210 protein-coding genes, 10 tRNA genes and 1 pseudogene (2 of these 221 only partly in view) are annotated in these 227,015 nt (G+C 64.9%); 145 read left to right on the top strand and 76 right to left on the bottom strand.

Annotated features, from left to right (window positions below):
* From gltX to FFS49_RS05150, 9 genes are all read left to right on the top strand, one after another.
* Window positions 1-363, top strand: partial view of a glutamate--tRNA ligase gene (gltX, locus tag FFS49_RS05190; protein ID WP_071334694.1) — the end only. It extends 1,047 nt beyond the left edge of the window; only the last 363 of its 1,410 coding nucleotides appear in the window; its start codon lies beyond the left edge, outside the window; its stop codon occupies window positions 361-363.
* A gap of 128 nt (window positions 364-491) precedes the next feature.
* Window positions 492-567: transfer RNA gene (locus FFS49_RS05185), tRNA-Ala, on the top strand.
* A 138-nt stretch (window positions 568-705) separates the two neighbouring features.
* A tRNA-Glu gene (locus FFS49_RS05180) sits at window positions 706-781 on the top strand.
* A gap of 79 nt (window positions 782-860) precedes the next feature.
* A tRNA-Asp gene (locus tag FFS49_RS05175) sits at window positions 861-937 on the top strand.
* A 63-nt stretch (window positions 938-1,000) separates the two neighbouring features.
* Window positions 1,001-1,076 (top strand) — tRNA-Glu (locus FFS49_RS05170).
* Between the two features lie 78 nt (window positions 1,077-1,154).
* Window positions 1,155-1,231: transfer RNA gene (locus FFS49_RS05165), tRNA-Asp, on the top strand.
* A 66-nt stretch (window positions 1,232-1,297) separates the two neighbouring features.
* Window positions 1,298-1,373, top strand: a tRNA-Glu gene (locus tag FFS49_RS05160).
* A gap of 73 nt (window positions 1,374-1,446) precedes the next feature.
* Window positions 1,447-1,523, top strand: a tRNA-Asp gene (locus FFS49_RS05155).
* Between the two features lie 351 nt (window positions 1,524-1,874).
* Window positions 1,875-2,339, top strand: coding sequence for a GNAT family N-acetyltransferase (locus tag FFS49_RS05150; RefSeq protein WP_021159069.1), 465 nt, complete (start codon window positions 1,875-1,877; stop codon window positions 2,337-2,339).
* A gap of 26 nt (window positions 2,340-2,365) precedes the next feature.
* Here the strand turns inward: FFS49_RS05150 and FFS49_RS05145 are convergent, their stop codons facing one another.
* The gene (locus FFS49_RS05145; RefSeq protein ID WP_105818689.1) at window positions 2,366-3,244 is read right to left on the bottom strand and encodes a helix-turn-helix transcriptional regulator; all 879 of its coding nucleotides are present in this window, start codon (window positions 3,242-3,244) and stop codon (window positions 2,366-2,368) included.
* A 257-nt stretch (window positions 3,245-3,501) separates the two neighbouring features.
* Between FFS49_RS05145 and FFS49_RS05140 the strand changes: the two genes are divergently transcribed.
* Window positions 3,502-3,915: a gamma-glutamylcyclotransferase family protein gene (locus FFS49_RS05140; RefSeq protein ID WP_105818676.1), complete on the top strand. Its 414-nt coding sequence runs from the start codon at window positions 3,502-3,504 to the stop codon at window positions 3,913-3,915.
* 135 nt (window positions 3,916-4,050) lie between these two features.
* Here the strand turns inward: FFS49_RS05140 and aceB are convergent, their stop codons facing one another.
* Window positions 4,051-5,643: a malate synthase A gene (aceB, locus tag FFS49_RS05135; RefSeq protein WP_039342626.1), complete on the bottom strand. Its 1,593-nt coding sequence runs from the start codon at window positions 5,641-5,643 to the stop codon at window positions 4,051-4,053.
* A gap of 67 nt (window positions 5,644-5,710) precedes the next feature.
* The gene (locus tag FFS49_RS05130; RefSeq protein WP_039342629.1) at window positions 5,711-6,472 is read right to left on the bottom strand and encodes a haloacid dehalogenase type II; all 762 of its coding nucleotides are present in this window, start codon (window positions 6,470-6,472) and stop codon (window positions 5,711-5,713) included.
* A 154-nt stretch (window positions 6,473-6,626) separates the two neighbouring features.
* On the opposite strand from FFS49_RS05130, the gene FFS49_RS05125 reads away from it, so the two are divergent.
* Both FFS49_RS05125 and FFS49_RS05120 read left to right on the top strand, forming a co-directional pair.
* Complete coding sequence (locus tag FFS49_RS05125; protein WP_105818675.1) at window positions 6,627-7,532, top strand: LysR family transcriptional regulator; 906 nt, start codon at window positions 6,627-6,629, stop codon at window positions 7,530-7,532.
* Window positions 7,533-7,691: 159 nt separating this feature from the next.
* A complete protein-coding gene (locus FFS49_RS05120; RefSeq protein ID WP_031399397.1) occupies window positions 7,692-8,126 on the top strand; it encodes a universal stress protein in 435 nt (144 codons plus the stop codon).
* Window positions 8,127-8,324: 198 nt separating this feature from the next.
* On the opposite strand, the gene aceA is transcribed toward FFS49_RS05120, so the two are convergent.
* The 3 genes from aceA to FFS49_RS05105 all read right to left on the bottom strand — a co-directional run bounded on the left by aceA (window position 8,325) and on the right by FFS49_RS05105 (window position 12,220).
* Window positions 8,325-9,632: an isocitrate lyase gene (gene aceA, locus FFS49_RS05115; RefSeq protein WP_105818674.1), complete on the bottom strand. Its 1,308-nt coding sequence runs from the start codon at window positions 9,630-9,632 to the stop codon at window positions 8,325-8,327.
* 409 nt (window positions 9,633-10,041) lie between these two features.
* Complete coding sequence (locus FFS49_RS05110) at window positions 10,042-11,592, bottom strand: DEAD/DEAH box helicase (RefSeq protein WP_071334690.1); 1,551 nt, start codon at window positions 11,590-11,592, stop codon at window positions 10,042-10,044.
* A gap of 358 nt (window positions 11,593-11,950) precedes the next feature.
* The gene (locus FFS49_RS05105; RefSeq protein ID WP_011352486.1) at window positions 11,951-12,220 is read right to left on the bottom strand and encodes an acyl-CoA-binding protein; all 270 of its coding nucleotides are present in this window, start codon (window positions 12,218-12,220) and stop codon (window positions 11,951-11,953) included.
* Window positions 12,221-12,368: 148 nt separating this feature from the next.
* Between FFS49_RS05105 and tsaB the strand changes: the two genes are divergently transcribed.
* The 4 genes from tsaB to FFS49_RS05085 are packed head-to-tail and all read left to right on the top strand — an operon-like array spanning window position 12,369 to window position 15,610.
* Window positions 12,369-13,136, top strand: coding sequence for a tRNA (adenosine(37)-N6)-threonylcarbamoyltransferase complex dimerization subunit type 1 TsaB (tsaB, locus tag FFS49_RS05100; RefSeq protein WP_071334689.1), 768 nt, complete (start codon window positions 12,369-12,371; stop codon window positions 13,134-13,136).
* Window positions 13,133-13,633, top strand: coding sequence for a ribosomal protein S18-alanine N-acetyltransferase (gene rimI, locus FFS49_RS05095; protein ID WP_039342644.1), 501 nt, complete (start codon window positions 13,133-13,135; stop codon window positions 13,631-13,633). The genes tsaB and rimI overlap by 4 nt, the downstream gene beginning before the upstream one ends.
* Window positions 13,620-14,648 carry a uracil-DNA glycosylase gene (locus FFS49_RS05090; protein WP_105818673.1) on the top strand — a complete coding sequence of 343 codons (1,029 nt, stop codon included), beginning with the start codon at window positions 13,620-13,622 and terminating at the stop codon, window positions 14,646-14,648. Before rimI ends, FFS49_RS05090 begins: the two co-directional genes overlap by 14 nt.
* Window positions 14,645-15,610: a DUF1853 family protein gene (locus tag FFS49_RS05085; protein ID WP_105818672.1), complete on the top strand. Its 966-nt coding sequence runs from the start codon at window positions 14,645-14,647 to the stop codon at window positions 15,608-15,610. Before FFS49_RS05090 ends, FFS49_RS05085 begins: the two co-directional genes overlap by 4 nt.
* An 18-nt stretch (window positions 15,611-15,628) precedes the next feature.
* On the opposite strand, the gene thiD is transcribed toward FFS49_RS05085, so the two are convergent.
* Window positions 15,629-16,438: a bifunctional hydroxymethylpyrimidine kinase/phosphomethylpyrimidine kinase gene (gene thiD / locus FFS49_RS05080; RefSeq protein ID WP_105818671.1), complete on the bottom strand. Its 810-nt coding sequence runs from the start codon at window positions 16,436-16,438 to the stop codon at window positions 15,629-15,631.
* A gap of 58 nt (window positions 16,439-16,496) precedes the next feature.
* Entirely contained in the window at window positions 16,497-17,804 is a 1,308-nt protein-coding gene (gene lplT / locus FFS49_RS05075) for a lysophospholipid transporter LplT (protein ID WP_039342658.1), read from the bottom strand.
* Window positions 17,805-18,022: 218 nt separating this feature from the next.
* Between lplT and alr the strand changes: the two genes are divergently transcribed.
* The 3 genes from alr to FFS49_RS05060 all read left to right on the top strand — a co-directional run bounded on the left by alr (window position 18,023) and on the right by FFS49_RS05060 (window position 20,894).
* Window positions 18,023-19,093 (top strand): alanine racemase, encoded by a 1,071-nt coding sequence (gene alr / locus FFS49_RS05070; protein ID WP_039342660.1) that lies wholly within the window; start codon window positions 18,023-18,025, stop codon window positions 19,091-19,093.
* An 11-nt stretch (window positions 19,094-19,104) separates the two neighbouring features.
* Window positions 19,105-20,481: a DNA repair protein RadA gene (radA, locus tag FFS49_RS05065; RefSeq protein WP_039342661.1), complete on the top strand. Its 1,377-nt coding sequence runs from the start codon at window positions 19,105-19,107 to the stop codon at window positions 20,479-20,481.
* A gap of 146 nt (window positions 20,482-20,627) precedes the next feature.
* The gene (locus FFS49_RS05060) at window positions 20,628-20,894 is read left to right on the top strand and encodes a DUF2866 domain-containing protein (RefSeq protein ID WP_039342663.1); all 267 of its coding nucleotides are present in this window, start codon (window positions 20,628-20,630) and stop codon (window positions 20,892-20,894) included.
* Window positions 20,895-21,089: 195 nt separating this feature from the next.
* On the opposite strand, the gene FFS49_RS05055 is transcribed toward FFS49_RS05060, so the two are convergent.
* Entirely contained in the window at window positions 21,090-23,021 is a 1,932-nt protein-coding gene (locus FFS49_RS05055) for an ATP-binding cassette domain-containing protein (protein WP_071334685.1), read from the bottom strand.
* A 136-nt stretch (window positions 23,022-23,157) separates the two neighbouring features.
* Here FFS49_RS05055 and FFS49_RS05050 point away from each other — a divergent pair, with 136 nt between their 5' ends.
* Window positions 23,158-23,637, top strand: a complete 480-nt coding sequence (locus tag FFS49_RS05050; RefSeq protein WP_047850708.1) for a glutathione peroxidase — start codon at window positions 23,158-23,160, stop codon at window positions 23,635-23,637.
* Between the two features lie 60 nt (window positions 23,638-23,697).
* Here the strand turns inward: FFS49_RS05050 and cls are convergent, their stop codons facing one another.
* The 6 genes from cls to dapC all read right to left on the bottom strand — a co-directional run bounded on the left by cls (window position 23,698) and on the right by dapC (window position 29,867).
* On the bottom strand, window positions 23,698-25,137 hold the full coding sequence (gene cls, locus FFS49_RS05045; protein WP_105818670.1) for a cardiolipin synthase: 1,440 nt from the start codon (window positions 25,135-25,137) through the stop codon (window positions 23,698-23,700).
* A 108-nt stretch (window positions 25,138-25,245) separates the two neighbouring features.
* On the bottom strand, window positions 25,246-26,154 hold the full coding sequence (gene prmB / locus FFS49_RS05040) for a 50S ribosomal protein L3 N(5)-glutamine methyltransferase (RefSeq protein WP_039342673.1): 909 nt from the start codon (window positions 26,152-26,154) through the stop codon (window positions 25,246-25,248).
* Between the two features lie 11 nt (window positions 26,155-26,165).
* Complete coding sequence (gene dapE, locus FFS49_RS05035; protein ID WP_105818669.1) at window positions 26,166-27,305, bottom strand: succinyl-diaminopimelate desuccinylase; 1,140 nt, start codon at window positions 27,303-27,305, stop codon at window positions 26,166-26,168.
* A 90-nt stretch (window positions 27,306-27,395) separates the two neighbouring features.
* Window positions 27,396-27,764, bottom strand: coding sequence for an ArsC family reductase (locus FFS49_RS05030; protein ID WP_039342680.1), 369 nt, complete (start codon window positions 27,762-27,764; stop codon window positions 27,396-27,398).
* Window positions 27,764-28,591, bottom strand: coding sequence for a 2,3,4,5-tetrahydropyridine-2,6-dicarboxylate N-succinyltransferase (gene dapD / locus FFS49_RS05025; protein WP_006478479.1), 828 nt, complete (start codon window positions 28,589-28,591; stop codon window positions 27,764-27,766). The genes FFS49_RS05030 and dapD overlap by 1 nt, the downstream gene beginning before the upstream one ends.
* 43 nt (window positions 28,592-28,634) lie before the next feature.
* The gene (dapC, locus tag FFS49_RS05020; RefSeq protein WP_105818668.1) at window positions 28,635-29,867 is read right to left on the bottom strand and encodes a succinyldiaminopimelate transaminase; all 1,233 of its coding nucleotides are present in this window, start codon (window positions 29,865-29,867) and stop codon (window positions 28,635-28,637) included.
* 159 nt (window positions 29,868-30,026) lie between these two features.
* Between dapC and FFS49_RS05015 the strand changes: the two genes are divergently transcribed.
* From FFS49_RS05015 to def, 5 genes are all read left to right on the top strand, one after another.
* Window positions 30,027-30,968 carry a DMT family transporter gene (locus tag FFS49_RS05015; RefSeq protein WP_039342693.1) on the top strand — a complete coding sequence of 314 codons (942 nt, stop codon included), beginning with the start codon at window positions 30,027-30,029 and terminating at the stop codon, window positions 30,966-30,968.
* A 139-nt stretch (window positions 30,969-31,107) separates the two neighbouring features.
* Entirely contained in the window at window positions 31,108-34,620 is a 3,513-nt protein-coding gene (smc, locus tag FFS49_RS05010; RefSeq protein ID WP_071334952.1) for a chromosome segregation protein SMC, read from the top strand.
* 85 nt (window positions 34,621-34,705) lie between these two features.
* The gene (locus FFS49_RS05005) at window positions 34,706-35,989 is read left to right on the top strand and encodes a cell division protein ZipA C-terminal FtsZ-binding domain-containing protein (protein WP_105818667.1); all 1,284 of its coding nucleotides are present in this window, start codon (window positions 34,706-34,708) and stop codon (window positions 35,987-35,989) included.
* A 169-nt stretch (window positions 35,990-36,158) separates the two neighbouring features.
* On the top strand, window positions 36,159-38,234 hold the full coding sequence (gene ligA / locus FFS49_RS05000; protein ID WP_105818666.1) for an NAD-dependent DNA ligase LigA: 2,076 nt from the start codon (window positions 36,159-36,161) through the stop codon (window positions 38,232-38,234).
* Window positions 38,231-38,764, top strand: coding sequence for a peptide deformylase (gene def, locus FFS49_RS04995; RefSeq protein ID WP_046545987.1), 534 nt, complete (start codon window positions 38,231-38,233; stop codon window positions 38,762-38,764). The genes ligA and def overlap by 4 nt, the downstream gene beginning before the upstream one ends.
* Window positions 38,765-38,845: 81 nt before the next feature.
* On the opposite strand, the gene FFS49_RS04990 is transcribed toward def, so the two are convergent.
* Genes FFS49_RS04990 through map form a run of 3 tightly spaced genes read right to left on the bottom strand, consistent with a single transcriptional unit; the run spans window position 38,846 to window position 44,310 of the window.
* The gene (locus FFS49_RS04990) at window positions 38,846-40,855 is read right to left on the bottom strand and encodes a pseudouridine synthase (protein ID WP_105818665.1); all 2,010 of its coding nucleotides are present in this window, start codon (window positions 40,853-40,855) and stop codon (window positions 38,846-38,848) included.
* Window positions 40,856-40,871: 16 nt separating this feature from the next.
* Window positions 40,872-43,448, bottom strand: coding sequence for a [protein-PII] uridylyltransferase (locus FFS49_RS04985; protein WP_105818664.1), 2,577 nt, complete (start codon window positions 43,446-43,448; stop codon window positions 40,872-40,874).
* Between the two features lie 46 nt (window positions 43,449-43,494).
* Complete coding sequence (map, locus tag FFS49_RS04980; protein WP_012328760.1) at window positions 43,495-44,310, bottom strand: type I methionyl aminopeptidase; 816 nt, start codon at window positions 44,308-44,310, stop codon at window positions 43,495-43,497.
* A 378-nt stretch (window positions 44,311-44,688) separates the two neighbouring features.
* On the opposite strand from map, the gene rpsB reads away from it, so the two are divergent.
* From rpsB to FFS49_RS04895, 16 genes are all read left to right on the top strand, one after another.
* Complete coding sequence (gene rpsB / locus FFS49_RS04970) at window positions 44,689-45,429, top strand: 30S ribosomal protein S2 (RefSeq protein ID WP_006752149.1); 741 nt, start codon at window positions 44,689-44,691, stop codon at window positions 45,427-45,429.
* A 162-nt stretch (window positions 45,430-45,591) separates the two neighbouring features.
* Window positions 45,592-46,473, top strand: coding sequence for a translation elongation factor Ts (tsf, locus tag FFS49_RS04965; protein ID WP_039342713.1), 882 nt, complete (start codon window positions 45,592-45,594; stop codon window positions 46,471-46,473).
* A 163-nt stretch (window positions 46,474-46,636) separates the two neighbouring features.
* Window positions 46,637-47,350 (top strand): UMP kinase, encoded by a 714-nt coding sequence (gene pyrH, locus FFS49_RS04960; protein WP_011352459.1) that lies wholly within the window; start codon window positions 46,637-46,639, stop codon window positions 47,348-47,350.
* 91 nt (window positions 47,351-47,441) lie between these two features.
* Window positions 47,442-48,002 (top strand): ribosome recycling factor, encoded by a 561-nt coding sequence (gene frr, locus FFS49_RS04955; protein WP_039342717.1) that lies wholly within the window; start codon window positions 47,442-47,444, stop codon window positions 48,000-48,002.
* Window positions 48,003-48,051: 49 nt separating this feature from the next.
* A complete protein-coding gene (gene uppS / locus FFS49_RS04950; protein WP_006478494.1) occupies window positions 48,052-48,834 on the top strand; it encodes a polyprenyl diphosphate synthase in 783 nt (260 codons plus the stop codon).
* Window positions 48,828-49,649: a phosphatidate cytidylyltransferase gene (locus FFS49_RS04945; RefSeq protein ID WP_105818663.1), complete on the top strand. Its 822-nt coding sequence runs from the start codon at window positions 48,828-48,830 to the stop codon at window positions 49,647-49,649. Before uppS ends, FFS49_RS04945 begins: the two co-directional genes overlap by 7 nt.
* Window positions 49,650-49,664: 15 nt before the next feature.
* Entirely contained in the window at window positions 49,665-50,861 is a 1,197-nt protein-coding gene (locus FFS49_RS04940; protein WP_071334675.1) for a 1-deoxy-D-xylulose-5-phosphate reductoisomerase, read from the top strand.
* Window positions 50,862-50,872: 11 nt separating this feature from the next.
* Window positions 50,873-52,243 (top strand): RIP metalloprotease RseP, encoded by a 1,371-nt coding sequence (gene rseP, locus FFS49_RS04935; protein ID WP_105818662.1) that lies wholly within the window; start codon window positions 50,873-50,875, stop codon window positions 52,241-52,243.
* A 61-nt stretch (window positions 52,244-52,304) separates the two neighbouring features.
* Window positions 52,305-54,614 carry an outer membrane protein assembly factor BamA gene (gene bamA / locus FFS49_RS04930; protein WP_039342727.1) on the top strand — a complete coding sequence of 770 codons (2,310 nt, stop codon included), beginning with the start codon at window positions 52,305-52,307 and terminating at the stop codon, window positions 54,612-54,614.
* A 64-nt stretch (window positions 54,615-54,678) separates the two neighbouring features.
* Complete coding sequence (locus FFS49_RS04925) at window positions 54,679-55,176, top strand: OmpH family outer membrane protein (RefSeq protein ID WP_039342730.1); 498 nt, start codon at window positions 54,679-54,681, stop codon at window positions 55,174-55,176.
* Between the two features lie 16 nt (window positions 55,177-55,192).
* Window positions 55,193-56,272 carry a UDP-3-O-(3-hydroxymyristoyl)glucosamine N-acyltransferase gene (gene lpxD / locus FFS49_RS04920; protein ID WP_071334674.1) on the top strand — a complete coding sequence of 360 codons (1,080 nt, stop codon included), beginning with the start codon at window positions 55,193-55,195 and terminating at the stop codon, window positions 56,270-56,272.
* Window positions 56,273-56,401: 129 nt separating this feature from the next.
* The gene (gene fabZ / locus FFS49_RS04915) at window positions 56,402-56,869 is read left to right on the top strand and encodes a 3-hydroxyacyl-ACP dehydratase FabZ (protein WP_011352450.1); all 468 of its coding nucleotides are present in this window, start codon (window positions 56,402-56,404) and stop codon (window positions 56,867-56,869) included.
* Window positions 56,870-56,927: 58 nt separating this feature from the next.
* On the top strand, window positions 56,928-57,716 hold the full coding sequence (lpxA, locus tag FFS49_RS04910) for an acyl-ACP--UDP-N-acetylglucosamine O-acyltransferase (RefSeq protein WP_039342737.1): 789 nt from the start codon (window positions 56,928-56,930) through the stop codon (window positions 57,714-57,716).
* Between the two features lie 3 nt (window positions 57,717-57,719).
* Window positions 57,720-58,889: a lipid-A-disaccharide synthase gene (lpxB, locus tag FFS49_RS04905; RefSeq protein WP_039342739.1), complete on the top strand. Its 1,170-nt coding sequence runs from the start codon at window positions 57,720-57,722 to the stop codon at window positions 58,887-58,889.
* Entirely contained in the window at window positions 58,886-59,530 is a 645-nt protein-coding gene (gene rnhB / locus FFS49_RS04900; protein WP_105818661.1) for a ribonuclease HII, read from the top strand. The genes lpxB and rnhB overlap by 4 nt, the downstream gene beginning before the upstream one ends.
* The gene (locus tag FFS49_RS04895) at window positions 59,527-60,309 is read left to right on the top strand and encodes an RNA methyltransferase (protein ID WP_105818660.1); all 783 of its coding nucleotides are present in this window, start codon (window positions 59,527-59,529) and stop codon (window positions 60,307-60,309) included. The genes rnhB and FFS49_RS04895 overlap by 4 nt, the downstream gene beginning before the upstream one ends.
* A 113-nt stretch (window positions 60,310-60,422) precedes the next feature.
* Here the strand turns inward: FFS49_RS04895 and FFS49_RS04890 are convergent, their stop codons facing one another.
* Window positions 60,423-61,238, bottom strand: coding sequence for a pyruvate, water dikinase regulatory protein (locus FFS49_RS04890; protein WP_006483812.1), 816 nt, complete (start codon window positions 61,236-61,238; stop codon window positions 60,423-60,425).
* Between the two features lie 376 nt (window positions 61,239-61,614).
* Here FFS49_RS04890 and ppsA point away from each other — a divergent pair, with 376 nt between their 5' ends.
* The 3 genes from ppsA to FFS49_RS04865 all read left to right on the top strand — a co-directional run bounded on the left by ppsA (window position 61,615) and on the right by FFS49_RS04865 (window position 65,671).
* A complete protein-coding gene (gene ppsA / locus FFS49_RS04880) occupies window positions 61,615-64,014 on the top strand; it encodes a phosphoenolpyruvate synthase (RefSeq protein ID WP_039342751.1) in 2,400 nt (799 codons plus the stop codon).
* 253 nt (window positions 64,015-64,267) lie between these two features.
* The gene (locus tag FFS49_RS04870; RefSeq protein ID WP_039342754.1) at window positions 64,268-64,702 is read left to right on the top strand and encodes an NfeD family protein; all 435 of its coding nucleotides are present in this window, start codon (window positions 64,268-64,270) and stop codon (window positions 64,700-64,702) included.
* 33 nt (window positions 64,703-64,735) lie between these two features.
* Window positions 64,736-65,671, top strand: a complete 936-nt coding sequence (locus tag FFS49_RS04865; protein WP_105818659.1) for an SPFH domain-containing protein — start codon at window positions 64,736-64,738, stop codon at window positions 65,669-65,671.
* A gap of 240 nt (window positions 65,672-65,911) precedes the next feature.
* On the opposite strand, the gene smpB is transcribed toward FFS49_RS04865, so the two are convergent.
* On the bottom strand, window positions 65,912-66,358 hold the full coding sequence (smpB, locus tag FFS49_RS04860) for an SsrA-binding protein SmpB (protein WP_039342760.1): 447 nt from the start codon (window positions 66,356-66,358) through the stop codon (window positions 65,912-65,914).
* A gap of 98 nt (window positions 66,359-66,456) precedes the next feature.
* On the opposite strand from smpB, the gene FFS49_RS04855 reads away from it, so the two are divergent.
* Together FFS49_RS04855 and FFS49_RS04850 are read left to right on the top strand one after the other, a co-directional pair.
* A complete protein-coding gene (locus FFS49_RS04855) occupies window positions 66,457-66,894 on the top strand; it encodes a type II toxin-antitoxin system RatA family toxin (RefSeq protein ID WP_039342762.1) in 438 nt (145 codons plus the stop codon).
* A gap of 4 nt (window positions 66,895-66,898) precedes the next feature.
* The gene (locus tag FFS49_RS04850; RefSeq protein ID WP_039342764.1) at window positions 66,899-67,222 is read left to right on the top strand and encodes an RnfH family protein; all 324 of its coding nucleotides are present in this window, start codon (window positions 66,899-66,901) and stop codon (window positions 67,220-67,222) included.
* A 52-nt stretch (window positions 67,223-67,274) separates the two neighbouring features.
* Here the strand turns inward: FFS49_RS04850 and FFS49_RS04845 are convergent, their stop codons facing one another.
* From FFS49_RS04845 to FFS49_RS04835, 3 genes are all read right to left on the bottom strand, one after another.
* A complete protein-coding gene (locus FFS49_RS04845; RefSeq protein WP_137909801.1) occupies window positions 67,275-68,258 on the bottom strand; it encodes a DMT family transporter in 984 nt (327 codons plus the stop codon).
* A 136-nt stretch (window positions 68,259-68,394) separates the two neighbouring features.
* Window positions 68,395-69,081 carry a glutamine cyclotransferase gene (locus FFS49_RS04840; protein WP_039342892.1) on the bottom strand — a complete coding sequence of 229 codons (687 nt, stop codon included), beginning with the start codon at window positions 69,079-69,081 and terminating at the stop codon, window positions 68,395-68,397.
* Window positions 69,082-69,112: 31 nt separating this feature from the next.
* Window positions 69,113-70,333 carry a helix-turn-helix domain-containing protein gene (locus FFS49_RS04835; RefSeq protein ID WP_105818657.1) on the bottom strand — a complete coding sequence of 407 codons (1,221 nt, stop codon included), beginning with the start codon at window positions 70,331-70,333 and terminating at the stop codon, window positions 69,113-69,115.
* A gap of 114 nt (window positions 70,334-70,447) precedes the next feature.
* On the opposite strand from FFS49_RS04835, the gene FFS49_RS04830 reads away from it, so the two are divergent.
* The 9 genes and pseudogenes from FFS49_RS04830 (at window position 70,448) to FFS49_RS04790 (ending at window position 84,995) form a co-directional block, all read left to right on the top strand.
* Window positions 70,448-71,212, top strand: coding sequence for a DUF899 domain-containing protein (locus FFS49_RS04830; protein WP_105818656.1), 765 nt, complete (start codon window positions 70,448-70,450; stop codon window positions 71,210-71,212).
* A gap of 28 nt (window positions 71,213-71,240) precedes the next feature.
* Window positions 71,241-72,047: a DUF2182 domain-containing protein gene (locus FFS49_RS04825; RefSeq protein ID WP_105818688.1), complete on the top strand. Its 807-nt coding sequence runs from the start codon at window positions 71,241-71,243 to the stop codon at window positions 72,045-72,047.
* Window positions 72,048-72,324: 277 nt separating this feature from the next.
* Window positions 72,325-73,785, top strand: coding sequence for an IMP dehydrogenase (guaB, locus tag FFS49_RS04820; protein ID WP_011352433.1), 1,461 nt, complete (start codon window positions 72,325-72,327; stop codon window positions 73,783-73,785).
* Window positions 73,786-73,791: 6 nt separating this feature from the next.
* Complete coding sequence (locus FFS49_RS04815) at window positions 73,792-74,418, top strand: hypothetical protein (RefSeq protein WP_137909800.1); 627 nt, start codon at window positions 73,792-73,794, stop codon at window positions 74,416-74,418.
* 116 nt (window positions 74,419-74,534) lie between these two features.
* On the top strand, window positions 74,535-76,154 hold the full coding sequence (guaA, locus tag FFS49_RS04810) for a glutamine-hydrolyzing GMP synthase (RefSeq protein ID WP_039342775.1): 1,620 nt from the start codon (window positions 74,535-74,537) through the stop codon (window positions 76,152-76,154).
* Window positions 76,155-76,377: 223 nt separating this feature from the next.
* Window positions 76,378-76,455 (top strand): annotated as a pseudogene (locus tag FFS49_RS42495) (DUF4102 domain-containing protein); the annotation flags it as partial.
* 801 nt (window positions 76,456-77,256) lie between these two features.
* A complete protein-coding gene (locus FFS49_RS04800; protein ID WP_137909799.1) occupies window positions 77,257-79,044 on the top strand; it encodes a hypothetical protein in 1,788 nt (595 codons plus the stop codon).
* A gap of 181 nt (window positions 79,045-79,225) precedes the next feature.
* Window positions 79,226-80,476: a hypothetical protein gene (locus tag FFS49_RS04795; protein ID WP_137909798.1), complete on the top strand. Its 1,251-nt coding sequence runs from the start codon at window positions 79,226-79,228 to the stop codon at window positions 80,474-80,476.
* A gap of 127 nt (window positions 80,477-80,603) precedes the next feature.
* On the top strand, window positions 80,604-84,995 hold the full coding sequence (locus tag FFS49_RS04790; protein ID WP_105818652.1) for a molybdopterin cofactor-binding domain-containing protein: 4,392 nt from the start codon (window positions 80,604-80,606) through the stop codon (window positions 84,993-84,995).
* 98 nt (window positions 84,996-85,093) lie between these two features.
* Here the strand turns inward: FFS49_RS04790 and FFS49_RS04785 are convergent, their stop codons facing one another.
* Window positions 85,094-85,363, bottom strand: coding sequence for a hypothetical protein (locus FFS49_RS04785; RefSeq protein ID WP_137909797.1), 270 nt, complete (start codon window positions 85,361-85,363; stop codon window positions 85,094-85,096).
* Window positions 85,364-85,908: 545 nt separating this feature from the next.
* Window positions 85,909-86,394 carry a hypothetical protein gene (locus FFS49_RS42490; protein WP_224756095.1) on the bottom strand — a complete coding sequence of 162 codons (486 nt, stop codon included), beginning with the start codon at window positions 86,392-86,394 and terminating at the stop codon, window positions 85,909-85,911.
* A gap of 774 nt (window positions 86,395-87,168) precedes the next feature.
* Here FFS49_RS42490 and FFS49_RS04775 point away from each other — a divergent pair.
* From FFS49_RS04775 to FFS49_RS04740, 9 genes are all read left to right on the top strand, one after another.
* Entirely contained in the window at window positions 87,169-95,523 is an 8,355-nt protein-coding gene (locus tag FFS49_RS04775; RefSeq protein ID WP_349291122.1) for a filamentous hemagglutinin N-terminal domain-containing protein, read from the top strand.
* 9 nt (window positions 95,524-95,532) lie between these two features.
* Window positions 95,533-96,351, top strand: a complete 819-nt coding sequence (locus FFS49_RS04770; protein ID WP_226285430.1) for a hypothetical protein — start codon at window positions 95,533-95,535, stop codon at window positions 96,349-96,351.
* Window positions 96,352-96,356: 5 nt separating this feature from the next.
* The gene (locus FFS49_RS04765; protein WP_105818649.1) at window positions 96,357-98,384 is read left to right on the top strand and encodes a filamentous hemagglutinin N-terminal domain-containing protein; all 2,028 of its coding nucleotides are present in this window, start codon (window positions 96,357-96,359) and stop codon (window positions 98,382-98,384) included.
* Between the two features lie 3 nt (window positions 98,385-98,387).
* Window positions 98,388-98,528 carry a hypothetical protein gene (locus tag FFS49_RS42355; protein ID WP_171030064.1) on the top strand — a complete coding sequence of 47 codons (141 nt, stop codon included), beginning with the start codon at window positions 98,388-98,390 and terminating at the stop codon, window positions 98,526-98,528.
* Window positions 98,525-100,324 carry a ShlB/FhaC/HecB family hemolysin secretion/activation protein gene (locus FFS49_RS04760; protein WP_224755696.1) on the top strand — a complete coding sequence of 600 codons (1,800 nt, stop codon included), beginning with the start codon at window positions 98,525-98,527 and terminating at the stop codon, window positions 100,322-100,324. The genes FFS49_RS42355 and FFS49_RS04760 overlap by 4 nt, the downstream gene beginning before the upstream one ends.
* A 76-nt stretch (window positions 100,325-100,400) precedes the next feature.
* A complete protein-coding gene (locus FFS49_RS04755) occupies window positions 100,401-101,246 on the top strand; it encodes a peptidyl-prolyl cis-trans isomerase (protein WP_105818648.1) in 846 nt (281 codons plus the stop codon).
* A gap of 281 nt (window positions 101,247-101,527) precedes the next feature.
* The gene (locus tag FFS49_RS04750) at window positions 101,528-101,833 is read left to right on the top strand and encodes a hypothetical protein (protein WP_226285429.1); all 306 of its coding nucleotides are present in this window, start codon (window positions 101,528-101,530) and stop codon (window positions 101,831-101,833) included.
* A 32-nt stretch (window positions 101,834-101,865) separates the two neighbouring features.
* Window positions 101,866-102,126: a transposase gene (locus FFS49_RS04745; protein WP_105818646.1), complete on the top strand. Its 261-nt coding sequence runs from the start codon at window positions 101,866-101,868 to the stop codon at window positions 102,124-102,126.
* Window positions 102,127-102,164: 38 nt separating this feature from the next.
* Window positions 102,165-102,860 (top strand): DDE-type integrase/transposase/recombinase, encoded by a 696-nt coding sequence (locus FFS49_RS04740; RefSeq protein WP_105818645.1) that lies wholly within the window; start codon window positions 102,165-102,167, stop codon window positions 102,858-102,860.
* Between the two features lie 133 nt (window positions 102,861-102,993).
* Here FFS49_RS04740 and FFS49_RS04735 read toward each other — a convergent pair whose 3' ends face one another.
* From FFS49_RS04735 to FFS49_RS04720, 4 genes are all read right to left on the bottom strand, one after another.
* A complete protein-coding gene (locus FFS49_RS04735) occupies window positions 102,994-103,626 on the bottom strand; it encodes a glutathione S-transferase (protein WP_105818644.1) in 633 nt (210 codons plus the stop codon).
* A 34-nt stretch (window positions 103,627-103,660) separates the two neighbouring features.
* Window positions 103,661-104,407, bottom strand: coding sequence for a glucose 1-dehydrogenase (locus FFS49_RS04730; RefSeq protein WP_105818685.1), 747 nt, complete (start codon window positions 104,405-104,407; stop codon window positions 103,661-103,663).
* Between the two features lie 32 nt (window positions 104,408-104,439).
* A complete protein-coding gene (locus tag FFS49_RS04725; protein WP_105818643.1) occupies window positions 104,440-105,300 on the bottom strand; it encodes an alpha/beta hydrolase in 861 nt (286 codons plus the stop codon).
* Between the two features lie 120 nt (window positions 105,301-105,420).
* Complete coding sequence (locus FFS49_RS04720) at window positions 105,421-106,170, bottom strand: glucose 1-dehydrogenase (protein WP_089440342.1); 750 nt, start codon at window positions 106,168-106,170, stop codon at window positions 105,421-105,423.
* 161 nt (window positions 106,171-106,331) lie between these two features.
* On the opposite strand from FFS49_RS04720, the gene FFS49_RS04715 reads away from it, so the two are divergent.
* The gene (locus tag FFS49_RS04715) at window positions 106,332-107,261 is read left to right on the top strand and encodes a LysR family transcriptional regulator (RefSeq protein WP_105818684.1); all 930 of its coding nucleotides are present in this window, start codon (window positions 106,332-106,334) and stop codon (window positions 107,259-107,261) included.
* Window positions 107,262-107,614: 353 nt separating this feature from the next.
* On the opposite strand, the gene FFS49_RS04710 is transcribed toward FFS49_RS04715, so the two are convergent.
* The 9 genes from FFS49_RS04710 to FFS49_RS04670 form a co-directional block, all read right to left on the bottom strand.
* Window positions 107,615-108,232: a 3'-5' exonuclease gene (locus tag FFS49_RS04710; protein WP_039342785.1), complete on the bottom strand. Its 618-nt coding sequence runs from the start codon at window positions 108,230-108,232 to the stop codon at window positions 107,615-107,617.
* Window positions 108,233-108,418: 186 nt separating this feature from the next.
* Window positions 108,419-108,883, bottom strand: a complete 465-nt coding sequence (locus tag FFS49_RS04705) for an acetyltransferase (protein ID WP_105818642.1) — start codon at window positions 108,881-108,883, stop codon at window positions 108,419-108,421.
* 116 nt (window positions 108,884-108,999) lie between these two features.
* On the bottom strand, window positions 109,000-109,491 hold the full coding sequence (locus FFS49_RS04700) for an NUDIX hydrolase (protein ID WP_105818641.1): 492 nt from the start codon (window positions 109,489-109,491) through the stop codon (window positions 109,000-109,002).
* A gap of 50 nt (window positions 109,492-109,541) precedes the next feature.
* Window positions 109,542-110,456, bottom strand: a complete 915-nt coding sequence (locus tag FFS49_RS04695) for an NAD(P)-dependent oxidoreductase (protein ID WP_226285432.1) — start codon at window positions 110,454-110,456, stop codon at window positions 109,542-109,544.
* A 67-nt stretch (window positions 110,457-110,523) separates the two neighbouring features.
* Window positions 110,524-110,811, bottom strand: a complete 288-nt coding sequence (locus tag FFS49_RS04690; RefSeq protein WP_046545961.1) for a DUF971 domain-containing protein — start codon at window positions 110,809-110,811, stop codon at window positions 110,524-110,526.
* A complete protein-coding gene (locus tag FFS49_RS04685) occupies window positions 110,808-111,803 on the bottom strand; it encodes a HEAT repeat domain-containing protein (RefSeq protein WP_105818639.1) in 996 nt (331 codons plus the stop codon). The genes FFS49_RS04690 and FFS49_RS04685 overlap by 4 nt, the downstream gene beginning before the upstream one ends.
* 31 nt (window positions 111,804-111,834) lie before the next feature.
* Window positions 111,835-112,080 (bottom strand): ferredoxin family protein, encoded by a 246-nt coding sequence (locus FFS49_RS04680; protein ID WP_039342800.1) that lies wholly within the window; start codon window positions 112,078-112,080, stop codon window positions 111,835-111,837.
* Window positions 112,081-112,090: 10 nt separating this feature from the next.
* The gene (locus tag FFS49_RS04675) at window positions 112,091-113,830 is read right to left on the bottom strand and encodes a fumarate reductase/succinate dehydrogenase flavoprotein subunit (RefSeq protein ID WP_137909796.1); all 1,740 of its coding nucleotides are present in this window, start codon (window positions 113,828-113,830) and stop codon (window positions 112,091-112,093) included.
* Complete coding sequence (locus FFS49_RS04670; protein WP_039342803.1) at window positions 113,827-114,597, bottom strand: GntR family transcriptional regulator; 771 nt, start codon at window positions 114,595-114,597, stop codon at window positions 113,827-113,829. The genes FFS49_RS04675 and FFS49_RS04670 overlap by 4 nt, the downstream gene beginning before the upstream one ends.
* A 322-nt stretch (window positions 114,598-114,919) precedes the next feature.
* Here FFS49_RS04670 and FFS49_RS04665 point away from each other — a divergent pair, with 322 nt between their 5' ends.
* From FFS49_RS04665 to FFS49_RS04615, 11 genes are all read left to right on the top strand, one after another.
* A complete protein-coding gene (locus FFS49_RS04665) occupies window positions 114,920-116,140 on the top strand; it encodes an MFS transporter (protein WP_105818637.1) in 1,221 nt (406 codons plus the stop codon).
* A gap of 282 nt (window positions 116,141-116,422) precedes the next feature.
* Complete coding sequence (locus tag FFS49_RS04660) at window positions 116,423-116,824, top strand: DnaJ family domain-containing protein (RefSeq protein ID WP_006478536.1); 402 nt, start codon at window positions 116,423-116,425, stop codon at window positions 116,822-116,824.
* Window positions 116,821-117,417, top strand: a complete 597-nt coding sequence (gene tadA / locus FFS49_RS04655) for a tRNA adenosine(34) deaminase TadA (protein ID WP_039342806.1) — start codon at window positions 116,821-116,823, stop codon at window positions 117,415-117,417. Before FFS49_RS04660 ends, tadA begins: the two co-directional genes overlap by 4 nt.
* A 111-nt stretch (window positions 117,418-117,528) precedes the next feature.
* A complete protein-coding gene (gene ldcA / locus FFS49_RS04650; RefSeq protein ID WP_039342808.1) occupies window positions 117,529-118,467 on the top strand; it encodes a muramoyltetrapeptide carboxypeptidase in 939 nt (312 codons plus the stop codon).
* A gap of 306 nt (window positions 118,468-118,773) precedes the next feature.
* Window positions 118,774-119,478, top strand: a complete 705-nt coding sequence (locus tag FFS49_RS04645) for a GntR family transcriptional regulator (RefSeq protein WP_105818636.1) — start codon at window positions 118,774-118,776, stop codon at window positions 119,476-119,478.
* A gap of 150 nt (window positions 119,479-119,628) precedes the next feature.
* Complete coding sequence (locus tag FFS49_RS04640) at window positions 119,629-121,122, top strand: NCS1 family nucleobase:cation symporter-1 (protein WP_105818635.1); 1,494 nt, start codon at window positions 119,629-119,631, stop codon at window positions 121,120-121,122.
* Between the two features lie 10 nt (window positions 121,123-121,132).
* The gene (locus FFS49_RS04635) at window positions 121,133-121,924 is read left to right on the top strand and encodes an aspartate/glutamate racemase family protein (protein WP_105818634.1); all 792 of its coding nucleotides are present in this window, start codon (window positions 121,133-121,135) and stop codon (window positions 121,922-121,924) included.
* 148 nt (window positions 121,925-122,072) lie between these two features.
* Entirely contained in the window at window positions 122,073-123,026 is a 954-nt protein-coding gene (gene puuE / locus FFS49_RS04630) for an allantoinase PuuE (protein WP_027784723.1), read from the top strand.
* Window positions 123,023-123,544, top strand: a complete 522-nt coding sequence (uraD, locus tag FFS49_RS04625; protein ID WP_039342817.1) for a 2-oxo-4-hydroxy-4-carboxy-5-ureidoimidazoline decarboxylase — start codon at window positions 123,023-123,025, stop codon at window positions 123,542-123,544. The genes puuE and uraD overlap by 4 nt, the downstream gene beginning before the upstream one ends.
* 62 nt (window positions 123,545-123,606) lie before the next feature.
* Window positions 123,607-124,620 carry an allantoicase gene (gene alc, locus FFS49_RS04620; RefSeq protein ID WP_011352409.1) on the top strand — a complete coding sequence of 338 codons (1,014 nt, stop codon included), beginning with the start codon at window positions 123,607-123,609 and terminating at the stop codon, window positions 124,618-124,620.
* The gene (locus FFS49_RS04615) at window positions 124,617-125,129 is read left to right on the top strand and encodes an ureidoglycolate lyase (RefSeq protein WP_043187989.1); all 513 of its coding nucleotides are present in this window, start codon (window positions 124,617-124,619) and stop codon (window positions 125,127-125,129) included. Before alc ends, FFS49_RS04615 begins: the two co-directional genes overlap by 4 nt.
* Window positions 125,130-125,210: 81 nt before the next feature.
* On the opposite strand, the gene FFS49_RS04610 is transcribed toward FFS49_RS04615, so the two are convergent.
* Entirely contained in the window at window positions 125,211-126,176 is a 966-nt protein-coding gene (locus FFS49_RS04610) for a LysR family transcriptional regulator (RefSeq protein WP_105818633.1), read from the bottom strand.
* 151 nt (window positions 126,177-126,327) lie between these two features.
* Between FFS49_RS04610 and FFS49_RS04605 the strand changes: the two genes are divergently transcribed.
* Window positions 126,328-126,732 carry a RidA family protein gene (locus tag FFS49_RS04605; RefSeq protein ID WP_039342823.1) on the top strand — a complete coding sequence of 135 codons (405 nt, stop codon included), beginning with the start codon at window positions 126,328-126,330 and terminating at the stop codon, window positions 126,730-126,732.
* Between the two features lie 27 nt (window positions 126,733-126,759).
* Here FFS49_RS04605 and FFS49_RS04600 read toward each other — a convergent pair whose 3' ends face one another.
* The gene (locus tag FFS49_RS04600) at window positions 126,760-127,575 is read right to left on the bottom strand and encodes an aminotransferase class IV family protein (protein ID WP_105818632.1); all 816 of its coding nucleotides are present in this window, start codon (window positions 127,573-127,575) and stop codon (window positions 126,760-126,762) included.
* A 132-nt stretch (window positions 127,576-127,707) separates the two neighbouring features.
* Between FFS49_RS04600 and FFS49_RS04595 the strand changes: the two genes are divergently transcribed.
* Complete coding sequence (locus tag FFS49_RS04595) at window positions 127,708-128,628, top strand: LysR substrate-binding domain-containing protein (RefSeq protein WP_105818631.1); 921 nt, start codon at window positions 127,708-127,710, stop codon at window positions 128,626-128,628.
* Between the two features lie 72 nt (window positions 128,629-128,700).
* The gene (locus FFS49_RS04590; protein ID WP_105818630.1) at window positions 128,701-129,111 is read left to right on the top strand and encodes an ACT domain-containing protein; all 411 of its coding nucleotides are present in this window, start codon (window positions 128,701-128,703) and stop codon (window positions 129,109-129,111) included.
* Window positions 129,112-129,207: 96 nt separating this feature from the next.
* On the opposite strand, the gene FFS49_RS04585 is transcribed toward FFS49_RS04590, so the two are convergent.
* The gene (locus FFS49_RS04585; protein ID WP_105818629.1) at window positions 129,208-130,401 is read right to left on the bottom strand and encodes a urate hydroxylase PuuD; all 1,194 of its coding nucleotides are present in this window, start codon (window positions 130,399-130,401) and stop codon (window positions 129,208-129,210) included.
* A gap of 52 nt (window positions 130,402-130,453) precedes the next feature.
* Window positions 130,454-130,807, bottom strand: coding sequence for a hydroxyisourate hydrolase (gene uraH / locus FFS49_RS04580; protein WP_011352401.1), 354 nt, complete (start codon window positions 130,805-130,807; stop codon window positions 130,454-130,456).
* A 509-nt stretch (window positions 130,808-131,316) separates the two neighbouring features.
* Between uraH and FFS49_RS04570 the strand changes: the two genes are divergently transcribed.
* Window positions 131,317-132,729 carry an 8-oxoguanine deaminase gene (locus FFS49_RS04570; RefSeq protein WP_039342831.1) on the top strand — a complete coding sequence of 471 codons (1,413 nt, stop codon included), beginning with the start codon at window positions 131,317-131,319 and terminating at the stop codon, window positions 132,727-132,729.
* Window positions 132,730-132,840: 111 nt separating this feature from the next.
* Here FFS49_RS04570 and FFS49_RS04565 read toward each other — a convergent pair whose 3' ends face one another.
* Together FFS49_RS04565 and FFS49_RS04560 are read right to left on the bottom strand one after the other, a co-directional pair.
* A complete protein-coding gene (locus FFS49_RS04565) occupies window positions 132,841-133,770 on the bottom strand; it encodes a LysR substrate-binding domain-containing protein (protein ID WP_006762467.1) in 930 nt (309 codons plus the stop codon).
* 221 nt (window positions 133,771-133,991) lie between these two features.
* Window positions 133,992-134,201 carry a dodecin gene (locus tag FFS49_RS04560; protein ID WP_071334647.1) on the bottom strand — a complete coding sequence of 70 codons (210 nt, stop codon included), beginning with the start codon at window positions 134,199-134,201 and terminating at the stop codon, window positions 133,992-133,994.
* Between the two features lie 135 nt (window positions 134,202-134,336).
* Between FFS49_RS04560 and FFS49_RS04555 the strand changes: the two genes are divergently transcribed.
* On the top strand, window positions 134,337-135,230 hold the full coding sequence (locus tag FFS49_RS04555) for an NAD(P)-dependent oxidoreductase (protein WP_105818628.1): 894 nt from the start codon (window positions 134,337-134,339) through the stop codon (window positions 135,228-135,230).
* A 66-nt stretch (window positions 135,231-135,296) separates the two neighbouring features.
* Here FFS49_RS04555 and FFS49_RS04550 read toward each other — a convergent pair whose 3' ends face one another.
* The 4 genes from FFS49_RS04550 to FFS49_RS04535 all read right to left on the bottom strand — a co-directional run bounded on the left by FFS49_RS04550 (window position 135,297) and on the right by FFS49_RS04535 (window position 138,673).
* Window positions 135,297-135,743: a hypothetical protein gene (locus tag FFS49_RS04550; protein WP_027784713.1), complete on the bottom strand. Its 447-nt coding sequence runs from the start codon at window positions 135,741-135,743 to the stop codon at window positions 135,297-135,299.
* Between the two features lie 333 nt (window positions 135,744-136,076).
* On the bottom strand, window positions 136,077-136,508 hold the full coding sequence (mscL, locus tag FFS49_RS04545) for a large conductance mechanosensitive channel protein MscL (protein ID WP_006487991.1): 432 nt from the start codon (window positions 136,506-136,508) through the stop codon (window positions 136,077-136,079).
* Window positions 136,509-136,740: 232 nt separating this feature from the next.
* On the bottom strand, window positions 136,741-137,904 hold the full coding sequence (locus FFS49_RS04540; protein ID WP_105818627.1) for a tetratricopeptide repeat protein: 1,164 nt from the start codon (window positions 137,902-137,904) through the stop codon (window positions 136,741-136,743).
* A gap of 88 nt (window positions 137,905-137,992) precedes the next feature.
* A complete protein-coding gene (locus tag FFS49_RS04535; RefSeq protein WP_039342846.1) occupies window positions 137,993-138,673 on the bottom strand; it encodes a PspA/IM30 family protein in 681 nt (226 codons plus the stop codon).
* Between the two features lie 443 nt (window positions 138,674-139,116).
* Between FFS49_RS04535 and FFS49_RS04530 the strand changes: the two genes are divergently transcribed.
* Complete coding sequence (locus FFS49_RS04530; RefSeq protein WP_137950996.1) at window positions 139,117-141,633, top strand: penicillin-binding protein 1A; 2,517 nt, start codon at window positions 139,117-139,119, stop codon at window positions 141,631-141,633.
* Between the two features lie 88 nt (window positions 141,634-141,721).
* Here the strand turns inward: FFS49_RS04530 and FFS49_RS04525 are convergent, their stop codons facing one another.
* From FFS49_RS04525 to mfd, 4 genes are all read right to left on the bottom strand, one after another.
* Window positions 141,722-142,153 (bottom strand): DUF3574 domain-containing protein, encoded by a 432-nt coding sequence (locus FFS49_RS04525; protein WP_105818625.1) that lies wholly within the window; start codon window positions 142,151-142,153, stop codon window positions 141,722-141,724.
* A gap of 145 nt (window positions 142,154-142,298) precedes the next feature.
* Window positions 142,299-143,318: a threonine/serine dehydratase gene (locus FFS49_RS04520; protein ID WP_046545939.1), complete on the bottom strand. Its 1,020-nt coding sequence runs from the start codon at window positions 143,316-143,318 to the stop codon at window positions 142,299-142,301.
* A 60-nt stretch (window positions 143,319-143,378) separates the two neighbouring features.
* Window positions 143,379-144,599, bottom strand: coding sequence for an acetylornithine deacetylase (argE, locus tag FFS49_RS04515; protein ID WP_071334641.1), 1,221 nt, complete (start codon window positions 144,597-144,599; stop codon window positions 143,379-143,381).
* A gap of 105 nt (window positions 144,600-144,704) precedes the next feature.
* Window positions 144,705-148,175, bottom strand: coding sequence for a transcription-repair coupling factor (gene mfd / locus FFS49_RS04510; RefSeq protein WP_105818624.1), 3,471 nt, complete (start codon window positions 148,173-148,175; stop codon window positions 144,705-144,707).
* 107 nt (window positions 148,176-148,282) lie between these two features.
* On the opposite strand from mfd, the gene ispD reads away from it, so the two are divergent.
* Complete coding sequence (gene ispD, locus FFS49_RS04505; protein WP_011352390.1) at window positions 148,283-148,993, top strand: 2-C-methyl-D-erythritol 4-phosphate cytidylyltransferase; 711 nt, start codon at window positions 148,283-148,285, stop codon at window positions 148,991-148,993.
* A gap of 28 nt (window positions 148,994-149,021) precedes the next feature.
* On the top strand, window positions 149,022-149,507 hold the full coding sequence (gene ispF / locus FFS49_RS04500; protein WP_039342858.1) for a 2-C-methyl-D-erythritol 2,4-cyclodiphosphate synthase: 486 nt from the start codon (window positions 149,022-149,024) through the stop codon (window positions 149,505-149,507).
* 139 nt (window positions 149,508-149,646) lie between these two features.
* On the opposite strand, the gene FFS49_RS04495 is transcribed toward ispF, so the two are convergent.
* The 4 genes from FFS49_RS04495 to ompR all read right to left on the bottom strand — a co-directional run bounded on the left by FFS49_RS04495 (window position 149,647) and on the right by ompR (window position 153,116).
* Window positions 149,647-150,174 (bottom strand): carboxymuconolactone decarboxylase family protein, encoded by a 528-nt coding sequence (locus FFS49_RS04495; protein ID WP_011352388.1) that lies wholly within the window; start codon window positions 150,172-150,174, stop codon window positions 149,647-149,649.
* Window positions 150,175-150,250: 76 nt separating this feature from the next.
* Window positions 150,251-150,799: a peroxiredoxin gene (locus FFS49_RS04490; RefSeq protein ID WP_034181176.1), complete on the bottom strand. Its 549-nt coding sequence runs from the start codon at window positions 150,797-150,799 to the stop codon at window positions 150,251-150,253.
* 189 nt (window positions 150,800-150,988) lie between these two features.
* Window positions 150,989-152,350, bottom strand: coding sequence for an ATP-binding protein (locus FFS49_RS04485; protein WP_039342861.1), 1,362 nt, complete (start codon window positions 152,348-152,350; stop codon window positions 150,989-150,991).
* 40 nt (window positions 152,351-152,390) lie between these two features.
* Window positions 152,391-153,116: a two-component system response regulator OmpR gene (ompR, locus tag FFS49_RS04480; protein ID WP_004199523.1), complete on the bottom strand. Its 726-nt coding sequence runs from the start codon at window positions 153,114-153,116 to the stop codon at window positions 152,391-152,393.
* A gap of 267 nt (window positions 153,117-153,383) precedes the next feature.
* On the opposite strand from ompR, the gene FFS49_RS04470 reads away from it, so the two are divergent.
* The 3 genes from FFS49_RS04470 to FFS49_RS04460 all read left to right on the top strand — a co-directional run bounded on the left by FFS49_RS04470 (window position 153,384) and on the right by FFS49_RS04460 (window position 156,594).
* Complete coding sequence (locus tag FFS49_RS04470; RefSeq protein WP_039342863.1) at window positions 153,384-153,662, top strand: hypothetical protein; 279 nt, start codon at window positions 153,384-153,386, stop codon at window positions 153,660-153,662.
* A gap of 132 nt (window positions 153,663-153,794) precedes the next feature.
* Window positions 153,795-155,306 (top strand): DUF1800 domain-containing protein, encoded by a 1,512-nt coding sequence (locus tag FFS49_RS04465; RefSeq protein ID WP_105818683.1) that lies wholly within the window; start codon window positions 153,795-153,797, stop codon window positions 155,304-155,306.
* A gap of 67 nt (window positions 155,307-155,373) precedes the next feature.
* The gene (locus FFS49_RS04460) at window positions 155,374-156,594 is read left to right on the top strand and encodes a DUF1501 domain-containing protein (protein ID WP_105818623.1); all 1,221 of its coding nucleotides are present in this window, start codon (window positions 155,374-155,376) and stop codon (window positions 156,592-156,594) included.
* A 10-nt stretch (window positions 156,595-156,604) separates the two neighbouring features.
* Here the strand turns inward: FFS49_RS04460 and hpnD are convergent, their stop codons facing one another.
* Window positions 156,605-157,438, bottom strand: coding sequence for a presqualene diphosphate synthase HpnD (gene hpnD / locus FFS49_RS04455; RefSeq protein ID WP_105818622.1), 834 nt, complete (start codon window positions 157,436-157,438; stop codon window positions 156,605-156,607).
* Window positions 157,439-157,673: 235 nt separating this feature from the next.
* Between hpnD and FFS49_RS04450 the strand changes: the two genes are divergently transcribed.
* The 3 genes from FFS49_RS04450 (at window position 157,674) to FFS49_RS04440 (ending at window position 159,604) form a co-directional block, all read left to right on the top strand.
* Window positions 157,674-157,760 (top strand) — tRNA-Leu (locus tag FFS49_RS04450).
* Window positions 157,761-157,932: 172 nt separating this feature from the next.
* Complete coding sequence (locus tag FFS49_RS04445; protein WP_105818621.1) at window positions 157,933-159,114, top strand: integrase arm-type DNA-binding domain-containing protein; 1,182 nt, start codon at window positions 157,933-157,935, stop codon at window positions 159,112-159,114.
* 274 nt (window positions 159,115-159,388) lie between these two features.
* The gene (locus tag FFS49_RS04440) at window positions 159,389-159,604 is read left to right on the top strand and encodes a hypothetical protein (RefSeq protein ID WP_060081894.1); all 216 of its coding nucleotides are present in this window, start codon (window positions 159,389-159,391) and stop codon (window positions 159,602-159,604) included.
* A gap of 460 nt (window positions 159,605-160,064) precedes the next feature.
* On the opposite strand, the gene FFS49_RS04430 is transcribed toward FFS49_RS04440, so the two are convergent.
* The gene (locus tag FFS49_RS04430) at window positions 160,065-160,556 is read right to left on the bottom strand and encodes a hypothetical protein (protein ID WP_105818619.1); all 492 of its coding nucleotides are present in this window, start codon (window positions 160,554-160,556) and stop codon (window positions 160,065-160,067) included.
* A gap of 54 nt (window positions 160,557-160,610) precedes the next feature.
* Here FFS49_RS04430 and FFS49_RS04425 point away from each other — a divergent pair, with 54 nt between their 5' ends.
* A complete protein-coding gene (locus tag FFS49_RS04425) occupies window positions 160,611-161,285 on the top strand; it encodes an SOS response-associated peptidase family protein (RefSeq protein ID WP_105818618.1) in 675 nt (224 codons plus the stop codon).
* Window positions 161,286-161,340: 55 nt separating this feature from the next.
* The gene (locus tag FFS49_RS04420) at window positions 161,341-162,051 is read left to right on the top strand and encodes a DUF4145 domain-containing protein (protein WP_105818617.1); all 711 of its coding nucleotides are present in this window, start codon (window positions 161,341-161,343) and stop codon (window positions 162,049-162,051) included.
* A gap of 68 nt (window positions 162,052-162,119) precedes the next feature.
* On the opposite strand, the gene FFS49_RS04415 is transcribed toward FFS49_RS04420, so the two are convergent.
* Window positions 162,120-162,344: a hypothetical protein gene (locus tag FFS49_RS04415; protein ID WP_081075333.1), complete on the bottom strand. Its 225-nt coding sequence runs from the start codon at window positions 162,342-162,344 to the stop codon at window positions 162,120-162,122.
* A complete protein-coding gene (locus FFS49_RS04410) occupies window positions 162,331-163,257 on the bottom strand; it encodes an HNH endonuclease signature motif containing protein (protein ID WP_105818616.1) in 927 nt (308 codons plus the stop codon). Before FFS49_RS04410 ends, FFS49_RS04415 begins: the two co-directional genes overlap by 14 nt.
* 382 nt (window positions 163,258-163,639) lie before the next feature.
* Between FFS49_RS04410 and FFS49_RS04405 the strand changes: the two genes are divergently transcribed.
* The 6 genes from FFS49_RS04405 to FFS49_RS42485 all read left to right on the top strand — a co-directional run bounded on the left by FFS49_RS04405 (window position 163,640) and on the right by FFS49_RS42485 (window position 166,576).
* Window positions 163,640-164,011: a hypothetical protein gene (locus tag FFS49_RS04405; protein ID WP_105818615.1), complete on the top strand. Its 372-nt coding sequence runs from the start codon at window positions 163,640-163,642 to the stop codon at window positions 164,009-164,011.
* The gene (locus FFS49_RS04400; RefSeq protein ID WP_105818614.1) at window positions 164,004-164,291 is read left to right on the top strand and encodes a hypothetical protein; all 288 of its coding nucleotides are present in this window, start codon (window positions 164,004-164,006) and stop codon (window positions 164,289-164,291) included. The genes FFS49_RS04405 and FFS49_RS04400 overlap by 8 nt, the downstream gene beginning before the upstream one ends.
* Window positions 164,284-164,799, top strand: coding sequence for a hypothetical protein (locus FFS49_RS04395; RefSeq protein ID WP_105818613.1), 516 nt, complete (start codon window positions 164,284-164,286; stop codon window positions 164,797-164,799). The genes FFS49_RS04400 and FFS49_RS04395 overlap by 8 nt, the downstream gene beginning before the upstream one ends.
* The gene (locus FFS49_RS04390) at window positions 164,792-165,070 is read left to right on the top strand and encodes a hypothetical protein (protein WP_137909795.1); all 279 of its coding nucleotides are present in this window, start codon (window positions 164,792-164,794) and stop codon (window positions 165,068-165,070) included. Before FFS49_RS04395 ends, FFS49_RS04390 begins: the two co-directional genes overlap by 8 nt.
* Before the next feature lie 133 nt (window positions 165,071-165,203).
* Window positions 165,204-166,175, top strand: coding sequence for a hypothetical protein (locus FFS49_RS04385; RefSeq protein WP_105818612.1), 972 nt, complete (start codon window positions 165,204-165,206; stop codon window positions 166,173-166,175).
* 134 nt (window positions 166,176-166,309) lie between these two features.
* Window positions 166,310-166,576 carry a transcriptional regulator gene (locus FFS49_RS42485; protein WP_224755684.1) on the top strand — a complete coding sequence of 89 codons (267 nt, stop codon included), beginning with the start codon at window positions 166,310-166,312 and terminating at the stop codon, window positions 166,574-166,576.
* 12 nt (window positions 166,577-166,588) lie between these two features.
* Here the strand turns inward: FFS49_RS42485 and FFS49_RS04375 are convergent, their stop codons facing one another.
* The gene (locus FFS49_RS04375; RefSeq protein ID WP_171026720.1) at window positions 166,589-167,086 is read right to left on the bottom strand and encodes a DUF4145 domain-containing protein; all 498 of its coding nucleotides are present in this window, start codon (window positions 167,084-167,086) and stop codon (window positions 166,589-166,591) included.
* 623 nt (window positions 167,087-167,709) lie between these two features.
* Between FFS49_RS04375 and FFS49_RS04370 the strand changes: the two genes are divergently transcribed.
* From FFS49_RS04370 to FFS49_RS04340, 7 genes are all read left to right on the top strand, one after another.
* Window positions 167,710-168,039 (top strand): hypothetical protein, encoded by a 330-nt coding sequence (locus FFS49_RS04370; protein ID WP_105818610.1) that lies wholly within the window; start codon window positions 167,710-167,712, stop codon window positions 168,037-168,039.
* Complete coding sequence (locus tag FFS49_RS04365) at window positions 168,036-168,887, top strand: helix-turn-helix domain-containing protein (RefSeq protein WP_105818609.1); 852 nt, start codon at window positions 168,036-168,038, stop codon at window positions 168,885-168,887. The genes FFS49_RS04370 and FFS49_RS04365 overlap by 4 nt, the downstream gene beginning before the upstream one ends.
* Entirely contained in the window at window positions 168,884-170,671 is a 1,788-nt protein-coding gene (locus FFS49_RS04360; RefSeq protein WP_105818608.1) for a toprim domain-containing protein, read from the top strand. The genes FFS49_RS04365 and FFS49_RS04360 overlap by 4 nt, the downstream gene beginning before the upstream one ends.
* A gap of 24 nt (window positions 170,672-170,695) precedes the next feature.
* On the top strand, window positions 170,696-171,019 hold the full coding sequence (locus tag FFS49_RS04355) for a hypothetical protein (RefSeq protein WP_060010967.1): 324 nt from the start codon (window positions 170,696-170,698) through the stop codon (window positions 171,017-171,019).
* 5 nt (window positions 171,020-171,024) lie between these two features.
* Window positions 171,025-171,378: a MarR family transcriptional regulator gene (locus FFS49_RS04350; protein WP_105818607.1), complete on the top strand. Its 354-nt coding sequence runs from the start codon at window positions 171,025-171,027 to the stop codon at window positions 171,376-171,378.
* Window positions 171,375-171,728 carry a hypothetical protein gene (locus FFS49_RS04345; protein WP_105818606.1) on the top strand — a complete coding sequence of 118 codons (354 nt, stop codon included), beginning with the start codon at window positions 171,375-171,377 and terminating at the stop codon, window positions 171,726-171,728. Before FFS49_RS04350 ends, FFS49_RS04345 begins: the two co-directional genes overlap by 4 nt.
* Window positions 171,729-172,252: 524 nt before the next feature.
* On the top strand, window positions 172,253-172,480 hold the full coding sequence (locus FFS49_RS04340) for a hypothetical protein (RefSeq protein WP_105818605.1): 228 nt from the start codon (window positions 172,253-172,255) through the stop codon (window positions 172,478-172,480).
* Between the two features lie 7 nt (window positions 172,481-172,487).
* Here the strand turns inward: FFS49_RS04340 and FFS49_RS04335 are convergent, their stop codons facing one another.
* Entirely contained in the window at window positions 172,488-172,667 is a 180-nt protein-coding gene (locus FFS49_RS04335; protein WP_105818604.1) for a beta-lactoglobulin I, read from the bottom strand.
* 67 nt (window positions 172,668-172,734) lie between these two features.
* A complete protein-coding gene (locus FFS49_RS04330) occupies window positions 172,735-173,007 on the bottom strand; it encodes a hypothetical protein (protein ID WP_105818603.1) in 273 nt (90 codons plus the stop codon).
* A gap of 553 nt (window positions 173,008-173,560) precedes the next feature.
* On the opposite strand from FFS49_RS04330, the gene FFS49_RS04325 reads away from it, so the two are divergent.
* From FFS49_RS04325 to FFS49_RS04200, 27 genes are all read left to right on the top strand, one after another.
* Complete coding sequence (locus tag FFS49_RS04325) at window positions 173,561-175,564, top strand: hypothetical protein (RefSeq protein ID WP_105818602.1); 2,004 nt, start codon at window positions 173,561-173,563, stop codon at window positions 175,562-175,564.
* 2 nt (window positions 175,565-175,566) lie between these two features.
* A complete protein-coding gene (locus tag FFS49_RS41880; RefSeq protein WP_171026719.1) occupies window positions 175,567-175,728 on the top strand; it encodes a hypothetical protein in 162 nt (53 codons plus the stop codon).
* Between the two features lie 183 nt (window positions 175,729-175,911).
* Window positions 175,912-178,101 (top strand): hypothetical protein, encoded by a 2,190-nt coding sequence (locus FFS49_RS04320; protein ID WP_105818601.1) that lies wholly within the window; start codon window positions 175,912-175,914, stop codon window positions 178,099-178,101.
* Window positions 178,098-178,442 carry a M48 family metalloprotease gene (locus FFS49_RS04315; protein WP_105818600.1) on the top strand — a complete coding sequence of 115 codons (345 nt, stop codon included), beginning with the start codon at window positions 178,098-178,100 and terminating at the stop codon, window positions 178,440-178,442. Before FFS49_RS04320 ends, FFS49_RS04315 begins: the two co-directional genes overlap by 4 nt.
* Window positions 178,435-178,683 carry a hypothetical protein gene (locus tag FFS49_RS04310; protein WP_105818599.1) on the top strand — a complete coding sequence of 83 codons (249 nt, stop codon included), beginning with the start codon at window positions 178,435-178,437 and terminating at the stop codon, window positions 178,681-178,683. The genes FFS49_RS04315 and FFS49_RS04310 overlap by 8 nt, the downstream gene beginning before the upstream one ends.
* A gap of 8 nt (window positions 178,684-178,691) precedes the next feature.
* Window positions 178,692-179,801 (top strand): hypothetical protein, encoded by a 1,110-nt coding sequence (locus FFS49_RS04305; protein WP_137909794.1) that lies wholly within the window; start codon window positions 178,692-178,694, stop codon window positions 179,799-179,801.
* Window positions 179,802-179,832: 31 nt separating this feature from the next.
* Window positions 179,833-180,378 carry a hypothetical protein gene (locus FFS49_RS04300; protein WP_105818597.1) on the top strand — a complete coding sequence of 182 codons (546 nt, stop codon included), beginning with the start codon at window positions 179,833-179,835 and terminating at the stop codon, window positions 180,376-180,378.
* Between the two features lie 8 nt (window positions 180,379-180,386).
* The gene (locus FFS49_RS04295; RefSeq protein ID WP_137909793.1) at window positions 180,387-181,151 is read left to right on the top strand and encodes a hypothetical protein; all 765 of its coding nucleotides are present in this window, start codon (window positions 180,387-180,389) and stop codon (window positions 181,149-181,151) included.
* Between the two features lie 16 nt (window positions 181,152-181,167).
* Window positions 181,168-182,583, top strand: a complete 1,416-nt coding sequence (locus tag FFS49_RS04290; protein ID WP_105818595.1) for a N4-gp56 family major capsid protein — start codon at window positions 181,168-181,170, stop codon at window positions 182,581-182,583.
* An 11-nt stretch (window positions 182,584-182,594) separates the two neighbouring features.
* Window positions 182,595-182,897 (top strand): hypothetical protein, encoded by a 303-nt coding sequence (locus FFS49_RS04285; protein ID WP_105818594.1) that lies wholly within the window; start codon window positions 182,595-182,597, stop codon window positions 182,895-182,897.
* Between the two features lie 17 nt (window positions 182,898-182,914).
* On the top strand, window positions 182,915-183,430 hold the full coding sequence (locus tag FFS49_RS04280) for a hypothetical protein (protein ID WP_105818593.1): 516 nt from the start codon (window positions 182,915-182,917) through the stop codon (window positions 183,428-183,430).
* A gap of 24 nt (window positions 183,431-183,454) precedes the next feature.
* A complete protein-coding gene (locus tag FFS49_RS04275) occupies window positions 183,455-183,880 on the top strand; it encodes a hypothetical protein (protein ID WP_137909792.1) in 426 nt (141 codons plus the stop codon).
* 1 nt (window position 183,881) lies between these two features.
* Window positions 183,882-184,586: a hypothetical protein gene (locus FFS49_RS04270; RefSeq protein ID WP_105818591.1), complete on the top strand. Its 705-nt coding sequence runs from the start codon at window positions 183,882-183,884 to the stop codon at window positions 184,584-184,586.
* Between the two features lie 4 nt (window positions 184,587-184,590).
* Window positions 184,591-186,210 carry a hypothetical protein gene (locus FFS49_RS04265; protein WP_105818590.1) on the top strand — a complete coding sequence of 540 codons (1,620 nt, stop codon included), beginning with the start codon at window positions 184,591-184,593 and terminating at the stop codon, window positions 186,208-186,210.
* A 3-nt stretch (window positions 186,211-186,213) separates the two neighbouring features.
* Window positions 186,214-186,897 carry a tail fiber domain-containing protein gene (locus FFS49_RS04260; RefSeq protein ID WP_137909791.1) on the top strand — a complete coding sequence of 228 codons (684 nt, stop codon included), beginning with the start codon at window positions 186,214-186,216 and terminating at the stop codon, window positions 186,895-186,897.
* A complete protein-coding gene (locus FFS49_RS04255; protein ID WP_137909790.1) occupies window positions 186,894-187,358 on the top strand; it encodes a hypothetical protein in 465 nt (154 codons plus the stop codon). Before FFS49_RS04260 ends, FFS49_RS04255 begins: the two co-directional genes overlap by 4 nt.
* A 48-nt stretch (window positions 187,359-187,406) precedes the next feature.
* Window positions 187,407-187,595: a hypothetical protein gene (locus FFS49_RS04250; RefSeq protein WP_105818588.1), complete on the top strand. Its 189-nt coding sequence runs from the start codon at window positions 187,407-187,409 to the stop codon at window positions 187,593-187,595.
* Between the two features lie 9 nt (window positions 187,596-187,604).
* Complete coding sequence (locus FFS49_RS04245) at window positions 187,605-187,823, top strand: hypothetical protein (protein WP_105818587.1); 219 nt, start codon at window positions 187,605-187,607, stop codon at window positions 187,821-187,823.
* Window positions 187,820-188,302, top strand: a complete 483-nt coding sequence (locus FFS49_RS04240) for a glycosyl hydrolase 108 family protein (RefSeq protein WP_105818586.1) — start codon at window positions 187,820-187,822, stop codon at window positions 188,300-188,302. The genes FFS49_RS04245 and FFS49_RS04240 overlap by 4 nt, the downstream gene beginning before the upstream one ends.
* Window positions 188,302-188,700, top strand: coding sequence for a 3TM-type holin (locus FFS49_RS04235; RefSeq protein WP_105818585.1), 399 nt, complete (start codon window positions 188,302-188,304; stop codon window positions 188,698-188,700). Before FFS49_RS04240 ends, FFS49_RS04235 begins: the two co-directional genes overlap by 1 nt.
* Entirely contained in the window at window positions 188,697-189,260 is a 564-nt protein-coding gene (locus FFS49_RS04230) for an aspartyl/asparaginyl beta-hydroxylase domain-containing protein (RefSeq protein WP_105818584.1), read from the top strand. Before FFS49_RS04235 ends, FFS49_RS04230 begins: the two co-directional genes overlap by 4 nt.
* Window positions 189,257-189,544, top strand: a complete 288-nt coding sequence (locus tag FFS49_RS04225) for a cupin domain-containing protein (RefSeq protein WP_105818583.1) — start codon at window positions 189,257-189,259, stop codon at window positions 189,542-189,544. The genes FFS49_RS04230 and FFS49_RS04225 overlap by 4 nt, the downstream gene beginning before the upstream one ends.
* A gap of 3 nt (window positions 189,545-189,547) precedes the next feature.
* Complete coding sequence (locus tag FFS49_RS04220; RefSeq protein ID WP_137909789.1) at window positions 189,548-190,591, top strand: hypothetical protein; 1,044 nt, start codon at window positions 189,548-189,550, stop codon at window positions 190,589-190,591.
* A 3-nt stretch (window positions 190,592-190,594) separates the two neighbouring features.
* A complete protein-coding gene (locus tag FFS49_RS04215; RefSeq protein WP_137909788.1) occupies window positions 190,595-192,064 on the top strand; it encodes a hypothetical protein in 1,470 nt (489 codons plus the stop codon).
* Window positions 192,064-193,674, top strand: coding sequence for a hypothetical protein (locus FFS49_RS04210; protein ID WP_105818580.1), 1,611 nt, complete (start codon window positions 192,064-192,066; stop codon window positions 193,672-193,674). The genes FFS49_RS04215 and FFS49_RS04210 overlap by 1 nt, the downstream gene beginning before the upstream one ends.
* Window positions 193,671-195,014, top strand: a complete 1,344-nt coding sequence (locus tag FFS49_RS04205; RefSeq protein WP_105818579.1) for a hypothetical protein — start codon at window positions 193,671-193,673, stop codon at window positions 195,012-195,014. The genes FFS49_RS04210 and FFS49_RS04205 overlap by 4 nt, the downstream gene beginning before the upstream one ends.
* 1 nt (window position 195,015) lies before the next feature.
* Window positions 195,016-195,549 carry a hypothetical protein gene (locus tag FFS49_RS04200; protein WP_171026718.1) on the top strand — a complete coding sequence of 178 codons (534 nt, stop codon included), beginning with the start codon at window positions 195,016-195,018 and terminating at the stop codon, window positions 195,547-195,549.
* Here the strand turns inward: FFS49_RS04200 and FFS49_RS04195 are convergent.
* On the bottom strand, window positions 195,485-196,297 hold the full coding sequence (locus FFS49_RS04195) for a hypothetical protein (protein ID WP_105818577.1): 813 nt from the start codon (window positions 196,295-196,297) through the stop codon (window positions 195,485-195,487). The two genes, FFS49_RS04200 and FFS49_RS04195, sit on opposite strands and share 65 nt — an antisense overlap.
* A gap of 584 nt (window positions 196,298-196,881) precedes the next feature.
* On the opposite strand from FFS49_RS04195, the gene FFS49_RS04190 reads away from it, so the two are divergent.
* Window positions 196,882-197,178, top strand: a complete 297-nt coding sequence (locus FFS49_RS04190) for a hypothetical protein (RefSeq protein WP_105818576.1) — start codon at window positions 196,882-196,884, stop codon at window positions 197,176-197,178.
* Between the two features lie 118 nt (window positions 197,179-197,296).
* Here FFS49_RS04190 and FFS49_RS04185 read toward each other — a convergent pair whose 3' ends face one another.
* From FFS49_RS04185 to FFS49_RS04170, 4 genes are all read right to left on the bottom strand, one after another.
* Window positions 197,297-197,527: a hypothetical protein gene (locus FFS49_RS04185; protein WP_039367191.1), complete on the bottom strand. Its 231-nt coding sequence runs from the start codon at window positions 197,525-197,527 to the stop codon at window positions 197,297-197,299.
* A gap of 114 nt (window positions 197,528-197,641) precedes the next feature.
* Window positions 197,642-198,751, bottom strand: a complete 1,110-nt coding sequence (locus FFS49_RS04180) for a class II histone deacetylase (RefSeq protein ID WP_105818575.1) — start codon at window positions 198,749-198,751, stop codon at window positions 197,642-197,644.
* 16 nt (window positions 198,752-198,767) lie between these two features.
* Window positions 198,768-199,967 carry an MFS transporter gene (locus tag FFS49_RS04175; RefSeq protein ID WP_105818574.1) on the bottom strand — a complete coding sequence of 400 codons (1,200 nt, stop codon included), beginning with the start codon at window positions 199,965-199,967 and terminating at the stop codon, window positions 198,768-198,770.
* A 21-nt stretch (window positions 199,968-199,988) separates the two neighbouring features.
* The gene (locus FFS49_RS04170; RefSeq protein WP_105818573.1) at window positions 199,989-201,035 is read right to left on the bottom strand and encodes a porin; all 1,047 of its coding nucleotides are present in this window, start codon (window positions 201,033-201,035) and stop codon (window positions 199,989-199,991) included.
* 302 nt (window positions 201,036-201,337) lie between these two features.
* Between FFS49_RS04170 and FFS49_RS04160 the strand changes: the two genes are divergently transcribed.
* Window positions 201,338-202,483 carry a helix-turn-helix transcriptional regulator gene (locus FFS49_RS04160; RefSeq protein WP_071334634.1) on the top strand — a complete coding sequence of 382 codons (1,146 nt, stop codon included), beginning with the start codon at window positions 201,338-201,340 and terminating at the stop codon, window positions 202,481-202,483.
* Between the two features lie 97 nt (window positions 202,484-202,580).
* Window positions 202,581-203,579 carry a 2-dehydropantoate 2-reductase gene (locus FFS49_RS04155; protein WP_039367179.1) on the top strand — a complete coding sequence of 333 codons (999 nt, stop codon included), beginning with the start codon at window positions 202,581-202,583 and terminating at the stop codon, window positions 203,577-203,579.
* Between the two features lie 171 nt (window positions 203,580-203,750).
* Here FFS49_RS04155 and FFS49_RS04150 read toward each other — a convergent pair whose 3' ends face one another.
* A complete protein-coding gene (locus FFS49_RS04150) occupies window positions 203,751-204,200 on the bottom strand; it encodes a MarR family transcriptional regulator (protein WP_039367176.1) in 450 nt (149 codons plus the stop codon).
* 62 nt (window positions 204,201-204,262) lie between these two features.
* Window positions 204,263-205,408 (bottom strand): glycerate kinase, encoded by a 1,146-nt coding sequence (locus tag FFS49_RS04145; protein ID WP_039367173.1) that lies wholly within the window; start codon window positions 205,406-205,408, stop codon window positions 204,263-204,265.
* 388 nt (window positions 205,409-205,796) lie between these two features.
* Between FFS49_RS04145 and tig the strand changes: the two genes are divergently transcribed.
* The 7 genes from tig (at window position 205,797) to FFS49_RS04105 (ending at window position 214,820) form a co-directional block, all read left to right on the top strand.
* On the top strand, window positions 205,797-207,143 hold the full coding sequence (gene tig, locus FFS49_RS04140) for a trigger factor (RefSeq protein WP_039367170.1): 1,347 nt from the start codon (window positions 205,797-205,799) through the stop codon (window positions 207,141-207,143).
* Window positions 207,144-207,283: 140 nt separating this feature from the next.
* Window positions 207,284-207,937 carry an ATP-dependent Clp endopeptidase proteolytic subunit ClpP gene (gene clpP / locus FFS49_RS04135; RefSeq protein WP_010092137.1) on the top strand — a complete coding sequence of 218 codons (654 nt, stop codon included), beginning with the start codon at window positions 207,284-207,286 and terminating at the stop codon, window positions 207,935-207,937.
* A 164-nt stretch (window positions 207,938-208,101) separates the two neighbouring features.
* Window positions 208,102-209,373, top strand: a complete 1,272-nt coding sequence (gene clpX, locus FFS49_RS04130) for an ATP-dependent Clp protease ATP-binding subunit ClpX (RefSeq protein WP_006489345.1) — start codon at window positions 208,102-208,104, stop codon at window positions 209,371-209,373.
* Window positions 209,374-209,570: 197 nt separating this feature from the next.
* Window positions 209,571-211,994: an endopeptidase La gene (gene lon / locus FFS49_RS04125; RefSeq protein ID WP_039367161.1), complete on the top strand. Its 2,424-nt coding sequence runs from the start codon at window positions 209,571-209,573 to the stop codon at window positions 211,992-211,994.
* A gap of 204 nt (window positions 211,995-212,198) precedes the next feature.
* Window positions 212,199-212,274: transfer RNA gene (locus FFS49_RS04120), tRNA-Val, on the top strand.
* A gap of 23 nt (window positions 212,275-212,297) precedes the next feature.
* Window positions 212,298-212,374, top strand: a tRNA-Asp gene (locus FFS49_RS04115).
* Window positions 212,375-212,885: 511 nt separating this feature from the next.
* Window positions 212,886-214,820: a SurA N-terminal domain-containing protein gene (locus FFS49_RS04105; RefSeq protein WP_105818571.1), complete on the top strand. Its 1,935-nt coding sequence runs from the start codon at window positions 212,886-212,888 to the stop codon at window positions 214,818-214,820.
* A 70-nt stretch (window positions 214,821-214,890) separates the two neighbouring features.
* On the opposite strand, the gene FFS49_RS04100 is transcribed toward FFS49_RS04105, so the two are convergent.
* Window positions 214,891-215,565 carry an arylesterase gene (locus tag FFS49_RS04100; protein WP_039367155.1) on the bottom strand — a complete coding sequence of 225 codons (675 nt, stop codon included), beginning with the start codon at window positions 215,563-215,565 and terminating at the stop codon, window positions 214,891-214,893.
* Between FFS49_RS04100 and FFS49_RS04095 the strand changes: the two genes are divergently transcribed.
* Complete coding sequence (locus tag FFS49_RS04095; protein WP_039367152.1) at window positions 215,564-216,277, top strand: ABC transporter ATP-binding protein; 714 nt, start codon at window positions 215,564-215,566, stop codon at window positions 216,275-216,277. The two genes, FFS49_RS04100 and FFS49_RS04095, sit on opposite strands and share 2 nt — an antisense overlap.
* A gap of 68 nt (window positions 216,278-216,345) precedes the next feature.
* Here FFS49_RS04095 and pgi read toward each other — a convergent pair whose 3' ends face one another.
* The 3 genes from pgi to FFS49_RS04080 all read right to left on the bottom strand — a co-directional run bounded on the left by pgi (window position 216,346) and on the right by FFS49_RS04080 (window position 220,981).
* Window positions 216,346-217,968 carry a glucose-6-phosphate isomerase gene (gene pgi / locus FFS49_RS04090; RefSeq protein ID WP_105818570.1) on the bottom strand — a complete coding sequence of 541 codons (1,623 nt, stop codon included), beginning with the start codon at window positions 217,966-217,968 and terminating at the stop codon, window positions 216,346-216,348.
* 111 nt (window positions 217,969-218,079) lie between these two features.
* The gene (locus FFS49_RS04085; protein WP_105818569.1) at window positions 218,080-219,627 is read right to left on the bottom strand and encodes an NAD(P)H-hydrate dehydratase; all 1,548 of its coding nucleotides are present in this window, start codon (window positions 219,625-219,627) and stop codon (window positions 218,080-218,082) included.
* 52 nt (window positions 219,628-219,679) lie between these two features.
* Entirely contained in the window at window positions 219,680-220,981 is a 1,302-nt protein-coding gene (locus tag FFS49_RS04080; protein ID WP_071334627.1) for an FAD-dependent oxidoreductase, read from the bottom strand.
* A 331-nt stretch (window positions 220,982-221,312) separates the two neighbouring features.
* On the opposite strand from FFS49_RS04080, the gene purL reads away from it, so the two are divergent.
* Window positions 221,313-225,377 carry a phosphoribosylformylglycinamidine synthase gene (purL, locus tag FFS49_RS04075; RefSeq protein ID WP_105818568.1) on the top strand — a complete coding sequence of 1,355 codons (4,065 nt, stop codon included), beginning with the start codon at window positions 221,313-221,315 and terminating at the stop codon, window positions 225,375-225,377.
* 5 nt (window positions 225,378-225,382) lie between these two features.
* Window positions 225,383-225,928, top strand: coding sequence for an N-acetyltransferase (locus FFS49_RS04070; RefSeq protein WP_105818681.1), 546 nt, complete (start codon window positions 225,383-225,385; stop codon window positions 225,926-225,928).
* 175 nt (window positions 225,929-226,103) lie between these two features.
* Here the strand turns inward: FFS49_RS04070 and FFS49_RS04065 are convergent, their stop codons facing one another.
* Both FFS49_RS04065 and FFS49_RS04060 read right to left on the bottom strand, forming a co-directional pair.
* Entirely contained in the window at window positions 226,104-226,886 is a 783-nt protein-coding gene (locus FFS49_RS04065) for a peptidylprolyl isomerase (protein ID WP_039367137.1), read from the bottom strand.
* A gap of 18 nt (window positions 226,887-226,904) precedes the next feature.
* Window positions 226,905-227,015 carry the final stretch of a BolA family protein gene (locus FFS49_RS04060; RefSeq protein WP_071334625.1) on the bottom strand. 198 nt of this gene lie beyond the right edge of the window, so only the last 111 of its 309 coding nucleotides appear in the window; the start codon falls outside the window, past its right edge; the stop codon is at window positions 226,905-226,907.

Below are 227,015 nucleotides of genomic sequence, written 5' to 3'. Positions count from 1 at the left end.
GAAGCGGTGGTCGGGCTGATGAAGGATCGCGCGACGACGGTCAAGGAGATCGCGGAAGGCGCCGCGATGTTCTACCGTGTGCCGGCACCGGAAGCCGATGCGCTCGCGCAGCACGTGACCGATGCGGTGCGTCCGGCGCTGGCCGATCTCGTCGCCGCGCTGAAGGCGGCCGACTGGACGAAGGAGGCCGTGTCCGCCGCGCTGAAGTCGACGCTCGGCGCGCACAAGCTGAAGATGCCGCAACTGGCGATGCCGGTGCGTCTGCTGGTGGCGGGTACGACGCATACGCCGTCGATCGATGCGGTGCTCGTGCTGTTCGGCCGCGATGTCGTGGTGTCGCGCATCGAGGCGGCGCTGGCCTGAGGTTCGAGGGCGAGCGAAGCGGCCCGTGCGTGACATCGCGGCAGCTTCGCAAAAAATTTCGCTCGAATCGCAAAAAGGGTATTTACAAGTTCAAAGTAGGTCCATATAATCTCATTTCTGTTCTGCAAGGGGGTATAGCTCAGCTGGGAGAGCGCTTGCATGGCATGCAAGAGGTCAGCGGTTCGATCCCGCTTACCTCCACCATCAGAACAAGCTGAGTTGATTTGCGAAGCGCTGGTAGTAATAAATGCTTCACAAAATGATTCAAAGCAGTTAGAATTTCGGCCTTCGCTGTTGATTGAAAAGTGAATAGCGAGAGTCAGACATATCTGAAAAGATTTTGTCCCCTTCGTCTAGAGGCCTAGGACATCACCCTTTCACGGTGAGTACAGGGGTTCGAATCCCCTAGGGGACGCCAGATTCAGCGGCGTTTCGTAGAAATGTCGCAACGCTTGCAGGAACGTAACCGACGTCCTGCAGGTGAGGGTAAGAAAGCTGGAGCGGTAGTTCAGTCGGTTAGAATACCGGCCTGTCACGCCGGGGGTCGCGGGTTCGAGTCCCGTCCGCTCCGCCAGAACGAAGCCCGTTCAAGACGTTTTTGAGCGGGCTTTTGTATTAAGGATGTAAGCAGTACGTTGTCCCCTTCGTCTAGAGGCCTAGGACATCACCCTTTCACGGTGAGTACAGGGGTTCGAATCCCCTAGGGGACGCCAGATTCAGCGGCGTTTCGTAGAAGTGTCGCAACACATGCAGGCGCGTGACGGTGTCCTGCAGGTGTGAGCAAGAAAGCTGGAGCGGTAGTTCAGTTGGTTAGAATACCGGCCTGTCACGCCGGGGGTCGCGGGTTCGAGCCCCGTCCGCTCCGCCAGAACGAAGCCCGTTCAAAGAACGTTTTTTGAACGGGCTTTTGCATTAAGGATGTAAGCAGTACGTTGTCCCCTTCGTCTAGAGGCCTAGGACATCACCCTTTCACGGTGAGTACAGGGGTTCGAATCCCCTAGGGGACGCCAGATTTCGGCGTCGTTCGAACAAACGATGCGCCGGCAGGAAGCAACCGACGCCTGCCAGGCAAGTAGCAAGACTGGAGCGGTAGTTCAGTCGGTTAGAATACCGGCCTGTCACGCCGGGGGTCGCGGGTTCGAGTCCCGTCCGCTCCGCCAAAAAATGAAGAAGCCCGCCTTGTGCGGGCTTTTTCATTTGCGTTTCAGGTTGCGCCCGCTGGCGGGCGCGTGACTGCGGAGTGGAGGAAGCTGCCTGCGCAGCTTCCGGCGGGACTCGAAGGGATGCGCGTGCACGCGCATCCGCGGCCTGCGGGATGTAGGCGAGTCCCGTCCGCTCCGCCAGAAAATGAAGAAGCCCGCCTCGTGCGGGCTTTTTCATTTGCGTTTCCGGTTGCGCCCGCTGGCCGCATAACCCCCGGTCACCCGGCGTCGAGCCGCTACGAGAAATCCGCGATTGCATCCGCACGCGACTGCGCTATCGTTGCGGGATGCGTTCTTGACCCCTGCGCGATGCTCGATCCGACCGACCTGCGACTCCTGTATCAGCTCCGGCCCGCGGAGGCTGGCGATTTTCCGTTCGCCGAAGCGCTGACGCACGGCAACATGGGCGGCTACTACAAGCGCCATGGGCTCGTGTGGCGCAGCGACCTGTTCTACGCGAGCTGGCGCGAATCCGAGAACTTCATCCTCGAGGCCGACGGCGAGCGCATCGGCGTGCTGCGCGTGACCGAGGAGGGCGACTCGCTGCACATCCGCGACGTGCAGATCGCGGCCGGCCATCGCGGGCAGGGCGCCGGCACCTACATGCTCGACATGTCGCACCGCTGGGCGCGTGCGCGCGGGCTGCACGAACTCCAGTTGCGCGTGTTCGTCGACAATCCAGCCGCGCGTCTCTACCTGCGCATGGGCTATCGGGTTGCCGGGTCGCGGCTCGCGCAACTCGGCTCGATCCGCCACATGGTGCGGCCGGTCTGAAGTCCTGACGCGCTGAAGCGACGCGTTCAGCGGGCAGCAATGTCGATCGCGTCGTCGTCCGGGGTTTCGTCGTCCGCGTGGCTGCCTTCCGGGCCGCGGTGCTCGTAGCCGCGCAGCATGAATGCGCGCGGGCTTTCGCCGAAGGCACGCCGGAACATCGCCGAAAACGCGCTCTGGCTCTGGTAGCCGAGTTCGCGCGCGATATGGGACAGCGGACGCCCCTGGTTCAGCAGCGGGATGGCCCGCGCGAGCAGCGCCTGCTGGCGCCACTGCGAAAAGCTCACCCCCAGTTCCTGCTTGAAGAGCCGCGAAATCGTGCGCGTGCTCGCGCCGACCTCGCTGGCCCAATGCTCGAGCGACTCCGCATGGGCCGGGTGCGCGAGGACCGATTCGCACAGCATGCGCAGCCTTTTTTCGTCGGGCATCGGCACCGCGAGCGGCAGCGGCTCGGCATGACTCAACTCGTCGAGCACGAGCCCGCACAGCAGGCGCTCGCGCGTGGCGCTCAGGTCGCGCGCGTCGAGTGCGACGATCAGTTCGCGCAGGAGCCCCGTCACTTCGACGACGCGGCACGCGTCGAGCCCGTCCGGCACGATCGACTCGTCGATATACAGCGTGCGCAGATACGCCTCTTCGACGATCACGACCTCATGCGTCACGCGCGGCGGCACCCAGATCGCGCGGGATGGCGGCACCATCCAGGTCGTGCCGGTCGTCGCGACGCGCAGCACGCCGCGCGAGGCGTACGCGAGCTGCGCCCACGCGTGCGTATGCAGCGGGATGCGGTGCCCGGTATCGACCTGCCGTGCGCGCACGCGCATCGGATGGACGGCGGTCGGCGCGAATTCGGGCGGAATGTCGATGACGTACGGGTTCGGTACGTCGGCTTGGAACGGCGGGTTCATGGACGATTCGGGCAGCGCGGCGGCGATGCCGTTATTGTAGAAGGCGCCGTGAAAGTGCATGCGGCGGTTTGTCGGGCGATCATGCCGCGTTCAAATGAACTTTGTGTGGGGCCTGTCGATTTCCGGACTGCCCCGTGGCCGGGTGCGCTTGCGGGTTCGAACCATCCGGCCGGTATCGCGGTCTATCGATGCGCGGGCGGTTTCGCCACGACTCGCCTGCGAACACGGCAACATACGAATCAAAGAGGAGAACCACGATGCGCTACGTATTCGTCTACGGCACCTTGAGAAACGGGGAGGCCAACGACATCGGCCACGCGGCCGCCAGGCACGGGATTGCCGCGCCGACGCTGCTCGGCGCCGTCGCGCTGCCGGGCGAACTGTACGATTTCGGTACGTATCCGGGAATGATTGCCGGGTCGGCCGGCAAGTCGCTGGTCTGGGGCGACGTCTACGAGGTCGACGACCAGCTCGTTCCCGTGCTCGACGAGATCGAGCGCGTGTATCCGGGCGTCGACTCGCTGTTCAAGCCGGAAGACGTGACCGTCGAGCTCGGTGGCCGGCAGTACGCCTGCCTTTACTATCCGGTCGCCGCGCACGCGGTTGCCGGGCGTCCGCGCATTGCGTCGGGCGACTGGGTTCAGCACCGGCGCGAGCGGGAAGCGGTGTGACCGGTCGTGCGGCAGCCGCGGTAGCGGATCCTGTCGCAAAAGAAGAAGCGCCCCTCGGGGCGCTTTTTTTGATGCCGTCACCGCACGCGACCGGCGCCGACGCAGGGCCGGCCCCGGTCGACGCGGGCAGCTACGTCAGATTTCCTCGTACAGCGGCAGCGTCAGGAATTCGGTGAAGCCTTCCGACGTCGACATCTGCTCGAAGATCGCCGCGGCGCGCTCGTACGGCTGCGTGTTGCCGCCGACCGAGCGCTTCACGTTGTCGAGTTCGGCCTTGGCGAATTCACGCACGAGTTCGGCGGTGACCTTACGGCCGTCGTCGAGCACGCCCTTCGGCGAGCGGATCCATTGCCACACCTGCGAACGGGAGATTTCGGCCGTGGCCGCGTCTTCCATCAGGTTGTGGATCGGCACGCAGCCGTTGCCGTCGAGCCATGCGCCGAGGTAGTGGATGCCGACGTTGATGTTGTTGCGCAGGCCGGCTTCGGTGATCGGCGCTTCCGGCTGGAAGTCGAGCAGGTTCTTGCCTTCGACCTGCACGTCGTCGCGCTGCTTCGCGATCTGGTTCGGCTTGTCGCCGAGCACCTTCACGAACTCTTCCATCGCGATCGGCACGAGGCCCGGGTGGGCCACCCAGCCGCCGTCGTAGCCGTCGGTCGCGTCGCGCTGCTTGTCCGAGCGCACGCCGCCCATGGCCTTGTCGTTCGCTTCCGGATCGTTCTTGATCGGGATCAGCGCGCTCATCCCACCGATCGCCGGCGCGTTGCGCTTGTGGCAGGTCTTCAGCAGCAGCAGCGCGTACGCGCGCATGAACGGCACCGTCATCGTGATCTTCGAGCGCTCGGCGAGGCAGAAGTCGCGGTCGTTCTTGAACTTCTTGATGGCCGAGAAGATGTAGTCCCAGCGGCCGGCGTTCAGGCCCGAGCTGTGTTCGCGCAGTTCGTACAGGATTTCGTCCATCTCGAATGCGGCGAGGATCGTCTCGATCAGCACCGTCGCGCGGATCGTGCCGCGCGGCACGCCGACGCCTTCCTGCGCGGCGACGAAGATGTCGTTCCACAGGCGCGCCTCGAGATGGCTTTCCATCTTCGGCAGGTAGAAGTACGGGCCCGAGCCGCGCGCGAGCAGTTCCTTCGCGTTGTGGAACAGGAACAGCGCGAAATCGAAGATGCCGCCGGACACGCGCTGGCCGTCGACCGTCACGTGCTTCTCGTCGAGGTGCCAGCCGCGCGGACGCACGATCAGTGTCGCGACCTTGTCGTTCAGCCGGTACGACTTGCCGTTCTGCTCGAGCGAGATCGTGCGGCGCACCGCGTCCTTCAGGTTGATCTGGCCGTCGATCTGGTTCGTCCAGCTCGGCGCGTTCGAATCCTCGAAGTCCGTCATGTACGAATCGGCGCCCGAGTTCAGCGCGTTGATGATCATCTTGCGCTCGACGGGGCCCGTGATCTCGACGCGGCGGCATTGCAGGTCGGCCGGCAGCGGCGCGACCTTCCAGTCGCCTTCGCGGATCGCCTTCGTCTCGGCCAGGAAGTCGGGGCGCTCGCCCGCGTCGAGGCGTTTCGTGCGCTCGACGCGCGCCTGCAGCAGCGCCTGGCGGCGCGGCTCGAACGTGCGGTGCAGCGCTGCGACGAGTGCGAGTGCTTCAGGCGTCAGGATTGCTTCGTAACCCGGCTTGATTTCGCCGGTGATCGCCATGCCTTGCGGCAGCGTGATCGGGGTGCTCATGAGTCTCATCTCCTTGGTCGGTCAGTTGCGGTTTCGGTGAAGGGGGAAGGCGGCAGCGCTGCGGACGTCATGCACCCGGGCCGGGGCGCGTGCGGTTTGCGGGTCTGCCGGACGGAGCCGGGGTGGCGAGGAATGCGAGCAGGTCGGCCATGCCGGTACCGGTGCCGTCGGGCGGCGCGCCGAGTTCCTCGGCGGGCGCGCCCGTGCGGTTGAGCCAGAACGTCGTGTAGCCGAACCAGACGGCGCCGGCGACGTCCCACGCGTTCGACGACACGAACACGATGCCGCGCCGGTTCGGTCCGAACGCGTCGGTGCCGAGCGCGTAGGCGGCCGGGCTCGGCTTGTACGCGCGCACGGTGTCGGCCGACAGCACGCGATCGAACAGCCCGGACATGCCGGCGCTCTTGATCGCGATGTCGAGCATCTGCGGCGTGCCGTTCGACAGGATTCCGAGCGGCGGGCGCGGGTCGAGCGCGCGCAGCTTGCGCAGCGCGGGCACCGTATCGGGATAGGTGGACAAGCACGCGTATTCGTCCATCAGCCGCTTCTCGGCCGCGCTGTTCAGCGCGAGCCCGAGCCGGCGCGCGGCGAACCGCAGCGCATCGAGCGTGATGTCACGGAACGGGCGATAGCGGGCGCCGGCCGGATCGGCGAGCGTGCGCAACTGCGAGTATTCGATTTGCTTGCGGCGCCACAGCTGCGACAACCGTTCCCCGTGACCGGGGAACATCTGCTCCGCCGCGGCCAGGACCGCACGCACGTCGAACAACGTGCCGAATGCGTCGAAGAGGATTGCGTCGGGAGAGGAGAGTGTCGTTGTGGCCGACATAGCCTTGCGCTCCAGTTTCAGAGGTCAGGTGAATTCTATTCGTGATCGTATGTGCCAAAAAAGACGCTAAACATCACTTGATCTTTTACTTTCATATACCTAATCTTGAGCGGTTTAAGCTATTTGAAGGGCGGCCGCGCCGCTCCTGCGAGTCATGGACCGGTTCAAGCAGATCGAAACGTTCGCCGCGGTCGCGGCGAAGGGCAGCCTGTCGGCGGCCGCGCACGCGGAAGGGGTCGCGCCGGCGATCATCGGCCGTCGCCTCGACGCGCTCGAGGAGCGGCTCGGCGTCAAGCTGCTGGTGCGCACGACGCGCAAGCTCACGCTGACGTTCGAGGGTTCGGCGTTTCTCGAGGATTGCCAGCGCGTGATCAACGACATGCAGAACGCGGAGGCGAGCGTGTCCGCCGGCGGCGTCAAGGCGAGCGGTCACCTGCGCATCTCCGCGCCGGCCGGCTTCGGCCGGCGGCACGTCGCGCCGCTCGTGCCCGAATTCAGCGGCGGGCATCCGGATGTATCGGTCACGCTCGACCTGTCCGACCGGATGGTCGACCTCGTCAACGAGGGGTTCGACTGCGCGGTGCGGCTCGGCGAGCTGCCCGACTCGTCGCTCGTGTCGCTGAAGCTCGGCGAGAATCGCCGCGTGTGTGTCGCTTCGCCCGCGTATCTGTCCCGGCGCGGCACGCCGGCCACGCTCGCCGATCTGGCGCGGCACAACTGCCTCGCGCTCGCGGCAAACGCGAACCAGCAACGCGGCTGGGCGTTCCAGGAGGACGGCAAGGTCGTGTCGATCCGCGTGAGCGGCACGATGGAATGCTCGGACGGCGCGGTGCTGCACGAGTGGTGCCTCGAGGGCCACGGGCTCGCGTGGCGCTCGTGGTGGGAGGTCGGCGACGACATCGCGGCCGGCCGGCTCGTCAGCGTGCTCGACGCATTTGCGGCCCCGCCGATCGGCATTCACGCGGTGTTTCCGCAACGCCGGCATCTGCCGTTGCGCGTGCGGCTGTTTCTCGATTACCTGAAACACACGTACGAGCGGCCCGGATATTGGGGCGAGTAGGCCGCGCGGGCCCGCGCGTTTCCGATATGAGGGCGAACCCGCTGCGCGGCCCGACCGCGTGCTTTCACGTCCTACAATCGAAACAGGCATGCCCCACGCAACGCAGCCGGACTGCCCGGAAGCGCGGCGCGCGGAGTGCGATTGACGAAGGAGGGCGCGATGTTCAGGCACATCCTCGTTCCAACCGACGGTTCCGAACTGTCGCAGAAGGCGATCGACGGCGCGATCGACCTGGCGCGTGCGGTCGGTGCGCGGGTCACGGCCTACGCGTGCCTGCCGCAGTATCCGTACTCGCCGTTTTCCGAAGTGATCATCGAGCCGCCCGCCGATTTCCGGGCGCGCAGCGAGCGCGAGGCACGCGCGCATCTCGACGAGGTCGAATCGGCTGCGAAGGCGGCCGGCGTCGATTGCGACACCTGGACGAGCGTGCATCCGTCGCCGTATCTCGGCATCATCGAGGCGGCCGAACGCGGCGGCTGCGACGTGATCTTCATGGCGTCGCACGGACGCCGCGGGCTCGGCAGCTTGCTGATCGGCAGCGAGACGCAGCGCGTGCTGACCCATACGAAAATTCCGGTGATCGTGTATCGATAGGGCGGCGCCCTGGAAAAGGGCGCGCCGGACGGAGCCGGCGCGCGTCGTTGCTGGCGGCCCGCAAGCCGCGCGGCCGGTCGCGCGATCGGGATCGCGCGCCTGCCGTCTCCTCCCTGATTGTTGTTCGGTGGCCGATGCCCGCCGTCGCGAGACGAGGGCCGGCATCGGCATGACGCGTGGCGCGTCGTGCTTTTCTGCTTACGCGACCTTCTTGCCGTCGAAGAACTGCTCGTCTTCGGTCGAGCCGTGCAATGCGGTGGTCGATGCTTCGCGCTCGACCGTCTGCGTCACCGCGTCGAAGTAGCCTGTGCCGACTTCGCGCTGGTGCTTGACGGCCGTGAAGCCCTTGTCCGCTGCCGCGAACTCGGCCTGCTGCAGTTCGACGAACGCGCTCATCTGCGTGCGGGCATAGCCGTGTGCGAGGTTGAACATCGAGTAGTTCAGCGCATGGAAGCCGGCCAGCGTGATGAACTGGAACTTGTAGCCCATCGCGCCGAGTTCCTTCTGGAACTTCGCGATCGTCGCGTCGTCGAGGTTTTTCTTCCAGTTGAACGACGGCGAGCAGTTGTACGACAGCAGCTTGCCCGGGAACTGCTTGTGGATCGCTTCCGCGAACTTCTTCGCGTACTCGAGATCCGGCTTGCCCGTTTCGCACCAGACCAGGTCGGCGTACGGCGCGTAGGCGAGACCGCGCGAGATCGCCTGCTCGATGCCCGGCTTCGTGCGGAAGAAGCCTTCCACCGTGCGCTCGCCCGTCAGGAACGGCTTGTCGTTGTCGTCGACGTCGGACGTGATCAGGTCGGCCGCTTCCGCGTCGGTGCGGGCGACCAGCACGGTCGACGTGCCCATCACGTCGGCCGCGAGACGCGCCGCCGACAGCTTCGCGACAGCCTCACGCGTCGGCACGAGCACCTTGCCGCCCATGTGGCCGCACTTCTTCACCGAAGCGAGCTGGTCCTCGAAGTGGACGCCCGACGCGCCGGCTTCGATCATCGCCTTCATCAGCTCGAATGCGTTCAGTACGCCGCCGAAACCGGCTTCCGCATCGGCGACGATCGGTGCGAAGAAATCGATATAGCCTTCGTCGCCCGGGTTCTTGCCTTCCGACCACTGGATCTGGTCGGCGCGCGTCAGCGTGTTGTTGATGCGCTTCACGACGAGCGGCACCGAGTTTGCCGGGTACAGCGACTGGTCCGGGTACATTTCGCCCGCGACGTTCGCGTCGCCGGCCACTTGCCAGCCGGACAGGTAGATCGCCTTCAGGCCGGCCTTCACCTGCTGCATCGCCTGGTTGCCGGTCAGTGCGCCGAGTGCGTTGACGAACGGCTCGTTGTTGACGAGGCTCCACAGCTTTTCCGCGCCGCGCTTGGCGAGCGTGTGCTCGATCGGGATCGAACCACGCAGGCGGACCACGTCCTCAGCCGAGTAGCTGCGCTTGATGCCCTTCCAGCGCGGATCGGATTCCCATTGCTGCTGCAGTTCCTGTGCCTGTTGCTGACGCGACATGATGAGCTCCTTGATGCGGTGCGATGCCTGATGGATTGACGCTGACCGTGTTGAGGCTGTTACCGAAACCGAAGCCGTGCGTTCCGGTTCGTGAGGTCTTGTATAAGAGTCTAGGCAAATCGACTGAAGCGGGACAGGGGCTTTTCGGGGAGTGGTATAAATTTTTAGTTGTTTTAAATCAATATCTTGAAATTTAAATTTCGGGATAAGAAATGCGGTTTTCCATCCCGCAATCGCCCGGGTTGTGCCACGCAGCATGATTTTTTACGACACAAAAAAATTTTCCGCATCGTGAAATGTGGGGCGGGGCGAAAAAAAACCGGCGCAGATGCGCCGGTTGGCAGGATGGGCAGTGCGGTGATCCGCGGGTCTGCCCTCCGTGGGGCGGCCGCTGGCCGCCCCTGCGTACTTACGACGCGGAGTTGCTGCGACGCGGGCCGCCACTGCGTTGGCCGTCGCGACGCGGGCCGCCGTCACGGCTGCCGCCCGGCTTGCCGCTCCAGCCGCCGCCATTGCCGCCGCCGTAGCTGCGGCCGTTGCCGTTACCGTTGCCGCCGTAGCCGCCGCCCGGCTTGCCGCCGAAACGACGACCGCCGTTACCGCCGCCCGGACGGCCGCGGCCGCCGGTGCCGCCGTTGCGCGGGGGCGCCTTGCGCGGCTCGAAGCCTTCGATCACGTTGACCGGCAGCGGCGAGCGCACGAAACGCTCGATGCGCTTGAGCGCGCCTTGTTCGGCGTGGTGCACGAGGCTCACCGCCGTGCCCGAACGGCCTGCCCGGCCCGTACGGCCGATACGGTGCACGTAGTCTTCCGCGAACTTCGGCAGGTCGTAGTTGAACACGTGTGTGATGCCCGGGATGTCGATGCCGCGTGCCGCGACGTCGGTGGCCACCAGCACGCGCACGCGGCGCTCGCGCAGCGCACGGATCGTGCGGTTACGCGCGCCCTGCGGCAGGTCGCCGTGCAGTGCGGCCGATTCGAAGCCAGCGTCGGCGAGACGGCCGGCGAGCTGGTCGGCGTCGATCTTGGTCGCCGTGAAGATGATCGCCTGGTCGAGCGCGTCGTCGCGCAGCAGGTGATCGAGCAGGCGATCCTTGTGGTCGCGGTCGTCGACGTAGTGCACGGTCTGCGCGATGTTCGCGCGCGACTCGAGGCGCTGCTGGATCTCGATCCGTTCCGGATCCTTCAGCAGGCGGCTCGTCAGCGAACCGATCTTGCCGTCGAGCGTGGCCGAGAACAGCATCGTCTGGCGCGATTCCGGCGTGGCGGCGACGATCGTCTCGATGTCTTCGATGAAGCCCATGTCGAGCATGCGGTCGGCTTCGTCGAGCACGAGCATCTTCAGCTCGGACAGGTCGATACGGCCGCGCTCGAGGTGGTCGAGCAGACGGCCCGGCGTGGCGACCAGGATTTCCGGGTTCTTCGCGAGCAGCATCAGCTGCTGGCCGTAGGCGACGCCGCCGAGGATGCTGACCGTGCGCAGGCGCTTCAGGTGCTTGCCGTACGTCGATGCGGCCGTGGTGACCTGCATCGCGAGTTCACGGGTCGGCGTCAGCACGAGCAGGCCCGGGCGCGCGACGGGTTGCGGGCGGCGCGCACGGCGGTCGCCCTGGTTCGGTTCACGCGGCGCGCGCGGTTGCTGCGCCTGCGTCTTCTGGAGCTGCGCGAAACGTTCGATCGCGGGCAGCATGAATGCAGCGGTCTTGCCCGAACCGGTCGGGCTCGAGACCAGCAGGTCACGGCCGGCGATGCCGGCCGGAATCGCGCGCTGCTGGACCGGCGTCGGCTTCACGTAGCCGGCGGCCTGCAGCGCGGAGACGATCTCCGGCGACAACCCGAGCGACGCGAAGCTCGGCTCGTCCGACGCCGGTTCGACCGCGGCCGGTGCGGCGGCGTCGTCGAGACCGAGCGCCTGGTCGGCGATCGCGTTGAGCGGGCTGGAGTTGATGCTCGAAGTCATAACAATCCTTGAAACACAGTGGGTGAAACGTCGGCGCCAATCGCGCATACCCAAGTCGTCGGATTCAGCGAGCAAATCGGGAAACGGGTGCAATCCGCCGAACCTTCGGCGGATGAGGCATTAGAAGCTGTTTTGGGTGCGGCGCGCTTCTGGAGCGAGGCCGCCAGCCTAGTTGACGACCGCAAGGGTCGAAGCAGGAGGGGACAGGTTCTAAACCGGATTGGAGCTTAACGCTACGAGGCGTCAGGCCGGAACGGCTTGCAAGCCGAGCGCGGAAGATGACGCAGGCAGCATTATAAAGAGATTTGCTGCGCTGCGCCACTGATTTGATTGCCTATTGCGGCAGGGGGCGATTCGGTCAGGAAGCCGTGCCGTTCTTCAGCGATTCGACGAGTTCGATGTACTGCTGCTTCGCCGCATCCTGCGACGTGCCCTTCAGCGCATCCCAGGCGTCGTACTTGTATTTGCCGACGATGTCGGTGAAGCCCGGCTTGTCGCCATGAGCGTCGCCGTCGGTCGCCTGCTTGAAGAGGGCGTACAGGCGCAGCAGGGTCAGGTTGCCCGGACGTTCCGTCAGTTGCTTGACGTCGATCTGGGCCTGGTCGAATTGGGCGGTGAGTTCGCTCATCGGGTGTCTCCGTAAGGGTTTCAGGTCGGGCGATCTTAACAAGCGGACCGCCGCGCGGGGTCGAGCGATCCTTCCAAACCGACACCCGGTGCAGCGCACACGCACGGATCGGGCCCGATTGCCCGTGGGAGCGGGGCGCCGCATTACAATGTCGCCCATGACGCAAACAGTGCTCCTCGCCATCGATACGTCGACCGAATACTGCTCGGTCGCGCTGCTGCGCTCGGCCCACGCCGATGACGCCGTTTCCACCCCGCAAACCTGGGTCCGCCACGAGCTGACGGGCGCCGTGTCGAGCACGCGCGTGCTGCCGGCCATCCAGGAGCTTTTCGCCGAATCGGGGCTGACGCTCGCCGATTGCGACGCGATCGCGTTCGGTTCGGGCCCCGGCTCGTTCACGGGCCTGCGCACCGCGACGGGCATTACCCAGGGCCTCGCGTTCGGACGCGGGCTGCCGGTCGTGCCGATCGGCACGCTGCTCGCGTGCGCCGAGCACGCGCGGCTGCGCGCACCCGGCACGACCCGCGTGCTGGCCGCGCTGGATGCGCGGATGGACGAAGCCTACTGGGCGGATTTCGCGTGGGACGACAGCACCGGCGACTGGCACACGGTGCATCCGGCTTCGCTGGATGCACCGTGTGCCGTCGGCGTGCCCGATGCGCCGTTCACGCTCGCGGGCAATGCGGCTGCCGCGTTCGGCGCGCAGTTGCCGGCTGCGGCGCGCGCGGCCGTGATCGACGCCGACGCGATGCCGCACGCGCTGGCAGTTGCCCATGCCGCCGTGCGTGCTTTCCGCGCCGGCCGCGCGGTGCCCGCCGATCAGGCCGCGCCGGAGTACGTGCGCGACAAGGTCGCGCAGACCACCGCCGAGCGCGTCGCGGCACGGGCCGCGCAGACGGGCGGAGCGAAGGGATGACGGGCGTACTGCTGAGCGACCGCTATCTGGCGCCGATGACGGATGCCGATCTCGACGAGGTCGTCGCGATCGAGCAGGTCGCGTACGAATTCCCGTGGAGCCGCGGCAATTTCGAGGATTCGTTGCGCAACGGCTATCTGGGCGTGTGCCTGCGGCACGTGACGGGCTCGTTGATCGGCTATTGCGTGCTGATGCCCGTGGTCGACGAGATGCACCTGCTGAACCTGTGCGTCGCGCCGGCTGCGCAGTGCGCGGGTGCCGGCCTGGCGCTGCTGCGCGAGGCCGTGCGCATTTCGCGCGCGGAAGGGCTCGACGGCGTGCTGCTCGAGGTACGGCCGTCCAATTCGCGCGCGATCCATCTGTACGAGCGTTTCGGCTTCTTGACGATCGGCCGGCGCAAGAACTATTACCCGGCGAAGCATCGCAGCCGGGAGGACGCGATCGTGATGCGTCTGACGCTGAACAAGGACGAAGGGGACGCGCATGGCATGGGCTGAAGCGGCGCTCGAGGAAATGGGCCTCGCGCAGATCTGGGTGCGGCGCGGGCAACGCGCGGATGAGGGCGCGGCAACCGAAGCGCCCGCCGCAGCGCAAACCGGCACGGTGGAAGCCGCCGTACCGGCCGTCGCGACCGAGCGACCAGCGCGCGCCGCGCGTACGCCGGTGCGGGACGAGGCGCCGCCGGCAGTGGCGAGTAGCGTCGATGCTTCGCCGACTCGCGAGCCGGTCGCCCCGGCGCGGCGCGTCGACGATGGCGATCGCGGCGCGCCTGCACCGGCTACGCCGGTCGCATCGCCCGACACGATGCCGCCGATGGACGACATGCCGCCTGCCGGACCCGACGATTTCGCGTGGTTCGATGCGGCGCCGCCGGGCGATCCCGTGCCGATGGCCGAATCGCGGCCGGTCGGACCGCCGGTTGCCGCACTCGACTGGGATGCGCTGGCCGCGCGCGTGGCCGACTGCACGCAGTGCCGGCTGTGCGAGAAGCGGACCAACACCGTGTTCGGCGTCGGCGACCGCGAAGCGGACTGGATGCTGATCGGCGAAGCGCCGGGCGAGAACGAGGACAAGCAGGGCGAGCCGTTCGTCGGCCAGGCCGGCAAGCTGCTCGACAACATGCTGCAGTCGCTGTCGCTCCAGCGCGGCGACAACGTGTACATCGCGAACGTGATCAAGTGCCGGCCGCCCGGCAACCGCAATCCGGAGCCGGACGAAGTCGCGAGCTGCGAGCCGTATCTGCAGCGCCAGGTCGCGCTCGTGAAGCCGAAGCTGATCGTCGCGCTCGGCCGCTTCGCCGCGCAGACGCTGCTGAAGACGGATGCGAGCATTGCGTCGCTGCGCGGCCGCGTGCATGCGTACGAAGGCGTGCCGGTGATCGTGACCTACCACCCGGCGTACCTGTTGCGCAGCCTGCAGGACAAGTCGAAGGCGTGGGCCGACCTGTGCCTCGCGCGCGACACGTTCCGGCGTGCGGAAGGCGGCGACGCGAACGGGCCGGCCGGGCAATGACGAGCGGCGCGGCGTTCGCATTCGTCGATACGCTGCACGACGTCGCGGTTCGGGATCTCGGCTGGCTGCTGGCCAGCCCGAGCCTGCTGACCGCGGTGCCGGATGCGCCGCTGGCGCGCCCGTGGCCAGATGCGGCGGGACAGTCGGCCGTCGAAGCATGGCTCGCTGCACTCGATGCGCGGCCCGAGCCGCTGCATCGCGCGCTCGACGGCTTCCGGCCCACCCGGCTCGGCCGCTACGCCGAATGCCTGCTCGAGTACTTCCTGACGCACGGGCCGTCGCTGCGGCTCGTCGCGGCCAATCTGCCGCTGCGCAGCAACGGCAAGACGCTCGGCGAAGTCGATTTTCTCGTCGATGCACCGGATGGGCGGCGCCTGCACTGGGAGCTCGCGGTGAAGTGCTACCTGTGCGCGCCGGTGCAAGCCGGCGCATCGCTTGCCGATTTCGTCGGCCCCAACCTCGTCGACCGGTTCGACCGCAAGCGCACCCGGTTGCTCGAGCACCAACTGCGGCTCGGCGATCGCGACGGGTTTGCGCGGCTCGGCTACGGCGCGCCGTCGGATGCGCAGATGTTCATCAAGGGCTGGTTGTTCTATCCGTACGGCGCGCCGCTGCCGCCGGTGTCCGAGGAAATCGCTCCGGATCACCCGCACGGCTTTTGGATCACGCACGCGCAGTGGCCGGCCTGGGCGGCCGCCCAGCGTGCCGGCGTCGCGTGGAGCGTGTTGCCGCGCCTTGCATGGCTAGCGCCGCGATGGGTTGCCGCCGATAGCGGATTCGAACCCGAAACGCTGGCGGCCACGCTGGAACTGCCGTCGGTGTTGACGGCTCGCGAGGCTCCCGCGCTGATCGGTATCCATGAAAAGGGCAGTGACGGCACGTGGCGCGAAACGGCGCGCGGCTTCGTCGTGCCGGATGACTGGCCGGTACGCGCCCAGGCGTTCGCGGCGCAGGATCGCTGACGCCGCGTCAGCCGGCGCTCACCACCAGCGATGAAAGTGATGGACGGGGCCGACTCCGTGGCCGACGTCGAGGTGGCCGCTCGCGGCGATTGCGCCGGTCAGGTAGGTCTTGGCTTCGCGCACCGCGCTTTCGAGGTCGGGCTGCTGCGGCAGCAGCGCGGCGATCGCCGACGACAACGTACAGCCCGTGCCGTGCGTGTTGCTGACCGGCACGCGCGCGCCGTCGAGCCGCACGGTGCGCGTCGCTTCGACGAGCCAGTCGGGGCTCGCGGATGCGTCGGGCAGGTGGCCGCCTTTCATCAGCACGGCGCGCGCCCCCGTCTGCAGCAATGCCTGGCCTTGCCTGACCATGTCGTCTTCGGTGGCTGCGGGCACATCGTTCAGCAGCGCAGCCGCTTCGGGCAGGTTCGGCGTCACGACCGTCGCGAGCGGCAGGAGTGCCTCGCGCAACGCGTCGACGGCATCGGGTGCGAGCAGCGCATGCGCGCTCTTCGAGATCATCACCGTGTCGAGCACGACGAAGCGTGCCGCGTAGCGGCGCAGCGCGTCGGCGACCGCGTGCACGATCGCCGCATTCGCGAGCATCCCGATCTTGACCGCATCGATGCGGATATCGCTGAATACTGCGTCGAGTTGCGCGGTCACGAACGCCGCATCCAGCGCATGCACGCCCGTCACGCCGCACGTGTTCTGCGCGGTCAGCGCGGTGATCACGCTTGCGCCATACGCGCCGAGCGCGGAAAAGGTCTTCAGGTCGGCCTGGATGCCTGCGCCGCCGCCCGAATCGGAGCCGGCAATCGTCAGGATGTTGGGTATCGGGTGCGTCATGAGGGCAACGCGCCGGATCGAGGGCCGGCGCAGGCGGACGGAAACGGCAAGTGTAGCGTCAGTGCCGCGATTCGCCGATCAGCGCGACCGAGTCGAACTGACGCTGGTTTGCCTGGTGACGGCGCATCACGAGCCACATCGTCAGGCACACGAACGTGCCGAACAGCACGATCACGACGCCGACCGGCACGTCGAGCCACACGAGCACCGCATACAGGCACAGCATCACGAGCACCGACAGGTTCTCGTTGAAGTTCTGCACCGCGATCGAGTGGCCGGCCGACAGCAGCACGTGGCCGCGATGCTGCAGCAGCGCATTCATCGGAACGACGAAGTAGCCGGACAGCGCACCGACGCACATCAGGAAGATGTACGCGATGATCAGGTACACGGGCATGCGCAGGTGGCCGAAGTGCACGGCCCAGTTCGACGGGAACAGGTCGCGCGTGTAGAACGCCATCAGCATCACCGCGATGCCCATGATGATGCCGACGGGCAGCACGGTCAGCGATTTCTTCAACGGGATTCGGGCGGCGGCGGCGATTGCGCCGGCCGCGACGCCGACCGCGACCACGGCCTGCAGGATCGCGCCTTCCGACAGCGACATGCCGAGCGACACTTCAGCCCACTTCAGCACGATGAACTGCAGCGTCGCGCCCGCGCCCCAGAACAATGTCGTGACTGCCAGCGAGATCTGGCCGAGCTTGTCGCGCCACAGCACCATGAAGCAGTCGGCGAAATCGGTGAGGAGCTTGACCGGGCCGCGTTCCTGCTTCGGGTAGCGGGCGCCGGTATCCGGAATACGCAGGTTGAACAGCGCGGCGATCACGTAGATCGCCATGATGATCGCCATCGCCGCTTCGGCGGGCGTGCCGATCCAGGCGGGCGTGTGCGCGATCACGTGCGACGCGATGTGCGGACTGATCAGCGCACCGCCCAGCACGGTGCCGAGGATGATCGAGCTGACGGTCGTGCCTTCGATCCAGCCATTCGCGGCGACCAGCCGGTCGGCCGGCAGCAGCTCGGTGAGGATGCCGTATTTCGCGGGCGAGTAGGCCGCCGCGCCGAAGCCGACGATCCCGTACGCAATCAACGGGTGGGCGCCGAACAGCATGATCATGCAGCCGACGACCTTGATCGAGTTGGTGATGAACATCACGCGGCCCTTTGGGCGCGAATCCGCGAAGGCGCCGACATAGGCCGCCAGCACCACATAGGACAACACGAAGAACAGCTTCAGCAGCGGTGTCATCCAGTTGGGGGCGTGGAGGTCTTTCAGCAGGGCGATGGCGGCGATGAGGAGCGCATTGTCGGCCAGCGACGAGAAAAACTGCGCGGCCATGATGGTGTAAAAACCTTTTTTCATCTGATGCGATGCTTTCGTCGCTGCGGCAGGGCCGCGTAGGCCGCCTGGTATGCGATCGGCTTATTCCGTTCGAAATGGGTTGTGCGCACGGCTTTATAACATGAAAATACGCCAATTCGGACTAGCAAGATTCCCCGATCGTTCCGCAAATTGTCGGCTTCAGTGCTCAAAAGGCGCGGTAAGCTGATGATTCGCAAGCGTCTTTACGTAAATTTCCCATGCCGCGCCCGATCTCCGCCACCATCCATACCGCCGCTCTCGCGAACAATCTCTCCGTCGTCCGCCGCTTTGCCGGCCCGTCCAAGGTCTGGGCGGTCGTCAAGGCCAACGCGTACGGTCACGGTCTCGCGCGTGTGTTTCCCGGCCTGCGCGGCACTGACGGCTTCGGCCTGCTGGACCTCGACGAGGCCGTCAAGCTGCGCGAGCTCGGCTGGGCCGGCCCGATCCTGCTGCTCGAAGGGTTCTTCCGCTCGACCGACATCGACGTGATCGACCGCTATAGCCTGACGACGACCGTCCACAACGACGAGCAGATGCGGATGCTGGAAACGGCGCGGCTGTCGAAGCCCGTCAACGTGCAGCTCAAGATGAACAGCGGGATGAACCGGCTCGGCTACGTGCCGGAGAAATACCGTGCCGCGTGGGAGCGCGCCCGTGCGTGCCCCGGCATCGGCCAGATCACGTTGATGACCCATTTTTCGGATGCGGACAATGAGCGCGGCGTCGCCGAGCAGCTCGCGACGTTCGAGCGCGGTGCGGAAAGCATCGCCGGCGCGCGCAGCCTCGCGAACTCCGCGGCCGTGCTGTGGCATCCGGATACCCACTTCGACTGGGTGCGCCCGGGGATCATCCTGTACGGCGCGTCGCCGTCCGGGCTGTCGTCCGACATCGCCGATACCGGGCTGAAGCCCGCGATGACGCTCGCGTCCGAGCTGATCGCGGTGCAGACGATCGGGAAGGGCCAGGCCATCGGCTATGGCTCGACGTTCTCCGCGCAGGCGCCGATGCGGATCGGCGTGGTCGCGTGCGGTTACGCGGACGGCTATCCGCGGGTCGCGCCCGAAGGCACGCCCGTGATCGTCGACGGCATCCGCACGCGGATCGTCGGTCGCGTATCGATGGACATGATCACCGTCGACCTGACCCCGTGCCCGCAGGCCGGTGTCGGCGCGCGCGTCGAGCTGTGGGGGAACGCGCTGCCGATCGACGACGTCGCCCGCCATTGCGGCACGATCGGCTACGAGCTGATGTGCGCGGTCGCCGGCCGCGTGCCCGTGCGCGCGGAATAAGGGCGTCGCGCGTGGCCAAACAGAAAACCGTATACGTCTGCAGCGAGTGCGGCGGACAGACCCCGAAGTGGCAGGGCCAATGCCCGTCGTGCCAGGCCTGGAACACGCTGGTTGAATCGGTCGCCGAATCGCCCGCTGCCCATCGTTTCCAGTCGCTCGCGAAGCGGGCGCCCGTCCAGCGTCTCGTCGACATCGAAGCGGCCGACGTGCCGCGCTTCTCGACCGGCATCGGCGAATTCGACCGCGTGCTCGGCGGCGGGCTGGTCCCGGGCGGCGTCGTGCTGATCGGCGGCGATCCGGGCATCGGCAAGTCGACGCTGCTGCTGCAGTCGCTCGCGGACATCGCGAGCGCGCGGCGCGCGCTCTATATCAGCGGCGAGGAATCGGCCGCGCAGATCGCGTTGCGCGCGCAACGGCTTGCGCTGCTCGACGGCGGTGCGCCGGCGGATGAGCTGAAGCTGCTCGCCGAGATCCAGCTCGAGAAGATCCAGGCCGCGATCGACGCGGAACGGCCGGACGTGGCGGTGATCGACTCGATCCAGACCGTCTATTCGGAAGCGCTCACGTCGGCGCCGGGCTCGGTCGCGCAGGTGCGCGAGTGCGCGGCGCAGCTCACGCGTATCGCGAAGCAGTCGGGCACCGCGATCATCATGGTCGGGCACGTGACGAAGGAGGGCAACCTGGCCGGCCCGCGCGTGCTCGAGCACATCGTCGATACCGTGCTGTACTTCGAAGGCGACACGCATTCGTCGTTCCGGCTCGTGCGTGCGTTCAAGAACCGCTTCGGTGCGGTCAACGAACTCGGCGTGTTCGCGATGACCGAGCGCGGGCTGCGCGGCGTCGCGAATCCGTCCGCACTGTTCCTGTCGCAGCACGAGCAGGTCGTGCCCGGCTCGTGCGTGCTCGTCACGCAGGAAGGCACGCGTCCGCTGCTCGTCGAAATCCAGGCGCTCGTCGATACGGCGCACGTGCCGAACCCACGCCGGCTCGCGGTCGGCCTCGAGCAGAACCGGCTCGCGATGCTGCTCGCGGTGCTGCACCGGCACGCGGGCATCGCGGCCTTCGACCAGGACGTGTTCCTCAATGCCGTGGGCGGCGTGAAGATCACCGAGCCGGCCGCCGACCTCGCGGTGCTGCTGGCGATCCATTCGTCGATGCGCAACAAGGCGCTGCCGAAGGGGCTGATCGTGTTCGGCGAAGTCGGGCTGGCGGGCGAGATCCGGCCGTCGCCGCGCGGGCAGGAACGGCTGCGCGAGGCGGCGAAGCTCGGTTTCACGTCCGCGCTGATTCCGAAGGCGAACGCGCCGAAGCAGCCGATCGAAGGGTTGAACGTGATGGCCGTCGATCGGCTCGAACAGGCGATCGACCGCGTGCGCGATCTCGAGTGACCGGCCCGGCAGGCGTCCGGGCCATGGGCGCGGGCGATCTGTCGCGTAATTCACTGTAAAGAAAATGTAGGGTCATGTAACCCGCCGGACATCGCTTTTCCCTATCCTTTGCCGGATTGTCGAACCGCGCAATGCGAAGGGAACCTATGTTGAAATCGTACGGGGAAGCGCCGAGCGGACGCCTTTACAACCTGCGTGGCTGCCGCGTGTCGGAGCCGATTCGCCAGCCCTGGGGCGGCGGATGCCGGATCGTCGAATGGATCGACGACGAGGGGCGCCTGGCGCGCAAGGTCGTGTCCGAAGATGTGACGGAAGCGGAAGTCGCTGCCGCGATCCGGCGGCCGACCGAAGGGCGCAGGCACCTGATGGGCGACGACGAGCAGATGCCGCGCGACACGTTGCCGCGACGCTGAGCCGGCCGGCGCGGCGAATCGGGTGGCTGCGGCAATGAATGAGCAGGCCGGGCCGGTGCGCCCGGCCTTGTCGTATCCGGGCCCGCCGAGGGCTGGATGGTCGGTCGAGGCGCTGCGATGCCCCCCAAGGGCGGCGGGGAGCCAGCCGGCACGGCGGGCCGGCTGGCGTATCGGCCGGCCGCGCCGCGACGGCGGTCAGCCGATCTGCTCGAGCTCTTCCTGCGCGGCGAGCCAGTCGGCCTCGACTGTTTCGAGACGCGTGTTGACGTCCCCGAGCTTGCGGATCGCGTCGGTCAGTTCCGTCTTGCGCTCGGCTTCGTAGCTCGCCGGATCGGCGACGAATGCGTCGAGGCGCGCCTTCTCCGCGTGCAGCGTCTCCATTTCCTTTTCGAGCTTCGTGATGCGCGTCTGCAGCGGCTTCTTCAGCACCGACAGGCGCTGCCGTTCCTCGGCGGCCTGACGCTTCTGGTCCCGGCGGTTGGCCCCGGCACCCGCGCCCGATGAAGCCGCGCTGTCGGCCTTCGCGGCGGCGCGCTGCTCGGCCGCGTGCTGCAGCAGCCAGTCGCGGTAGTCGTCGAGGTCGCCGTCGAACGGCTGCAGCCGGTGCTTCGCGACCAGCATGAACTGGTCGGTCGTCGCGCGCAGCAGGTGACGGTCGTGCGAGACGAGGATCAGCGTGCCTTCGAACTGCGCGAGCGCCATCGTCAGCGCATGGCGCGTTTCGAGGTCGAGGTGGTTGGTCGGTTCGTCGAGCAGCAGCAGGTTCGGCTTCTGCCAGATGATCAGCGCGAGCGCGAGGCGTGCCTTTTCACCGCCCGAAAACGGCCCGACCGGGGTGGTCGCCATGTCGCCCGAGAAGTTGAAGCCGCCGAGGAAGTCGCGCAGTTCCTGTTCGCGCGTGTCGGGCGCGAGCCGCGCCAGGTGCGCGAGCGGCGAATCGTCCTCGCGCAGCGTTTCGAGCTGGTGCTGCGCGAAATAGCCGATCGTCAGCCCCTTGCCGTCGCGGACATGCCCCGACAGCGGCGCAAGCGTGCCGGCCAGCGTCTTGATCAGCGTCGACTTGCCCTGGCCGTTCGCGCCGAGCAGGCCGATGCGCTGGCCGTTCTGGATCGACAGCGCGACGCGCTCGACGATCGGAATTTCCGCTCCGCCGTCGGCGTGATAACCGCAGCGGACGTCTTCCATCACCATCATCGGATTCGGCGCGGCATCGGGCGTGCGGAATTCGAACGTGAACGGCGATGCGATGTGCGCGGGCGCGATCAGCTCCATCTTCTCGAGCGCCTTCATCCGGCTCTGCGCCTGCTTGGCCTTGGTCGCCTTGGCCTTGAAGCGGTCGACGAAGCTCTGCAGGTGCTCGATCGTCTTCTGCTGCTTTTCGTAGGCGCTTTGCTGCAGCGCCAGTTGCTGCGCGCGCAGCACTTCGAACTGCGAGTAGTTGCCGCCATAGCGCTTCACCTGGCGGTTTTCCAGATGCAGCGTGACGTTGCAGATCGAATCGAGGAATTCGCGGTCGTGCGAAATCACGACGAGCGTGCCGGGGTAGCGGTGCAGCCAGTCTTCGAGCCAGACGATCGCGTCGAGGTCGAGGTGGTTCGTCGGTTCGTCGAGCAGCAGCAGGTCGGAGCGGCACATCAGCGCCTGCGCGAGATTCAGGCGCATGCGCCAGCCGCCGGAGAAGCTGGCGACGGATTCGCGCGTCTGTGCGAGCGTGAAGCCGAGGCCGAGCAGCAGCGCCTCGGCGCGGGCAGGCGCGGTGTAGCCGTCGGCGTCGGCGAACGCCGCGTGCGCGTCGGCTTCGGCAGCGCCGTCATGCGCGGCGGACGCGGCGGCGATGCGGGCCTCGATCTCGCGCAGCGCGGCGTCGCCGTCGAGCGTGTAGTCGAGCGCCGAGCGGTCGACCGCGGGCGTTTCCTGCGACACATGGGCGATCCGCCACGACGGCGGCATCGAGAAATCGCCGCCGTCCGAGTGCAGCTCGCCGCGCAGGACCGAGAACAGGGTCGACTTGCCGGCGCCGTTCGCGCCGATCAGGCCGGCTTTCTCGCCGGGATTGAGCACGAAGGAGGTCGACTCGAACAGCGGCTTGGTGCCGCGCGCAAGGCTGAACTGATTGAAACGGATCACGGCGGAAATGACTGGCCAAAACCGCTATTCTAGACTGCGCGCCGCTCGCGCCGGGCATTGGCCGTTCGGCGGATGTCGCAACGGGGCAATTTCGCCTAGACTCCACGTCGATCCGGTTTCGTAAAAGGAGTGCCCGATGTCCACCCTGTATTCGTTCAGCGCAGAGACGCTTGCCGGCGCGCCGGCCTCGCTCGACGCGTATCGCGGCAAGGTGCTGCTGATCGTCAACACCGCGAGCGAGTGTGGTTTCACGCCGCAGTACGCGGGCCTCCAGAAGCTGTACGACCAGTACGCGGCGCGCGGCTTCTATGTGCTCGGCTTCCCGTGCAACCAGTTCGGCAAGCAGGAGCCCGGCGACGCCACGCAGATCGGTGCGTTCTGCGAGCGCAACTACGGCGTCACGTTCCCGATGTTCGCGAAGATCGACGTGAAGGGCGACCATGCGCATCCGCTGTACCGCTACCTGACCGACGAGGCGCCCGGCATTCTGGGCCTCAAGGCGATCAAGTGGAATTTCACGAAATTCCTGGTCGATCGTGAAGGGCGCATCGTCAAGCGCTATGCGCCGTCGACCAAACCGGAAGAAATCGCCGCGGATATCGACAAGCTGCTCTGACGCCGGCCGGCGGCGTTCACCGCGCCGGTGCGGATCGCACGGGCGCCGCCACCTCGGCCGTTAGAGGATCGGTGCGAACAGCCGTGCGACGTGCATCGCGATGCGCCGCCAGGCGGGCGACCGGCGGTATTCGTTCGCATCGACCTCGTACGCCTGCGCGAAATCGGCATCGAGCATCGTCTCGACTTCGTCGGCGAACGTGCGGTCGACGGTCAGCACCATGATCTCGAAATTGAGGCGGAACGAGCGATTGTCCAGATTCGCGCTGCCGATCGCCGCCGCGATGCGGTCGATCAGCACGACCTTCTGGTGCAGGAAGCCGGGCCGGTAGCGGAACACCTTGACGCCCGCATCGACCAGGTCGCGCGCGTACAGCTTCGACGCTTCGAATACCACGTAGTGATCGCGCCGGCTCGGGATCAGGATGCGCACGTCGACGCCGCGCATCACGGCGAGCTTCAGTGCGGAAATCACGGCTTCGTCGGGGACGAGGTACGGCGTGGTGATCCAGACCCGCTCGCGCGCGGCGTTGATCGCCTCGACGAAGAACAGCGAGCCCGTCTCCTGCTTGTCGGCAGGCCCCATCGGCACCGCGAGGCAATGCATGCTGTCGCCGGGCTGCGCGGGCGGCGGCAACGCGAGCGGCGGCAGCTTCTGCGTGGCCCAGTGCCAGTCTTCGGCGAACACGTACTGGATGCTCGCGACCACCGGGCCGCGGATCTCGATGTGCGTGTCGCGCCACGGCGACAGGCGCGGCTTCGCGCCGAGATACTCGACGCCGACGTTGTGGCCGCCGACGAACGCGCAATTGCCGTCGACGACGACGATCTTGCGGTGGTTGCGGAAGTTGAGCTGGAAGCGGTTGACGAACTTCCGGTTGGTTGCGAACGGGTGAACCTCGACGCCGCCCCGGCGCAACGTGTCGACGTAGCTGTGCGGCAGGTCGAAGCTGCCGATGCTGTCGTACAGCAGGCAGCAGCGCACGCCGGCGGCCGCGCGCGCGAGCAGCGAGTCGCGCAGCATCCGGCCGAGCGCATCGTCGCGCACGATGAAGAACTGCACCACCACGTAGTCACGCGCGGCGTCGATAGCCGCCAGGATTGCCGAGAACGTCGCATCGCCGTTCACGAGCGTGCGCACCGAATTGCCGCCGAGGAACGGCATGCCGCCGAGCCGCGTGAGCGCGAGCACCGCGGCCTGGCCGATCGCGTCGGCGGCCGGCCCGTCGGTGGCGTCGGTCGCGAGCCAGGGCGAGCGCGGTGTGTGCATGCGCAACATTTCCAGCTCGTGGCGCCGGGCGTCGACGTAGCCGGAGAACTTGCTGCGGCCGAGGAACAGGTACGGAATGAGCGTCAGGTACGGCATGGCCGCGAGCGAGACGGCCCACGCGATCGCGCCTTGCGACGTGCGCGTGTTCATGATTGCGTGGAACGCCGCAACAATCCCGAGCACGTGGATGGTCAGGATCAGGGTGCCGAGGTGTAGCCAGTCGAGGGTCATGGGCGCGTGACGGACTCCTGAAGTCGCGCGGCCGGGCGGCCGCCTACGCGCATCTTACCCAACCGTGCGGCGCAACGGTGCACCGCACGGTGGGCGAGCCGGAAAGGCTCAGGCCTTGCGGGGCAGGTCCGACGCCTGGATCAGGAACACGGCGTCGTCGCCCGCGCTGGTGGGCAGCCACGTGAGTTCGAGGCCGCCGAACGCGGCTTCGACGTTTTCGCGCTCGTTGCCGATCTCGACGACGAGCACGCCGTCGTCGTGCAGCCAGCGATGGGCCTCGGCGACGATACGTCGCACGATGTCCATCCCGTCATCGCCACCCGCGAGCGCCATCTCCGGCTCGTGCCGATACTCGGGCGGCAGCGCGGCCATCGACGATGCGTTCACGTACGGCGGGTTCGTCAGGATCACGTCATAGCGCGAGCCCGGATCGGTGCGGAACGCGGGCAGCGGCGCGTAGAGGTCGCCGCGGTGCAGCCCGATACGGTCTTCGAGGCCGTAGTCGCGCACGTTGATCTCGGCGACTTCGAGCGCCTTGTCGGACAGGTCGACCGCGTCGATCTCGGCGTTCGGGAACGCGCTCGCCGCGAGGATCGCGAGGCAGCCGGAGCCCGTGCACAGCTCGAGCACCGCGCCGACCTGCTCGGGATCGGCGACGTACGGCTGCAACCCGTCGTCGAGCAGCTCGCCGATGAACGAGCGCGGCACGATCACGCGTTCGTCGACGTAGAAGCGGTGGCCATGCATCCACGCTTCATGCGTGAGGTACGCGGCCGGCACGCGGTCGGTCGCGCGCCGTTCGATCACGGCGAGCACGGCCGCGATTTCGTCGGGCAGCAACCGCGCGTCGAGGAACGGCTCGAGCGTGTCGAGCGGCAGGTCGAGCGTGCGCAGCACGAGGTAGGCCGCTTCGTCGTATGCATTGTCGGAGCCGTGGCCGAACGCGAGCTTGGCCTTCGAGAAGCGCGTGACCGCGTAGCGCAGCAGGTCGCGAACTGTGGCAAAAGGTGTCGTCATGCGAGGCTCCATCAGGCGATCAGTTGTTCGAGCACGCGACGATACACGTTCTTCAGCGGGTCGACGAAGCGCACTTCGATGTGCTCGTCGATCTTGTGGATGCTGCCGTTCGGCGGGCCGAACTCGATGACCTGCGGGCAGATGCGCGCGATGAAACGGCCGTCCGACGTGCCGCCCGTGGTCGACAGTTCGGTCGTGATGCCGGTCTCGGTGCGGATCGCGTTTTCCAGCGCGCCCGACAGCTCGCCGCGCGGCGTGAGGAACGGCAGGCCGCTCACCGACCATTTCAGCGTGTATTCGAGGCCATGCTTGTCGAGGATCGCGTGCACGCGTGCCTGCAGGCCCTCGACCGTGCTGGCGGTCGAGAAGCGGAAGTTGAACAGCAGGTCGGCGTGGCCGGGGATCACGTTGGTCGCGCCGGTGCCGGCGTGCAGGTTCGACACCTGCCAGGTGGTCGGCGGGAAGTATTCGTTGCCTTCGTCCCACTGCTCGGCGGCAAGCTCGGCGAGCGCCGGCGCGAGCAGGTGGATCGGGTTCTTCGCGAGGTGCGGATACGCGATGTGGCCCTGCACGCCCTTGACGACCAGTTCGCCCGACATCGAGCCGCGACGGCCGTTCTTCACGACATCGCCGAGCTCGGTGGTCGACGTCGGCTCGCCGACGATGCAGTAGTCCATGCGTTCGCCGCGCGCTTCGAGCAGCTCGACGACCTTCACGGTGCCGTCGGTGGCGGGGCCTTCCTCGTCGCTCGTGATCAGGAACGCGATCGCGCCGCGGTGGCCGGGATGCGCTGCGACGAATTCCTCGGACGCGACGACGAACGCCGCGAGCGACGTCTTCATGTCGGCCGCGCCGCGGCCGTACAGCTTGCCGTCGCGATGGGCGGGGATGAACGGCGGCGAGCTCCACTGCTCGAGCGGGCCGGTCGGCACGACGTCGGTGTGGCCCGCGAACGCGAGCAGCTTGCCGTCGTGGCCGTCGGTGCCGCGCTTGACGGCCCACAGGTTGGTCACGCCGTGCGACGCGATGGTCTCGCATTCGAAGCCGAGCGCCGCGAGGCGCTCGGTCATGATCTGCTGGCAATGCTGGTCGTCTGGCGTCACGGACGCGCGGGCGATCAGCTGTTCGGTAAGGGCTAGGGTGGCGGACATGGTTCGGACCACTTTCGATAAAAAATGCCGGCGCGGTGGCCGGCAGCGACAAGACGTCGGGCTGCGCCGACAGGCGCAGCACGGGCAGCCCTATGCGGCAAACAGCGCCGCGTATTGATCGGCCACGAAGCCGAGCGATTTCACGCGGCCGTTGATCACCAGCACGGGGCGCTTGATGACCGACGGCTTGTGGATCATCAGCGCGACCGCGCCGGCCTTCGTTTCGGCGGCCGCCTTCATCGCGTCGTCCAGGCCGCGCCACGTCGTGCCGCGCTTGTTGACGAGCGCGTCGAGCGACACGTCCTTCAGCCAGTCCTCGACGAGCGGTGCGCTGACACCGAGCTTCTTGAAGTCGTGAAACTCGAATTCGACGCCGTGATCGTCGAGCCACACGCGGGCCTTCTTCACGGTGTCGCAGTTCGGAATGCCGTAGACGACCACGGTGTGCGGCTTCGCCATCAGTCGCCTCGCAGCAGCTCGTTCAGGCCGACTTTCGCGCGCGTCTTCGCGTCGACCTTCTTGACGATCACCGCGCAGTACAGGCTGTGCGAGCCATCCTTCGACGGCAGGTTGCCGGCGACGACGACCGAGCCGGCCGGGATGCGGCCGTAGCTGACTTCGCCCGTCTCGCGGTCGTAGATCTTGGTGCTCTGGCCGAGGTACACGCCCATCGAGATCACCGAGTTTTCCTCGACGATCACGCCTTCGACGACTTCCGAGCGTGCGCCGATGAAGCAGTTGTCTTCGATGATGACCGGGTTCGCCTGCAGCGGCTCGAGCACGCCGCCGATGCCTACGCCGCCCGACAGGTGCACGTTCTTGCCGATCTGTGCGCAGGAGCCGACCGTTGCCCACGTGTCGACCATCGTGCCTTCGTCGACGTATGCGCCGATGTTGGTGTACGACGGCATCAGCACGACGTTCTTCGCGATGAACGAGCCGCGGCGCGCGATGGCCGGCGGAACGACGCGGAAGCCGCCCGCGGCGAAATCTTCAGCGGTGTAGTTCGCGAACTTCGACGGCACCTTGTCGTAGAACTGCGAGTAGCCGCCGGCGGGCATCGGCGCGTTGTCCTCCAGGCGGAACGACAGCAGCACGGCCTTCTTCAGCCACTGGTGCACGGTCCAGTTGCCGTCGATCTTCTCGGCCACGCGCAGCGCGCCTTTGTCGAGCTGCTCGATCGCGTGCGCGACGGCTTCGCGGACGTCGGCCGGTGCGGCCTTCGGCGACAGCTCGGCGCGGTTTTCCCAGGCGGTATCGATGATTTGCTGAAGTTGTTGCGACATGTTCGTTTTCGCAGGAGATGGATGGAATTGATCGGATGAACGATTACCGCGCGAGAGAACGGCAGAAATCGACGATGCGTTGCGCGCCCTCGACGCATTCGGGGGTGCCCGCGACGAGCGCGATCCGGATGAAATCGCGGCCCGGATTCGTGCCGTGCGCATCACGCGCCAGGTACGAGCCGGGCAGAACCGTCACATTATAGTCGGCGTACAGGCGGCGGGCGAACTCGGTGTCCGACAGGCCGGTGCGCGACACGTTGGCCCACAGATAGAACGCCGCGTCGGGCAGCTTCACGTCGATCACGTCGGCGAGCATCGGGGTGACGGTATTGAACTTCTGCAGGTACAGCGCGCGGTTCTCGCGCACATGCGCCTCGTCGTTCCACGCGGCGATGCTCGCGTGCTGCCAGACCGGCGAGAGCGCCGCGCCGTGATACGTGCGGTACAGCAGGAATTTCTTCAGCAGTGCCGCGTCGCCGGCGACGAAGCCCGAGCGCATGCCCGGCACGTTCGAGCGCTTCGACAGGCTCGACAGCATCACGAGCCGCTCGAAGCCGCGGCCGAGGCGGTGCGCGGCCTCGAGGCCGCCGAGCGGCGGCGCCGCTTCGTCGAAATAGATTTCCGAATAGCACTCGTCGGACGCGATCACGAAACCGTGGCGGTCGGACAGCGCGAACAACTCGCGCCAGTCGTCGAGGGTCAGCACGGCACCGGTCGGGTTGCCCGGCGAGCAGACGTACAGCAGTTGCGTGCGCGCCCAGACTTCGTCGGGCACGGACGCGTAGTCGCACGCGAAGTTGCGGGCCGGGTCGCTGTTCGCGAAATAGGGTTCGGCACCGGCGAGCAGCGCCGCGCCTTCGTAAATTTGATAGAAAGGATTCGGACAGAGTACGATCGCCTTCTCGCCCTGTTCGGTCGGGCGCGCGTCGATCACCGTCTGCGCAAGCGAGAACAGCGCCTCGCGCGACCCCGACACGGGCAGCACCTGCGTGGCCGGATCGATGGCCGGCAGCCCGTAGCGGCGCTCGAGCCAGTGCGCGATCGACGTGCGCAGCGCGTCCGAGCCGGCAGTGGCCGGGTACGACGCGAGACCGTCGAGCGCGGCCTCCACGGCGTCGCGGATCAGCGCCGGAGTCGCATGTTTGGGCTCGCCGATGCCGAAGCTGATCGGTTTGAGGGCGCCGGAGGGCGTCACGTCCTTGAACAGGGCGCGCAGCTTTTCGAAGGGATAGGGCTGGAGCGAGTCGAGTCGAGGGTTCACGGGCGAAGCGGCCATCGCGGCCGGTTGGAGCGAAAGAAGCGGCGGGCGCGCCGCGCGGCTGCGAACGGGCGCCGATGGCGCGCGGGTCGCAACGGACGATTATAGCGTGACGGAATGCGGTCACGGCCTGCCGGAACGGCGGCCGGGCCGGTCGAATAAAGGGTATTGAACCAAATGAACAACGCGGTACGCGGCAGCCTGCCGACGCTGGCCATCCTGATCGGCGCGTCGGTATGGGGCCTGATCTGGTATCCGCTGCGGATCCTGGCGTCGCTCGGCGTGACGGGCACGCTGGCGAGCGCGCTGACGAGCCTCGTCGCCTTTCTGTTCGTGATCGTTGCGCGACACCGCACGATCTCGACGCTGCGCTGGCACTGGGTGTTGCCCGGCATCGCGGTGACGGCCGGCGTGACGAACCTCGGGTTCGTATGGGGCACGATCCACGGCGAAGTGCTGCGCGTGATGCTGCTGTTCTACCTGACTCCCGCGTGGACCGCGATCTACGCGCACTTCCTGCTGCGCGAGCGGCTGACCTGGGCCGGCGCGGGGCTCGCGGCGCTGTCGATCGGCGGCGCGATGCTGATGCTGTGGTCGCCGGCGCTCGGCCTGCCGCTGCCGGCCACCCCGGCCGAATGGGCCGGGCTCGCGGCCGGGTTGAGCTTCGCGATGAGCAACGTGCTCGTGATCAAGGCGAGCCGCGAACTGCCGGAGATGCGCGCGGAGATGCGTACCGCGACGCTGTTCGGCGGCGCGGCCGTGTTCGGCGCGATCGCGTCGCTGTTCGAGGGGATACCGGCTGCGCCGGCGGGCGGCCACCTCGGCACGGCCGCGCTGATCATCGTCGCGATCGGCGTGACGATGGCGTCGAACAACCTGCTCGTGCAATACGGGCTGGCGCGCGTGCCGGCGAACCGTGCGTCGATCATCATGCTGTTCGAGATCGTGATCACCGCGCTGTCGGCATGGGTGTTCGCGAACGAGCTGCCGACCGCGCGCGAGTGGGCGGGCGGCGCGTGCATCGTGCTGGCGACGCTGCTGTCGAGTCGGGTCCATCGCGCCGCGCCGGCACCGGACAAACCCGGCGACGGTCGGGACGGCGCACGCGCGATGGTATGATGGAAGCCGTTTGCGGGGCCCAACGCTGTATGCGCGCGGCCCCGCTTTTGAATTCCGGGGCGCATCGCGCGCATGGGCCGTCGGGCCTCGCGCAGTGCGGCTCCGTCCGTTTCACACCTTCTTCACATCCGATACCGCCGTGCGTCTGAGCTCGATCAAACTCGCTGGCTTCAAATCCTTTGTCGATCCCACGCATTTCCAGGTTCCGGGCCAGCTTGTCGGCGTGGTGGGCCCGAACGGGTGCGGCAAGTCCAACATCATCGATGCCGTGCGCTGGGTGCTCGGCGAGTCGCGCGCTTCCGAGCTGCGCGGCGAATCGATGCAGGACGTGATCTTCAACGGCTCGACCGCCCGCAAGCCCGGCAGCCGGGCCAGTGTCGAACTGATCTTCGACAACTCCGACGGCCGCGCGGCCGGCCAGTGGGGCCAGTACGGCGAGATCGCCGTGAAGCGCGTGCTCACGCGCGACGGCACGTCGAGTTACTACATCAACAACCTGCCGGCGCGCCGCCGCGACATCCAGGACATCTTCCTCGGCACCGGCCTCGGGCCGCGTGCGTACGCGATCATCGGGCAGGGCATGATCGCCCGGATCATCGAGGCGAAGCCGGAAGAGCTGCGCGTGTTCCTCGAGGAAGCCGCGGGCGTGTCGAAGTACAAGGAACGCCGCCGCGAAACCGAGAACCGCCTGCACGACACGCGCGAGAACCTGACGCGCGTCGAGGACATCGTCCGCGAACTCGGCGCGAACCTCGAGAAGCTCGAGGCGCAGGCCGTCGTTGCCACCAAGTACAAGGAACTCGTCGCCGACGGCGAGGAGAAGCAGCGCCTGTTGTGGCTGCTGCGCAAGAACGAGGCCGCCGGCGAGCAGCAGAAGCAGCAGCGCGCGATCGAGCAGGCGCAGATCGACCTCGAGGCGCAGACGGCGAAGCTGCGCGAGGTCGAGGCGCAGCTCGAGACGCTGCGCGTCGCGCATTACTCGGCAAGCGACGCGATGCAGGGCGCACAGGGTTCGCTCTACGAAGCGAATGCCGAGGTGAGCCGCCTCGAAGCCGAGATCAAGTTCATCGTCGAATCGCGCAATCGCGTGCAGGCGCAGATCGCCGCACTGAATGCACAGCGCGAGCAATGGCGCGCGCAGGCCGAGAAGGCGCAGGACGAGCTCGAGGAAGCCGAGGAAGCGCGCGCGATGGCCGACGAGAAGGCCGCGCTCGCCGAAGACAACGCCGCCGCGAAGCACGACGCACTGCCGGCGCTCGAAGCGAAGTGGCGCGATGCGCAGGCGCAGCTCAACGACGAGCGCGCCCGGATCGCGCAGACCGAACAGTCGCTTAAGCTCGAAGCCGCGCACCAGCGCAACGCCGATCAGCAGCTCCAGCAGCTTCAGCAGCGCCATGAGCGCCTGAAGAGCGAAGCGGGCGGGCTCGACGCGCCGGACGAGGCCCAGCTCGAGGAGCTGCGCATGCAGCTCGCCGAGCAGGAAGAGATCCTGGCCGAAGCGCAGGCGCGCCTCGCCGACGCGCAGGAAACGGTGCCGCGCCTCGATGGCGAGCGCCGTGCCGCGCAGGAGCGCGTGCAGGCCGAGGCCGCGCAGATCCACCAGCTCGAGGCGCGTCTCGCCGCGCTGAAGCAGCTGCAGGAAAACGTGCAGACCGAAGGCAAGGTGCAGCCGTGGCTCGACAAGCACGAGCTCGGCGCGCTGCCGCGTCTGTGGAAGAAGCTGCATGTCGAAGCGGGCTGGGAAGCCGCGCTCGAAGCCGTGCTGCGCGAGCGCCTCGCCGCGCTCGAAGTGTCGAATCTCGACTGGGTGAAGGCTTTTGCCACCGACGCACCGCCTGCCAAGCTCGCGTTCTACGCACCGCCCGCAGCCGGTGAACCGCCGGCGGCCGTGGCCGGCCTGCGTCCGGTGCTGTCGCTCGTGCGCATCGACGATGCGGGCATCCGCGCGGTGCTGAACGATTGGCTCGGCAACGTGTACGTCGCCGACGACGTCGCACAGGCGCTTGCGACGCGCGCGCAGCTGCCGGCAGGCGGCGCGTTCGTCGTCAAGGCCGGCCATATCGTCACGCGTGTCGGCGTGCAGCTGTATGCGGCCGATTCGGAGCAGGCCGGAATGCTGGCCCGCCAGCAGGAAATCGAAAACCTGACGCGCCAGGTACGTGCGCAGGCGCTGCTCGCCGACGAGGCGCGCACGGCCGCTGTCCGCGCGGAAGCCGCGCACACGCAGGCCACGCAGGCGCTCGGCGACGTGCGGGCGCAGGCCGAGCGCGCGACGCAGCGCGTACACGCGCTGCAGATGGACGTACTGAAGCTCGCGCAGGCGCACGAACGTTACACGCAGCGCAGCACGCAGATCCGCGAGGAACTCGAGGAAATCGGCGCGCAGATCGAAGAGCAGCGCGCGATGCGCGCGGAGTCGGAAGCGAATTTCGAGCGTTTCGACGGCGAACTTGCCGAACTGCAGGCGCGCTTCGAGGACAACCAGCTCGCCTTCGAAGCACTCGACGAGTCGCTGACGCAAGCACGTCAGGAAGCGCGTGACCTGGAGCGCGGCGCGAACGACGCGCGCTTCGCCGCACGCAATGCCGTGACGCGGATCGACGAACTCAAGCGCAGCATCCAGGTCGCGCACGAGCAGAGCGAGCGCGTCGCCGCGTCGCTCGAAGACGCACGCGCCGAGCTCGAGACGATCAACGAACAGACCGCACACACGGGCCTGCAGGACGCGCTCGAGATTCGCGCGGTGAAGGAAGAAGCGCTGCAGGCCGCGCGGATCGAACTCGACGACCTGACCGCGAAGCTGCGCGCGTCGGACGAGCAGCGGCTCGTCGCCGAGCGCTCGCTGCAGCCGCTGCGCGACCGCATCACCGAGCTGCAGTTGAAGGAGCAGGCCGCGCGCCTGTCGGTCGAGCAGTTCGCCGAGCAACTGACGACCGCCGAGGTCGACGAGGAAGCGCTGCGCGAGAAGCTCACGCCTGATCTGAAGCCGTCGTACCTGCAGGGCGAGGTCACGCGCCTGAACAACGCGATCAACGCGCTCGGCCCGGTGAACATGGCCGCGCTCGACGAGCTGAAGGCCGCGAGCGAGCGCAAGGTGTTCCTCGACGCGCAGTCGGCCGACCTGATCGACGCGATCACGACGCTCGAGGACGCGATCCACAAGATCGACCAGGAAACCCGCACGCTGCTGCAGGGCACCTTCGACGAGGTCAACCGCCACTTCAGCGACCTGTTCCCGCGCCTGTTCGGCGGTGGCCAGGCGAAGCTGATCATGACGGGCGACGAAATCCTCGACGCCGGCGTGCAGGTGATGGCGCAGCCGCCAGGCAAGAAGAACGCGACGATCCACCTGCTGTCGGGTGGCGAGAAGGCGCTGACCGCGACCGCACTGGTGTTCGCGATGTTCCAGCTGAACCCGGCGCCGTTCTGTCTGCTCGACGAGGTCGACGCGCCGCTCGACGACGCGAACACCGAGCGTTTCGCGAATCTCGTGCGCGCGATGTCCGACAAGACGCAGTTCCTGTTCATCTCGCACAACAAGATCGCGATGGAAATGGCGCAGCAGCTGATCGGCGTGACGATGCAGGAGCAGGGCGTGTCGCGGATCGTTGCGGTGGACATGGAAACCGCCGCGGGTTTTGCCCAGAATTGACGTTTGACGAAACCGGACCGCGTTCGCGCGGCGCATGGGCGCCCGTTCGCGGTTCCGACGAACAAGAATTGCTGATGGAGCGTGCATGGACGAGTTGACACTCGGTTTGATCGGCGCGGGCGCCGTCGTGGTGGGCGGCGTCGTGGTCTACAACGCATGGCAGGGTGCGAAGGTGCGGCGCAGGATGCCGCGTCCGATGCCGGAGGAGGCGGTCGAGGCGATGAACCGCCCCGAGCGCGAGGAAGAATTGCCGTTCATCGAGCCGGTGCGCCAGCCGGTGCGGCGCGAGCCCGCGGCACCGACCCCGGCGGCCGCCACGGGTGGCACGCCGGCCGAAGTCGCGCGCGTCGAGCCGACGTTCGGTGGAGCGGCACCTGCCGACACGCCGGCCGATCTGCAGGCCGAGGCGACCGGCGTCGATGCACCGGCCGAGTCGGTCGCGCCGGTTGCCGGCGAAGCAGCTGCGCCGGCTTCCGCGCACGACACGCACGCTGAACCGGCCGAGCCGGCCGAACCCGTGCTGCCGGCCGCCACGACGATCTCGTCGGCCCCGCCGGCGATCGTCGATCGCCGGATCGACTGCATCGTGCCGATCCGCCTCGGCGGGTTGCTGCCGGGCGACAAGATCCTGCCAGCCGCGCAGCGGCTGCGCCGCGCGGGCAGCAAGCCCGTGCACATCGAAGGCAAGCCCGAAGGCGGCCAGTGGGAGTTGCTGCAGAACGGCGTGCGCTACGAGGAACTGCGCGCGGCCGCGCAGCTCGCGAACCGCAGCGGTGCGCTGAACGAACTCGAGTTCTCCGAATTCGTGACGGGGGTCCAGCAGTTCGCCGACGCGATCGACGGCGCGCCGGAATTCCCGGACATGATGGAAACGGTCGCGATGGCGCGCGAGCTCGACGCGTTTGCCGCGCAATGCGACGCGCAGCTCTCGATCAACGTGATGTCGGACGGCGCGCCGTGGTCGGCGAACTACGTGCAGGCGGTCGCGTCGCAGGACGGGCTGCTGCTGTCGCGCGACGGCACGCGTTTCGTGAAGCTCGACGTGAAGCAGAACCCCGTGTTCATGCTGCAGTTCGGCGACACGAACTTCCTGCGCGACGACCTCACGTACAAGGGCGGCAACATGATCACGCTGGTCCTCGACGTGCCGGTCGCCGAAGAGGACATCCTGCCGTTCCGGCTGATGTGCGACTACGCGAAATCGCTGTCCGAGCGGATCGGCGCGCGGGTCGTCGACGATTCGCGGCGGCCGCTGCCGGAATCGACGCTGGTCGCGATCGATCAGCAACTGATGAAGCTGTACGCGAAGCTCGAGGAAGCCGGCATCCCGGCCGGTTCGCCGGTCACGCGCCGCCTCTTCAGCCAGTAACGCGCGCCCGGCGGGCGGCGGCTTTCGGCGCCGTCGCCCGTCGCGGCAATGCGGCGCCGTGCTTGTGTGCGCTGCAGCGGGCCCGCGCGGCATGCATCGCGGGCCCCCGCTGCGGCGTCAAACTGAGATAATCGGAAATCCGATTTTTCAGAACGACTCTGCCGCCAGCATGGCCCGAACCCAAGCCGAACCGCCAGCCAGCCAGCCCGACGTGCGCGCCGCGTGGCTGCGCGATCAACTCGAGCAGGCGAACTACGCCTACTACGTGCTCGACCAGCCGGATCTGCCCGACGCGGAATACGACCGGCTGTTCCGCGAACTGCAGCAGCTCGAAGCCGACCATCCCGAACTCGTGACACCCGATTCGCCGACGCAGCGTGTCGGCGGCGAGGCGGCCGGCGGTTTCACGCCGGTCGTCCATGACGCGCCGATGCTGTCGCTGAACAACGGCTTCGCCGACGAGGACATCGTGGCATTCGACAAGCGTGTCGCCGATGCGCTCGACAAGACGACCGATCTCGCCGGCTCGGTGACGGAGCCCGTCGAATATGCATGCGAACTGAAGTTCGACGGTCTCGCGATCTCGCTGCGCTACGAGCGGGGCGTATTCGTCCAGGCGTCGACGCGCGGCGACGGGACGACGGGCGAGGACGTGACCGAGAACGTGCGCACGATCCGCTCGATTCCGCTGAAGCTGAAGGGCAAGAACGTGCCGGCAGTGCTCGACGTGCGCGGCGAGGTGCTGATGTTCAAGCGCGATTTCGCACGCCTGAACGAACGCCAGCGCGCGGCCGAGCAGCGCGAATTCGCGAACCCGCGCAACGCGGCGGCCGGCAGCCTGCGCCAGCTCGACTCGAAGATCACCGCGCAGCGTCCGCTGTCGTTCTTCGCGTACGGGATCGGCGTGCTCGACGGGATGCCGATGCCCGATACGCACAGCGCGCTGCTCGACTGGTACGAGTCGCTCGGCCTGCCCGTGAACCGCGAGCGCGCGGTCGTACACGGCGCCGAAGGCTTGCTCGGCTTCTTCCGCAAGGTCGGCGAGAAGCGCGAGTCGCTGCCGTACGATATCGACGGCGTCGTGTACAAGGTCAACCGGCGCGACGAGCAGGAGCGCCTCGGCTTCGTGTCGCGCGCGCCGCGCTTTGCGCTCGCGCACAAGTTCCCCGCGCAGGAAGCACTGACCAAGCTCGTCGCGATCGACGTGCAGGTCGGCCGCACCGGCGCGATCACGCCGGTCGCGCGTCTCGAGCCCGTGTTCGTCGGCGGCGCGACCGTGACGAACGCGACGCTGCATAACGAGGACGAGGTGCGCCGCAAGGACATCCGGATCGGCGATACCGTGATCGTGCGCCGCGCGGGCGACGTGATCCCCGAGGTGGTCGGCGCGTTGCTCGACCGGCGCCCGGCCGATGCGGCCGAATTCGTGATGCCGACCGAATGCCCGGTATGCGGCTCGAAGATCGAGCGCCTGCCGGACGAGGCGATCGCGCGCTGCACGGGCGGCCTGTTCTGCCCGGCGCAGCGCAAGCAGGCGCTGTGGCACTTCGCTCAGCGTCGCGCGCTCGACATCGACGGGCTCGGCGAGAAGATCATCGACCAGCTCGTCGAGCTGAATCTCGTGCGCACGCCGGCCGACCTGTTCAATCTCGGCTTCGCGACGCTCGCCGAGCTCGACCGGTTCGCCGAGAAGTCGGCGCAGAACCTGCTCGACTCGCTCGAGAAGGCGAAGCACACGACGCTCGCGCGCTTCATCTACGGGCTGGGCATCCGTCACGTGGGCGAATCGACCGCGAAGGATCTCGCGAAGCATTTCGGCTCGCTGACGCCGATCATGGACGCATCGATCGAAGAGCTGCTCGAAGTCAACGACGTCGGGCCGATCGTCGCCGAGTCGCTGCACCAGTTCTTCGCGGAAGAGCACAACCGGACCGTGATCGAGCAGTTGCGCGCGCCGGGCAAGGTGACGTGGCCGGAAGGGCCGCCCGCGCCGAAGGCGCCGCAGGGCGTGCTGGCCGGCAAGACGGTCGTGCTGACGGGCACGCTGCCGACGCTCACGCGCGATGCCGCGAAGGAAATGCTCGAAGCGGCGGGCGCGAAAGTGGCCGGCTCGGTATCGAAGAAGACGGATTACGTGGTCGCGGGCGCCGAAGCCGGCAGCAAGCTCGCGAAGGCCGAGGAACTCGGCATCCCCGTGCTGGACGAAGACGGCCTGCACCAACTCCTGGAGGGTAATACGCCATGATTCGCGAGATCCTGAAGATGGGCGATCCGCGCCTGCTCGAAGTCGCCAAACCGGTCGAGCGGTTCGATACACCCGAACTGCACGAGATCGTCGCGGACATGTTCGAGACGATGCACCACGCGAACGGCGCCGGCCTGGCCGCGCCGCAGATCGGCATCGGGCTGCAGATCATCATCTTCGGCTTCGGCAACAACAACCGCTACCCGGAAGCGCCGCCGGTGCCGGAGACGGTGCTGATCAACCCGAAGATCGAGTACCTGCCGCCGGACATGGAAGAGGGCTGGGAAGGCTGCCTGTCGGTGCCGGGCATGCGCGGCGTCGTCAGCCGCTACGCGAAGGTGCGCTACAGCGGCTTCGACCAGTACGGCGAGAAGATCGACCGCGTGGCCGACGGTTTTCACGCACGCGTCGTGCAGCACGAATACGATCACCTGATCGGCAAGCTGTATCCGATGCGGATCACCGACTTCACGCGCTTCGGCTTCACGGAAGTGCTGTTCCCGGGGCTCGATCCGGCTTCCGACGATTGATTGGCCGACTTCTCGCAGACAAGAAAAAAGCCCGCTTGCGCGGGCTTTTTCATTGCGTGGCGCACATGGGTGCGCCCGCGATCAGAACGTCTCGTCGGCGGACAGATAGCGCCATTGACCCTGCGGCAGTGCGCCGAGCATCACGCGGCCCATCCGGATGCGCTTCAGGCCGATCACGTCGAGGCCCACCAGCTCGCACATGCGACGGATCTGGCGCTTCTTGCCTTCGCGCAGCACGAAGCGCAACTGCTCGCCGTTCTGCCAGCTCACCATCGCGGGCTTCAGCGCGACGCCGTCGAGCTCGAGGCCGTGGCGCAGCTTCGCGAGCGATTCCGCAGGGAAGTGCTGGTCGATGTCGATGAGCCGTTCGCCGAAGCGCACGCGCACCAGGTACTCCTTGTCGATGTCCGATTGCTCGCCGATCAACTGCTTCGCGATCACACCGTTCTGCGTCAGCACGAGCAGGCCGGTCGAATCGATGTCCAGGCGGCCGGCCGGCGCGAGCGCGTGCAGGTGCTGCGGCGAGAAGCGTACCGGCGAATGGTCGCCGCTCCAGCGGTTCGCGCGCGTGATCAGCACGGCCGCGGGCTCGTAGCCGTCTTCCGCCTGACCGGACACGTAGCCGACCGGCTTGTGCAGCAGGATCGTGACTTGCGCTGCCTGCGCGGCGCTCGCGCGTTCGTCGATCTCGATCTTCTGGTCCGCGCGCACCTTGGTGCCGAGCGTGTCGATGCGTTCGCCGTCGACGAGGACCCAGCCCTTTTCGATCCATTCGTCGGCTTCGCGGCGCGAGCACATGCCGAGCTCGGACATCCGTTTCGACAGGCGCATCAGACCCGATTCGTCACCGTAGTCGACGTCGGCGGCGGCGCGCTTGACCGGTTGCGCGGTCTTGACCGCGCCGAACGAGCGACGCTCGCCGTCGCGTGCGGGGCGGGCCGGGCGGTCGCCGAAGCTGCGCTTCGCACCTTCGCCGGCGGGCTTGTCGCGATACGACGGGCGCTTGCCGTCGTCGGCGCCTGCGCGGCGCGGGCGGGCATCGTCATCACGGCGCGGCGGGCGATCGGACGACGTGCGGCGGTCGCCGAAGCTGCGCTTCGCGCCTTCACCGGCTGCCTTGTCGCGATACGGTGCGCGTGCGTTGCCTTCACTGGAACCTGCACGACGCGGCCGTGAGTCGTCATCGCGGCGGGGCGGGCGATCGGAAGACGTACGACGGTCGCCGAAGCTGCGTTTTGCACCTTCACCACCTGCGTTGTCGCGATACGGTGCGCGTGCACCGCCTTCGCCACCTGCACGACGCGGCCGTGCATCGTCATCGCGGCGGGGCGGGCGATCCGACGACGTGCGACGGTCGCCGAAGCTGCGCTTCGCGCCTTCACCGCCGGCGTTGTCGCGATACGGTGCGCGTGCGTTGCCTTCACTGGAACCTGCACGGCGCGGCCGTGCATCGTCATCGCGGCGGGGCGGCCGATCCGACGACGTGCGACGGTCGCCGAAGCTGCGTTTCGCGCCTTCCCCGGATGCGTTGTCGCGATACGGTGCGCGTGCGTTGCCTTCACTGGAACCTGCACGGCGCGGCCGTGCGTCGTCATCGCGGCGCGGCGGACGATCCGACGACGTGCGACGGTCGCCGAAGCTGTGTTTCGCACCTTCCCCGGATGCGTTGTCGCGATACGGTGCGCGTGCGTTGCCTTCACTGGAACCTGCACGGCGCGGCCGTGCATCGTCATCACGGCGGGGCGGACGATCCGACGACGTACGACGGTCGCCGAAGCTGCGCTTCGCGCCTTCACCTGACGCGTTGTCGCGATAAGGGGCGCGCGTGCCCCGTTCCGCACCGCCGTCACGCGGCGCACGCTTGGCCGGTGCGCGATCCTCGCCCGGGCGCTCGGCGCCCGCGGCAGCGCGCGGCTTGAACGTGCGTTCGCCGGCGGCGGCCGGGGGCGCCTTCTTCGGCCGGGCCGGCTTGTCGCCGGCGGGAGGCGTAGCGGGACGCACCGCCTTGCGGGCGACGAGGCTGCCGGAGCGGACAGGGGCGCGGGTCGGCGACGCCGGCTTCGGATTCTTGACGGTTAATTTGGTGCGCATAAACGCTGGAATTCATTCAGACTGCGATCGCACGCAGCAATTCGGTTTCGAGCTGGATCTGCAGGCGGTTGTCGGACAGGCCGGCACCCGCGAGCAGAAAGATGTCCTCGACGCGTTCGCCGAGCGTGTTGATCCGCGCCGCGTGGACGCCGATCCGATGCTCGGCGAGTACGCGCGCGATCGAATAGAGAAGGCCCGGCCGGTCGTTGGCCGACACGGACAGGATGTAGTACTGGCCGCGCTCGTCGGCCCGCAGGTCGACGCGCGGCGTGATCGGAAACGTCCGGGACAGCCTCGACAGGCGGCCCTTGGACGGCTCCGGCAGCGGTGCGGTTTCGGTGAGCCGCGACGCGAGTTGCTGCTCGACGAGATTCGCGATGTCGCGATACCGCACGTCACGTTCGGTCTGCGTGACGATGAAGTTGTCGAGCGCATAGCCGTGCCGCGTCGTGCTGACGCGTGCGTCGAGCACCGACAGCCCGTTGCGGTCGAAATACGCGCAGATGCCCGCGAACAGGTCGGGGCGATCCTTCACGTACACGAGCACCTGCAGCGCGTCGCCGATCGGCGACGGCCGCGCGCGGACGATCGCGGTTTCGGCATTCACGTGCCGGTACAGCACGCGTGTCTGCCACGCGATGTCGGCCGCGTCGTGACGCAGGAAGAAGCCGACATCGAGCTGATCCCACAGTGCGCGATGCGCGTCGTCGGGCACGGTCTCGAGGCGCAGCAGCGCGAGCGCCTGCTCCTGCCGCGACTTCAGCTCGGAATGCGCGTCGGGGCTGGCCCCGCCGAGCACCGCGAGCGTGATGCGGTAGAGGTCCTCGAGCAGCTTGCCCTTCCACGTGTTCCATACCTTCGGGCTCGTGCCGCGGATATCGGCGACGGTCAGCAGGTACAGCGCGGTGAGGTAACGCTCGTTGCCGACGACTTCGGCGAAGCGCTTGACGACCTCGGGGTCGCTCGTGTCCTGCTTTTGCGCGACCTGGCTCATCGTCAGGTGATGCTGGACGAGCCACACGATCAGCGCCGCATCGTCGCCGGCGATGCCGTGCTCGCGGCAGAAGCGCCGTGCGTCGGCCATCCCGAGCGTCGAGTGGTCGCCGCCGCGACCCTTCGCGATGTCGTGGAACAGCGCCGCGACATACAGCACCCACGGGCGCTCGAAGTTGCCGATCAACTGGCTGCAGAACGGATATTCGTGCGCGTGCTCGGCCACCGCGAAGCGGCGGATGTTGCGCAACACCATCAGGATGTGCTGGTCGACCGTGTACACGTGGTACAGGTCGTGCTGCATCTGGCCGACGATGCGGCGGAAGTTCAGCAGGTAGCGGCCGAGCACGCTCGTCTGGTTCATCAACCGGAACGCGTGCGTGATCCCTTCGGGTTGCTGAAGGATTCGCATGAACGTGTCGCGGTTCTGCGGATCGCGGCGCCACGTGTTGTTCATGATCTCGCGCGAGTTGTACAGCGCGCGCAGCGTGCGGGCGGACAGGCCCTTCACGCCGCGGGTCGTCTCGTACAACAGGAATGCTTCGAGGATCGCGTCGGGGTGGCGTTCGAACACGCCGTCGTCGACGATCTCGAGCATGCCCTGCTTCTCGACGAAGCGGTCGGGCGACAGCACGCGCGTGATGCCGCTCGTCGCGGGGAACAGTTGCGCCTCGATGTTCTGGATCAGGATCGTGGCGAGCTGCGTGACGGCTTTCGCGGCCCAGTAATAGCGGCGCATCAGCTGTTCGCTCGCGCGCTTGGCCTGCGTCGGCTGGTAGCCGAAGCTCTCGGCGGCCTGCGTCTGCAGGTCGAACACGAGCATGTCCTGGCGGCGGCCGGCGATCACGTGCAGCCGCGCGCGCAGCGTTTTCAGGAAACCTTCGTTGCGGCGCAGCTCGCGCGCTTCACGATCGGTGATGAGGCCGCGCGTGTCGAGTTCGCGCCAGCTGCTGCCGAAACCGGCCGCGCGCGCGATCCACAGGATCGTCTGCAGGTCGCGCAGCCCGCCCGGGCTTTCCTTCACGTTCGGTTCGAGGCTGTACGGCGTGTCCTGGCACTTCGCGTGGCGCTGCCGCATCTCGAGCACCTTCGCGGTGAAGAACGCGCGGGCGTCGAGCGCCTCGCGGTAGCGCACCGTGAAACGCTCGAACAGCGCGGTGCTGCCGACGATGCGGCGTGCTTCCAGCAGCGAGGTCTGCACCGTGACGTCGTGCGACGCCTCCTCGATGCACTGCGCGACCGTGCGCACGCTGCTGCCGATCTCGAGGCCGAGATCCCACGCCATGCCGATGAAGCGCTCGATGCGCGCGTCGAGGGCCGGATCGTGCGCATCGGGCAGCAGCACGAGGATGTCGACGTCGGAATAGGGCGCGAGCTCGCCGCGCCCGTAGCCGCCGACGGCGACGAGCGCGAGCGTCGCGGGCAGGCCGCAGTCGTCCCACACGCGCTTCAGCGCTTCGTCGGTGAGTTTCGACAGCGCGTGCATCAGCGACGCGACGTTCGCCGCGCGGCGAAAGCGCTCGAGCATCTCCGTCTTGGCGGCCTTGAATTCGGCGCGCCGCGACAGCGCTTCGGGCGGGGGGGCAGCGTGAGCGCTCATGGGCGGCCGTTCAGGTGCAAGGTGGGGCGGGCTGGCGCGACGGCGCTCAGACGGCGGCGGCCGGTTGTGCGAACACGGGGCGCGCCGGCGTGCCGGCCGACACGGTCAGCACCTCGTAGCCGGTTTCGGTGACGAGCACCGTGTGCTCCCACTGCGCCGACAGGCTGCGGTCGCGCGTCTTGACCGTCCACTGGTCGGGCATCGTGCGAATGTCGCGCTTGCCGGCGTTGATCATCGGCTCGATCGTGAAGATCATCCCGGCCTTCAGTTCGATGCCGGTGCCCGGGCGGCCATAGTGAACGACCTGCGGATCTTCGTGGAACACCGTGCCGATGCCGTGGCCGCAGTATTCGCGCACGACGCTGTAGCCCTGCGCTTCCGCGTGCTTCTGGATCGCGTAGCCGATGTCGCCGAGGTGCGCGCCCGGCTTGACCTGGTCGATGCCGAGCCACATGCATTCGTAGGTGGTCTGCACGAGGCGCTTCGCGAGGATCGAACCCTCGCCGACGATGAACATGCGGCTCGTGTCGCCGAAGTAGCCGTTCTTGATCACGGTGATGTCGATGTTCAGCGCATCGCCGTTCTTGATCACCTTCTCGCCCGGAATGCCGTGGCAGATCACGTCGTTGACCGAAATGCAGGTGGCTTTCGGGTACGGCGGATAGCCGGGCGGCTGGTAGTTCAGCGGCGCCGGGATCGTGCCCTGTTCGTTGAGCATGAACTCGTGACAGAGGCGGTCGAGTTCGGCGGTCGTGACGCCCGCGACGACGTGCGGCGTGATGAAGTCGAGCACTTCGCTCGCGAGACGGCAGGCGACGCGCATCTCGGCGATATCGTGTTCGTTTTTGAGCGTAATAGCCATCGAGGTATGCCTGGAATGCGGTGAATTGACGGATTATCGCACCTTCTGGCAGGCGTCGCAGCCCCTGCCGGCGGTGCGGATGCGGGTTTTCGCGGATTGTCCGGCCGGCTGCCGCGCGGCAAGCGAAAGTGGTGAGCGACTTGAGAGCGGACAAATCGGCGTGCTATACTCTTTGGCTAAGTCGATATCCAATTGCCGAGCTTGCCCCATGTTGGGGCGGGATCGCGGATGTAAGGCTTGCGGCACGGGCGTTTGCACGTGTCGAATCGCAAGCCGGCGCAACCAGGGTGCCGGCCGCGCGAAATTCGCGCCCTTCGGGGTGGGATCGCGCGGCGGTACGGCGGCCGGCTTAAGACCCAACCCTCGTGGAGAATTTACATGGCAGTTACGATGCGCCAAATGCTGGAAGCAGGTGTCCACTTCGGTCACCAGACGCGCTTCTGGAACCCGAAGATGGCTCCGTTCATTTTCGGTCACCGCAACAAGATTCACATCATCAACCTCGAAAAGACGCTGCCGATGTTCACGGACGCACAGAAGTACGTGCGCCAGCTGGCAGCGAACCGCGGCACGATCCTGTTCGTCGGCACGAAGCGTCAATCGCGTGACACGATCGCCCAGGAAGCGCAGCGCGCAGGCATGCCGTTCGTCAACGCACGCTGGCTCGGCGGCATGATGACCAACTTCAAGACGCTGAAGGTATCGATCAAGCGCCTGAAGGACATGGAAGCTGCAGTCGAGGCAGGCGAGCTCGAAAAGATGAGCAAGAAGGAAGCGCTGCTGTTCGAACGCGAAATCGCCAAGCTGCAAAAGTCGATCGGCGGCGTGAAGGACATGGGCGGCATTCCGGACGCGATCTTCGTCGTCGACGTCGGTTACCACAAGATTGCCGTCACCGAAGCGAACAAGCTGGGCGTGCCGGTCATCGCCGTGGTCGATACGAACCACTCGCCGGAAGGTGTGGATTACGTGATCCCGGGTAACGACGACTCGAGCAAGGCAGTCGCGCTGTACGCTGAAGGCGTGGCCGACGCGATCCTCGAAGGCCGTGCGAACGCGGTCAACGAAGTGGTCCAGGCCGCACGCGGCGACGACGAGTACGTCGAGGAAAACGCGTAACTGGCCCCGAGCCGGCGCAAAAAGGGGGCTCTCAACAGGCCCCCTTTTTTTAAGCTTGTGCGCCGGACCTGATTGCGCCGAATGGGTGCGGGTCCGGAAACGAATCTCGGCCGTTCGCGTCCAAGCGGGCGGCGTTGTGAATACAGACTCAAGGAGCGAATGATGGCGGCAATTACCGCAAGCATGGTGGCAGAACTGCGCGCAAAGACCGACGCACCGATGATGGAGTGCAAGAAGGCGCTGACGGAAGCCGACGGCGACCTGGCCAAGGCTGAAGAGCTGCTGCGCGTCAAGCTCGGCAACAAGGCGAGCAAGGCGGCATCGCGCGTGACGGCAGAAGGCGTCGTCGCATCGTTCGTCGGCGGCAACGCAGGCTCGCTGGTCGAACTGAACTGCGAAACCGACTTCGTCGCGAAGAACGACGACTTCCTCGCATTCTCGAAGACGGTTGCAGAACTCGTCGCGACGCAAAACCCGGCCGACGTGGCTGCGCTGTCGGCGCTGCCGCTCGAAGGCTCGACGGTCGACGCAGTGCGCCTCGCACTGGTCGGCAAGATCGGCGAGAACGTCTCGATCCGCCGTTTCGTCCGTTTCGAAACCGCGAACAAGATCGCAACGTACCTGCACGGCGCGCGTATCGGCGTGATCGTCGAGTACACGGGCGCGGACGAGCAGGTCGGCAAGGACGTCGCGATGCACATCGCGGCCATGAAGCCGGTCGCGCTGTCGTCGGCAGACGTCCCGGCGGAGCTGATCGACACGGAACGCCGCGTGGCCGAGCAGAAGGCTGCGGAATCGGGCAAGCCGGCTGAAATCGTCGCGAAGATGGTCGACGGTAGCGTCCAGAAGTACCTGAAGGAAGTGTCGCTGCTGAACCAGACGTTCGTGAAGAACGACAAGCAGACGATCGAGCAGATGCTGAAGGCAGCGGGTGCCGCAGTGCAGAAGTTCGCACTGTTCGTCGTCGGCGAAGGCATCGAGAAGCGCCAGGACGACTTCGCCGCCGAAGTGGCCGCGCAAGTCGCAGCAGCAAAGCAGCAGTAAGCCGTAAGCAGTCAGGCAGTATCCGCGGCGGGCGTCCGCTCCGCCGCGGTCGGCGCCGCCGCCGGCCGGCCGGGAAACCCGGTCCGACCGTCGGCGCTTGCCCGAATCAGTATTTCGCCCCTACAGTTCGTGGTTGTCATCCTCTCGTCGCTCGGAAGCCCCTATGTCCAATGCCTATAAACGCGTCCTCCTCAAACTCTCCGGCGAAGCGCTGATGGGCGACGATGCCTTCGGCATCAATCGCGCGACGATCGAACGGATGGTGGCCGATATCGCCGAAGTCGTGCGTCTCGGTACGCAGCTCGCGGTCGTGATCGGTGGCGGTAATATTTTCCGCGGTGTCGCGGGTGGCGCGGCCGGCATGGATCGCGCGACGGCGGACTACATGGGGATGCTCGCAACGATGATGAACGCGCTGGCGCTGCAGGACGCGATGCGCCACGCCGGCATCGAGGCGCGTGTGCAGTCCGCGCTGCGGATGGACCAGGTCGTCGAGCCGTACATCCGGCCCCGCGCGATCCGCCAGCTCGAGGAAGGCCGCGTCGTGATCTTCGCGGCCGGTACGGGCAACCCGTTCTTCACGACGGACACGGCCGCCGCGCTGCGCGGTTCGGAAGTGGGCGCCGAGGTCGTATTGAAGGCGACCAAGGTCGATGGCGTATATTCTGCCGATCCGAAGAAGGATCCGTCGGCCACGCGTTACACGACGATCACTTTCGACGAGGCGATCAGCCGCAACCTGCAGGTGATGGACGCGACGGCCTTTGCGCTGTGCCGCGACCAGAAGCTGCCGATTCGCGTGTTTTCGATCAACAAGCCGGGCGCGCTCAAGCGCATCGTGCTGGGCGAGGACGAAGGTACGCTCGTCCACGTGTAAACTCCCGCGGATGCGGGTCATCGGCCGCGGCGCACCCGATGCGCCGGGCAGGGCTCGTGTTCTTTGAAGGTTAGAAGGTTCGGAGGTTGAAATGAGTGTCGCTGATACCAAGAAGGGCGTCGAGCAAAAGATGCAGCGCTCGATCGAAGCGTTCAAGAACGATCTGGCAAAGATCCGTACGGGCCGTGCACATACCGGTCTGCTCGATCACGTGCAGGTCGACTACTACGGCTCGATGGTGCCGATCTCGCAGGTCGCCAACCTGACGCTCGTCGATGCGCGCACGATCGGCGTGCAGCCGTGGGAAAAGAACATGGTCGCGAAGGTCGAGAAGGCCATTCGCGAAGCCGACCTGGGCCTGAACCCGGCCACCGCCGGCGACCTGATCCGCGTGCCGATGCCCGCGCTGACGGAAGAGCGCCGCCGCGAGCTGACCAAGGTCGTCAAGAGCGAAGGCGAAACGGCCAAGGTCGCGATCCGCAACCTGCGCCGCGACGCGAACGAAGCGCTCAAGAAGCTCGTGAAGGACAAGGAAATCTCGGAAGACGACGAGCGTCGTGCAAGCGACGACGTGCAGAAGCTGACCGACAAGCACGTTGCCGAAATCGACAAGCTCGTGCAGAGCAAGGAAGCCGAGATCATGACGGTCTGACGACCGTCCTCGCGCGCCGCCTTCTTCCCGCATTACTGTCTCAACGGCCATGACCTATACCAGCTCTACCGTTCGCGTGCCTGACGTCGGCGTCGTGCCGCGCCACATCGCGATCATCATGGACGGCAACGGCCGTTGGGCGACCGAACGCCGCTTGCCGCGCGTCGCGGGGCACACCCGCGGCGTCGATGCCGTGCGGGCGGTGGTCGAAGGCTGCGCGCGCGCCGGCGTCGAATACCTGACGCTGTTCGCGTTCAGTTCGGAGAACTGGCGCCGTCCGAACGACGAAGTGTCGTTCCTGATGCGCCTCTTCATCACCGCGCTCGAGCGCGAGGTCGGCAAGCTTCACGCGAACGGGATCCGCCTGCGTGTCGTCGGCGATCTCGACCGCTTCGAGCCGCGCATCCGCGAACTGATTCGCCGCGCCGAAACCAAGACGGCGCGCAATACCCGTCTCACGCTCACCATCGCGGCCAACTACGGCGGCCGGTGGGACATCCTGCAGGCGACGAAGAAGCTCGTCGAGCAGGCCGTGCGCGAGGGGCGCGAGGTCGAAGTGACCGAGGACGCGTTCGCGCCGCACCTGGCGATGGCCTATGCGCCGGAGCCCGATCTCTTCATCCGTACCGGTGGCGAGCAGCGCGTCAGCAACTTCCTGCTGTGGCAGCTCGCGTACGCCGAATTCTATTTCACCGACAAATACTGGCCGGATTTCGACGGCGCGGCACTGGCCGACGCCATGGCGTCGTATACGGAGCGCGAACGCCGTTTCGGCCGCACGAGCGCACAGCTCGAACCGCAATCGCAGAACGCCGACTCCCTTTCATGCTGAAAACCCGTGTGATCACGGCGATCGTGATGCTGGCGGTGCTGCTGCCGGTGACGCTGTTCGCGCCGCTCACCGCGTTCGGCGCGCTGATCGGCGTCGTGCTCGTGTTTGCCGCGTGGGAATGGGCGCGCCTGCTCAAGCTCGGCGGCGCCGGCCCGGTCGTCTATGCGGTCGTCGCGGCGCTGGCGCTGGCGGCAACGGCGCCGTTCGGCGTCGGTGCGGCTTCGTCCCGTCCCCTTTTCATGGCGGCCGGCGTGTTCTGGCTGCTGGTCGGCCCGTTCACGCTGCGGCGCAAGCCGGTGCTCGCGGGCGGCGTATGGCGGCCGTTCCTGCTGGCGGCCGGGCTCGTGGTCTTTGCGGCCTGCTGGCATGCGCTCGTCGCGGCGCGCGCGCAGGGCGTGCCGTTCGTGCTGTCGCTGCTTCTGGTCGTCTGGCTTGCCGATATCGGCGCATACTTCGCGGGCAAGGCCTTCGGAAAGCGTAAACTGGCCATCACGATCAGCCCCGGCAAGAGCTGGGAAGGCGCGATCGGTGGCTGGCTCGCCGTGATGGTCGTCGCCGGTGTCGCGATGGCCGCGCATGCGTTCGAGCCGACCCTGTTTTCCGCGTTCGCCGTGCGCTACGGGATGCTCGGCGCATGGGCCGCACTGACGCTGCTGGTCGCATACAGCGTGATCGGCGACCTGTTCGAGTCGTTGCTGAAGCGGCAGGCGGGCGTGAAGGATTCGAGCGGACTGCTGCCAGGCCATGGCGGCGTGCTCGACCGTGTCGACGCGCTGCTGCCGGTGCTGCCGCTCGCGATGCTGCTGCTTGGTTAAACCACTAATTCTGTTATGCAAAAACGCCTGACATTGCTCGGTTCCACGGGCTCGATCGGAGACAGCACGCTCGACGTGGTCGCGCGCCATCCCGAGCGCTTCTCGGTCTATGCGCTGACCGCACACCGCAACGGCGACAAGCTCGTCGAGCAATGCCTGCGCTTCGCGCCCGAGGTGGCGGTGGTCGGCGATGCCGAGACGGCCGCGCACGTCGACGCGAAACTGCGCGCGGCGGGCAGCAAGACGACCGTGCTGTACGGGCCGCAGGCGCTCGTCGACGTGTCGAAGAGCGATGGCTGCGACACGGTGGTCGCGGCGATCGTCGGAGCGGCCGGCATGGCGCCGAGCCTCGCGGCCGCGCGCGCCGGCAAGCGCATCCTGCTCGCGAACAAGGAGGCGCTGGTGATGTCGGGCGCGATTTTCATGGACGCCGTGCGCGACCATGGCGCGATCCTGCTGCCGGTCGACAGCGAACACAACGCGATCTTCCAGTGCATGCCGCGCGACGCGGCCGAGCACGGCGGGATCTCGAAGATCATCCTGACCGCATCGGGCGGCCCGTTCCGCACGCGCGAACCGGCCACGCTCGTCGACGTGACGCCGGACGAAGCGTGCAAGCACCCGAACTGGGTGATGGGCCGCAAGATTTCGGTCGATTCCGCGACGATGATGAACAAGGGCCTCGAGGTGATCGAGGCGCACTGGATCTTCGGGCTGCCGGGCGAGCGCATCGACGTGCTGATCCACCCGCAGAGCGTGATCCATTCGCTCGTGTCGTATCGCGACGGCTCGGTGCTCGCCCAGCTCGGCAACCCCGACATGCGCACGCCGATCGCGCACGCGCTCGCGTTCCCCGAGCGTGTCGATGCGGGTGTCGAGCAGCTCGATCTCGCGCAGATCGCCCAGCTGTCGTTCGAGAAGCCCGACTACGCGCGCTTCCCGTGCCTCGCGCTCGCGCTGAAGGCGCTTGACGAAGGCGGCATCGCGAGCGCCGCATTGAACGCGGCGAACGAAGTCGCGGTCGAAGCGTTTCTCGAGCGCCGCATCGGCTTCATGGCGATTGCGGCGACGGTCGACGCCGTGCTCAACACGCTGCCGAACCGCACGCCCGACGGGCTCGAGGATGTCCTTGCGGCGGATGCCGAGGCACGCCGCCTCGCCGCCGAAATCATTGCGAAAGCGCCTGCGCCACGCGTGGAGCGTACTGTCTGAATGGGGTGCTCATGAACGTGCTGGTCGAACTGGTCGCGTTTGCGGTGGCGATCGGGGTGCTGGTCGTCGTGCATGAGTACGGACACTATCGCGTCGCGCGCTGGTGCGGCGTGAAGGTGCTGCGTTTCTCGATCGGCTTCGGCCAGCCCGTCGCGCGCTGGGTCAGCCGCAGGACGGGCACCGAGTGGACGCTGTCGGCACTGCCGCTCGGCGGCTACGTGAAGATGCTCGACGAGCGCGATCCCGGCCCCGGCATCCCGCCCGAGGAACTCGGCCAGGCCTTCAACCGGCAATCCGTCTACAAGCGCATCGCCATCGTCGCGGCCGGGCCGATTGCCAATTTCATGTTGGCAATCGTGCTGTTTTCCGTCGTATTCGCCACCGGCGTAACCGAGCCGGCCGCGATCGTCGCACCGCCAGCCACCGGCACGGTGGCGGCGCGCGCGGGCTTCGACGGCAGCGAGAAGGTCGTGTCGATCCGCAACGCGCAGGGCGGCGAGGCCGAGCCGGTGCGGTCCTGGTCGGACCTGCGCTGGAAGCTGCTGGCGGCCGCGTTCGATCACCGCGAGATCGTGCTCGGCGCACGCGACGGCAACACGACGTTCGATTTCCGCGTCGATCTCCGCAATGTTCCTGAAAGTCAGCTCGACGACGATTTCATGGCCCATCTGGGCTTCGAGGCCGGCGGCGGGACGTTGTCGGTCGCGTCCGTCCAGCCCGGCAGCGCGGCGGAGCAGGCGGGCCTGAAGCCCGGCGACAAGCTGGTCGCGCTCGACGGCAAGCCGATCGGCGGCGCGTCGCGCTTCATCGATTTCGTGAAACACCATGCGGGCAAGCCGCTCGACCTGCAGATCGAGCGTGACGGCGCCGCGCGGACGGTGTCGATCGTGCCGCAGGTGCAGCGCGACGACGAATCGGGGCAGGAGGTCGGCCGGATCGGCGCGGCGCTGTCGATGCATGCGCCGTCCGTCGACGTGCGATACGGGCCGATCGAGAGCCTGCAGCTTGGCGCGCACCGGACGTGGGACATCTCCGTGTACTCGCTGAAGATGTTCGGGCGCATGATCACGGGCAACGCGTCGCTGAAGAACCTGTCCGGCCCGGTGACGATCGCGGACTACGCGGGCAAGAGTGCGCGGCTCGGTCCGTCGGCGTTCCTGTCCTTCCTCGCCCTTGTCAGCATTAGCCTTGGCGTCCTGAACTTGTTGCCGATTCCCGTTTTGGACGGGGGGCATCTGTTATATTATGCGGTTGAAGCCGCGACCGGGAAAGCCGTCTCGGAGCGCTGGCAGCTGATTCTGCAAAGAGCCGGGTTGATCTGCATCGTCGCATTGTCGGCGATCGCGCTGTTCAACGATCTGGCTCGGTTAATCCATTTCTGAAGCGTCAGGCGGCGGCCGCTGGGCAGCCGCCTGATTTGATGCAGCTAAATATTGGGGATGCATGTTGTTCAAACCTCATCGCTTTGTACCTAAGACAGTTGCAGCGGCCGCGCTCGCCGCGCACGGCCTCGCGGCCCATGCAGCGGCACCGTTCGTGGTGCAAGACATCAAGATCGAGGGGCTGCAGCGCGTCGAAGCGGGTTCGGTGTTCGCCTACCTGCCGATCAAGCAGGGCGATACCTTCACGGACGACAAGGCATCCGAAGCAATCCGCGCGCTGTACGCGACGGGCTTCTTCAACGACGTACGCATCGCCACGCAGGGCAACGTCGTGATCGTGCAGGTGCAGGAGCGTCCGGCCATCGCGTCGATCGACTTCACCGGCACGAAGGAATTCGACAAGGACAACCTGACGAAGGCGCTGCGCGCAGTCGGCCTCGCCGACGGCCGCTACTACGACAAGGCGCTCGTCGACAAGGCGGAGCAGGAGCTCAAGCGCCAGTACCTCACGCGCGGCTTCTACGCGGCCGAGGTCAAGACGACGATCACGCCGGTCGACGCGAACCGCGTGTCGATCCTGTTCGCGGTGGCCGAAGGCCCGAGCGCGAAGATCCGCCAGATCAACTTCATCGGCAACAAGGCGTTCAGCACCAGCACGCTGCGCGACGAAATGCAGCTGTCGACGCCGAACTGGTTCTCCTGGTACACGAAGAACGACCTGTACTCGAAGGAAAAGCTCACGGGCGACCTCGAGGCGGTGCGCTCGTACTACCTGAACCGCGGCTATCTCGAGTTCAACATCGATTCGACCCAGGTGTCGATCTCGCCCGACAAGAAGGACATGTACCTGACGGTCACGCTGCACGAAGGCGAGCCGTACACGGTGTCGGGCATCAAGCTGTCGGGCAACCTGCTCGATCGCGAAGCCGAACTCAACAAGCTGATCAAGATCAAGCCGGGCGACCGCTTCTCGGCCGAAAAGCTGCAACAGACCACCAAGTCGATCGTCGACAAGCTCGGTGAGTACGGCTACGCATTCGCGACCGTCAACGCGCAGCCGGACATCGACCAGGCGAACCACAAGGTGAACCTGAACCTCGTCGTCGATCCGAGCCGCCGCGTGTACGTGCGCCGCATCAACGTCGTCGGCAACACGCGCACGCGCGACGAAGTGGTGCGCCGCGAAATGCGTCAGCTCGAAAGCTCGTGGTTCGATTCGAACCGCCTCGCGCTGTCGAAGGATCGCGTGAACCGTCTCGGCTACTTCACCAACGTCGACGTGACGACGGTGCCGGTCGAAGGCACGAACGACCAGGTCGACGTGAACGTGAAGGTCGACGAAAAGCCCACCGGCGCGATCACGCTGGGCGCGGGCTTCTCGTCGACGGACAAGGTCGTGCTGTCGGCCGGCGTGTCGCAGGACAACGTGTTCGGTTCGGGTACCAGCCTGTCGGTGAACGTCAACACCGCGAAGAGCTACCGTACGCTGACCGTCACGCAGGTCGACCCGTACTTCACGGTCGACGGCATCAAGCGGATCACGGACGTCTACTACCGCACGTACCAGCCGCTCTACTATTCGACGAGCTCGAGCTTCCGGATCATCAGCGCGGGCGGCAACCTGAAGTTCGGCATCCCGTTCTCGGAAGTCGACACCGTCTACTTCGGCGCGGGCTTCGAGCAGAACCGTCTCGACGTCGATTCGAACACGCCGCAGAGCTACCAGGATTACGTGAACCAGTTCGGCCGCGTGTCGAACACGGTGCCGCTGACGGTCGCGTGGTCGCGCGACGCGCGTGACAGCGCGCTGATTCCGAGCCGCGGCTACTTCACGCAGGCGAACATGGAGTACGGCGTGCCGGTCGGCAAGATCCAGTACTACAAGGCCGACCTGCAGGCCCAGTACTACTATTCGTTCTCGCGCGGCTTCATCCTGGGCCTGAACCTGCAAGGCGGCTACGGTAACGGTATCGGCAACCCGTACCCGATCTTCAAGAACTACTACGCGGGCGGTATCGGCTCCGTGCGTGGCTACGAGCCGAGCTCGCTGGGCCCGCGCGACACGAAGACGAACGACCCGATCGGCGGTTCGAAGATGGTCGTCGGCAACATCGAACTGACGTTCCCGCTGCCGGGCACGGGCTACGACCGCACGCTGCGCGTGTTCACGTTCCTCGACGGCGGTAACGTATGGGGCAACGCGCCGGGCGGTACGAGTACGGGCGCCAACGGCCTGCGTTACGGCTATGGTGTGGGTCTCGCGTGGATCTCGCCGATCGGCCCGCTGAAGCTGAGCCTCGGCTTCCCGCTGCAGAAGCACGAAGGCGACCAGTACCAGAAATTCCAGTTCCAGATCGGAACGGCGTTCTGATCGAACGCATGACAACAGCAACGAGAGGGTAATTTTGCTAACCGGTAAGTTTTCGAAACGAGTGATGTGCGCGCTGACCGTTGCGCTGGCCTTGGGCGCGGCAACGGCGCACGCACAGGACGTCGCCCGCATCGCGGCGGTCAATTCGGATCGGATCCTGCGCGAGTCGGTGCCCGCGAAGGCGGCGCAGACGAAGCTCGAAGCCGAGTTTGCGAAGCGCGACAAGGATCTGCAGGATCTGGCGGCGCGCCTGAAGTCGATGTCCGATTCGCTGGACAAGAACGGCGCGTCGCTGTCGGCGGCCGACCGCGCGCAGAAGCAGCGTGATCTCGCCCAGCTCGATACCGACTTCCAGCGCAAGCAGCGCGAGTTCCGCGAAGACCTGAACCAGCGCCGCAACGAGGAACTGGCGGCCGTGCTCGAGCGGGCGAACAAGGTCATCAAGCAGATCGCCGAGCAGCAGAATTACGACCTGATCGTGCAGGAAGCCGTGTACGTCAGCCCGCGCATCGACATCACCGACAAGGTGCTCAAGGCGCTCGCGTCCGGCTCGGCGAACTGAACGGAGCAGACGACGAATGGCATTGACGCTTGAGGCACTCGTAAAGCGGTTCGGCGGCGAGATCGCCGGCGACGCACAGTGCACGGTCGGCGGCCTCGCGCCGCTCGACCAGGCAGGCCCGCAGCAACTCGCGTTCCTCGCGAACCCGAAGTACCTGTCGCAGGTCGAGACGACCCGCGCCGGCGCGGTGCTGATCGCGCCGAAGGATCTGGAAAAGCTGGGCGCGGCCGCAAGCGGCCGCAACTTCATCGTGACGCCGAATCCGTACGCGTACTTCGCGCGCGTCGCGCAGATGTTCATCGATCTCGCCACGCCGCCGCGCGCGGCCGGCGTGCATCCGAGCGCGACGATCGACCCGGCCGCGCAGGTCGCCGCGAGCGCGGTGATCGGCCCGCACGTGACGGTCGAGGCCGGCGCGGTGATCGAAGACGGCGTGCAGCTCGACGCGAACGTGTTCATCGGCCGCGGCACGACGATCGGCGCGGGCTCGCACCTGTACCCGAACGCGTCGGTGTACCACGGCTGCAAGGTCGGCCCGCGCGCGATCATTCATGCGGGCGCCGTGATCGGCTCCGACGGCTTCGGCTTCGCGCCGGATTTCGTCGGCGACGGCGACGCGCGCACCGGCAGCTGGGTCAAGATCCCGCAGGTCGGCGGTGTCACGATCGGCCCGGACGTCGAGATCGGCGCGAATACGACGATCGACCGCGGCGCGATGGCGGATACCGTCATCGAGGAATGCGTGAAGATCGACAACCAGGTGCAGATCGGCCACAACTGCCGGATCGGCGCCTACACGGTGATCGCCGGCAGCGCCGGGATCGCGGGCAGCACGACGATCGGCCGCCACTGCATGATCGGCGGCGCGGCCGGGATCGCCGGCCACGTGACGCTCGGCGACTATGTCATCATCACCGCGAAATCGGGCGTATCGAAGTCGCTGCCGAAGGCCGGCATCTATACCAGCGCGTTCCCGGCCGTCGACCACGGCGAGTGGAACAAGAGCGCCGCGCTCGTGCGCAACCTCGACAAGCTGCGCGAGCGCATCAAGGCGCTCGAAGCCGCGCTCGCCGCCCAGGGCGGCACGGACGCCTGAGCGCATCATGCGAGACCTCGAACCGGGTACGGCCAGCGCAACCGGCCCGGTTTGCCAGACTGGGCCGCACGACGGCCCGCTTCAGCCTTTGCATCACCACCGCGCAGCCTCTGCGTGAGACGAACCATCATGAGCACTGAAAAAATCAATCTCGACATCCACAAGATCCTCACGCTGCTGCCGCATCGCTACCCGATTCTGCTCGTCGATCGCGTGCTCGAACTCGAACCGCACAAAGGCATCAAAGCGCTGAAGAACGTGTCGATCAACGAGCCGTACTTCCAGGGGCATTTCCCGAAGCGGCCGGTGATGCCGGGCGTGCTGATCCTCGAGGCGCTCGCGCAGGCCGCGGCGCTGCTGACCTTCTCGGAAGAGCAGCCGAAGGATCCGGAGAACACGCTGTACTACTTCGTCGGGATCGACGGCGCGCGCTTCAAGCGTCCGGTCGAGCCGGGCGACCAACTGATTCTGAACGTGACGTTCGAACGCTACATCCGCGGTATCTGGAAGTTCAAGGCGGTGGCGGAAGTGGACGGCAAGGTGGCGGCGGAAGCCGAACTGATGTGCACGGTCAAGACGACCGACGTGGCGCCCTGAGCGACGCGGCACGGACAGGCAACGCAACGCGACACATCACATCGAGAGGCAACGGCGCATGACCAGGATTCATCCCACCGCGATTGTCGAACCGGGCGCGCAGATCGACGAATCGGTCGAGATCGGCCCGTACGCGATCGTCGGTCCGCACGTCACGATCGGCGCGCGTACGACGATCGGCTCGCACAGCGTGATCGAAGGCCATACGACGCTCGGCGAGGACAACCGCATCGGCCATTACGCGTCGGTCGGTGGTCGTCCGCAGGACATGAAGTACAAGGACGAGCCGACGAAGCTCGTGATCGGCAGCCGCAACACGATCCGCGAATTCACGACGATCCACACGGGCACCGTGCAGGACGGCGGCGTGACGACGCTCGGTGACGACAACTGGATCATGGCCTATGTGCACATCGGTCACGACTGCACGGTCGGCAGCCACGTGATCCTGTCGAGCAACGCGCAGATGGCCGGCCACGTCGAGATCGGCGACTGGGCGATCGTCGGCGGGATGTCGGGCGTCCACCAGTTCGTGCGCATCGGCGCGCACTCGATGCTGGGCGGCGCATCGGCGCTCGTGCAGGACATTCCGCCGTTCGTGATCGCGGCAGGCAACAAGGCCGAACCGCACGGGATCAACGTCGAAGGGCTGCGCCGGCGCGGTTTCTCGCCCGACGCGATCTCCGCGCTGCGCAGCGCGTACCGCCTGCTGTACAAGAACGGCCTGTCGCTCGAGGAAGCGAAAGTGCAGTTGCGCGAGCTGGCGGCGGCGGGCGGCGACGGCGACGCACCCGTGAAGGCGCTCGTCGAGTTCATCGACGCGTCGCAACGCGGCATCATCCGCTAAGCGATGCCGCTTCCGACCACTCAGCTCCGGCTCGCGATGGTGGCCGGCGAACCGTCGGGCGACCTGCTCGGCGCGTCGCTGCTCGGCGGGCTGCGCGAGCGGCTGCCCGAATCGGCCCAGTACTACGGGATCGGCGGCCCGCGAATGATCGCACACGGCTTCGACTCGCACTGGCAGATGGACAAGCTGACCGTGCGCGGCTATGTCGAGGCGTTGGGCCAGATTCCCGAAATCCTGCGGATTCGCGGCGAGCTGAAGCGCCAGTTGCTCGCCGAGCGGCCGGACGCGTTCATCGGCGTCGATGCGCCCGATTTCAACTTCAACGTCGAACAGGCGGCGCGCGACGCGGGCATCCCGTCGATCCACTTCGTGTGCCCGTCGATCTGGGCATGGCGCGGCGGCCGGATCAAGAAGATCGCGAAGTCCGTCGATCACATGCTGTGCCTGTTTCCGTTCGAACCGGCGATTCTCGACAAGGCAGGCGTTGCGTCGACCTACGTCGGCCATCCGCTCGCCGACGAGATTCCGCTCGAGCCCGACACGCACGGCGCGCGCATCGCGCTCGGATTGCCGGCCGACGGCCCGGTGATCGCCGTGTTGCCGGGCAGCCGGCGCTCGGAAATCGCACTGATCGGCCCGACGTTCTTCGCGGCAATGGCGCTGATGCAGCAGCGCGAGCCTGGCGTACGGTTCGTGATGCCGGCGGCCACGCCCGCGCTGCGCGCGCTGCTGCAACCGCTCGTCGATGCCCATCCGCAGCTCGCGCTGACGATCACCGACGGCCGCTCGCAGGTTGCGATGACGGCTGCCGACGCGATCCTCGTGAAGAGCGGCACGGTCACGCTGGAAGCCGCGCTGCTGAAGAAGCCGATGGTGATCTCATACAAGGTGCCCTGGCTGACCGGGCAGATCATGCGGCGGCAGGGTTACCTGCCGTACGTCGGCTTGCCGAACATCCTGGCGGGGCGCTTCGTCGTGCCCGAGCTGCTGCAGCATTTCGCGACGCCCGAGGCGCTTGCCGATGCGACGCTCACGCAGCTGCGCGACGACGCGAACCGTCGCACGCTGACCGAAGTCTTTACCGAAATGCATCTTTCGCTGCGGCAGAACACGGCTGCGAAGGCGGCCGAAGCGGTCGTGCGCGTGCTCGAACAACGCAAGGGGCGCGCATGACCGCAGTACGTGCACCACGCCGCCGCGCGTCGAGCGACGTGCAGGGCGGTTTCGATTTCAGCCATCCCGACGAGATCGTCTGCGGCGTCGACGAAGCGGGCCGCGGCCCGCTCGCGGGGCCGGTGGTGGCCGCCGCGGTGATTCTCGATCCGGCGCAGCCGATCGACGGGCTCGACGATTCGAAGGCGCTGTCCGCGAAGAAGCGCGATGCGCTGTACGAGCTGATCGTCGCGCGCTCGCTGTCGTATTGCGTTGCATCGGCGAGCGTCGACGAGATCGACACGCTGAACATCCTGCACGCGACGATGCTCGCGATGAAGCGCGCGGTCGAGGGCCTGTCGATCCTGCCGACGCTTGCGCAGATCGACGGCAACCGCTGCCCGACGCTGACGGTGCGCGCCGAGGCGATCGTCAGCGGCGATGCGCTCGTGCCGAGCATCTCGGCCGCGTCGATTCTCGCGAAGGTCACCCGCGACCGCATGCTCGTCGACCTGCACGAGCGTTTCCCCGTGTACGGCTTCAACGTGCATGCGGGCTACGGCACCGTGAAACACCTTGCCGCCCTGCGCGAGCACGGCCCGTGCGAAGCCCATCGGCGGTCGTTCGCGCCGGTTCGTGCGGCACTCGACCTGATTCGATGAAAAGCATTACTTCCCGCGACAACCCGCTGTACAAGCGCCTGAAGGCGCTCGCGGGTTCGACGTCCCATCAGCGCCGCGGCGGCCAGGCACTGCTCGAAGGATTCCATCTCGCGAGCGCGTACCTCGACACGGGCGCGACGCCCGAGCTGTGCGTCACGACCGAAGGCGCACTCGGCCACGCCGAGGCCCAGGCGATCGTCGCGCGCATCGATGCACAACGGATCGTCACGCTGCCTGATGCGTTGTTCGGGCAGTTGTCGAACGTGGTCAACGGCGTCGGCTTCCTGCTGCTCGTCGACCGGCCGGCACAGCCGCTGCCCGAGCGCGTGACGCAGTCGTCGGTCGTGCTCGACGGCGTGCAGGACGCCGGCAACGTCGGCTCGATCCTGCGCAGTGCGGCGGCCGCCGGCGTGCGCCACGTGTTCTGTGCGCCGGGTACCGCGTACGCATGGTCGTCGAAGGTGCTGCGCTCGGGCATGGGCGCGCATTTCCTGCTGTCGATCCACGAAGATGTCGAAGCCGATGCGCTCGCCGCGCGTCTTGACGTACCGGTCGCGCTGACCGATTCGCACGGCGCGCAGGCGGTCTACGACTGTGACCTGTCGGGGCCCGTTGCATGGGTGTTCGGCAACGAGGGTGCCGGGGTATCGGCGTTCTGGCGTGACGCGGCCACGCATCGCGTGACGATCCCGCAGCCGGGCGGGATGGAGTCGCTGAACGTCGCGGCCGCGGCCGCGGTCTGCCTGTTCGAGCAGGTGCGCCAGCAGCGGCGTGGGTGACGCCGCCCCCGTGCTCGGTTCGCACCATTGAAAAAGGCCGCGTTCGACGCGGCCTTGTTGTATCCGGCGGCGGCCAGGCGGCCAGGCGGCCGCGAGCGCACCATCGCTCAGGCTCAATACGACTGCCGGTCGAGGCGGATTTCCTGCAGGATCGTCGTCGCGATTTCCTCGATCGACTTGTGCGTCGACGACAGCCACTTGATCCCCTCGCGGCGCATCATCGCTTCGGCTTCGTTGATCTCGTAGCGGCAGTTCTCGGGCGCCGCGTACTTGCTGCCCGGCCGGCGCTCGTTGCGGATCTCGGACAGGCGCTGCGGGTCGATCGACAGCCCGAACAGCTTCTCGCTGTACGGCGACAGCGCCGACGGCAGCTTGCCGCGCTCGAAATCCTCCGGAATCAGCGGATAGTTTGCCGCCTTCACGCCGTACTGCATCGCGAGATACAGGCTCGTCGGCGTCTTGCCGCTGCGCGACACGCCGACGAGGATCACGTCGGCTTCCGACAGGTTGCGGTTCGACTGGCCGTCATCGTGTGCGAGCGAGAAGTTGATCGCCTCGATCCGGGTCTTGTATTCCTCGGTGTCCGCGTTCTGGTGGCCGCGGCCCATCGCGTGGCTCGACTTGAGCTCCAGTTCCTGCTCGAGCGGTTCGACGAAGCGCTGGAACATGTCGAGCACGAGCGCGTTCGAGCGCTTGACGATGTCGTTCGACTCGCTGTCGACGAGCGTCGTGAACACGATCGCGCGGCGGCCGTCGTGCACGGCGGCCTCGTTGATCTTCTCGACGGTCGCATAGGCCTTGTCGAGCGAATCGACGAACGGCACGCGCACGAGGCGGAATTTCTGGTCGAACTGGGAGAGGATCGAATGCGCGAAGGTTTCGGCAGTGATCCCGGTGCCGTCGGAGACGATGAATACGGTAGGCAGCATGAATCTGGGCGTCGAACGTGAAGGGCGGTTGCGCGGGCGGCTGGAGGTTCGCCTCCAGACGCAGTGACAAGGTCGCGCCACATCCGGCAGCCGGCACGGTAGAATAGCGGCAACCTGTTGGATAAGCAATTGCGGGGGCAGGGCGCGAACGGCGCCCCGGGGTTCTCCGCTCGATTCCAAAATTCCCGGCAAGTTTGGCGATTTGTCTGAAAATATCGCCCTTCTGCCGGGATTTTTGCAAATCGGGTCGGAAGATAATCCGCCGCTGCGATTGTTTCTCCAACAGGTTGCGCAAGACGCGCCGCGCCTTTTTGCAAGCGCCCGCGTCCAAGCCCACTTGCGCAATCGAGCATTTTTTTCACACTTAGGGGCTTGTATGACTAACGCAGCAAACGTCGCAAAGGACCAGGCGTATGTAATTCCGTTCGAGCAGTTGCGGATGACCGATGTGGAGATCGTCGGCGGCAAGAATGCGTCGCTGGGCGAAATGATCAGCCAGCTTTCCGAAGCAGGCGTTCGCGTACCCACCGGTTTCGCCACGACCGCGCTCGCGTTCCGCGATTTCCTCAAGCACAACGACCTTACCGACCGCATCGCCAAGCGTCTCGAGTCGCTCGACATCGACGACGTGAAGGCGCTCGCCGAAGCCGGCGCCGAAATCCGCAAGTGGATCGTCGATGCGCCGCTGCAGGCACGTCTCGAGCAGGAAATCCGTGAGCAGTTCGACATCCTGAAGAACAGCTCGCCGGGCGAGCTGTCGTTCGCCGTGCGTTCGTCCGCTACCGCGGAAGACCTGCCCGACGCATCGTTCGCCGGCCAGCAGGAGTCGTACCTGAACGTCGTCGGCATCGAGGACGTGCTCGACCGCATGAAGCACGTGTTCGCGTCGCTGTACAACGACCGCGCGATCTCGTATCGCGTGCACAAGGGCTTCACGCACGCGGAAGTCGCCCTGTCGGCCGGCGTGCAGCGCATGGTCCGCTCGGACGTCGGCGCGGCCGGCGTGATGTTCACGATCGACACCGAATCGGGCTTCAAGGACGCCGTGTTCATCACGTCGAGCTACGGCCTGGGCGAAACCGTCGTGCAGGGCGCAGTGAACCCGGACGAGTTCTACGTGTTCAAGACGACGCTCGCCCAGGACAAGTACCCGATCATCCGCCGCTCGATCGGCTCGAAGCTGATCAAGATGGAATTCACGCAGCCGGGCGAGCCGGGCCGCGTGAAGACGGTCGACGTGCCGCACGAGCAGCGCAACCGCTACTCGATCACCGACGAGGACGTGATCGAGCTGGCGAAGTACGCGGTCATCATCGAGAAGCACTACCAGCGTCCGATGGACATCGAGTGGGGCAAGGACGGCCGCGACGGCAAGATCTTCATCCTGCAGGCACGCCCGGAAACCGTGAAGAGCCAGGCGAGCGGCAAGGCCGAGCAGCGCTTCAAGCTGAAGGGCCAGTCGCAGGTGCTGGCAACGGGCCGTGCGATCGGCCAGAAGATCGGTGCGGGCCCCGTGCGCGTGATCCAGGATCCGTCGGAAATGGAACGCGTGCAGCCGGGCGACGTGCTGGTGGCCGACATGACCGACCCGAACTGGGAGCCGGTGATGAAGCGTGCAGCCGCGATCGTCACGAACCGTGGCGGCCGGACCTGCCACGCGGCGATTATCGCGCGTGAACTCGGCGTGCCGGCAGTCGTCGGCTGCGGCGACGCGACCGACATCCTGAAGGACGGCGCGCTCGTCACCGTGTCGTGCGCGGAAGGCGACGAAGGCAAGATCTACGACGGCCTGCTCGAGACGGAAGTCACGGAAGTGCAGCGCGGCGAACTGCCGGAAATCCCGGTCAAGATCATGATGAACGTCGGCAACCCGCAGCTCGCGTTCGACTTCTCGCAACTGCCGAACGGCGGCGTGGGTCTCGCGCGTCTCGAGTTCATCATCAACAACAACATCGGCGTTCACCCGAAGGCGATCCTCGAGTACCCGAACATCGACCAGGACCTGAAGAAGGCCGTCGAGAGCGTCGCGCGCGGTCATGCATCGCCGCGTCAGTTCTACGTCGACAAGCTGACGGAAGGTGTCGCGACGATCGCGGCGGCGTTCTATCCGAAGCCCGTGATTGTGCGTCTGTCCGACTTCAAGTCGAACGAGTACAAGAAGCTGATCGGCGGTTCGCGTTACGAGCCGGACGAGGAAAACCCGATGCTGGGCTTCCGCGGCGCGTCGCGTTACATCGCTGAAGACTTCGCGCAGGCGTTCGAGATGGAGTGCCGTGCACTGAAGCGCGTGCGCGACGAGATGGGCCTGACCAACGTCGAGATCATGGTGCCGTTCGTGCGTACCGTGAAGCAGGCGGAGCGTGTCGTCGGCCTGCTCGAGAAGTTCGGCCTGAAGCGCGGCGAAAACGGCCTGCGCCTCGTGATGATGTGCGAAGTCCCGACCAACGCGATCCTCGCCGAAGATTTCCTGCAGTTCTTCGACGGTTTCTCGATCGGCTCGAACGACCTCACGCAGCTCACGCTCGGCCTCGACCGCGATTCGGGCATGGAACTGCTGGCTGTCGACTTCGACGAACGCGACCCGGCCGTCAAGTTCCTGCTGAAGCGCGCGATCGATACCTGCCGCAAGATGGGCAAGTACGTCGGCATCTGCGGCCAGGGCCCGTCCGATCATCCGGACTTCGCGCAATGGCTGACGGACGAAGGCATCGTGTCGATCTCGCTGAACCCCGACACGATCATCGATACGTGGCAGGCGCTCGCCAACCGGAAGTAACGGTCGGTAACTTGCCATCGACGAAGGAGCGGCGCTGCTGCTCCTTCAATGAAGGCAAATTGCAAGGTTCGTGCTATAAACACCCCGGTAGATACCGGGGTGTTTTTGTTTGTCGGTACGAACCGGGTTGCCCCAGGCGTGCCGGCCGCTCTCTCGGGCGCCACGAACAAATCGATCCGGAACAGCGCTTCAGCGCGTATTCTGGTTCCATGCCACGCAAGTGAACGTGGGAGATGTTTTTCTGGAGACCGCAATGATGTCGGGGCATCTGTTCTGGTGGGTCGCGGTGGGCGTGCTGGTCGTGGCCGAGTTGCTGACGGGCACGTTCTACCTGCTGATGATCGCGCTCGGCTTTCTCGCGGGCGGGCTGCTGCAGCTGGCCGGTTTCGCGCCGCACGTGCAGTTCGGTGCGGCGGGGGTGGTCGCGATCGTCGCGATGATCGTGTTGCGGCGTTCGGGGCTCGGCCGCAAGCAGAAGCGCGACACGTCGACGAATCCCGACGTCAATCTCGATATCGGCGCGACCGTTACGGTCGACGCGTGGCGTGACGGCCGCGCGCGCGTGCAGTATCGCGGCGCCGACTGGGACGTCGAGCTCGAGAACGGCGAGCGCGACGATGCGCACGTGTATCAGGTAAGTGCCGTGCGCGGCAATTGTCTCGTGGTCGTGGCGAAACCCGCGGGCTGATCGCCCGCCGATACAACAAGGAGGGAATACTTCATGGATTCGCTGATCATCTGGGTGGTCCTGCTCGTCATCGCGATCGTGATCGTGTCGAAGACGGTGAAGATCGTGCCGCAGCAGCATGCGTGGGTGCTCGAGCGCTTCGGGCGCTATCACGCGACGCTGTCGCCCGGTCTCAATATCGTGCTGCCGTTCGTCGATCGCATCGCCTACCGGCACGTGCTGAAGGAAATCCCGCTCGACGTGCCGAGCCAGGTCTGTATCACGCGCGACAACACGCAGCTGCAGGTAGACGGCGTGCTGTACTTCCAGGTGACCGATCCGATGAAGGCGTCGTACGGGTCGAGCAACTTCGTGCTCGCGATCACGCAGCTCGCGCAAACGACGTTGCGCTCGGTGGTCGGCAAGCTCGAACTCGACAAGACGTTCGAGGAGCGCGACTTCATCAACCACAACATCGTGTCGGCACTCGATCAGGCCGCGGCGAACTGGGGCGTGAAGGTTCTGCGCTACGAGATCAAGGACCTGACGCCGCCGAAGGAAATCCTGCACGCGATGCAGGCGCAGATCACCGCGGAGCGCGAAAAGCGTGCGCTGATTGCCGCTTCCGAAGGCCGCAAGCAGGAGCAGATCAATCTCGCGTCGGGTGCGCGCGAAGCAGCGATCCAGAAATCCGAAGGCGAACGGCAGGCCGCGATCAACCAGGCGCAGGGCGAGGCCGCCGCGATTCTGGCGGTGGCTGAAGCGAACGCGCAAGCGATCCAGAAGATTGCGAACGCGATGCAATCGCAGGGCGGGATGGACGCTGTGAACCTGAAGGTCGCCGAGCAGTATGTCAGCGCGTTCTCGAATCTCGCGAAGCAGGGCAACACGCTGATCGTGCCGGCGAATCTGTCGGATCTCGGCACGGCGATCTCGTCGGCGCTGACGATCGTCAAGAGCACGGGGGCCGCCTCGGGCGGGAAGGCGTGAGTCCGGGTTTGTGCGGTTCGCTTGCGGCCGCCGTGTGCGCTCCGTGTGCGGCGAATCGTCGCGCAGCCGGGGCGCGGATGACGCCCGTGCGGCTCCATAGCCGGACCCTTGCTTCGGCCGAAACGGGCGGCGTGGCGCGCCGCGTGTCGCCCTTGTAGCCGGCACGCCCGATTCCCCGAGCCCAAAGCAACACGGCCCGCTTCGAGCGGGCCGTGTCGTTTGTGATGCGTATCGCGCAGGTCAGGTGCCGGCGCGCATGATGCGTGCCTTTTCGCGTTCCCAGTCGCGCTTCTTCTCGGTTTCGCGCTTGTCGTGCAGCTTCTTGCCCTTCGCGAGCGCGATGTCGCACTTGACGCGGCCGCCCTTGTAGTGGAAGTTCAGCGGCACGAGCGTGTAGCCGCGCTGCTCGACCTTGCCGATCAGTTTCTTGATTTCCTCGCGGTGCAGCAGCAGCTTGCGCGTGCGAACCGGGTCGGGCGTGATGTGGGTCGAAGCCTCGGGCAGCGGGCTGATATGGGTACCGATCAGGAAGATCTCGGCGTGCTTGATCACGACGTAACCTTCCCTGATCTGGCCGCGCCCGGCGCGCAGCGCCTTGACTTCCCAGCCCTCCAGCACGAGCCCCGCCTCGTAGCGTTCCTCGATGTGATAATCGAAGTGCGCTTTCCTGTTGTCGATGATGCTCATGAAAGGATCGGGCCAACTCGTTTAAAATCACGATTTTAGCAAAGCGGGGCGGGAATCGCCCGGCTTGCGTTCTCACTTTGAGCGATGCCGCGCGATTTATGGCAGATGTCCAGAAAACCGTATTGATCCGTCATTCGGCGGAACAGATGTTCGACCTTGTCACCGACGTGGCCGACTACCCCAATTTCCTGCCCTGGTGCGGCGGCGTCGAGGTTCGCCGTCAGGACGAGAGCGGGATGGAAGCGCGCATCGACATCAACTTCAAGGGCATCAAGCAGCATTTCGCGACGCGCAACACGCAGCAGCGCCCGACGCGGATCGACATGGAGTTCACCGACGGCCCGTTCAGGAAGTTCACGGGCTCGTGGCGCTTCACGGCACTGCGCGCCGATGCCTGCAAGATCGAATTCGCGCTGCACTACGAGTTCTCGAGCATCCTGCTCGAGAAGATCATCGGGCCCGTGTTCAGCCACATCGCCAACACGTTCGTCGATTCGTTCGTGAAGCGTGCCGACCAGCGCTACGGGAAGGGGTGACGCGATGCTGTCGATCGAAGTCTGCTACGCGCTGCCGGATCGCCAGACGCTGATTCCGCTGTCGCTGCCCGAAGGGGCGACCGTTCGTTCGGCGATCGATGCGAGCGGCGTGCTCGCGCTGCACCCGGAAATCGATCTCGCGAACGCGAAGACGGGCGTGTACGGCAAGCTTGCGCCGCTCGACGCGCCGCTCGCCGACCACGACCGCGTCGAGATCTACCGTCCGTTGATCGTCGATCCGAAGCTCGCGCGCCAGCGGCGCGTCGACAAGTCGCGCCGCGACGGCTCCATCGAGGGCCGCAAGTGGATGCACAAGGACGCGCGCTGACGCGCCGTTCCGCGGCTTTCGTCCCGATTCGTTCGATCGAACGCCGCGGCGCTCAGTGGGCCGCAGCGTTCGCGTTCGCCGGCGCGCGTCCCGACGTATCGCCGCCGGCGGGCGTGTCGCCGTGCTGCCGCACCGATCCGTAGACGCCCGCGAGCAGCAGCACCAGCGCGGCGATCTCGAGTGCATGCGGCATCCGCTGGTCGTACACGAACGCGTAAAGCATCGCGAACACGGTTTCGAACACGATCAGCTGGCCCGACAGCGTGAGCGGCAGCCGCTTCGACGCGGCATTCCACAGCCCGTTGCCGAGCCACGATGCGCCGATCGCGAGTACGAGGTTCAGCAGCCAGAACAGCTGCCAGCGCGATGCCGGCACCGCCGTCTGCACGGTGCCGGCCGGCAGTGCGACGATCGCGATCCAGACGAGCCCGCCGATCAGGCCCGTCACGACACCCCACAGCACCGACCACTCGTTGCCGCCGAAATGATGATGGCGTTGCAGATAGCGTGCGTTCGCGACCGCATACCAGGTCCAGCTCGCGAGCGCACCGGCCGCGCAGGCGATGCCGGCGAGCTTCTGGCCGAGCGTCGTCGCATGCGCGGCCTCGGACGTGAACAGGTCGACGTTGATGCAGACGATGCCCGCGATCACCAGCGCGAGCGGGGCCGCGAGCCGCCGCAACGGCACGGCGCCGTGGTCGCCGAGGCCCGCGAGCGTGACCGTGACGGGCAGCACGCCGACGATCAGCGAACTGGGCGCGATGCCGATCAGGTGCACGGCGCCGGACAGCAGCATGTAGTACGCGACGTTGCCGACGACGGCGAGCCTGACCAGCGCGACGAGATCCTCACGGGTCAGCCGCTCGAGCAGCGAGCGGGCGGCCGGCAGCGCGGCCGCCAACGACACGAGGCCGTACATCGCGTAGCGGCCGGCGCTCAGCAGCAGCGGCGAGAAGTCGGTCAGCAGCCGCGGAACGAGAAACACCATGCCCCACAGGGCACCTGCCAGGACACCATAGACCACACCGCGTTGCATCGACCGCTCCGAACACATGACTGACGAGCGCGCATCTTAGCGACGCGGCCGCGACGTCGTCTTGTTCATTCCTGCACTCGGCGCAGGGCGGAGCGCAGGCGCGCTGCGCCCGGGAGCGATCACCGCAGGCTGCGGATCATTCGTCGGCCGAATCGGGCGACGCGCCCGCGTTGTTGCCCGACACCCCGGCCCGCGCGGGCCGGCGCACGGCGCGCAACGTGCCGCTGTTGCCGCCGCCGCAGTAGAAGCGGTCGTGGCCGTCGGATTCGAGCCCCGATACGCCGACGCCTGCCGGCATGTCGATCTGCTCGAGCACCTGGCCGGTGCGCGGATCGATGTGCCGCAGGTCGGCCTGGTCGGCTTCCCAGGTGCCGTGCCACAGCTCGCCGTCGACCCACGTCACGCCGGTGACGAAGCGGTTCGATTCGATCGTGCGCAGCACGGCGCCCGTTTGCGGATCCACCTGATGAATCTTGCGTTCGCGGTACTGGCCGACCCAGAGCGCGCCTTCGGCCCAAGCCAGCCCGGAATCGCCGCCGTTGCCGGGGGCGGGGATCGTCGCGAGTACGCGGCCCGATTCGGGATCGATCTTCTCGATGCGGTCCTCGACGATCTGGTACAAGTGGCGGCCGTCGAACGCCGTGCCCGCATGCGCGGCGACGTCGAGCGAGCGGACGGTCGTGCCGCGTTCCGGGTCGAGCGCATTCAGCTTGTCGCCGGACGCGTACCACACGTACTGCCCGTCGTACGTGACGCCGTGTACGCCGTCGACGCCCGGAAACGGGCCGTATTCGCGAAGGATGTCTGCACGGGAGCGCTTCATGTTCGTCACCTCGTCGTTCGTTGTGGTCATCCTAGTCGCCCGGCAGCGGGGCAGGGAGTAACAAGGTCGTCGCGAAACCGGGCAGCGGCGGCGTCATCCAGCGGCGCGCGCGGCCGCGCCCCAGCGCCTGGACTTTGCTCGCCTCAGCGAGTGCGTCGAGCGCGCGCTGTACGGTGCGCTGGCTCGCGCCGAGGGCCAGCGCCAGCGCGGAGCTCGACCACGCTTCGCCATCGGCGAGGAGCGCGAGCACGGCTGCGTGGCGATCGTCGACCGGGCGCGCCAGCACGACGGTCTCACGCACGCCGAGCGGTTCGAGCGCAAAGCCGCGTGGCGTGGCGACGACGTTCGCGAGCGGGCGCAGCACCGCGCGCAGCCGGCCGATCTCGACGCGCAGGCGTGCGCGGTGCGATTCGTCCGCGTGTTTCGCGCGGAACGCGACGGCGACGAGCGCGTTGCGTGACACGTCCATCGGCCATGCCTCGCCCAGCGCGCGGGCGAGCACGAACAGCACGGGCCGTCGCGCAAGCGACACGGTCGTGCGCGCGTCGCGCACCGCGTGGCGGCACGCATCGACGACGAGTGCATTCGACGCGAACAGTGTTTCGACTTCGTCGAGCGACACGAGCCGTGATGTACCGCGCGCGATGAGGCGCGCGGCCGGTGCGTCGAGCACGCGTGCGGCGGTGTCGACCTCGGCCGTCAGCGCGGCGATGCCGGCGTCGCGGGCCGCTGCGCGTGCTCGGGCGAGCGCAGCGCGGGCCGCGTGCGTGCGGATGCGGCGCATCGCGATGCCGGCCGCGATCAGCTCATGGGCAGCGCGCGATGCGGCCGGCAGCGGCGCGGGATCGAGATTCGCGAGCATCCGTTCGGCATCGTCGAGCCGGCCGATCAGCAGCAGCCGGCGTACGCCGAGATAGCGCGCATGCGCGGCATTGGCGCGGTCGCCGTGCGCGTCGAGCGTCGCGCACGCGGCATCGAGCGCGCGCGTCGGCCAGCGCAGGTCGCGCGACGCGAGCGCAATCTCCGCTTCCGCGACGACGCAGCGCGCACGCGCCACGGCCTCCTTCGCGCCGAACGCACGGGCGGCACCGCGCACGAGTGCGCGAGCACGTTCGAAATCGCCGAGCTGCGCCATCGCGATCCCGCGCAGCGCGAGCGCCGGCGCATCGTCGCGCAGCGCGACACGGTTCAGCGCGCCGAGCGCGTCACCGGCCGCGAGCGCGCGCGCGGCCGCCGTGATCAGCGAATCCATCCGAATCCCGACACACTTGTCACTCCCTCCGGTCCGATGCCCGCCACTAATCTAGCACCACGCACACGGCGCCGGACGCCGTGCCCGGATACCCAACGGAAGGAGGAACCCGCCATGACGACCCATCTCACCGGAACGCGCGACGAATGGCTGGCCGAGCGGCGCGCGCTGCTCGACGCGGAAAAGGCACTGACGCGGCAAAGCGACGAACTCGCGCGGCGGCGCCAGGCACTGCCCTGGGTGCGCGTCGACAAGACCTACCGGTTCGACACCGAAGACGGGCGGGCAACGCTCGACGACCTGTTTCGCGGCCGTTCGCAACTGCTTGTCTATCACTTCATGTTCGGCCCCGACTACAAGGCCGGCTGCCCGTCGTGCTCGTCGATCGCCGATGGTTTCGACGGGTTTGCCGTGCACCTGGCGAACCACGACGTGACGCTGGCCGCCGTGTCGCGTGCGCCGCTCGCGAAGCTGCTCGCGTACCGGCAGCGGATGGGGTGGCGCTTTCCGTGGGCGTCGTCGGTCGGCAGCGATTTCAACTTCGACTTCAACGTATCGTTCACCGAAACGCAGCAGCACGCGGGCGACGTCGAGTACAACTACGCGCGTGCCGGTCACGCGATGGACATGGATCCGCCGCCGGCACCCGTCGTGCAGTTCGCGGCGACGTGCGGCACCGACGCGCTCACGTATTCGCTCGACCGGCCGGGGATGAGCGCGTTCGTGCGCGAGGACGGCGCGATTTATCACACGTACTCCACCTATGCGCGCGGCCTCGACGGGCTCTGGGGGATGTACCAGTGGCTCGATCGCTCGCCGCGCGGGCGCAACGAGACCGGCCCATGGTGGCGCCGTCATGACGAATACGCACGCGGCTGAGCGCGCCGGCGACGGGTGGGGGCGGGCGATGACTCGGCCTGCGGCCGGCGCTGCGGGCCCTGACGCGCGGGCCTTCGCGGTGGCGCTCGCGGCCGTGTTCGCCATTGCCGTTGTTGCGACCGTGGCGCAGCACGCGTCGATGGCCGCGATGGGCGGCGCACCGATGTCCGGCGGCTGGATGATGTCGGCGGCCTGGCAGCGGCCGTGCGGATGGGGCGCCGGCCGCACGTTCGCGGCGTTTGCCGGCATGTGGGGCGCGATGACGGTGACGATGATGCTGCCCGTGCTGGCGCCGGTGCTCTGGCAATACCGGCAGCGCGTCGGTTCGCGGCCGGCGGCGCGTTCGGTCGGGCTCGTCGTCGTCGCGGGCGCCGGGTATTTCGCCGTGTGGATGGCAGTCGGAGCGCTCGTGTTTCCGGCCGGCGCCGCGCTGACGAACGCCGCCGCACGGCTGCCGGCGCTCGCTCGCGCAATGCCGTTCGTGGCCGGCATGGTCGTACTGGCGGCCGGCGTCCTGCAATTCTCCAGATGGAAGGCGCGCCGGCTGACGTGCTGCCGGCGCGCGGCGACCTGCGTGCATCCGCCGCACGCGCAGGCCGGTGCGGCATGGCGGCACGGCGCGCGAGCCGCCATTCGATGCGGGGCGTGTTGCGGGAACCTGATGGCGGTTGCGCTGGCGGCCGGCATGATGGATCTGCGCGTGATGGCGGTCGTGACGGTTGCGATCGCCGCCGAGCGCCTCGTGCCGGCCGGCGGGCGGGTTGCGCGGATCGTCGGCTGCGTCGCGGTCGTCGGCGGCGTGGTGATGATCGTCCGCGCGGCCGGGCTGCCGTGAGGCGGCGCGGTAGGCCCGTTCGGCCCGTTGCCGGGCCGCGCTTCACCGTCGCCGCTACCGCCGCGTGGCCCGTCCGCAACAGGCGGAAGGGCCGTTTCGCGGCCGGCTGCGCGAATGGCTCGATGCGGCGGTGAAACGAAAGGCGATCGAAAACGAACCGAACGGCGATCCGAACGATTCGGCCCCCGAACGGCCGAAACCGGCTAAGCCGTTGTTCGTGTTGTGAAAATTCACGGCGCTTCGCGTATAATTCGCTTTTGCGCCCATAGGATTTGCCATGCGTCTGATCCAAAAAGCACTCACTTTCGATGACGTGCTCCTCGTTCCCGCCTTCTCCGACGTTCTCCCGCGCGACACCAGCCTCAAGACCAAGCTGACCCGCAACATCTCCCTGAACATGCCGCTCGTGTCCGCCGCGATGGACACGGTCACCGAAGGTCGCCTTGCGATCGCGATGGCACAGCAGGGTGGCGTCGGTATCGTCCACAAGAACCTCACGCCGGCCGAGCAGGCCCGCGAGGTCGCGAAGGTCAAGCGTTTCGAATCGGGCGTCGTCCGTGATCCGATCACGGTGCCGCCGCAAATGAAGGTGCGCGACGTGATCGCGCTGTCGCGCCAGCATGGCATCTCGGGCTTCCCGGTCGTCGAAGGCCCGCAGCTCGTCGGCATCGTCACGAACCGCGACCTGCGTTTCGAAACCCGCCTCGATGAACCGGTCAAGTCGATCATGACGCCGCGCGAGCGCCTCGTCACGGTCAAGGAAGGCACGCCGCTCGCCGAAGCGAAGGCGCTGATGCACAGCCACCGCCTCGAGCGCGTGCTGGTCGTCAACGACGCGTTCGAACTGCGCGGCCTGATGACCGTCAAGGACATCACGAAGCAGACCGAGCACCCGGACGCGTGCAAGGACGAACACGGCAAGCTGCGCGCAGGCGCGGCGGTCGGCGTCGGTCCCGACAACGAAGAGCGTGTCGAGCTGCTGGTGCAGGCCGGCGTCGACGTGATCGTCGTCGATACCGCGCACGGCCACAGCAAGGGCGTGCTCGAGCGCGTGCGCTGGGTCAAGCAGAACTTCCCGCACGTCGAAGTGATCGGCGGCAACATCGCGACGGCCGCCGCCGCGAAGGCGCTCGTCGAATACGGCGCGGATGCGGTCAAGGTCGGTATCGGCCCGGGCTCGATCTGCACGACGCGGATCGTCGCCGGTGTCGGCGTGCCGCAGATCAGCGCGATCGCGAACGTCGCGGAAGCGCTGAAGGGCACGGGTGTGCCGTGCATCGCCGACGGCGGCGTGCGCTTCTCGGGCGACGTGTCGAAGGCCCTCGCGGCCGGCGCGAACGCGGTGATGATGGGCAGCATGTTCGCGGGCACCGAAGAGGCGCCGGGCGACGTGTTCCTGTACCAGGGCCGCCAGTACAAGTCGTATCGCGGCATGGGTTCCGTCGGTGCGATGAAGGACGGCGCGGCAGACCGCTACTTCCAGGACAACTCGGCGAACATCGACAAGCTCGTGCCGGAAGGCATCGAAGGCCGTGTCGCGTACAAGGGCTCGGTCAACGCGATCCTGTTCCAGCTGGTCGGCGGCGTGCGCGCGAGCATGGGCTACTGCGGCTGCAAGACGATCGACGAGCTGCATGACAAGGCCGAATTCGTCCAGATCACCGCGGCGGGCATGCGCGAGTCGCACGTGCACGACGTGCAGATCACGAAGGAAGCGCCGAACTATCACGTGGACTGATCGCCGATGAAACCGCTGCTGCGAGCCGTGCTGGTCATCGATGCCGTACTGCTGCTGGCGTTCGGCGTGCTGTTCGTGCTGACGCCCTGGCAGTCGCTCTTCAACGCGCGGCAGCTTGCGAACGTCCAGCCGGCGATGCTCGGCCAGGCGTTCGGCATCGCGTTGCTCGGGCTTGCGTGGCTCGCGTTTCACGCAGCGTTCAACGGGGATCTCACGGCGCCGGTCGCGCGTTCGGTCGGCCATGTGTATTGGCTGACCGGCGCGCTGACGATCGTCTGGTCGATCGGCACCGGCAGCGGTCCCGCGCTCGCGGCCGCCGGCCGCGTGCTGTCGGCCGTGGCCGGCGTCGCGCTGATCGTGCTCGGCCTCGGCGGCGTGCGGCTCGCATCGGCGGTGCGCCGGCGCGAAAAAGTGCAGGCGCTCGAGGCGCGGGAGCAGGCGCTCGAGGCGCGCGCGCCTGCGCAGCGTCCGGCCGAGCCGGCGATGGCGCCCGCGTCGTCGCCCGCCCCGCAACGTGTCGAACCCGTCGTCAGCCGTCCCGCGGCATCTGCCGCACCGTCACCGGCTTCATCCGGCTCCAGTCAATCGTCAGGCGGCGTCGCACTCGACGAGCGCCCGCCGATGCAGGATTGACCGGCCATGCGTCGAGCGTGCTGCCTTCCGCCCGACGCCGCTGTCCATGCTATTGACGCAGCGCATGATGAAAATGATGCGCTGCATTTCTTATTCTCTTCATCCCGTCCGCAGCCATGCACGACAAAATCCTGATTCTCGACTTCGGTTCGCAAGTCACCCAACTGATTGCGCGACGCGTGCGTGAAGCGCACGTCTACTGCGAAATCCATCCGAACGATGTGTCCGACGACTTCGTCCGCGAGTTCGCGCCGAAGGCGGTGATCCTGTCGGGCAGCCACGCGAGCACGTACGAAGACCATCAGCTGCGCGCGCCGCAGGCCGTGTGGGATCTCGGCGTGCCGGTGCTCGGCATCTGCTATGGCATGCAGACGATGGCCGTGCAGCTCGGCGGCAAGGTCGAGTGGAGCGACCACCGCGAGTTCGGTTACGCGGAAATGCGCGCACACGGCCATACGCGCCTGCTCGACGGCATCGAGGACTTCAAGACGGACGAAGGCCACGGGATGCTGAAGGTCTGGATGAGCCACGGCGACAAGGTTGCCGAGCTGCCGCCGGGCTTCGCGCTGATGGCGTCGACGCCGAGCTGCCCGATCGCCGGCATGGCCGACGAGGCGCGCGGCTACTACGCGGTGCAGTTCCATCCGGAAGTCACGCACACGGTGAAGGGCCGCCAGATCATCGAGCGCTTCGTGCTGCAGATCGCCGGCGCGAAGCCCGACTGGATCATGAAGAACCACATCGAGGAAGCCGTCGCGAAGATCCGCGAGCAGGTCGGTGACGAGGAAGTGATTCTCGGCCTGTCGGGTGGTGTCGATTCGAGCGTCGCGGCTGCGCTGATCCATCGCGCGATCGGCGACCAGCTCACCTGCGTGTTCGTCGACCACGGCCTGCTGCGCCTGAACGAAGGCAAGATGGTGCTCGACATGTTCGAGGGCCGCCTGCATGCGAAGGTCGTGCACGTCGACGCGTCCGACCAGTTCCTCGGCCACCTGGCCGGCGTGACCGATCCGGAAGCGAAGCGCAAGATCATCGGCCGCGAGTTCGTCGAGGTGTTCCAGGCCGAGGCGAAGAAGCTGTCGAAGGCGAAGTGGCTCGCGCAGGGCACGATCTATCCGGACGTGGTGGAATCGGGCGGCACGAAGACGAAGAAGGCGACGACGATCAAGAGCCACCACAACGTCGGCGGCCTGCCGGAAACGCTCGGTCTCAAGCTGCTCGAACCGCTGCGCGACCTGTTCAAGGACGAAGTGCGCGAGCTGGGCGTCGCGCTCGGTCTGCCGCCGGAGATGGTGTACCGCCATCCGTTCCCGGGCCCGGGCCTCGGCGTGCGGATTCTCGGCGAAGTGAAGCGCGAGTTCGCGGACCTGCTGCGCCGCGCGGACGCGATCTTCATCGAGGAGCTGCGCAACACGACCGCGACCGCGCAGGATGCGGCCGCCGGCCTGTGCGGCGAAGCCGATGTCGGCAAGAGCTGGTACGACCTGACGAGCCAGGCGTTCGCGGTGTTCCTGCCGGTGAAGTCGGTGGGCGTGATGGGCGATGGCCGCACGTACGACTACGTGACGTCGCTGCGCGCCGTGCAGACGACCGATTTCATGACCGCACACTGGGCGCATCTGCCGTACGCGCTGCTCGGCCGCGCGTCGAACCGGATCATCAACGAGGTGCGCGGGATCAACCGTGTGGTGTACGACATCTCGGGCAAGCCGCCGGCGACGATCGAGTGGGAGTGATCTAGACTGCTCCCAAGTCGTTCCGGGAGTTCCGGTTTTCCCTGTTTTTCCGTTTAAAAACAGGGGGTTATTGTCTGTCGAGATCCTCGGCGATCCGCGCAATGCCACGTGGAAATGTCGGTACTGTTGGCGGTACCGATGTTTCCTCCTCGGACGGTCCTGTCCGATACCGTCACGCTGGGTTGACGGTATCGGCCGACGGTATACGTTCGAGGAGGTTTTTATGCTCACTGACACGCAGCTGCGTGCCCTCAAGCCGGCTGAGAAAATTTATAAGATCGCCGATCAGCGCGGACTATATGGGGAGCCGGCTGCAGCGGCTGACACTGAAGTGCTGGGTGTTCGACGCTCCTCTCAAGCGTGCTAACTCCTTAGCGCTCAAAGTGCCTCAGATGATCTCCTGGGGTTGCCTATCGTCGAAGTCGATCAATCAAACGTTGTAGCGCTTCGACGATCGCTCGATCGGTCTTTCCATTGTTTCGGACGTCGTTCAGCCACGGACTGTCGAGGGAGAGGCGCCTACGATAAGCTTGTATGAACATGGCCGGGGTCCATGAGTTCAGGAATGTTCACTTTTACGGTTCACGCTGGAGAAGTGAAGCACAATTTCCCTGGTGCCTCCATTATCGGCTTCGCGCAATTGAGCCAGGGCATTTTTTTGAACCGGAGAGAGCGCCTGCGGAAAGGTCACCTGTCAACAATAACAGCTACATTTTTACCTTCGTATCGAGTGGAATACGAACAAGAGTTGCTCGCCGTTCCGTTATAAGAATCATTCGATCTGAAGCTGGTGGCAATCCTACACTGGGGGATATATGGGGCGAGAATATCCAGCGCCAACGATTCGAGGGGCAATACATCAACCCTGGCTCCCGTTGTTTATACCGGTCGAATGTGGGGTTGGCGCCGCCATCGCATACCAAAGCGAGCGATGGACAGAAAATCCACATCGTGAGCACGTCTACGACGCAAACCCGAACTCGATATTATCGGATTTTCGCGTTCACCCTCTATCCGTTGCGTACTTCAACACGTTGGCCGGACACGCGACTAATGACGGCCCTGCATTGACTGATTTTGGTTCGGATACGAAATGCGGCAGATGAAGTCGCAGTCGAAGGCGACGGCGGTTTCACCTGCTATCACCAAAGGAGGGGATATGTTCGATTTGCCGATCGGGCTACGTACCCGTTTGACCCGTGCAACTCTGTTGACTGCCGGTATGATGTTTTGGGCAGCAATTCCCAGAATTGGAGCATGTGCGTGTCCAGGAGCGACGAACGACGGGATTCCGATCGTCTCGGGCTTTCCCGCCGACATCCCGGGGGGCGCATCCTGTGCAACGCTGACGGATGCGGCGCAATTCGCCTGGAAGGAATTTATCGCCTTGAACTGGCCAGCGGTGGCTCGTATCGACAATGCTCAGCCACGTGATACGGCAGACCCTTCCCAGCTATTCGGCAACCCCGGGTTTACCGGACCGCTTGTATGGCACACCTTTCGCGGGAAGGTTGAAATCTTCCCGGGTCAAGGCGAGCCTCCGGGGTATAACGCGAATGAATCGGACGATTACGGTTACGACGCACGGCCCGCTTACAACTACAAAATCCCGATCACCGCATACCGAGGAATCGCCTATGGCCCGACGCCGTGGATCAACCTGGACGAGAATAGCCAGATCGGCTTGAACCAGATTTATGCAGGGATTCTGTCGCCGAACGTGAAGTCGGATGACGCCCAGATCTTGTTCATGGCCAAGGCCAACCGCAAGGAATACGCCTATGTCGCGGCGAACCAGTTGTTGGGCGGTGTCAGCGACAAAAGAGTGGCCGGCATATTCGAAGCAACGGCGAAATACATCTCGGATCACGGAGACGATCCGCTCCCGCCCTGCAGCGGCTTGATCTGCTTGCCTTACGGCTCGGTCGAGGTCAAGGCGGCCTGGCGACGATTGACTGCCTCCGAGCGAGCATCCGGCCGTTTCTATACAACCCGCGTGCGTTATTACGTCAAGGGCGACGGCGCGGATACGAAGACGTACTATGTCGACGACGATTTCGGCCTCATTGGCTTGCACATTATTCAGAAAACATCATCGGCTCCGTATTTTATCTACGCAACCTTCGAACAGGCGGACAATATTCTTGATGCGGCGGGCAAGCCGGTCGAGGATATGGATGGAAAATATATTGCCAATCCGATCCCGCCGATACCGTTATATCCGAATATTGTCTCGAAAAACGCACAGCCCGGGACTCTCCAGCAATTCTCCTATTCCCCCAAAAATTTCAGCTCGCCGCCAGGCGCTCGGCTGTACTACCAGAACACCGCGCAAACCGGACTCGTAGATGGAGGTCCGATCATTGTCAATCGAAGAATCAATCAGATTCCGGATGAAATTATTGCGGTCAATAAATCTGCTCATGATGCGATTTCCATGTACTCGCAAAAGAATTTCGGTGCGAAGAATTCGGTGTGGTCGTATTACAAGCTCGTCAACGTTCAGAGCAAGCCGCTTACTGGAAAAAAACCGGGAATCGATTACAGTAACGAGGATAGGTCGGTGCAGTCGACGTATTATCAATCCAATGGCGTGATTGAAACGGATTACAATCTTCAGAAATTCAGCGGAACCTTCGTCAACTTCGACAAATTCAGTTTTCGGATTACGGATTTTTCCGATGGAACAAAGAATCAATTCAATAACGTGACGTACAACCATGACTCCGTAAATATGGGTGGATGCATGGGGTGTCATGGAAATGCACAAAAGGCTGGAACCGGGTTCAGCTTTATCCTCCTGCACGGAAGCGTGCCGATGCCGGACCAGGCAGGCCAGCCTGTAACGAAGGAACAGATCGCGCGCTTCACCAAATATTTCTCGAAATGAGATTGCTGTAGTCGTCGACGAGATTTTAAGGGGTTGTGTCTAATAATGAGGCCGTTCAGTTCGCGTTACTCGGCGGTACCCGTATGCGATATTTTTCGGCTTCGAATCGAATGGTCGCGCCATGCGAATGGGGGTGGGTGTGAATATACACAGAGAGCGGCATCGCTATTTTCAGACGACCGTGTCGGCATCGATTTTCCTCGGCTTATGCTGTTTGGCGATGAATGTTGATGTGGCCGAAGGGGCAACTGATGCTGTGTTGCAGGCCGCGAGGGATTGCGACACACCAACGACCCCCTTTTGCGACGCACTGATGGAACCCATTGCCGGGTGGAACGGACATGTTTTCAAGCTATCCCAACAATATCCGTCCACGGTTCCGAACGACGCGCAGCCCTGGCTCGCATTCGATCCGACTCGCGAGCCCGAGCGCTACCTCAAGGCTGCACTAACCTACTTCTACGAAGGGAACATTCGATCGAACGTCGAAGAGAGCTTCGACCCTTCGCTGAACAAGGTCCGCCAATGGTACAACGCGCCATGGCAGGACTATGGCGTCAACGGGCGTGAGTTCATCCACGGGCTTACGCGCGAACTGGAGTCGCAGCCGGGCACGCTCGACCCGCATCAGACGAAGTCATGGAGCACCTACGCCGTCGGCTTTTACAACGCACCTGGCGGCATGACGATCGGGAAAGTGTGGGCGAATCATGGTCTTTTCAACGAAGGCTATGCGATGTTTCCCGAGGGAACGGTTTCCGCCAAGTTGCTTTTCACCACCGCGCCGGTGGAGCAGGTTCCATATCTGGCGGGTGCGCCGGAATGGAACGCTTACGTCTATGTTGAAGACCCGACGATTTCGCTTCGACGCGAGGTGAAGAAGGTCCGATTGTTGCAGATCGATATAGCCGTGAAGGACAAGCGGGCAAAGGATACCGGCTGGGTGTTCGGTACCTATGTCTACGGTGGAGGGGCCGGGTCGAACCGTCGTGGCGCCGGTTGGTACAACGTGTCGGCGGTGGGCGCTATGTGGGGGAACCACCTTTTCAATCCGGCAACGAATCAACAGAGTCAGACCTGGTTGAACGGCAACGTTCACATGACCCATTACGGTCATCAAGGACGCCTGGACGGCCCCCTCGATGATCCGCAGTCATCGTGCATGTCCTGCCATTCAACCGCCGAATGGCCGCCGGCACAGCACATGACACCGCCGATCGGCTCGTCTCCCGATGAAACCGCGAAATGGTTTCGTAATATTCGGTCGGGCACGCCGTTCGATCAGGGGCATACCTCACTCGATTATTCGCTCCAGCTCAATGTGGGGATGCAGAACTTCCTGCTCGCTCACCCCGATCTGTTCAAGACAGTGCCGCTGGATACGATCCAGAGATATCAAGCCCATCCGATCTCTCGTTCCGGAAACGATTGAGCGCGGGAGCAGATTCGATCGCCGGGCATACGGGGCCAGGACACAACCGTCGCGCGGCACGATAGCGAGAAGTGTTGATGATGGCCAAGCGTGGCACGGAGCAACCCCTCAATAAAGGTCCAGCGCTATGAACCAGTCAGAGGAAGACGCAGGCTTGCTGTTTTACTTGAACGGACGACGCGTTCAACTTCGCGACGTGGATCCGACGGCGCTGCTGGTCGATTATCTGCGCTCGCCGGAAGTCGGTTTGACGGGAACGAAGATCGGCTGCAAACAAGGAGGTTGTGGCGCCTGCACGGTGCTGCTGTCGCGTTGGAACGATGCCGCGCGGGTAGTCGAGCATCGCTCGATCAATTCCTGCCTGCGTCCGCTGGCTGCGCTGGACGGCATGATGATCACGACCGTGGAAGGTTGCGGCAGTGTGAAGTCGGGCTGCATCAGCAACGTACAAAACGGACTGGCGACGAACAACGGCACACAATGCGGCTACTGCACGCCCGGTTGGATCATGAACATGACGGCTGCCGTGGCGCAGAAGGGACCGAAGCCGGGCACCAAGGCCGAGATCGAGGCGCTCTTCGACGGGAACCTCTGCCGCTGCACCGGATATCGCCCGATCCTGTACGGATTCAAGAAGGAATTCGCGTCCGATTGGGACGTCGCGGTCGACGAGAGGGGCTGCATGGTGTGCGACGTGGACCCGGCCGAAAAAGTGAACAGCGTGGCGCCGGTCGATATTGTGTTTCCCGACGAATTGAAGCGAGCGCCGCGTGCGGTCCGTTTCGAGCGCGACGGATATGTCTGGTGCCGGCCGTCGACGCTCGCGGGCGTGACCGGCCTGCTGCGCGAATATACAGATCGGAGCGACGTTCGTCTGGTTGGCGGTAACACGTCGACCGGTGTGTATCCACGCAGCGTCGAAAACCCGCACGTCTTCATCGACATTGCTCACCTGCCGGAACTGTGCGACCTGCGCATGGACGGAGGCGCGCTTCACATCGGCGGCGCGGTGAGCTACGCAGATCTGCTCGAGTTTCTCGACGTGCTGATCCCCGAAATGAAATCCACCGGCGATCCGGCTACCGTCGGCTTGGCGGCCCTGCAGTACATGGCGCGGCGTACGGCCGGCACGATTGTGCGCAATGCAGCAACGCTGGCCGGCAACACCATGATGGTTGTTCGGCACTGCGTGCAAGGCGTGCCCTTTCCCTCGGACTGCTATACCGCGATGGGGACGCTTGGCGCAACCCTGACCATCAGCACCCCACAGCATCGGGAACCCCAAAAAATCGATCTGCTCGAACTGCCCGAGCATTGGCAACGCTCACGCGATATGCAGGACGGGTGCGTCGTGCTGCGCTACGAGCTGCGCATGACGGGAAAGGACGAGTTCGCGCAAACCTACAAGACCGCGTTGCGCGAAGTGAATGCCCATTCGATCGTTAACGGCGGATTTCGTGTCCGGCTGGACGCCGACCATTGCGTGGCAGACGCGATCGTCGTGCTCGGCGGTATCGCGCCGAGCGCGATGCGCATGAGGCAGACCGAGACGACCATGCGGGGGCGACGGTGGGATTCGAGCCTGCTCGCCACGGCGCTGACGGAGCTCGGTCGCGAGGTCGGTGGCCTGATGGAACGTTACGCGTCACGCTTCGCGAAGCTACCCGACGAAGGATTCAGTCCGGAATACAAGCTGCAACTCGCGCAATCCTTTCTCTACAAGTTCTTTATCGAAGTCTGCGAATGGCGCGGACTGCACGTCCCGCGGGATGTGCAGTCCGGCGGCCGTCGAGCGCTTCGCCCTGTTTCGAAGGGGACGCAGGCATACGTCGATTATCCGGACGAGTATCCCGTCAACATTCCTTACGTCAAAATCGAATCCTTTCTGCAGTCCACCGGCGAAGCCCAATATACGCAAGACATCGCGTTGCCGCAGACCGGATTCAACGGAGCGCCGGTTCAGAGTACCGTCGCCAAGGGGACGGCAATATACAGCGTGCCTGATGTCTCGGGGCCTGCGACGCCGCAGGAAGTGCTCGTTGCGCTCAAGAAACGCTATCCATCGGTGGTCGACTATGTCACTGCCGTCGACGTGCCCGGGGCGATTTTCGGCGGTATGGCGAACGACGATCCGGTGTTTGCGGTGAGCGTGCCGGACGCCGCCTGCGACCACGGGAAATTGCCGAACTCCTACGACCCGCGGTCGCCCCTGAACCTCACCGGATTCGGGCAGTGCATCGGCCTGGTTCTCGCGGCGGACGAACGGATCGCGCAGGAGGCCGCGGAGTATCTGCAGCAGCATTTTTGCGCGTTCACGGCTGAACGGCCGATTATCGAATTGCCGAACACGGATGAGCAACGCAACCAACTGGTCTATCCCGACCAGCCGGCGGGTGCGCCGTGGTACAGCCATATCTGGAAGATCACGCGCGCCGGCACATCGCTCGACTGGGTACCGAAGCGCGCTCCCGCTCAACCTGATTTGATCCAGCCCGTCATGTCTCACGGGATTGCGCTATCGAGCGCCAGCCATGGAACGGTCAGTTGCACGCGAGTCTCCGGTAGCCAGCGGACCGGGGGGCAGATTCATTTCTACATGGAAACGCAGTCTTGCTACGTGGAGCCGATCGAGGATCGGCAGGTGCGCGCCCATGCGTCCACGCAGGACGCGAATGCGATTCAGGGCGGTATCGCACGCGTGCTCGGGCTCCCGCTGAACAAGGTGGATGTGCGTGTACGCCGGATCGGCGGCGGGTACGGTGGTAAATGCGGGCAATCGGTATTCGCGGCAAGCATGGCCGCAGTTGCGGCGTGGAAGCTGGGGCGGCCGGTGCGCGTGGCCATGTCGCGCCAGGTTGACTCGGCGATGTTCGGTCACCGCCATCCGGTACTCGGCAACTATCATGTCGCGATCGGTGACGCGTCCGATCCTCGGACGCACGGCAAGTTGTTCGGTTATCAGGCGGACTACTGGCTCGACGGGGGGCGTACCTACGATTGCAGCCTGGTCGTCAGCGACTGCCTCGCGCTGCGTAGCGACTCGGCGTATTTCATTCCAAACTGGAACTGCGTCGCCGACGTGTGCCGTACCGACAAGACGAGCAATACGTCCATGCGCACCATGGGCATGATCCAGGCGGCGATCATCGTCGAAGATGCGATTGAAGGTGCCGCACACGGCGTTGGCCTGACCAGTGAGGACGTGCGGGCGAGGAATCTCTATCTCCAGGGCCAGGCCACGCCGTATGGCGAGCCTCTCGATTCGTGCTACATGAAGGAAGTATGGGACTACACGATGGAGAAGTCCGGATTTGCCGCCCGTGAAAAAAGCGTCAACGAGTTCAACGCCCAAAACCGCTGGCGTAAGCGCGGCATTTCCGTGATTCCTGTGAAATACGGTTCCGGCTTCAACCTCACGATGCTCGAACAGGGCGGCGCGTTGATCGAAGTCTATGAGCAGGACGGATCCATCCTCGTTCGTCACGGGGGGATCGAAATGGGGCAGGGCCTCAACACAAAGATTGCCCAGATCGTGGCCGTCGCGCTGAACGTTCCGATCGGTACGATTCGCGTCGCGGAAAACGATACGGCGGTGGTTCCCAACCCGCAAGGCACGGGCGCTTCCACGGGCACGTCCTTCAATGGGGGCGCTGCGCAGAAGGCTTGTCACGAACTTCGCGAACGCCTGGAAAAATTTTGCCTCGAACTTCGTGAGCAGAACGGCGAGCAATGGTGTCGCGACAAGAACGTCAATTTCTGGGATTATCCGGAAGGCTGGCGCGCAACGATACCCAACAGTTCCGGCAAGACTCTGTGGCAATGCATCGTTTCGCTTGCATACAGTGCGCGCCTGAATCTCTCGGCGCAGGCGCGTATTCAGATCCAAGGCGGCGAAAGCCCCGACACCGGCCTCGAGTTCAAGCTGGTGAACGGAAAATCGGCTTCCGAAGCTGTCGACTATTTCAACGGCTACACCTACAGCGCGGCCTGTACCGAGGTGGAAATCGACGTATTGACTGGCGAGGTGGTGATTCTGCGCTCCGACGTCGTCTACGACGCTGGTCGCAGTCTCAATCCCGCAGTCGACATCGGCCAGATCGAGGGCGGGTTCGTCCAAGGGCTTGGATATGCCATCAGCGAGGAATTGACGTACCAGCGCGCTGATTCGACCACGATGCCGCAACCGGGGCAGCCGGCTCCGGGTGCGCTGTATACAGTCAATACGTGGGAATATAAACCGCCCGCAGCTCAAAGCATTCCGCAGGAAATGAACATCATGATGTTCCCGCGCGAACTCGCAGCGAGCGCGCCGCCAGAGAAGGGTGACCTCATGTCATCGAAGGAAATGGGCGAGCCGCCGATGACGCTGGCCGTAACGGCATTCTTCGCGGTCAAGAAGGCGATCATGGCTGCGCGCAAGGACCGCGGGCACGATGAATGGTTTAGCTTGGACGCACCCGCAAATGCGCAACGTGTACGTGACGCGTGTCTCGTAGTGGAGGGAAATCTGACGGTATAGGCATGAAGACGCCAGGGACTTGCCGGCGACGGTACTTTGCCGACGAGTCCCTGGCCCGGCGGTCAGCATCCAGCCGCCCCGGAGCGTCACGCTTGAGACTATTTCTGTTGTACAGCAGGGCTGCGGGCGATAAGCGAAGTGATATACCCGGAGTCGTCAAGCAGGACCGTGATCGGGCCAATGAGGTTTGCCAGGCTCAGGCTCAGTATCGGCATGAATATTTTCGTGGCCAGATCGGCGTTCGCGAAAAGATGGTCGCCAAGACTTTGGCCATTTTCATCCACGAATGAAACGAAAGTATTGTTCGGCGATCCGCTGGGAGATGCATTGAGTTCGGAAACGTAGGCGCTCTGCAATGTCGTTGGCATGTCTTCACCCGAAAGATGGCTGCATGTTGGATATCGAAGATTGCGTATCGTGTACGCGTCTCAAAAATCGAATACTGGAAAGGTACCAACTTCACCTGCACACCTCTCCCTCCCTCTCGTGCAGTTCTTTGCGAGGCCGATTGGCCGAATGCTGCTTTGGGGTTTGTCAGCTTACATATCAGGTGCGATCGAACTTCTTTGTATTTATCTTAGAATAACTGATCATCGGACGATACCTGTCAGTTATCGCAGGAAGGAATCGACAGCGGATGAGTCGCACAGAAAACACGGTTTCTTCCGGCCATGACAGAATCGCCCTATGCACGTGACGCGTAGATCTAGTATGCTTCGTCAGGAGGTCGGAATCGATACCCGCGGCCGCACTCAGCCCTCTGATTTCAATCCCGAAGGGTGGCGAGAAATCTCGATTCCTGTTCATGTCTCCAACGAGGTCCGTAGCCGGATTGTCACAGAGTGGGTGCCGGAGATCGAGTGGCTGTTCCAGGGCCGGAAGGTGTCCGATGTGGCCAACTGCTGGTATTGGATTACGTCAGGAAATGACTTTCCCTCTGGTCTTGCGCGAGCTCTTGGGCGACATCGGGGGCGAGCTCGTCGACGAGATCTCGCTGCCCTGGAAACGATGTGGTACCGCGTCGCCGTGACACGGGTCTGGGGTGCCCGCCAGTGTGCAGTGAACGCGCGATCAAGTGTAACTGTTCCCGGAGCGCATCTGCTGCTGCTGGACACAGCGTTTCCGCGGCGGCGTCGAGCGCAGCGACCAGTGCCTCTAATTGCACAGGTGCGTGCTCGATGATGGAGTGTGCATCGATTTGGACGAGTTCTTGGGTATGCGCTTCAAGCCATTGATCGAGTACAAGGCATTCGTCCCGGTCGAGACGTTCGAGCAGTTCAACGAGCAGCGGACGATCGATCCGAAACGTGCGGATTGCGACCTCGTGGATCCGATGTGTCTGAGCAGACCGCTCAGTCCGCAATAGCTTAACTTGTCGACCTTCTACGCGAATCAACATCCGAGTCATCCTCCGTCCACTGGAACATGACGAGGATACTTCAGGCAAGCGGCGCTCTCTACTCCGAATTGCGAGCCGCGAATACTGCGTCAGGTTCATGAGTTCCAGAGTCCGTTAACGTCAGAGTTGTCATCCGGGCTCGCTGCTGCCTCGCCAGGTCTGGTTGATTCCGGCCGCATCACTGAGCAGTGCCCAGATGAAAAGGAAGTGCGTGCACCGCTGTGGGCCATTATCGGATCTGCCTGCCATCGTCGTTTCATTGGCCGAGAAATCAAGCAGTCGTGCGAGAGCGCTCATGCGCATATGAGTTTCAATGTGAAGTCAAGTGCCGTCAGTTGGATACAACACCACGCGAATCTTCGTAAGGTTTGCAAGCATTCGATATTTTAGGACTCCATTTAACAATTAACAATTTTCGATAGTGTTGATTTTGCGTCGACCAAGCTGCTGCTTCGCATTAGATGACTGACGGCCGGCGTGATCGGTCTTGGTGGGATTCTGATCTACACCGCTTCTTTTTGAGTGGGTGTCCCGCCATGTATTGATTTAACGAGATAATTTCGCTTGGAAAATTTTGGCTAATAATTCAATAATTCAAAGTGAAAGCAATTAGTAATATGTTGTGCGGAATTCGACTGGGCATGACAATTTTTGACCATCTTTCGCAATTGGCTATGGGAGTATCGGAGCAAATACCGAGAGAGACCAATCATGCGCCGCGTCATGCGCGAAATCGAGAAACGGCACGCTCAACGGGGAGCGGCCAAGCAGACAATTATTTTCGACCATGCTGCGCTGACAAGCGAACGGCCGGCGCTTTGGATCAAGGCAACCGCTTGGATCATGGCGGTCGTGATGTATTTCAGTCCGGCCATGCTGCTGATGGAACAGACCGCACACGCCGCGCCGATCGTCGACCCGCGTGCGCCGATTCCATTCCAGCCGTCCGTCACCCAGACCAGCACGGGTGTGCCTGCGATCAACATTCCCGGCGCCAATGCAAACGGCATCAGCGTTGGGCAGTACCAATCATTCGACATCGATTCGCGCGGCCTAGTACTCAATAACAGTACGATGGCGGGGACTCCGCTGCTCGGCGGCACACTGGGCGCGAACCCAAACCTGAACGGCCGGCCTGCGACGACCATCATCAATCAGGTCACGTCCAACAACATCGCGACGCTGAACGGGCCGCTGGAGGTATTCGGCTCGCCGGCGGCCGTCATTGTCGCGGCGCCGGGCGGCATCGCCGTGAACGGGATGGCGCTGACGAACGTACCGGGATTGACGTTGACGACCGGTACGCCGCAGTTCCTCACTGGCATCGCCGGCTCTGCGACCGATTTCGCTCACGCGGGTGCGGTCGCGTACGACGTTCGGTCGGGAAACATTTCGATCAATGGCCCGGCTGGGGTCAATGGCCCCGGTGCGGGTATCGAAGGTACGGTCGGCAACATCGACCTCATCGGCCAGAGCGTGACGCTGGCGGCGCCGCTGCGCGCGGATCAGCGTGTGAACGTGGTAACCGGCAATCAGCTCGTCACGCCGGCAGCCGGCGACACAACCGGCACGACGTATGGCACGACGTCGAACGGCGCGTCGAACACGGCCGCTGCGATCGGCAAGACGATTGCCGTGGATGCGAACCAATATGGTTCGGTGACGAGCGGTACGGTCTATATCGTCTCGACCGCGGCAGGGATGGGCGTGAACACGCAAGGCCCGCTGTCGGCAACGGCGGGCAACGTAGTCGTCAACGCGAACGGCGATGTGTCGGTCGGTCAAACGTTTGCCAATCAGAACGTTACGCTGACCAGCGCGGGCAACACCACCATCGGTGCCACCGGGCTCGCGAATCAGAACTACACGGTGAATGCGAACGGCGACATCAATGCGCCGGGCTCGGTGTCGGCCGGACAGAACGTGTCGATGATCGCGGGCGGGAATCTGAACGCTGCGTCAGTCGCGGCGAACGGTGCCGCTAACCTCACGGCTGGTCAGTCGATGACGATTGGCACCCTGACAGCGCACGACATTGCGCTGCAGACGACGCATGGCGATCTGACAGTCGGCGGCTTGAGCGCGCCCGGCACGGTCTCGGCCAAGGCTGGGCGGGATCTGACCGTCAATGGTGCTGTGCAGGGGGGGAGCACCGTTGCGCTCACGGGCGTACGCAATGCGACCGTCAATGGGCAGGTGTCGGGCGTTGGTGATACGACGATCGCTGCGCAAACAGGTTCGGCGACGGTCAACGGCAACGTTCAATCGAACGGTGTGTTGTCGGTAACGGCGGGTCAGAGCGCCGCCGTTGGGGGCACGGTCCAGGCGCAGGGACCGGTGACCATCGCCGCGGTAGGTGGCTCGATCGCAGGACAAGGGAACGTTACGTCCTCGCAAGGCGCGGTGAATCTGAACGCGGGACAGGCCATTGCACTGAACGGCGCGGTGCAGAGTGGCACCACGATCAACGCGACGGCAGGCACGAACGCGAATTTCGGCGGTACGGTGTCCGCGCCGGGCGCGGTGACAATTCAGGCCGCGCAGAACGCGACGCTCGGCGGCAACGTCACAAGCGGCGGGAACCTGAGCGTGACGTCGGGCGGCAACACGATCGTGCAAGGAACAGCCGCGTCCGTTGGTGACATGACGCTCGCGGCAAACGGTGGCTCGCTGACGACGACTGGTAACGTAGCATCGCTCGGGACGTTGAACGCGTCGGGCCAGCAAGGCGTCAGGCTGGGTGGAACGGTCTACAGCGGCGGCGGCACATCGATTGGATCGAGCTCGGGTAGCGTAGCGGTCGCGGGTGCTGTGTCGACGCCGGGCGAGGTGAACATCAATGCCGGGCAGGACGCGACTGTCGCCGGCACCATCCAGAGCGGTCAGAACACGACGATCACCGCCGCGCGCGATGCGAACCTGAACGGTGGCGTCGCAGTCAGCAATACGGGCAACGCGACTGTGACGGCCGGTCGCGACATCCATGGCACAGGTGGACTCAGCGTCGCGAACGACACGACGCTCAATGCCGGCAGCAACATTGCTGTCTCGGGCGCGATTCAGACCGGCAACAATCTGAGCGCGACCGCCGGTCAGAGTTTGTCGGTCGGCGCAACCACTGCAGTCGGCAACAGCACGCTGACGGCAACCAACGGCAGCGCAACGCTCGCTGGCGACGCCCTTTCGGGTGGAGCGACGACAATTACCGCTGGCACGGACGTGAACGCGCAAGGCAGTCTCAAGAGCCTGGGCGATCTGAGCGTGAATGCGAAGTCCGGTAATCTCACGGCCGCCGGTCCGGTGTCGACGGCCGGCAACGCGACGCTGAGCGCCGGTCAGAACCTGACGCTAAACGGCCAGACGACCGCCTCCAAGGATGCGAGCCTCACTGCGACCAACATCACGACGCAGGGCGTCGCGGTGGGCGGCAATTTGACCGCGACGGCGACGAACAACGTCGACACGTCGGCGGGTCAGCTTAGCCAGCCTTTCAGCGCAACCGCGCCGGCTTTGTCGGTCGGTGGCAACGCGACGCTGTCAGGCGCGAACGTGACGACCGCAAATGCGGTAGTTGGCGGCACGACGAAGGTCACCGGTACGCAGAGCGTCACGACGGGCGGCACCGCTGCGTTCAAGGGCGATGCAACGCTCGCAGGCGGGACGGTCAGCAACGTCGGTACGCAGATGGCGGCCGGCAATCTGAACGTGTCGGGCACCACCGTCACGAACTCGGGCAGCCTGTCGTCGCTGCAGACGGTGACCGTCACTGCGAGCAACCTCAACAACTCCGGGACGATTTACGGGCCAACGGCGAATTTCAACGTGTCGGGTGTGACGACCAACTCGGGCGGCCTGCTCGCGACGAACGCGCTGAACCTGACGACGAGCGGTCTGAGCAACGTCAACGGCCTTATTTTCTCGGGTGACGTCAACAATCCGACCGCAGCAGTCGGCAACACGATGGTGACCGTCACGGGGGGCAATGGCTCGTTCGACAATACCAATGGTCGGATTCTTGCGCAGAACGTCGCGACGCTGAATCTGCCGAACCAGACGCTCGACCCATCGGTAGCCAGTTATGGCACCGTCAACGGCGGCAACGGGCTGAACCTGTCTGCGTTGTCGGTGAGCAATTCGGGTACGTGGACGTTGCCGGGGACCGCGGTCACCGTCTCGACGACCAACGGGATCAACAACGCCGGCACCATCAACCAAGGTACGGGCTCACTGACGCTGAACGGCGCGGTGGGCAACACGGGTGCAATCAATGGCAACGCCCTGACGATCAACGGATCGCTCGCGAACGCGGCGGGCGGCACGGTGACGGCGAACGACGCGTTCACGCTGAACGGTTCGGGAACGAATGCCGGCACGGTCCAGGCGGCCAACAAGCTGTCGATTTCGGGCACGAGCTACGACAATTCGAACGGCGACACGAAGGCAGGCAATGCGAACAGCCCGGCCGGCAGCGGCAATGCGTCGATCCAGTTGAGCGGCGACCTGACGAATGCTGGCGGCACGCTCACGGCGACCAACGATTTGGCCATCACGGCCAACAACGTCATCAACTCGGGGGCGACCGGCTCGGGCATCACCACCACCACGAGCAAGACGGTCGACAATACCGCGCTGATCATGGCCCTGGGTGTCGGCAAGGACACGCTCGACTATTACTATCTTTACGCCGCGGAGAATGGCTTTTGCTGTCAGGTTGACCAGACGCCTCAAACGGTTTCGCTGGCCGATGCGCTCGCGCCGACCGGCTCGACGAGCTCGAAGTATCTCCAAACGAGTCAGCCCGTTGCGACCTCGGGGACGGTGACCTATGTGCTGGTGCCGACTGTGACGGGCACCAGCAATTCCGGCAACAGCGTCGTGCAGAATCTGTGGTTTATCGAGACGCCGCAGAACGCAGGCCTGGCGCTGCAGAAGAAGGTCGTGGCGCTGCCGACCGTCACGGAGACTACGACCACGACGGGTGGGCAGCCAGGCGCGGCGTCCGTGATCGCGGCAGGCCACAACCTCAGTGTGACCGCGAATAGCCTGAACAACCAGGGCGGGACCGTCAGCGCGGGCAACGACGCCAACCTGAATCTCCAGTCGCTGTCGAACGGCGGTTCCACCTACAGCTCGTCGGTGACCGATACGGTCGATCTCGCGTCGATCAACAACTTCCTGTCGCAAGCGCCGTCGACGATTTCGATCTGGAACTACTACAACGGCGCAAACCCATTCGGCCCGTACAGCACCGGATATTACATCGACGGCGGCAGCATCAAGCTGAACGCACCCGGTACAGTCGCGCCCCTGACGACCTCCTCGAGCACGAGCGTTCAAGGCGCCGCGGGCCAGGTTGTGGCCGGGCATGACCTGAACCTGTCGGGCGGGAATATCACCAATGCCGGTTCGCTCGTCGCGGGCAACAACGTCACGATCCAGACGGCCAGCTTCACGAATCAAGGAACGAACATCGGTTCGAAGACGGTCACCGCCGGTTGCGCATCCGGTGTCTCGAACTGGGGCTGCACGAATCTCAAGACGACGAACCCGAATTCCGAGACGTACAGCTATCAGCAAACCAACAGCAACGTGACGGCAGGGAACAATCTCGTCATCGCGTCGGACCAGGTCGCCAATACGTTCGGTAATCTGGTCGCGAAAAACAACGTCGTAATTGGCGGGGCAGGCACGACGGCGACGTCGACGACCCAGGCCGCGAACGTGTCGAACACCTCGGGTGCGATCGAGGCTGGCAATGACGTGCAGATCAACGCGGCCACGCTGACCAATACGATCGCGGCGCCGGTTCAGATCCACCAGAATTACGGTAGCGCGACGCCCTTCACGGGCTGCACGAGCAACTGCGAAGCCTATGTAGACGTGCAGTCGGCGAGCCCGGCGACCATCACGGCCAACCATAACGTCAATCTGACGGCAGGCACGTTCAGCAACACCGGCAGCCTCGTGACGGCCTTGAACAACGTCACGATCAACGCATCGAACTCAGCGACCTCGAACAACCAGTACCTGAATGCCTACTGGGCGAGCAACCTGACGCACTATACGGCGTCGTATCCGGCATGGGGCTGCGCCAACAATCCGACTCTGTGTGCGTCGCTGTACGGCAGCGCGTACAGTAGCGGCGCGGCACAGGATCCGGCCGGGCTGCCCTCTTCAGTCGGGATGTCGGACTTCGTGCCGGCGACGATCCAGGCCGGCAACACGTTGTCAGTCAATTCGCCGACGTTGACGAATACCGGCAATGTGATCGGCCAGAACGTGAGCCTGACGGGTGCGCAGCTCGTCAACGGCCTGAACAATCCGAACGTCTACACGCCTCCGCCGGCGGTGTCAGGCCAGGTGGTGTCGCTCGGGCCGCCGTCGGTGCCGTCGAGCGCGACGACCACCGTCAACAGTGCAGGGCTGGTGACCACGCTGTCGGGGCGACCAACCTCGGTGACGGGTGCCGCGGGCTTGCCGCCCAATACGCCGATCGGCGTGCAGACCGTCGGCAAGCCGGTCGCACCGACTGTTCCGACCGCGGGGACGCCGTCGTCGACGTCCGTGCAGACCATTGCCGGCGCAGCAAAGAACGCGACTTACCTGATCAATAACCCCGCGTCCCAAGTGATCGGTACGCTGGGTCCGCAGGCATTGCTCAATGCGTTGCCGGCGAACTTGCAACCGGGCAGCACGCCGTTCTATTACGACCCGTACACGGAAAGCCAGCAGATCGAGCAGGCAGCGCTGCAAGCCACCGGCAAGAGCAGCTTCTACAACACGACGAGCGCGACCGATAGCACGAGCCAAGCATCGATCGAGAATCAGGACAAGGCAGCGCTTTATGGCGCGGCCCTCGAGTACGCGAAGCAGAACAACATCGCGCTCGGCACCCAGCTGAGCCAGGCGCAGCTTGCGTTGATCGACCATCCGATGCTCTGGTACGTCGAGGAGACGGTACCGCAGCCGGGATGCACCGCTATCGGCAACGGCGCGTGCCCGACCGTGCAGGCGCTGATGCCCGAGGTGCTGCTGCCGCAGAACTATGCGGTGGTGAAGGCAGATGGCGAGATCACGGGGACAAACGTCGCACTGAATTTCGCGAACAGTATTCTCAACACGGGTTCGATCTCGGCACAGAACCTGACGGTCAATACGGCCAGCCTCACGAACGAACAGCGTTCGACCAACATCGGCACCATCTACAACGATGTCGATACCGGTGTGGCGGTAACAACCGGCACGGTGGTACAGCAAGGCGGCTTCATGTCGGCCGCGAACTACGACATGAACGCCCAGGCGATCAATCAGATCGGCGGAGCGTTGCAGCAGCTCAACGCGGACGGCACCGTGAACGCCGACGCAACGCAGGCGATGCTGGCGAATCTGAAGAACCAGCTCGGGGGGCAGTTCACGCAATCGAGCGTCAGCAACAACATCCATACCGACGTCATCTCCGACGGCGGGATGGGCCCAATCATGATCGTGCAGGCCGTGATCAGCGTTGCCGCCTCGATCGCGTTCTCGCCGGTTCTCGGCGCCGCGCTCAGTTCGCTGATGAACCAGGCCGACACCGGCCAGTTCAGTCTCGCGAACCTGGGCAAGGCCGTCGCAGTCGCCTACCTGACACAGGGCATCGATGAAGGGCTCGGGCTGAACGATTTCAATTCGCTCGGTGCGAACTTGGTCTCGTCCGATGCTTCGGTGACGCTTGCGAACCTTGGCAACACTGCGTTGCAGATCGGCGAGCAGAGCGTGGTCAACGCCGGGATCTCGACGGCGATCCAGGGCGGCAGCTTCATGACCGCGCTGCAGAACAACGTACTGACCGATCTCGCGGCGGTTGGCGCGAACGCCATCGGCACTTACTTGCCGTCTGGTTCGGTCGGCAACGTGCTCGCTCATGCGGCATTGGGGTGCGCGAGTTCGGCAGCGCTCGGCACCGGATGTGCGGGCGGAGCCGTGGGCGGCGCTGCAAGCGCGGCACTGAACCCGGTGATCGATCCAAACGGCAACATGCCGCCCGCGGTGCTCGCCGCCGTTGAAACGCTGGTGAGCGGTAGCCTCGCCGATGCGCTCGGTTTCAATCTGCAAGGCGCAATGACGGCCGCGCAGAACGAGACGCTCAACAATTGGTTGAATCACCGACCCACGAGCCCGATGGCACTGTCCGAGCAGCAGCAGCTCGACAAGGCCGTGGCGGCCTGTAACGCTGGGAACTCGGACGCGTGCAATACCAAGAACGCATTGCTGGCTCGCTCACAACAACGTGACGCGGACCTCGCCAGTGCGTGCGCCGGCGGTTCAGGAACGCCGGCTTGTAAGGCCGCCGTCACGGCCGCGCTCGCCGGCGGAAATAACGTCCAGTTCGTGAACGGCACGGCTTACGCGTGGGATCCGAACGCGCCCGCCTTCAAAGCAATCTCCAACCCGTATCAGACGCTTTACGCGAGCTCGTTCGATGGTCAGATTGCAAGCAATCTGCTGGACGGGCTGCAAAATGCGCCGATTGATTTACCTCTCATTGGTGCGCTCAAGGGTGCGGCAAAGTGGTTCGGTATCGGCTCGGACGCAGTTGAAACAACCGCGCAGGCTGCGGCAACGACTACGACGTCGACGGGCGGCAGAGTATTCAACGGCATCGAGTTGAACCCCAACCTACCGCCTCCGATTGCAGGTTGGGACTACTCGCCGAACATGCTGAAGGGGCCGTCGGAGAACCAGATCTGGTCGCACTGGACGGGGTACCAAGGCGAGATTAATCTGGCGAACACGGTGGCAGGCTTGCCGAACGAGACGGTGGTGCGCTGGGGTGATGCGATTGGAACGAACGGCAACGACATCATCTCGGTTAACCAAGCGACCGGACAGGTGACGTTGTGGGACAGTAAGTATCGAACCGCGACGGGGAAACTCGATCCTTCCACGACGTTCGAGCCGGGCTCGAACGCTCTGGGAAGCGCTTTGCAGCAAGCGCAAAGCGCAATATTCGGATCCGGCCTTTCGGATTCAGTCAAAAATCAGGCATTGACTAACCTTCGCGCCGGGAATTTCACTACGAATACCGTCGGGAGCGGTGGCCTTAATAATTCCGTCCACATTCGATTTTGTGGCGGGAACCCTTGTTAGGAGTGGATTGTGGTTTTCGATCCGATTGTTACTAGAAGGAATGGCTTTACCGACGGGATGCTCAGCTTCCTGTTGGGGACGAAGTACGACGAGTCACTTCCTATGGGCAATTTCGCTCGTAGCGAACTCGAAGTGGTGATTAGTGGGTGGCTTGTTGGCCTTCATAACGAAGTGGCACCCGTGGTGCCGCGCTGCATAAGCTGGATTGAAAAGGCCCTAAATCGCGATGAGAAGTTTGGCGCTAGTCAGGATCTGTATCGAAGGGATCTCCGCTGGGCGAAGGCGATCGCCGACTGGATGGATACAGGCTGGGACAGCGCCGAGTGGGAAAGCGCAAGAATTTTCGAGGAAGCCGCGTGGCGCTATGAAAAGCGTCCGTGGCCGATGAACGAGATCATCCGGGACGGCTTGGATGACTACATGGCGTTTGCTTACCAGACCGGCGACGACGCGACGCCCGATGGCATGGAAGGCTTCGAGAATGGTATCCAGATGTACGAGCACTGGGTGAACGACACACCTCCTTCCCTCTCGAAAACGCTCAAGCCACGGGAGTACGCGTATGCGCTGTGTCTCTATGGTTGCCGCCCGGAGATCACGCATGCCAACGGCTACACGTCCGAAGCGCTATTCGATGCGGGCCGACGTATGTTGAAGGCCAACCTCGAATCGAAGTGGTTCGGCAACGGACAATTCATTCGTGGCGCAACGTGGCTCAAGATCGTCTACTGGAACCGCGGGGAAGAATTGACGCCGCTTCAGACGATTCTGAAGGCCTACGACAACATGCCGAACGTGCCGCGTCCGGATTTCGTTAAGGAAGGTTGAACGCCATGCGTCTCAGGCTGATCGTATTGGCATTGGCAGCAGCGTTTCCGGCCTGTGTGCTCGCGAGCGGTATCGTTCCGGACGGTGGTACAGCGACCACGGTTTCGCCAGCCGGGAACGGCCGTCAGGCGGTGAACATTGCGCCTGGGATTGGTGGCGTCTCGAACAACACCTATTCGTCGTTCAATGTGTCGAAAGCTGGTGCCGACCTGAACAACGTCGGGGTGAACGCGCGCACGATCGTCAACCAAGTCACGAGCACGAATCCGTCGCTGATCCAGGGCAACATCAATGTGCTCGGTCCGCGCGCGAACGTCATCTTGGCGAATCCGAACGGCATAACGGTCGACGGCGGCAGCTTCACGAACTCCGGTCATGTCGTGCTGTCGACGGGGCAGGTGAGTTTCAACGACATCACGCTGGCCCCCGGCGTCCTGCAACGCAACGTCGTGCTCACGACGGACCGCGGCGCTATCACGATCGGTCCCGGCGGCCTGTCCGGCACGCTGGTCAACCTTGACCTGATCGCGAAGCAGTTGAACATCAACGGCCAGGTCACGAACGATTTCACCAGTTCAACGAGCGGCATCCGTGCGATCGTCGGCGACAGCACCGTGACCTACGATACGACTTTCTCCCCGTCCGACAACGGCCACGACTGGTTGATTGGTACGGCTTCACCGGGCACAAAAAGCAACGCCGTAGCAGTCGACATCACGGCGGCGGGCGGGCTGACTGCCGGCCGCGTGCAATTGATCGTCACCGACCAAGGCGCGGGCGTACATAGCCTGGGCAAACTCTACGCGAACGCCGGCGACGTCGTTGTCACGGCAAACGGCGACATCGCGATCGCTGACGGTTCTCTGAAGGCCGAGCGCGACGTCGCACTCACGACCGCCGGTACGGTGTCGCTGCAGGGCGCGCAGGTGACGGCCGCGAACAACGTAAATGTTCAGGCCGGAAACATCGCGCTGTCTGACGACACGACTGGCCAGACGACCCTGAGTGCGGGCAACACGGTCAACCTGGCAAGTAGCGGCTCGATCACCAACACGGGCAGCCTCATTCAAGCGGGTACGACGGTGAGCGATGGCACGACGACCGGCGGCGACGTGGTCCTCACCGCGGCAGGCGATATCACGAACCGATCGAGCGCGAACAACCTCGGGATCATGTTTGCCGCCAACGGCCAGACGAAGCTGACGGCCGGCGGCAACATCATCAACGACAACGCCCGCATCCTGTCGAATGACGCGGTGAGCCTTACCGCAGCCGGCGACGTGCAGAACATCATCGACCATACCGGCGGTACGAACGGTGGCCAGCCCACCGCCTATTCCGACCGCGGCGGTAGCTTCCTATTCTTCACGCATACGACGAGCGGCTTCAACGTCGACTATGGCACGGTCGGCAACCCCGACCAGCTCGCCTATATCGCCGCCGTTCACGGCCCGGTAACGATCACGGGCCGCAACTTCACGAATTCCGGCGGGATCGTTCAATCCAACGAGAGTGACGTCAACATCACCGCGCAGAACGCCTTCACCAACGCGGCGGTTTTCACGGGCCAGGCGAGCTATACACGAAGCTGCTGGATCTTCTGCCACGCCGACGCATCGAGCAATGTCACGCCGTACGGCGGCACGGTCCAGGCAGGCGGCAACATCGGCATCAAGGCTGGCACGACCGCTCGCAACGTCGGCGGCAACGTCTTCGCGACAGGCGACATCAAGGTCGACGCACCGATCACATACGCGCAAGGCGTGACCGGCTACTCGGCAATCAACCAGCACCGCGGTTTCAAGGCGTTCTTCGGCAGCACGTGGGCACAGATCATCGCGATGGACATCGGCGGCGGTTTCACCGCGAATGGCAGCGTGAAGCTGACCGGCGATGGCGTGATCGATGGCGGTTCGTTCAGCGGCGGGAAGGGCGTCACGGCAGCCGGCGGCATCACGACGGTACGCGCCCCGTCGCGCACGCCCGTCCAGATCGATCAGCATTTGGGCCTGACGACGTGGTGGTGGCGTTAACGGATGAACTATCAAACAAAAAATCGACCCGGGGTCGCTGTCGTCGTGTTCCTCGCTTTCGTGGTCACCCTGGCCGCAGCGAAGAGCGACATCATTGGCACAGCAGCATCAACGCTCGGGCACCTGCACGCACAACAACGATGAAACGACGCGCATTCCCCCGACTCAAGCTGCCGCTGCTGGTCGCGAGCCTTGCTGCACTCCATGTGCCTGCGCACGCGCAGACTCCGCCCCCGGCCGGCCGTCCTGTGCAGGATCCGGCGCAACTGATCATCGAGCAGCAGCGCGAGCAGGCGCGCCAGCGACAGCTCGAACAGCCGCCGGCCTCGATCACGGTCGCACCGACGTCGGAGACGACGCTAGACATTTCGCCGGACACGCCCGTCAATGGGATCGCCGAATCCGGTCCGACCTTCGCCGTGAAGCAGATCACGTTGCAGGCGCCCGACGGCAGTTCGTTCGACCCGCCGCGCGGCGTTTCCGACAAAAGGCTCGAGGCGGTCGTCACACCTTTCGTCGGTCAGGACCTCGGTTCGCATCGCATCAACGTGCTGCTGAAGAGAATCACGGACGTATTTGTCGAACGCGGCTTCGTCACGACGCGCGCGCTGCTCGGTCCGCAGAATCTTGCCACCGGCACGCTGAAGATCACGATTCAGGTCGGCGTGATCGAAGCGTTCACAATCAACGGCAAGCCGATCCATCGACTCAAGGCAGGAGAATCGTCTACGGGCGGCGGTTGGTTCACGGACGCCGGCTATGAGAATGCGTTTCCGACGGCGACCGGCGATCCGTTGCGCCTGTCGGATATCGATCAGGGTGTCGCGCAGATCAACCGCTTGCGCCGCAACCAGGCGACGGTGCAGATCCTGCCGGGCCAGAATCCCGGCGAATCGATCGTCGACATCGGCAACAAGCCGGGCGATCGTCTGTATTACACGTTGGGCGTCGACAACTACGGTAGCTCGGCCACGGGCGTGACGCGCTATCGCGCCGGCATCGAGGCCGACAACCTGCTCGGCCTGCAGGAGTCGTTGAGCGTCAATTTCCTGGACAGCCTCGACAGCAATGCGATCGTCGGCTCGTTCGCGGTGCCGTTCGGCCGTCACACGTTCAGCTATACGATTTCCGATTCGGAATACCAGCAGGTGATCGGCACGACCGCGCTCGAATACGGCCGCACGCTATCGCACATCTTCGGCTGGAATTATCTGCTGAGCCGCAGCGTGAGCGACATCACCAGCGTCGACGCGACGGTGTCCTGGCGCCGCACGGACCGAGAGGTCAACGGTATCGACCTGGATCCGCAGCGGGTCGCGGTGCTGCGGTTGGCCGGAAACTGGCTGCACAAGTTCGTGATGAACGACGCGCAGGGAAATTTCACGATCAACGGCGGGCTGTCTCAGGGCTTGCCGTGGTTCGGCGCGAATCACGATCCGCACGGCATCACGCGCGATGAAGCGCACAGCCAGTTCACGAAGGTGGACGCGACCGCCGCGTTCACGCTGCCGCTGCCGAAGATCGGGAACGCGCTGCTCGCGTATCGGGGTGTGCTCGGCGGGCAATATACGAACATGGCGCTGTTCGGATCCGAGCAGCTGTACCTGGGCGGGATGGATACCGTGCGCGGTTTTCGCTCAGGCGAGATTGCCGGTGATCGTGGCTTCTACTCGCGCAACGAACTGGCGTGGGTCAACGCGCCGGCGTGGAAAGACGGTCGAATCGAGCCGTATGTTTTTGTCGACGCAGGCAAGGCGAGTCTTGTCGCGATACCGGGCTTCCCGACGCTCGCCGGCGCGGGTGCCGGATTGCGCGCGCAATGGCAGTGGCACAAGCAGTTCCTGTCCGGTGAGGTCTTGGTCGGGCGTGCGCTGACACAGCCGGCCGCACTCGGACCGAAGGCAACGTTGGTGTTGGCGACGGTGAACTGGAACTACTGACGGGCGTACCGGCTACCCGTGGGCGTCCATTTGCGCAGCACGTGTTGGTGCACTCACTTACTGGAAACTCGAAACGATGACGAAAACGAAACTGAGCTGCACGCTGTCAGCACTTGTCCTTACCGCGGCACTGACTAACTCGGCTTTTGCACAGACGTCCGCCGCGTCTCAAGCAGCGGGTTCTGTTGCGACAGTCAACGGCACAGCGATTACCCAGGCGGAAGTGGACGCAGTGCTGCGCGCGTCGCGGCAACCGGACACCCCGCAGGTACGTCTGGCGATCAAGAACCAACTGATTACGCGCGTGCTGATCCAGCAGGCTGCAGAGAAAGCGAACTACGGCAACAAGCCGGAGGTCCTGGCGGCGATGCAGGTCGCAAAGGCGAATGCCGAGACGCAGCTGTATCTAAAGGACAATGTGAAGCCGGAACCGGTAACGGATGCGCAGGTTAAGGCACGTTACGACGAGATCGTTGCGTCGCTGGGCAAGGATGAGTACAAGCCGCGTTTGATTGTCGTCAGGGATGCTGTGACAGCCGCGACCGTGCTGAGCGAATTGAAGGCCGGCAAGTCATTTGAAGGGCTTGCACGTCAATACAGCCTTGCACCGAGCCGGGATGCGGGCGGGGAACTGCCGTGGGTGAGCTTCAAGACACCAGCGACGGAGGGCAAGACGTCGGGTCTGCCGGTGGCGATCGCGCAGGCGCTTGAAAGGCTGCCTGCCGGCGCCGTTACACCCGAGTCCGTTCCGGTCGATGGCGCACGCGCGATCGTGAAGCTCGACGCAAAGCGGTTGACGCAAGTGCCGGCGTTCAATCAGGCGCAGGCGACGATCCGTCAGCAACTTCAAGCGCTCGCGCTGGAAAAGGCGAGTGCGCAGTTTGTTGGCGGCTTGTTGAAGAGCGCGACCATCCAGCAATAAGGCTATGCATGATCCAGATGGCGTGCATAGTGACTTGGGTCATCGATGATGCGCGCAATACACCGAGGCACGGTTTCGCTCGTGAGCAAGCATTTTGTGGCCAAGGCGAATACAAATCACTATGAGTCGAATTGACACACTGCCGGCGAAGCCTTTGAGAAACTAATTCGGCCGCGTCGGTACGACGTCAACGGAAATGAGTGGGTGGTCGGTGGTGCCGCGAAACGGTCGATCGCGACGGGCCGTTGCATATCGCAGGTGATTCGGCGTAAGGTGCCCGCGTGCTGCTCGGCAATGTCGGGCTGGGCGCGAAAAGGAAGATTTGTCGATCGATGAAAAAGCGAACCTCGTCCCGCAGTGCCCGACTGGCACGGACGAAAGAAATGTTGTTGCCGCTATCCACCGACAAGGTGCGATCGCTCTCGCTGGAAAATCACCTCGCCTTGGCGACGGTGCGAGCTGGACGCGGCGATTTGGATCAGGTGTGCTGCTTGTTGCGGATCATCTACCTTGCATATTTCATGCGGGGCGAGACCAAGGCGGGTGCGGCGCTCGACCTGACCTGCTCCCCGCATTTAGTACGGTGACGGTGTAGAGTCCGTTCCGGAGAGGAACGGCAATGAAAAAGCGATTCACCGAAGAGCAAATCATCGGCATCTTGAAGGAAGCCGGGGCTGGCCTGAAGCCGGCGGAGCTGTGCCGCAAGTACGGCATCTCGGAAGCGACCTACTACAACTGGAAAGCGAAGTTCGGCGGGATGACAGTCTCCGAAGCGCAGCGCCTGAAGGAACTGGAGCAGGAGAACAACAAGCTCAAGCGCCTGTTGGCCGAATCGATGCTCGACAACGCCGCGTTGAAGGACCTACTGGCTCGAAAGTAGCAAGCCCGCAGGCCAAGCGCGAAGCGGTCCGGATATTGATGACCGAACGTGCCATGGGTGTTACCCGGGCCTGCGGGCTGGTAGGGATTTCGCGCTCGCTGTTCTGCTACGAATCACGTCGCCGGGTTGACGACGAAACGCTGACTGGCCGGATGATGGCCATCGCGGCGCAGAAGCGCCGATACGGCTATCGCCGGATTCACGTGCTGTTGCAGCGTGAGGGCTGCTTCGCCAACCACAAGCGAATCTGGCGCCTGTACAGTAAGGCGGGACTGAGCGTGCGCAAGCGGCGACGCAAGCGTATTGCAGCTGTCGAGCGCATGCCGCTGCCGTTACCAACAGGCCCGAATCAGAGTTGGTCGATGGACTTCGTTTCTGACGGGCTAGCCTATGGTCGGCGGTTTCGATGCTTGAACGTGGTCGACGACTACACGCGCGAGTGCCTGGCCATCGAGGTCGATACTTCATTGCCGGGCCTACGCGTGCAGCAAGTGCTTGAGCGGCTCAAGGAGATGCGAGGCTTACCCGCATCCATCACGGTCGACAACGTTCTAAATGCAAGCAGAATGTGCAATGCTAGGCAAAGCGGGGCCACGCGCACGGCCAGATGCAGCGCGCGAGCTGTCAAAGAGCGAGCGACAACCAACCAGTGGTCTTCCGCAGCATCGGGGAGGCTTGCTGACCATAGTGGACACAAGATTCATCGCACACGACGTGATCTTCACCGTACCTAAAACAGCATAGAAGCCCCAGCGGAAGGTCCGAGCATTATCCACAGGTCTCCCGATCCGTGACGGTAAAACCGACGGTAATGCCGTCAAAAATAGGACACGGTGTACGCTTCGCAATATGCGAAACGGACCGTGTTCAAGCGGCTGCACTGCCGCGAAGCGAGACGGCGTCATACCAGCGTCGCAGGGCGTGGAATTCTTCCGGAATCGACAAGTCGATCGCCTTCGCGGCGAAATCCACCGTGACGAGCAGCGTGATGTCCGCTACCGAGAAGTTCTCGCCAGCGGCGAAGGGCGACTCGGCCAGCCGCGCGTTCACGTCAGCGAACAGATTCTTCACGCGCCGCGTGCTGCGCTCGACCAGTGCAGGGATCTGCTCGTAGTCGTGCGGTCCCGCGATCGCCCGGCCTTTCAGGCCGGGCGCCTTGTTCCGAATCGCTTCCATCACTGACGCAAAGCCTTCCTGCTCGATGCGGCGATCCCACATCGAGACCACGGCCTGCTCCGCGGGCGTCGTGCCGAAGAGCGACGGCGTCGGGTACACATCATCGAGGTAGCGGCTGATGACGGGCACTTCGCCGATGGTCGTCCCGTCGTCCAGCACCAGCGTGGGCACGACGCGGCGAGGATTGATGGCGCGGTAGGCGTCGCCGTGCTGTTCGCCCGTGCCGAGGTCGACGGGGATCAGGGTGGGAGTGAGACCCTTCTCGGCGAGCAGGATGCGCACGCGGCGCGAATTGGGCGACGAGGTGGAGTGATAGAGCTTCATTTGAATTTCCTTGAGAGATTGAATGGGCGGGGGCTCAGAGCTTGGAGCCGCCATCCACGCGCAACGTGTCACCGGTGATCCAGCGCGACTGGTCCGAGGCCAGGAACGCGACGACGCTGGCGATGTCTTCGGGTTGGGCCAGGCGTTGCAACGCCTGCATGCCGAGGGTTGCCTCGCGGCCGGCGTCCGTCTTGGTGAAGCTCGACATCTCGGTCTCCACCACGCCCGGCGCCACTGCGTTGACGCGGATGCCACGCGGGCCGAGCGCCGCGGCCCAGTGCTTCACCAGCGTATCGACCGCCCCCTTGGTGGCCGAGTAGGCAGAGAGCGTGCCGACCGAGGCGCGTGCCGCCAGCGAGGACAGCAGGACGATGCTGCTTCCTTTGCACAGAGCGGGCAGTAGTTGCTGCACGAGGAAAAAAGGTGCACGCACGTTGACGGCGAAGAGCGCGTCGAAGTCGTCGACCGTCGTCTCCTCGATCGACGCGGCCCTGGCGATGCCGGCATTGGCCACCAGAACATCCAGCCGTCCGCCGATGATGGTGCGAACACGCTCGGCGAGCTTGTGGGGACCGTCCGGCGAACGCAGGTCGGTTGCGATTGTCTCGGCTTTGCCGCCGGCGCGGCGGATCTCGTCGACCACGGCCGTCGCCTCCGTTTCGCCGCTGCCGTAGTGAACCAGGACCTGCGCGCCGGCCGCGGCCAGTGTCAACGCGGTGGCCCGGCCGATGCCGCGCGAAGCACCGGTGACGAGCGCGGTCTTGCCTGTGAGTGAGTTCATGACGTCCATCTCCAAAGAGGTTGCGAGGTCGCTCAAGCGCTGGCCATGCCGGCCGGGCCTTCGTTCAGGAACTGAATGGCGTGCGCGACGAAGCGCTCCGGGTACTGATAGATCGAGCCGTGGCCGGCGTCCGGATAGATCACCAGCTGGGCGTTCGGCAGGTGCTGCTGCAGCGTGACGGAGTGCGCCGTCGGGATGATCGCGTCGTTGCTGCCCTGGACGATCAGCGTGGGCTGCCGGATCGACTTCAGGTAGGCCAGCGCATTCTCGTCCGGCGCGATCCACTTGCCGATGGCGGCGCCTTGGGCGGCGACGGTTTGCGCGCTCGCTTCCGGGTCGCGATCCTTGCGGTGCCACTTGCGTTGAAGGAAGGCGATGCCGGCTTTCTGGCTCGCGTCGGACGGAGCGAAGTGCACCGACAGCCAGAGGTGTTCAGGCGGCTCGTAGCGGCCCGCGAAGATCTCGGCCGAGCGGCTGGCCGTCATGTCGTTGCCACGATGGCCGGTGCCGACGAGGATGAGCTTGCGCACGAGATCTCCGCCTTGAAGTGCGATCTCCTGCGCGACAAAGCCGCCAATCGAGATGCCCAGCACATCGACCTGGTGGAGGCCGAGCGCGCGGATGAAGGCGATTGCGTTGGCACCCATTTCCGGGAAGCTGGCAGGCGTCTCGCCGGACGAGCTGGACACGCCGGCGTTGTTGAACAGGATCACCTCGCGCGTCTCTGCCAGGCCGTCGGTCACGGCCGGGTCCCAATAGTCCATCGTTCCGGTGTAGTGCTGGTTGAAAACGATTGGCACGCCGCTTGACTTACCGAACCGGCGATAGGCGAAGCGGATGCCATTGGCCTCGACGTACCGGGTCGGGGCGGTGTGATGGGTGAAGGCGTTCATGGTCGTATTCCGGATGAGGCTGACGGATCCTTGAGCGGGCAAGGCGCTGCCCGGCTCCGGTGCAAAGCCGGGCGTTGCCCGGGCGACAGGGAGGGCCGCGCCGGCTCGGCGCGGCTCGGATCAGCCGGCGGTCTTGCCGCCGTCGACGGTGACGATCTGGCCGGTTACGAACGCTGCAGCGTCCGAAGCCAGGAAGCGCACGGCCGCTGCAATCTCGGCCGGCTTGCCGACGCGGCCCAGCGGCACGCCCGAAGCGAGCGCGGCCTTGTTCTCCGGCGTGCCGGTGAAGCGGTCCAGCATGCCGGTGTCGGTCGGGCCGGGAGCCACGGCGTTGACGCGAACGCCTGCGGCCGCCACTTCCAGCGCTGCGGACTTGGTCATGCCCTCGACGGCATGCTTGCTGCCGGCGTACACCGACGCGTAGGCCGCACCTTCATGCCCGTAAGTCGAGGAGATGTTGATGATGCTGCCGCTGCCCTGGGCAGTCATCACGCGCAGTTCGTGCTTCATGCTCAGCAGCGTGCCGAGCACGTTGGTGTCGAAGGTGGCGGCGTAGCTGTCGGCGGTCTGGTTCACGATCAGACCGGGCTGGCCTTCGGTGCCGGCGTTGTTGACGGCCACGTCCAGGCGGCCGAAGTGCGCCACGGTCTGGTCCACCAGATCCTGGACCTCCTGGTCGTGCCGGACATCGGCCTGGATGAAGTGGGCCTCGGCGCCCAGCTGACGGAGTTCGGACTCGAGCGCCTTGCCTTCCGCCGGCCGGCGGCCGGAGATGACGAGACGGGCGCCGCTGCCTGCAAACGCCAGGGCGGTGGCGCGACCGATGCCGGTCAGCGCGCCGGTGACGAGAATGACGGGGTTGGAGGTCATGATATGCTCCTTGAGGTATGACGGTTGACGTATGGGCGATGGATTGCCGGGGTTCGGAAGCTGCTTTTCCCGGCGCCATGGTTGAGAATTTAGGGGCTTCCACTCGCAAACAAAAAGACTTTGTAAGCGGGTGGGGATGCTTGAAAAGCATGGGAGAAAGCATGGAGCTGAGACATCTGCGCTACTTCATCGCCGTGGCGGAGGCGGGCAGCCTGACGGTGGCTGCCGAGCGTCGGCTGCACACCTCCCAGCCTTCGCTGAGCCGGCAGATCCGCGACCTGGAAGATCAGGTCGGCGTGGATCTGCTGAGCCGCAGCACGCGCGGCGTCGAACTGACGCCGGCGGGGAAAGCCTTCATCGATCACGCGCGGCTGGCCCTGAGCCAGGTTGATGCGGCGATCGAGGCCGCGCGCCGGGCGGCGCAGCCGAGCAAGCAGCGTTTTGCACTGGGATTCCTGACCGGGCAGGAGATGACCTGGCTGCCGAAGGCGCTGAACTTGCTACGCGACGAGTTGCCGAACATCGATGTGACGGTCTCCAGCGATTACTCACCGGACCTGGCGGATGCATTGGCGCGTGGCCGGCTGGACCTGGCCTTCCTGCGCGCCGAGCCGGGCTTCGATCTGGATTACACGACGGTTGGGCAAGAGCCGCTGGTCGTGCTGATGCCGAGCGATCATGCGTTGGCGTCGCAAGAGCGCATCCGACCGCAGCAACTCGTGGGACAGCCCTTCGTGGCCATGGCCAACAAGGCACGCGTGCTGCGTTCTGTGGTGGACACGTACCTGCAGCGCGAAGGTGTGACGCTTACGCCCACCCAGGGCGTGGACAACCCGGCGATGGTGATGTCGCTCGTGGCGTCGACGCGCGGGCTGACGTTGATTCCCGATTACGTCGAGAACCTGCTGCCGTGGTCCGTGGTGAGCCGCCCCCTGGCGGGAGATGCGCCGACAATCGACCTCGTTGTCGGTCACAGCCGCTCCAACGCCTCGCCAATCCTCAAGCTCTTCCTGTCCCGGTTGAGCGAGCTGGTGCCAGCGGCCGGCAAACAAGCAATGCAGCCCGGGAATGTCATAAGGACAGGCGCCTGACATGTTCGGCGCAGAACCGGTGGTACACGCGTCAGATTCTTCGGGATGCAGTGACGAGCCCAAATTCCGCCACTGGTTGGAGAAATCGGGCGGGCGCACAACCTGCTCGTCATGTCGCGCTGCAAGTGCGCGCAGGTGCGTCAGGGCGACGTGAGCCGGTTCATCTGCATCATCATGTGCAAGGAGGGCCCTTGCATGACACGATCGTGGGCGGCCACAAAATGGCTGTCCTGCCGTTGCCTTGTATTCGGAATCGACCGGAAGAGTGTTGCGACAAGAAAACGGCTTGGCAGATTGCCAAGCCGTTTTTCATCAGTGGATTGCGCGAGTCGGAAGCATCGCGACCCGGATGCTCACGCGTGTGCGCCCACGAGCGAACGCAGGTAAGTCGGCACTTTCGCCTTCGCCGTGGCCTGTACACGCGCCATGAGCGCGTGATCGATGCGATTCAGCCCGTAAGTCCGCGCAATGTCGTGCTGCAGCCGGCACCACAGGTGCCCGGCCATCTCGGCATCGACCATCGCCCGGTGCGCACGGCCCGATTTCGGCAGCCGCAGCATATCGACCAGGCTCGACAGGCGGTGACTCGTGGCATCCGGGTAGATGCGTCTCGCCACGAGCATCGTGCAAGCAAACGCATGCTCGGCCGACTCGCCAAGCAGCCCGAGTTCCGACTGCCAGAACCGTTTGTCGAAACCGGCGTTGTGGGCCACGACCGCATGCTTGCCGACGAACGCCGCGGCTTCCTTCATGACCTTCGACGCCGGCGGCGCCGCTGCGATCATCTCGTTCGTGATGCCGGTCAGCGCGACGACATCGGACGGAATGCGTCTGCCTGCATTCATCAGGCTCTGGAAACGGTCGACGATTTCACCGTCCCGGAGCAGGATGACGGCGATTTCGGTCGCACGGTCGCCCATATTCGGCGAAAGTCCGGTTGTTTCGAAGTCCAGTACCGCAACGGTTTGCATGGTCGAATCCTGTGGCTTCACGCGGTGTCGTTAGAGTGGCCGAGAGGTTAGCATCTCCAGGCCCGCGACAGGCTCGTTCAGCCCGGGAAACGCTCATCCGTGCGGAGCGTGCCGAACCGATCGATGAACCCGACCGCCCGGAGCGCACGACGTGAAGGGCGGCGTGCTATCCCGCGCGGGCCACGATCATGCGTGCTGCGGCGAGGACGACGGTTTCGCGCGATTGCGCAGGTGAATCAACGGATAGGCGCGCCCCTGCCCATCGAGCGCCGATCGCCCGGTGCGCTCGAAGCCGAGCCGTTCATAGAATCCTGCCGCCGCTTCGTTCTGCTCGTTGACGTCGGTCGACAGGTCGGGGTGACGCTTGAGCGCATCTTCCACGAGCAGGCGCCCGACACCCGCGCCATGGTGAGCGGGATCGACGAACAGCGCTTCCATGTGACTGCCGTCGAGCAGCATGAAGCCGATCGCGCGGTCGGAATCGTCGACGGCGAGATCGAGCGGCGCACCGGGCAGGAACGCGACGACTTCGGATTCGATCGCACGTCGGTCGTCGTCGCTGAGGAAGGGGTGCGTGGCGTCGACCGCGTTGCGCCAGATATCCAGCACGCGTGCGCCGTCGGCCGGGGTGGATTTGCGAATTCTGATCATGGGTTGGCCCGTCTTTGATTTGTAATTGGCAGTTCGTCGGCGGGTAGCCGGCACCGTCATGGCCCCGATCGGGCCGCTCGCAAAGGCTGCGAGAAAGACGGCGGTGTTTCAGGTTTTCAAGTATTGGCCGGACGCTGCGCGTGACCAGGGACCGCAGCATGCTCGATCGCGCGTCGCGCGACATCACGAACTCCCGCGCTCATCGGCAAGTCATCGCGGTCGAGTTCGGCGAGATCGAACCAGCGCGCATCGAGCGCATCGTCGCCGGCAGCAGGCGTGCCGCGCAACCATCGGCACAGCACCGCGACCATGACGAAATGCTGACGTACGTCGCCGCCAGCATCGTAATCGAACGCATCCAGCGCGGTAAAGGCGTCGAGCGCCTCGACGTCCATGGTCGTCTCTTCGGCGATCTCGCGCACGACCGCGTTCGCAATCGATTCCCCCACTTCGATCTTGCCGCCGGGAAAGCCCCAGCAGCCCGCATCGGGCGGATTGGCGCGACGTACCAGCAGTACGTCGCGCTCCCGCAGCACGATGCCGATCACGGCGGGAACCGGGCGGACGGAAGCGGGGATGCGGGTCGGGGAGCGAGATGAGTCGGACATGTGGTGCTACGCGCGGGTGCGTTCGGGTGGGTGGGGCGGCCGGCGACGTTTCATTGTGCGTGGTCGGTGCGCTGCTCGATCGCGCGGATCACCGCGACCATGTCGTCAGCGCCATGTCCGGCTCGCTCGGTCTCGCCGTACAGCGCATGGCAGATGTCGAGCAGGGGCGACGCGATGCCGATGCCGCGCGCGGATTCGGCAACGAGGCGGGCATTCTTCAGCACGTCGGTGATCGCGGCCTGCACCGAGAAATCCGCCGCGACGAGTTTGCCGAGCTTCACGCGTGACACGTCGCTCGCCATCGGGCCTGCGTTCAGCACGTCGGCGAAGCGGGCGAGATCGATGCCGTGGCGTTGCGCGAAATGCGTGGCTTCGGTCAGGCCGGTGACCATCGTGATCAGGAACAGGTTCACGGCGAGCTTCATCGTCAGCGCCGACGGTACGTCGCCGCACACGAAGCTGTCGCGGCACAGTGGCTTCACGAGCGAACGGACGGCGTCGACGTCGTCCGGCGCGCCGGCGAGCATCACGACGAGTTGACCGGCTTCGGCCGGCTTGCGCGACCCCGACACGGGCGCCTCGACGTAACGGCCCGACGCGGCGGCGATTTCGTCGGCCAGCGCGCGCGAGTATTCGGGCGGATGCGTGCCCATGTTGACGATCGTATGTCCGGCGACGCGGCGGCTGAAATCGGTCGTGCCGCGTCCGAGGACGGCATCGGTCGCCGCGTCGTTCGCGAGCATCAGGATGACGGTGCGGCAGGCCGCGAACACGTCGTCTGCATGGTCGGCCACGCGCGCGCCGGCGTCGCGCAGCGCATCGTCGCTGCCGTGCGACCGGCTCCACACGATGAGCGGCGTACCGGCCCGTGCAAGATTGAGCGCCATCGGCGTGCCCATCACGCCAAGGCCGATGAATCCGACTGCGGTCTGCATGTTCTGGCTCCCACGGTGGGTGGAGACGATCGTGGGCGTCAGTATCGCAGCGTTTCCGCACGCCTGCCATGTGGTCCGCACACCTGCGGGCGCCACGTCACGGTTGCGCCGTCATCTCCGCCAGATATGGCCACGGATAGATGCCGCGCGCATGACCGTCGCCGAATACCGCGCGGATACCGTAGCCGGCTGCCTCGACGTCGTTCAGCATCACATCGGGTCGTACATCGACACGACCGCCGTCGCGCCGGATCCTTCGGCATTCCGCACACGGGCAATCAACGCGCAGCTGCGCATAGCCGATGCGTTGCGTGTGACCGTCCGGCCAGCGAAGCGTCAACGTGCGCGCAGGGTGATCGAGCGCGATTTCGGTCGGGGCGATCATGGCGATGACGCGTCGATTTGCCGGATCGCGATCCGCACGGCCTTGCGTACGTCCGGATCGTGGTCCTCCAGCGCGCGGGTCAGCGCGGGCAACGTCGCGCGGTCGCGCAATTCGCCGAGCGCAAGCGCGGCTTCCTTGCGCAGGTTGCTGATCGCATGCGAGAGCAGCGCGGTGACGGCCGGCGCCGCGGCCGCATCGCGCAGTTGCCCGAGCGCACGTGCGGCACGAAGGCGCACTTGCCAGTAGTCGTCGTCGAGCGCGGCGACGAGCGGTTCGCGTGCGGTCGCAACGCGCAGCTTGCCGAGCGTCGTGGCCGCTTCCTCGCGCACCTGCCATTCGTGGTCGCGTAGTGCGACGAACAGTGCGTGGATGGTGGACGCATCGTCGGGCGCCGCGAAACCGATCGCGCCGACCGCGATACGTCGCACGTCCGCTGCGGTATCGGTGGTTGCGATGCCCGCGAGCGGCGGCAGCGCACGCGGATCCTTGAGCCAGCCGAGCACCGCCACGGCTTCGGCGCGCACCGCGGCGTGTTCCGCGTCGAGCGCGTGCAGCGCGGGCGCGAATGCGCCGGGGTCGCGCAACTCGCGCAATCCACGCAGTACGGCTCGGCGCACGAACGGCTCGGGCCGGGCTGCCCATCGACACAGCACGGCACCCGATGCCGAGTTCTTCAGTTCGGACAGGCTTTGCGCCGCGGCGGCGCGCACGTCGTCGTCCGGATCGAGCAACGCACCGCACAGTGCGTCGACGACGTCGGGCTGTTCCCACGCACCGAGCACGCGGGCGGCTTCGGCGCGCACGTCGGGCGACGGATCGGCGCGCAGCGCGGCGATGAAAGCGGGCACGAACCCGGGGTCCTCGAGATCGGCGAGTTCGAACAGTGCGACGCGGCGCACGGCGGCATCGGGCGACGCGAGGCGGGCGGCGAGTGCGGCTTCGTCGGAAGCGTGCGCGCGGGCCGGCGCGGCAGCGAAGGAGGAGTCGGTCATGGGCGACGGGAGAGAGCGTTGGGGGACAGGGTCAGCGCAGCAGGTAAGGGATGTCGACCTTGACCGCGCCGGTCGGGCAGTCGCGTTCGCATGGCATGCAGTACCAGCATTCGTCGAACTGCATATAGGCCTTGCCCTTGGTCACGTCGATCGCGAGCAGGTCGAGCGGGCACACGTCGACGCAGACGGTGCAGCCCTTGTCGGCGATGCACAGGTTCTCGTCGATCGTCACGGGTGCGCTGCTGCGCTGGAAGATGTCGTGCGGGGTATGGGGCATGGCTGGTTCCTCAAAGGGCGGCCGCGAGCGCGGCCGGTTCGCGGATGCGCAGATTCGTGTAGGCGCCGCGCTCGTCGTCGGCAAGCGGCACGACGTACGGTTCGACCGGCCGCTTCTCGCTGCGCATCGCGCCCGCGGCGTCCTTGTGCAGCCAGGTGTGGCAAAACCATTCGGCGTCGTTGCGATGCGGGAAGTCGACGCGGTGGTGGTACAGGCCCCAGCGGCTTTCGGTGCGGAACAGCGACGCGCGCGCGGCCATTTCCGCGCAGTCACGGATTGCGCACACCTCGGCGGCGCGCATCAGTTCGTGTGGGTGGTTCGCCTTGATCTCTTCGATATCCTCAGTAATGGCGTCAAAACGTTGAAGCCCGATTTCCATCTTGCGCGTCACCTTCGGCGGTTGCAGATAGTCGTTCACCATGCGGCGCAGCTTGTATTCGACCTGGGCCGGCGCCAGGCCGCGCTCGCGCAGCAGCGGCGCAAGCACGCGCGTGCGTTCGGCGGCGACCTGTTCGTCGTCCACCGGCGCGTGCTCGCGGCCGGCCACGTAGTCGGCCGCGTTCTGCCCGGCAAACCAGCCGTACGTGAATGCGCCGAGCATGTAGTTGTGCGGGACAGCCGCCATGTCGCCGGCCGCGTAGAGCCCGGGCACGGTCGTCTCCGCGCGGGCGTTCACGTACACGCCGGATGCGCTGTGGCCGCTGCAGAAGCCGATCTCGGAGATGTGCATCTCGACCATCTGGCTGCGGTAGTCGGTGCCGCGCCCGGCATGGAAACGGCCGCGGCTCGGCCGCTCGTTTGTATGAAGGATCTGCTCGATGGTCTGGATCGTTTCTTCCGCGAGGTGGTCGAGCTTCAGGAACACAGGGCCGTTGCCGCTTTGCAGTTCCTGGTAGAACTCCCACATCATCTGGCCGCTCCAGTAGTCGCATTCGATGAAGCGTTCGCCCTTGCCGTTCGCGGTGAAACCGCCGAGCGGGCCGGTGACGTACGCGCACGCGGGGCCGTTGTAGTCCTTGATCAGCGGATTGATCTGGAAGCATTCGAGATTCGCGAGCGCGGCACCGGCGTGATACGCCATCGCATAGCCGTCGCCCGCGTTGGTCGGATTCTCGTAGGTGCCCATCAGGTAGCCCGAGGCCGGCAGGCCGAGGCGGCCGGCCGCGCCGCAGCAGAGAATCACGGCCTTCGCGCGGATCACGTGGAACTCGGCGGTGCGGCAGTCGAAGCCGAGCACACCGCTCGCGCGACCCTGCGCGTCGGTCAGCACGCGCGTCGCCACGATCCGGTTCGTGATCGCGATGCGCGCGCGCTTCAGCTGCCGGTACAGCACCTTCTTGATGTCGTGTCCTTCCGGCATCGGGAGCACGTACGAGCCCATGTGATGGACCTTCTTCACCGCGTAGTCGCCGGTGCCGTCCTTCTCGAACTTCACGCCCCAGCGATCGAGCTGCTCGATCGTCGCGAAGCTGTGCGTCGCATATGCGTACACGGCCTCCTGGTCGACGATCCCGTCGTTGGCGATCGTGATCTCGCGCGTGTACTGCTCGGGCGTCGCATGCCCGGGGATCACCGCGTTGTTCAGGCCGTCCATCCCCATCGAGATCGCGCCGCTGCGCTTCACGTTTGCCTTTTCGAGCAGCAGCACGCGCAGGGACGGGTCGCGCTCCTTCGCCTTGATCGCCGCCATCGGGCCGGCGGTGCCGCCGCCGACCACGACGATGTCGTATTCGAGCACATGGGTAGTCATCGCTGTTTCCTTGCAGGTTTGCGCGGCTTCTGCCGGTCGATGCGCAGCCGGTACTGGAAGGCGTCGCCGCGGAAGTAGAGGGTTTCGTAGTCGATCGGTGCGCCCGACGCGTCATGCGTGAGGCGCTCGATGCGCAGCACGGGGCTGCTTTCCTCGACGTGCAGGGCATCGACGATCTCGTCGTCGGCGAGGATCGCGTCGATCGACACGTCGGCATGGCCGAGCGGGATGCCGCAGTCGTTTTCCAGGACCAGGAAAATGTCGCGGGTCGCGAGGTCGGCGCCCGCGAGACGCTTGCCGATGGCTTCGGGCACCCACGTCTGTTCGAGCGACACGGGCTCGCGATTCAGCAGCCGCACACGATGAATCTCGACGAGCGCCGCGCCTTCGGGCACGTTCAGCTTCGTGGCGAGATGGCGGTTGGCCTTGACGGTGCGGAGGCTGCGCACCTGGTTGACGATCTCGTAGCCCATCGACGACATCGCCTCGGCGAAGCCCTGCAGCGAGGTCACGTTCTGGAACGCCTTCGGCTTCGACACGAAGGTGCCCTTGCCGTGCAGCTTGAACAGCAGTCCTTCCTTCTGCAGATCGCCGAGCGCCTGGCGCACCGTGATGCGACTGACGTCGAACATCGCGCAGAGTTCGTGCTCGGACGGCATCCGGCTGTGCGGCGCATAGGTGCCGTCGAGAATGCGCGCACGCAGCGTGTCCTTGATCTGCACGTAGAGCGGGGCCGCCGACAGCGGCACGACGTTGGGGGAGGTCATCGGTCAACTTGTTATGACAAGATTGCCCGAGTGTAGTCAGCCGGATCGCGCGGTCCAACCAACTATTTCTGATTTCGACTTTCCCGATTCCGGAAAGGCGCGGTGGCAGGGGCGGACCGAACGGTCGATCCGGCGTGCGGTGACGGCTCGGTCCGCCCGTTGCGGGCGGAGCCGATCGGCGGACAATGAAAGTTCGACGTTGCGTGTGCCGCGCATGTCGATTTCCCGATGCGTCGTTCGTCGTATCCATGTCGACCGGGCATTGCGCGAAGCAGGTGGCACCCGGTTCCCGAGGATCGTCATCACGACAAGGAGGTACCCCATGCCGGACTCCCGATACCGCTGGGTCATCGTCGCCGCGGGCGGCCTGATGGGCTGCATCGCGATCGGCGCGATGTTTTCGTTGCCGGTGTTCCTGCGCGCGATCGCGCGCGACACGGGCTGGTCGATGACCGGCATTTCCGGCGCGATGACGCTCGGCTTCATCGCGATGGCCTTCGCGAGCATGGCGTGGGGCAGCCTGTCGGACCGCATCGGCACGCGCCCGGTCGTCATGACGGGCGCCGTCCTGTTGTCGGCAAGCCTGGCGCTGGCGAGCCGCGCGCCGTCGCTGCTCGCGTTCCAGCTCACCTTTGGTCTCGCCGTCGGCGGCGCGACGGCTGCGATATTCGCGCCGATGATGGCGTGCGTGACGGGCTGGTTCGACACGCACCGCAGCCTCGCGGTGTCGCTCGTGTCGGCCGGCATGGGGATGGCGCCGATGACGATGGCCCCGCTGGCCGCGTGGCTCGTGTCGGTGCGCGACTGGCGCACGTCGATGCTGATGATTGCGGCGCTGGCGGCCGTCGTGATGGTTCCGGTGTCGCTGCTGGTGCGCCGGGCGCCCGCGCTCGACGGCGCGCAGGCGGCTCCCGCGGTGTCGGCGCCTGCCGGCGACCCCGCGGCGATGTCGGTCGCGGATGCGCTGCGCTCGCCGCAGTTCGTCGTGCTGCTGCTGACCAACTTCTCCTGCTGCGCGACGCACTCGGGCCCGATCTTCCATACGGTCAGTTACGCGGTGACGTGCGGGATCCCGCTGATCGTCGCGGTGTCGATCTACAGCGTCGAAGGGCTTGCCGGCATGGGCGGCCGGATCGCGTTCGGGATCCTGGGCGACCGCCTCGGCGCGAAGCGCATGCTGGTGGCCGGGCTGCTCGCGCAGGCGCTGGGTGCGCTCGGGTATTACTTCGTGCGCACGCTCGACGGGTTCTACGCGGTCGCCGTCGTGTTCGGCTTCATCTACGCGGGCGTGATGCCGCTGTATTCGGTGCTCGCGCGCGAGAACTTCCCGCTGCGGATGATGGGCACCGTGATCGGCGGCTGCGCGATGGCCGGCAGCCTCGGGATGGCCGCGGGCCCCGTCGCCGGTGGCCTGATCGTCGATACGTTCGGCAGCTACGGCTGGCTGTATCTCGGCTCGTTTGCAATCGGTCTCGGCGCGTTCCTGATCGCGATGATGTTCCGCCCGTTCGCGAACGCGCGGCGGGAAGCGGCGGCTGCTTGAAACAGGAAAACTGGAAACAGGGCCGTGTCCGTTTTTCCGGGGCGGCGCGGTTCGGTTGGCGTCGTCGCAAAAAAAAGCGGAGCCCGATACTGGTCGCATTTGCCGGTGTCCGGATGGCCCGCAGCCCGCTGCAGCGCAGCAGAGCGGCAAATGAGACGGATCGGCGCGCATGCCCCACGATTCGGCCCCTAAAAAACACAATATCGAGCATATATTCGAAGGGCCTGTCATACCGGCGTCACCCTGCTAGAATTCGGCCTGCCGCATTGTTCCGATTGACTGATGAGATTGCTTGACGCCCTGGTCGAACAACGTATTGCCGCCGCCGCCGCGCGGGGAGAGTTCGACGATTTGCCGGGTACCGGCGCGCCGCAGGCGCTGGATGACGACCTGCTCGTACCCGAGGAGGTGCGGGTGGCCAACCGTATCCTGAAGAATGCGGGCTTCGTGCCGCCGGCCGTCGAGCAATTGCGCGCGCTGCGCAACCTGCATGACGAAGTGCAGGCGGTCAGCGACCGCGCAGCGCGATGCCGTCTGCAGGCGAAGATCCTTGCACTCGACATGGCGCTCGAATCGCTGCGCGGCGGCCCGATGGTGATGCCGCGCGACTACTGCCGGCGCATCGCGGAGCGCCTGTGCGAGCGCGGGCTCGACGAAGCGTCCGCTGAAGCGGGGCCGATGTGACGTCCGACGCGCTGCACGACGCAGACCGGTCGGCAACCGCCCCGGCGGCCGAACCTGCCGCCGATTCCCCCGTTCCCGAAGCTGCGCCTGCATCGGCGCGCGACCTGCATTTCATGCGCCTCGCCCAGGCTGCCGCCGAAGAGGCGCGCGCGGCCGGCGAAGTGCCGGTTGGCGCGGTGCTCGTGCGTGGCGACGAAGTGATCGCACGCGGATTCAACCATCCGATCGGCGGGCATGACCCGTCGGCCCATGCGGAAATGGCCGCGCTGCGCATGGCCGCGCAGCATCTGCAGAATTACCGGATGCCCGGCTGCGAGCTGTACGTGACGCTCGAGCCGTGCCTGATGTGCGCGGGCGCGATCATGCATGCGCGCATCGCGCGGGTCGTCTACGGTGCCGCCGACCCGAAGACGGGCGCGTGCGGCAGCGTGATCGACGCATTCGCGAATCCGCAACTGAACCACCATACCGAAGTGACCGGCGGCGTGCTCGCCGACGAGTGCGGCGCCGCGTTGAAGTCGTTTTTTGCCGACCGCCGTCGCGCGCTGCGCGAAGCACGGCTTGCCCGTGACGCCGAGTCCGGCGCGTCATAGGCGCGCCCGCCGCACCCGCCGCTCGACGCGAGCCGGGCATGCACGGTTCCGTGAACCGGAGACGGTTCGGACCCTCTAAGCAGGTTTGACGACCCGACACCTTTCTTCGCCATGTCCTTCCAGCCCGCCGCGTCCTACACCATCCGCCTGCTTGCGCCATCCGGCTATCCGCATGACCCGGACGCGATCAATCGCGCGCTCGAGCGCCTCAGCACCGCGCAGCATCGCATCGAGAACATCGAAGCGACGCAGCGGCGCTTCCAGCGGTTCGGCGGTACCGACGGCGAGCGGGCAGGCGACCTGAATCGTCTTGCCGATCCCGAGCGGCCGCTGCCGGACATCGCGCTCGCGGTGCGCGGCGGCTACGGCGCGGCGCGCATCCTGCACGGGCTCGACTATCGCGGGCTCGAGCGCCGGCTGCGCGACCAGCCGGTCGCGCTCGTCGGCCACAGCGACTTCACGGCGCTCCAGCTCGCGCTGTACGCGAAGGCGCGCATCAAGACGTTCGGCGGCCCGATGCTGTCCGCCGACTTCGGCGCGGAAACGCCGAGCGACTTCACGATGCAGCATTTCTGGCAGACGCTGACGCAGCCGAGCACGACGATCATCGCCGAAGCGCCGCAGGTGCAGAGCGTGAACGTGACGGGCACGCTGTGGGGCGGCAACCTCGCGATCCTCACGTCGCTCGTCGGTACGCCGTACATGCCCGACATCGAAGGCGGCATCCTGTTCATCGAGGACGTCAACGAGCAGCCGTTCCGGATCGAACGGATGATCTATCAATTGCACCTGTCGGGGCTGCTCGCGCGCCAGCAGGCGCTCGTGCTCGGCCAGTTCACCGGTGCACGACCATTCGAGTACGACAACGGCTACGACATGCAGGCGATGATCGACCAGGTGCGCGCGGTGATCGGGATTCCGGTCGTGACGGGCCTCCAGTTCGGTCACGTGCCCGACCTGCTCACGCTGCCGTTCGGCGCGCAGGCGCAACTGGTCGCGAATGCGCATGGGTTCCGACTCACGCTGTCGGACTATCCGCACCTCGGTTGAGGCGGGCGCAGTCGGTCGAAAGGCGGGGTTCCCGCCTTTTTCTTTATGTAAATATGCAACTAACGGTCGGATATTTTCGTCGACCTCAGCAAGGTCGTGGCCGGATCTTGCACCAGTTTTGTCAACAAAATTACCGGAGGCTACACGACGAGAAGCGCGTCAGTTGTACGTCTCAGCCTTGTCGTGCATGGATTTGACGCATCATGCACCGAACGAGGTCGCATCGATGCACGCCGATTGTGCGCAATGTCGGAAAAGAATTGTTGACAATATTTATGTCCACCCTAGGATGAGGATCATCACACGATGCCGATCATGAACGAGCCCGAATCCCACCCGTCCGGTGCAGCCAGTCCCGAAGCGATCGCCGAGCGGATCCGCACGGCGATCCTCGAGCATCGGCTCGCGCCGGGCGCGAAGCTGACGGAGGCGCAGCTCTGCGAGGTGTTCGGCGTGAAGCGCGGCGCGATCCGCCAGGCGCTCGCGCAGCTCGCGACCGACAAGCTGGTCGAACTCGAGCCGAACCGCGGCGCGTTCGTCGCGAGCCCGACGCTGCAGGACGTGCACGAGGTGTTCGAGATGCGCCGGATCATCGAGCTCGCCGTGGTCGAGCGGCTCGCGACCGGGCCCGGCGCGAAGCGGCTGAAGGGGGTCGCGTCGCTGATCGAGAAGGAACGCAAGGCGTTCCAGCGGCAGGACTTCGCGGCCTGGATCCGCCTGTCGGGCGAATTCCATACGGCGCTCGCCACGCTGATGGGCAATGCGACGCTCAGCGAGTGCCTCGAAGGGCTCGTCGCACGCTCGACGCTGATGTCGGCGCTGTACGAATCGCACGGGCGCAGCCCGTGCTCGTGCGACGACCACGACGAGATCCTCGGTGCGCTGGAGGCCGGCGATCCGAAGCGGGCGGTGACGCTGATGGCGCACCACCTGCAGCATGTCGAACTGAAGATGCTGGACCGGCCCGCACAAGGGCAGGTCGATTTGCGCGAAGTGTTCGGCGGCGCCTGAGCGGCGACGCGAACCCGGCCACGCGCCACAAGAACGAGCGAAATGCAGGCCCGCGGCGTTTGCCGCGGGCCGCTGGTCCGACTCCGGGCGTCGATCCGGAGCGATATCGATGACGGTGGAGCGGCCTTCCGGCCGCGTCAAGGAGAAGTCATGGCTCAGTTCAGTGTGGCGCACGATAGCGCCTATCCGGCGGAAGAAGGCGGCGAGGGCGGCGAGGGCGGCGACCCGACACTGCCGAATGGTTACAGCGAACGTCTGTACAACGAAGATTTGGCACCCCTGAAAAATCAGACATGGGGTTCGTACAACATCTTCGCGTTCTGGATGTCCGACGTGCACAGTGTCGGCGGCTACGTGTTCGCGGGCAGCCTGTTCGCACTCGGGCTGACGAGCTGGCAGGTGCTGATCGCACTGATCGTCGGCATCGGCCTCGTGAACGCGCTGTGCAACCTGATCGCGCGGCCGAGCCAGCAGATCGGCGTGCCGTATCCGGTCGCGTGCCGCGCGACGTTCGGCGTACTCGGTGCGAACGTGCCGGCCGTGATCCGCGGGCTGATCGCGATCGCGTGGTACGGCATCCAGACCTATCTTGCATCGAGCGCGCTCGTGATCGTCGTGCTGAAATTCTTCCCGCAATGGCTGCCTTACGCGGACGTGCATCGCTACGGCTTCCTCGGGCTGTCGGCGGTCGGCTGGGCCGGCTTCATGCTGCTGTGGGTGCTCCAGGCGTTCGTGTTCTGGAACGGGATGGAGACGATCAAGAAGTTCATCGACTTCGCGGGGCCGGCCGTCTACGTCGTGATGTTCATCCTCGCCGGCTACATGGTGTGGCGCGCGGGCTGGCGCAACATCGGCATCAACCTCGGCGGCGTGAAGTACCACGGCGCGGAAGTGATTCCGGTGATGATCACGGCCGTGTCGCTGGTCGTGTCGTACTTCTCCGGGCCGATGCTGAACTTCGGCGATTTCTCGCGCTACTGCCGCTCGTTCGGCGACGTGAAGCGCGGCAATTTCTGGGGGCTGCCCGTCAACTTCCTCGCGTTCTCGCTCGTCACGGTGATCACCACCGCCGCGACGCTGCCGGTGTTCGGTGAACTGATCACCGATCCGGTCGCGACGGTCGGACGTATCGATCATCCGACCGCGGTGATCCTCGGCGCGCTGACGTTCACGATCGCGACGATCGGCATCAACATCGTCGCGAACTTCGTGTCGCCCGCGTTCGACTTCTCGAACGTCGCGCCGCGCCTGATCAGCTGGCGCGCGGGTGGGATGCTCGCGGCCGTCGCGTCGATCTTCATCACGCCGTGGAACCTGTTCAACAACCCGGCCGTGATCCACTACACGCTCGATGTGCTCGGCGCGTTCATCGGCCCGCTGTACGGCGTGCTGATCGCCGACTTCTACCTCGTCAAGCGCGGCCGCCTCGTGCGCGACGACCTGTACACGATGTCGGAAAGCGGCACGTACTGGTACACGGGCGGCGTGAACCGCCGCGCGCTGGCCGCGCTGCTGCCGGCCGCGGTGATCGCGGTCCTCTGCGTGATGGTGCCGGGCTGGCAGGCCCTCGCGAATTTCTCGTGGTTCATCGGCGCGGGGCTCGGCTTCGTGTTCTACCGGCTGCTCACGAGCGCGAAGGCGTAAGGAGCGTGCGATGAAGATCCGACTGATCAATCCGAATACGACGCAGCGGATGACCGACGCGATGGGCCGCTGCGCGCGCGAGGTCGCGGCTGCGGGCACGGAGATCGTGGCCGTGAGCCCGCCCATGGGGCCGCCGTCGATCGAAGGCTATTACGACGAGGCGCTCGCGACGCCGGGGCTGCTCGCCGAGGTCGCGCGGGGCGAGCGCGACGGTTGCGACGCATACGTGATCGCGTGTTTCGGCGATCCGGGCCTGTACGCGGCGCGCGAGCTCGCACGCGGGCCGGTGATCGGCATTGCCGAGGCCGCGATGCATGCGGCGAGCGTGCTCGCGCCGGGCTTCTCGGTCGTCACGACACTCGCCCGTACCTGCGGGATGGCATGGCATCTCGCCGAGCGCTACGGGATGAAACGGTTCTGCCGCAACGTGCGCGCGACCGACGTCGCGGTGCTCGAGCTCGACCGGCCGGGCACGGCCGCGCGCCGGATCATCGTCGACGAATGCCGGCGCGCGCTCGACGAGGACGGCGCCGACGCGATCGTGCTCGGCTGCGCGGGGATGGCCGAGTTCGCGCACGAGATCGAGCAGCAGATCGGCGCGCCGGTGGTCGAGGGCGTCACGGCGGCCGTCAAGTGGGCCGAGGCGCTCGTCGCGCTGCGCCTCGCGACCGCGAAGCGTGGCGACTACGCGCGCCCGCTGCCGAAGCGCTACGACGGCGCGTTCGCCCGCTTCAGCCCGCCGGACGGGGATGAGGCGGAACCGCTCCCGAATTTGCCGCAACCGCACATACACACCGTCTGACACGCACTATCTGCGCCGCTGTATGGGCGCGTATGGGCGTTTTCGCTACACTGGGCCGTCATCGCATCGGCTTGCGCAGCCGGCCTCCGGCACCTGCGCAGTCGATGCGAACCCATTATTTCAGCGAGCTTTCGCCGCACTTCGAACCATGTCACTCGATCCCAACTATCCGCGCGACCTGATCGGCTACGGCCGCCATCCCGTTCAGGCGAACTGGCCGGGGCGCGCCCGCGTCGCCGTGCAATTCGTGCTGAACTACGAGGAGGGCGGCGAGAACTGCGTGCTGCACGGCGATCCGGGCTCCGAGCAGTTCCTGTCGGAAATCGTCGGCGCGGCCGCGTATCCCGACCGCCACATGAGCATGGAGTCGATCTACGAATACGGTTCGCGGGCTGGCGTGTGGCGCATCCTGCGCGAATTCGAGAAGCGCGGGATGCCGCTGACGGTGTTCGGCGTCGGCATGGCGATCGAACGCCACCCGGAGCTTGCGCGCGCCTTCGTCGAGCTGGGCCATGAAATCGCGTGCCACGGCTGGCGCTGGATCCACTACCAGAGCATGACGCCCGAGCTTGAAGCCGAGCACATGCGCCTCGGGATGGAAGCGATCGAGCGCGTGACGGGCGAGCGTCCGCTCGGCTGGTACACCGGCCGCGACAGCCCCAATACGCACCGCCTGGTCGCGGAATACGGCGGCTTCCTGTACGACTCCGACAACTACGGCGACGACCTGCCGTTCTGGATGGACGTCGAGGTGTCGGGCGGCCGCACGTCGCCGCAGCTGATCGTGCCGTACACGCTCGACACGAACGACATGCGCTTTGCGACGCCGCAGGGCTTCAACACGGGCGATCACTTCTTCGACTACCTGCGCGACGCATTCGACGTGCTGTACGCGGAGGGCGACGAGGCGCCGAAGATGCTGTCTATCGGCATGCACTGCCGGTTGCTCGGCCGGCCGGGCCGGTTCCGCGGGCTGCAGCGTTTCCTCGATCACATCGAGAAGCACGATCGCGTATGGGTGACGCGCCGTGTCGATATCGCGCGTCACTGGCGTGAACATCATCCGTATCAGCCCAATCATCGAAACGAAGGGAAAGCATGAAGGCGATGCGCTACACGTTGGAACAACTGAACACGATGGCGCCGAGTGCATTTGTCGCGGCCTTGTCGGGGATTTTCGAACATTCGCCGTGGGTGGCCGAAGTCGCCGCGGGCGAGCGGCCGTTCGCGAGCATCGACGCGCTCCACAAGACGATGTCGGGCGCGGTGGAAACGGCCGGCGAAGTGCGCCAGCTCGCGCTGATCAACGCTCACCCGGAGCTGGCCGGCAAGGCCGCCGTGCGCGGCGAGCTGACCGCCGAGTCGACGCGCGAGCAGAGCGGCGCGGGCCTCGACCAGTGCACGCAGGAAGAGTTCGACAAGCTGCTGACGCTGAACCGCACGTATCGCGAGAAGTTCGGTTTCCCGTTCATCCTCGCGGTGCGCGGCTATGACCGGCACGGCATCATCGCGAACTTCGAGTCGCGCGTGAATCACTCGCGCACCGAGGAGCTGCGGGCGAGCCTCGACCAGATCTACCGGATCGCGCGTTTCCGCCTCGACGACCTGATCGACGCCTGACATCGCAATACGGCCTGCTGCGTTGCAGCGGCCTGATCGCCTCACTGAAACAAGGAAACATCATGGCTGTTCCGCTTCTCGATCCCAACGCTCCCGACTTCACGCGGCGCTACGTGAACCTGGCCGACCCGCGTCTCGGTGCGCAGGCGCTCGAAGCCAGCGACGATTTCTTCGCGCCGAAGGACCGGATGCTGAACCCCGAGCCGGCCGTCTTCATCCCCGGCAAGTACGACGACCACGGCAAGTGGATGGACGGCTGGGAAACGCGCCGTAAGCGCACGACGGGCTACGACTGGTGCATCGTCAAGCTCGCGCGCCCGGGCGTGATCAAGGGCTTCGACATCGACACGAGCCATTTCACCGGCAATTTCCCGCCGGCCGCGTCGATCGAGGCCGCGTTCGTGGCCGACGGCGCGCCGACGCATGCGACCGAGTGGGTCGAGATCGTGCCGTCGACGACGCTGCAGGGCAACAGCCATCACTACGTCGAAGCGAGCGATGCGCGAGCGTTTACCCACCTGCGCGTGAACATCTATCCGGATGGCGGCATCGCACGCCTGCGCGTGTACGGCCAGCCTCAGCTCGACTGGGCCGGCGCGAGCGCGACCGAGCAGTTCGATCTCGCGGCGATGGAAAACGGCGGTTACGTGGTGGCCGCGAACAACCAGCACTTCGGCGTCGCGTCGAACCTGCTGCTGCCGGGCCGCGGCGTGAACATGGGTGACGGCTGGGAAACCCGCCGCCGCCGCGAACCGGGCAACGACTGGGCGATCATCGCGCTCGCGCAGCCGGGCGTGATCCGCAAGATCGAAGTTGATACCGCGTTCTTCAAGGGCAACTACCCGGACCGCTGTTCGATCCAGGCCGCGTACGTGTCGGGCGGCACGGACAGCTCGCTGATCACGCAGTCGATGTTCTGGCCGGTGCTGCTCGGCGAACAGAAGCTGCAGATGGACAAGCAGCACTACTTCGAACAGGACATCGCGTCGCTCGGCCCCGTCACGCACGTGCGGCTGAACATCATTCCGGACGGCGGCGTGTCGCGCCTGCGCCTGTGGGGGACGCTCGACAAATGAAGACGCTTGCCATCGAACCGCTGACCAAGGAAGCGTTCGCGCCGTTCGGCGACGTGATCGAAACGGAAGGGGCGAAGCAGATTCCGATCAACCTCGGCACCACGATCCGCTTTCACGATCTCGCGAAAGTCGACGTGACCGATGAAGACGGCCGCACGCTCGTCAACCTGTTCCGCGGCCAGCCGCGCACGCTGCCGTTCGAAGTGAAAATGCTCGAGCGGCACCCGCTCGGCAGCCAGGCGTTCGTGCCGCTGAACGACCAGCCGTATCTCGTCGTCGTGGCGCCCGCGGGCGATCTCGATCCGGCGAAGATCCGCGCGTTCGTGACGAGCGGCTGGCAGGGTGTCAACTATGCGAAGGGCGTTTGGCATCACCCGCTGATCGCGCTCGGCGGCGTTAGCGACTTCATCGTCGTCGATCGCGGCGGCGATGGCCTGAACCTGAACGAGCAGGACCTGCAGGAATCGCTGTGGCTCACCGACGAGGCGCTGCACGCGCTGACGGCCTGAGTCGCCGGCGTTTCTGCCTGCGTCTGACGAAACCCGCGCATCCTGCGCGGGTTTTTTTATGTGCGGCCGGTTCGGCGCGATTCAGGTCGCCGCGTTTTTGCGCGTGTCGTGCGAACTGCCGGCGCCGCGACGCCGGTTCGCAATCGGTGCATGCTGCGCCATCAGCTCGGCGACCCAGTCGATGAAGACGCGCAGCTTCGCGCTGACGTGCCGGTTCGGCGGGAACGCGATGTACATCGGCATCGGTTCGAGCTGCCATTGCTCGAACAGCGGCACCAGTTCGCCGCGGGCGCGATGCGCGCCCGCCATGTAGTCCGGCAGCCACAGAATGCCCAGTCCGGCGAGGCCGGCCTCGAGGTACGCATTGCCGTCGTCGACCGCGAGCACGTAGCGTCCGCGCACATGGACCTGCTCGCCGTCGCGTTCCATCGCAAACGGCAATGCCTTGCCGATGCGCGCCCACAGAAAGCCGACGACCCGGTGATGCGTATCCTCCAGCTCGTCCGGATGCGTCGGCGTGCCGGCGCGTGCGAGATAGGACGGTGACGCATACACGCCGAGCCGCAGGTCGCCGACGCGCCGCGCGACCAGTGAGCGATCGGTCGGCTCGCCGCCACGCACGACGCAGTCGACGTTCTCGCCGATCACGTCCACCACGCGGTCGCTCACGCCCATGTCGAGCTGGATGGCCGGATAACGCGCATGGAACGCGGGCAGCGCGGGGATCAGGATCAGGCGGGCGAACGGGGTCGGCACGTCCACGCGCAGCCGCCCCCGGGGCGACGCGGACGCGGCGGACAGGCTCGTTTCGGCGTCGTCCATGTCTGCCAGCAGCCGCACGACGCGGTCGTAGTACGCGGCGCCGTCCGCCGTGACGACAACCTTGCGCGTCGTGCGATTGAACAGCTTCACGCGCAGCCGCGCTTCGAGCTGCTGCACGAGTTGCGTGACGGTGGTGCGGCTCATGTGCAGCGTCTCGGCTGCCTTCGTGAAGCTGCCGGCTTCCACCACGCGGGCGAATGCCTGCATTGCGTCGAATCGATCCATCGGGTCAGGGCTCCGCGTCGGTCGGAATTGTTTGGTGCGTGCAAACAGTGTTGGATAGGGTTGCCGGTTTATTCGCCGTGCAATGGTCCCTAAAGTGCCTTCATCGTTAATGCAGGGGCGGTTTCGCCCCGCAAACCGAAGGAGGTAGGGGATGGTAAAGCGTAGCGTGGTTTTCCCGCCCGGTCGCCAGGCACTGTACGATCGCAACCGCTATTCGCCGGCGTTGCGCTCGAACGGCTTCCTGTTCGTGTCCGGGCAGGTCGGCAGCCGAGAGGACGGCTCGCCGGAGCCGGAGCTGGGCGCGCAGGTCCGCCGTGCGTTCGACAACCTGAATGCCGTGCTGCGTGCGGCCGGCTGCACGTTCGACGACGTCGTCGACGTGACCGTGTTCCTCGTCGACCCGGAGGCGACGTTCGAGCGGATCTGGGAGATCGTCCCTGACTACTGGGGCGCCGCGCCGCATCCGACGCTGACCGCCGTCGGCGTGACGTGGCTGTACGGCTTCCAGTTCGAGATCAAGGCGATCGCGCGGCTGCCGGAGACGGTCGACGCGTGAGCAGCGCGCGGTTCGCGGCGGCGCGCGTCACGGCGCGGCCGGCGGCTCCTGTTCGTATGCGCGATGCAGCAGCGCGACGAACGATGTCGAATCGGGCAACGTCGCCGTGCCGAAGCGACGCACGGCGATCCCGGGCGTCCATGAATTCATCACGACGGCGCCGGCCATCGACGGCAGGTCGGCCGGTGCCAGTTCGCGATCGTGCTGCGCGACACCCATGCGCGCCAGTTGCCGGCGCAGGATGCCCATCGTGACGCCGCCGAGCATGCCGGCCACCGGCCACACGACCGCGTCGCCGGTCCAGAAAGCCAGATTCCAGATCGAGCCCTCGCTGATACGCCCGTGGCGATCGACGAAGGCCGCATCGTCGAAACCCTGCGCGATCGCGCGGCGCAGGAAGTGCGTCTTTGCGACTTCACCGACGTGCTTGATTCCCGGCAGCATGCGCTCGTGTTCGAACACTGCGAGATCGAGCGGGCCCGCCGGTCCCGACGACGGCGCGGCGGTGCGGACCAGCACGTCGAGCGTTTCGTCGTCGCGCGGCGCGACGAATTCGCCCGTCGTCGCATGCACGGTCGCCGTCAGCGACAGCGCCGGCGGCGCACGATCGAGCGCGGCGCGCAGGAGCGTGCGAATCCGGTCGTCGGGCAGTGCCTGGCCGAACAGCGTGTTCGACGCATCGCGCAGCCGCGCGAGATGCAGGTCGAGGCCGCGCACGTGGCCGTCGCGCACCTGCATGGCGGTGAAATGCGCATGGCCCGCGAACGCGAGCGCGGCGAGCGCGTTTGGGGTGGCGGCGACGCCGTTGAGCTCGGCGACGGACGGGAACGGGGCAACGGTCATTGGCGGATCTCCGGGTTTGGCCGCAAGCACGGGGGCTCACGACATCTTCAAGAAAGCCTATTGTTTGCCGATTGATGGTGTGTTGAAAAACGAGTAGTTTTGGAACGGTCATCAAATCCGGTTTGAAGATCGATGGAACGCATGTGGCCCGGTACGCGCGCGCTGAGGACGTTCGATGCGGCGGCGCGGCACCTGAATTTCTCGCGGGCGGCCGACGAGGTCGGGCTGACGCCGGCGGCCGTCAGTCACCAGATCAAGGAAATCGAAGCGCAGCTCGACATGGCGCTGTTCGTCCGCACGAGCCGCAGCATCCGGCTGACGCCGGCCGGTGTCGTGCTGGCCGCTGCGGCCGCCGAGGCGCTGGCGGGGCTGCAGCGCGCGACTGCCCGGGCACGGCGCGTCGCGCGGGAGCAGACGGAATTGCGCGTATCGGTCGGCGCGCGCTTCGCGACGCACTGGCTGCTGCCGCGGATGCCGCGTTTCAGGGCCGAGCATCCTGCGTTCGAGCTGTCGTTCGATATCACCGACCGGTTGCGCGATTTCGATGACGACGACATCGATGTCGCGATCCGCTACGGCACCGGGCGTGATCGCGATGCGTGCGCGCAGCGCCTGTTCGATACGTCGGTCGTTGCGATCTGCAGTCCGGCGCTGCTGTCGGCCGGGCCGCCATTGCGCAAGCCGCGCGACCTGCTGCGCCACACGCTTTGCCACGTCGACTGCGAAGTCGACGGCGTGACCTGGCCGCGCTGGTCGGCCTGGATGGCCGCGGCCGGCGTCGACGGCTTCGACGACAGCCGGTGCGTATCGTTTCCGGATTCGAGCCACGTCGTGCAGGCCGTGACGGACGGCACCGCGATCGGTCTGGCGGAGCCGCGCATGATCGCGCGCGATCTCGCGGAGGGGCGCGTCGTGCAGCTGTTCGACGTGAACGTCGAGGTGGCGCCCGGCCTTGCGTATCACGTCGTGTATCCGGAGCGCACGCAGGACGATCCGCGCATCGTCGCCTTGCGCGACTGGCTTGCGGATGAAGTCGCGACGATGTGCGTTTAATGGTGGCGGCGGCGCGTGCTATCGTGCCCGCATCGCCACTGCTCGACGCCGTTTTCCACGCGTGTTCCTTCGATGAGCCAACCTGAAAGCAACCTCGCGATCCTGCTGAGCACGATGCAGCCCGAACTGAATCCGGGCGCGTTCGCATTCGTGTCGCTGCCGACCGACGCAGACGTGTCGTTATCCGAAGTGATAGCAACGTTCCGCGAGGCGGAAGGGCTGACCGTCGTGGTCGAAGAGGAGACGGCAGCGCGTCACGGCTGGCCCGTGCTGTTCCGTGCGGCCTGGATCACGCTGACCGTGCATTCGGACCTCGCGGCGGTGGGCCTCACGGCAGCATTCGCACGGGCGCTCGGCGCGGCCGGCATCAGTTGCAACGTGATGGCCGCCGCATACCACGATCACATCTTCGTGCCGTTCGACGATGGCCCGCGCGCGCTCGATGCGCTCGTCGCGCTCCAGCTCGACGCGATGCGCGGCTGACGCGCGAAGCGCATTCGGAATACGCAAAAAACGGGCCCGTGACCGGGCCCGCGAACGGAGACGATTGCGCCGGAACACGACCCGGCGCACGGCGGCTTACTTGTTCGCGCCACCCTCGAACCAGGCGGCGAGCTTCGTGCGCTCGTCGTCGGTCATGTGCGTGACGTTGCCGATCGGCATTGCCTTCAGGCGCACGGCCTGTTCGTAGATACGCTGCGCGTTCTTCGACACTTCGTCCGGCGTGTCGAACATCACCCCTGCGGGCGCGCTGCCCATCAGCGTCGGCTTCGCCGAGTGGCACTCGACGCAGCGCTGCTGCAGGATCGGCATGATTTCGTTGATCACGACCTTCGGCGCGTTCGCGGCCTGCGCTTCCGGCGCGACCGGCTTCGGCGTCGTCCAGACCAGTGCGCCTGCCAGCAGCGCGACGCCGCCGATCGGCAGATACCACAGCTGCTTGCCGCGGTGGCGCATCACGAAGAACTGGCGGATCAGCGCGCCGGCCAGCATGATCAGCACGAGCACGACCCAGTTGAACTTGTTCGTGTAGGTCATCGCGTAGTGGTTCGACAGCATCGCGAACACGACCGGCAGCGTGAAGTACGTGTTGTGCACCGAGCGCTGCTTGCCGCGCTTGCCGTAGATCGGGTTCGGCTCCTCGCCCTTGAGCATCTTGTCGACCATCTTGCGCTGGCCGGGGATGATCACGAAGAACACGTTCGCCGACATGATCGTCGCGAGCATTGCGCCGACGATCAGGTAGGCGGCACGACCCGCGAAGATGTGGCACGCGAGGTACGCGGCGGCGACCACGTAGATGCCGACGCAGATGCCGAGCACGCGGTCGTTGGTGCCGAGGATGCGGCACAGCGAGTCATAGACGATCCAGCCGGCCGCGAGGAAGCCGAGTGCGGACGCGACGGCGACCACCGGGCCCATGTCGAGCACGCTCTTGTCGATCAGGTAGGTGTTCGGCGCGAGCAGGTACAGCACGAAGAACAGCGAGAAGCCCGACAGCCAGGTCGTGTACGACGGCCACTTCGACCAGTGCAGGTCATCGGGCATTTCCGGCGGCGCGACCGTGTACTTCTGCATGTTGTAGAAGCCGCCACCGTGGACGTGCCACAGTTCGCCGAACACACCGCGCTTGCGCTGGTTCGGGTCGGTCGGCGGTTTCAGGCTGTTGTCGAGCGCGACGAAATAGAACGACTCGCCGATCCACGCAATGGCGACGATGACGTGCAGCCATCGCAGCGCGAGGTTCAGCCAGTCGGTGATGAAGCCTTCCATGAAACTCCTCCAGACTCAAATCGTTTGTTTGATGCGGGCGCTGATTCGAATGTCAGCTGCCGCGATAGGTGCTGTACGACCACGGCGACACGAGCAGCGGCACGTGGTAGTGCGAGCCGGTGTCGGCGATGCCGAAGCGGAGCACGACGCGATCGACGAAACGGGGTTCAGGCACCTTCACGCCGAGCGACGCGAAGTAGTCGCCGGCATGGAACACGAGTTCGTATTCGCCGGCGGCGAGCGCGGCGCCTTCGAGCAGGGGTTCGTCGCAGCGGCCGTCGCTATTGGTCAGCACGGTCTTGATCGCGCGGCGCGATTCGCCGTCCAGCGCGTAGAGGTCCACCTTGATTGCAGCGCCGGGACGGCCGTGCGCCGTATCGAGTACGTGGGTAGTGAGCTTTCCCATTCGTTGTGTCCTTGTGTGAATGCGAGGTTCGGCGGCGACTCGATCCATGACTGTGCGGCGGATCGAGGCTCCACGTCACGTGGCTACATACCCGTCGGCGAGATTGAAGCGAGCGCCGTGCAGGCATTGTAAAAAGGTTCCCTGCGCAAATACGGGCGCGATATCAAAGATAATGCGCCGCGCATGAGCGGCTGTCGACGGCCCGCCGGATACGGCTCCCGGCGGGCGTTTCGGGCCTCCGGCGGGGCGTTGCGCGGCGTACCATATCGAAACCGTGAAGCGCGGTATTCCGGATCGCGCATTGTGTGCGGCGCGCGCTTGGGCGATCCTCCCGCCGTGCGCGTTGGCCTGTGGCCCGCGCGTACCCCGAAGACGGCGAGCACGCCGGGTAACCGGGCCAGGGCGTTCGAACGGACGCAGGCACCGGAGCGTGCCGTGATTCAGCGTTCGAACGGCTGTGTGACCGTCCCCGGGATCCACCCCTGGGGGCAGACCGACGCGGAGAACGCATGAACCTCGAGCAGCACGCTGGCGCACGCGCGCCGAACACCTCCTCATCCCGCCCGAAAACCCTGCTGGTCAAGCACGCCGACGTGCTCGTGACCATGGACGACACGCGGCGCGAGCTGCGCGACGCGGGGCTCTACATCGAAGACAACCGGATCGTCGCGGTCGGCCCGTCCGCCGAGTTGCCCGAGACGGCCGACGAAGTGCTCGACCTGCGCGGCCACCTCGTGATCCCGGGGCTCGTGAACACGCACCACCACATGTACCAGAGCCTGACGCGCGCGGTGCCGGCCGCACAGAACGCCGAGCTGTTCGGCTGGCTCACGAACCTCTACAAGATCTGGGCGCACCTGACGCCCGAGATGATCGAGGTGTCGACGCTCACCGCGATGGCCGAGCTGCTGCAGTCGGGCTGCACGACGTCGAGCGATCATCTGTACATCTACCCGAACGGCAGCCGCCTCGACGACAGCATCGGCGCCGCACAGCGGATCGGCATGCGCTTTCACGCGAGCCGCGGCGCGATGAGCGTCGGCCAGCGCGACGGCGGGTTGCCGCCCGATTCCGTCGTCGAGCGCGAGCCCGACATCCTGCGCGACACGCAGCGCCTCATCGAGACCTATCACGACGAAGGGCGTTACGCGATGCTGCGCGTGGTGGTTGCGCCGTGTTCGCCGTTCTCGGTGAGCCGCGACCTGATGCGCGACGCGGCCGTGCTCGCGCGCGAATACGGCGTATCGCTGCACACGCACCTCGCGGAGAACGTCAACGACATCGCATACAGCCGCGAGAAGTTCGGGATGACGCCCGCCGAATATGCGGAGGATCTCGGCTGGGTCGGCCACGACGTGTGGCATGCGCACTGCGTGCAGCTCGACGATGCGGGCATCGGCCTGTTCGCGCGCACGGGCACGGGCGTCGCGCACTGTCCGTGCTCGAACATGCGGCTCGCGTCCGGCATCGCGCCGGTGAAGAAGATGCGTCTCGCGGGCGTGCCGGTCGGCCTCGGCGTCGACGGCTCCGCATCGAACGACGGCGCGCAGATGGTGGCCGAGGTACGCCAGGCGCTGCTGCTGCAGCGGGTCGGTTTCGGGCCCGACGCAATGACCGCGCGCGAAGCGCTCGAGATCGCGACGCTCGGCGGCGCGAAGGTGCTGAACCGCGACGACATCGGCGCGCTGAAGCCCGGCATGGCCGCGGACTTCGCCGCATTCGACCTGCGCCAGCCGCTGTTCGCGGGCGCGCTGCACGATCCGGTCGCGGCGCTCGTGTTCTGCGCGCCGTCGCAGACGGCGTACACGGTGGTGAACGGGAAGGTGGTGGTGCGGGAAGGGCGGCTCGCGACGCTCGACCTGCCGCCCGTGATCGAGCGTCACAACGCGCTCGCGCACGCCCTCGTGGAAGCTGCGCGCTGACGCGTCGGCGGGGAGGTCGCGCAGCACGTTGCGGATCGGGTGCGCGGCCGTTGCGGCCACCGCCCGCCGCGGCCACGCGCAACGGCGTGACCGGCGTGCTCGGTGCGCGGCTTATGCCTCGATCAGCGTGCGGGTGGCTTCGGCGACGAGGCTGCGCAGCCAGCGTACTTCGTCGGAGTAGTGGCAGCGCTCGTGCCACAGCTGGTAGTACTGCATCGGCGGGAAGTCGAGCGGCGCCGGCACGACCGACAGCGGCAGGAACTTCGCGTAGTGATCGGCGAACAGCCGCGTGGTCGTGAAGATCAGGTCCGACTTCACGAGCACGTAAGGCGCGAGATTGAAGTACGGCAGCGTGACGACCACGTGGCGCTTGAGCCGTTCGCGCGCGAGATGCACGTCGATCGCGCCGCGCTGGCCGACCGAGTAGGGCGTCGGCGCGAGATGCGGCGCGTTCAGGTACTGGTCGAGCGTCAGCCCGCCGCGCTTCGCGAACGGGTGCGTGTTGCTCATCAGGCAGACGATTTCGTCGACGAACAGGTTCGACAGGTGCAGCTGCTCGGGCGGTTCGGGCCAGTTGCCGACGACGATGTCGAGCTTGCCGTCTTCCAGCGCGAGCTCATAGTCGAACGCGGGGCCGAGCGAATGGAATTCGAGCGTCGCGTTCGGCGCGGCCTGTCGGAAGCGCTCGACCACGGTCGGCACGAACAGCACGTTCAGGTAGTCGGGGCAGCCGATCCGGTAGCAGCGGATCGACGTGGCCGGGTCGAAGTTGTGCTGCTGGAACTTGATGCGCTCGATTTCACGCAACGCGTTCTGCACGGGCTCGAGCAGGCGCAGCCCGTATTCGGTCGGCACCATGCCGGATTTGCCGCGCACCAGCAGCGGATCGCCGGTGATGTCGCGCAGGCGCCGCAGCGCGGCGCTGATCGCCGGTTGCGACTGGTTCAGTTTGACGGCCGCGCGCGTGACGCTGCGCTCCATCAACAAGGTGTGCAAGACGCGCAAGAGGTACGTGTCGATCGCCTCGCGTTGCTGACTCATGTTATCTCCGGTTTATATGGCTGGGCTGATCGAGGGATGGGGTGGGTATATTGTTTTTAATATGAACGAAAATCAGCGTCAAGAGATGGATACCCGCGGCTACCCGCCGGCGGGGGCTCGACCAGGGGGCCGGACGAGGTGAAATGCGGGACGCGCTGCGCCCCGCGGGTCCGTATTGCACGGATCCGGATCGCGACGCGGCGGGTGAGGCGACGGGTGCGTCAGTCGTCGATACGCATGCCGACCTTCAGCGTGACCTGCCAGTGCACGACCTGGTCGCCTTCGACGTGGCCGCGCGTTTCGGTCACCTGGAACCAGTGCAGGTTATGTAGCGTCTTGCCGGCTTTCGAGATCGCGTTGCGGATGGCGTCGTCGCTCGATTTCTGCGACGAACCGGTCAACTCGATCATCTTGTACACGTGGTCGCTCATGATGCGCTCCCTGGGATGTCGGTATGGATGGCCGGCGCAAGCCGTGGTCCCGAAGCGGCGCCGCGCGTGCCCGGCTTCTTGAGTGATAGGTATGATGGGCGGCAAGTGCAACCCATATCGGAGACGAGGAACATCGTGGAAGTCGGATTTTGCGGACCGGGATTGATGGGCGCGCCGATGATTCGGCATTTGCTGGCGGCCGGGCATCGCGTGAGCGTATGGAATCGTTCGCGCGAGAAGGCCGAGGCGCTCGTGAACGACGGGGCGCAGGTAGTCGGTACGCCGCGCGAACTGGCCGAGCGCGTCGAGACGGTATTCGTGTGCGTGCTCGACGGGCGCGCGGTGGGCGATGTCGTGTTCGGCGAGCACGGGCTGCTTTCCGGTGATGCGGGCGCGCGCCGCGTGCAGCGCATCGTCGATCATTCGAGCATTCCGCCCGCCGCCACGCGCGACTACGCGGCGCGTGCGGCCGCGCTCGGGGTCGGCTGGGTCGATGCGCCGGTGTCGGGCGGCGTGCCCGGCGCGCAGGCCGGCACGCTCGCGGTGATGGCCGGCGGCCGCGCGGCCGATCTCGACGCGGTGCGAGCGCTGATCGATACGTACGCGTCGCGCATCACGCACATGGGCGACGCGGGCGCGGGCCAGACGGCGAAGCTGTGCAACCAGGCGATCGTGACCGCGACGGTCACCGCGATCGCCGAGGCGGTCGGCCTGGCGCAGGCAAGCGGCATCGACGCCGCGCGACTCGCCGAAGCGCTGGCCGGCGGCTGGGCCGATTCGGTGCTGCTGCAGACGTTCGTGCCGCGCATGACGTCGGGCGGTCATCCGCCGATCGGCGCGCTGAGTACTTTCCAGAAGGATGTCGACGCAATCGCCGACGCGGCGCGCGACACGGGTGCCGTGATGCCCGTGTCGGCCACCGTGCAGCAAGTATTGCGGCTCGGCGCTGCGCAGGGGCTCGCCGGCGCCGATTTCGCCGCGTTCATCGACATCGTGCGGCCGGGCAACGGCCGCCGGCAGGCGTCGTGACGGACAAGCGGGGCGTGTGAATGGCAGATGGGCCGCGCGGAGGCGGCCCATCGAATGGCGGGGCGATCAGCCGAGGGAGCGTGGTGTCGTGTCGCCGGCGTTCTGGCGGCCGAGCCCGCCGCGCAGGCTCGCTTTCGTGCCTGCACCAAACTCGGGCAGGATGCGCGCACGCGCACGGCTGGCGAACACGAGGAAGCCGAAGCCGTTTGCTTCATACCAGTATCCGCCGTTCTCGAGGCCGTCCAGCGGCTGCTCGAGCGCGTTGGCGATCGACTCGATGCAGCGCTTGCGCAGTTCGGCGATGGCGGGATAAGGCGGCTGGGCGCCGCGCACGCTGCACAGGAGCACGTCGAGACCGGGCAGCACATGTGCGTACAGGACGGGCTCGTCCTGCGCACGGGCGCGGGCAATCTTGGTGTCGAGCTGGGCAAACGGTTTCGAGTGGCGCAATACCGCGAGGAATGACTCCTGGCCATCCTGCTGGGCACGCCGACGTTTTTTCGGGAAGGACATAAACACTCGCCTCAAAAACAATTGCAAGAAATGCGGCACTTTCATGCGACCCACTCCCGGCTATGTACGCCGCATGTCGATCCTTTATAGCACACGAAAATGCTGCCTTCGTGCAGTACGACGATCAATGTCTCCCGTCGACCTGCTCGCCATGATCGACACAGCCAGCGTCTTGGCGCCCGTACTGTCGTTTAGTCTCCATCATAGACCTGCTTTCCCCGCGCGTGCATTCGCCCGTCACAAAAAAGTGAGATAGGCCGCATGCGGCGGTGCATCGCGCACGCAATAAAAAGGCCCGCACGGGGCGGGCCTGGCTGGCGGGGCGCCTGGCGATCAGCGCTGCTTCAGCGAATCGCGGATCTCGCGCAGCAGCACCGTGTCTTCCGGCGTCGCGGCCGGCGCGGCTTCTTCCGGCTTGCGCAGCTTGTTGATGAATTTCACCATCAGGAAAATGATGAACGCGAGGATGACGAAATTGATTGCCACCGTGATGAACGAGCCGTAGCCGAACGCGGCGACACCCGCGGCCTGCAGGTCCTTGAACGAATCGGGATTACCCTTGAACGTCGGGGGAATGGTGCCGAGCAGAACGAACTTGTTCGAGAAATCCAGGCCGCCGGTCAGCACGCCGATGACCGGCATGATGAGGTCTTTCACGACCGAGTCGACGATCTTCGAGAACGCGCCGCCAATGATCACGCCGACGGCGAGATCCATGACGTTGCCCTTGACGGCGAACTCCTTGAATTCCTTGATGATGCTCATGAGCGGCTTTCTCCTGTTTGGGGCGAGAGGAGGCGTGCCGCGACGCGCAGGGATGCAGAGCGTCGAATGAGGGTCGGTGGCACGCCGATGGCCGCATGATAGCGAACGCTCCCCATTGCCGGTAGTCCATCTTGAAATGATTGACAAATCCGCGCGTCGGCGCGGCCGGCCATGCAGGGGAGCGTGGCGTGCGTGGCAGCGCGTCGCGGGTGCGTCGACGCGCTGCGTGGCGTCAGGTGTTGTCGTCGGTCCAGCCGTCGTCGTTGCTGCCGAGATCCATGCCGCCGCCACCGTTGCCGTCGCTCCAGTTCGAACTGTCGCCGCGGCCGAGGTCGAAGCCCGGGTCGTTGTCCTGCCGGCGGCGCTCGCCGTCGACGATCACGTCGCGTTCGACCACGCGCTCGCGGCCGCCCGACATCGCCTCGCCGAGCAACACACCGGTCAGCAACCCGCCCATGCCGCCGCCGAAACCCCCGCCGCCTTGCTGGATCACCACCGGCGGTTGCTGTTGCGGGTAGGGCTGCTGCGGGTACGGCTGGCCTTGCGCGCCCGTCATGCGATCGGCTTCCTGCGCATACACGGAGCCGCTGCCGTTCGCCGGCGCCGCGGGCTGCGCGGCCGGATCGGGACGGCCTTCGATGCGTGCCTTCACGCTCGCATGACGCTGTTCGAGTTCGTCGACGCGATACGGCGGCACCGGATTCTTGCCGTTCGACAGCGATTCGACGAGCGTGCGCGCATCGGTCTCGATCGCTTCGAGTTCGCCCGTGAGTGCCGCGGCGCCGGGCGCCGTCGACAGCTTCGCGTCGAGTTTCAGCGGGCGGATGTCGTTCAACACGTCGGTGGCGCGCTTGAGCTGCGAGCGGCGTTCGTCGTCGGCGCGGCTGTCGTCGGCCGTGCGTGCGCGCCGCAGCGTCCAGCGCAGCACCAGCGCGATCACCGCAGCGATCAGCCCAAAGCCGATCCACATGCCGGTCGACGGGCCGTGTTTTTCGGCCGGCGCGACGGCGGGCGCGAGCGACGATTGCAGCGTGCCGGCCTGCGTGGCCGACGGCACGTTGCCGCTCACGCGTGCCGCGTCGGCGCGGATGCGCGACTCGGTCTGCGCGAAGCGCGAAGCATCGGTGAACTTGAGTTGCGGATCGAGCGATTTTGCGCGCTGCAACTGCGCGAGTGCGTCGGACGCGCGGCCTTCGCGGTCCAGCACCTGTGCGTACAGGTAGCGCGCATGCGCGTTGTTCGGATGGGCGTCGATGACTTGCGACAGCTGCGTGTCGGCTTGCTGCCAGTTGCGTTGCGCGATCGACTGCTCGACCTGCTGCAGCGACGGGACCGCAAACGCGGCGGACGACAGCAACATCAGCGAGAGGCCGAGTGCGGCGAGAGATTTCTTCATGGTCGAACCGGGCGCAGGCGCCCGTCTCCTGACGATCGGTTCGCGCCGCGCCCGGGGCGGACGGCGGCGCGGTGGCCCGCAGATATCGTTACTGCGCGGGCGTGTCGAGCTGCTTCTTCAGCGCGGCGAGGCGATCCTCGACCGACGGGCCCTTGTTCAGCGCGGCGAGCTTGTCGTCGAGCGCCTTGCCGCTCGACGTGTCGGCCGAATTCAGGCGCGCGTCCGAGCGTGCGTTCTGCAGCGCGACCTTGTCCTCGAGCTTCTGGAAGTCCTCGGACAGGTTCTTGCCGCCGATGCCGCCCAGCGCGCTGGCCGCGACGTCCTTCGCCTGCGCGATCTCCTGCTTGGCCTGCAGGATGTTCGAGCGGGCATTCAGGTCGTTGCGGCGCTGACGCATGTCGGCGATCTGCCCCTTCAGCTTGTCGACCGACGGCTCGAGCGTCGTCAATTCCGCTGCGAGCGCGTCGCGCTCGGCTTCCGCGTTCGACTGCGCGCCGAGCGCCTCGCGGGCGAGTGCTTCATCGCCGGCCTGCAGCGCGCGCTTCGCGCCTTCCTCGTACTTCTTCACCTTGTCGTCGGCCGCATCGCGTTTGCTGCGCTGGGTCGCGACCTGTGCCTCGATCTCGATCAGCGAATTCTCGGCACGGCCGATGCTGTCGTCGAGCTCCCGCACGATCTGCCGTGCGTCGCGCGACGGATCCTGTACCGAATCGGCCGCATCGTTCAGCAGGCCTTTGATCGTGCGCGAAACAGAGTCGAAAAGCGACATGAAATCCTCCGTGGTTGATAGGCGCCGCGTGAGAGCGGCAGTGCCCGTTGCGAGCCGGTTCCGACCCGCATGAGCCGGCGGATATTACACCACCGGTTCACTTAAATACGGCTTAAACGCGCGAGTTCAAGCGGCTGGCGCATCAGGATGTCGAACCTTTCGCGATTGAAAGAAAATCCGCCGTGCGCGTGATATTGCGTGTCCATGATAGGCAGAGGATGACGACAATACGTTCCTCAAATCACGGCATTGCGGGAATTTTTACAAAAAATCGCGAAGGCATCCGGTCGATTTCATTAAAATGCGCTGTCCCGTCGCGGGAACGGATCGCCGCGCGGCGGGGTCTGTCGACGTGACAGCCGCATCACGCTGTATCCGCTCTGATTCATTCGCCTGCATTTCCGCATGCGTCCGAGGGCGCCACGACCGCCCGCCATTCCGACATGCCAATTATCAAACGACCGCCTTCTTCTTCCGACAGGAACGAACCCCACTACACGCTGCGCCGTTCGCCGTCCGGAGCCTATTACCCCGATGACGACGATCGCGACGACGGCCGCCGCACCCAGCGCAGCGGCGGCGGAGGGCGCGGTCGCTCGTTCGGCTCGCGCGTCATGCTGTGGTTCGCCGGCCTCATCGCGACGCTGGCGATCGTCGGCGCGCTGATCGTCGGCTACGCGCTGGTCGTGATGGCGCCGCAGCTGCCGTCGCTCGATGCGCTGACCAACTACCAGCCGAAGGTGCCGCTGCGCGTATTCACGGCCGACCACGTGCTGATCGGCGAGTTCGGCGAGGAGCGCCGCAGCCTCGTGCGCTTCCAGGACATTCCGGACGTGATGAAGAAGGCGGTGCTCGCGATCGAGGACTACCGCTTTTACGAACACGGCGGCGTCGACTTCGTCGGCATCCTGCGCGCCGGTGTCGCCGACCTGATGCACGGCGGCGCGCGCCAGGGCGCTAGCACGATCACGATGCAGGTCGCGCGCAACTTCTTCCTGTCGAGCGAGAAGACCTACACGCGCAAGATTTACGAAATGCTGCTCGCGTACAAGATCGAGAAGGCCCTGACGAAGGACCAGATTCTCGAGCTGTACATGAACCAGATCTATCTCGGCCAGCGCTCGTACGGCTTCGCGGCCGCCGCGCGCGTGTATTTCGGCAAGGACCTGAAGGACATCACGCTGGCCGAAGCCGCGATGCTCGCGGGGCTGCCGAAAGCGCCGTCCGCGTATAACCCGGTCGTCAATCCGAAGCGCGCGAAGGTGCGCCAGGAGTACATCCTGAAGCGCATGCTCGAGGTCGGCTACATCACGCAGCCGCAGTACGACGCGGCCGTGAAGGAAGAGATCCACGTGCGCACGCCGGGCAACCAGTACGCGGTGCACGGCGAGTACGTCGCCGAGATGGTGCGGCAGATGATGTACCAGCAGTACAAGGACGAAACCTATACGCGCGGGCTGACCGTCACGACGACGATCAACTCGTCCGACCAGGAAGCCGCTTACCAGGCCGTGCGCCGCGGCATTCTCGACTACGAGCGCCGCCACGGCTATCGCGGGCCGGAAGCGTCGATCAAGCTGCCCGCGGCCGGCGACGACCGCGACGAGGCGATCGACGACGCGCTCGCCGATCACCCGGACAACGGCGATCTGCAGTCGGCGGTCGTGCTGTCGGCATCGCCGAACGCGGTCGAGGTGCAGTTCGTCGGCGGCGCGAACACGACGATCGGCCCGGCCGGGCTGCGCTTCGTGGCGGGCGCGCTCAGCCCCCGCGCGAACGACACGCTGCGCATCAAGCCGGGCTCCGTCGTGCGCGTGCTGAAGGACGGCAAGACGGGCTGGCAGGTCGTGCAGCTGCCGCAGGTCGAAGGCGCGCTCGTCGCGATCGCGCCGCAGGACGGCGCGATCCGTTCGCTCGTCGGCGGCTTCGACTTCAACAAGAGCAAGTTCAACCACGTGACGCAGGCCTGGCGGCAGCCGGGCTCGTCGTTCAAGCCGTTCATCTACTCGGCGTCGCTCGACAAGGGCATGGGGCCGGCGACGATGATCAACGATGCGCCGCTGTACTTCCCGCCGAGCGTCCCGGGCGGCACCGCATGGGAGCCGAAGGACGACGACCAGCCGGACGGCCCGATGACGATGCGCACCGGCCTGCAGCGTTCGAAGAACCTCGTGTCGATCCGGATCCTCGCGTCGATCGGTACGCAGTACGCGCAGCAGTACGTGACGCAGCGCTTCGGTTTCGATCCCGCGAAGACGCCGCCTTACCTGCCGATGGCGCTCGGCGCGGGCCTCGTGACGCCGCTGCAGTTGGCAACCGGCTATGCGGTGTTCGCGAACGGTGGCTACAAGGTCGATCCGTACCTGATCGCCGAAGTCGACGACGCACGCGGCCAGGCGCTGCAGAAGTCGCAGCCGGTGCTGGCGGGCAGCACGGCGCCGCGCACGATCGAAGGCCGCAACGCGTACGTGATGAACAGCCTGCTGCATTCGGTCGCGACGGCCGGTACGGGCGCGGGCACCAACGTACTGGGCCGCAGCGACCTGCAGGGCAAGACGGGTACGACGAACGACGCGAAGGACGGCTGGTTCGCCGGCTACCAGCAGTCGCTCGTCGCGGTCGCGTGGATGGGTTTCGACCAGCCGAAGAGCCTCGGCAGCCGAGAATTCGGCGCGCAGCTCGCATTGCCGATCTGGGTGAACTACATGCGCACCGCGCTGAACGGTGTACCCGAGCAGCAGATGCCGATGCCGGACGGCCTGACCTCGATCGACGGCGAGCTGTACTACGCCGATCGCACGCCGGGCAACGGCTTCGTCGCGAACGTCGACATCAACCCGGCGGAGAACGCGATCAGCGCGAACGACGCACTCGGCTCGGCCGGTGCGGCGGGGCTTGCGCCGCCGCCCGTCACGCCGCAGGAGAAGCAGCAGATCATGGACATGTTCGAGAACAAGTAAGCGGCACGCTGCTGTTCCAGCATGCGACGGGCGCCTTCGGGCGCCCGTTTTTTTTGCGCGAATGGCCGGCAGGCGGAGAAGGGGGAAATCAGAACGATGCGCAGGCGGGCACGACGGTCATGCCGACCGATTGCTGGTGGAATCGCTGCATGTACGCTTGCCGGATCGCGGCGAGCCGCGCACGTGTATCGGGCGTGTCGTCCGCGATGATACGGATCACGAAGCTGTCTTCGCGCGTGATCCCGCCGCTGGCCCGGTCGCGCCACTGGCCGTGCGTGTCCCAGTAGGTGAGGCCGTCGGGGAACCGTGGGGTGACCGTATCGGCGAGGAATGCCGCGCGCTCCGCATCGGTGACGGGGCCGCGCCCCGTGATGTCGCGCCCGAACAGCAGGTCGGCCTGCAGCATGCGGTTTTCGCCCGGCTGCGTGCAGGCCGGCGATGTGCCGACGACGGGCGACGGCGGTGCCGCGCAACCGGCGAGCAGTGCGATCGCCATGACACATGCGGCCAGCGACCGCATCTGCCCATTTCGTGACGATCGACCTCCACGTGCGCAAAACGCTGCGCGCTCAACCACTTGCGTGCTTGTCCGGCGGGTTATCAACAGGGCTGTCAACATAATCTGGGGATAACCCTAGGTTCGTCCACGCGTGCCCGACGTGGGGTCAGTGCTGCAGTTTCGCGTGCGCGAGATGCATGCCGAGCGTGGCGGGGTCGGTATTGGTGCCCGATAGCAGCACGCCGACGCGCTTGCCCTGCAGCGTTTCGCGCAGCGGGCCGAGCAGGGCGGCCAGCGCAGCCGCGCACGCCGGTTCGACCGACAGTTTCAGTTGCGAGAACAGGAACAGCATCGCGGCCCGCAGCGCGTCGTCGGACACGGTGACGATGCGGTCGACGTGGCGTCGGCACAGCTGGTAGCTGTATTCCTCGGTATGCGGCGCCATCAGCGAATCGGCGATCGTCTGCATCGCGCTCATCTTGATCGTGTGATTTGCCGCGAAGCTGCGGCTCATCGCGTCGGCGCCTTCCGGCTCGACACCGTACACGTGCACGCGCGGATTCGCGAGCCGCAACGCGGTCGCCATGCCGGCCGCGAGCCCGCCGCCGCCGATCGGCACGATCACCGCGTCGAGGTCCGGAGTCTGCGTCGCCCATTCGTAGCCGAGCGTCGCGGTGCCGAGAATCGTGTGATAGCCGTTGAACGGATGGATGAAGAAGCGGCCTTCCTCGGCCTCGATCCGCCGGACCAGGTCGAATGCCTGCGACGCGCTGCCGGCCAGCACGACTTCCGCGCGGTACTGCTTGCACTGCGCGATGCGCGACGGGCTTGCGGTGTGGAACATCACGACCTTGGCGCTGCTGCCGAGCCGCATCGCCGCATACGCGACGGCCGCCGCGTGATTGCCGGCCGACACGCAGGTGACGCCGGCGTTCTTGCGGGCTTCGTCGAGCGCGAGCAGGTGCGTGAACGCGCCGCGCGCCTTGAAGCTGCCGCTCACCTGCAGCAGCTCGAACTTGAAGTTGACGTGCGTGCCTTCGAGGGAAGGCAGGTCGGCGCGCTCGAACACGGGGGTGCGCGCGACCCACGGTGACAGCGCGAAATGCTGCGCGGCGATTTCGTCGAGCGTCGGGATCGGCTCGCCGTCGATCGTCGTATGGGCGGTGCCCTGTTGTTCAGTCGACATGACGTGGCGGGTGGCGAAGTGGGCCGGCCCGCACACGCGGGCCGGCGTGGCGGGGGGCAGTCAGTGCGCGTCGACCGACATGCTGCGGATGAACTTGCGCAGGAACTGCTCGCAGCCGGCGAGCTGCGCAAGCTCGACATATTCGTTCGGCTTGTGCGCCTGCTCGATGTTGCCGGGCCCGCACACGACGCTCGGGATGCCCGCACGTTGGAACAAACCGGCCTCGGTGCCATAGGCGACCTTGCGCTTGTCCTGGTCGGCCGTCAGCGCGCGCACGAGCTGCGTGATCGCGGCCTGTTCGGTGGCGTCGAGGCCGGGCGCCGCGGCGATCTTCGAGAATTCGATCGCGGCATTCGGATGCTCGCGAAGCATCTGCGGCAGCAGCGTGTCCCGTGCATACGCTTCGATGCGCGTGAAGATCTGCTCGGGATCGAGCGTTGGCAGGTTGCGGAACTCGAAGTCGAAGCGGCACTCGGCCGGCACCGTGTTGATCGCGTTGCCGCCCTGGATCGTGCTCGTCTGCGCGGTCGTGAACGGTACGTCATACAGTTCGTCGAACGGGCCTTCGGCGCGAAAGCGCTCGGCGATGTCGCGGATGTGGCAAATGAGGCGCGCCGCGTACTCGATCGCGTTCAGCCCCTTCGGCGTCAGCGACGAATGCGCCGCGTGGCCGCGCACGCAGCAGCGGTAAGCATTGATACCCTTGTGCGCGATGATCGGCCGCATGCTGGTCGGCTCGCCGACGATGCAGCCGGACGGTTGCACGCCGCGCTTGACGAGATCCGCAATCATCAGCGGCGCGCCTGCGCAGCCGATTTCCTCGTCGTAGGACAGCGCGAAATGGATCGGTTTCGCGAGCTTCGTCGCCTGCATCTCGGGCAGCAGCGCGAGCGCCGCGCCGATGAAGCCCTTCATGTCGCAGGTGCCGCGGCCGTACAGGCGGCCGTCGCGGATTTCCGGCGCGAACGGGTTGCTGTCCCATTGCTGGCCGTCGACCGGCACGACGTCGGTATGCCCGGACAGCACGATGCCGCCGTTCGTCGAGCCGTCGTGCGCGGGCACGGTCGCGAACAGGTTCGCCCAGCCGTCGCGCGGATCATGCGTGATCGTCGATGCGATGCCCTTCGCGGCGAGCGCGTCGCGCACCGTTTCGATCAGGCCGAGGTTCGGCACACGGCTCGTCGTGTCGATCGACACCAGTTGCTTGATCCAGGGCAGGCTGACGAGCGACGCGTCGCCTTGGGTTGCGGCGGACGGCGCTGTCGCGTCGAGAGTGGACATGGCAAAACTCCGTCTGATGAATGGGAAAATCATACTCAAAAACGCGTCGGCCCGCCCGCATCGGGCGCAGTGCGGTGCAGCAACGCCGCACCCGTCAGTATCGCGTCAGCGCACCACGGCAGTCGCTCCCTGCCTGGGTCCGAGCGCGCGCAGGGTTTCCTTGATCGTCGACACGCGGATCGCGAGATCGGGCGAGCGCGTCTCGATGCGCAGCTTGTCCTGGCCCGCGAGCTTGATGTGCCGATGCTTCTGCACCATCTCGATGATCCGCATCGGATCGATCGGCGGATTCGGCTCGAACTGCAGCCCGATCGCCACCTCGCTCGCATCGATCTTCACGATGCCGAGCGGCTTCGCGGCGATCCGCAGCCGGTGCGTCTCGACGAGCGCGTGCGCCTGCGGCGGCAGCTTGCCGAAGCGGTCGATCAGCTCTTCCTGGATACCGTCGATCGCGTCGCCGTGCTCGCAGTTCGCGAGCCGCTTGTACAGCGACAGCCGCTCCTGCACGTCCGCGCAGTAGTCGGCCGGCAGGATCGCCGGCGCGTGCAGGTTGATTTCCGTCGTCGCGGCGAGCGGGGCGGTGAGGTCGGGCTCCTTGCCGTTCTTCAGCGCCTTCACCGCGTCGTTCAGCATGTCCGTATAGAGCTGGAAGCCGATCTCGTGGATCTCGCCCGACTGCTTGTCGCCGAGCACTTCGCCGGTGCCGCGGATCTCGAGGTCGTGCATCGCAAGATAGAAGCCGGAGCCCAGTTCCTCCATCTGCTGGATCGCTTCCAGCCGGCGCTGCGCCTGCTTGGTCAGCGCCTGCGGATCGTGGACCAGCAGGTACGCATAGGCCTGGTGATGCGAGCGGCCGACGCGGCCGCGCAGCTGGTGGAGCTGCGCGAGGCCGAACTTGTCCGCGCGGTGCATGATGATCGTGTTCGCGCTCGGCACGTCGATGCCGGTCTCGATGATGGTCGTGCACAGCAGCACGTTCGCGCGCTGCGCGACGAAGTCGCGCATCACCCGTTCGAGCTCGCGTTCGTGCATCTGGCCGTGCGCGATCACGATGCGGGCTTCCGGTACGAGCGCCTCGAGCATCGCCTTGCGGTTCTCGATCGTCTCGACCTCGTTGTGCAGGAAGTACACCTGGCCGCCGCGCTTCAGTTCGCGCAGCATCGCCTCGCGGATCACGCTTTCTTCCTCGCGGCGCACGAAGGTCTTGATCGCGAGCCGCTTCTGCGGCGCGGTTGCAATGACCGAGAAATCGCGCAGCCCTTCGAGCGCCATCCCGAGCGTGCGCGGGATCGGCGTGGCGGTGAGCGTCAGCACGTCGACTTCCGCACGCAGCGCCTTCAGCGCTTCCTTCTGGCGCACGCCGAAACGGTGTTCCTCGTCGATGATCACGAGGCCGAGGCGCTTGAACTGCACGTCCGACGACAGCAGCTTGTGCGTGCCGATCACGATGTCGACGCTGCCTTCGTTGATCTGCGCGATCGCCGCGTTGACTTCCTTCGTGGTCTTGAAGCGCGACAGCTCGACGATCCGCACCGGCCAGTCGGCGAAGCGGTCGGCGAAGGTCTGCGTGTGCTGCTCGGCGAGCAGCGTGGTCGGCGACAGCAGCGCGACCTGCTTGCCGCCCAGCACCGCGATGAACGCGGCGCGCAGCGCGACCTCGGTCTTGCCGAAGCCGACGTCGCCGCACACGAGGCGGTCCATCGGCTTGCCGCTCGTCATGTCGCCGATCACGGCCGCGATGGCGGCCGCCTGGTCGGGCGTTTCCTCGAAGCCGAAGCTTTCCGCGAACTTCACGTAGTCGCGCGGATCGAGCGAGAACGCGTGGCCTTCGCGGGCCGCGCGGCGCGCGTACAGGTTCAGCAACTCGGCGGCCGTATCGCGGATCTGCTGTGCGGCCTTGCGCTTCGCGCGCTCCCACTGGCCGGAGCCGAGCGCGTGCAGCGGCGCGCTGTCGGGATCGGCGCCGCTGTAGCGCGAGATCACGTGCAATTGCGCGACCGGCACGTAGAGCTTGCTGTCGCCCGAGTATTCGAGATGCAGGAATTCCGTCTCGCCTTCGCCGAGATCCATCGACACGAGGCCCATGTAGCGGCCGATGCCGTGCTGCGCGTGGACGACCGGGTCGCTCACCTTCAGCTCCGACAGGTCGCGCACCATCGCGTCGACGTTGCTCGCCTGTTCCTGCCGGCGGCGGCCCGCGCGGCGGCCGAGCGCGCCGTACAGTTCGGTCTCGGTGACGATCGCGTAGCCTTCGCCCGGCACCGCGAAGCCGTTCGAGAGCGGCGCGACGCCGAGTGCGAAGCGTGCGTCGCTCTCGAGCCAGCCGGCGAAGTGGTCGTTCGATGTGGGGCGCAGATGGTGTTCGGCGAGCAGTTGGAGGATCGTCTCGCGGCGGCCGGCCGATTCGACGGTCAGCAGCACGCGCTTGCCCGACGATTCGACGAACGTGCGCAGCGCGGCGAGCGGATCGTCGGCATGGCGATCGACCGTGAGTTCGGGCAGGCCCGTTGCCCAGCCGCCGGCCGGCTGCGCCGGGAGCACGACGCGCGCGAACGGCTTCGCGAATGCGAAGAAATCCTCGTCGGACAGGAACAGGCGCTGCGGTTCGAGGATCGGCCGCTCGCGATCGTGCGCGAGGAACGCATGGCGCTGCTTCGTATCGGCCGTGAAGCGGCGGATCGACGCTTCGAGATCGCCGGTGAACACGAGGTGCGCATCCTGCGGCAGGTAGTGGAACAGCGTGGCGGTTTCGTCGAAGAACAGCGGCAGGTAGTACTCGATGCCGGCCGACGGCACGCCGTTGCCGATGTCCTTGTAGATCGGCGCGCGGCTCGGGTCGCCTTCGAAGGTTTCGCGCCAGCGGCTGCGGAAGGCCGTGCGCGCGGCTTCGTCGAACGGGAACTCGCGGCCGGGCAAAAGACGCACGTCGCGCACCGGGTAGAGGCTGCGCTGCGTGTCCGGGTCGAACGCGCGGATCGAGTCGACCTGGTCGTCGAACAGGTCGATCCGGTACGGCAGCGGCGAGCCCATCGGGTACAGGTCGATCAGCGATCCGCGCACGCAGTATTCGCCGGGCCGCACGACCTGGCTTACGTGCTCGTAGCCGGCCAGCGTGAGCTGCGCCTTCAGCTTCGCCTCGTCGAGCCGCTCGCCCTGCGCGAATGCGAACGTGTACGCGGCCATGAAAGACGCAGGCGGCATCCGGTACAGCGCGGTGGTCGCGGGTACGAGCAGGATGTCGCAGCGGCCCTCGCCGAGGTCGTGCAGCGTCGCGAGACGTTCGGACACGAGGTCCTGGTGCGGCGAGAACGTGTCGTACGGCAGCGTTTCCCAGTCCGGCAGCAGGCGCACGCGCGCGTCGGGTGAAAAGTAGCGGATTTCCTGCGAGAGCCGCTGCGCGTCGACCGCGTTCGCGCAGATCACCGCAAGGAGCGGCACGTCCTGGCGGTTGTCGGCGAGATAACGGGCGATGGCGAGCGCGTCGGCGGAACCATGCGCGCCGTCGAAGGCGAAGCGCTGGCCGGGCTTGACGCGGGCAACGGGCGAGGCGGACGGGGTGGAAGCGTTATCTGGCATAGGGACGACAGGGGTGGCGTGCACGGGCGCATCGCGGTGCGCCGGTCGAGACGAAAGACCTATTATAAAATCCGCTTCTCGATTTCATCTTACCGGCGTTTCCCTTCGTGACTCCCCGACTTTTCGCCCTGATTCCCTGCGCCGGCACCGGCAGCCGTTCCGGCTCGGCCGTGCCGAAGCAATACCGCACGCTGGCCGGCCGTGCGCTGCTGCACTACACGCTTGCCGCGTTCGACGCGTGCAGCGAATTCGCGCAGACGCTCGTCGTCCTCGCGCCCGACGATTCCCATTTCGACGCGCGGCGCTTCGCGGGCCTGCGCTTCGCGGTGCGCCGCTGCGGCGGCGGTTCGCGCCAGGCGTCGGTGCTGAACGGGCTGCTCGAACTGGCCGAATTCGGCGCGACCGACCACGACTGGGTGCTGGTGCACGACGCCGCCCGCCCGGGCATCACGCCGGAACTGATCCGCACGCTCGTCGCGACGCTGAAGGACGATCCGGTCGGCGGCATCGTCGCGCTGCCGGTGGCCGATACGCTCAAGCGCGTGCCGGCCGGCGGCGACGCGATCGCGCGCACCGAGTCGCGCGACGCGCTGTGGCAGGCGCAGACGCCGCAGATGTTCCGCATCGGCATGCTGCGCGAGGCGATCCTGCGCGCGCAGCGCGAAGGGCACGACCTGACCGACGAAGCGAGCGCGATCGAATGGGCCGGCCATACGCCGCGCGTCGTGCAGGGCAGCCTGCGCAATTTCAAGGTCACGTACCCGGAAGATTTCGCGCTTGCGGAAGCGATCCTCGCGCGTTCCACGAACGCTTCCTGACATTCACCCCCTCACAATCGGAATACGCATGGATTTCAGAATCGGACAAGGCTACGACGTGCACCAGCTCGTCGAGGGGCGCGCCCTCATCATCGGCGGTGTGACGATTCCGTACGAACGCGGCCTGCTCGGCCACTCGGATGCGGACGTGCTGTTGCACGCGATCACCGACGCGCTGTTCGGCGCGGCGGCGCTCGGCGACATCGGCCGCCATTTCTCCGACACGGACGCGGCGTTCAAGGGCGCCGACAGCCGCGTGCTGCTGCGCGAGTGCGCCGCACGCATCAAGGCGGCCGGTTTCACGATCCAGAACGTCGACAGCACCGTGATCGCCCAGGCGCCGAAGCTGGCGCCGCATATCGACGGGATGCGCGCGAACATCGCGGCCGATCTCGGGCTGCCGCTCGATCGCGTGAACGTGAAGGCGAAGACCAACGAGAAGCTCGGCTATCTCGGCCGCGGCGAGGGGATCGAGGCGCAGGCCGCCGCGCTGCTGGTGAAGCAGGGCGGCTGACGCGGGGCTGCGGCGGCGCGCGGTTCGCGCGCCGCGCCGCACCGCGCTGCGGAAATGAAAAATGCCACGCGGATGCGTGGCATTTTCGTTTGGAGCGACTACCGGGCCGGCGCGGTCGCCGGCCGGGCGGTGCAACCGCTTATTCGCCTTCCGCGGCGATCACTTGCGCGGCGGCGTTGATCACCGACGCGATGCGGCCGACGTCGCGCAGCTGCGTAACGGTCATCCCTTGCTCGTTCTTCAGCAGCGCATAGTGCGACTTCACGCAGAAGTGGCACTTGCCGACGATCGACGCGGCGAGCGCGTACATCTCGAACTTGCGCTTGTCGACGCCGCCGTGCGTCGCATACGCGCCCATCCGCAGCTCGGCGCGTTGCGTCTTCAGGTCGGCATCGTCGGCCATCTCGACATACGGATACCAGGTGTTGTTCATCCCCATCAGCGCGGCCGCCGTCAGCACGGCGTTCGTCTCTTCGGGCGACAGGACGCCGGCTTCGCGGATCGTCTTGATGAGCACCGTGCTCTTCGCCGCGATGGCCGCCGCCAGCGCGACACCGACCGCGTCGGTGCCTTCGAGCGACGAGCGCGAGATCGTGCCGTCGAGGTTCAGGCGAATGTCCTTCGCGTAGTCGGGGATACGTGCCTTAATCGAGTCGATGAATTCCATTGATATCTCCTATGGGTTGGCCGTTAAAAAAGCCCGCAGGCAGGACGTGCGCCGCGGGCTTCGTGCATCGATGCGCTTACAGCGTTGCGCCGCCGACTGCACGGTTGCACGGGCACAGTTCGTCCGTTTGCAGGCCGTCCAGAATCCGCAGGACTTCTTCCGGGCTGCGGCCGACGTTCAGGTTGTTCACCGAAACGTGCTGGATCGTGTTGTCCGGATCGACGATGAACGTTGCACGCAGGGCCACGCCGGCTTCCTTGTCGCGCACGCCGAGCTGGTCGATCAGCTCGCCCTTGACGTCGCCGAACGAGTAGTGGTTCAGCTTGTCGAGGTCCTTGTGCTCACGGCGCCATGCGAGCTTGACGAATTCGTTGTCCGAGCTGCCGCCCAGCAGGATGGCATCGCGCTCTTCGAACTGCTTCGTGAGCTTCGCGAATTCGACGATTTCCGTCGGGCACACGAACGTGAAATCCTTCGGATAGAAGTAGATGATCTTCCACTTGCCCGGGAACGACGCTTCGGTGACGGTCTCGAATGCCGACTGGCCGTTTTCCTCGTGATTGTTGAAGCCCGGCTTCGCGGCTACGACGGTGAAAGCTTCGAGTTTATCGCCCACGGTTTTCATGCGGATACTCCTGTATGAGTTGGGAAGAAGACTGAGTCAAGCTACCTCGGTGCTGCAACGATGGTGTGACAGCATGGGCAAAACTATAACACTATTAGTTAGGCGCTTCAATAGATTTTGACTAACGACCCTCATAGCTTTTTTCAACCGGATCGATAGTGTGCAGTGCAAGAAGCGTGCGCGAGCGCGTCACGCAGTCGCACGCGCCTTGCCGGCGCCGGGGAATTCGAGCGTGACTTCGAGGCCCGCTTCCGGGTTGCGGTTGCGCAGGCGCAGCGCGCCGCGATAGCGGCCGACCAGGCGCAGCACGATCGCCATCCCGAGGCCCGTGCCGTCCGCCTTGGTGCGGGCGGTGTCCACTCGGTAGAACGGCCGCATCACGAGCGGCAGTTGATCCTCGGGGATGCCGGGGCCTTCGTCGCTCACCGACAGCTCGACGCGCGCGTGCGACACGCGTGTCTCGAGCGTGATGCGCGACACGCCGTCCTGCTTGCTCTGGCCGTACTTGCGCGCGTTCTCGACGAGGTTGCCGATCACGCGGCGCATGTCGGTCTCGTCGGCTTCGATCACCGCGCTCGGCGCGAGCCGCGTGCGGATCTCGACGCCATCCTCGCCCGACACGCGGGCGGCGACTTCCTGCGCGATCGACGATAGATCGACGGGTTCCGGTTTGCGTTGCGACGGGCGCGCGTAGTCGATGAAGGCCGCGATGATGCGGTCCATCTGCTCGATGTCGTCGACCATCGCGTCCTTGGTCGCCTGGTCGGACGGGCTCATCTCGGTTTCGAGCCGCAGCCGCGCGAGCGGCGTGCGCAGGTCATGCGAGATGCCCGCGAGCATCAGCGCGCGGTCGGCCTCGAGCTGTTCGAGGTCGCGCACCATCTGGTTGAAGCTGCGGTTGGTCTCGGCCGCGACGCCCATCCCGCGCTCGGGTAGCAGCTCGGGTGTCTGGCCCGAGCCGATCTGCCGTGCGGCAAGCGCGAGCCGCGAGAACGGCCGGTTCACCAGGCTGGTGATGAACGCTGAGCCGAACAGCGACAACGCGAGCGCGAACAGCCCCCAGCCAGCCCACTGCAGGCCCGTGACGCTGTCGAGCTGGTCGCGGTCGAGCGCGACCCAGTAATCGTCGTCGTCGATCTTGAAGCTGATCCACACGCCGGGAATGTCGTTGACCGACTGGGCGATCACGGTATCGTCGCCGAGGCGGCTGCGGATGTCGTGTTCGATCAGGCGGTTCAGCGACTCGTCGGGCTGCAGCTTGAACTTGTCGGTTTTCTCGCGCGGGTAAACGCGCACGCCCTCGTTGCTCTCGAGATCCTGCAGCAGCGCGCGCCGCAAATCGGGATCGGAGTAGAGCAGGGCGGTGCGCGTGAGCTTCACGATCGCGACGAGCTGGAGAGCCACGCGCTGTGCACGCGGCTCGCGCTCGATCACGCGAAAGCTCTGGAACCACGCGGCAAGACTGACCGAGATCAGCAGCGCGATCAGCAGGAAGGTGCGCCAGAACAGCCCGCCGAACGCGAGCTGCAGGAGGCGCCGGTCGATACGCATGGGACGGGCCGTGGGCGGGCGAAACCGGAAAGGAAAAAGATCAGGCGGCGCCGTCCGGGATGAACACGTAGCCGAGGCCCCAGACGGTCTGGATGAAACGCGGGCTGCCCGGATCCGGTTCGATCAGCTTGCGCAGCCGCGAGATCTGCACGTCGAGGCTGCGGTCGAACACTTCGTATTCACGGCCGCGTGCGAGCTCCATCAGCTTTTCGCGCGACAGCGGCTGGCGCGGATGACGCGCGAACACCTTCAGCACCGAGAATTCGCCGGTGGTGAGCGGAATTTCCTGGCCGGATTTCGTCAGCGTGCGCGTGGCGAGGTTCAGCGAGAACTCGCCGAACTCGAATACCTCGGTGGTTTCCGACGGCGCACCCGGCAGTTCGGCCGGCGCCTGGCGGCGCAGCACCGCATGAATGCGCGCCACGAGTTCGCGCGGGTTGAACGGCTTCGGCAGGTAATCGTCGGCGCCCATCTCGAGGCCGACGATGCGATCCACATCCTCGCCCTTCGCGGTGAGCATGATGATCGGCGTGCGGTCGTTGCTGCCGCGCAGGCGGCGGCAGATCGACAGGCCGTCTTCGCCCGGGAGCATCAGGTCGAGCACGAGCAGGTCGAAACGCTCGCGTACCCAGAGCTTGTTCATTGCGGTCGCGTTTTCCGCGACGTAGACATTGAAACCCTGCTCGCCGAGATAGCGGCGCAGCAGGTCGCGCAGGCGCGGGTCGTCGTCGACGACGAGAATCTTGGAGGGGTTTTTCGTTTCCATGATCGGCATCTTATCGCGAATGGGAATTGGCGCACGGCCGCGTATTTTCGTGCGTTACAGTCGGTTACAAAATTTACCCGTAGTGTCGCGCCGAGTAAAGGCAGGCTATAGAGATTCCTTTACTCGAAGCCGAAATTCGGTAGATACTCCCCTGCACTCCATCATTCATCTTTGCACACCCGAATTCCGCAGGGTTTTTCAAGTACCAGAGGTAACCGGTTGCCGCGTGACGAAGGGAACAAATCGACCAAAGAAGCGAGGACGGTCATGCGATCTGCCCGGATTGCACTGATGCTGACGATCGCGCTTGCCGGTCCGTATGCGTCGAACTTCGCGTATGCGCAGCGCCCCGAGCAGGGCGCATCGTCGCGCAAGCTGCCGCGCGGCAAAGCGCCGCAGTCGGATCGTACCGCCGAGACGACGGTCCGTTCCGCCGTGCCTCCCGATCTCGAACAGCGCCGCCGCGACGGGCACATGACGCCCGAGGAACGCCACCTTTTGCGCCAGCACATCGAGGACGCCGTTCGCGAGCTGTACAAGCGCTGACACGCCGTCTTTCTCCCTGCGCGGAATTCAGCGCGCGGAAAAGTTTCGTAGCAATTTTTCCGTCAACTTTCGCCTGCCGATTGCCGTTGTACCGGCATCCGCACCGCCGGTGCGCTCCGGGAGTCCATGACGATGAAAGCGAACGCTGCCGCACCGGCGCCGTCGCCCGCCATGCAGTCGCCGCTCGACGCCGACGATGCATTGTTTTTCCTGAGTCGTACCGGTTTTTCTCCCGCGCCCACCGATGTCGCGCGCGTCGTCGGCATGACGCGCGCGCAAGTCGTGGCCGACACGCTCGGCAACGTTCGCCGCGACCCCGTCACGACCTGGCCCGACTGGATCGCCGAGTTGCCGCCGACGCGCGCGCAGCGCCAGGCGCTGACGCCCGACATGCGGCGCGACGAGCAGCGCGAGCGCAACGTCCGGTACGATGCGCTGCGCGCGGCGTGGGTCAACGAGATGATCGTCACGCCGTCGCCGCTCACCGAGCGCATGACGTTGTTCTGGCACGGGCACTTCACGTCGGGTCAGGACAAGGTGCCTTATCCGCAGACGATGGCGGCGCAGAACGCGCTGTTTCGCCGCGAGGCGCTCGGCAACTTCGGCGTGCTGCTGCATGCGGTCGCGAAGGATCCGGCGATGCTGCAGTACCTCGATGGCGCGAGCAATCGCAAGGGGCGCCCGAACGAGAATTTCGCGCGCGAGGTGATGGAACTGTTCACGCTCGGCGAAGGGCATTACACGCAATACGACGTGACCGAGGCCGCGCGTGCGATGACGGGCTGGACGGTCGATCCCGATACTTATCGCTTCGAGGTTCGGCCGGATTTGCACGACGCCGGCGACAAGACGATTCTCGGCGAAACGGGGCCGTTCGATGGCGACGGCTTTCTCGACATCCTGCTGAAGCGGCCCGGCACCGCGCGTTTCATCGCCGCCAAGCTGTGGCGCGAGTTCGTGTCGGATACCCCCGATCCGGGCGCGCTCGATGTGGTGGCCGACCGGTTTCGCTCGAGCGGCTACGACATTCGGGCGGCGCTCGCCGCGCTGTGGTCGACCGACGCCTTCTGGGATCCTCGCAATCGCGGCGTGCTCGTCAAGTCGCCGGCGGAATTCGTCGTCGGGTCGGTGCGACTGTTCGACGTGTCGTACGGCGATCCGCAGATGCTCGCGAACACCGTGCGCACGCTCGGGCAGAACCTGTTCTATCCGCCGAACGTGAAGGGCTGGCCCGGCGGCGCGCTGTGGATCAACAGCACCACGCTGCTCGCGCGCAAGCAGTTCGTCGAGCAGCTGTTCCGCGCGACGGAGACGGCCGGCATGCACCCGCCGGCGCATGCGATGGTGCCGCCGCCGAATGCGCCGAATGGCCGTGCGCATGCGATGCCGGTGGTCGATGCGGCGTCCGCTGCCGACATGCGCGGAACGCCTGCCAAGCCCGTGCGTCCCGGCCTGCGTTTCGACCTCGAACGCTGGCTTGCGCAATATCGCGCGCGGCCGCAGGCGATCGCGGGCTTGTCGACCGAGCTTCAGCTGCAGCACGCGGTGCTGCAGCTGTCGCCGGTCGCGGCGATCGACACGGATTCGACCGGCAGCGCGTATCTCGAGGCGCTGCTGATGGATCCGGCCTATCAACTGAAATGATTCGAACGACGATGAAGCGGGGAGCCGGTGCGGCAAAGACGCCGGGCGGTGAACCAAAGGATGCGCGATGAACCGACGTGATTTTCTGACGCTGACGGGCGCGGCGGCCGCGGCCGGCGTGTCGATGTGGCAAGCGCCTGCGATGGCCGCTTCCGTGGCGCAGGCGGGGCGCCAAGCGGCGGCAGGTTATGCGAACGTGCTGATCCTCGTCGAGCTGAAGGGCGGCAACGACGGCCTCAACACGGTAGTGCCGTATGCGGACCCGCTGTATTACCAGTTCCGCCGCAGCATCGGCATCAAGCGCGAGCAGGTGCTGCAACTCGACGCGCACACGGGGCTGCATCCATCGCTTGCGCCGCTGATGCCGCTGTGGCGAGACGGGCAGGTCGCGGTCGTGCAGGGCGTCGGCTACCCGCAGCCGAACCTGTCGCATTTCCGCTCGATCGAGATCTGGGATACCGCGTCGCGCTCGGATCAATATCTGCACGAAGGCTGGCTGACGCGCACGTTCGCGCAGGCGCCCGTGCCGTCCGGTTTCGCGGCCGACGGCGTCGTGCTCGGCAGCGCCGAGATGGGGCCGCTCTCGAACGGTGCGCGAGCGATCGCGCTCGTCAATCCCGCGCAGTTCATTCGTGCGGCCCGGCTTGCCGAGCCGTCGTCACTGCGCGAACAGAACCCCGCGCTCGCACACATCATCGACGTCGAGAACGACATCGTGAAGGCGGCGGACCGGCTGCGTCCGCGCGGCGGGATGCGTGAATTCAGGACCGCATTTCCGGCCGGCGCGTTCGGCACGTCGGTCAAGACCGCGATGCAGGTGCTGGCCGCGTGCGAAGCGTCCGGGCCTGGTGCGCAGGATGGTGTCGCGGTGCTGCGCCTGACGCTCAACGGCTTCGATACGCACCAGAACCAGCCGGGGCAGCAGGCTGCGCTGCTCAAGCAGTTCGCGGAAGGGATGAGCGCGATGCGCGGCGCGTTGATCGAACTCGGGCGCTGGAACCAGACGCTCGTGATGACCTATGCGGAATTCGGGCGGCACGTGCGCGAGAACCAGAGCAACGGCACCGATCACGGCACGGCCGCGCCGCATTTCGTGATGGGCGGCCGCGTGGCCGGCGGGCTGTACGGTGCGCCGCCGGCGCTCGGGCGGCTCGACGGCAACGGCAACCTGCCGGTCGCGGTCGATTTCCGCCAGCTCTACGCGACCGTGCTCGGGCCGTGGTGGGGGCTCGATGCGACGCGCGTGCTGCAGCAGCGCTTCGAGACGCTGCCGTTGCTGAAGGCGTGAGGCGTGGAGATCAGCGGCGGCGCGCGGCGCGCCACGCGATCCACAGCTTGCGGATCGGTGTCAGCGCGATGCGCTGATGCAGCACCTGGTAGCCGTCGCGCTCGATTTCGTCGAGCAGCGAGCCGGCCAGTGCGATCTGCGCGCGCAGCGTGCGCTGGGCGCGGCGTTCGGATGCCGGGATCGTCGCTTCGGCGGCCGCGAGTGCTTCGCGCGCGCGGGTCGTCTGGAATTGCAGCAATTCGGTGAAGGCCGGGCTGTAGCGGCGGTTCAGCAGATCGGCCGCGGTCACGTTGTAACGCTGCAGTTCGTCGATCGGCAGGTAGATGCGGCCGTGGCGCGCATCGTTGCCGAGGTCCTGCACGAACTGCGCGAGCATCAGTGCGCGGCCGGCGTCCGCGGCCCACGGTTGCGGTTCCGCCGGGTTTGCCGAACTTGCGCGTGCGACCAGCGACGCGAAGGTGCCGCCGGCCTGCGCGATATAACGCTGCAGGTTCGCGAAATCGAGGTAGCGCGCCTGTTCGAGATCCATCCCGTAACCGTTGACGAGCGTACGCAATGCGTCGGCCTCGGCGGCGATCGCCGGATGATGCTGCGCAAGCGCCTTCGTGACCGGGTGCGACGGCTGACCGTCGGCCAGCGCCGCGAGTTCCTTGTGCCACCACGCGAGCTTCGTGTGTCCGACGGTCGGGTCGCTGGTTTCCTTGACGGTTTCCTCGAGTTCGCGGCGCAGCGCGAATAGCGCAGTCAGGCGCGGCTGCGTGGCGAGCGGCGCCTGACGCAGCGCGTAGTAGACGCTGGAGCCCGCAGGGGCGGCCTTTTGCTGACAGTAGTCGTCGAAGTTCACGGGCGGAATCGTGTGGGGGGCGGGTTCGGGGGACGCGCGGCGGCGCGGTGCCGAAACGTCGAGCGCGGCATTCTAGCACCGCTGCACGATGGGTGCCGGCGGGGCGAGACAAGCCCGCACGGATCGGGTAGAATCTCGCGCTCGCCTGATCGGGCGTGCCGGTTACAAGCCGGCGCGATGTCCCGGGCGCGTGGCCACGCATCTTTCGTGCCGCGTGGTCAGGCGACAGAAATGCGCGTGAGTGGCGAAATTGGTAGACGCACCAGGTTTAGGTCCTGACGCCCGCAAGGGTGTGCCGGTTCGAGTCCGGCCTCACGCACCACATATACTCCCAAGCAATCCCATGTTTGGCCAAAAAGCCCCGTCAGTCAAGCACTTACGGGGCTTTTTGTTACCAGCGTTGCCCAACGTTTCCCATTGACACCCACGGAACCCGGGGGCATCGTAGGGGGCAGTTTTCCTGATCTGGGGCATCGAAATGCCCCCTTGCTCAAATGCCCCTTACCGATGTCGCTGTCCGTGCGGCCAAGCCCCGCGAGAAGTCCTACAAGCTGGCTGACGGCCAGGGCATGTACCTCGAGGTGATGCCGTCCGGCTCGAAGTATTGGCGGCTGAAATATCGCATCGACGGCAAGGAAAAACGGATGGCCCTCGGGGTCTATCCGGCGGTGACCTTGCTTGCCGCTCGGAAGGCTCGTGACGAGATTAAAGACCAGTTACGCGGCGGCCTTGATCCTTCGCACGAAAAGAAGCGCGTGAAGGCGCAGCGCAGCGTTGACCGCGTGAATTCGTTCGAACCTATCGCGCGGGAATGGCACGGGCAGCGTAAGGACGCATGGAGCGAACGTCATGCGGACCGGATCATGAAGCTGCTCGAGCGAGAACTGTTTCCCGTGCTCGGCGCGCGGCCGATCGCTGAGATCACCGCGCCCGAACTGCTGGCTGCGATTCGAAAGATCGAGGCTCGCGACGCGATCGAACTTGCGCACAAGGCGATCCAGGCCACCAGTCAGATCTTTCGGTACGCCATTGCCACGGGGCGCGCCGAGCGTGACCCGGCGCCTGATCTCCGCGGCGCGCTGAAGACCCGTACCGTCGTGCACATGAAGCGCGTGAGCGAGGCTGAGCTGCCGGAGCTTATGCAGAAGATCAACGTGTACGAAGGCGACTACCAGACGCGTCTGGCGCTTCAGTTCATGGCGTTGACGTTCGTTCGTACGAGCGAACTGCGGTTCGCTGAATGGACCGAGTTCGACGAGAAGAAGAACGAGTGGCGGATCCCGCCCGAGAAGATGAAGATGCGCTCGCCGCACATCGTGCCGCTATCGAAGCAGGCGCTCGACGTGGTGGCGAAGCTGCGCGAATTGAACGGCCACGGCCAGTACCTGTTTCCGAGCCGGTCGAGTTCCAAGAAGCCGATGAGCGAGAATACGATCCTCTACGCTCTGTACCGGATGGGGTACCACTCGCGGATGACCGGGCATGGATTCCGTGGCCTCGCCTCAACTATCCTGAACGAGCACAATTTCAACCGGGATTGGATTGAGCGGCAGCTTGCGCACAGCGACCGCGACGGCGTCCGGGCGGCGTACAACCACGCCGAGTACCTGCCCGAGCGTCGGAAGATGATGCAGTGGTGGGGTGACTACTTGGCGCCTGCGTGTCGACCTGGATGACTGTTGTTACGCTTCTGATACATTCTTGACCGGAATCAAGTGTGTTCACCGCGGCCAAACGCAGTATTGGCCGACACTGCTGGCCAAGTGTGTGCTTGGTAGGGCAGTGGCCCAGTTATTGCTATAGGAAGTGTGGCTGCTGTAGCTGACGTTCGATCCGTCCCCTGCTTAGGGTTTTGGGCGTAGCAAAACGCGCACACGGAGCCTAAAGTATTGTTTACTCGATGCCGTTCATGATACATATGCCGGACGGCACATCTGAAGGAGAGACTCGATGTTCAATTTTCGCATGTCGCTGAGCGAAAACTTTGCATCGTTCCGCGACGAGGCCACCGGAAAATTTGTATTTGTAGATTCGTTCGATAACCGTCAGTTCAGTGTTCGATTCGGAACCGCGAGCAAAAGTGAGTTCATCGGTGATGTTACAGCGGAGTCCAACGAAGACCTGAATCGCAGGCTGAAGTCACTCGTTGAGAAAGCTCTCAAGTGAGCCATTATGCCGATAACAATACAAGAATTGAGGGCATTAGAGGCAAGGATTAACGCGAAGGTGGCAACGTATCAGATCGCCTTTCGTTTAACAGTTCATTTCTCATGCGATCGTATAAATCATCCGAGGAATCGACCTCCGATTACGCTCGCGGAGCTTGAGGATATCTTTGACAGAGTGATCGCAAAGCATATCCAGACTCTGTGGGCTCTCGGAGATGGCGACGCTTATAATATCCGATGCACGAAGAGTCATATCAATATTCCTTGTGCTATTGAGAAACAGCTTTCGAACGGCGGCGTGCGAGAGCACTTGCACAGCACGGTCACTGTGATGCGTAATCCGAATTTCGGTGTTAATCCAGGCACAATAGACTTACCTATCTAGCCCCGCCCCGAGCGGGGTTTTTCATTCCCGGGGTCGTTCAACGTTCCATTCCCGGGAACATTGCGGCTGTGACTCACCGCATCCCCGCACGCCTCATTTCCTCGCGTAGCAGGTGCATCAGCCGATGCAACTGCCCCTGCGCCCCGGCGAGGTCACCCTTGTTCGCGACGTTCTTGTCCGTGTACGTGTACCACTCCTCGATGCGCTCGAGCGACTTTCGAAGGGCGCGAATCTCGAGGATGAGCCAGCGCACCTGAAGGTCGGTGTACTCGCGCCACAGCGCGCGAAGTTCGGCTTCCGTCGGAGCGTCAAATTCAGGCACTGCCGGCCGTAGCTTGAACCGCGGATCCGTGAGCGGTACACGGTTGCGATCGAGCCTGGTTGCTTCAATCGGCGCGCAGGTGCCGAGAAACGCCGACCTCGGGTCCTTGTCGATCCAAAACTCAAATTCACGCTTCGTGAGCTCGATCGGTGTCCTCAGGCGATTCTTGTCGCCCTGGAACCCGTACTCCCAAATGTAAGCCCACTGCGGCCTGATCACGATGTCACCACTGTATAAAAACACAGTATATTTCGGGATAAGCTACACGAGTCAAGATCATAAAAATGGGGACGGGCGATGTGTACAAACTACCGAGCGCCGCATGAGGACTATGAGATCCGAGAGCTGAGGATCGAGCCGTTCAGCGAGCTGTACCGAGACTTCCCGTGGAAGCCCGAGATCTATCAGGACTATCTGGCGCCGATCGTCGCAAACGTCGACGGAAAGCTCAGACCATTGGCGGCAGGCTTCGGCTTCTGGCCACGCGCACTGCAGAAGGCCAACATCGAGAAGGCGAAGGAGCAGGGCCGGAAACCGCCGATCATGCGCAGCACGATGAACGTGCGTGACGACAACCTCGGCAAGTCGCCTCTTTACGGACCGGCATGGCGCGCTGGGCGACGCTGCCTGATACCGGCCGACTGGATCTACGAACCGTGCTATGAGACGGGGAAGAACGTATGGCACAGGATCGGCCTGACTGACTGGCGAACGATGTGCGTCGCAGGCATCTGGCGCACGCTTACGGGCCAGGACGGCGCCGAGCATCACACTATGTCGATGATCACGGTGAACGGTGACGGGCACCCCGTCTTCTCGCGAATGCACAAGCCAGACGACGAGAAGCGGGCCGTCGTGATCCTACGGCCGGACGACTGGGAGGAATGGCTGACGACGTCGAACGTCGAGGCGGCGCGGGCGATGCTGCAACTCTATCCGGCGGACGAGATGGTGGCCGCCCCAAGATCGTGAACAGTACAATGAGAGCGGTACATGTATTCTGAACGTCATAAGGTCAGAGGTTCAAATGGCAGAACAAGAAGAAAAAGAGACCGTCAAGGGGCAATGTCCGCATTGCGGCGACGAGCGAAATTGTGAAGTTCATGGGCGCGTCAAAAAGCAGTGGGAATGGTCCGATCGATCTGGAAATTCGGTCGACGGTTTGATAGAGCATCTGTTCCTAGAATGTAAGGGATGCGAAACGATTTTTTACGAGTCAATTTCGTGCAACAGCGAGGACGTTGAGTATTGGTACGACCATAACGGGGACACACAGTCCGAGTACGTCATGCATCGAACCACATATCCCAAACCGACCAGCCGTATCAAGCCATCTTGGTTGAGTGCGATAGTGAATACGGATATGACTCTCTACACGATTCTTGATGAGATGTATCTTGCGTGCGATAACGGGACGTATATTCTCACTGCGATTGGTCTTAGAACTGCGCTTGACAGGGCGATGGAAGTCCTCGGTATCGACCAAGCGGCGACGTTTGTGGAGAAATTAAAGCGCCTGCGGGACGGTGGATGGATCGGTGAGACAGAGCATGAAATTCTAGGGATCGTTACTGATGCCGGAAATGCCGCTGCCCACCGCGGATGGCGGCCCGACGAGCAGGAGGTTTTTCAACTCGTTCAAGCGATGGAAGTGTTTCTTCAACGAGCATTCATTGTTGGCAAGCAGGCTCTTGGTATCAAAGAAAAAATTCCGCCAAAGCCGGCGCGCAGAAAGTGAGCGATTGAAGCAGGCACGCGTCAATCCGTGAAATGAGGGCGGCCGCCATGCCGCCCATGTTCGCGCTGTCATCCGCCAAGTCGATGAGTCGTCGAGCCAGGTGCGTTGATGAACCCTGTTCCTTTGCCGCCCGCAACCTTGAGGTGTTCGACTTCAACCTTAGCGGAGTTGATGATCACCTGAGCTACCTCGGCGACGGCCTTTGCCCGTTCGATCTCCATCGGTTTTTCCTTGTCGGTCAACGCTTGCAGGGTATTGAACAGATATTCGCGCAGGGCTTCAATGTTGTTCATTGATCACCTTCCTAAGCTTGTTGTATATGTTGATGACGGATCGGAGTTCTTCCGGATAGCGAATTCCCGAGGAACGATTGGCATGCTCTAGCTTCGTAAGCAGCTCAAGGTTCGAGATGTCGCAATTCAATGGATTCCGATCGATGAACCATATGGAATGCGTTTTTGGGTTGTAGTCCTCATGGTGGGCGCGCCATGCGAGTCGATGCTTCGACACCCATCCTTCTGTATCGTCAACTTTGATATAGACGTAGCCGCTCCAAATTTTCTCAGTTCCGACGGGATGTGCCGTAATCCAATTTTCGGTACCGAGTGGAGCGATGCGCTCGCCGACCGATTTCCAGAATGCCGCAGACTTCTTCAGGCCAAGCTTTCTGGCCATGACTAGGATCTGAGACGAGGTCTTTGCGAGGACAGCGGACAAGGTCGCAATTGTCGAGTCCGGATACTGGTGCTTGAGGATTGTGAGTTCCTCATCCGACCATAGCACCCGCGGACCGAAGCGATGTCCCTCAGGTGGAATGTATCCGATCGCCTTTCGAAGCCCGAGCTTGCGGGCTTTGCCTTCAATCTGTTGAACAGTACGTCCAAGATGTCGTGCTATGGCCGCATTGGCGTTGTGTGGGTATAGATTCGTCAAAAGCTCAACGTCACCTGTCCCCCATCTCTCGTAACCTTGAGCTGCATTTTGCATCGCAGTCGAGAGGTTGGGGCTTGGGGCGAATGTCTTTTTTATCTTGCGTCTGCCGTCGGATACCGGCTCCTTGTTAACGATGACGTGACCTCGTTTGATGTACGGCCAAATACTGCCCGAGACATCTCGACCATCTAACTGAAGTACTGCAACAATATCCTCCTCGCATATGCCAGGTTGATCTTGGATCAACTGCAGGATTGCTTTCGTGTAGCTCACGCAGGTCCTCCTAAACAGTCAGTAGGACTCCGTATGGTGACACTCCAAAAATACGGAAGTGCACGAACATGATTCGGGTGATTGCATGGCGATCTGATCAAATCTCACTTGACGATCCGGAGGAATGGAACTACATTGGAAACGCGCTTGAGACAACAAGCGCCGGGTTTGGCGACCTGTAACGAAGGCGGATGAGACCGCCGCCCTAGGCGGTATTTTTTCGTCCGTTGTATCATTGCGTCCTCCGCTTATGGGCGGGCAGCAGTGGGGAGACCTTCGGGTCTGCCGGTTCCTTCGTTCCGGTTCGCCAACCCCGCTGTCTGCCTGCCCACCACTCCGTTTGGCGACGGACAGGGCAGGTTCCTCAAACGAAGGAGCCATCATGTCTACCGTTAAGTCCACGTCAGTTCCCCCCGCACGTCCCGACTACACCGACCCCGCTTTTTGCAGCGCGCTGATGAATGACCATTGGGTCACTGGCGACGACAGCGAATTCGCCAAGGTTCCGGCGAATCTGATCGCCGACGTGTATCGCGCATCTAACGCGATCAGTACAATCGCCCGGCTGGTTCATAACAGCAGCTGCGAGCCGGAAATGTCGAACGCTGAACCTCTCGGACAAGCAGCTCACTTGGGCCTGCTGAACGCGGCCGAGCTCATCGGCCAGTACCTGACCGAAGTTGCGGATCGGATGCTGGAAGGCCTGCAACTCGCCAAGCACGCGAGCGAGTCCGCGGAGGTGCGCCATGACTGACGTTCGTACGCTGAAGACGCTGCCCGAGACGCTTCCCAACGTCAGCGTGATGACCAGTCTCCTGTCAATCACTGCCGGTCTACCGCTCGTTGATGCCTTGGAAGCATCGTCGTGTCACCTGACGGTTGCGCTCGACGTCCTCAGCGAGACCGCGGCCAACAGCACTGAGAATTCGAGCGCGTTGTATGCCGTTCTCACGGCGGTGGGGATTGCCAAAGGGTTGCTTGATTCTGCCGTTGGTGCCATCGAGGTCGCTGACCGGGAGGTGCGTCATGGCTGAGAAGATCAATCTTGACGCTGTCGTTCCTTCCGCCGGCGAGCTGTCCATCGTCATGGACAGAACTCTTGGATATGCTTGCTATATCGGCACCCGTGCGCATCTGGAAGCTGAAGGTGTCATCCCGGCAGGAACCGAATGGCGACGAGGATATCGATCGATATTCTGGACCGAGAACGGCATTAGCTTCGGCTTGCAGCGAGAGCGTCCCAAGGGCGCCAAAGGCCCGCGGAGAGAGTTCGAAGACTGCGACAACTGGCGCCTGCTCATGCATGCGGTCGGTCGGGACCATCGCGAATCCTATATTCGCGTGAAGGCACGAGAACTTCGCGAGGCGCTGTTCGCGCAAACGCCTGAGGGAAGACAGCTCAGGAATCGGTATTTCGTGGCACTGGAGGACAAGGGGTTCCAGGCATTCCGTGACAAGGTGACTGCGCTAGCAGAACTGGAAAGGCCTAAGAAGCGGCGCGGCAGGACGTCCCAGGCAGACGGGGAGAAAAATCATGGATAAGCGTCAACTATCACCGGCGTACCAGAGCGGTGCGATGGCGTTTGCGGCGGTGTGCCGAGAGTTGGGGGCCGATATGCCCGACGACTGGCGGACCGCAGCCGAGCGAATTCGAGACGCAGTTGGGAAGCTGAGCGGCGCTCAACGCGAAGGGTTCGAGGATGCAGTCGCGTTGCTTGTCCATCGATCCGTTTGCGACGGTGATGTACCGATAGTCGCCAGTTGGGACCCGATTCCAGAACTGGAGGATCCGGACTACTGGCTGACGGCTTGACGTTCCGCGTCGCAACATGCCGCACGCACGTCGTGCGGCATAATCGTTTCAAGCGCGCCTAGCTTGACGGGCGAAAGCAGAGATCCCTAGCGTCGTCGACGCGGCTCTTTCCAAGTGATGCATGAGGGTACAAATGAATAGGACCGGGGACGAGGTACCAAACGCCGACCAAGATGACGACGAGCTTCAGAAACATCTTGATGAAGTGAGTCGACAATGGATGCAGCAGCTTTGCTCGTTTATAGACGAGCGGCCAAAAGAATTTATAAAAATGATGTGCGAAGGCGCGTTGGGAATCGAGAGGGAGGCAGAAAACCCGTTTCGCAGAAGCCCCGATTCGCTGCTTGGGGGAACGGGGAGATATCTGACTTACATAGAAGGTCTGGCAAAAATACTTTTGAATAAAGTTGATGGCGTCGATCCTGTCTCGCGAGGGGATGGTTACACGCCGTTTTTAACGATGGTGGAAGATTATTTTAACTTCTCGCCTTTTTTGAGGAGCGAAGATGTTGTCAAGAGCTTTGATTTGATATCCATTCAGCACAACTTCTTTAACGAATATGCTGATCCTTTGGCTTCAGCAATCGATACCTCATGTCAATTCGTCTTTGAAGGCCTGCCACTGTACCGGGTGTCTGATGAATCTGGGTTTGAGCGCCTCAACTTCAGCGATCCGGTTTTTAACTATATCTATAAGAAGGGCGAGTACTTCGAGTCGGGTCCAACGACACACGTTCCGAATTGGGCCGAAGGGCTGTACTTCAAAGACAGCGACCTCGCAGTGCATACAGCTTTCTTTTCTGGTTCGGGTGAACTGCTGGATGCCGAGCGAAACATGCGCCGCAATGCTCTGCGGACCGCGCTCGGCATTGATTCAGTGGAGCACGCATCGCGTCCTGTAGAAGAGAAGTATCGCGGTGAACTCCTCAGCTTGGCTCATGCGGTTCAGGAGAGATTTTGGGACCTGAACAGATTTGATGCCGCAGACCCAGATACGCAGCCGAAGCAGGCAGAGATCATCGACTGGATCAAGCAGAAGAAGCCGGGTATCTCCGATGTCGAAGCAAAGGCTGTTGAAAAAGTTGCATGTCCGATCAAGCGGTAGGACGCTCGCGTCAGTCTATGCCCTAACCCTACCCCTAGGGTGCAATGATGGTTCCTATGGGGTGGGCAAGGTTGCCATAACCCCCTGACCATCGAATACCTTTCTCTCACGAACTCTACCAACGGTGAGCGAAAGTGAAGAAGACAGCCGCGCCAGCCGATTCCGGCAAGCCGACCGAGCCGATCCTCCCGCGGGTCGGCCTCTCAAAATGGGCTCAGATCGCGCCCTTTATTCCGATGTGCCGCGAGTCGTGGAGGAAGCTGGGGATCGCCGGCAAGGCTCCCCAGCCAATCCGGATGAGCCGCACGCACTCCTGCTACAGCAACGCCGAAGTGCACCGCTGGCTGTCCGATCCCCTCGGCTATGCTGCGGCGCCTCAGGAAGGGCGGGAGGCGGCGTAAGTGGGCACGAAGTCAACCAGCCGCGGCGTCGTTAGCGGCCAACGGGGCCTCAGGTTGCGGGAGCATTCCCGGCAGCGTGAACTGGTACATCAGGAACAGTTTCGTGAAGATCGCGAGGTCATCGATTTCATCATCTTCGACCAACGGCGTCTCGTGGCTGGCCTCGTTCCCGAGCGTACGAATCCGGTGTGCGAAATCTCGCATGCTCGGAGTGAGCAAGGACTGCTTCGTCAGCTCCTCAATCCTGCTGTACAGCGACTTGGTCAAGGTAGGGGCAACCGATTTGATCGCTGCCTCAAGTGCCCTGCGATACGCGTTGCCAGCAGGACCGCGAAAACCGGCAATCTTCAGGCTCTCCGCCTCGGAGAACGCTCTGTAGACCGGATCTGGCAAATGATCGGGAATGTCGGGCGCTGGGGGTGGGGGAAGCCATCCCTCAATACGCATGTAGTCGTTGTGCTGAAGAGTGCCGGGCACGTCCTTCAGGTTCGGATTGATATGGGGTTCCATAATCCGAATCGTCGAACAAACGCCTCTGTGGCAAGCGTTACAGACAGCAAATGTCTCTACTGGACGAAATCCATTTTTGTCAGGACGCGGGTGAGGACACGTAGTTACCACCGTGAAGGAAGTGTTGTCCCGGAAGCAATGTGGGCACTTGATCGCAAAGGTTGCCATGGATCCCCGCTCCAAACTAGTTCGAATTGACAGAGAACTTGAAATGTATCTCGCACTTCCTCCGGCCGAGGCTGCGCGTTTGATCGAGAAAGCATACCAAATCGCACCTAACCGTCAGGAATTCGTTGCGGCGTTGATAGGGAAAGTTCTGACTTATCGAGAGTTTTTCGAAGCAAGTCGCAGATAGGAAGGCGGAGTCAGTTTCAGACCAAATGGCGTGATATTTCGCTGCTCGGCGCCTGGCGTTGAGTTTGGGCAGGGAAACTGAAATACCGTATGTCCGTCGACTGCCAATCGATGGACAAAGAGGGAAGCCCCGTTTTCGGGGAGAGTTGAGGTAAGCCGAACCCTCCGGCAAACCGAACCGGCTTGGCCGCCGGCAGCTTTCCCCAAAGGCGGGGCTTTTTTATAGCCGCTTAGTAATCCTTATTGGATTACTGGCAAGGATGGTAAGCGTGAAAGCCATTGAAGATGATGTGATCGTTACGACTCCGCCGTGTCAGGCGTTTTCGGCGCCGCGGCGCCTGCGACGATTCAGCGTGCCGAATCTGATGATCTGGTCAATTGATCGTGCCGAAGATGAAGCACCCGATCTCATGGGACAGGCGAGACACGACTACGAGTGTGAATTGCGGATTAAGGCCCTTGGCTTCCTGATAGAGGCATCCAGCGCGACACCGCTGTGGCAGCGCGTGTGTAAGCACTCGATGTACAGCGAGATTCGCGGGCGCAGCGCCGACCAACGGCTCGTTATGGAACTGGCGATCCAGGAGTCCATGCGATGAGCGTTCAAGCCATGACATGGGCCATCGAGCAACAGGACATTCGAGACGCCACCGCGCGTCACGTGTTGCTCTGTTTGGCCAACTACGCCGACGCAGACGGAAAGGCGGCATTTCCCTCGACCTCGAGACTCGAATCTGACACGGGCCTTTCCGAGAGCACGATCCGTCGGAAACTGGATGTGCTGGAGGAGCTAGGACTGATCCAGAAAGGCAACCAGGCGATCGTCGCGGCATACATTGATCGCGGTGATCGGCGCCCGGTTTGCTACGACATGGTGATGAAAAAACGGGGTGTCGTGGTGACACCCGGTGACGGACGGGGTGTCACGGTGACGGTAACGGGGTGTCACGGTGACGCCAACGGGGTGTCATTGACGAGCGAACGGGGTGTCACGGTGACACCCAATCCGTCCTTAACCATCAATAAACCGTCAAAGAACCGTTCACGTGCGATCGATGAAAAATTCGACGAGGCGTGGCGGCAATATCCGAAACGTGAAGGCTCGAATTCGAAGCAGGCAGCTCAGCGGGCATGGAACGCTCGGATCCGTGAAGGCATCGATCCGGATGTGCTGGTCGCGGCAGTGGTGGCTTACGCTTCCGCGATGAAGGCTGCAGGCAACATCGGGACGCCGTACGTGAAGCAGGCATCGACGTTCTTCGGACGGGATCGGCACTTCGAGGAATACGCGAAGCCTGGCGCGAAGGGTGATCTCTTCGATGGTGGCGCGGTTCCGTGGTGGAAGGCCGCAGGGTTCACGTACCAGTGGCAGGCAACCAATGCCGGCTGCAGCGAACGATCTGCCCATCTCTGGGCCAACGGTGTACGGCAAGGAGCGCCGGCATGAACGCGCGAGAACTGGCCGAACTAATGGCGCAGAACGCGCCGGCCGTGGCCGAGCATCTGCTGCCGAACGGGCGCAAGTCGGGCAAGGAATGGAAATCCGGCAGCACGGCGGGCGAGAAGGGGCAGAGCCTGTCGGTGTGCCTCAGCGGCGCTAAGCGGGGCGTATGGAAGGATTTCGCCAGCGGCGAGGCTGGTGACCTGCTCGACCTCTGGTGCGCATGCCGGTCGCTGTCGGTAGCGGACGCGATGCGCGAGGCGAAGCAGTTCCTCGGCGTCCGCGACGACATGCCGAAGCGGCAGGCGCCGACGTATCAACGACCGGCGCGGCCGAGGGCGACGCGACCGACGAGCTTGCTCGACGAATGGTTCGATGGCCGCGGCATCACGGCTGAAACCGTGAAGGCGTTCCAGATCGCCGAGCAGACCAACGGGCCGAAGACGCACATCGTCTTCCCGTACCTCCGCGGCGGTGAATTGATCAACGCCAAGTACCGGAACATCGCGGACAAGAAGGATATGCGGCAAGAGGCCGGGGCCGAGCCGTGCCTGTTCGGCTGGAACCTGATCGACCCGACCCAGCGCGTCGTCGCGATCGCCGAGGGTGAGATCGACGCCATGACGCTGCACCAGGTCGGAATTCCGGCGCTGTCCGTGAACGCCGGCGCCGGCAACCACCAGTGGATCGACAGCGACTGGGAACGCCTCGAGCGGTTCAGCGAGATCCTGCTCTGCTACGACAACGACGAGGCCGGCCGAAAGGGCGCACATGAGGTTGCGAACCGCCTCGGAATCGAGCGTTGCCGGGTCGTGTTCTTCGGCGAATCGAAGGACGCGAACGAATACCTGCTCACTGGTGCGACGCCGGAAGATTTCCACCGCTGCTGCGATCAGGCATCGGGCTTCGATCCGGACGAGCTCAAGTCGATCGAGCGCTTCTGGTCGAACGTCAAATCGATGTTCTACCCGGCGCATGAGGAGACGGGCTTTCCGTACCTGTCGTTCTGCGGCCGCAACGAATTGTGGTTCGAGTTTCGCCCGGGCGAGGTGACGGTATGGACGGGCATCAACGGGCACGGCAAGTCGCTGTTGCTTGGCCAAGTGCTCATCGGCCTCATGTGCCAGGGCGAGCGCGCATGCGTCTTCTCGGGCGAGATGCGGCCGGAGATGCAGGGCAAGCGGATCGCAAAGCAGCTGGGCGGCCTCGATCGGCCGGCGCCCGAATACCTCGACCACATGGGAGCGTGGCTGCGCGATCGGATGTGGGTCTTCGATCTGGTCGGGGTCGCGGCTATCGAGCGCTTGGTGACGGTGTTCACGTACGGCTTCAAGCGCTACGGGATCCGCCACTTCGTGATCGACAGCCTGATGATGACCGACGTGCCGGAAGACGGCCACGGCGCCATGACGGCACAGAAAGAGGCGATGCGCCTGCTCGCCAACTTCGCGCGCCAGTACAACGTCCATGTGCACCTTGTTGCCCATCCTCGGAAGGGCCAAGACGAAAAGCGCAGCCCGGGAAAGATGGACGTCGGCGGCAGCGGGAAGATCACCGACGCCGCGGACAACGTGTTCTCAGTCTGGTCCGCGCAGAAGGATGAGGACGACCAGAGCGTCGACGAACCGGACGCGTTCCTGACGCTGCTGAAGGCGCGCAACGGCGAGACGCAGCGCCGGTCGCTCGCGCTGTTCTTCAACCGTGAATGCATGCAGTTCGGTCCGAGCGAGAGCCGCCGGCCGTACGTGTATTTGCCGTTTAGCTGCGTTTCCGAGGATTACACCTGCTAGGCCACACCGTGAGAAAGGAGACAAATGATGGCGAAAATCGAAGTGACGAACTCAATGATCGCTGCGGCGATGGATATCGGTACGAGGACCGGTCTTTTCGCGCCGGGCCCGAAGCGTGACGACGTGATCAAGATGATCGAAGGCGTCCTCTCATTTGTGGGCGCTCACGCCGCTGATCGATTCAATTGTCGGGTTCGAACTGCGGACGGCAAGAAGGAGGTTCGAGGACGGATTGTCGGGCCGGCACCCGAGCGCCGTGGCTTCTTCCGCGTGGAAACCGAGGATGGAAAGCAACTCTTCCTCAGCGGAAACGAAATTTATCCGTACTCGACGTACAAGCCGAGGTAACACGGGTGAAGCAGATCGAGCGAGAAGGCTCGGCGCAGCGTTGCATCTGCGAGCTGCTCGCGCGCCGCGGTCCGATGACGATCAACGAGATCGCCGAGGTGCGGGGGATTCATCCGCGGGCAACGGCTCGCCAGCTCGATGCATTGGCCGCAGCGGGATTCGTTTCCGCGGCGGGCAGCCCCAGGCGCTATACGCGTACCCAGAAGCCGATGCCGCCCGTCGTGCCGCTTACGCCGAAGTCCGCGCGTATCGCGGAGAGCCGGCGGCGCGACGCCGCGCGCGTTTCGATGCCGTTCCGGATTCCGGCGCCGACGGAACTCGATCGAGTGATGCTGTCCTGGGTCGGAGCTGAAGCATGATCTCGCTGCGAAACCTGTCCAATCCGGATCTCGTGGGCCACCGCATTTGCGAGTTGCTCGAGCAGCAGGGGATGCTCACCCAAGCGAGTCTTGGTTTGCAGATCGGCGTGCCCCGGGGGACGATCTCGAAGTACCTCACGGCGCTGACTGACGAGGGCTATACGTACATCGCCAACTCGATCTCCTACGCCAAATCGAGCGGGCCACGCGGTATCAGACGCGGCGTGATCCTGCTCTACGCTCGGACGAAAAAGCCGCTTCCCATGATTTCCGAGGATCGCGACGAGGTCACGCCGGCCGAACTGCACCGGATCATGTGCGGAATCGTCCAGCGAGGGAAACCGCTTTAACTTGATCGCGTCTCCTTCACTACGGTGATTTGCCCGGCCCGCCCGGGCTTCTTTTTCCCGATGCGCCCCGAATCCGTCATATGCCCGTCGTGCAAGCGCGAATGCCAGCTTACGAGCCTGGAGATGGTTCGTGACGCACGGTCGGGCCGATGGATTTGCTGGGTTTGCCGGAAGGCGGCGGACCTGGTGCCGGCGCATCTGATTTGGGATCAGAGGGACGTCGCAAATAGGCAGCGCGACTCAGAAGAAATCGCCGACGGGGGCCCATTAGCCCAGGCCCGAACAACTGGTGTCGCGCCAGCTCGATAAACGTGGCTGAATGGCGGAGTCGCACCGCCAGGACCGACCGGAATGGCTGAACGCACCAAGGCGCAGCAGGTCGACCAAGCCGGATATACCCGCCGCGACCTAGCAACGCTTCTAAAAAAAGCGGGTGGGAGGTTGCGCCCGTTGCAGGCGGTCAAACGCTTGTAGTAAGGTTCTCCAGCCTGCGACATTGCGGGTTATCGCAAAACGGAGACCATATGACTATCGACACGGACAAACAAGCGAAGTTGGCAAGTTGGATATCGGACGTCAAACTTCTTGTGGCGAGCCTCAACGACAGCTTGGCGAAGGCACCTGAGGGCATCGATGTCACGGTAACGGCAAGTGAAAAGGCCGCAATGCAGTTCGGCTCAGTGGAAACTGTGACGATCAATACCGCATGGCACATCGAAGTCAGCGCGACGAGAACCGAAAAGCTGATCTGACCGAAGCCTAATGCACCGGCGCGTAGGCGATTGCCTCGACGCCGGTCGCATCCATCCACTCGTCACGATTCGCGAATCCAGCGAACTCCGCGCAGTAGTCAGCCAGTTCTTCCACTGTCGGCGCAAACGCAGAGTCGAAGTAGCCGATCGGCGCTTCCTCTTTCGAGGTCAAGATGGCGTAGAGCATGTGAACCTCCTGTCTCTACCCATCTTAACGGCGTTACCCCGCGAGACTTGATCGAGGAGGCCGAGGATTAGATCTCAGCACCTAGCACTCGCGCCAGATGCAGGTACACCTCGACCTTGGCCTGCTCAGCTTCTCGGTTCCGCGATTCGCGGGGATACAAACGAACCTGGCTGGTGTCGATCGTATCGTCGCGATCAGCCTGCCGCTTGGCTTCGTTGTATTCGCGATGGAAGAGCGTTCTCAGTTTTTGCTGAATCCCCGGATTCTCCTTGCCAAGAACCAGAATCGCCGATTGCAGCGCCTCGACCTGAGCCTTCAGCTTCTCGTACTCCGCGTCCATTTCTTGTAGCTCCGTGTGTGTGGTCGGCGACCGTGTGATCGCCACGCGAGACGGTATCAGGTTTCGAACTTCAACGAATTGACCGCAGACAATCCCTCGCGTGCGCGCACGTACGCGCGTGGAAAGGCTCAGCTCGACACAGCATGAAGGGACGGAAAGGGACGAGAGATGGAGGAGAAGGGGGGCCTGCGTGCCTCAAAAATACCCGTTTCCAGCCTCGTCTCGATCCATTCAATTACCTTTCCGGCACATTAAATACCTTTCATGCTGCGGTGCGTTAGTCATGATCGATGAATCGCCCGAGTGGAGAAATTGCGTAAGTCTTTGATTTTGTTCATTTGGTGCGGCGCATCCACATTTGACATAATGGGTGCTATCAGTCGGAACAGGGCATTATCACCGCATAATGAGATCGATTCTTATCTGGATCTTACGAAAACCTTACTCTGGGACCACCCTGGGCCCCACGGACGGGGGTGACGAAATTTTGCAGACCCTCTCTCCAATCCGCACGCGGGAAAAACATTGATGATCCTCCGCGAGGAGGAAAGTCATGGCCCTGACCAATGGAGCGTTGCTGACCGCGATCTCGGACGACCGCGCGCTCGGCTCGGCGATGCTGTTCCCGCATCGGCACCCGCAGGCGTCACCGGCGTTCCACGTCGAGGTCATGGACCTCTGGCGATGTGCGGACGAGTGGGTGCTGATCGAGGCGTTCCGGGAGGGTGCCAAGTCGACGCTCTCCGAGGAGCATCTGCTGATCGAGGCGTGCTTCGGAAACTTCGGGTACTGCCTGATCATCGGCGAGACGTACACGAAGGCTTGTCAGCGGCTTGAGGCGATCAAGTTCGAGGCGACCCGCAACATGAAGTTGCAGGGACTGTTTGGTCGCTTGAAGGAGTCGGGGCGCGTCTGGAACGAGCACCAGATGGAGCTTTCGAACGGCGTGCTGCTGGAGGCTCACGGCTGGGAAGAGGAATTCCGGGGCTTCAAGTGGCGCGACCTCCGGCCGGATCGGGCGTATCTCGACGACATCGAGAACAAGGAGCGGGTCAAGGACAAGGCGGCGGTCGACGCGTCGATGAGGAAGCTTTACCTCGAGCTGATTCCGGCGATGGACAAGGTCAAGGGCAAGATCCGGGTTACCGGCACGCCACTGGCCGAAGACTGCATGATCACCCGGTTGCGCGACAACCCGGACTGGACGAGCCGGCGTTATCCGATCTGCAACGGCGATATCGACGACCCGGAAACGGAAGCGATGTGGCCGGAGCGCTATCCGATGGACTGGATCCGCCGGAAGCGCGACGAGATGGAGCGGGCAGGCCAACTACGCGGCTTCATGCAGGAATACATGCTCATGGCGATCGGCTCGCAGGACAAGCCGTTCGAGAGCGATCATATCCGGGAATGCTCGGTCGACCCGGCGCCATGGCTTCCCAAAGTCGTTATCACGGACCCGGCACGAACCACGGACGTAAAGAAGAGCGACCGGACCGGACGTGTGGTGGTCAGCCGTTTGGGGACGAAGATCTACGTCCACGCATCGTCCGGTGAATTCTGGAAGCCGGACGAGGTGATCGACGATGCCTTCAAGACGTCAGCACGATACGGCGATGCTGCGGTCGCAATCGAGAAGAACTCGCTCGACGAATGGCTGCTGCAACCGATGCGAGCGGAGATGCTTCGCCGCGGCGTCACTCTGGCACTGCGCCCGCTCACTGCACCCCAGGACCGCGACAAAGTCCAGTTCATCATGGGCATGCAGCCGTTTTTCGAGGCTGGCGACATCGTGCTGGTCGGGGGGCAGGGTCAGCATCCAAAGCTTGTTGCCGAGATCCTGAACTTCCCCAGCGGTAAGCGCGACATCCTCAACGCGCTCGCGTACTTCCAGCGGGTGTTCTCTGGTTCGCCGGTGTACGAGGATTTCGGGCAGTGGAATATCGTGTCCGAGTACCAGCCGAGTCAGCAGCATCCCCTCGCTCTGGCGTTCAATTCGAACGGCACTGAGACGACCGCAGCCTTGGTTTGCGTCGAGGGTCAACGAATCGTCGTTGTGGCTGATTGGATCTCGCCGGTACCTGCCAAGGAAGCGGTATCCGACATCACGCAGCTCGTGCGCGCTGCATTTCCAAGAGCACGCGTAACGACGTGGTTGCCGGCCGACGTGCTCGACCAGGCCGACCGCATGCCGATCGTGGCCGCGCTTCGTGCCGCGAACATGTACCCGATGCGCGGTGCTTACGTGAACGTCGCGCGCGGCGCGCTTTCTCCGCTGATCCGCACCGAAGCCAAGGCGCGACGTCTGTTTCAGGTCGACCACGAAGGAGCGAAGCACACGCTCAACGCAATGGCTGGTGGATACAACTTCCCCGTCGATCGCGCGGGAAACCGGAATACGCTCCCCGAGACTGGTCCGCACCGTACCCTCATCGAGGGGCTCGAAGCGGCCGTGTATGTGATCTGCTCGCAGCAAGCGGACGTCCTGCCGGAAGGCGTGAACATGGGCGTGAACCCGCAGGGTGTGAGCTATCTGACCACTTTGCCGCGGAGATGACCATGGCTGTCGACCGAAAAATCACCCCCAAGGCGCCGTCGCAGCGTCCGTCGGATTTCTACAAGGGCAAGCAGCAGGGCGGCGCGTACGGCAAGCCGGAGAAAGTCGGCGAGCGCACGCAGGGCGGCCCGATGCGCGAAAAACTGCATAAGCCGGGTCTGTGATCGTGAAGAAGCCCCGTGAATTCCAGGGAACGCGATCCGAGTCGCGCGACGTTCGCTAGTTCTTCGGCAAGGGCCCGAAGAAACCGAACGAAGACGATCGGCCGAAGCGCACGCCGAAAGATCGTGGCACCGGATCCTCGCTTCGCAAGAAGCTCGAGGGCAAGGTGATCGGCTGACCCATCCATGGCCCGCTCGAAGAAGCAGAAAAAGCAGGAAGACAAGCCCGCGGTCGAAACACTGGACGCGCGGGCGCTCGACGCTGAGAAGACGGGTGAGGAAATCGAGAACTGGGCTGACAAGCCCGATTCCGAAGCCTACGAAGAAGCCGCGAAGCTGTACCCGAAGATCGCGAAGTGCTACGAGAATAAGCAGGAGCAGATGGATCGATGCGCGGAGTACTGGTCTATCTACAACGCGCAGCCGGACGAGAATCAGCAGTACTCCGGAAATTCCCAGTGCTACATCCCTGCCGTGCGCAACGCGGTCAATGCGCGCGTGAAGCGCACGATCGCACAGCTCTTCCCTGTGAACCACAAGCACGTCGGCGCCACCGGCCCGGACGGCAACATCCCGTTCGCCCAGATCAGCCTGCTCGAGCATTACATTCGCTCGGCCGCGATCAAGGATGTCGTGCGCGCGGACCTGATCGCGGGTGACGTGACGGGGCAGTGGAATCTCTACGTTGACTGGACACGCACGCAACGTCGTATTACCGAACTGATCAAGAAGCCGCCAATCCTCGAGGACCACGAACTCGGCGCGGAGGTCGAGGACCTGGCCGCAGATGAAGATGGCTGGGATTGGGAAAAGGAAACGAAAGAGGTCACGACCGAAGGTCCGGATATCGTGCAGTTCGCCACCGAGGACCTGGCTGTCTATCCGCCGACCTGCAACGACATCGAGAATGCCACCGCGACCGCGATTCGGCTGCGCCTGACGATTGACGCGGTGGAGCGATTCGTCGACGAGGGCATTTTCGTCGGCGTCGAGGCGAAAGAGCTGATCGACAACCTCGCGAAGCGGGACGGTGGCCGCGAGAAGTACGTGCCGCCGAAGAAGCGCACCGGCGATGCCGGCATTCGCACGGAAGGCACCTTCAAGTACGCGCTGATCTACGAGGTGCACACGAACCTGGATCTCGGCAACGGCAAGGAGCCGTGCTTCGTGTACTTCGCCGGCCAGGACGTCATCCTTGGAATCATCCGGAATCCGTTCTGGTCGGGCAAGCGACCGATCATCTCCGCGCCGATCGAGCGCATCACGGGCTCATTCTTCGGCATCTCGAAGATCGAGCCGGTCAAGTTTCTGCAGTGGAACCTGAACGACTACTGGAACATGGGTCAGGACTCGGCGCAGTACAGCCTGCTGCCGATCACCATGGTCGACCCGCTGTCGAACCCGAACTACCAATCGATGGTGGTCGGGCTCGCTGCGGTGTGGCTGACAGACCCGAGCAAGACGAAATTCGCGAACTTCCCGGCTCTCTACAAAGACGCGATGATGCTTTGCCAGGGCATCAAGCAGGAAATCAACGAGTCGATGGACGTCAACGACGCCATGCTCGGGAAGATGCCGATCGGCCGGAAGAACCAGGCGCAGATGGCCGCCATGGCGCAGACGCAGGAATCGAACATCATTGACAACGCCAAGCGGTACGAGGAAGTCATCCTCAATCCGCTGGTTGAATGGATGTTCGAGCTCGACCGGCAGTTCCGCACCGAAGAGCTGACCGTCGAAGTGCTCGGCGAACTTGGCGCGCGCGCGAACCTGCAGACGATCCCGCCGCAGGCATTCGGCGAGCGTTACTTCTTCCGCTGGTGCGGCACGTCGTACCAGCAAAACCTGCAGCGCATGCAGCAGATGATCGCGTGGATGAACGTCCTGCGCGGTATTCCTCCTCAGCAACTCGACGGCCGGCGCCTGAACATCGGCCCGATCCTCGAGTACGGTACCGAGCAGATCTTCGGTCCCGAGGTGGCGCCGCGCATCCTGATCGATGAGCGAAACCTGTTCCACCTCGATCCTCAGGACGAAAACCTGATGATGCACAACGGCCTGCCGGCCGAGATCCATCAGGCCGACGATGATCGTGCACACATCGCCGCACACCTACAGGCCGCGCAGCTCACAGGTGACCCAGCGGGCTTGTTCCGAGCGCACGTGCAGCAGCATCAGCAAGCTATGCAGGCCAAACTTCAGGCGCAACAGGCACCGGAGCCGCCACAAGGGCAGCCCGGTGTTCCTGGTGGCGCGGGGCCGGGCGTCGCGGGTACGCCGCGTCCTGGCGCGCAGCCTGGACAGCCTCGGCCGCAGGGACCGGCCGGCATGATTCATCCAGATCAAATTGCATCGCCGACGGCGGGGCCGCGATGAAACGCTTCGTGGCCCGGTGCACGCCGTGGGGAACCATTCAGACCGGCATCTTCTTCCGCTCGCTGACGGCGATCGAGAAAGACGCCGTCATCGCGCACGAACGCGCACACCTCATTCGGCGCGATCCTTTGCGCCGGCTCTGGTGGCTGCTGACGCTGCAGCTGATCTTCCGTCCGGAATGGGTTTTCGCGAGAGTGCGCGAGCAAGAGCTGGCGGCGGATCAGTACGTGAAGGAACAGGGGCTGGCTGCGGGGCTGCGCATGTTCCTGCGCCGGCACCCCCATCCGGGGAGCGCGCTGCATCCAAGCTCACAGGAAAGGCTGGAGGCGCTCCATGGCTGACGCATTTTTCATCACGCCGTACCAGGTCAAAGCGGAAGGCAAGGACGTTCCTCCGAACGAGATACAGACCGCGATCAACCAGCTCGCAAGCCAGACGACGGCTGCGCTGAACTTGCTCGGCAACGGCGCGAGCCCTCAGTTTGCTGCCGCGATGCTCGCCTGGTTCAACAGTCTGCCGACTTCGCTCCCTGCAACATCGGGCGTCCTCTGGAACAACGGCGGCACGCTCGCCCAATCGTGAGGTACTCGATGAAGAAAATACTCTCCGGTCTGCTCGCGCTGGTCTGCTCGACGGCATTTGCGCAGAACTATCCCTCGCCGACGTACAACAACCTGACGGTGCAGGGTACTGCGACACTGACGAACCATCCGCTTGCAGTGTCGTCCGGGGGCACCAATTCTGCGACGGCCAGCGGCACCGCGTTGGACAACATCACGGGGTTTTCGAGCACCGGCTTCCTGACGCGGACTGGGGCGGGAGCGTATTCGTTCCAGAGCCTGACAAACGGCATTGCGCTTTCGAACATCGCGCAGATTGCCGCAAACACGCTGCTCGGTAACGCGACGGGGTCGACCGCCAACGTCACCGCAGTGGCCGTGACCGGATGCAACGGCACCGCGCAGGCGCTTCAATGGACGAACGGATCCGGGTTTCAGTGCAATTCGAACATTGCGACTTCGGGAGCGAACGCCAACATCACCAGTTTGTCCGGCCTCACGACTGCGCTTTCCGTCTCGCAGGGCGGTACCGGCCGGCAGACGCTTACCTCGCACGGAGTCCTGGTCGGCGAGGGCGCGGCGGCGATTAACCAACTGGCTGTCGGCACCACGGGTCAGGTTCTCGTGGGTGCGACCGGGGCGGATCCGGCATTCGGTACGACAGTAGCTGGCCTAACCTTCACCAGTGCACTCACACCGCAAACGACTGGCGGTATCGTCGGCACTACGCTTGCGGATAACGCGAACGCGGGAAGTGTCGGGGAATTCCTCAGCGCCAGTGTCCCATCTGGATCAGCCATTGCGCTTACCAGCACCACACCCGCGAATGTGACTTCGGTGCTTTTATCGGCCGGCGATTGGGATTGCAGGGGAAGCATCGCGTATGCGGTATCGGCAGGGGCGGCATCGATGCAAGCTGGTATCAATACGGTTTCCGCAACGATTCCGGCAGCCAATACAACGGGGTCCATGAGTTCCATCTCTCTTGCATCGGGAAACTTCGGCACAACGACTCTTGCGATCGCTCCCGGTCGATTCAATGTGAGTTCGAGCACCACGGTTTATCTGGTGGCAAACGCAACATTCGCCTCCGGCACCGTGTCGGCTTACGGGTTCCTCGGGTGCCGTCGGGTTCGTTAGCGTTTGAGAAATCGGGAAACCGGAATAAAAAGTGCGTACCCCTGATCAGGAGATCATCGTGCGCAAAACCCTTCTGGCCCGCCTGATTGGCCTCATCTTCCCGGCCATCGGCCCTGGTCAACTTCCGGTCGTTCCTGATCTCGGCGCACTGCCGGACCAAGTCGGGCTGGTGAACGCGATCATCGGCATCAATCCACTGCAGGAAGCGATTTACAACACGGCAGCGAGCACGACCGCGTTCACTGCCGCCGGCAACCAGATCTCGGGTGCGGCACAGGTGTTTTTCAACCTGACCGGTACGCTCGCAGCCGGCGCCGCGCTCACGCTGCCGACAGTCGCTGCTTTGATCGCGGCGCTTCCTTCGGTGGTCCAGTCGAACCCCGTCGGCATCACCTGGCAGCTTCGCGTGATCAACAGCTCGGGCGGCGCGTTCGCCTGGACGGTCACGACGAATACGGGCTGGACGCTGGGCGGTTCGATGGGCGTCAACCAGAACACCTGGCGTGACTTCGTGGTCACGATCACCAGCCCGACGACTGCCTCGATCCAGTCGGTCGGTACCGGCACGCAATCGTAAAGGGAACCATGAACAAGCTCCTGAAGAGACTTCTCGGTTTTCTGTTTCCCGGCGTCGACGATGGCGGTGATCCGCCGGATCTTAGTGGCGATCCTGGGAGTGGCGACGCTGGCGCTGGTGATGCTGGCAGTGGCGATCCTGGCGCTGGCGGCAGCGCTGGTGATCCTGCGGATGACGATTTCGACTTCGATTTTGTCGAGCCGGCAGCGCCCGCTCGTCGCGCGACGTCTGATGCGGATCGTCTGGCCGCGCTCGAGGCGGAAGTAGAGCGCCGCGGTCGCCTGGTCGATGCCACGCGTACCGCGCCGCCGGCTCCTATCACGGACCGCGATTTCGAAGCTGAAGAGGCGCGTCTGCGCGATCCGAATCTGGATCCGATGGAACGCTGGCAGATCCAGTCGAACCGCACATTGCGCCAGAGTCAGCAAGCCGCACAGGCGGCACTGTTCCAGGCGCAGGACCTGCGAGATCAGACGCTGTTCGAGTCGAAGATCGCAAGCGATCCGCATCGCGCGCGTTATCGCGACCGAGTCGAAGCAGCGGTGCAAGAAGAACGCCGCGCGGGCCGGAATGCCTCACGCGAGGCGGTCTACTACTACATGCTCGGCAAGGACATCGCAGACGGCAAGTTGAAGCCGAAGGCGAAAGCCAAGGCTCCCGCGGCGGACGTTCCCCGCGGCAAGACGCCGGGCGTGCGCTCGACCGTTCCGCCGGCGCGCGGGCAAACCGAACACCAGAAGCGTGCTGCGCGGCTGGCCGACGTGAACATCTGACCAGCACGAGGACACCATGCTGACGAAAATTCTGGCCCTCCTGACGGGCCTCATGTTCCCCGGGATTACGAATCAGTCGACGAGTTTCACGTCTGACGTCGAAGCGTACATCCAGGAAGAAGTCGAGCCGCTCGCGCGACGCCAGCTGGTCGCATACCAGTTCGGCAAGCCGCTGAAGCTCGACACGAACCGCGGTACGACGTATACCGCGTCGCGCTACCAGCGCCTGCCGCTGCCGTACGCGCCCCTGCAGGAAGGCGTCGCGCCTCCGGGCGAAGCGATGACGCTGCAGCAGGTCAGTGCGACCGCGCAGCAGTGGGGCGACCGCGTCATCATCACCGATGTCGCGAACCTCACCATCAAGCACCCGCTGTTCCAGCAAGCCTGCGAACTGGTGTCGATCCAGATGCCGGAAACGCTCGAGCGCAACACGCTGAACACGCTGCTGTCCGCGCCGCAGGTGAACTACGCAGGTGGCGTCGCGAACCGCGCTGCCCTGACGGCAACGAACGTTATGTCGCCGCACGAATCGAACCGTCTGTTCGCATCGATGTCCGCGTATGGCGTGCCGCGCTTCAACGGCGATGAACGCGAAGACATGATGATTGAAGCGGGCGCGTATCGCGATCCGTCGCAGACGCCGCGCGTCAAGCAACACTACGTCGCGCTGATCAGCCCGTTCTCGGCGCAGGATATGCGCGAAAACGCGTCCGTGCAGCAAGCGTGGGCGTACAGCGACGTCAACCGTCTCTACAACAACGAGCTCGGTGACTTCGGCGGTATCCGATTCTGCGAAACGAACATGATGCCGTACTGGACGGGCGCTGCCGCGATCAACGGCACCGCATCGACGTCCGGCGGTCAGTTGTCGACCGGCACGTATTACATCCAGGTCACGGCTGCTCCGGCGCTGACGTCGGTCGAGCAGACGATTTACCAAGTTTCGTCGTCGATCAGCGTGACGGGCCCGACCGGCTCGATCTCGGTGACACTGCCGTCGTTCCCGAACTACGTGTTCAACGTGTATATCGGCACGACCGCAAATCCGGCCAACCTGGCCACGGCGATCGGCAACGGCGTTCCGGTGACCGGCGTGCTCGCTGGCCAAGCGACTCAGCTGCAGCCGAACCAAACGGTCACCCTGACCGGCATCGGTGTGACGCAGACTCCGCCGGCCGCGCCGGCCACGGGCGTGTCGGTGTTCCCGGTGCTGTTCATCGGCAACCACAGCTACGGTCAGGTGCTGCTCGAGAACCCCGAGTTCCACTACCTGACCGGCGCTGACAAGTCGGATCCGCTGAACCAGACCCGGGTCGTGTCGTGGAAGGTGTTCTACGGTTCGATCCTGCTCAACACGGCCTTCCTGGCCCGCGTCGAATGCGGCTCCGCGTTCGCACCGGGCTACCAGGGTGGCACCGTGACCACGCCGTAATGGGGTGATTCATGGCGAACGAGTTCGTGAAGCAGATGCAGGTCGCCTCGCTGACGCCTGGCGCCCTGCAGTTCAACGGCATCCAACCCGCAGTAGTCGCTCTGCAGGCGGTGGACGGTACGTGTTCCATGACGTTCACCACGAACATGGCCGACCCGCTCGCGCAGTACGCGGTGGGCACGACTTTGTGGGTTCGCATCGATGATTCGCAGCCTTCAATGGCAATCCCCACTGTCGGGCAGCCCGCCAGTGAAAACACCGCGTCAGTCGTCACGGCGACGGTCGAAAACATCGGCGCGCCTCAAGCGCAGTAATCCCAGGAGAATATCTGATGGCCGCACGTAACTCGTCGGAGCCGGGTAAACCGGCTCCGGAGTCGGCTGACGCTGACGAACTGCGCGGTAGTTCCGCACCGGTCGAAGAAAGTCGCGAAGCGCTCCTCGAGCGCATCAAGGCACTTGAATCGGAAAACGCCAAGCTGGGCGCGGCGAAGGACATCGCCGAGGAAGAATCGGCGCGCCTCTCCGCGCAGGCTCAATCGGCGTTGTTGACCTCGGGCGTCGTCGAGCGATTCGCCGGCAAGGCCGAGGATGGCGAAACGGATCTCTGGTGGTATCGCATCGATCTCGCGCCGTGCGGCGGCGAGCACCTGAAGATCAACGGTACGCCGTACCTGCATGGCCACACGTACAAGTTCGACACGGATACCCTGCGCTCCATCAAGGAAATGGTCGCGCGCACGTGGGTGCACGAGAACGACATCAACGGCCACGCGTTCAACCCGTATCGGCAGGCGCAGAACAAGGTGCTCGGAGGCGGCCCCGTGCCGGCCTGGGCACGATCGTAATTCCCCACCCCAGAAAGGAAGACCATGTCGCAAGCCTCTCAGGAAGTCACGGCTGCAACTGTGATCGGCAACTTCACGATCACCCTCCCGGCGCCGAACCAGGCGCAACTCTCGGCCAGCGGTTATCTGGTAGAGGGCGAGGACAAGGCGTCGCTCGACGCCCGGATGGACACCGTGCGCGAGGCGCTCCAGCGTCAGCAACGCATGCTCGAGATCCCGGTCCTCGAAGCTCACATCGAACAGTGGGAAAAGGCACGTGATGACGTCGCACGAGCGTATGCGGATCTGCTCGAGCGCCACAACGCGAAGGCCGCGGGAAAGACCGGCGCCAAAGCGTTGTCGAGTCAGGAGCAGGCGAACCTGAAGAGCGCACCGCATCAGCTGAAGGGCATTGAGGACGAGCTCGAGAAGGCGCGCAAGAAGATCGCCGACGCCCGCGCAGGGGCGTGAGATGGCGTACCTCCAGGCCCAACAGATCGTCGCGCGCGCATGCGCGATTGCGAAAGCCCCAGGCTGGGTTTCGCAAGGTGGTGTCTATCTGAACATGGTCCTGGAGGACCTCTGGCTGCATCGCGACCTGAAGATCAACCGGGTCGTCGAATTCGTAACCGTGCAGGCCAACAACTACGGTCCGTTCGCCCTGCCGCTGAACTACCTGCGCACGTACGATTTGTTCTTCCAACAGAACAACCTGCCGTATTTCCTGCACCCGATTTCTCCGGAAGAGTGGGACCAGGAGTTCAAGGATCCGTCGATCGCGAACTACCCGTACGAGTTCATGACCCTGCTGTATGACGAAACCACGGCGCAGTCGAACAACTCGGCGGGGCAGCTCTTCATCTATCCACAGTCGTCCGGGCAGATTGTCCTGACGCATCGGTACATGGTGAAGCAACCGGATATCGTGACGCCCGAAACGTCGACGGTCATCCCGTGGTTTCCGGATCAGAACTATCTGATCAAGGCGACCGCAACTGAGCTGATGAGCGAGACGGACGACGTCCGTCAGGAATCGTTCCGCGCGCAGTGCGAGGCAATGCTGCGCACGCACCTGATCATGGAAGGCGACGAGCAGCAGGTCGTCAAGTCGGTGCGGCTCGATCCGCGGCGCTTCCACACGAACCGCACGCTGAAGCCGACGAAGATCACGGACTAGGGCCATGGCGATCCGCAACGCGAAGCCGGTCCGCTTCACGCCGAAAGGGCTCTGCGATGCTTTCGACGCAACGGACGCGTTCGCCGGCGCCTGCCAACTCCTGAGCAACCTCGTATTCGACCAGGGCAATCCAGAGATCGTCGTTGGCCGCCCGGGCGTAGGAAATGCTGCGACTACTTTCAGCGGATTCACGTCGCCGACATTCGTGTCGGTGCACACCGTGATCGGAAACGTGGCGTATGGCATGGTATCGACCGGCCGTAACCCAGGGTTCGACGAGCCATTCGCCTACAACCTCGCAACGAACACTTTCACCACTATCAGTGGGGTGACGGCTGGGAACGTTCCGTCCTCGCCGTCCACGAGCGGGGCATGGACCCCGCCGACGATGGCAGTCGTCGGCACGAAGATCCTCATCACGCATCCGGGCTTCAACGGTACGGGTTCGAACTTCTTTGGCGTGATCGACATCTCGAACCCAGCTGCGCCGGCGTGGTCGTCGTCGAATCTCGCCACAAACGGATTGAGCGGCGTACCGACGTCGGTTGCGAACTTCAACAACCGCGCTTGGTTTGCGGTGGGCAATACGCTCCAGTTCAGCGACCCGCTTGCGCCGCTCACGCGTACGAATGCGACGCAGGCCGTGACGGTAGGAGATACGACGCCGATCACAGCGCAATCGGGCCTGCCGATCCAGACAACCACGGCCGGTGTGATCGGCGCGCTGGTCGTGTTCAAGGCGAGCCAGGTGTGGCAGATCACGGGCGATCCGACCACGAACAATCTGGCGCTGAACTACGTTTCGCTGACGACCGGATGCATTGCAGCGCGTAGCGTTGTGCAGGGCCCGTTCGGCATCTTCTTCGCGGGCGTCGACGCTCCATACATCCTGAACTTCCTTGGCACGCTCGTGCCGCTGTCGAGCCGGCCGGGCACTGATTTTCCGGCGGATCTACAGGTGCCGTTCCAGAACACCACGCAGCCGTCGCGGATCAGCGCCGCGTTTGCCGGGAACATCTACCGGACGTGCGTGCCGACCTTGATCCAGGGTCAGCAGCAGACGAACGACTATTGGTACGACATCCGGCGCAAGCGCTGGACCGGCCCGCATACGTTCTTGTACGACTGCGCGTCACTGTATGGGGAATCGTTCGTTCTGTCTGGCGCATCGAATGGCGCCGCGCTGTTCGTTAGCACGACCATCCCGTCCTCTAATTCGAGCTATCTGGACGCCGGATCACCGTTTCTTTGCCATCTTCGATCATCGAATTTTCCGAAAACACAGCACATGCAGCAAGTGCAGGTCGTCGAATCGACGATCGAACTTGCTGCAACGGGGTCGCCCATCGTCTTTAACCTGACAGCATTGGACGATCAGAAAAATACGCTGGCATCGACTTTCGCAGCGACACCGGGTAACGGGGCGATCTGGAATTCGTTTAATTGGGGCGCTGCGAACTGGTCCTCGAACACAAGCATTCCGCACGTCTACACGATCCCGTGGCCTGTCGCTCTCGTCTTTCAGAAGATGTCGATCGACGTGACCGTCACGCCCGTCAACGAAGTGCAGATTGGCACGTTCTTCGCCCGCTATCAGGATGCGGGTTATACGAATCAGGGGTAAATCATGCCTGGAATCATCGGAACACTACCCGCCAATCTGCAGAACGGCACTGTCGCCGATGCGACTCAGGTCATGGCAGACCTGAACTTCATCGTCAACGAGGTGAACGCCAACGCGCTACCGGTCAATACGACGACCTTGCCGAACGTGACGTCTTTGCCGAACGTGACGTCCGTCAGTTCCGGCGGAACGCCTGTATCCGTGCCTGGGTTGATCATCACCAACAACAACGGGCAATACAGCGGCATTCTGAAATTGATCGGGCAGGGCAATTATGGCCCGACGATGAGATCCAACGGGTCTCAGACTCGTATTGAGTATGTGAACAGCGCCAATACGTTAGTCACGGCATCACTGGATGACGTCGGGAACTTCAACGCAAATGGGATAGTCAGCGGATCAAATATCACTGGCACTTCCGACGAGCGTCTTAAAAAGGACTGGAAACCTTTCAAACCGGGCTTTCTCGAGCGTGTGGCATCGATCCTTCACGGGACGTATACCAGGATCGATACCGGGGAGCGCCGCGTGGGCGCCGGAGCGCAATCCATGCGGGAGGTCATCCCGGAAGCGGTATTCGGTGACGACGTTCTATCGATCGCCGAGGGCAGCGCTGCGCTCGCGATCGTGATCGAGCTGACGCGCGAAGTGCTGCGCTTGCGCGCGCTTCTGGAGCCCACGAAATGACGCTTCCAGTCTCGTTTCCACTTTCGATGTCACAGATCGCGACGGAGATCGGCTTGTCTCTTCCGCTTTCTTTGAGCCACGGTTGGGTGATTGCGCTTGCTGGAAAGTCGTCACTCCCTGTGAGCTTCAGTGACTTGCTAGGCCAAACCGGCACCGCTACCGGAAATGCAACAGCTTCGTCCGGAGGTGGTGGCATCATCGCGCCGTTTTCGTCTCCATGGTTCCGTGGACAAATTTCCCAATTGGGGGCAACAACGGGTGGACTGCCCGGCTTGACGGTATCCATTTCGTTCAGCATCGCCCCGAATTGGAGCGGGAACATCCTGCTCAAGAACAACACGACGAATGGCTCGATCGTTCTGGCGAAGCAGAGCTCGACTGCGTGGCAGGTGAATAGCAACCCGGGAAATATCGTCCGCGCGGGATTTACCGACAACTTCACTATCCAGCCGTCTAGCTAGATTCGGCGGGAAACAAAACTACCATCTGCACCAACAATCGGGGAAACCATGGCAAACCGTACGCTTACCGAAGACGACGTCAAGGCGATCGCCGAACAAATCGAAAGCGGCATCACGCAACGTTTCCAGCTCAACGTCGGCCGCGGGATCCTCGGTCTGGCGTGGCGGGTTTTCATGTACGCCTTGGTCGCCGTTGCCGCCTATGGGGCGGGTGGCGGCCTGAAGAAGTTCTTCTAGGAGATGGATATGCTCGAATCGATCAAATCCGCCATCGAGGCTCGTTTCCAGGCGCTCGCGAACGACGGCCGCGCATTCGTCGACAAGGTCGAGGAAATCGTCGGCCTCGGCAACGCCGCGAAGGAGCTCTCCGATCTCGAATCGCGCATGACGTCGATCGTCACGGATACCGAGGCCACCGCCGAGCAGAAGGTCGAGCAGATCCTGCGCGCGGTGGGCAAGCTGTGAGCAGCTTCGACGACGCCTTCGAAGCCCTGATGGGCAACGAGGGCGGGTATTCGAACAGCCCTGCAGACCCGGGCGGCGAGACGATGTGGGGCATTACGGCCCGCGTCGCGCGTGCGAACGGGTATGGCGGGGACATGCACGCGCTGGCCCAGGCGACCGCGAAGCAGATCGCGAAGCGGGTCTACTGGGATCCGTACTACTGCGACCAGTTCGATCCGCGAGTGGCTTTCCAGGTGTTCGATGCTGCCTATAACGGCGGCCTGCCGGTGACGTGGCTTCAGCGCGCCGCGGGGTTGGAACCGGACGGCCGCATCGGACCGGTCACGATCGCGAAGGTGAATGCTACTGATCCTCTGCGCATCGTCTCTCGTTTCCTTGCGTACCGGCTGAAGTATCTGGCTGATCTGCACAACTGGCCAGCATTCAGCCATGGGTGGGCGAATCGCATCGCCAACAACCTTTTGAAGGGAGCCGCGTGATGGGATTCCTCGATCCGATTTCCGCAGTCTCCGACGTCGTCGGGAAGATCATCGATCGCGTCTGGCCGGACCCGGCGCAGGCCGCCGCCGCAAAGCTCCAACTGCTCCAACTGCAGCAGACCGGCGAGCTCGCACAGATTACCGGGCAGATGCAGATCAACCAGGCCGAGGCGCAGAGCACTGACCCGCTGCAGCACTGGCGCGGTGGTATGGGCTGGGTGTGCGTGTGCGGGTACGCGTGGAACTTCGTGCTACGCCCGGCGATGAGTGATATTTCCGCGCTTTTCGGGCACCACATCGTGCTGACAGAAATGGATCTCACGCAGCTCGCGACGATCACGATCGGCATGCTCGGCTTGGGTGGCATGCACGTCTATCAACAGGTCAAAGGAAAATGAACAACCTGATCCGGATCGGCGGAGGTATCGACACGGCCCCCTTGCTGCTTGCCATCGCGAGACAGCCGGGTCTGTGGAATCGCCATACCGCGCGTACCGAAGCGGAAGGCAGCCCGCACACCGACGTTTCGGACATCTGGCTTCGCTACAACGACGAGAAGCCGTACAAGGCGGCCGGCGACTACACCGGGTTCAACGATGCGCACGACGCGATCTTCTACCCGGAGTGGTACGCGCTGCCGCAGGTTCGGCCGATCGTATTCGGCCTGATGGCGCGCGTCGAAGGTACGCGCCTGGGCGGAATCTTGATCACGAAGGTTCCGGCCGGCAAGCGCATCCTGCCGCACGCCGACGATAGCTGGCATGTGCGGCACTTCAACACCAAGCTCTACGTGCCGTTGCAGACGAATCCGAAGTGCTGGAACCGCGTCGAGGATGAACGCGTAGTCATGGCGCCGGGCGATGTCTGGTACTTCGACAACACGAAAGAGCATGAGGTGGTCAACGAGGGCGACGACGATCGGATCACGTTGATCGTGTCGATTCGGTGCGAAAAATGACCATCAAGCACCACTTCACAGCCGGCGGTGTATATGCGCGAGAGCAGACGCTGCGTGCGGGCGAAGAAGTGCAGAAGCACGTGCATGACTATGACCATCTGAGCTATCTCGCGCACGGTACCGCGATGCTCGACATCGAAGGCGAGCTGCAGGTACTGCACGGCCCCTGCATGCTCGAAGTGAAGGCAGGACGCGCGCATCGCATCACCGCGCTGACCAATGTGACGTGGCTCTGCATCCATGCCGAAAGCGTGGCGGATCCCGAGATGTTGAAGAAGGAGTGAGCCATGCCGTTCGCAGCTGTTGCTGGGGGTCTCGCCGCAGGAGTTGGGGGCTCTCTTGTATCGGGATTGCTGTCTCCAGGCACATCAGGGGGTAGCGGAGGAGGGAGCTACTACGTTCCCACGGGACTGCCGACTGCAGACTCGACGTGGCAAAGCCTGCTGGGCAACATCAGCAACATCTTCAACTCGAATGGGCTGGGCACGCCATCGATCAATTCGCTGAACAACGGGATTGCCGCGAGCAACCAGTACGGTCCGGCATACCAGACAGCGGCGAATCAGGCGGGCATCGGGTACACGAATGCCGGGAACGCGCTGACCGGTCTGGGCAATCTCGACCTGATGACGCAGGGCAACTTGCTGAACGCAGGGCAGAACGTCTTCCAGATGGGACTGGATCCGCAGCATGCGCTCTACGATCGCACGCTGAACAACGTGCAGCAGCAGGTGAACGCTAGCAACTCGATGTACGGGCTTGGATCGTCCGCGGCGGGTGCTGGCGTGGCGAACCAGGCTCTGTCGAACTTCAATATCGACTGGCAGAACAACCAGTTGTCTCGCGCGCTGCAGGGCCTACAGGGCTATACCGGCGCTGCGACCACGGCGGGCCAGTACGGCCAGGCCGGCGCGAACGCACTGACGCAAGCGCCGCAATACACGCTGCTCGGTGGCTCGACGCCGTACAACACGGCGCAGACGATCGCCGCGACGCCTGGATCCCTCGAAAGCACGTACGCCGACTTCCTGAACAAGGCAGTGTACGGACCGGCCGAAGGAATCATGGGATCGATCATCCCGTACATGAACTACGGTCAAGGCGCGCAGTCCGTGCCGTTCCAGAGTCAGGCGCAAGGAGCCGGCGCTGCGGGTAGCCTTGTCTCGCAAGGCATCTCTGGTCTGGGCAACGCGATCCAGAATGCCGGCGGCTTCGGCAACTTCTTCAACGGCACGACCGGCTCGTTCGGCGGCGGGGATTTCAGCGGCGCGTTCACGTCGAGCCCGTACTACTCGGGCGGCGGGAACTCGTACGGTTTCACGATGGGGTAAGCCATGGCCGGACTCGCAGGGCTTCCGTACTTCCTTCAGTACCAACAGCAGGCGCAGGAACAGGCCCTGCAGCGCCAGTATGCCCAGATGCAGATGGCGCAGTTCCAACAGGCACAGCAGGATCGGCAGCGGCAGCAGGCCGCGCTGATGGCCGCAGGCAATGCGCTGCCGCAACTGCTCGCGGGACAGCAGCCCGCGCAGATGCCCCCTCCGCCTCAAGCACCGAATCCGGGCCAGCCATCCGCGCCGGCGCAACCGCTGCCTGCAGGCGCTGGGCTGGGCCAGATGCCGCCGCTTCCACCTGGCATGCCCGCGGGAATGGGGCGGGGCACCGGCGCGGCTGGCAAACCACCGCTGCCCCCGTTCCAGCCGATGCCCACGGCTGGAAGCCCGGCGCAAGCGACTCCCGCGCAAATCCCTGCGCCACCGGCTACTCCTTCGCCCAACGGTATGCAGCAGCCCGGCGGCCCGCTCACGCTCGACAACGCCATCAAGGTGCTGCAGGACCAAGGCTTGTCGGGCGCCGACTTGATGGCCGGTCTGCAGCAGCTCACACCGATCCTCGATTCGCAGGCTAAGGCGCAGGCGGCGCAGATCCAGATGCGCTTCGAACAGGAAATGAAGCTGCAGGCCGTGCAGGATCGGCACGCCTTGCTCGAGGAACGAATCCGTGAAGCTAACCAGAGATCAGAAGATCGCGCGTTGGATCGTGCGGACCGCGCGCAGGCGCGCGCTGAGTCGAATGCTCTTCGTGCTGAATCAATTGCGCTCCGCAAACAGACCATCGCGCTAGCCAACGGCGACGACGCGAAGTTCTCGCCGGAAGACCTGAAGTTTCTGGCGGAACAGGCGCGCGCGGGCGATACGTCGGTGTACCAGAACCTCGGCCGCGGCGCGCAGGGCGCGAAGAATATCGTCGCGCTGCGCCGCGAGGTGATGCGCCAGGAGCGAGAGGCCGGCGGCACCGGTGCCGACATTGCCGCTGCGAACGCTGGATTCCAGGGCGAGAAGGCGGCCGCACGTACCGGAGCCACGAAGGCGGCGAACGTCGGCATGGCCGTCGCTGAAGCGCAGAAGACTTTCCCGCTCGTGCGGCAGGCATCGGCTGCGCTCCCGCGCACGGAATTCCCCGGCGTGAACAAAGCGCTTCAGGCAGCTCAGACGGGCTCGGGCGACCCGCGCGTGGTGGCATTGGGTACGGCGCTCAACACGTCGATCAACGCTTATGCTCGAGCGATCAGCCCGAGCGGTACGCCGACGGTCGCCGACAAGGAGCATGCGCGCGAGCTTCTCTCGACCGCCAGCACGGATGCGCAACTGAATGCGGTGCTGGCCGTCATGGAAAAGGAAATGTCGGCTGCCCGACAGGCGCCGGCCGAAGTTCAAGCACAGCAGAAGGCCCGCATTTCCGGCCGCGGTGAAGGTGCACCGTCTGTCGGACTGCCGGCCGGGTGGTCAGTTAAGGAGCACTGATGCCCACGTTCACTTTCACCTCTCCGGACGGGAAAACCTATGACGTGCAGGGTCCTGATGGCGCTACCAAAGAGCAGGCGTTTTCGATCCTCCAACAGCGTCTCGGTGCAGATGGTGGCGCTGCGCCGGCAGCGTCGCGCGGCCCTGTCGCGCCTCTCGACCGTCTTCCGCCTGATAGCCCGGCAACGGGTATGATGCCGCAGCACGCCGACACCATCGCAGAGCGTCTGCTCGGATTGGGAAAAAGCGCGGTCGGGCTCGGCGAAGCCGGTTTGTCGGCCGCAACCGGTGCGCTGGCCGCGCCTGTGGGCGCCGCGTACGGCATCGGCAAGACGCTCACCAGCGGCAAGTTCGGCACGCAGCAGGGCATCGAGGAAGGTGATCGCGCGGGCGCTGCGCTGGCCAACAAGCTGACGTACCAACCGCGCACCGAGGCCGGCCGGTCTGATGTCGAGGCGCTCGGTAATTCCGGGCTGATGCATGCTCTGCAAGGACTACCGGTCGAATCTCCGATGATCGCGAGGATCCCGGAGGTGCCGCGCGGTGTGCTGGCCACCGGGGAAGGCACCGCCGGCGCCGCCCGAGCTGGTGCGAACGCCGTTGGCCGGGATGCCGTGCGTGCCGCTGCTCGCGCGCTGCCCGAAGTCGATCCGCAGACGCTGCAGCTTGCGCGTGAGGCGCACCAGATGGGCTTCCGTCTCACGCCGGATATGGTGTACGGGAACAAATATGCGCGTGGCGCTGGCGAGCTGGTCCAAGACAATCCGTTCGTCGGTAAGACCGTGCGAGAACACAATCAACAGGTCTTTAACTCGCACCTTGTCAACGCCATTGGCGGCGAAGGCGAGAAGCTGACCCGAAAGACATTTTCTGATGCTATGGATAGGTCGGGTAACGCGATCGGCGTCATCGCTGAGAAGTACCCGTTGCCGATCGATCAGTCGTTCATCACGAAACTGCGGGAGAACGGAGCAAACCAGTTGCCGGAAGTGCGGGGTGTCGTTAATCGATACGCGCAAATGATCGATGAAGCCGCTGGAAAGCCTGCCGCTCTCGTTGGTGGAGGGCGCACTGCCACGCCACGGGAAATGCCTGGGCCGGTATTTCGGCGCATCAATACGGCGCTCTCGAAGCAAATCCGAGAGACAGCCAACGGAGATTTGCGCAGTGCTCTGCGCGGCCTTCAGGACGATCTTCTTGAGGAGCGCGCTAAATACATGAGCCAGTCCGATCTGGACGCGTACAACGAAGCGCGTCGCCAATATGCAATTGGCAGCACGCTGGAGCCACTCGTTGCCAAGTCGTCGACCGGGGATATTTCTCCGGCCGCCCTGCTTGGCGTGGTGACGAAAAATGCGGCGGGGAAATCCGCCATGGCGCGCGGCACTGCCGGTCAGATGGGCTTGTTGGCGGACATCGGACAGCGCTTTCTGAAAGAGCGTCCGTCGAGCGGGACAGCCGAGCGCGCGCTCATGCAGAACCTGCTCACGCACCCTCTTGGCACGGTGGCCGCGGGCGGAACTGCTGCCCTGACCGCGCCAGCCGCTGCTGCGTACAACCGCTTCGGTCCGGAAGTGACCGACCTTCTCATCCAACGGCCTCCGCAATGAGAATTCTCGCGATCGACGTCGGTTCGAACTGCCTCGATTGGCTGATGCGCTGCCAGGAGTGGGGGCACCAGGTTCTCTGGTACGACAAGCCACGTCCGGACGGTACCGATCGTCATGCGGGCGAGGGGATCGTTCCGAAGATCCGCGATTACGATGAGCTGCGCCGGAAGTGGTTGGGATGGGCCGACCTGATCTACACGCCCGACAACGTCAGTTATCTCGAGATGCTTGAGCCATACCGACGGATTGGCTATCCGATCTACGGCTGCAACCTGGCGGCGGTAGAGTGGGAACTCGATCGAGAAGTTGGGCAGAAGGTCATGGAAGAGTGCGGGATGCGCATCATTCCCGGCAAGACGTTCCACGACTACGATTCCGCCATCGCCTATGTCAAGAAGGAAAGCAAGGCGTTCGTGTCAAAGCCATCCGGCGACGGTGAACGCGCTATGTCCTACGTCGCGGACAGCGCGGCGGACATGGTCTACATGCTCGGGCGCTGGAACAAAATCGACAAGTACCGCTCCGCGGCCCGCAAGGACGGCTTCATCCTGCAGGAGAAGATCAGCGGCATCGAAATGGCCGTGGGCGGCTTCTTCGGCCCGGACGGCTGGTCGCGCGGTTGGGTCGAGAACTGGGAAAACAAAAAGCTGATGAACGGCGACTTGGGCGTCAACACCGGTGAGATGGGCACCACGGTGCGCGTCGTCCGGCAGTCGAAGCTTGCCGACGAAGTTTTGAAACCCGCCACCGAGCACCTGAAGCGCATCGGCTATGTCGGGTACGTCGACGTGAACTGCATGATCCCAACCGACGGGAAGGGCCCGTATCCGCTCGAATGGACGATGCGTGACGGCTGGCCGATCCGCCACAACCTGACAGCGCTGATCGAGGGCGACCCGGCGCAGTGGATGGCCGATAAGATCCAGGGCCGCGATACGCTGAAGATACGCATGGACGAGGTGTGCATCTCGGTGCTGATGGCGCTGCCCGACTTCCCGTATTCGAAGATCACCAACAAGGAGCTGTGCGGGATCCCGATCTATGGGGCCGAGGACATGGATCACCTGCACTTCTCCGAGGTGATGATGGGTGTCGCGCCGCGCGAGGTGAACGGCAAGGTGGTCGATTTGCCGGGGCCGGTAACGGCCGGCGACTACGTGATGATCGCAACAGGCACGGGAGAGACGATCACAGGTGCAAGGAGGTCTGCCTACAGCGCGATCAAGAAGGTGAAGATCCCGAACAGCCCGTTCTATCGAACTGACATCGGTGTTGGCCGTCTGAAGAAGCAATTGCCCGAGCTGCAGCAGATGGGCTATGCAAAAGGCCTGAGCTACTGAAATGCGACGATCCATGCGAGCCGGGTTCATTTCCGAGGAATCGATCAAGACCGCCTTAACCGAGTCCAAGGGAGACATCTTCTTGGCTGCGTCGACGCTCGACTGCACCGCTCATGAGTTGGACGGTTACATCCGTGCATCGGCTGAGCTCCAGGGATTCGCTGCGGCGATCGAGAAGGTCAAGGTGGATCCGTCGTATTCCCGTATGAGCAGTGAACAGTTCGACGCCCGGGTCGCGGACCTCACACGTGCGTATAAAGTGGTCGGTCTTGAGGAACTCCACGGTCTGGCCACGATGAATCACAAGGACAGCGCAGCGATGGCGAAGGTCAAGCTGCAGGCTGCGATTGCCCTGCGAGGCGGCGAACAGCGCGCCGTTGGCGATCGAGAGATCGAACACGCTCTGTCCGAACTCAACCAGCTCTATCACCAGAACGCGCCGAGGATCAAAGAAATCCGCCAGACCGTCGTCACGCTTGCAGATGGTCGGGAAGCGACTCGACAAGTGATCGAACTTCAGCCAGATCAGCAATAGCCTGTTGGCGCTTGCGATCGAGGACGTCCCAATCGGGCTCGTCGCTCCGGTAGACCTGCCACTTCGTCAAAGAGATGTGCCCGAGGCGCGCCATCTCCTTGATCGCGGCCTTGTGGCCTTCCTCGCGAACCACTTTCTTCGATTCCGTACGACCGCGTCCGATCCAATCCCAAGCGGGCACCATGCCGGTAGCTTCAGGCGCCAATCGCGGGCGCAGTTCCCATTCCTCAACTGGCTTCAGACTCCTGCGCATGTACGTCACGCGCTGGCGAGGAATGCCGGTTTCGGACTCAAGCTGCTCGTCCGTCAATCGTCGTCCGCAGCACGCATTCCAAATCACGCACAGGTCCTCGATACGGGGAGTGCGCAGGTCGATGCATTCTTCGTGCACGCGCCAGGTGTGCGGGACCGGGATCACGGTGTACTCGGACGTGTTGACGTGTGATCGGGTCAGTCGGTCCATCGTCATCGGGCATTCCACGAATACAAGGACGTCGGCAGGTCCAGCACGATCCGAGTACGTATACCGATCCAGCAACACACCGCCGTTCTCTTTCCACCTTGCCAGTTGCCCATCGCTCGCCCGATCCCACCACGCCCATACGTAGACAGGGAGATCGGCGATCGATGCGCTCTTGAAAAACGCCGGCTTGATAGTCGTGTACCCGCGGTTCACCAGCACGTGGGTGAATCCCGCAAATGCCTTACGGATCGAGCCGGCCGTATCAGAAGTCGAATAGAGCTTCACGGCGTCTCGTTACTTCCGTAGGCCACCTTGAGCTTGCGACGCCGGGCAGGGCGCCTCGGGTGCCTCACACGCCCGAAGCACGGGGCCAACCTGGCCGCCGGCCGTCGCGTTGCGTGCTACCAGAGGACCGGGGTCGTCACCGCCACCGCACGCAGCACATGCGAGCAGTACAGCTACGGCCAACGAAAGACGAAATGCTCCACTAAAGTTCTTTGCCATGACGATCTCCTTGCGCGACCATGGAATCCGTCGATGTGTTGTGCCGATGAGACACAAACCCGACAGGTTGAGCGCAAGGGGGCATATGTGGGGGCATCCGAAAAAAACGAACTCGCTGAATGCCAATAGTAGAAAGGCAGAGCGCTTTTAATGTGGCTCCGGCCTCAGCACCAGAAGTCGAATGCGCCTCAGTCCGGGGCCGTTCACCCAAAAGCGCTGTCGGTCGATTGACCGCAGCGCTTTTTTGTTGATGCCGGTGCTATTTCCGGCACGAGAGCCGGGGCAAGCGGTGCGCGGATGTTCGAGCCGCGTGTAATACGTGTTCGCTTCCCATATAAGAAACACAACTGCGCCGAGGACCGCCGATGAAAAACACCGTTCGCATTCCGATTTCCGTACTGGCGCTGATGCTGATCACGCCGGCTTTTGCCAATACGCCCAACGAGAACATTGCGTGGAGCGCCCGGCCCGTGCAGACGATTGCATCGACGTCGTCGGCGTGCTCCGCGTATTCGGGGCGCGTGATGTCGAGCGGCGAGACGTTCTCGACGGAAAACGTGCTGATAGCGCTCGGCACGTCGCTGGCTGGCGCCGCGCTGGGCGCCGTCACCGGTGGATACCAGGGCGCAGCCCCCAATCCGTGCGCGCGCCCGGGCCTGTGACCGGCCCGCAAGCGAAGCGCCGGAATTCCCGCTTCATCTGAAACATGTCCGGCACCCTGCGCCGCGCGTCGCCCGACCCGCGGCGCTGCGTCATTTCAGGCGTGCCTTTCAGGCGCGTCTATTCCCAGAAGCTCCGGATCGCGACCGCCACGATCACCGGCACCGAGAACACCAGCGGGATCGCGAAATACTGCGCTTCGCGATCGACGACCCAGCTATAGATCACCCACGCCGCGCCGATCGCGAACGTGATGAGGCCGACCGTCACGGCGGCGATGTTCAGGACCAGCTTCGAAGGCTGGCGGCGCGCCTTGGCATCGTCATTGTTATCGCGCGGGGACGATTTCATCGGAAGAGTGCGGCTTCGGGCCGAAACGGGGATAAAAGCACAGGAAACCCCATCCGCCCCGATCGCGCAAGAGGGCCGGCGCCGGCCGGCCCTCGTCGCGTCCGCCGGCGCGCTTTACAACCCGAACGACGTAGCCAGTTCGTCGAGCAATTCGCGTTGGAACGCGACGAACCGCTCGCCCGGCTGCTGCGCGATCGCGAGGTCGAGCATCGGATCGGCGACGTCGGTGCGAACACCCGCCAGCGCCTCGACGATCGCGAGCCCGCAGAACGGCGCGTACGCCTCCGAATAGCCGCCTTCGTGCACGATCACGAGCCGCCCGCCGCAATGGCGTTGCGCGGCCTCCTTCACCGCCCGTGTCATGAACCGATAGCTGTCGGTATGCAGCTGCATGCGCGCGAGCGGATCGACCGCGCTCGCGTCGAGGCCGCTCGCGATCACGACGAGCTCGGGCCGGAATCGCTCCAGCGCCGGCAGCACGATTCGCTCGAACGCGTAGCGATACGCATCGTCGCCGCTGCCCGCGAGCAGCGGCACGTTCAGGTTCGCACCGACACCTGCGCCTTCGCCGCGGTCGTCGGCGCCGCTGTAGCCGGGCGGGAAGCAGCGGTCCTGATGCAGCGAGATCGTCAGCGTGTCCGGATCGTCGTAGTAGATCGACTGCGTGCCGTTGCCATGATGCACGTCCCAGTCGATCACCGCGACGCGCTCGATGCCGTGTTTCGCGCGGGCGGCCTCGATCGCGATCGGGATGTTCGCCAGCAGGCAGAAGCCCATCGGGCGATCGCGCAGGCAATGATGGCCGGGTGGTCGCGACAGCGAGAATGCGTTTGCCGCACGTTCGCCGAGGACCGTGTCGACGGCCGCGATCGCGAGTCCGGCGGACAGCGCGGCGATCTCGTAGCTGCCCTTGCCGAACGGTGCGAGGTCGCCGAGGTCGCCGCCATTCGCATCGCTGAGTGCGCGGAACGCGTCGAGATAGTGCGCGGGGTGAATGCGCAGCAGGTCGGCGGTCGTGGCCGGCTCGGCACCGCGCAGGTCGAGCTGCGCGGCCAGGCCCGAGGCCTGCACGAGCGACAGGAAGCGCCGCTTCGAATCGGGCGATTCCGCGTAGCCCGCGCTCGACGGCGGCTGGACCCAGCCGCCGACCGGGAAGAACAGCGCGTGCGTGCCGCCGGTATGCCAGAAAGTGCGTTCGTCGGTGAAGAAGGCAGTGCGATTCATGGATGTGCGTGACCTGTCACGGTTGGGTGGAAATGGAAGGGCGCGTCCGGCGGTCGATGTGGCGCAGCGCGGCGAACGACACGATCGCGACGGCCGTCGCGGCCGAGAACAGCACGCGCATCGTGCCGCCGGCGTCGAGCATCAGCCCGGCGAGCAGCGGGCCGGCCGCGAGGCCCGCGCCGATCACGAAATTGAGCGTGGCCACGAGGCGCCCCGACGTGTCGATCTGCGCGACGGTCGCGAGGATGAACGGCAGTACGAACGTCCACGCGAACTTGAATGCGAAGATCGCCGCGCTGTAGCCGCCGGCATGCCGCATCACGGCGAGCGCGACGAGCGAGGCCGCCAGCAGCGCGTAACCGGCCGCGAGCATCGCGCGCCGGGCAAGCCGGCCGCCCGCGCAGGACGCGAGCGCCGCGCCGGCGATGCCCATCACGCTCGCGATCGCGAGTACGTTGCCGGTCGACTGCGGATCGAGTCCGGCTTCGGTCGCGGCGCGGCTTGCGAACGTCCACACGCTGCCGATCGCGAGATAGAACGTCAGCACCGCGCCGATCGCGAGCACGACTAAGCTTTGCGGTGTCTGCGCCGCAGCATTGCGCGCGGGTGTTGCTCGCTCGCCCAGTGAGGACGGAAAGCCGCGCGACAGTGGCGCCGCGAGCAGCGCGAGTGCGGCGAGCGCGACATACAACGCGCGCAATCCGAACGCCGCGAACACGTGCGGCAGCACGAACAGGCCGATCGCGCCCGCGATCAACTGTCCGACGACCCACAGGCCGTACACGCGGTCGCTGTTCTCGCTCGTCGCGGCGCTCGTCATGCAGAGCACCATCAGCGAGCCGCCGCCGAGCGCGGTAACGGCGCGCAGCGCAAGCAGCGCGACGAAGCCCGGCATCCACAGCGCGGTCAGCAGGTTGCCCGCGCCGAACAGCGCGATGGCGAATGCGGCGACGCGGCGCGCGTCGACCCGGCCGAGCCACAGGTACGACGGCACGGTCGCCAGGCTGAACGCGCCGAGTTCGACGAAGAAGTAAGTGCCGATCTGCGACGCGGACAACCCGAGCTGCGTCGCGAGCTGGCCCGCGACGGCAGGCGCCACGAGCAGCAGCAGCGGCGTGATGGCCGCGAACACGACGAGCGCGACGAGCGTCGAGCGCGCGAAGGTCGATGCGCGGCCGGCGGGCGGGAGTGTGGCATCCGGGGACAGGGTTTTCATGGCGGAATCTCGTTGGGGAAATCAGAACAGGTGGTACATGCCGACCATCGCGCCGAACTGCGATGCACCCGCGAGCGGCGTCGGGTCGTATTCGTAGACGGTTTGCGAACTCTGGCCGCTGTTGCGCGCGTAGCCGAGGTTCACGTATGCGACGGTGCGTTTCGACAGCGCGTACGTGGTGCTCGCGATGAACAGCGTCGGGTGGCCGATCGCCGGCGTGCGCGAGTCGGTGTGATAGACACCCGCGTTCAGGCCGATCTCGCTCGACATCTGGTAGCGCGCACCACCCCAGACGATCGTGCGCGCCGCGTCGAGGTCGCCGGTCAGGCGTTCGACGCCCGCATGGACGGTGAGCGGCAGTGTGGCGAACGCATAGCGCGCGGCGAGCGTGCCGAGTTCGCGGCGGCGCGACGACGTGTCGTCGGCCGCGGAAACATCGCCGTGCGCCTGATGCAGCACCGCGCTGACCGACAGGCCGTTGCTCGTGTACTGGCCGGCGAGTTCGAGCACGCGTCCGGCGCGCGTATTGCCGGCGACGCCGGACGTCGCGGCAAGCGCCTCCACGTCGAAGCCGGCGAACGTCGGCGACTGGTACTTGACCGAGTGGTCGATGAAGTTCGCGTTCATCGGCAGGATGACGCCCTGGCCACTGTACGACGCGTACCAGAGCGGGTCGTAGAACAGCGTCTTGTCGAACAGCACGCTGAACTGTCGGCCGAGCGTGACGGTGCCGACGGGCCCCGCGATGCCGACGTACGCGCCGCGGAAGAATGCATAGCCGGGCACGGTCGCGGTGCCGTCGTTGAGGTTGAGGCCCTGTTCGAGCTTGAACAGCGCACGCCAGCCGCCGCCGAGATCCTCGTGGCCCTTCAGCCCCATCTGCGAAGGCAGGATGCCGTAGTTCTGCAGCTGCACGGCCGAGTGGCGTCCATCGGCATGCGTCAGGTATTGCACGCCGGCGTCGAGCGCGCCGTACAGCGTGAGACTCGACTGCGCGTGCGCGGCAGCGCCGCACGCGGCAAATGTCGCGACGGCCGCGGCCGTGCGGATGAAGCGGGGTTGCGTCACGTGGGGTTCTCCATACCTTCCTGCATCGGTTTGTCGTTGGTGTTGTCGCGACGCAGTGTCCGCAGCGGGAAAACCTTCGAACAGTCGTACAGATGAACGGTGTGGAAAACCCGTGGTGCACGACATGCACACGGCGCGCTGCCGTGCCGCGGCGTGCTGCGGAGCAGCAACCTGCCGTGCACCGTTCAAATGGATGGGGCTGGCGCCCGTTCCGGCACCGTGGCCCGTCAAAAAAGCCGCTCGCTATAATCGGCCGGTGTCGTCGCGCACATCAGCAGCCCGATCGGGCAGGGGAGCGGAAGGTGAGGATCACGATGGAAATCGGGCAGGATCTCGATGCGCTGCGCGACGTGCCGGCCGCCATCGTGCTCGACGATTTCGCCTGGCCGCCGCTGCCGTCTCGGCGCGCCGATTTCGACGGCGTCACGCGCGGTGACGCATCGCAGCGCGAACTCGGGCTGATGCTGCTCGACCTGTACGCGGTTGCCGCCCGGTCCGGCATTGGCGAATTCGAATACCGCTTCTTTTCGCTGCTGCAGGCGCTCGTTCCGTTCGACGCCGCATGGACGGGCGTCGCGACCCACGTGCCGACGGGCCCGGTGATGCACAACAGCTTCCTGTACCGGTTGCCGCATGCGTTCTTCAGCGACTGGAAGCGCGTGCGCGATTGCGACCCGCTCGCGCACCGCACGCTGCGCGGCGCGCACGGCCACGCGGTGCGGTTGTCGGTCGTCGAACCGGGTCTCGATGCCCGGTTTCGCGACTGGTGCGTGAAGTACGGGCTCGCGCAACTGATGTGCGTGTGCACGCTCGATCGCCGGTTTGGCCTGACGACGTTCATGTCGATCTACCGCCAGGGCCTGAATCGCCCGTTCAGCGACGACGATGCGCGCCGCTTCGAGGAAGTGATTCCGCATCTCGCGGCGGCGCTGACGATCAATCGCGCCGCGCAACTCACGCGCGAACGCGGTGATACGGTCGCGCCGGCGGCGCGTGCGCTGTGCGACAACTTCGGCGTGCTTCACCATGCCGATCACGGTTTCGACGACGTGCTGCGTACCGAGTGGCCGGCATGGGCCGGCGCCCGCGTGCCGGAGCCGCTCGTCGCGCACTTGCGGCGACAGCCGGGCCAGCCGTTCGTCGGCGATGCGCTGCGAATCCAGTGCGTGCCGGTTGCGGGGCTGTTCCAGATCGAGGCGCGGCCGCGCTCGCTGCTCGACCGCCTGAGCCCGCGCGAGCTCGCGGCGATCCGCTATTACGGCGCAGGGCGCTCGCACAAGGAAGTCGCGCAACAGATGGCGATTTCGCCTACGACCGTGCGCCACTACCTGCGCTGCGCGTACCGCAAGCTCGGCATGCACGACAAGAGCCAGATCGCCGGCGTGCTCGGCGCGACGGGCGGTGCGGCCGACGACGAGCCGGTGGAATCCGGTGGCGAGCCGCGCTGAATTGCACGATGCGCGCGTTGCATGCGATCGCGTGAATGGTTGTGCCTGCAACCATTGAACGTTATGCTCGTCAGCTTCCAGGAGACGGAATTCCATCATGAACGACACGAATTCAGGGGCGGTGCGCGCGGCGGTGGTCGGGGTCGGCGCGATCGGCGGGTTGCTCGCGACCGCGCTGTCGCGGGCCGGCATGACCGTGAGCGCGTATGCGCGCGGCGCGACGCTCGACGCGCTGAATGCGCACGGCGTGCGAGTGATCGACGAGGCCGGCGAGACATCGTCGGTGCCGGTGCGAGCGAGTGACGATGCGGCAGCGCTCGGCGTGCAGGACTACGTGGTGATCGCGCTGAAGGCGCAGGCGTTGCCGGCGCTGGCCGCGGGCATCGCGCCGCTGGTCGGGCCGGACACCGTGATCGTCGCTGCAATGAACGGGCTGCCGTGGTGGTTCACGCACGGGCTCCGAGGCGCGCTCGACGGCGTGCCGCTCGATGCGGTCGATCCGGCCGGCGCGGTGTCGGCGGCGTTGCCGCCCGCACAGGCGATCGGTTGCGTCGTGCACCTGTCGTCGAGTACCGACGCGCCGGGCGTCGTACGCCGCGGGCGCGGCAACCGGTTGATCGTCGGTGCGCCCGATCCGCGGCTTGACGTTGCCACGGCGCGATTCGCCGCGGCGCTTGCGGCGGGCGGTTTCGACGTCGAGTCGACGCCCGCGATCCGGACCGAGATCTGGACGAAGCTATGGGGCAACATGAACATGAATCCGCTGAGCGCGCTGACGGGGTCGACGGCCGAGCAGTTGCTCGACGATCCGTTCACGCAGGATCTCGCATTGCGGATGATGGAGGAGGCGGCCGCGATCGGCGCGAAGCTGGGCCTGTCGACGGGGATGAGCGGGCCCGAGCGGATCGCGGTCACGCGCAAGCTCGGCGCGTTCAAGACGTCGATGCTGCAGGATTTCGAAGCGGGGCGTGCCCTCGAGATCGGGCCGATCCTCGGCGTGTTCCCTGAACTCGGTCGCAAGCTCGGCGTGCCGACCCCGTATTGCGACGCGGTGCTCGGGTTGTTGCGCCAGCGCGCGGCGAACAGCGGCCTGTAGCGCTCGGGGCCGCTGCATGCGCGACGCCGGCGACGCTACGCGTTGCGCTTCGCTTGCAACGCGTAGCGCGACATCACGCAAAGCGGGCCGCCCGCGTCGCTGTTCAGGCGACCGGGGCGGCCCGTCGAATTCATCTGATTAATGCTGCGGGCGCCGTGCCCGTAGCGGGGCTCAGTCGTCCCGCTCGGTCGCGTGCGCGACGACCTTGTCGAGCAGTCGTTCGAACGTCTGGCGTTCGCTGTCGGACAAGCACGCGAGCAAGCCGTCGTTCCACTTGCGCACGATCGGCATGATCTTGCGATGCAGCGCGCGGCCGTCGGCGGTCAGCGCGATCAGCACGATCCGGCCATCCTCCTCGCTCGCGCTCCGCTCGAGCAGCCCCTGGCGCAGCAGCGCCTCGGCTGCCCGGCTCGCCTGGCTCTTGTCGAGATTGGTGTGGCGCGCGAGATCCATGATCGAGAACGGGCCGAAGGCGCCGACGGCGGCGATCACGCGCGCCTCGGGCAGCGAGATGTCGAGCTTGTGCCGGTACACCTCGCCGATCCCGCGGTCGGATCGCTTCGTGAGCGCGTGGAGGCGATAGGTCAGAAACTGATCGAGCCCGGCTTGACGGCCTTTCATGTCGAATCCTGAAGAAAAAGGGCGGGCCCGATTGTTCCTGTATCGCGCGCTCGGGTCAACGGTCAGTGTGCGCCGTACTTCAGGCGTGTCAATTGCTCCGCTTCGTTCGCGAGCAGATTGGCCGCGTCGCGGATCGCGACGTCGAGCGTGATCGGCCCGGGAGCCGGCGAGAAGCAGCCGGAAAAATGTTCGGACAGACGCGGCAGCGCGGCCGGGTCGACCGCGCCCGACAGCAGCGATGCGGGCACGCCGGCGGCCTGCGCGTGGCGGCACGCGATGAACGGTGCCTTGCCGTGCAGCGTCTGCACATCGGAGCGGCCTTCGCCGGTGATCAGCCAGTCGGCGCCGGCAAGCGCCGCGTCGAGGCCGACCTGCCGCGCGACCACTTCGGCGCCCGCTTCGAACTGCGCGCCGAGCATGTGCAGCGCGAAACCGAGGCCGCCGGCGGCGCCGGCGCCCGGCAGGTCGCGGCTGCGACGGTCGAGCGCAGCTTCGAGCAGGTCGGCGAAGCGGGCGAGGGCGGCGTCGAGGGTCGCAATCTGCCCGGGCGTCACGCCCTTCTGCGGGCCGAACACGGCGGTCGCGCCGTGCGCGCCCGTCAGCGGGTTGTCGACGTCGGACATGCCGATGAATTCCGTTTCCTTCAGCCGCGGGTCGAGCCCCGACGCGTCGATGCGCGCGATCTCGGCGAGCCGCGACGGAACGGGTTCGACCGGCTGGCCGGCCGCGTCGAAGCACTGCAGGCCGAGGCCCGCGAGCAGCCCGGCGCCCGCATCGTTGGTGCTGCTGCCGCCGAGCGCGACGAAGAAGCGGCGCACGCCTTCGTCGAGCAGCGTACGGATCGCCTCGCCCATCCCGCGCGTACTGCGCGCGTCGACCGGCACGCTCATGCCGACCGGATCCGTAATGCCGACGATCTCGGCCGTCTCGACGATCGCGGTGCGCGCGTCGATCACGCCGACCGCCGCATCGCGCGCCGCGAGCGACGCGCCGGCCACCCGCAACGCACGCCGCGTGCCGCCGCCTGCCAGCATCGCGTCGAGCGTGCCTTCGCCGCCGTCGGCCATCGGGCAGCAGCGCACGACCGCGTCGGGCCTCGCGCGGCGGATGCCGGTGGCGATCGCGTCCGCGACCTGCTCGGCGGAAAGTGAGCCTTTGAACGAATCGGGCGCGATGACGACGACAGGCGCGGACGGGTGTTGCGGCATGGTGTCTCCGAAAGGCGTGATTGGTGTGAAGAATATCGGGGCTGCGACGGCGGCTACCCCTCAATCGGAGCTTACAGGATGGCGGGGCCGGGGAGGATACGGCGTTCGGCATAGCGGCGATCCGCATGCATTGCCGTGCAAAGGGCTGTTGACGCGGCGCGGACGCATGTGTGTCGCGCCGATCTGGCGGTGTGATGAAAATTGTTTGCTAGAATAGTCGATTCTTCCGGCCAAAGCCGTGCTCCGAGCCGCTTGCGCTAGCCATCCGGCGCGTGCAGGGATGGCGTGGCGCTCCGGCGCGGCGAGTGGATGTGACACACATCACGCCGCAGGCAGGCACGGCAAGGAAAACCCGATTCGCTCGAATAATTTTAGGACGATTGAAGCCATGGCTAACGTTGTTGAGAACCTCGGCAAGCTTGAACGCCGCGTGACGATTTCCCTGCCGAAAGACACCGTGCAGAAGGAAATCGACGCCCGTATCCAGAAACTCGCGAAGACCGTGCGCATGCCGGGTTTCCGCCCGGGCAAGGTGCCGGTGAAGATGGTCGCGCAACAGTACGCGGGTCAGGTCGAAGCGGAAGTGCTGAGCGACAAGATCGGCCAGGAATTCTTCACGATCAGCCGCGCGGAAAACCTGCGCGTCGCTGGCCAGCCGAGCTTCGAGCCGAAGCAGGAGCAGGCTGAAGGTGCATACGCGTTCGACGCGACGTTCGAGGTCTACCCGGAAGTCAAGATCGGCGATCTGGCGACGGCTGAAGTCGAGCGCTCGACGACGTCGATCGGCGACGCCGAAATCGACCGCACGCTGGACATCCTGCGCAAGCAGCGCGTGCACTTCCACGCACGTGGCGAAGCCGGCGAGCACGGCGACGGCGGCGCGGACACCGCAGCGAAGAACGGCGACCGCGTGACGGTCGACTTCGTCGGCAAGATCGACGACGTCGCGTTCCAGGGCGGCACGGCTGAAGACTTCCCGTTCGTGCTCGGCGAAGGCCGCATGCTGCCGGAATTCGAAACCGCGGCGCTGGGCCTGAAGGTCGGCGAATCGCGCACGTTCGATCTGGCGTTCCCGGAGGACTACCACGGCAAGGACGTCGCGGGCAAGACGGCGCAGTTCACGGTCACGATGAAGAAGATCGAATGGCCGCACCTGCCGGAAATCGACGCTGAATTCGCGAAGTCGCTCGGCATCGAAGACGGCGACCTCACGAAGATGCGTGCCGAGATCAAGGAAAACCTCGAGCGCGAAGCGAAGCGTCGCACGCAGTCGATCGTCAAGAACCAGGTGATGGACGCGCTGCTGAAGATCTCCGAACTCGACGTGCCGAAGGCGCTGATCGAGCAGGATCAGCAACGCCTCGTCGAAATGGCTCGCCAGGATCTGGCGCAGCGTGGCGTGCCGAACGCGAAGGACGCACCGATCCCGGCCGAGATGTTCACCGAGCAGGCAGAACGCCGCGTGAAGCTGGGCCTCGTGCTGGCCGAGCTCGTGAAGGCGAACGGCCTCGAAGCGAAGCCGGAACAGATCCGCGCGGAAGTCGACGAGTTCGCAAAGAGCTACGAAGACCCGAAGGAAGTGGTCCGCTGGTATTATTCGAACCAGCAGCGCCTCGCCGAGATGGAAGCGTTCGTCGTTGAAAGCAACGTCGTCGATTTCGTGCTGGGCAAGGCGAAGGTGACGGACAAGGAAGTGAGCTTCGAAGCACTCGCGAGCGCATCGGCGCAAGCGTAAGTGTTGCTCTAGCGGCGTGCCGGCTGTCGGAGCGACGGCCCGCACGCCGTTTTTACGTCAAGCGCACGGTTGCCATTAATATGGCGATTGAGCGGGCGGCTTCCTTCCGTTCAATTTTCCATTCGAACAAGGTTCATTGAATGATCACTCGCGCTGAATTGCTGGACATGCTTGCTTCGAACGCGCCGCAGGGTTTCGAGGCGCAAGCGCTGGGGCTGGTGCCGATCGTCGTCGAAACGAGCGGCCGCGGCGAGCGTTCGTACGATATCTACTCGCGTCTCCTGAAGGAGCGCCTGGTGTTCATGGTCGGCGAAGTGAACGACCAGACCGCCAACCTCGTGGTTGCGCAGCTGCTGTTCCTCGAGAGCGAGAATCCCGACAAGGACATCAGCCTGTACATCAACAGCCCGGGCGGGTCGGTGTCGGCCGGCATGGCGATCTACGACACGATGCAGTTCATCAAGCCGGACGTGTCGACGCTGTGCATGGGCCTCGCGGCCAGCATGGGCGCGTTCCTGCTCGCGTCGGGTGCGAAGGGCAAGCGTTTCGCGCTGCCGAACTCGCGCGTGATGATTCACCAGCCGCTCGGCGGCGCACGCGGCCAGGCATCCGACATCGAGATCCAGGCACGCGAAATCCTCTACCTGAAGGAGCGGCTGAACCAGTTGCTCGCGCAGCACACGGGCCAGGACGTCGAACGCATCGCGCGCGACACCGACCGTGATAACTTCATGTCGAGCGAGGACGCGAAGGCATACGGGCTGATCGATCAGGTGCTGCTGAAGCGTCCGTGAGCTTAAGTAGGGTGCCGCCCCGATTCGGGCGGCGCCCCTGCAACGTCCCGTACGCCCTGAGCATCTGCGGCAAGCGCATCCAGCCGGCTCCGGTCGCGCCCTAGGCGCGGCAGTCGGGGCATTCGGCGTATCATGTCATCTACCTGTCCGGAGGCTCTACATTCATGGCGGACAAAAAAGGTTCGAACAGCGAGAAGCTGTTGTATTGCTCGTTTTGCGGAAAGAGCCAGCATGAGGTGAAAAAACTCATCGCGGGTCCGTCGGTGTTCATCTGCGATGAATGCATCGACCTCTGCAACGAAATCATTCGCGACGAGGCGGCTGCCGCCGGCGTCGAGGCCAGCCTGTCCCGGTCGGATCTCCCGAGCCCGCAGGAAATCCGCGACATCCTCGATCAGTACGTGATCGGCCAGGAGCGTGCGAAGAAGATCCTCGCGGTGGCCGTGTACAACCACTACAAGCGCCTGAAGCATCTCGACAAGAAGGACGACGTCGAACTGTCGAAGAGCAACATCCTGCTGATCGGCCCGACGGGCTCCGGCAAGACGCTGCTCGCGCAGACGCTCGCGCGGTTGCTCAACGTGCCGTTCGTGATTGCCGATGCGACGACGCTGACCGAAGCCGGCTACGTCGGCGAGGACGTCGAGAACATCATCCAGAAGCTGTTGCAGAACTGCAACTACGAAGTCGACAAGGCCCAGCGCGGGATCGTCTACATCGACGAAATCGACAAGATCAGCCGCAAGTCGGACAACCCGTCGATCACGCGCGACGTGTCGGGCGAGGGCGTCCAGCAGGCGCTGCTGAAGCTCGTCGAGGGCACGATGGCGTCGGTGCCGCCGCAGGGTGGCCGCAAGCACCCGAACCAGGATTTCATCCAGGTCGATACGACCAACATCCTGTTCATCTGCGGCGGTGCATTCGACGGCCTCGAAAAGGTGATCACCGACCGTACCGAGAAAACCGGCATCGGCTTCGGCGCGACGGTCAAGAGCAAGCAGGAACGCGACGCGGGCGAAGTGCTGCGCGAAACGGAGCCGGAAGACCTGATCAAATTCGGTCTGATCCCCGAATTGATCGGCCGCCTGCCGGTGGTCGCGACGCTCGGCAAGCTCGATGAAGCCGCGCTGATGAAGATCCTGGTCGAGCCGAAGAACGCGCTCGTCAAGCAATATCACAAGCTGTTCGCGATGGAGCGCGTCGAGCTGGAAATCCGGCCGGGCGCACTGCAGGCAGTCGCCCGCAAGGCGATCCGCCGCAAGACCGGCGCGCGCGGTTTGCGTTCGATCATCGAACAGGCGTTGCTCGACGTGATGTACGAACTGCCCACGATGAAAGGGGTCAGCAAGGTCATCATCGACGAGAACGTCATCGATGGCGACGGCAAGCCTTTGCTGATCTACGAGGACACGCCGAAGGTGGCGGGTTCGAACTGACCGGCTTGCCGACGATGTTCTGCGAAAAAGGCCGTTCATGAGACCGTGGGCGGCTTTTTTTCGTTTATCTTGTGGGTAACTCTGACTCGACACGCGGTGGTTACTTTCTTACCGAATATTTCCCGCACTTGAAGGCTTGCAATTCGTTGTGGCGGCCTCAATTACCGAACAATTGATTCCACTCATGGGGAAATGAAATGTCAGGCACCCAACTTCTCCCGCCGGAACGCATCACGCTCCCGCTGCTGCCGCTGCGGGATGTCGTCGTTTTCCCGCACATGGTGATTCCGCTCTTCGTGGGCCGGCCGAAATCGATCAAGGCCCTCGAAGCAGCGATGGAAGGCGGCAAGCACATCATGCTCGTCGCCCAGAAGACCGCGGCCAAGGACGAACCGACTGAAAAGGACATGTACGAGGTCGGTTGTATCGCCAACATCCTGCAGATGCTGAAGCTGCCGGACGGCACCGTGAAGGTGCTCGTCGAGGGCCTGCAGCGCGCGAAGGCGTTGTCGATCGAAGAGCAGGAAACGCAATTCTCCTGCGACGTGATGCCGCTCGAGCCCGATCACGCCGACAGCGCTGAAACGGAAGCGCTGCGCCGCGCGATCGTGTCGCAGTTCGACCAGTACGTGAAGCTGAACAAGAAGATCCCGCCGGAGATCCTCACATCGCTGTCGGGTATCGACGAAGCGGGCCGCCTCGCCGACATGATCGCCGAGCGCCTGCCGCTGAAGCTCGACCAGAAGCAGCACATCCTCGAGATGTTCCCGGTCATCGAGCGCCTCGAGCACCTGCTCGCGCAGCTCGAAGCCGAGATCGACATCCTGCAGGTCGAAAAGCGCATCCGCGGGCGCGTGAAGCGCCAGATGGAAAAGAGCCAGCGCGAGTACTACCTGAACGAACAGGTCAAGGCGATCCAGAAGGAACTGGGCGAAGGCGAGGAAGGTGCGGATCTCGAGGAACTCGAGAAGCGCATCAACGCCGCGCGCATGCCGAAGGAAGCCAAGAAGAAGGCTGACGCCGAGCTGAAGAAGCTGAAGCTGATGTCGCCGATGTCGGCGGAAGCGACCGTCGTGCGCAACTACATCGACACGCTGATCGGCCTGCCGTGGCGCAAGAAGAGCAAGGTCAACAACGACCTGTCGAACGCCGAGCAGGTGCTCGACGAGGATCACTTCGGCCTCGAGAAGGTGAAGGAACGCATCCTCGAGTATCTCGCGGTGCAACAGCGCGTCGACAAGGTGAAGGCGCCGATCCTGTGCCTCGTCGGGCCCCCGGGCGTCGGCAAGACCTCGCTCGGCCAGTCGATCGCCCGCGCGACGAACCGCAAGTTCGTCCGGATGGCGCTCGGCGGCGTGCGTGACGAAGCCGAGATCCGTGGCCACCGTCGTACGTACATCGGTTCGATGCCGGGCAAGATCCTGCAGAGCCTCACGAAGGTCGGCGTGCGCAATCCGCTCTTCCTGCTCGACGAAGTCGACAAGATGGGCATGGATTTCCGCGGCGATCCGTCGTCGGCGCTGCTCGAAGTGCTCGATCCGGAACAGAACCACACGTTCGCCGACCACTACATCGAAGTCGACTTCGACCTGTCGGACGTGATGTTCGTCGCGACGTCGAACTCGCTGAACATCCCGCCGCCGCTGCTCGACCGGATGGAAGTGATCCGCCTGTCGGGTTACACGGAAGACGAGAAGGTCAGCATCGCCCAGCGTTACCTGCTGCCGAAGCAGAAGAAGAACAACGGGCTGAAGGAAGGCGAGATCGAGGTCACCGAGCAGGCGATCCGCGACATCATCCGCTACTACACGCGCGAAGCCGGTGTGCGTTCGCTCGAGCGGGAAGTGTCGAAGATCTGCCGCAAGGTCGTGAAGATGCTGCTGCTGAAGAAGGCATCGGGCGCGATCAAGGTCGACGGCGAAAACCTCGATACGTTCCTCGGCGTACGCAAGTACGACTTCGGCCTCGCGGCGAAGGAAAACCAGGTCGGTCAGGTGACGGGCCTCGCGTGGACGGAAGTCGGTGGCGATCTGCTGACGATCGAAGCCGCGGTGATGCCGGGCAAGGGCAACGTGATCCGTACGGGTTCGCTCGGCGACGTGATGAAGGAGTCGGTCGAGGCGGCACGTTCGGTCGTGCGCTCGCGCTCGCGGCGTCTCGGCATCAAGGACGAAGCGTTCGAGAAGCAGGACATCCACATTCACGTGCCGGAAGGCGCGACGCCGAAGGACGGTCCGTCCGCGGGCGGTGCGATGACGACCGCGCTGGTGTCGGTGCTGACGGGTATCCCCGTGCGTGCCGATGTCGCGATGACGGGCGAAATCACGCTGCGTGGGGAAGTCCTGCCGATCGGTGGTCTGAAGGAGAAGCTGCTCGCCGCGCATCGCGGTGGCATCAAGCTCGTGCTGATCCCCGAAGAGAACGTGAAGGATCTCGCCGAGATTCCGGACAACGTGAAGAACGCGATCGAGATCGTGCCGGTCCGCTGGATCGACAAGGTGCTGGAACTCGCGCTCGAGCGTTCGCCGACCCCGCTGCCGCCGGAAGAAGAGGCGAAGGCGGCGGCACCGGTCGCCGATGCGGCGAAGGACGCCGGCTCGACGGAATTCGTCAAGCACTGAGCATCCGGACACCGTCGTTCCTGACGGTTGTTCACGAAACCCGCGGCATGGCCGCGGGTTTTTTTATGCGTCGCCGAATCGTGCGCGCGAACGTTTAAAAAATTCGCGCCGGGGCTTTGCAAAATGATCGCGGATGAATTAAACTTGCGGGCTCGCTGGTTGTTGATGCCGAAACGCAGATCGCAGCCAGAACGAATCGGAAACGGGTGCTTAGCTCAGCTGGTAGAGCGGCGCCCTTACAAGGCGTAGGTCGGGGGTTCGAACCCCTCAGCACCCACCAGTTTCCTGATTCAGCCAGACCAAGGAGCGGTAGTTCAGTCGGTTAGAATACCGGCCTGTCACGCCGGGGGTCGCGGGTTCGAGTCCCGTCCGCTCCGCCAGAAAATGAAAAAGCCCGCCTCGTGCGGGCTTTTTCATTTGCGTTTCCGGTTGCGCCCGCTTGCGGGCGCGTGACTGCGGAGTGGAGGAAGCTGCCTGCGCAGCTTCCGGCGGGACTCGAAGGGATGCGCGTGCACGCGCATCCGCGGCCTGCAGGATGTAGGCGAGTCCCGTCCGCTCCGCCAGAAAATGAAAAAGCCCGCCTCGTGCGGGCTTTTTCATTTGCGTTTTCGGTTGCGCCCGCTGGCGGGCGCGTGACTGCGGAGTGAAGGAAGCTTGCGCGGCTTCCGGCGGGACTCGAAGGGATGCGCGTGCACGCGCATCCGCGGCCCGCAGGATGCAGGCGAGTCCCGTCCCGCTCCGCCAAACAAACGAAAGTGCCCGCCTTGTGCGGACATTTTCGTTTTATGCGCCTGTTTGCTCCGCCGTACTTGCCCGCAGTGCGTCTGCTTTTCTCCCGTCCCACCCCGTATGTTGTAATATCGGTCGTTTTGTCCAATTTTCCCGTCACGCATGCTCGATTTCTTCCGTAATCACCAGCGCCTGATGATGGCGCTCCTGCTCCTGATCGTGTTGCCGGGGCTGGGTTTCGTCGGGATCCAAGGCTTCCGCGGTTTCTTCGACGATAGCGCGAACGTCGCGGCAGTCAACGGGCACAAGATCACGCGGGTCGAATTCGACGGCGCGTTCCGCCAGCAGATCGACCAGGCGCGTCAGGCGCTCGGCGGGCAGTTCGACATCAAGATGTTCGATACGCCCGAGCACCGCAAGCAGGTGCTCGACGGCCTGATCCAGCAACGCGTGCTGGCCGACGAGACCCAACGTCTGCATCTGACCGCATCCGACAACGCCGTGCGCGACGCGCTGATGAGCGACCCGATGATCGCGTCGCTGAAGAAGCCCGACGGTTCGATCGACGTCGAGCGCTATGCGCAACTGCTGTCGTTCCAGGGGATGACGCCCGAGCAGTATCAGGAGCGCGTGCGCTACAGCCTCTCGCTGCAACAGATTCCGGCCAGCATCGTATCGAGCGCATTCACACCGAAGAGCCTCGCCCAACGCCTGTCCGAACTCGCCGCGCAGCAGCGCGAAGTGCAGGCGCTCGTGCTGAAGACGAGCGACTTCGCCGCGAAGGTCCAGCCGACCGATGCGCAGCTCGCCGCGTACTATGACGCGCACAAGCAGAGCTTCGCGACGCCGGAGACCGCGACGATCCAGTACCTCGTCTATTCGCCGGCCGCCGCCGCCGCGAGCGCGCAGCCGACCGATGCGGACATCAAGAAGTTCTACGACGACAATCCGACGCACTTCCGCACCGAAGCACAGGTGCGCGTGAGCCACATCTTCATCGCCGCGCCGGGCAGCGCAAGCGCGGCCGACAAGGCTGCAGCGAAGACGAAGGCCGAGCAGCTGCTGGTCGACGTGAAGGCGCATCCGGACCAGTTCGCGCAGATCGCGCAGAAGAGCTCGCAGGATGCGCCGTCGGCGGCGAAGGGCGGTGACCTCGGCTTCATCACGCGCGGCTCGACGGCGGGCGGCAAGGCGTTCGACGATGCCGCGTTCGCGCTCAAGCAGGGCGACGTGAGCGGTATCGTGCAGTCGGATCTGGGCTTCCACATCCTGAAGGCAACGGAAGTGAAGCCGGCGGCGGTCAAGCCGTTCGCCGACGTGAAGGACCAGATCGCGGTCGAGCTCAAGCAGCAGTACGCATCGAAGGCATTCACGGACAACGCGGAAGGCTTCACGTCCACCGTCTACGAGAAGGCGAAGACGCTGCAGCCGGCCGCGGACAAGTACAAGCTGACGATCCAGACGGCCACCGTCACGCCGACGCCGAATCCGCAGTTGCCGCCGACGAGCCCGTTGAACAATCCGAAGTTCCTGGCCGCCGTATTCGCGAATGACGCGGTGAAGAACCAGAACAACACGCAGGCGATCGACGTCGGCAACAACACGCTGATCTCGGCGCGCGTAACCGACTACAAGCCGGCCGCCGTACCCGCACTCGGCGCGATCAAGGATGTCGTGCGCCAGAAGGTCGTTGCCGAGCAGGCTGCGGAACTCGCGAAGAAGGACGGCGCGACGAAGCTCGCCGAACTGCAGAAGTCGAAGTCGGTCGACGGGTTCGCGGCTGCGCAGAAGGTCTCGCGCACGCAGTCGCAGGGCCTGACGCCGGCTGCACTGAGCGCCGTGTACAAGGTCGACGCGAAGACGCTGCCGGCATATGTCGGTGTCGACCTCGGCGCGGACGGCTACGCGATCTACCGCGTGAACGCGGTGATCCCGGGCTCGGCGGTCGATCCGCAGCAACTGGCCGCCGCGCAGCAGCAGATGGCGCAGGTCGATGCGCAGAGCGAAGGCGAAGCGTATCTCGCCGCGCTGCGTGATCGCTCTAAGGTGAAGCTGTACGGCTCGACGGCCAGCCAGTCGCAGGACGGCGACAACTGAGCGTCGTTTCGCACGCAACAAAAAGCCCCGCTTGATGCGGGGCTTTTTGTTTTCCGGCGGGGCGGCAGCGTCAGCCGCGCGGCTTGCCGAGCAGCGGTTTCAGCGCCGGCCAGACGTTGTCGAGCAGAATGCCTTGCGCCTGCTGTGCAGGGTGCATCTGGTCGGCCTGGAACAACTCCGGCTTGTTCTCGATGCCGGCCAGCAGGAACGGCACGAGCGGCACGCCGAGATCCTTCGACAGTCGCGTATAGACGGCGTGGAACTTCTGCGTGTAGTCGGGGCCGTAATTGGGCGGCACATACATGCCGACCAGCACGACTTTCGCCCGCGCCTGTCGCGCACCGGCGATGATGTCGCGCAGGTTCTGTTCTGTCGTTGCGAGCGGCACGCCGCGCAGCGCATCGTTCGACCCGAGCTCGACGACGACGATCGCCGGCTTGAGCCGCTGCAGCACCGCGGGCAGCCGCGCACGGCCGCCGCTCGTGGTGTCGCCGCTGACGCTGGCGTTCGCGACGCTATAATCGATTCGCTCGGTCGTGAGCCGTTGCCGCAGCAATGCTACCCAGCCGGTGTCACGCGGCAGCCCGTATTCGGCCGACAGGCTGTCGCCGAGCACGACGATCACGGGCTGGCCCGATGTCGCTGCCGGCGTCGTTGCGGCGCGTGCCGGCACGGTAGCCGCGAGCAGGGTGCCCAGCAGCGCGGCGAATGCCGCGCGTCTTTTCCAGCGAAATGTCGTGTCCATGTTCAAGATTACCGATCCGATCATCGAAGTCCATGACGTATGCAAGCGGGTCGCCGATGCAACGGGCGAGCTGACGATCCTCGACGGCATCACGCTCGCCGTGCAGCCGGGCAGCAGCCTCGCGATCGTCGGCGCGTCGGGGTCGGGTAAATCGACGCTGCTCGGCCTGCTTGCCGGGTTGGACAGCGCGACGAGCGGCACGGTTCGCCTGCTCGGTCGTGCGCTCGACCAGCTTGACGAGGATGCGCGCGCGGCACTGCGCAACGGCGCAGTCGGCTTCGTGTTCCAGTCGTTCCAGTTGATGCCGCACCTCACGGCGCTCGAGAACGTGATGCTGCCGCTCGAGCTGCAGGGTGGCATCAGCGCGCGTGAAGCAGCCGATCGTGCCCGGGCGCTGCTCGTACAGGTCGGTCTCGGCGAGCGTACCGCGCATTATCCGAAGCTGTTGTCCGGGGGCGAGCAGCAGCGTGTCGCGCTTGCGCGCGCATTCGTCACGCGCCCGGCGATCCTGTTTGCCGACGAGCCGACCGGTAGCCTCGATGCAGCCACGGGCCATGCGGTCATCGACCTGATGTTCGAACTGAACCGCACACATGGCGCCACGCTCGTGCTTGTCACGCACGATGTCGAACTTGCACGCCGCTGTGCGACGACCGTGACGATCGACGCCGGACGCATCGTCGAGCCGCACACGGAGCGGCGCGGCACCTGAATCGAGCGGCCGGCCGCGCAAGCAGGGCTGCGCGGCCGGCCTCTGCATGACGCCGATACCTCAGCGCATCAGCGCTTCAGCGCCGCACGGGCGCGCTCGATCAGCGCGGTGGTCGACGAGTCGTGCTTCGCCGGATCGACCGACTCGGCCGTCAGGTCGGCTTCCACCACCTTCCCGAGAATCTTGCCGAGCTCGACGCCCCACTGGTCGAACGGATTGATGTCCCACACCGTTGCCTGCACGAGCACCTTGTGTTCGTACAGCGCGATCAGCGCGCCAAGCGTGCGCGGCGTCAGCGCATCGACGAGCAGCGTCGTCGTCGGGCGGTTGCCGGGGAACGTCAGATGCGGCGCGAGCGCCTCCTTGCCCGGCCCCGCGACCTTGCGCGCTTCGTCGAGCGTGCGGCCGAGCATCAGCGCCTCGCTCTGCGCAAAGCAGTTCGCCAGCAGCTTCGGATGATGGCTCGCGAGCGGATGCTCGGGTGTCAGCACCGCGATGAAGTCGATCGGCACGATCGTCGGGCCCTGGTGCAGCATCTGGAAGAACGCGTGCTGGCCGTTGGTTCCCGGCTCGCCCCACGTGACCGCGGAGGTCGGGTAGTCGACGAAGGTGCCGTCCAGGCGCGCGGATTTGCCGTTGCTCTCCATTTCGAGCTGCTGCAGGTATGACGGCAGGTAGTGCAGCGCTTCCGAATACGGTGCGACGAGATAGCTCTGCGAACCGAAGAAATTCCGGTACCAGATACCGATCAGGCCGAGCAGCACGGGCAGGTTCCGCTCGAGCGGCGCTTCGCGGAAATGACGGTCCATGTCATTCGCGCCGGCCAGGAGCTCGTCGAACTGCTCCGGGCCGATCGCGATCATGATCGACAGGCCGACTGCCGACCACAGCGAATAGCGGCCGCCGACCCAGTCCCACATTTCGAACACGTTGTCCGCGGCGATGCCGAACTTCACGACTTCGGCCGGGTTCGCCGACACGCCGACGAAGTGCTTCGCGAGCGCTTCCTCGGGACAGCCGCGTGCGATGAACCAGTCGCGCAGCGAGCGCGCGTTCGTCATCGTCTCGAGCGTCGTGAAGGTCTTCGACACGATGATCGCGAGCGTTTCTTCCGGGTCGACCTGTTCGAGCACGCGCGCGAGATCGGCGCCGTCGACGTTCGATACGAAGTGCGTGGTGATGTCAGGCGTCGCGACGTGATGCAGCGCATGCACGACCATCTTCGGCCCGAGATCGGAGCCGCCGATGCCGATGTTGATCACATGGCGGATGCGCTTGCCGGTGTAGCCCGTCCACGTGCCGCTGCGCACGGCGCGCGCGAAGGTCGCCATCTTCGCGCGCTCGGCGCTGATCTGCGCGTGGAACGGCGCTTGCGGATCGGTCGCGCGCAGCGCGGTGTGCAGCGCGGCACGGCCTTCTGTCGGGTTGACGATCTCGCCCGCGAACATCGCGTCGCGGCGTGCTTCGACGCCCGCGTCGCGCGCGAGCTGCACGAGCAGGCGCAGCGTCTCGTCATTGATGCGGTTCTTCGAGAAATCGGCCGCGAGGCCGCCGCCCGCGAGCGTGAAGCGTTCGGCACGCGTCGGCGCGTGGTCGTTTTCCGGCGCGAACCAGTCGCGCAGGCGAGCATGGCGGATTTGCTCGAAGTGGGATTGAAGGGCAGTCCAGGCGGGGAGCGAATTCAGCGTCATGGCGGTTCGAGTGAAGCGTGAATCGGGAGGAATGCCGCGCCGGCTCATCGGGATCGGAAGGCCGGCGGACGAGAGGGCCCGCCGTGCGGCGGGGCAGTCAGTATAGCGGCCTTATGTGTCGGCGCGCGGCGACGCGTAAAAAAGGCGATTGATCAGCGTGCGCACCATCGGCGCGAGTTCGCCGGCCGTGAGTCCGGCCGGGCCGGTGCCGTGCGCGGTCAGCGTGTCGGCCGCGAGGCCGTGCAGGTAGACGCCCGCGAGCGCCGCTTCGTATGGCGCGACGCGCTGCGCGAGCAACGCGCCGATCAGTCCGCCGAGCACGTCGCCGGTGCCGCCCGTGGCGAGCGCCGCATTGCCGGTCGGATTGATCGTCACGCGGCCGTCCGGCGCCGCAATCACCGTGCCCGAGCCTTTCAGCACGACGTTCGCTACATAACGCGCCGCGAGCGCCTGCGCGGCGGCGACACGGTCGTGCTGGATCGTCGCCGTGTCGCTGCCGAGCAACCGGGCGGCTTCGAGCGGGTGCGGCGTCAGCACGCACGGATTGCCGCGCGTACCGCGCGTAGCGACGGCGGCCGCGAGATCGGCATGTGTGGCGACGAGGTTCAGCGCATCGGCATCGAGCAGCGTTGCGGCATCGTGTGCGAGCACGTCGCGCACGAGCGTCGCCGCGGCCTGGCGCGTACCCAGCCCGCAGCCGGCCGCGATGGCGGTCATCGCGCCGAGATCGAGGCCGTCAGCCGGATGCAGCATCAGTTCGGGAAACGGCGGGTCGTACGGCGGCGCGCCGGCGCCGAGGAAGCCGACGTGCACCTTGCCGGCACCGGCGAACAGCGCGGCGCGGGCGGCCAGGATCGGCGCACCGCCCATGCCCGTGTCGCCGCCGAGTACCGCGAGACTGCCGAACGTGCCCTTGTGGGACGCGAATGCGCGCGGGGGCAGGGCGGCGGCGAACCGCTCGGGCGCGTTCAGCACGATGGCCGGCGCGGCCGGCGGCGAGACGTCGAGCGATGCGACGTCGATCTCGCCGGCGAGATCACGACCCTCGCCGGTGTAGAGGCCCGGCTTCGCGGCGATGAAGGTGAGCGTATGGGTGGCGGCGACAGCGACACCCGCGCCGACGATCCGGCCCGTATCGCTGTCGAGCCCGCTCGGTACATCGAGTGCGAGCACCTGGCCGCCGCTGCGCGCATGCGCGGCGATGCGCCGGGCCTGCTCGGCGAATGCGCCGTCGAGCGCGCGGCCGAGACCGATGCCGAACAGCCCGTCGACGACCCATGCAAAGCCGTCCAGCGAAGCAGGCGGTGCGGCGGACAGCGGTACGCCGGCTGCGCGCGCGAGGCCAAGCGCCCATTGCGCGTCGTCCGGTTTCACCGGCACCGGCATCCACGCTTGCGTGGCGACGCCAAGCTGCTGGAGGTGGGCGGCTGCAACCAGCGCGTCGCCGCCGTTGTTGCCCGGGCCGACCGCGAACCACACGGGGCGGTCGTCGCCGGCCATGCGCTCGGACAGCCAGTGCGCGGCGGCGGCGCCGGCGCGACCCATCAGCGTATGCGGCGGCAGCACGGCCGCGGCGTCGGTTTCGGTTGTGCGCAGGTCGGCGACGCGCAGCAGCGCGATCGGATCGGAATCGGGAAGCGGGCGGGTATTAACGGTCATCGCGGGGTCGTGGCGGCTGGCTAGGAGGCCGCCGGGGACGGGCCCGCGGCGGTCAGGTCGTGAAGCGCCCGGCGCGCAGCGCGGCGAGCGTGTCGGCGGGCCAGTGCTGCACGTCGCCGCCCAGATAGTCGGTCACCACTTTAGCAGACCCGCATGCGAGCCCCCAGCCGGCCGGGCCGTGTCCGAAATTGACGAACACGCGCGGATGCGGGGTCGGACCGACGACCGGCAGGCCGTCCGGTGACAGCAACTGAGTGCCTTGCCACGACAACGCAGCGGAGATCCGCGCGGCGCCGGGTACCCAGTCGTGGACGGCCTGGCCGAGCAAGGCGAGCGCGGCCTCGGACAGCGGCTCCGCGAGCGGCTTCGCGGTGTCGGGCAGGCTCTGCAGCACGGCGCCGCCGCCGACGCGCAGCCGCTGGTGGGTGCGCGTGATCGAGATCCGCTTGATCGAATCGATGACGTTCAGGTGCGGCGCGTGTTCTTCATAGGCGACCGGCGCGGTGAGCGTATGGACGCGCACCGGGTGCAGCGGCAGGCGCCAGCCGAGCCGGTCGAGCAGTGGCAGGCTGCCGGCGCCGGCGGCGACCACGATCGCATCGGCGGAAATCACGTCGACCTCGCGTGCGTTCGACGCGCGCCGGTCGCCGGGCGGGACGAGTTCGACCGCGGCACGGCCGGTGTCGGCGCGGATCGCGGCGACTTCCGCGCCGAAGCGGAACTGCACGCCATGCTCGTCGAGCGTCTGCTTGACCAGTTTCGCGAACAGCGGGCAATTGCCGGTGCGCTCGGTCTCGAGCAGCACGCCGCCGGCGAAGCCGGGTTCGGCCGGCACCGACGGCTCGAGCGCGGCGCATTCGTCGGCGGAGAGCAGGCGGTACGGCTGGTCGAGCGTGCGCAGCAGATCGAGTGCGGGCTGCATCGCCTCCCAGTCGCGCGGATCGCGCACCACGTGCAGGATGCCGGGCTTCTGTTCGAATTCGAGTTCGAGGCGCGTCTCGATGTCGGCGAGCGTGTCGCGCGACGCATCGATCAGCGGGCGCAGCCGCGCGTACTGGGCGGCGAACGCGTCGGGTTCGCGCAACGTGCCGAGTTGCTTGACGAAGCGGCGCACGCCGCCGTTGAAGCCCGGCTTGTAGACGATGCCGCTGTCGCGCGGCTGGCGCTGGCGCATGAAGGTCGGGCCGAACCAGACGTCGAGCGGGCTCGGCAGCAGCGCGCCGCCGTCGCCGTAGGTCGCACCCTGTGCGACGGTGGCGTGACGTTCGACCACGCACACGCGATGGCCGGCCGCGCGCAACTGGTAGGCGGTGGCGACGCCGCTGATTCCGCCGCCTATGACGATGACATCCATGGATTGCTTCGATGACGGGCGGCGCGCGTGCGCCGCCCGGTGAGAATTCGCTGAGGGCCCCGGCCCGGTGAACCCGGAATGATAGCGCCAAAATCGCGGGAACCGGCGCCGGGCGAGCACGGACCGTGCAGCCGCGCCATGGCCGCCGGCTGCCGCGCCCGCGCGGGGCCGCCCGACGGGCGTGACGGACGCGGCGCGCCCCGTGGCACCGTCGCGGTGCACGCGGGCTACCGATTGGCCGGTCTGGGGCGACCGACTTCCGGGTATAATTACGGCCTTCCTTTCGCCCCACGTCGCCACCTCGCGCGACTCATCGACGTCAGTCCAGCCCATGGCTCACTTCTCGTGTTTTCCCGGCGCTTCGGCCCTCTCCGATTTCCGTCAAACCCGTCTGCTCGACACGCTCAGGCAAATCGACGCCAACATCGTCGCGGTGCGCGGGCAGTTCCTGCACTTCGTCAATGCGGCCGAACCGCTGTCGGCCGACGACAGCGCGCGCATCGACGCGCTGATGCACTACGGCGCGCCGTTCGAGCCGGCGGCCGAGAAGGGCACGGCCGAGACCTTCGTCGTGCTGCCGCGCTTCGGCACGGTCTCGCCGTGGGCGAGCAAGGCGACCGACATCGCGCAGCATTGCGGCCTCACACAGGTGCGCCGCATCGAGCGCGGCGTCGAATTCACGGTCACGCTGAAGTCGGGCCTGCTCGGCGGCAAGAAGGCGCTGTCGGACGACGCGCGCGCAGCCGTCGCGGCCGCGCTGCATGACCGGATGACCGAAAGCGTGGTTGCGGCGCGCGACGACGCGAAGCACCTGTTCGACGAACTGCCGGCCAAGCCGCTCGCGACCGTCGACGTGCTGGGCGTCGGCCGCGGCGCGCTGGAGCGCGCGAACGTCGAGCTGGGCCTCGCGCTCGCCGACGACGAGATCGACTACCTGGTCGACGCGTTCCGCAAGCTCGAGCGCAACCCGACCGACGTCGAACTGATGATGTTCGCGCAGGCGAACAGCGAGCACTGCCGCCACAAGATCTTCAACGCGCAGTGGACGATCGACGGCGAAGCGCAGGACATGTCGCTGTTCGCGATGATCCGCAACACCGAGAAGCTGAACCCGCAAGGCACGATCGTCGCGTATTCGGACAACTCGTCGATCATGGTCGGTGCCGAAGCCGAACGCTGGTTCCCGCGCAAGACGGGCGCGGCCGGCGAGCCGGGTGAACGTTATGGCCGCCACACCGAGCTCACGCACACGCTGATGAAGGTCGAGACGCACAACCACCCGACGGCGATCTCGCCGTTCCCGGGGGCGGCGACCGGCGCGGGCGGCGAGATCCGCGACGAAGGCGCGACGGGCCGCGGTGCGCGCCCGAAGGCCGGCCTCACCGGTTTCACCGTGTCGAACCTCGATCTGCCCGATGCCCGCCAGCCGTGGGAAAACGATCGTGACGCGGCGCAGCCGGTTGCCGAGCGCAACCCGAACGAAGCGCACGGCCCGTACGGCCGCCCGGACCGCATCGCGTCGCCGCTGCAGATCATGATCGACGGCCCGCTCGGCGGCGCCGCGTTCAACAACGAATTCGGCCGTCCGAACCTCGGCGGCTATTTCCGCGTGTACGAGCAGAACGTCGGCGGGAAGGTGCACGGCTATCACAAGCCGATCATGATCGCGGGCGGTCTCGGCAACATCGCCGACCAACATACGCACAAGCACGACGTGCCGGCCGGCTCGCTGCTGATCCAGATCGGCGGCCCGGGCATGCGCATCGGCATGGGCGGCGGCGCCGCGAGCTCGATGGCGACCGGCGCGAACACGGCCGAACTCGACTTCGACTCGGTGCAGCGCGGCAACCCGGAAATCGAGCGTCGCGCCCAGGAAGTGATCAACGGCTGCTGGCAGCTCGGCGCGGAAAACCCGATCCTGAGCATCCACGACGTCGGCGCGGGCGGCCTGTCGAACGCGTTCCCCGAGATCGTCGACGGTGCGGGCAAGGGTGCGCGCTTCGAACTGCGCAAGGTCGCGCTCGAGGAGTCGGGCCTGTCGCCGCGCGAAATCTGGTCGAACGAAGCGCAGGAGCGCTACGTGCTGGCGATCGCGCCGGCCGACCTGCCGCGCTTCGAGGCGATTTGCGCCCGTGAGCGCTGCCCGTTCGCGGTGGTCGGTGTCGCGACCGACGAACGCCAGTTGAAGCTCGTCGACGACGAAGCGACGGGCGCCGATGAATACCCGGTCGACATGCCGATGGAAGTGCTGCTCGGCAAGCCGCCGCGCATGCATCGCGACGTCACCCGCGTGACGACCGAGCGCGCGCCGGTCGACGTGACGGGCATCGCATTGTCGGCGGTCGCCGTCGACGTGCTGAAGCACCCGACGGTCGGCAGCAAGTCGTTCCTGATCACGATCGGCGACCGCTCAGTCGGCGGCACGTCGGTGCGCGACCAGATGGTCGGCCCGTGGCAGGTGCCGGTGGCCGACTGCGCAATCACCGCGCTCGACTACGCGGGCTTCAAGGGCGAGGCGATGACGATGGCCGAGCGCACGCCGCTCGCCGTGATCAATGCGCCGGCATCGGGCCGCATGGCGGTCGGCGAGGCGATCACGAACATCGTGAGCGCGCCGATCGCGGCGCTCGACAAGCTGAAGCTGTCGGCGAACTGGATGGCGGCATGCGGCACGGCCGGCGAGGACGCCGCGCTGTTCGACACGGTCAAGGCGATCGGCATGGAGCTGTGCCCGGCGCTCGGGATCGGCATCCCGGTCGGCAAGGATTCGCTGTCGATGAAGACGAAGTGGGATGAGCAGGGCGTTGCGAAGGAAGTGGTGTCGCCGGTGTCGCTGATCATCTCCGCGTTCGCACCGGTCGAGGACGTGCGCCGTCACCTGACGCCGCAACTGCGCCGCATCGCCGACGCGGGCGACAGCGTGCTGATCGCGATCGATCTCGGCCGCGGCAAGAACCGGATGGGCGGCAGCATCTTCGCGCAGGTTACGCAGCAGGTCGGCGACACGACGCCGGACGTCGACGATGCGGAAGACCTGAAGCGCTTCTTCAACGCGATCCAGTCGCTGAATGCGCAAGGCAAGCTGCTGGCGTACCACGACCGCTCGGACGGCGGCCTGTGGGCGACGGTGTGCGAAATGGCGTTCGCGGGCCACGCGGGCGTGTCGCTGAACGTCGACATGCTGACGCTCGACCCGAATCACGAATCCGACTACGGCGACGCAAAGGACTGGGCGAAGCAGACGAGCGGCCGCCGCGAGGATCGCACGCTGCGCGCGCTGTTCTCCGAGGAACTCGGCGCCGTCGTGCAGGTGCGTGCGACCGATCGCGACGCGGTGCTCGGCGCGCTGCGCGAGTTCGGCCTGTCGGCGTGCTCGCACGTGATCGGGTCGGTCAACGATCGCGACGTGATCGAGGTGTACCGCGACGCGAAGAAGATCTTCGACGCACCGCGCACCGAACTCCATCGCGCATGGAGCGAAGTGAGCTGGCGCATCGCGCGCCTGCGCGATAACCCGGCCTGCGCGGATGCCGAATACGACGCGCTGCTCGACGCGGCCGATCCGGGCATCTCGCCGGTGCTGAGCTTCGATCCGGCCGATGACATCGCCGCGCCGTTCATCGCGACGGGCGCACGGCCGCGCGTCGCGATCCTGCGCGAGCAGGGCGTGAACTCGCATCTGGAAACGGCCTACGCGTTCGATCGCGCGGGCTTCGATGCGCACGACGTGCACATGAGCGACCTGCTGGCCGGCCGTGCCACGCTCGCCGATTTCGCGGGCGCGGTCGCATGTGGCGGCTTCTCGTACGGCGACGTGCTGGGCGCGGGCGAAGGCTGGGCGAAGACGGTCCGCTTCAACGCGAACCTTGCCGACATGTTCTCGGCCTTCTTCGCACGTCCCGACACGTTCGCGCTCGGCATCTGCAACGGCTGCCAGATGATGTCGAGCCTCGCGTCGATGATCCCGGGCGCCGAAGCGTGGCCGAAGTTCACGCGCAACAAGTCCGAGCAGTTCGAGGCGCGCTTCTCGTTCGTCGAAGTGCAGAAGTCGCCGTCGATCTTCTTCGCGGGGATGGAAGGCTCGCGGATTCCGGTCGCGGTCGCGCACGGCGAAGGCTACGCGGACTTCTCGCAGCAGGGCGACATCGATCGCGTCGCGGTCGCGATGCGTTACGTCGACCACCGCGGCGAAGCGACCGAGCGCTATCCGTTCAACCCGAACGGCTCGCCGGCCGGCATCACGTCGGTCACGACGGCCGACGGCCGCTTCTCGGTGCTGATGCCGCACATGGAGCGCGTGCATCGCACGGTCGCGATGAGCTGGCACCCGGAAAGCTGGGGTGAAGCGAGCCCGTGGATGCGCGTGTTCCGCAACGCGCGCCGCTGGATCGGCTGATCGGGATGATGTTCGACCCGAACGCGCCGGTCGAGGTCGTCACGCTGCGCGATGCGCGTGCCAGCGAGGCCGACGCGATCGGCCGCGTGATCGTCGCCGCGTTTGCGGGCGAGCCGGAAGGTGGGCAGTTCGAACGGCGAATCGTCGATACGCTGCGGGCGGACGGTGCGTTGAGCGTCTCGCTCGTCGCGGAGCGCGACGGCCGCCTGATCGGGCACGTTGCGTTCTCGCCGGTGTCGATCGGCGGAGAATCGTCCGGCGGCCAGGGCTGGTACGGGCTGGCGCCGCTCGCGGTGCTGCCCGATTGCCGGCGGCAGAGCATCGGTGCCGGCTTGGTGCGCACGGGGCTCGACGCATTGCGCCGGCTTGGCGCGCGCGGTTGCGTGCTGCTCGGCGAACCCGCGTACTACACGCGGTTCGGCTTTGCGCCATCCGGCGACATCGTGTTCCCGGGCGTGCCGCCCGAGTATTTCCTCGCGCTGTCGCTCGACGATTCGGCGCCGCGGCCGTCGGGTGACGTTCGCTATCACGACGTGTTCTATCCCGCGTAGCCTGCCGCGCTTGCGGTGCGCGCGAATCCGGCACGGGAAGGGCCGCTCTTCCGAGCGGCCTTTTCTTTTGCCGGGCGAGCTGACGCACATCGTGATGCGCCGGCAGCCCGCGCGGGCAATAAAAATGCCGCTCCGAAGAGCGGCATTTTGGATGCATCGGCGACGAGCGCCTGCGTTACTGGATCTTTGCCTGCTGGCGCAGACCTTCCTCGAACGCCTGCAGCTTCTGCTGCACGAGCTGCTGCGCGATCTGCTGCTTCACCTGATCGAACGGCGGCGGGGCGATGTCGCGGACGTCGTCGACACGGATGATGTGCCAGCCGAACTGCGTCTTCACCGGCGTGTCGGTCATCTGGCCTTTCTGCAGCTTTTGCGCGGCCGCCGCGAATTCCGGTACGTACGCCTTCGGGTCGGACCAGTCGAGATCGCCGCCGTTCTTGCCCGAACCCGGATCCTTCGAGAACTGCTTCGCGAGATCCTCGAACTTCGCGCCGGCCTTGATCTTCGCGATCAGGTCCTTCGCCTGCTGCTCGTCGCTGACGAGGATGTGGTGCAGGTGGTATTCGCGATTGCCGCCGGCGCCCTTCACGAGGTCATCGTAGCGCGCCTTCACTTCGGCGTCGGTCGGCTGGTTCTTCTTCAGGAAGCTCTCGATCATCGAACGCAGCACGACGGTCTGCTGCGCGACGGCGACCTGCGCCTTCACGTCCGGACGGTTCGGGATGCCTTCGCGGATCGCTTCCTGCATCAGGATTTCGCGGTTCACGAGTTCCTGGCGGACGGCCTGCTGCAGTTGCGGGCTGTCGGTCTGGCCTTGCTGGACGAGCTGAGCCACCATCGCGTCGGCGCGCGACTTCGGAATCGGCGTGCCGTTGACGACGGCGATGTTCTGGGCAAATGCCGGTGCCGCTGCAAAAGCAGCCGCCGCGACCCACAGGCGGGGGGATTTCAGGATCATCGGGAATTCCTAATGAGACTAGATTGAAGATTCGTTGAATTCTTCGGGCGTGTAAGCCACGATCGCGAGCGCGTGAATGCCGCGCTGCATCGCATCAGCGAGCGCATCATACACCAGCCGGTGCCGCGC

Origin of the sequence: Burkholderia sp. 4NA327C6, assembly GCF_005502655.1 — a bacterium.
Taxonomy (GTDB): Bacteria; Pseudomonadota; Gammaproteobacteria; order Burkholderiales; family Burkholderiaceae; genus Burkholderia; species Burkholderia contaminans.
This window is presented reverse-complemented; position numbering and strand designations above follow the sequence as displayed.

Bases quoted from the DNA above. Each gene is read 5' to 3' on its own strand.
- FFS49_RS04390 (WP_137909795.1), top strand. From the start codon at position 164,792: ATGGATAAGCGTCAACTATCACCGGCGTACCAGAGCGGTGCGATGGCG.
- FFS49_RS04100 (WP_039367155.1), bottom strand. From the start codon at position 215,565: ATGGACACGACATTTCGCTGGAAAAGACGCGCGGCATTCGCCGCGCTG.
- tsf (WP_039342713.1), top strand. From the start codon at position 45,592: ATGGCGGCAATTACCGCAAGCATGGTGGCAGAACTGCGCGCAAAGACC.
- aceB (WP_039342626.1), bottom strand. From the start codon at position 5,643: ATGAGCACCCCGATCACGCTGCCGCAAGGCATGGCGATCACCGGCGAA.
- FFS49_RS41880 (WP_171026719.1), top strand. From the start codon at position 175,567: ATGGCTGTCGACCGAAAAATCACCCCCAAGGCGCCGTCGCAGCGTCCG.
- FFS49_RS04985 (WP_105818664.1), bottom strand. From the start codon at position 43,448: ATGAGCGCTCACGCTGCCCCCCCGCCCGAAGCGCTGTCGCGGCGCGCC.
- FFS49_RS04785 (WP_137909797.1), bottom strand. From the start codon at position 85,363: ATGCCAACGACATTGCAGAGCGCCTACGTTTCCGAACTCAATGCATCT.
- lpxA (WP_039342737.1), top strand. From the start codon at position 56,928: ATGACCAGGATTCATCCCACCGCGATTGTCGAACCGGGCGCGCAGATC.
- FFS49_RS04340 (WP_105818605.1), top strand. From the start codon at position 172,253: ATGACTATCGACACGGACAAACAAGCGAAGTTGGCAAGTTGGATATCG.
- dapD (WP_006478479.1), bottom strand. From the start codon at position 28,591: ATGTCGCAACAACTTCAGCAAATCATCGATACCGCCTGGGAAAACCGC.
- FFS49_RS04705 (WP_105818642.1), bottom strand. From the start codon at position 108,883: ATGATCAGAATTCGCAAATCCACCCCGGCCGACGGCGCACGCGTGCTG.
- FFS49_RS04525 (WP_105818625.1), bottom strand. From the start codon at position 142,153: ATGCGGTCGCTGGCCGCATGTGTCATGGCGATCGCACTGCTCGCCGGT.
- FFS49_RS04085 (WP_105818569.1), bottom strand. From the start codon at position 219,627: ATGACCGTTAATACCCGCCCGCTTCCCGATTCCGATCCGATCGCGCTG.
- FFS49_RS04520 (WP_046545939.1), bottom strand. From the start codon at position 143,318: ATGTCGACTGAACAACAGGGCACCGCCCATACGACGATCGACGGCGAG.
- FFS49_RS04570 (WP_039342831.1), top strand. From the start codon at position 131,317: ATGAACCTCGAGCAGCACGCTGGCGCACGCGCGCCGAACACCTCCTCA.
- FFS49_RS04280 (WP_105818593.1), top strand. From the start codon at position 182,915: ATGGCCGCACGTAACTCGTCGGAGCCGGGTAAACCGGCTCCGGAGTCG.
- ompR (WP_004199523.1), bottom strand. From the start codon at position 153,116: ATGGAAACGAAAAACCCCTCCAAGATTCTCGTCGTCGACGACGACCCG.
- frr (WP_039342717.1), top strand. From the start codon at position 47,442: ATGAGTGTCGCTGATACCAAGAAGGGCGTCGAGCAAAAGATGCAGCGC.
- FFS49_RS04755 (WP_105818648.1), top strand. From the start codon at position 100,401: ATGACGAAAACGAAACTGAGCTGCACGCTGTCAGCACTTGTCCTTACC.
- FFS49_RS04590 (WP_105818630.1), top strand. From the start codon at position 128,701: ATGAGCCAACCTGAAAGCAACCTCGCGATCCTGCTGAGCACGATGCAG.
- uraD (WP_039342817.1), top strand. From the start codon at position 123,023: ATGAAGGCGATGCGCTACACGTTGGAACAACTGAACACGATGGCGCCG.
- FFS49_RS04835 (WP_105818657.1), bottom strand. From the start codon at position 70,333: ATGGATTCGCTGATCACGGCGGCCGCGCGCGCGCTCGCGGCCGGTGAC.
- FFS49_RS05105 (WP_011352486.1), bottom strand. From the start codon at position 12,220: ATGAGCGAACTCACCGCCCAATTCGACCAGGCCCAGATCGACGTCAAG.
- bamA (WP_039342727.1), top strand. From the start codon at position 52,305: ATGTTGTTCAAACCTCATCGCTTTGTACCTAAGACAGTTGCAGCGGCC.
- FFS49_RS04685 (WP_105818639.1), bottom strand. From the start codon at position 111,803: ATGACCGACTCCTCCTTCGCTGCCGCGCCGGCCCGCGCGCACGCTTCC.
- FFS49_RS04070 (WP_105818681.1), top strand. From the start codon at position 225,383: ATGATGTTCGACCCGAACGCGCCGGTCGAGGTCGTCACGCTGCGCGAT.
- FFS49_RS04285 (WP_105818594.1), top strand. From the start codon at position 182,595: ATGGCGAACGAGTTCGTGAAGCAGATGCAGGTCGCCTCGCTGACGCCT.
- FFS49_RS04720 (WP_089440342.1), bottom strand. From the start codon at position 106,170: ATGACCTCCAACCCCGTCATTCTCGTCACCGGCGCGCTGACCGGCATC.
- smpB (WP_039342760.1), bottom strand. From the start codon at position 66,358: ATGAGCATCATCGACAACAGGAAAGCGCACTTCGATTATCACATCGAG.
- FFS49_RS04765 (WP_105818649.1), top strand. From the start codon at position 96,357: ATGCGTCTCAGGCTGATCGTATTGGCATTGGCAGCAGCGTTTCCGGCC.
- FFS49_RS04745 (WP_105818646.1), top strand. From the start codon at position 101,866: ATGAAAAAGCGATTCACCGAAGAGCAAATCATCGGCATCTTGAAGGAA.
- FFS49_RS04605 (WP_039342823.1), top strand. From the start codon at position 126,328: ATGGTAAAGCGTAGCGTGGTTTTCCCGCCCGGTCGCCAGGCACTGTAC.
- clpP (WP_010092137.1), top strand. From the start codon at position 207,284: ATGATCACTCGCGCTGAATTGCTGGACATGCTTGCTTCGAACGCGCCG.
- FFS49_RS04585 (WP_105818629.1), bottom strand. From the start codon at position 130,401: ATGGAAGGCTTCATCACCGACTGGCTGAACCTCGCGCTGCGATGGCTG.
- FFS49_RS05060 (WP_039342663.1), top strand. From the start codon at position 20,628: ATGTTGAAATCGTACGGGGAAGCGCCGAGCGGACGCCTTTACAACCTG.
- FFS49_RS04680 (WP_039342800.1), bottom strand. From the start codon at position 112,080: ATGCCCCATACCCCGCACGACATCTTCCAGCGCAGCAGCGCACCCGTG.
- FFS49_RS04550 (WP_027784713.1), bottom strand. From the start codon at position 135,743: ATGTCCTTCCCGAAAAAACGTCGGCGTGCCCAGCAGGATGGCCAGGAG.
- FFS49_RS05085 (WP_105818672.1), top strand. From the start codon at position 14,645: ATGACGAGCGGCGCGGCGTTCGCATTCGTCGATACGCTGCACGACGTC.
- uppS (WP_006478494.1), top strand. From the start codon at position 48,052: ATGACCTATACCAGCTCTACCGTTCGCGTGCCTGACGTCGGCGTCGTG.
- FFS49_RS04420 (WP_105818617.1), top strand. From the start codon at position 161,341: ATGGCAGAACAAGAAGAAAAAGAGACCGTCAAGGGGCAATGTCCGCAT.
- dapC (WP_105818668.1), bottom strand. From the start codon at position 29,867: ATGGCCGCTTCGCCCGTGAACCCTCGACTCGACTCGCTCCAGCCCTAT.
- FFS49_RS04850 (WP_039342764.1), top strand. From the start codon at position 66,899: ATGCTGTCGATCGAAGTCTGCTACGCGCTGCCGGATCGCCAGACGCTG.
- def (WP_046545987.1), top strand. From the start codon at position 38,231: ATGATTCGCGAGATCCTGAAGATGGGCGATCCGCGCCTGCTCGAAGTC.
- FFS49_RS04155 (WP_039367179.1), top strand. From the start codon at position 202,581: ATGAACGACACGAATTCAGGGGCGGTGCGCGCGGCGGTGGTCGGGGTC.
- FFS49_RS04440 (WP_060081894.1), top strand. From the start codon at position 159,389: ATGTTCAATTTTCGCATGTCGCTGAGCGAAAACTTTGCATCGTTCCGC.
- FFS49_RS04945 (WP_105818663.1), top strand. From the start codon at position 48,828: ATGCTGAAAACCCGTGTGATCACGGCGATCGTGATGCTGGCGGTGCTG.
- clpX (WP_006489345.1), top strand. From the start codon at position 208,102: ATGGCGGACAAAAAAGGTTCGAACAGCGAGAAGCTGTTGTATTGCTCG.
- FFS49_RS04255 (WP_137909790.1), top strand. From the start codon at position 186,894: ATGACGCTTCCAGTCTCGTTTCCACTTTCGATGTCACAGATCGCGACG.
- FFS49_RS04790 (WP_105818652.1), top strand. From the start codon at position 80,604: ATGAACCAGTCAGAGGAAGACGCAGGCTTGCTGTTTTACTTGAACGGA.
- alr (WP_039342660.1), top strand. From the start codon at position 18,023: ATGCCGCGCCCGATCTCCGCCACCATCCATACCGCCGCTCTCGCGAAC.
- FFS49_RS04220 (WP_137909789.1), top strand. From the start codon at position 189,548: ATGCCGTTCGCAGCTGTTGCTGGGGGTCTCGCCGCAGGAGTTGGGGGC.
- guaB (WP_011352433.1), top strand. From the start codon at position 72,325: ATGCGTCTGATCCAAAAAGCACTCACTTTCGATGACGTGCTCCTCGTT.
- FFS49_RS04445 (WP_105818621.1), top strand. From the start codon at position 157,933: ATGCCCCTTACCGATGTCGCTGTCCGTGCGGCCAAGCCCCGCGAGAAG.
- FFS49_RS04640 (WP_105818635.1), top strand. From the start codon at position 119,629: ATGGCTCAGTTCAGTGTGGCGCACGATAGCGCCTATCCGGCGGAAGAA.
- rnhB (WP_105818661.1), top strand. From the start codon at position 58,886: ATGACCGCAGTACGTGCACCACGCCGCCGCGCGTCGAGCGACGTGCAG.
- FFS49_RS04800 (WP_137909799.1), top strand. From the start codon at position 77,257: ATGAAGTCGCAGTCGAAGGCGACGGCGGTTTCACCTGCTATCACCAAA.
- FFS49_RS04275 (WP_137909792.1), top strand. From the start codon at position 183,455: ATGTCGCAAGCCTCTCAGGAAGTCACGGCTGCAACTGTGATCGGCAAC.
- FFS49_RS04565 (WP_006762467.1), bottom strand. From the start codon at position 133,770: ATGAGTCAGCAACGCGAGGCGATCGACACGTACCTCTTGCGCGTCTTG.
- FFS49_RS04250 (WP_105818588.1), top strand. From the start codon at position 187,407: ATGGCAAACCGTACGCTTACCGAAGACGACGTCAAGGCGATCGCCGAA.
- FFS49_RS04260 (WP_137909791.1), top strand. From the start codon at position 186,214: ATGCCTGGAATCATCGGAACACTACCCGCCAATCTGCAGAACGGCACT.
- aceA (WP_105818674.1), bottom strand. From the start codon at position 9,632: ATGTCGCGTCAGCAACAGGCACAGGAACTGCAGCAGCAATGGGAATCC.
- FFS49_RS04185 (WP_039367191.1), bottom strand. From the start codon at position 197,527: ATGAAATCGTCCCCGCGCGATAACAATGACGATGCCAAGGCGCGCCGC.
- FFS49_RS05145 (WP_105818689.1), bottom strand. From the start codon at position 3,244: ATGAACCCGCCGTTCCAAGCCGACGTACCGAACCCGTACGTCATCGAC.
- FFS49_RS04660 (WP_006478536.1), top strand. From the start codon at position 116,423: ATGAGATTGCTTGACGCCCTGGTCGAACAACGTATTGCCGCCGCCGCC.
- mscL (WP_006487991.1), bottom strand. From the start codon at position 136,508: ATGAGCATCATCAAGGAATTCAAGGAGTTCGCCGTCAAGGGCAACGTC.
- FFS49_RS04940 (WP_071334675.1), top strand. From the start codon at position 49,665: ATGCAAAAACGCCTGACATTGCTCGGTTCCACGGGCTCGATCGGAGAC.
- FFS49_RS05125 (WP_105818675.1), top strand. From the start codon at position 6,627: ATGGACCGGTTCAAGCAGATCGAAACGTTCGCCGCGGTCGCGGCGAAG.
- FFS49_RS42490 (WP_224756095.1), bottom strand. From the start codon at position 86,394: ATGTTGATTCGCGTAGAAGGTCGACAAGTTAAGCTATTGCGGACTGAG.
- FFS49_RS04320 (WP_105818601.1), top strand. From the start codon at position 175,912: ATGGCCCGCTCGAAGAAGCAGAAAAAGCAGGAAGACAAGCCCGCGGTC.
- FFS49_RS05120 (WP_031399397.1), top strand. From the start codon at position 7,692: ATGTTCAGGCACATCCTCGTTCCAACCGACGGTTCCGAACTGTCGCAG.
- alc (WP_011352409.1), top strand. From the start codon at position 123,607: ATGGCTGTTCCGCTTCTCGATCCCAACGCTCCCGACTTCACGCGGCGC.
- thiD (WP_105818671.1), bottom strand. From the start codon at position 16,438: ATGACGCACCCGATACCCAACATCCTGACGATTGCCGGCTCCGATTCG.
- FFS49_RS04205 (WP_105818579.1), top strand. From the start codon at position 193,671: ATGAGAATTCTCGCGATCGACGTCGGTTCGAACTGCCTCGATTGGCTG.
- FFS49_RS04845 (WP_137909801.1), bottom strand. From the start codon at position 68,258: ATGCAACGCGGTGTGGTCTATGGTGTCCTGGCAGGTGCCCTGTGGGGC.
- FFS49_RS42355 (WP_171030064.1), top strand. From the start codon at position 98,388: ATGAACTATCAAACAAAAAATCGACCCGGGGTCGCTGTCGTCGTGTTC.
- FFS49_RS04925 (WP_039342730.1), top strand. From the start codon at position 54,679: ATGTGCGCGCTGACCGTTGCGCTGGCCTTGGGCGCGGCAACGGCGCAC.
- FFS49_RS04635 (WP_105818634.1), top strand. From the start codon at position 121,133: ATGAAGATCCGACTGATCAATCCGAATACGACGCAGCGGATGACCGAC.
- FFS49_RS04145 (WP_039367173.1), bottom strand. From the start codon at position 205,408: ATGCCGCAACACCCGTCCGCGCCTGTCGTCGTCATCGCGCCCGATTCG.
- FFS49_RS04715 (WP_105818684.1), top strand. From the start codon at position 106,332: ATGGAGCTGAGACATCTGCGCTACTTCATCGCCGTGGCGGAGGCGGGC.
- FFS49_RS04830 (WP_105818656.1), top strand. From the start codon at position 70,448: ATGACGACCCATCTCACCGGAACGCGCGACGAATGGCTGGCCGAGCGG.
- FFS49_RS04825 (WP_105818688.1), top strand. From the start codon at position 71,241: ATGACTCGGCCTGCGGCCGGCGCTGCGGGCCCTGACGCGCGGGCCTTC.
- FFS49_RS04535 (WP_039342846.1), bottom strand. From the start codon at position 138,673: ATGTCGCTTTTCGACTCTGTTTCGCGCACGATCAAAGGCCTGCTGAAC.
- ldcA (WP_039342808.1), top strand. From the start codon at position 117,529: ATGTCCTTCCAGCCCGCCGCGTCCTACACCATCCGCCTGCTTGCGCCA.
- ligA (WP_105818666.1), top strand. From the start codon at position 36,159: ATGGCCCGAACCCAAGCCGAACCGCCAGCCAGCCAGCCCGACGTGCGC.
- FFS49_RS04095 (WP_039367152.1), top strand. From the start codon at position 215,564: ATGTTCAAGATTACCGATCCGATCATCGAAGTCCATGACGTATGCAAG.
- FFS49_RS04700 (WP_105818641.1), bottom strand. From the start codon at position 109,491: ATGTCCGACTCATCTCGCTCCCCGACCCGCATCCCCGCTTCCGTCCGC.
- FFS49_RS04395 (WP_105818613.1), top strand. From the start codon at position 164,284: ATGGCTGAGAAGATCAATCTTGACGCTGTCGTTCCTTCCGCCGGCGAG.
- rseP (WP_105818662.1), top strand. From the start codon at position 50,873: ATGAACGTGCTGGTCGAACTGGTCGCGTTTGCGGTGGCGATCGGGGTG.
- FFS49_RS04325 (WP_105818602.1), top strand. From the start codon at position 173,561: ATGGCCCTGACCAATGGAGCGTTGCTGACCGCGATCTCGGACGACCGC.
- FFS49_RS04710 (WP_039342785.1), bottom strand. From the start codon at position 108,232: ATGCAAACCGTTGCGGTACTGGACTTCGAAACAACCGGACTTTCGCCG.
- cls (WP_105818670.1), bottom strand. From the start codon at position 25,137: ATGACCCTCGACTGGCTACACCTCGGCACCCTGATCCTGACCATCCAC.
- FFS49_RS04150 (WP_039367176.1), bottom strand. From the start codon at position 204,200: ATGAAAGGCCGTCAAGCCGGGCTCGATCAGTTTCTGACCTATCGCCTC.
- FFS49_RS04330 (WP_105818603.1), bottom strand. From the start codon at position 173,007: ATGGACGCGGAGTACGAGAAGCTGAAGGCTCAGGTCGAGGCGCTGCAA.
- purL (WP_105818568.1), top strand. From the start codon at position 221,313: ATGGCTCACTTCTCGTGTTTTCCCGGCGCTTCGGCCCTCTCCGATTTC.
- dapE (WP_105818669.1), bottom strand. From the start codon at position 27,305: ATGTCCGCCACCCTAGCCCTTACCGAACAGCTGATCGCCCGCGCGTCC.
- lpxB (WP_039342739.1), top strand. From the start codon at position 57,720: ATGCCGCTTCCGACCACTCAGCTCCGGCTCGCGATGGTGGCCGGCGAA.
- FFS49_RS04735 (WP_105818644.1), bottom strand. From the start codon at position 103,626: ATGAAGCTCTATCACTCCACCTCGTCGCCCAATTCGCGCCGCGTGCGC.
- FFS49_RS04645 (WP_105818636.1), top strand. From the start codon at position 118,774: ATGCCGATCATGAACGAGCCCGAATCCCACCCGTCCGGTGCAGCCAGT.
- FFS49_RS05050 (WP_047850708.1), top strand. From the start codon at position 23,158: ATGTCCACCCTGTATTCGTTCAGCGCAGAGACGCTTGCCGGCGCGCCG.
- FFS49_RS04470 (WP_039342863.1), top strand. From the start codon at position 153,384: ATGCGATCTGCCCGGATTGCACTGATGCTGACGATCGCGCTTGCCGGT.
- rimI (WP_039342644.1), top strand. From the start codon at position 13,133: ATGACGGGCGTACTGCTGAGCGACCGCTATCTGGCGCCGATGACGGAT.
- FFS49_RS05030 (WP_039342680.1), bottom strand. From the start codon at position 27,764: ATGGCGAAGCCGCACACCGTGGTCGTCTACGGCATTCCGAACTGCGAC.
- FFS49_RS04190 (WP_105818576.1), top strand. From the start codon at position 196,882: ATGAAAAACACCGTTCGCATTCCGATTTCCGTACTGGCGCTGATGCTG.
- FFS49_RS04405 (WP_105818615.1), top strand. From the start codon at position 163,640: ATGTCTACCGTTAAGTCCACGTCAGTTCCCCCCGCACGTCCCGACTAC.
- FFS49_RS04595 (WP_105818631.1), top strand. From the start codon at position 127,708: ATGGAACGCATGTGGCCCGGTACGCGCGCGCTGAGGACGTTCGATGCG.
- uraH (WP_011352401.1), bottom strand. From the start codon at position 130,807: ATGGGAAAGCTCACTACCCACGTACTCGATACGGCGCACGGCCGTCCC.
- FFS49_RS04335 (WP_105818604.1), bottom strand. From the start codon at position 172,667: ATGCTCTACGCCATCTTGACCTCGAAAGAGGAAGCGCCGATCGGCTAC.
- FFS49_RS04245 (WP_105818587.1), top strand. From the start codon at position 187,605: ATGCTCGAATCGATCAAATCCGCCATCGAGGCTCGTTTCCAGGCGCTC.
- FFS49_RS04400 (WP_105818614.1), top strand. From the start codon at position 164,004: ATGACTGACGTTCGTACGCTGAAGACGCTGCCCGAGACGCTTCCCAAC.
- FFS49_RS04385 (WP_105818612.1), top strand. From the start codon at position 165,204: ATGAATAGGACCGGGGACGAGGTACCAAACGCCGACCAAGATGACGAC.
- FFS49_RS04465 (WP_105818683.1), top strand. From the start codon at position 153,795: ATGAAAGCGAACGCTGCCGCACCGGCGCCGTCGCCCGCCATGCAGTCG.
- FFS49_RS04345 (WP_105818606.1), top strand. From the start codon at position 171,375: ATGATCTCGCTGCGAAACCTGTCCAATCCGGATCTCGTGGGCCACCGC.
- FFS49_RS04670 (WP_039342803.1), bottom strand. From the start codon at position 114,597: ATGACCTCCCCCAACGTCGTGCCGCTGTCGGCGGCCCCGCTCTACGTG.
- FFS49_RS04540 (WP_105818627.1), bottom strand. From the start codon at position 137,904: ATGAAGAAATCTCTCGCCGCACTCGGCCTCTCGCTGATGTTGCTGTCG.
- FFS49_RS04460 (WP_105818623.1), top strand. From the start codon at position 155,374: ATGAACCGACGTGATTTTCTGACGCTGACGGGCGCGGCGGCCGCGGCC.
- FFS49_RS04490 (WP_034181176.1), bottom strand. From the start codon at position 150,799: ATGAAAACCGTGGGCGATAAACTCGAAGCTTTCACCGTCGTAGCCGCG.
- FFS49_RS05150 (WP_021159069.1), top strand. From the start codon at position 1,875: ATGCTCGATCCGACCGACCTGCGACTCCTGTATCAGCTCCGGCCCGCG.
- FFS49_RS04740 (WP_105818645.1), top strand. From the start codon at position 102,165: ATGACCGAACGTGCCATGGGTGTTACCCGGGCCTGCGGGCTGGTAGGG.
- FFS49_RS04305 (WP_137909794.1), top strand. From the start codon at position 178,692: ATGAAGAAAATACTCTCCGGTCTGCTCGCGCTGGTCTGCTCGACGGCA.
- FFS49_RS04210 (WP_105818580.1), top strand. From the start codon at position 192,064: ATGCCCACGTTCACTTTCACCTCTCCGGACGGGAAAACCTATGACGTG.
- FFS49_RS04065 (WP_039367137.1), bottom strand. From the start codon at position 226,886: ATGATCCTGAAATCCCCCCGCCTGTGGGTCGCGGCGGCTGCTTTTGCA.
- FFS49_RS04675 (WP_137909796.1), bottom strand. From the start codon at position 113,830: ATGACTACCCATGTGCTCGAATACGACATCGTCGTGGTCGGCGGCGGC.
- FFS49_RS04725 (WP_105818643.1), bottom strand. From the start codon at position 105,300: ATGAACGCCTTCACCCATCACACCGCCCCGACCCGGTACGTCGAGGCC.
- FFS49_RS05090 (WP_105818673.1), top strand. From the start codon at position 13,620: ATGGCATGGGCTGAAGCGGCGCTCGAGGAAATGGGCCTCGCGCAGATC.
- FFS49_RS04225 (WP_105818583.1), top strand. From the start codon at position 189,257: ATGACCATCAAGCACCACTTCACAGCCGGCGGTGTATATGCGCGAGAG.
- FFS49_RS05140 (WP_105818676.1), top strand. From the start codon at position 3,502: ATGCGCTACGTATTCGTCTACGGCACCTTGAGAAACGGGGAGGCCAAC.
- FFS49_RS04730 (WP_105818685.1), bottom strand. From the start codon at position 104,407: ATGAACTCACTCACAGGCAAGACCGCGCTCGTCACCGGTGCTTCGCGC.
- FFS49_RS04485 (WP_039342861.1), bottom strand. From the start codon at position 152,350: ATGCGTATCGACCGGCGCCTCCTGCAGCTCGCGTTCGGCGGGCTGTTC.
- FFS49_RS04105 (WP_105818571.1), top strand. From the start codon at position 212,886: ATGCTCGATTTCTTCCGTAATCACCAGCGCCTGATGATGGCGCTCCTG.
- FFS49_RS04870 (WP_039342754.1), top strand. From the start codon at position 64,268: ATGATGTCGGGGCATCTGTTCTGGTGGGTCGCGGTGGGCGTGCTGGTC.
- FFS49_RS04495 (WP_011352388.1), bottom strand. From the start codon at position 150,174: ATGGAATTCATCGACTCGATTAAGGCACGTATCCCCGACTACGCGAAG.
- ppsA (WP_039342751.1), top strand. From the start codon at position 61,615: ATGACTAACGCAGCAAACGTCGCAAAGGACCAGGCGTATGTAATTCCG.
- prmB (WP_039342673.1), bottom strand. From the start codon at position 26,154: ATGACGACACCTTTTGCCACAGTTCGCGACCTGCTGCGCTACGCGGTC.
- FFS49_RS04815 (WP_137909800.1), top strand. From the start codon at position 73,792: ATGAAACCGCTGCTGCGAGCCGTGCTGGTCATCGATGCCGTACTGCTG.
- FFS49_RS04895 (WP_105818660.1), top strand. From the start codon at position 59,527: ATGAAAAGCATTACTTCCCGCGACAACCCGCTGTACAAGCGCCTGAAG.
- FFS49_RS04295 (WP_137909793.1), top strand. From the start codon at position 180,387: ATGAACAAGCTCCTGAAGAGACTTCTCGGTTTTCTGTTTCCCGGCGTC.
- FFS49_RS04855 (WP_039342762.1), top strand. From the start codon at position 66,457: ATGGCAGATGTCCAGAAAACCGTATTGATCCGTCATTCGGCGGAACAG.
- FFS49_RS04415 (WP_081075333.1), bottom strand. From the start codon at position 162,344: ATGAACAACATTGAAGCCCTGCGCGAATATCTGTTCAATACCCTGCAA.
- FFS49_RS05110 (WP_071334690.1), bottom strand. From the start codon at position 11,592: ATGACTTCGAGCATCAACTCCAGCCCGCTCAACGCGATCGCCGACCAG.
- pyrH (WP_011352459.1), top strand. From the start codon at position 46,637: ATGTCCAATGCCTATAAACGCGTCCTCCTCAAACTCTCCGGCGAAGCG.
- lplT (WP_039342658.1), bottom strand. From the start codon at position 17,804: ATGAAAAAAGGTTTTTACACCATCATGGCCGCGCAGTTTTTCTCGTCG.
- FFS49_RS04270 (WP_105818591.1), top strand. From the start codon at position 183,882: ATGGCGTACCTCCAGGCCCAACAGATCGTCGCGCGCGCATGCGCGATT.
- lpxD (WP_071334674.1), top strand. From the start codon at position 55,193: ATGGCATTGACGCTTGAGGCACTCGTAAAGCGGTTCGGCGGCGAGATC.
- FFS49_RS04665 (WP_105818637.1), top strand. From the start codon at position 114,920: ATGCCGGACTCCCGATACCGCTGGGTCATCGTCGCCGCGGGCGGCCTG.
- argE (WP_071334641.1), bottom strand. From the start codon at position 144,599: ATGTCCACTCTCGACGCGACAGCGCCGTCCGCCGCAACCCAAGGCGAC.
- FFS49_RS04290 (WP_105818595.1), top strand. From the start codon at position 181,168: ATGCTGACGAAAATTCTGGCCCTCCTGACGGGCCTCATGTTCCCCGGG.
- FFS49_RS04615 (WP_043187989.1), top strand. From the start codon at position 124,617: ATGAAGACGCTTGCCATCGAACCGCTGACCAAGGAAGCGTTCGCGCCG.
- rpsB (WP_006752149.1), top strand. From the start codon at position 44,689: ATGGCAGTTACGATGCGCCAAATGCTGGAAGCAGGTGTCCACTTCGGT.
- FFS49_RS04315 (WP_105818600.1), top strand. From the start codon at position 178,098: ATGAAACGCTTCGTGGCCCGGTGCACGCCGTGGGGAACCATTCAGACC.
- guaA (WP_039342775.1), top strand. From the start codon at position 74,535: ATGCACGACAAAATCCTGATTCTCGACTTCGGTTCGCAAGTCACCCAA.
- map (WP_012328760.1), bottom strand. From the start codon at position 44,310: ATGGCTATTACGCTCAAAAACGAACACGATATCGCCGAGATGCGCGTC.
- FFS49_RS04530 (WP_137950996.1), top strand. From the start codon at position 139,117: ATGCCAATTATCAAACGACCGCCTTCTTCTTCCGACAGGAACGAACCC.
- FFS49_RS04375 (WP_171026720.1), bottom strand. From the start codon at position 167,086: ATGGAACCCCATATCAATCCGAACCTGAAGGACGTGCCCGGCACTCTT.
- FFS49_RS04890 (WP_006483812.1), bottom strand. From the start codon at position 61,238: ATGCTGCCTACCGTATTCATCGTCTCCGACGGCACCGGGATCACTGCC.
- FFS49_RS04365 (WP_105818609.1), top strand. From the start codon at position 168,036: ATGAGCGTTCAAGCCATGACATGGGCCATCGAGCAACAGGACATTCGA.
- FFS49_RS05130 (WP_039342629.1), bottom strand. From the start codon at position 6,472: ATGTCGGCCACAACGACACTCTCCTCTCCCGACGCAATCCTCTTCGAC.
- FFS49_RS04180 (WP_105818575.1), bottom strand. From the start codon at position 198,751: ATGAATCGCACTGCCTTCTTCACCGACGAACGCACTTTCTGGCATACC.
- FFS49_RS04760 (WP_224755696.1), top strand. From the start codon at position 98,525: ATGAAACGACGCGCATTCCCCCGACTCAAGCTGCCGCTGCTGGTCGCG.
- FFS49_RS04265 (WP_105818590.1), top strand. From the start codon at position 184,591: ATGGCGATCCGCAACGCGAAGCCGGTCCGCTTCACGCCGAAAGGGCTC.
- mfd (WP_105818624.1), bottom strand. From the start codon at position 148,175: ATGCCAGATAACGCTTCCACCCCGTCCGCCTCGCCCGTTGCCCGCGTC.
- ispF (WP_039342858.1), top strand. From the start codon at position 149,022: ATGGATTTCAGAATCGGACAAGGCTACGACGTGCACCAGCTCGTCGAG.
- FFS49_RS04425 (WP_105818618.1), top strand. From the start codon at position 160,611: ATGTGTACAAACTACCGAGCGCCGCATGAGGACTATGAGATCCGAGAG.
- FFS49_RS04690 (WP_046545961.1), bottom strand. From the start codon at position 110,811: ATGATCGCCCCGACCGAAATCGCGCTCGATCACCCTGCGCGCACGTTG.
- pgi (WP_105818570.1), bottom strand. From the start codon at position 217,968: ATGACGCTGAATTCGCTCCCCGCCTGGACTGCCCTTCAATCCCACTTC.
- FFS49_RS04990 (WP_105818665.1), bottom strand. From the start codon at position 40,855: ATGCGCACCAAATTAACCGTCAAGAATCCGAAGCCGGCGTCGCCGACC.
- fabZ (WP_011352450.1), top strand. From the start codon at position 56,402: ATGAGCACTGAAAAAATCAATCTCGACATCCACAAGATCCTCACGCTG.
- FFS49_RS05005 (WP_105818667.1), top strand. From the start codon at position 34,706: ATGGACGAGTTGACACTCGGTTTGATCGGCGCGGGCGCCGTCGTGGTG.
- FFS49_RS04175 (WP_105818574.1), bottom strand. From the start codon at position 199,967: ATGAAAACCCTGTCCCCGGATGCCACACTCCCGCCCGCCGGCCGCGCA.
- FFS49_RS04200 (WP_171026718.1), top strand. From the start codon at position 195,016: ATGCGACGATCCATGCGAGCCGGGTTCATTTCCGAGGAATCGATCAAG.
- FFS49_RS04355 (WP_060010967.1), top strand. From the start codon at position 170,696: ATGATGGCGAAAATCGAAGTGACGAACTCAATGATCGCTGCGGCGATG.
- tig (WP_039367170.1), top strand. From the start codon at position 205,797: ATGGCTAACGTTGTTGAGAACCTCGGCAAGCTTGAACGCCGCGTGACG.
- FFS49_RS04360 (WP_105818608.1), top strand. From the start codon at position 168,884: ATGAACGCGCGAGAACTGGCCGAACTAATGGCGCAGAACGCGCCGGCC.
- FFS49_RS04865 (WP_105818659.1), top strand. From the start codon at position 64,736: ATGGATTCGCTGATCATCTGGGTGGTCCTGCTCGTCATCGCGATCGTG.
- FFS49_RS04230 (WP_105818584.1), top strand. From the start codon at position 188,697: ATGAACAACCTGATCCGGATCGGCGGAGGTATCGACACGGCCCCCTTG.
- puuE (WP_027784723.1), top strand. From the start codon at position 122,073: ATGTCACTCGATCCCAACTATCCGCGCGACCTGATCGGCTACGGCCGC.
- FFS49_RS04560 (WP_071334647.1), bottom strand. From the start codon at position 134,201: ATGAGCGACCACGTGTACAAGATGATCGAGTTGACCGGTTCGTCGCAG.
- lon (WP_039367161.1), top strand. From the start codon at position 209,571: ATGTCAGGCACCCAACTTCTCCCGCCGGAACGCATCACGCTCCCGCTG.
- FFS49_RS04600 (WP_105818632.1), bottom strand. From the start codon at position 127,575: ATGACCGTTGCCCCGTTCCCGTCCGTCGCCGAGCTCAACGGCGTCGCC.
- FFS49_RS04840 (WP_039342892.1), bottom strand. From the start codon at position 69,081: ATGAAGCGCTCCCGTGCAGACATCCTTCGCGAATACGGCCCGTTTCCG.
- FFS49_RS04215 (WP_137909788.1), top strand. From the start codon at position 190,595: ATGGCCGGACTCGCAGGGCTTCCGTACTTCCTTCAGTACCAACAGCAG.
- FFS49_RS04080 (WP_071334627.1), bottom strand. From the start codon at position 220,981: ATGGATGTCATCGTCATAGGCGGCGGAATCAGCGGCGTCGCCACCGCC.
- FFS49_RS05015 (WP_039342693.1), top strand. From the start codon at position 30,027: ATGAACAACGCGGTACGCGGCAGCCTGCCGACGCTGGCCATCCTGATC.
- FFS49_RS04235 (WP_105818585.1), top strand. From the start codon at position 188,302: ATGGGATTCCTCGATCCGATTTCCGCAGTCTCCGACGTCGTCGGGAAG.
- FFS49_RS04610 (WP_105818633.1), bottom strand. From the start codon at position 126,176: ATGGATCGATTCGACGCAATGCAGGCATTCGCCCGCGTGGTGGAAGCC.
- tsaB (WP_071334689.1), top strand. From the start codon at position 12,369: ATGTCGCCCATGACGCAAACAGTGCTCCTCGCCATCGATACGTCGACC.
- FFS49_RS04310 (WP_105818599.1), top strand. From the start codon at position 178,435: ATGGCTGACGCATTTTTCATCACGCCGTACCAGGTCAAAGCGGAAGGC.